The organism is Winslowiella toletana (assembly GCF_017875465.1).
Classification (GTDB): domain Bacteria; phylum Pseudomonadota; class Gammaproteobacteria; order Enterobacterales; family Enterobacteriaceae; genus Erwinia; species Erwinia toletana.
In genome coordinates this window covers 1,721,613-1,950,274 of the sequence record NZ_JAGGMQ010000001.1, presented here as the reverse complement: position 1 = coordinate 1,950,274, position 228,662 = coordinate 1,721,613, and the positions used below count along the sequence as shown (strand labels likewise).

At 53.3% G+C, this 228,662-nt stretch carries 228 protein-coding genes, 5 tRNA genes, 4 rRNA genes, 1 other RNA gene and 1 pseudogene (2 of these 239 cut by a window edge); 154 read left to right on the top strand and 85 right to left on the bottom strand.

Features of this window, described 5'->3' with window-relative positions; translation table 11 throughout:
* Positions 1-574 carry the 3' portion of a taurine ABC transporter permease TauC gene (tauC, locus tag J2125_RS09160; RefSeq protein WP_017803024.1) on the top strand. Its footprint begins 254 nt before the window's first position, so only the last 574 of its 828 coding nucleotides appear in the window; the start codon falls outside the window, past its left edge; the stop codon is at positions 572-574.
* Entirely contained in the window at positions 571-1,422 is an 852-nt protein-coding gene (gene tauD, locus J2125_RS09155; RefSeq protein WP_017803025.1) for a taurine dioxygenase, read from the top strand. The genes tauC and tauD overlap by 4 nt, the downstream gene beginning before the upstream one ends.
* A 36-nt stretch (positions 1,423-1,458) precedes the next feature.
* Here tauD and J2125_RS09150 read toward each other — a convergent pair whose 3' ends face one another.
* Complete coding sequence (locus tag J2125_RS09150; RefSeq protein ID WP_017803026.1) at positions 1,459-3,363, bottom strand: ABC transporter ATP-binding protein; 1,905 nt, start codon at positions 3,361-3,363, stop codon at positions 1,459-1,461.
* A gap of 125 nt (positions 3,364-3,488) precedes the next feature.
* Between J2125_RS09150 and kefG the strand changes: the two genes are divergently transcribed.
* The 4 genes from kefG to slyD all read left to right on the top strand — a co-directional run bounded on the left by kefG (position 3,489) and on the right by slyD (position 6,887).
* Positions 3,489-4,040, top strand: a complete 552-nt coding sequence (gene kefG / locus J2125_RS09145) for a glutathione-regulated potassium-efflux system ancillary protein KefG (protein WP_017803027.1) — start codon at positions 3,489-3,491, stop codon at positions 4,038-4,040.
* Positions 4,041-5,846, top strand: coding sequence for a glutathione-regulated potassium-efflux system protein KefB (gene kefB, locus J2125_RS09140; RefSeq protein WP_017803028.1), 1,806 nt, complete (start codon positions 4,041-4,043; stop codon positions 5,844-5,846).
* A gap of 140 nt (positions 5,847-5,986) precedes the next feature.
* Positions 5,987-6,181, top strand: a complete 195-nt coding sequence (locus J2125_RS09135) for a YheV family putative zinc ribbon protein (RefSeq protein ID WP_017803029.1) — start codon at positions 5,987-5,989, stop codon at positions 6,179-6,181.
* 151 nt (positions 6,182-6,332) lie between these two features.
* Positions 6,333-6,887 carry a peptidylprolyl isomerase gene (gene slyD / locus J2125_RS09130; protein ID WP_017803030.1) on the top strand — a complete coding sequence of 185 codons (555 nt, stop codon included), beginning with the start codon at positions 6,333-6,335 and terminating at the stop codon, positions 6,885-6,887.
* Positions 6,888-6,946: 59 nt separating this feature from the next.
* Here slyD and J2125_RS09125 read toward each other — a convergent pair whose 3' ends face one another.
* Positions 6,947-7,165, bottom strand: a complete 219-nt coding sequence (locus J2125_RS09125) for a protein SlyX (RefSeq protein WP_017803031.1) — start codon at positions 7,163-7,165, stop codon at positions 6,947-6,949.
* Between the two features lie 288 nt (positions 7,166-7,453).
* Here J2125_RS09125 and fkpA point away from each other — a divergent pair, with 288 nt between their 5' ends.
* From fkpA to bfr, 11 genes are all read left to right on the top strand, one after another.
* Positions 7,454-8,281: an FKBP-type peptidyl-prolyl cis-trans isomerase gene (gene fkpA / locus J2125_RS09120; protein ID WP_017803032.1), complete on the top strand. Its 828-nt coding sequence runs from the start codon at positions 7,454-7,456 to the stop codon at positions 8,279-8,281.
* A gap of 226 nt (positions 8,282-8,507) precedes the next feature.
* Positions 8,508-9,230, top strand: coding sequence for a helix-turn-helix transcriptional regulator (locus tag J2125_RS09115; protein ID WP_017803033.1), 723 nt, complete (start codon positions 8,508-8,510; stop codon positions 9,228-9,230).
* A complete protein-coding gene (tusD, locus tag J2125_RS09110; protein ID WP_017803034.1) occupies positions 9,230-9,616 on the top strand; it encodes a sulfurtransferase complex subunit TusD in 387 nt (128 codons plus the stop codon). The genes J2125_RS09115 and tusD overlap by 1 nt, the downstream gene beginning before the upstream one ends.
* A complete protein-coding gene (gene tusC / locus J2125_RS09105; RefSeq protein ID WP_017803035.1) occupies positions 9,616-9,975 on the top strand; it encodes a sulfurtransferase complex subunit TusC in 360 nt (119 codons plus the stop codon). The genes tusD and tusC overlap by 1 nt, the downstream gene beginning before the upstream one ends.
* Positions 9,976-9,984: 9 nt before the next feature.
* Positions 9,985-10,272 (top strand): sulfurtransferase complex subunit TusB, encoded by a 288-nt coding sequence (gene tusB, locus J2125_RS09100; RefSeq protein ID WP_017803036.1) that lies wholly within the window; start codon positions 9,985-9,987, stop codon positions 10,270-10,272.
* 125 nt (positions 10,273-10,397) lie between these two features.
* Positions 10,398-10,772: a 30S ribosomal protein S12 gene (rpsL, locus tag J2125_RS09095; protein ID WP_006120575.1), complete on the top strand. Its 375-nt coding sequence runs from the start codon at positions 10,398-10,400 to the stop codon at positions 10,770-10,772.
* A 95-nt stretch (positions 10,773-10,867) separates the two neighbouring features.
* The gene (rpsG, locus tag J2125_RS09090) at positions 10,868-11,338 is read left to right on the top strand and encodes a 30S ribosomal protein S7 (RefSeq protein ID WP_017803037.1); all 471 of its coding nucleotides are present in this window, start codon (positions 10,868-10,870) and stop codon (positions 11,336-11,338) included.
* A 93-nt stretch (positions 11,339-11,431) separates the two neighbouring features.
* A complete protein-coding gene (gene fusA, locus J2125_RS09085; RefSeq protein WP_017803038.1) occupies positions 11,432-13,546 on the top strand; it encodes an elongation factor G in 2,115 nt (704 codons plus the stop codon).
* Between the two features lie 69 nt (positions 13,547-13,615).
* Positions 13,616-14,800, top strand: a complete 1,185-nt coding sequence (tuf, locus tag J2125_RS09080) for an elongation factor Tu (protein ID WP_209499485.1) — start codon at positions 13,616-13,618, stop codon at positions 14,798-14,800.
* Positions 14,801-14,986: 186 nt separating this feature from the next.
* A complete protein-coding gene (bfd, locus tag J2125_RS09075; RefSeq protein WP_017799058.1) occupies positions 14,987-15,181 on the top strand; it encodes a bacterioferritin-associated ferredoxin in 195 nt (64 codons plus the stop codon).
* A gap of 84 nt (positions 15,182-15,265) precedes the next feature.
* Complete coding sequence (gene bfr / locus J2125_RS09070) at positions 15,266-15,742, top strand: bacterioferritin (RefSeq protein ID WP_017799057.1); 477 nt, start codon at positions 15,266-15,268, stop codon at positions 15,740-15,742.
* Here the strand turns inward: bfr and J2125_RS09065 are convergent.
* On the bottom strand, positions 15,726-16,514 hold the full coding sequence (locus tag J2125_RS09065) for a prepilin peptidase (RefSeq protein ID WP_017799056.1): 789 nt from the start codon (positions 16,512-16,514) through the stop codon (positions 15,726-15,728). The genes bfr and J2125_RS09065 overlap by 17 nt on opposite strands.
* Positions 16,515-16,920: 406 nt before the next feature.
* Between J2125_RS09065 and rpsJ the strand changes: the two genes are divergently transcribed.
* The 31 genes from rpsJ (at position 16,921) to J2125_RS08910 (ending at position 31,875) form a co-directional block, all read left to right on the top strand.
* Positions 16,921-17,232, top strand: a complete 312-nt coding sequence (rpsJ, locus tag J2125_RS09060) for a 30S ribosomal protein S10 (RefSeq protein ID WP_009639175.1) — start codon at positions 16,921-16,923, stop codon at positions 17,230-17,232.
* A 32-nt stretch (positions 17,233-17,264) separates the two neighbouring features.
* The gene (gene rplC / locus J2125_RS09055) at positions 17,265-17,894 is read left to right on the top strand and encodes a 50S ribosomal protein L3 (protein WP_017799055.1); all 630 of its coding nucleotides are present in this window, start codon (positions 17,265-17,267) and stop codon (positions 17,892-17,894) included.
* 10 nt (positions 17,895-17,904) lie between these two features.
* A complete protein-coding gene (rplD, locus tag J2125_RS09050; RefSeq protein WP_017799054.1) occupies positions 17,905-18,510 on the top strand; it encodes a 50S ribosomal protein L4 in 606 nt (201 codons plus the stop codon).
* Complete coding sequence (gene rplW, locus J2125_RS09045) at positions 18,507-18,809, top strand: 50S ribosomal protein L23 (RefSeq protein ID WP_017799053.1); 303 nt, start codon at positions 18,507-18,509, stop codon at positions 18,807-18,809. The genes rplD and rplW overlap by 4 nt, the downstream gene beginning before the upstream one ends.
* Positions 18,810-18,826: 17 nt before the next feature.
* Positions 18,827-19,648: a 50S ribosomal protein L2 gene (rplB, locus tag J2125_RS09040; RefSeq protein ID WP_017799052.1), complete on the top strand. Its 822-nt coding sequence runs from the start codon at positions 18,827-18,829 to the stop codon at positions 19,646-19,648.
* Between the two features lie 16 nt (positions 19,649-19,664).
* The gene (gene rpsS, locus J2125_RS09035) at positions 19,665-19,943 is read left to right on the top strand and encodes a 30S ribosomal protein S19 (RefSeq protein WP_017799051.1); all 279 of its coding nucleotides are present in this window, start codon (positions 19,665-19,667) and stop codon (positions 19,941-19,943) included.
* Between the two features lie 14 nt (positions 19,944-19,957).
* Positions 19,958-20,290, top strand: a complete 333-nt coding sequence (rplV, locus tag J2125_RS09030) for a 50S ribosomal protein L22 (protein ID WP_017799050.1) — start codon at positions 19,958-19,960, stop codon at positions 20,288-20,290.
* Positions 20,291-20,307: 17 nt separating this feature from the next.
* Positions 20,308-21,006: a 30S ribosomal protein S3 gene (gene rpsC, locus J2125_RS09025; protein WP_017799049.1), complete on the top strand. Its 699-nt coding sequence runs from the start codon at positions 20,308-20,310 to the stop codon at positions 21,004-21,006.
* An 11-nt stretch (positions 21,007-21,017) separates the two neighbouring features.
* Positions 21,018-21,428: a 50S ribosomal protein L16 gene (rplP, locus tag J2125_RS09020; protein WP_015962145.1), complete on the top strand. Its 411-nt coding sequence runs from the start codon at positions 21,018-21,020 to the stop codon at positions 21,426-21,428.
* On the top strand, positions 21,428-21,619 hold the full coding sequence (gene rpmC, locus J2125_RS09015; protein WP_004160585.1) for a 50S ribosomal protein L29: 192 nt from the start codon (positions 21,428-21,430) through the stop codon (positions 21,617-21,619). Before rplP ends, rpmC begins: the two co-directional genes overlap by 1 nt.
* Complete coding sequence (rpsQ, locus tag J2125_RS09010; protein ID WP_017799048.1) at positions 21,619-21,873, top strand: 30S ribosomal protein S17; 255 nt, start codon at positions 21,619-21,621, stop codon at positions 21,871-21,873. Before rpmC ends, rpsQ begins: the two co-directional genes overlap by 1 nt.
* A 171-nt stretch (positions 21,874-22,044) precedes the next feature.
* Complete coding sequence (rplN, locus tag J2125_RS09005) at positions 22,045-22,416, top strand: 50S ribosomal protein L14 (protein ID WP_002438705.1); 372 nt, start codon at positions 22,045-22,047, stop codon at positions 22,414-22,416.
* A gap of 10 nt (positions 22,417-22,426) precedes the next feature.
* Positions 22,427-22,741 (top strand): 50S ribosomal protein L24, encoded by a 315-nt coding sequence (gene rplX / locus J2125_RS09000; protein ID WP_017799047.1) that lies wholly within the window; start codon positions 22,427-22,429, stop codon positions 22,739-22,741.
* 14 nt (positions 22,742-22,755) lie between these two features.
* A complete protein-coding gene (gene rplE, locus J2125_RS08995) occupies positions 22,756-23,295 on the top strand; it encodes a 50S ribosomal protein L5 (RefSeq protein WP_017799046.1) in 540 nt (179 codons plus the stop codon).
* Between the two features lie 14 nt (positions 23,296-23,309).
* Positions 23,310-23,615 carry a 30S ribosomal protein S14 gene (gene rpsN, locus J2125_RS08990; protein ID WP_026111426.1) on the top strand — a complete coding sequence of 102 codons (306 nt, stop codon included), beginning with the start codon at positions 23,310-23,312 and terminating at the stop codon, positions 23,613-23,615.
* A gap of 33 nt (positions 23,616-23,648) precedes the next feature.
* Positions 23,649-24,041, top strand: a complete 393-nt coding sequence (gene rpsH / locus J2125_RS08985; protein ID WP_017799044.1) for a 30S ribosomal protein S8 — start codon at positions 23,649-23,651, stop codon at positions 24,039-24,041.
* Positions 24,042-24,053: 12 nt separating this feature from the next.
* Positions 24,054-24,587 carry a 50S ribosomal protein L6 gene (rplF, locus tag J2125_RS08980; RefSeq protein ID WP_017799043.1) on the top strand — a complete coding sequence of 178 codons (534 nt, stop codon included), beginning with the start codon at positions 24,054-24,056 and terminating at the stop codon, positions 24,585-24,587.
* 9 nt (positions 24,588-24,596) lie between these two features.
* Positions 24,597-24,950 (top strand): 50S ribosomal protein L18, encoded by a 354-nt coding sequence (gene rplR, locus J2125_RS08975; protein WP_017799042.1) that lies wholly within the window; start codon positions 24,597-24,599, stop codon positions 24,948-24,950.
* 14 nt (positions 24,951-24,964) lie between these two features.
* The gene (rpsE, locus tag J2125_RS08970) at positions 24,965-25,465 is read left to right on the top strand and encodes a 30S ribosomal protein S5 (protein ID WP_017799041.1); all 501 of its coding nucleotides are present in this window, start codon (positions 24,965-24,967) and stop codon (positions 25,463-25,465) included.
* 5 nt (positions 25,466-25,470) lie between these two features.
* Complete coding sequence (gene rpmD / locus J2125_RS08965; RefSeq protein ID WP_004160569.1) at positions 25,471-25,650, top strand: 50S ribosomal protein L30; 180 nt, start codon at positions 25,471-25,473, stop codon at positions 25,648-25,650.
* Positions 25,651-25,653: 3 nt separating this feature from the next.
* Complete coding sequence (gene rplO, locus J2125_RS08960; protein WP_017799039.1) at positions 25,654-26,088, top strand: 50S ribosomal protein L15; 435 nt, start codon at positions 25,654-25,656, stop codon at positions 26,086-26,088.
* Between the two features lie 7 nt (positions 26,089-26,095).
* Positions 26,096-27,427, top strand: a complete 1,332-nt coding sequence (gene secY, locus J2125_RS08955; RefSeq protein WP_017799038.1) for a preprotein translocase subunit SecY — start codon at positions 26,096-26,098, stop codon at positions 27,425-27,427.
* Positions 27,428-27,459: 32 nt separating this feature from the next.
* Entirely contained in the window at positions 27,460-27,576 is a 117-nt protein-coding gene (rpmJ, locus tag J2125_RS08950; RefSeq protein WP_013204118.1) for a 50S ribosomal protein L36, read from the top strand.
* A gap of 143 nt (positions 27,577-27,719) precedes the next feature.
* Positions 27,720-28,076, top strand: coding sequence for a 30S ribosomal protein S13 (rpsM, locus tag J2125_RS08945; protein ID WP_017799037.1), 357 nt, complete (start codon positions 27,720-27,722; stop codon positions 28,074-28,076).
* A gap of 16 nt (positions 28,077-28,092) precedes the next feature.
* Complete coding sequence (gene rpsK, locus J2125_RS08940) at positions 28,093-28,482, top strand: 30S ribosomal protein S11 (protein ID WP_004160563.1); 390 nt, start codon at positions 28,093-28,095, stop codon at positions 28,480-28,482.
* A gap of 31 nt (positions 28,483-28,513) precedes the next feature.
* Positions 28,514-29,134 carry a 30S ribosomal protein S4 gene (gene rpsD / locus J2125_RS08935; protein ID WP_017799036.1) on the top strand — a complete coding sequence of 207 codons (621 nt, stop codon included), beginning with the start codon at positions 28,514-28,516 and terminating at the stop codon, positions 29,132-29,134.
* Between the two features lie 25 nt (positions 29,135-29,159).
* The gene (locus J2125_RS08930) at positions 29,160-30,149 is read left to right on the top strand and encodes a DNA-directed RNA polymerase subunit alpha (RefSeq protein WP_017799035.1); all 990 of its coding nucleotides are present in this window, start codon (positions 29,160-29,162) and stop codon (positions 30,147-30,149) included.
* A gap of 40 nt (positions 30,150-30,189) precedes the next feature.
* A complete protein-coding gene (gene rplQ / locus J2125_RS08925; RefSeq protein WP_017799034.1) occupies positions 30,190-30,573 on the top strand; it encodes a 50S ribosomal protein L17 in 384 nt (127 codons plus the stop codon).
* Positions 30,574-30,691: 118 nt separating this feature from the next.
* Entirely contained in the window at positions 30,692-31,063 is a 372-nt protein-coding gene (locus J2125_RS08920) for a DnaJ family domain-containing protein (protein WP_017799033.1), read from the top strand.
* A complete protein-coding gene (gene zntR / locus J2125_RS08915; protein WP_017799032.1) occupies positions 31,063-31,494 on the top strand; it encodes a Zn(2+)-responsive transcriptional regulator in 432 nt (143 codons plus the stop codon). The genes J2125_RS08920 and zntR overlap by 1 nt, the downstream gene beginning before the upstream one ends.
* Positions 31,495-31,548: 54 nt before the next feature.
* Entirely contained in the window at positions 31,549-31,875 is a 327-nt protein-coding gene (locus J2125_RS08910; RefSeq protein WP_209499484.1) for an alternative ribosome-rescue factor A, read from the top strand.
* Here J2125_RS08910 and mscL read toward each other — a convergent pair.
* The 5 genes from mscL to def form a co-directional block, all read right to left on the bottom strand.
* Complete coding sequence (gene mscL / locus J2125_RS08905) at positions 31,829-32,233, bottom strand: large-conductance mechanosensitive channel protein MscL (protein WP_017803685.1); 405 nt, start codon at positions 32,231-32,233, stop codon at positions 31,829-31,831. The two genes, J2125_RS08910 and mscL, sit on opposite strands and share 47 nt — an antisense overlap.
* A 156-nt stretch (positions 32,234-32,389) precedes the next feature.
* Positions 32,390-33,766, bottom strand: coding sequence for a Trk system potassium transporter TrkA (trkA, locus tag J2125_RS08900; protein WP_017803686.1), 1,377 nt, complete (start codon positions 33,764-33,766; stop codon positions 32,390-32,392).
* A gap of 43 nt (positions 33,767-33,809) precedes the next feature.
* Complete coding sequence (gene rsmB, locus J2125_RS08895) at positions 33,810-35,099, bottom strand: 16S rRNA (cytosine(967)-C(5))-methyltransferase RsmB (protein ID WP_017803687.1); 1,290 nt, start codon at positions 35,097-35,099, stop codon at positions 33,810-33,812.
* Positions 35,100-35,149: 50 nt separating this feature from the next.
* On the bottom strand, positions 35,150-36,097 hold the full coding sequence (gene fmt, locus J2125_RS08890; protein WP_017803688.1) for a methionyl-tRNA formyltransferase: 948 nt from the start codon (positions 36,095-36,097) through the stop codon (positions 35,150-35,152).
* 25 nt (positions 36,098-36,122) lie between these two features.
* On the bottom strand, positions 36,123-36,632 hold the full coding sequence (def, locus tag J2125_RS08885) for a peptide deformylase (RefSeq protein WP_017803689.1): 510 nt from the start codon (positions 36,630-36,632) through the stop codon (positions 36,123-36,125).
* Positions 36,633-36,761: 129 nt separating this feature from the next.
* Here def and dprA point away from each other — a divergent pair, with 129 nt between their 5' ends.
* The 6 genes from dprA to J2125_RS08855 are packed head-to-tail and all read left to right on the top strand — an operon-like array spanning position 36,762 to position 40,562.
* Positions 36,762-37,886 carry a DNA-protecting protein DprA gene (gene dprA, locus J2125_RS08880; protein ID WP_017803690.1) on the top strand — a complete coding sequence of 375 codons (1,125 nt, stop codon included), beginning with the start codon at positions 36,762-36,764 and terminating at the stop codon, positions 37,884-37,886.
* Entirely contained in the window at positions 37,858-38,331 is a 474-nt protein-coding gene (smg, locus tag J2125_RS08875) for a DUF494 family protein Smg (protein ID WP_026112067.1), read from the top strand. The genes dprA and smg overlap by 29 nt, the downstream gene beginning before the upstream one ends.
* Before the next feature lie 25 nt (positions 38,332-38,356).
* Entirely contained in the window at positions 38,357-38,914 is a 558-nt protein-coding gene (locus tag J2125_RS08870) for a DNA topoisomerase family protein (protein ID WP_017803692.1), read from the top strand.
* A complete protein-coding gene (gene tsaC, locus J2125_RS08865) occupies positions 38,904-39,476 on the top strand; it encodes an L-threonylcarbamoyladenylate synthase type 1 TsaC (protein ID WP_017803693.1) in 573 nt (190 codons plus the stop codon). The genes J2125_RS08870 and tsaC overlap by 11 nt, the downstream gene beginning before the upstream one ends.
* A 19-nt stretch (positions 39,477-39,495) precedes the next feature.
* A complete protein-coding gene (gene aroE, locus J2125_RS08860; protein ID WP_017803694.1) occupies positions 39,496-40,314 on the top strand; it encodes a shikimate dehydrogenase in 819 nt (272 codons plus the stop codon).
* A complete protein-coding gene (locus J2125_RS08855; protein ID WP_017803695.1) occupies positions 40,311-40,562 on the top strand; it encodes a DUF1488 family protein in 252 nt (83 codons plus the stop codon). The genes aroE and J2125_RS08855 overlap by 4 nt, the downstream gene beginning before the upstream one ends.
* On the opposite strand, the gene J2125_RS08850 is transcribed toward J2125_RS08855, so the two are convergent.
* Positions 40,538-41,092 carry a gamma carbonic anhydrase family protein gene (locus tag J2125_RS08850; protein WP_017803696.1) on the bottom strand — a complete coding sequence of 185 codons (555 nt, stop codon included), beginning with the start codon at positions 41,090-41,092 and terminating at the stop codon, positions 40,538-40,540. The genes J2125_RS08855 and J2125_RS08850 overlap by 25 nt on opposite strands.
* A 518-nt stretch (positions 41,093-41,610) precedes the next feature.
* On the opposite strand from J2125_RS08850, the gene J2125_RS08845 reads away from it, so the two are divergent.
* The 7 genes from J2125_RS08845 to rrf (J2125_RS08815) all read left to right on the top strand — a co-directional run bounded on the left by J2125_RS08845 (position 41,611) and on the right by rrf (J2125_RS08815) (position 47,228).
* A 16S ribosomal RNA gene (locus J2125_RS08845) occupies positions 41,611-43,153 on the top strand.
* A gap of 73 nt (positions 43,154-43,226) precedes the next feature.
* A tRNA-Ile gene (locus J2125_RS08840) sits at positions 43,227-43,303 on the top strand.
* A 150-nt stretch (positions 43,304-43,453) separates the two neighbouring features.
* Positions 43,454-43,529, top strand: a tRNA-Ala gene (locus tag J2125_RS08835).
* A gap of 199 nt (positions 43,530-43,728) precedes the next feature.
* Positions 43,729-46,636, top strand: a 23S ribosomal RNA gene (locus J2125_RS08830).
* Positions 46,637-46,844: 208 nt separating this feature from the next.
* Positions 46,845-46,960, top strand: a 5S ribosomal RNA gene (rrf, locus tag J2125_RS08825).
* Positions 46,961-47,001: 41 nt separating this feature from the next.
* Positions 47,002-47,077: transfer RNA gene (locus J2125_RS08820), tRNA-Thr, on the top strand.
* Between the two features lie 35 nt (positions 47,078-47,112).
* Positions 47,113-47,228: ribosomal RNA gene (rrf, locus tag J2125_RS08815) — 5S ribosomal RNA — on the top strand.
* The 16S, 23S and 5S rRNA genes sit together here with 3 tRNA genes alongside, the layout of an rRNA operon.
* A gap of 144 nt (positions 47,229-47,372) precedes the next feature.
* On the opposite strand, the gene J2125_RS08810 is transcribed toward rrf (J2125_RS08815), so the two are convergent.
* The 16 genes from J2125_RS08810 to acuI all read right to left on the bottom strand — a co-directional run bounded on the left by J2125_RS08810 (position 47,373) and on the right by acuI (position 62,609).
* Positions 47,373-48,134, bottom strand: a complete 762-nt coding sequence (locus J2125_RS08810) for an amino acid ABC transporter ATP-binding protein (RefSeq protein WP_017801517.1) — start codon at positions 48,132-48,134, stop codon at positions 47,373-47,375.
* 8 nt (positions 48,135-48,142) lie between these two features.
* Complete coding sequence (locus J2125_RS08805; protein WP_017801516.1) at positions 48,143-49,243, bottom strand: amino acid ABC transporter permease; 1,101 nt, start codon at positions 49,241-49,243, stop codon at positions 48,143-48,145.
* Between the two features lie 15 nt (positions 49,244-49,258).
* Positions 49,259-50,437 carry an amino acid ABC transporter permease gene (locus tag J2125_RS08800; RefSeq protein WP_017801515.1) on the bottom strand — a complete coding sequence of 393 codons (1,179 nt, stop codon included), beginning with the start codon at positions 50,435-50,437 and terminating at the stop codon, positions 49,259-49,261.
* 68 nt (positions 50,438-50,505) lie between these two features.
* The gene (locus J2125_RS08795) at positions 50,506-51,531 is read right to left on the bottom strand and encodes an amino acid ABC transporter substrate-binding protein (RefSeq protein ID WP_017801514.1); all 1,026 of its coding nucleotides are present in this window, start codon (positions 51,529-51,531) and stop codon (positions 50,506-50,508) included.
* 360 nt (positions 51,532-51,891) lie between these two features.
* Positions 51,892-52,821, bottom strand: coding sequence for a kdo(2)-lipid IV(A) palmitoleoyltransferase (gene lpxP / locus J2125_RS08790; protein ID WP_017801513.1), 930 nt, complete (start codon positions 52,819-52,821; stop codon positions 51,892-51,894).
* 199 nt (positions 52,822-53,020) lie between these two features.
* Positions 53,021-53,317: a DNA-binding transcriptional regulator Fis gene (gene fis, locus J2125_RS08785; RefSeq protein ID WP_004097144.1), complete on the bottom strand. Its 297-nt coding sequence runs from the start codon at positions 53,315-53,317 to the stop codon at positions 53,021-53,023.
* A 15-nt stretch (positions 53,318-53,332) separates the two neighbouring features.
* The gene (dusB, locus tag J2125_RS08780) at positions 53,333-54,307 is read right to left on the bottom strand and encodes a tRNA dihydrouridine synthase DusB (protein WP_026111748.1); all 975 of its coding nucleotides are present in this window, start codon (positions 54,305-54,307) and stop codon (positions 53,333-53,335) included.
* Between the two features lie 324 nt (positions 54,308-54,631).
* Positions 54,632-55,513 (bottom strand): 50S ribosomal protein L11 methyltransferase, encoded by an 882-nt coding sequence (gene prmA / locus J2125_RS08775; protein WP_017801511.1) that lies wholly within the window; start codon positions 55,511-55,513, stop codon positions 54,632-54,634.
* Positions 55,514-55,597: 84 nt separating this feature from the next.
* Positions 55,598-57,043, bottom strand: a complete 1,446-nt coding sequence (gene panF, locus J2125_RS08770) for a sodium/pantothenate symporter (RefSeq protein ID WP_017801510.1) — start codon at positions 57,041-57,043, stop codon at positions 55,598-55,600.
* Entirely contained in the window at positions 57,033-57,275 is a 243-nt protein-coding gene (locus J2125_RS08765) for a YhdT family protein (RefSeq protein ID WP_017801509.1), read from the bottom strand. Before J2125_RS08765 ends, panF begins: the two co-directional genes overlap by 11 nt.
* Positions 57,276-57,367: 92 nt before the next feature.
* Complete coding sequence (gene accC / locus J2125_RS08760) at positions 57,368-58,714, bottom strand: acetyl-CoA carboxylase biotin carboxylase subunit (protein ID WP_017801508.1); 1,347 nt, start codon at positions 58,712-58,714, stop codon at positions 57,368-57,370.
* An 11-nt stretch (positions 58,715-58,725) separates the two neighbouring features.
* Positions 58,726-59,196 (bottom strand): acetyl-CoA carboxylase biotin carboxyl carrier protein, encoded by a 471-nt coding sequence (accB, locus tag J2125_RS08755; RefSeq protein ID WP_017801507.1) that lies wholly within the window; start codon positions 59,194-59,196, stop codon positions 58,726-58,728.
* Between the two features lie 21 nt (positions 59,197-59,217).
* The gene (gene aroQ / locus J2125_RS08750; protein WP_017801506.1) at positions 59,218-59,670 is read right to left on the bottom strand and encodes a type II 3-dehydroquinate dehydratase; all 453 of its coding nucleotides are present in this window, start codon (positions 59,668-59,670) and stop codon (positions 59,218-59,220) included.
* 235 nt (positions 59,671-59,905) lie between these two features.
* Entirely contained in the window at positions 59,906-60,508 is a 603-nt protein-coding gene (gene msrQ, locus J2125_RS08745) for a protein-methionine-sulfoxide reductase heme-binding subunit MsrQ (protein ID WP_017801505.1), read from the bottom strand.
* On the bottom strand, positions 60,509-61,513 hold the full coding sequence (gene msrP, locus J2125_RS08740; protein WP_017801504.1) for a protein-methionine-sulfoxide reductase catalytic subunit MsrP: 1,005 nt from the start codon (positions 61,511-61,513) through the stop codon (positions 60,509-60,511).
* Positions 61,514-61,631: 118 nt separating this feature from the next.
* The gene (gene acuI, locus J2125_RS08735; protein ID WP_017801503.1) at positions 61,632-62,609 is read right to left on the bottom strand and encodes an acrylyl-CoA reductase (NADPH); all 978 of its coding nucleotides are present in this window, start codon (positions 62,607-62,609) and stop codon (positions 61,632-61,634) included.
* A gap of 228 nt (positions 62,610-62,837) precedes the next feature.
* Between acuI and csrD the strand changes: the two genes are divergently transcribed.
* The 8 genes from csrD (at position 62,838) to tldD (ending at position 75,173) form a co-directional block, all read left to right on the top strand.
* Entirely contained in the window at positions 62,838-64,787 is a 1,950-nt protein-coding gene (gene csrD / locus J2125_RS08730) for an RNase E specificity factor CsrD (RefSeq protein ID WP_017801502.1), read from the top strand.
* 316 nt (positions 64,788-65,103) lie between these two features.
* On the top strand, positions 65,104-66,147 hold the full coding sequence (mreB, locus tag J2125_RS08725) for a rod shape-determining protein MreB (RefSeq protein ID WP_017801501.1): 1,044 nt from the start codon (positions 65,104-65,106) through the stop codon (positions 66,145-66,147).
* Between the two features lie 66 nt (positions 66,148-66,213).
* Positions 66,214-67,236, top strand: a complete 1,023-nt coding sequence (mreC, locus tag J2125_RS08720; protein ID WP_017801500.1) for a rod shape-determining protein MreC — start codon at positions 66,214-66,216, stop codon at positions 67,234-67,236.
* Positions 67,233-67,721, top strand: coding sequence for a rod shape-determining protein MreD (mreD, locus tag J2125_RS08715; RefSeq protein ID WP_017801499.1), 489 nt, complete (start codon positions 67,233-67,235; stop codon positions 67,719-67,721). The genes mreC and mreD overlap by 4 nt, the downstream gene beginning before the upstream one ends.
* 8 nt (positions 67,722-67,729) lie before the next feature.
* On the top strand, positions 67,730-68,323 hold the full coding sequence (locus J2125_RS08710) for a Maf family protein (protein WP_017801498.1): 594 nt from the start codon (positions 67,730-67,732) through the stop codon (positions 68,321-68,323).
* Positions 68,313-69,782: a ribonuclease G gene (gene rng, locus J2125_RS08705; protein ID WP_017801497.1), complete on the top strand. Its 1,470-nt coding sequence runs from the start codon at positions 68,313-68,315 to the stop codon at positions 69,780-69,782. Before J2125_RS08710 ends, rng begins: the two co-directional genes overlap by 11 nt.
* 45 nt (positions 69,783-69,827) lie before the next feature.
* Entirely contained in the window at positions 69,828-73,625 is a 3,798-nt protein-coding gene (gene yhdP, locus J2125_RS08700) for an AsmA2 domain-containing protein YhdP (RefSeq protein ID WP_026111747.1), read from the top strand.
* Positions 73,626-73,727: 102 nt separating this feature from the next.
* The gene (gene tldD / locus J2125_RS08695) at positions 73,728-75,173 is read left to right on the top strand and encodes a metalloprotease TldD (protein ID WP_017801495.1); all 1,446 of its coding nucleotides are present in this window, start codon (positions 73,728-73,730) and stop codon (positions 75,171-75,173) included.
* A gap of 84 nt (positions 75,174-75,257) precedes the next feature.
* Here tldD and aaeR read toward each other — a convergent pair whose 3' ends face one another.
* Entirely contained in the window at positions 75,258-76,175 is a 918-nt protein-coding gene (aaeR, locus tag J2125_RS08690; RefSeq protein WP_026111746.1) for an HTH-type transcriptional activator AaeR, read from the bottom strand.
* Between the two features lie 277 nt (positions 76,176-76,452).
* On the opposite strand from aaeR, the gene aaeX reads away from it, so the two are divergent.
* The 5 genes from aaeX (at position 76,453) to J2125_RS08665 (ending at position 81,459) form a co-directional block, all read left to right on the top strand.
* Positions 76,453-76,656, top strand: a complete 204-nt coding sequence (aaeX, locus tag J2125_RS08685) for a p-hydroxybenzoic acid efflux pump operon protein AaeX (protein WP_017801493.1) — start codon at positions 76,453-76,455, stop codon at positions 76,654-76,656.
* A 7-nt stretch (positions 76,657-76,663) separates the two neighbouring features.
* Positions 76,664-77,596: a p-hydroxybenzoic acid efflux pump subunit AaeA gene (gene aaeA / locus J2125_RS08680; protein ID WP_017801492.1), complete on the top strand. Its 933-nt coding sequence runs from the start codon at positions 76,664-76,666 to the stop codon at positions 77,594-77,596.
* A gap of 11 nt (positions 77,597-77,607) precedes the next feature.
* On the top strand, positions 77,608-79,575 hold the full coding sequence (aaeB, locus tag J2125_RS08675) for a p-hydroxybenzoic acid efflux pump subunit AaeB (protein ID WP_017801491.1): 1,968 nt from the start codon (positions 77,608-77,610) through the stop codon (positions 79,573-79,575).
* A 137-nt stretch (positions 79,576-79,712) separates the two neighbouring features.
* Positions 79,713-81,167: an NAD-dependent succinate-semialdehyde dehydrogenase gene (locus tag J2125_RS08670; protein ID WP_017801490.1), complete on the top strand. Its 1,455-nt coding sequence runs from the start codon at positions 79,713-79,715 to the stop codon at positions 81,165-81,167.
* 22 nt (positions 81,168-81,189) lie between these two features.
* On the top strand, positions 81,190-81,459 hold the full coding sequence (locus tag J2125_RS08665; protein ID WP_017801489.1) for a barstar family protein: 270 nt from the start codon (positions 81,190-81,192) through the stop codon (positions 81,457-81,459).
* An 88-nt stretch (positions 81,460-81,547) separates the two neighbouring features.
* Here J2125_RS08665 and yhcN (J2125_RS08660) read toward each other — a convergent pair whose 3' ends face one another.
* The 4 genes from yhcN (J2125_RS08660) to argR all read right to left on the bottom strand — a co-directional run bounded on the left by yhcN (J2125_RS08660) (position 81,548) and on the right by argR (position 83,447).
* Positions 81,548-81,811 carry a peroxide/acid stress response protein YhcN gene (gene yhcN / locus J2125_RS08660; RefSeq protein ID WP_017801488.1) on the bottom strand — a complete coding sequence of 88 codons (264 nt, stop codon included), beginning with the start codon at positions 81,809-81,811 and terminating at the stop codon, positions 81,548-81,550.
* Between the two features lie 103 nt (positions 81,812-81,914).
* Entirely contained in the window at positions 81,915-82,184 is a 270-nt protein-coding gene (gene yhcN, locus J2125_RS08655) for a peroxide/acid stress response protein YhcN (RefSeq protein WP_017801487.1), read from the bottom strand.
* Positions 82,185-82,288: 104 nt separating this feature from the next.
* Positions 82,289-82,552 carry a peroxide/acid stress response protein YhcN gene (gene yhcN, locus J2125_RS08650; protein ID WP_017801486.1) on the bottom strand — a complete coding sequence of 88 codons (264 nt, stop codon included), beginning with the start codon at positions 82,550-82,552 and terminating at the stop codon, positions 82,289-82,291.
* Between the two features lie 424 nt (positions 82,553-82,976).
* Positions 82,977-83,447, bottom strand: a complete 471-nt coding sequence (gene argR, locus J2125_RS08645) for a transcriptional regulator ArgR (RefSeq protein WP_017801485.1) — start codon at positions 83,445-83,447, stop codon at positions 82,977-82,979.
* Positions 83,448-83,861: 414 nt separating this feature from the next.
* Between argR and mdh the strand changes: the two genes are divergently transcribed.
* Entirely contained in the window at positions 83,862-84,797 is a 936-nt protein-coding gene (mdh, locus tag J2125_RS08640; protein ID WP_017801484.1) for a malate dehydrogenase, read from the top strand.
* A 48-nt stretch (positions 84,798-84,845) separates the two neighbouring features.
* Here the strand turns inward: mdh and degS are convergent, their stop codons facing one another.
* The 3 genes from degS to zapG all read right to left on the bottom strand — a co-directional run bounded on the left by degS (position 84,846) and on the right by zapG (position 87,902).
* Positions 84,846-85,907, bottom strand: coding sequence for an outer membrane-stress sensor serine endopeptidase DegS (gene degS, locus J2125_RS08635; RefSeq protein WP_017801483.1), 1,062 nt, complete (start codon positions 85,905-85,907; stop codon positions 84,846-84,848).
* 95 nt (positions 85,908-86,002) lie between these two features.
* Positions 86,003-87,370 (bottom strand): serine endoprotease DegQ, encoded by a 1,368-nt coding sequence (degQ, locus tag J2125_RS08630; RefSeq protein WP_017801482.1) that lies wholly within the window; start codon positions 87,368-87,370, stop codon positions 86,003-86,005.
* 130 nt (positions 87,371-87,500) lie between these two features.
* On the bottom strand, positions 87,501-87,902 hold the full coding sequence (gene zapG / locus J2125_RS08625) for a Z-ring associated protein ZapG (protein WP_017801481.1): 402 nt from the start codon (positions 87,900-87,902) through the stop codon (positions 87,501-87,503).
* A gap of 178 nt (positions 87,903-88,080) precedes the next feature.
* On the opposite strand from zapG, the gene zapE reads away from it, so the two are divergent.
* From zapE to sspB, 5 genes are all read left to right on the top strand, one after another.
* Entirely contained in the window at positions 88,081-89,211 is a 1,131-nt protein-coding gene (zapE, locus tag J2125_RS08620; RefSeq protein ID WP_017801480.1) for a cell division protein ZapE, read from the top strand.
* Between the two features lie 244 nt (positions 89,212-89,455).
* A complete protein-coding gene (rplM, locus tag J2125_RS08615) occupies positions 89,456-89,884 on the top strand; it encodes a 50S ribosomal protein L13 (RefSeq protein ID WP_017801479.1) in 429 nt (142 codons plus the stop codon).
* A gap of 15 nt (positions 89,885-89,899) precedes the next feature.
* Positions 89,900-90,292, top strand: coding sequence for a 30S ribosomal protein S9 (rpsI, locus tag J2125_RS08610; protein WP_017801478.1), 393 nt, complete (start codon positions 89,900-89,902; stop codon positions 90,290-90,292).
* Positions 90,293-90,609: 317 nt separating this feature from the next.
* The gene (sspA, locus tag J2125_RS08605) at positions 90,610-91,251 is read left to right on the top strand and encodes a stringent starvation protein SspA (RefSeq protein WP_017801477.1); all 642 of its coding nucleotides are present in this window, start codon (positions 90,610-90,612) and stop codon (positions 91,249-91,251) included.
* Positions 91,252-91,255: 4 nt separating this feature from the next.
* A complete protein-coding gene (sspB, locus tag J2125_RS08600; protein ID WP_017801476.1) occupies positions 91,256-91,750 on the top strand; it encodes a ClpXP protease specificity-enhancing factor in 495 nt (164 codons plus the stop codon).
* Positions 91,751-91,786: 36 nt separating this feature from the next.
* Here the strand turns inward: sspB and J2125_RS08595 are convergent, their stop codons facing one another.
* From J2125_RS08595 to J2125_RS08580, 4 genes are all read right to left on the bottom strand, one after another.
* A complete protein-coding gene (locus J2125_RS08595) occupies positions 91,787-101,095 on the bottom strand; it encodes a hypothetical protein (protein ID WP_017801475.1) in 9,309 nt (3,102 codons plus the stop codon).
* A gap of 71 nt (positions 101,096-101,166) precedes the next feature.
* Positions 101,167-110,361: a hypothetical protein gene (locus J2125_RS08590; RefSeq protein ID WP_017801474.1), complete on the bottom strand. Its 9,195-nt coding sequence runs from the start codon at positions 110,359-110,361 to the stop codon at positions 101,167-101,169.
* A 146-nt stretch (positions 110,362-110,507) separates the two neighbouring features.
* Positions 110,508-112,259: a sulfite reductase subunit alpha gene (locus J2125_RS08585; RefSeq protein WP_017801473.1), complete on the bottom strand. Its 1,752-nt coding sequence runs from the start codon at positions 112,257-112,259 to the stop codon at positions 110,508-110,510.
* A 66-nt stretch (positions 112,260-112,325) separates the two neighbouring features.
* Positions 112,326-117,854, bottom strand: a complete 5,529-nt coding sequence (locus J2125_RS08580) for a glutamate synthase-related protein (RefSeq protein ID WP_017801472.1) — start codon at positions 117,852-117,854, stop codon at positions 112,326-112,328.
* A gap of 906 nt (positions 117,855-118,760) precedes the next feature.
* On the opposite strand from J2125_RS08580, the gene arcB reads away from it, so the two are divergent.
* From arcB to mtgA, 3 genes are all read left to right on the top strand, one after another.
* Positions 118,761-121,097: an aerobic respiration two-component sensor histidine kinase ArcB gene (arcB, locus tag J2125_RS08575; protein ID WP_017801471.1), complete on the top strand. Its 2,337-nt coding sequence runs from the start codon at positions 118,761-118,763 to the stop codon at positions 121,095-121,097.
* A 244-nt stretch (positions 121,098-121,341) separates the two neighbouring features.
* Positions 121,342-121,995: an isoprenoid biosynthesis glyoxalase ElbB gene (gene elbB, locus J2125_RS08570; protein ID WP_017801470.1), complete on the top strand. Its 654-nt coding sequence runs from the start codon at positions 121,342-121,344 to the stop codon at positions 121,993-121,995.
* Positions 121,992-122,717: a monofunctional biosynthetic peptidoglycan transglycosylase gene (gene mtgA, locus J2125_RS08565; RefSeq protein ID WP_017801469.1), complete on the top strand. Its 726-nt coding sequence runs from the start codon at positions 121,992-121,994 to the stop codon at positions 122,715-122,717. The genes elbB and mtgA overlap by 4 nt, the downstream gene beginning before the upstream one ends.
* 51 nt (positions 122,718-122,768) lie before the next feature.
* On the opposite strand, the gene npr is transcribed toward mtgA, so the two are convergent.
* From npr to J2125_RS08510, 11 genes are all read right to left on the bottom strand, one after another.
* Positions 122,769-123,041 (bottom strand): PTS phosphocarrier protein NPr, encoded by a 273-nt coding sequence (gene npr / locus J2125_RS08560; RefSeq protein ID WP_017801468.1) that lies wholly within the window; start codon positions 123,039-123,041, stop codon positions 122,769-122,771.
* Positions 123,038-123,892: an RNase adapter RapZ gene (rapZ, locus tag J2125_RS08555; RefSeq protein WP_017801467.1), complete on the bottom strand. Its 855-nt coding sequence runs from the start codon at positions 123,890-123,892 to the stop codon at positions 123,038-123,040. Before rapZ ends, npr begins: the two co-directional genes overlap by 4 nt.
* 34 nt (positions 123,893-123,926) lie before the next feature.
* Positions 123,927-124,409, bottom strand: a complete 483-nt coding sequence (gene ptsN / locus J2125_RS08550) for a PTS IIA-like nitrogen regulatory protein PtsN (RefSeq protein ID WP_026111745.1) — start codon at positions 124,407-124,409, stop codon at positions 123,927-123,929.
* A gap of 162 nt (positions 124,410-124,571) precedes the next feature.
* On the bottom strand, positions 124,572-124,859 hold the full coding sequence (hpf, locus tag J2125_RS08545; protein WP_017801465.1) for a ribosome hibernation promoting factor: 288 nt from the start codon (positions 124,857-124,859) through the stop codon (positions 124,572-124,574).
* A 23-nt stretch (positions 124,860-124,882) separates the two neighbouring features.
* Entirely contained in the window at positions 124,883-126,316 is a 1,434-nt protein-coding gene (gene rpoN / locus J2125_RS08540; protein WP_026111744.1) for an RNA polymerase factor sigma-54, read from the bottom strand.
* Between the two features lie 48 nt (positions 126,317-126,364).
* The gene (gene lptB / locus J2125_RS08535) at positions 126,365-127,090 is read right to left on the bottom strand and encodes an LPS export ABC transporter ATP-binding protein (RefSeq protein WP_017801463.1); all 726 of its coding nucleotides are present in this window, start codon (positions 127,088-127,090) and stop codon (positions 126,365-126,367) included.
* A gap of 6 nt (positions 127,091-127,096) precedes the next feature.
* A complete protein-coding gene (lptA, locus tag J2125_RS08530; protein WP_026111743.1) occupies positions 127,097-127,651 on the bottom strand; it encodes a lipopolysaccharide ABC transporter substrate-binding protein LptA in 555 nt (184 codons plus the stop codon).
* A complete protein-coding gene (gene lptC / locus J2125_RS08525) occupies positions 127,617-128,195 on the bottom strand; it encodes an LPS export ABC transporter periplasmic protein LptC (RefSeq protein ID WP_017801461.1) in 579 nt (192 codons plus the stop codon). The genes lptA and lptC overlap by 35 nt, the downstream gene beginning before the upstream one ends.
* A complete protein-coding gene (gene kdsC, locus J2125_RS08520; protein ID WP_017801460.1) occupies positions 128,192-128,758 on the bottom strand; it encodes a 3-deoxy-manno-octulosonate-8-phosphatase KdsC in 567 nt (188 codons plus the stop codon). The genes lptC and kdsC overlap by 4 nt, the downstream gene beginning before the upstream one ends.
* A gap of 16 nt (positions 128,759-128,774) precedes the next feature.
* A complete protein-coding gene (gene kdsD, locus J2125_RS08515) occupies positions 128,775-129,761 on the bottom strand; it encodes an arabinose-5-phosphate isomerase KdsD (protein WP_017801459.1) in 987 nt (328 codons plus the stop codon).
* 24 nt (positions 129,762-129,785) lie between these two features.
* Complete coding sequence (locus tag J2125_RS08510) at positions 129,786-130,757, bottom strand: calcium/sodium antiporter (RefSeq protein WP_017801458.1); 972 nt, start codon at positions 130,755-130,757, stop codon at positions 129,786-129,788.
* Between the two features lie 268 nt (positions 130,758-131,025).
* Here J2125_RS08510 and mlaF point away from each other — a divergent pair, with 268 nt between their 5' ends.
* The 7 genes from mlaF (at position 131,026) to murA (ending at position 135,827) form a co-directional block, all read left to right on the top strand.
* Positions 131,026-131,838 (top strand): phospholipid ABC transporter ATP-binding protein MlaF, encoded by an 813-nt coding sequence (mlaF, locus tag J2125_RS08505; RefSeq protein WP_017801457.1) that lies wholly within the window; start codon positions 131,026-131,028, stop codon positions 131,836-131,838.
* Between the two features lie 7 nt (positions 131,839-131,845).
* A complete protein-coding gene (mlaE, locus tag J2125_RS08500) occupies positions 131,846-132,628 on the top strand; it encodes a lipid asymmetry maintenance ABC transporter permease subunit MlaE (protein ID WP_017801456.1) in 783 nt (260 codons plus the stop codon).
* Between the two features lie 4 nt (positions 132,629-132,632).
* The gene (gene mlaD / locus J2125_RS08495; RefSeq protein ID WP_017801455.1) at positions 132,633-133,175 is read left to right on the top strand and encodes an outer membrane lipid asymmetry maintenance protein MlaD; all 543 of its coding nucleotides are present in this window, start codon (positions 132,633-132,635) and stop codon (positions 133,173-133,175) included.
* Positions 133,176-133,188: 13 nt separating this feature from the next.
* On the top strand, positions 133,189-133,821 hold the full coding sequence (mlaC, locus tag J2125_RS08490; RefSeq protein WP_017801454.1) for a phospholipid-binding protein MlaC: 633 nt from the start codon (positions 133,189-133,191) through the stop codon (positions 133,819-133,821).
* A complete protein-coding gene (gene mlaB / locus J2125_RS08485) occupies positions 133,821-134,123 on the top strand; it encodes a lipid asymmetry maintenance protein MlaB (protein WP_017801453.1) in 303 nt (100 codons plus the stop codon). Before mlaC ends, mlaB begins: the two co-directional genes overlap by 1 nt.
* Before the next feature lie 116 nt (positions 134,124-134,239).
* Positions 134,240-134,494 (top strand): BolA family iron metabolism protein IbaG, encoded by a 255-nt coding sequence (ibaG, locus tag J2125_RS08480; protein WP_017801452.1) that lies wholly within the window; start codon positions 134,240-134,242, stop codon positions 134,492-134,494.
* A 73-nt stretch (positions 134,495-134,567) separates the two neighbouring features.
* Positions 134,568-135,827, top strand: coding sequence for a UDP-N-acetylglucosamine 1-carboxyvinyltransferase (gene murA, locus J2125_RS08475; protein ID WP_017801451.1), 1,260 nt, complete (start codon positions 134,568-134,570; stop codon positions 135,825-135,827).
* A gap of 53 nt (positions 135,828-135,880) precedes the next feature.
* On the opposite strand, the gene J2125_RS08470 is transcribed toward murA, so the two are convergent.
* The 3 genes from J2125_RS08470 to ispB form a co-directional block, all read right to left on the bottom strand.
* Positions 135,881-136,810: an Rpn family recombination-promoting nuclease/putative transposase gene (locus J2125_RS08470; RefSeq protein ID WP_017801450.1), complete on the bottom strand. Its 930-nt coding sequence runs from the start codon at positions 136,808-136,810 to the stop codon at positions 135,881-135,883.
* 166 nt (positions 136,811-136,976) lie between these two features.
* The gene (locus J2125_RS08465; RefSeq protein WP_017801449.1) at positions 136,977-137,255 is read right to left on the bottom strand and encodes a helix-turn-helix domain-containing protein; all 279 of its coding nucleotides are present in this window, start codon (positions 137,253-137,255) and stop codon (positions 136,977-136,979) included.
* A 216-nt stretch (positions 137,256-137,471) separates the two neighbouring features.
* Positions 137,472-138,443: an octaprenyl diphosphate synthase gene (ispB, locus tag J2125_RS08460; protein ID WP_017801448.1), complete on the bottom strand. Its 972-nt coding sequence runs from the start codon at positions 138,441-138,443 to the stop codon at positions 137,472-137,474.
* 383 nt (positions 138,444-138,826) lie between these two features.
* On the opposite strand from ispB, the gene rplU reads away from it, so the two are divergent.
* The 5 genes and pseudogenes from rplU to J2125_RS08440 all read left to right on the top strand — a co-directional run bounded on the left by rplU (position 138,827) and on the right by J2125_RS08440 (position 143,711).
* Entirely contained in the window at positions 138,827-139,138 is a 312-nt protein-coding gene (rplU, locus tag J2125_RS08455; RefSeq protein ID WP_017801447.1) for a 50S ribosomal protein L21, read from the top strand.
* Between the two features lie 15 nt (positions 139,139-139,153).
* Positions 139,154-139,411: a 50S ribosomal protein L27 gene (gene rpmA, locus J2125_RS08450; RefSeq protein ID WP_017801446.1), complete on the top strand. Its 258-nt coding sequence runs from the start codon at positions 139,154-139,156 to the stop codon at positions 139,409-139,411.
* A 98-nt stretch (positions 139,412-139,509) separates the two neighbouring features.
* Positions 139,510-139,913 (top strand): annotated as a pseudogene (locus J2125_RS24955) (EamA family transporter); the annotation flags it as partial.
* A gap of 16 nt (positions 139,914-139,929) precedes the next feature.
* Complete coding sequence (gene cgtA, locus J2125_RS08445; protein WP_017801444.1) at positions 139,930-141,108, top strand: Obg family GTPase CgtA; 1,179 nt, start codon at positions 139,930-139,932, stop codon at positions 141,106-141,108.
* Between the two features lie 350 nt (positions 141,109-141,458).
* The gene (locus J2125_RS08440) at positions 141,459-143,711 is read left to right on the top strand and encodes a TonB-dependent siderophore receptor (protein WP_017801442.1); all 2,253 of its coding nucleotides are present in this window, start codon (positions 141,459-141,461) and stop codon (positions 143,709-143,711) included.
* Between the two features lie 38 nt (positions 143,712-143,749).
* Here J2125_RS08440 and J2125_RS08435 read toward each other — a convergent pair whose 3' ends face one another.
* The 5 genes from J2125_RS08435 to dacB form a co-directional block, all read right to left on the bottom strand.
* Positions 143,750-144,556: a hypothetical protein gene (locus J2125_RS08435; protein WP_017801441.1), complete on the bottom strand. Its 807-nt coding sequence runs from the start codon at positions 144,554-144,556 to the stop codon at positions 143,750-143,752.
* On the bottom strand, positions 144,547-146,361 hold the full coding sequence (locus J2125_RS08430) for a PI-PLC domain-containing protein (RefSeq protein WP_017801440.1): 1,815 nt from the start codon (positions 146,359-146,361) through the stop codon (positions 144,547-144,549). The genes J2125_RS08435 and J2125_RS08430 overlap by 10 nt, the downstream gene beginning before the upstream one ends.
* 360 nt (positions 146,362-146,721) lie before the next feature.
* A complete protein-coding gene (gene pmrB, locus J2125_RS08425; RefSeq protein ID WP_017801439.1) occupies positions 146,722-147,777 on the bottom strand; it encodes a two-component system sensor histidine kinase PmrB in 1,056 nt (351 codons plus the stop codon).
* Positions 147,774-148,436, bottom strand: a complete 663-nt coding sequence (pmrA, locus tag J2125_RS08420; RefSeq protein WP_026111742.1) for a two-component system response regulator PmrA — start codon at positions 148,434-148,436, stop codon at positions 147,774-147,776. The genes pmrB and pmrA overlap by 4 nt, the downstream gene beginning before the upstream one ends.
* A gap of 6 nt (positions 148,437-148,442) precedes the next feature.
* A complete protein-coding gene (dacB, locus tag J2125_RS08415; protein ID WP_026111741.1) occupies positions 148,443-149,876 on the bottom strand; it encodes a serine-type D-Ala-D-Ala carboxypeptidase in 1,434 nt (477 codons plus the stop codon).
* Between the two features lie 251 nt (positions 149,877-150,127).
* Here dacB and greA point away from each other — a divergent pair, with 251 nt between their 5' ends.
* Positions 150,128-150,604 carry a transcription elongation factor GreA gene (greA, locus tag J2125_RS08410; protein WP_017801436.1) on the top strand — a complete coding sequence of 159 codons (477 nt, stop codon included), beginning with the start codon at positions 150,128-150,130 and terminating at the stop codon, positions 150,602-150,604.
* Positions 150,605-150,737: 133 nt separating this feature from the next.
* Here greA and yhbY read toward each other — a convergent pair whose 3' ends face one another.
* On the bottom strand, positions 150,738-151,031 hold the full coding sequence (gene yhbY / locus J2125_RS08405) for a ribosome assembly RNA-binding protein YhbY (protein ID WP_017801435.1): 294 nt from the start codon (positions 151,029-151,031) through the stop codon (positions 150,738-150,740).
* A gap of 127 nt (positions 151,032-151,158) precedes the next feature.
* Here yhbY and rlmE point away from each other — a divergent pair, with 127 nt between their 5' ends.
* From rlmE to J2125_RS08320, 17 genes are all read left to right on the top strand, one after another.
* Entirely contained in the window at positions 151,159-151,788 is a 630-nt protein-coding gene (rlmE, locus tag J2125_RS08400) for a 23S rRNA (uridine(2552)-2'-O)-methyltransferase RlmE (protein ID WP_017801434.1), read from the top strand.
* Between the two features lie 180 nt (positions 151,789-151,968).
* The gene (gene ftsH / locus J2125_RS08395; protein ID WP_017801433.1) at positions 151,969-153,903 is read left to right on the top strand and encodes an ATP-dependent zinc metalloprotease FtsH; all 1,935 of its coding nucleotides are present in this window, start codon (positions 151,969-151,971) and stop codon (positions 153,901-153,903) included.
* A gap of 186 nt (positions 153,904-154,089) precedes the next feature.
* The gene (folP, locus tag J2125_RS08390) at positions 154,090-154,926 is read left to right on the top strand and encodes a dihydropteroate synthase (protein ID WP_017801432.1); all 837 of its coding nucleotides are present in this window, start codon (positions 154,090-154,092) and stop codon (positions 154,924-154,926) included.
* A gap of 4 nt (positions 154,927-154,930) precedes the next feature.
* The gene (glmM, locus tag J2125_RS08385) at positions 154,931-156,265 is read left to right on the top strand and encodes a phosphoglucosamine mutase (RefSeq protein WP_017801431.1); all 1,335 of its coding nucleotides are present in this window, start codon (positions 154,931-154,933) and stop codon (positions 156,263-156,265) included.
* 235 nt (positions 156,266-156,500) lie between these two features.
* A complete protein-coding gene (secG, locus tag J2125_RS08380) occupies positions 156,501-156,824 on the top strand; it encodes a preprotein translocase subunit SecG (RefSeq protein WP_017801430.1) in 324 nt (107 codons plus the stop codon).
* An 82-nt stretch (positions 156,825-156,906) separates the two neighbouring features.
* A tRNA-Leu gene (locus J2125_RS08375) sits at positions 156,907-156,993 on the top strand.
* A 59-nt stretch (positions 156,994-157,052) separates the two neighbouring features.
* A tRNA-Met gene (locus J2125_RS08370) sits at positions 157,053-157,129 on the top strand.
* Positions 157,130-157,339: 210 nt separating this feature from the next.
* Positions 157,340-157,792: a ribosome maturation factor RimP gene (gene rimP / locus J2125_RS08365; protein WP_026111740.1), complete on the top strand. Its 453-nt coding sequence runs from the start codon at positions 157,340-157,342 to the stop codon at positions 157,790-157,792.
* A 24-nt stretch (positions 157,793-157,816) separates the two neighbouring features.
* Entirely contained in the window at positions 157,817-159,304 is a 1,488-nt protein-coding gene (nusA, locus tag J2125_RS08360; protein WP_017801428.1) for a transcription termination factor NusA, read from the top strand.
* A gap of 17 nt (positions 159,305-159,321) precedes the next feature.
* Positions 159,322-161,997 carry a translation initiation factor IF-2 gene (infB, locus tag J2125_RS08355; RefSeq protein WP_017801427.1) on the top strand — a complete coding sequence of 892 codons (2,676 nt, stop codon included), beginning with the start codon at positions 159,322-159,324 and terminating at the stop codon, positions 161,995-161,997.
* Between the two features lie 68 nt (positions 161,998-162,065).
* Positions 162,066-162,467 (top strand): 30S ribosome-binding factor RbfA, encoded by a 402-nt coding sequence (gene rbfA, locus J2125_RS08350; protein WP_017801426.1) that lies wholly within the window; start codon positions 162,066-162,068, stop codon positions 162,465-162,467.
* 5 nt (positions 162,468-162,472) lie between these two features.
* On the top strand, positions 162,473-163,417 hold the full coding sequence (gene truB / locus J2125_RS08345; RefSeq protein WP_017801425.1) for a tRNA pseudouridine(55) synthase TruB: 945 nt from the start codon (positions 162,473-162,475) through the stop codon (positions 163,415-163,417).
* Positions 163,418-163,554: 137 nt separating this feature from the next.
* Positions 163,555-163,824 carry a 30S ribosomal protein S15 gene (gene rpsO / locus J2125_RS08340; protein ID WP_017801424.1) on the top strand — a complete coding sequence of 90 codons (270 nt, stop codon included), beginning with the start codon at positions 163,555-163,557 and terminating at the stop codon, positions 163,822-163,824.
* A gap of 325 nt (positions 163,825-164,149) precedes the next feature.
* Positions 164,150-166,273: a polyribonucleotide nucleotidyltransferase gene (pnp, locus tag J2125_RS08335; protein ID WP_017801423.1), complete on the top strand. Its 2,124-nt coding sequence runs from the start codon at positions 164,150-164,152 to the stop codon at positions 166,271-166,273.
* A gap of 123 nt (positions 166,274-166,396) precedes the next feature.
* Positions 166,397-167,281: a lipoprotein NlpI gene (nlpI, locus tag J2125_RS08330; protein WP_017801422.1), complete on the top strand. Its 885-nt coding sequence runs from the start codon at positions 166,397-166,399 to the stop codon at positions 167,279-167,281.
* 104 nt (positions 167,282-167,385) lie between these two features.
* On the top strand, positions 167,386-167,442 hold the full coding sequence (gene yrbN / locus J2125_RS25265; RefSeq protein WP_100229640.1) for a protein YrbN: 57 nt from the start codon (positions 167,386-167,388) through the stop codon (positions 167,440-167,442).
* Between the two features lie 16 nt (positions 167,443-167,458).
* Positions 167,459-169,414 (top strand): DEAD/DEAH family ATP-dependent RNA helicase, encoded by a 1,956-nt coding sequence (locus J2125_RS08320; RefSeq protein ID WP_017801421.1) that lies wholly within the window; start codon positions 167,459-167,461, stop codon positions 169,412-169,414.
* A gap of 53 nt (positions 169,415-169,467) precedes the next feature.
* On the opposite strand, the gene J2125_RS08315 is transcribed toward J2125_RS08320, so the two are convergent.
* Entirely contained in the window at positions 169,468-170,217 is a 750-nt protein-coding gene (locus J2125_RS08315) for an SDR family NAD(P)-dependent oxidoreductase (RefSeq protein WP_017801420.1), read from the bottom strand.
* Positions 170,218-170,406: 189 nt separating this feature from the next.
* Here J2125_RS08315 and J2125_RS08310 point away from each other — a divergent pair, with 189 nt between their 5' ends.
* The gene (locus tag J2125_RS08310) at positions 170,407-171,303 is read left to right on the top strand and encodes an AraC family transcriptional regulator (RefSeq protein WP_017801419.1); all 897 of its coding nucleotides are present in this window, start codon (positions 170,407-170,409) and stop codon (positions 171,301-171,303) included.
* Between the two features lie 30 nt (positions 171,304-171,333).
* Here J2125_RS08310 and J2125_RS08305 read toward each other — a convergent pair whose 3' ends face one another.
* The 3 genes from J2125_RS08305 to ubiU all read right to left on the bottom strand — a co-directional run bounded on the left by J2125_RS08305 (position 171,334) and on the right by ubiU (position 174,354).
* The gene (locus tag J2125_RS08305) at positions 171,334-172,344 is read right to left on the bottom strand and encodes a luciferase-like monooxygenase (protein ID WP_017801418.1); all 1,011 of its coding nucleotides are present in this window, start codon (positions 172,342-172,344) and stop codon (positions 171,334-171,336) included.
* 127 nt (positions 172,345-172,471) lie between these two features.
* The gene (locus J2125_RS08300; RefSeq protein ID WP_017801417.1) at positions 172,472-173,350 is read right to left on the bottom strand and encodes a U32 family peptidase; all 879 of its coding nucleotides are present in this window, start codon (positions 173,348-173,350) and stop codon (positions 172,472-172,474) included.
* A gap of 8 nt (positions 173,351-173,358) precedes the next feature.
* Positions 173,359-174,354, bottom strand: coding sequence for a ubiquinone anaerobic biosynthesis protein UbiU (gene ubiU / locus J2125_RS08295; RefSeq protein ID WP_017801416.1), 996 nt, complete (start codon positions 174,352-174,354; stop codon positions 173,359-173,361).
* Between the two features lie 206 nt (positions 174,355-174,560).
* On the opposite strand from ubiU, the gene ubiT reads away from it, so the two are divergent.
* Both ubiT and J2125_RS08285 read left to right on the top strand, forming a co-directional pair.
* Positions 174,561-175,085 (top strand): ubiquinone anaerobic biosynthesis accessory factor UbiT, encoded by a 525-nt coding sequence (ubiT, locus tag J2125_RS08290; RefSeq protein WP_017801415.1) that lies wholly within the window; start codon positions 174,561-174,563, stop codon positions 175,083-175,085.
* Entirely contained in the window at positions 175,079-175,585 is a 507-nt protein-coding gene (locus J2125_RS08285; protein ID WP_017801414.1) for a GNAT family N-acetyltransferase, read from the top strand. The genes ubiT and J2125_RS08285 overlap by 7 nt, the downstream gene beginning before the upstream one ends.
* Here the strand turns inward: J2125_RS08285 and J2125_RS08280 are convergent.
* The gene (locus J2125_RS08280; protein ID WP_017801413.1) at positions 175,569-175,874 is read right to left on the bottom strand and encodes a GIY-YIG nuclease family protein; all 306 of its coding nucleotides are present in this window, start codon (positions 175,872-175,874) and stop codon (positions 175,569-175,571) included. The genes J2125_RS08285 and J2125_RS08280 overlap by 17 nt on opposite strands.
* A gap of 78 nt (positions 175,875-175,952) precedes the next feature.
* Between J2125_RS08280 and J2125_RS08275 the strand changes: the two genes are divergently transcribed.
* Entirely contained in the window at positions 175,953-176,387 is a 435-nt protein-coding gene (locus tag J2125_RS08275; RefSeq protein ID WP_017801412.1) for a YhbP family protein, read from the top strand.
* 26 nt (positions 176,388-176,413) lie between these two features.
* On the opposite strand, the gene J2125_RS08270 is transcribed toward J2125_RS08275, so the two are convergent.
* Positions 176,414-176,932 (bottom strand): type 1 glutamine amidotransferase domain-containing protein, encoded by a 519-nt coding sequence (locus J2125_RS08270; RefSeq protein WP_017801411.1) that lies wholly within the window; start codon positions 176,930-176,932, stop codon positions 176,414-176,416.
* Positions 176,933-177,069: 137 nt separating this feature from the next.
* Here J2125_RS08270 and J2125_RS08265 point away from each other — a divergent pair, with 137 nt between their 5' ends.
* On the top strand, positions 177,070-177,699 hold the full coding sequence (locus J2125_RS08265; protein ID WP_017801410.1) for an NAD(P)H-binding protein: 630 nt from the start codon (positions 177,070-177,072) through the stop codon (positions 177,697-177,699).
* On the opposite strand, the gene nrdG is transcribed toward J2125_RS08265, so the two are convergent.
* From nrdG to J2125_RS08250, 3 genes are all read right to left on the bottom strand, one after another.
* On the bottom strand, positions 177,696-178,160 hold the full coding sequence (gene nrdG, locus J2125_RS08260) for an anaerobic ribonucleoside-triphosphate reductase-activating protein (protein WP_026111738.1): 465 nt from the start codon (positions 178,158-178,160) through the stop codon (positions 177,696-177,698). The genes J2125_RS08265 and nrdG overlap by 4 nt on opposite strands.
* Positions 178,161-178,174: 14 nt before the next feature.
* Complete coding sequence (gene nrdD, locus J2125_RS08255) at positions 178,175-180,316, bottom strand: anaerobic ribonucleoside-triphosphate reductase (RefSeq protein ID WP_017801408.1); 2,142 nt, start codon at positions 180,314-180,316, stop codon at positions 178,175-178,177.
* 174 nt (positions 180,317-180,490) lie between these two features.
* The gene (locus J2125_RS08250; protein WP_017801407.1) at positions 180,491-181,231 is read right to left on the bottom strand and encodes an SDR family NAD(P)-dependent oxidoreductase; all 741 of its coding nucleotides are present in this window, start codon (positions 181,229-181,231) and stop codon (positions 180,491-180,493) included.
* A gap of 113 nt (positions 181,232-181,344) precedes the next feature.
* Here J2125_RS08250 and J2125_RS08245 point away from each other — a divergent pair, with 113 nt between their 5' ends.
* Positions 181,345-181,950: a TetR/AcrR family transcriptional regulator gene (locus tag J2125_RS08245; RefSeq protein WP_017801406.1), complete on the top strand. Its 606-nt coding sequence runs from the start codon at positions 181,345-181,347 to the stop codon at positions 181,948-181,950.
* Between the two features lie 17 nt (positions 181,951-181,967).
* Here the strand turns inward: J2125_RS08245 and treC are convergent, their stop codons facing one another.
* Positions 181,968-183,641 carry an alpha,alpha-phosphotrehalase gene (gene treC, locus J2125_RS08240; RefSeq protein ID WP_017801405.1) on the bottom strand — a complete coding sequence of 558 codons (1,674 nt, stop codon included), beginning with the start codon at positions 183,639-183,641 and terminating at the stop codon, positions 181,968-181,970.
* A gap of 349 nt (positions 183,642-183,990) precedes the next feature.
* Between treC and J2125_RS08235 the strand changes: the two genes are divergently transcribed.
* On the top strand, positions 183,991-184,185 hold the full coding sequence (locus tag J2125_RS08235; protein ID WP_100229620.1) for a hypothetical protein: 195 nt from the start codon (positions 183,991-183,993) through the stop codon (positions 184,183-184,185).
* An 81-nt stretch (positions 184,186-184,266) separates the two neighbouring features.
* Here the strand turns inward: J2125_RS08235 and ridA are convergent, their stop codons facing one another.
* From ridA to argF, 4 genes are all read right to left on the bottom strand, one after another.
* The gene (ridA, locus tag J2125_RS08230; RefSeq protein WP_017801404.1) at positions 184,267-184,653 is read right to left on the bottom strand and encodes a 2-iminobutanoate/2-iminopropanoate deaminase; all 387 of its coding nucleotides are present in this window, start codon (positions 184,651-184,653) and stop codon (positions 184,267-184,269) included.
* 79 nt (positions 184,654-184,732) lie between these two features.
* Complete coding sequence (gene pyrI / locus J2125_RS08225) at positions 184,733-185,197, bottom strand: aspartate carbamoyltransferase regulatory subunit (RefSeq protein ID WP_017801403.1); 465 nt, start codon at positions 185,195-185,197, stop codon at positions 184,733-184,735.
* Positions 185,198-185,208: 11 nt separating this feature from the next.
* Positions 185,209-186,144 (bottom strand): aspartate carbamoyltransferase, encoded by a 936-nt coding sequence (gene pyrB / locus J2125_RS08220; RefSeq protein ID WP_017801402.1) that lies wholly within the window; start codon positions 186,142-186,144, stop codon positions 185,209-185,211.
* Positions 186,145-186,391: 247 nt separating this feature from the next.
* Complete coding sequence (gene argF, locus J2125_RS08215; RefSeq protein WP_017801401.1) at positions 186,392-187,402, bottom strand: ornithine carbamoyltransferase; 1,011 nt, start codon at positions 187,400-187,402, stop codon at positions 186,392-186,394.
* A gap of 165 nt (positions 187,403-187,567) precedes the next feature.
* Between argF and rraB the strand changes: the two genes are divergently transcribed.
* Together rraB and miaE are read left to right on the top strand one after the other, a co-directional pair.
* Positions 187,568-187,987: a ribonuclease E inhibitor RraB gene (rraB, locus tag J2125_RS08210; protein ID WP_017801400.1), complete on the top strand. Its 420-nt coding sequence runs from the start codon at positions 187,568-187,570 to the stop codon at positions 187,985-187,987.
* 51 nt (positions 187,988-188,038) lie between these two features.
* Positions 188,039-188,821 (top strand): tRNA isopentenyl-2-thiomethyl-A-37 hydroxylase MiaE, encoded by a 783-nt coding sequence (gene miaE / locus J2125_RS08205; RefSeq protein WP_017801399.1) that lies wholly within the window; start codon positions 188,039-188,041, stop codon positions 188,819-188,821.
* A gap of 19 nt (positions 188,822-188,840) precedes the next feature.
* Here miaE and yjgA read toward each other — a convergent pair whose 3' ends face one another.
* Entirely contained in the window at positions 188,841-189,383 is a 543-nt protein-coding gene (gene yjgA / locus J2125_RS08200) for a ribosome biogenesis factor YjgA (RefSeq protein ID WP_017801398.1), read from the bottom strand.
* A 111-nt stretch (positions 189,384-189,494) separates the two neighbouring features.
* Here yjgA and pmbA point away from each other — a divergent pair, with 111 nt between their 5' ends.
* The 13 genes from pmbA to J2125_RS08135 all read left to right on the top strand — a co-directional run bounded on the left by pmbA (position 189,495) and on the right by J2125_RS08135 (position 199,911).
* Positions 189,495-190,835: a metalloprotease PmbA gene (pmbA, locus tag J2125_RS08195; protein ID WP_017801397.1), complete on the top strand. Its 1,341-nt coding sequence runs from the start codon at positions 189,495-189,497 to the stop codon at positions 190,833-190,835.
* A gap of 92 nt (positions 190,836-190,927) precedes the next feature.
* A complete protein-coding gene (cybC, locus tag J2125_RS08190; protein WP_026111737.1) occupies positions 190,928-191,314 on the top strand; it encodes a cytochrome b562 in 387 nt (128 codons plus the stop codon).
* A 319-nt stretch (positions 191,315-191,633) separates the two neighbouring features.
* Complete coding sequence (locus J2125_RS08185) at positions 191,634-191,978, top strand: hypothetical protein (protein WP_017801395.1); 345 nt, start codon at positions 191,634-191,636, stop codon at positions 191,976-191,978.
* 51 nt (positions 191,979-192,029) lie between these two features.
* Positions 192,030-192,392, top strand: a complete 363-nt coding sequence (locus J2125_RS08180; protein WP_017801394.1) for an SFCGS family glycine-rich protein — start codon at positions 192,030-192,032, stop codon at positions 192,390-192,392.
* A gap of 2 nt (positions 192,393-192,394) precedes the next feature.
* Complete coding sequence (locus tag J2125_RS08175) at positions 192,395-192,691, top strand: DUF4312 family protein (RefSeq protein WP_017801393.1); 297 nt, start codon at positions 192,395-192,397, stop codon at positions 192,689-192,691.
* 32 nt (positions 192,692-192,723) lie between these two features.
* The gene (locus tag J2125_RS08170) at positions 192,724-193,500 is read left to right on the top strand and encodes a DUF4311 domain-containing protein (RefSeq protein WP_017801392.1); all 777 of its coding nucleotides are present in this window, start codon (positions 192,724-192,726) and stop codon (positions 193,498-193,500) included.
* Between the two features lie 14 nt (positions 193,501-193,514).
* Positions 193,515-194,162 (top strand): DUF4310 family protein, encoded by a 648-nt coding sequence (locus tag J2125_RS08165; protein WP_017801391.1) that lies wholly within the window; start codon positions 193,515-193,517, stop codon positions 194,160-194,162.
* A 49-nt stretch (positions 194,163-194,211) separates the two neighbouring features.
* A complete protein-coding gene (locus tag J2125_RS08160) occupies positions 194,212-195,345 on the top strand; it encodes an amidohydrolase/deacetylase family metallohydrolase (RefSeq protein WP_017801390.1) in 1,134 nt (377 codons plus the stop codon).
* A complete protein-coding gene (locus tag J2125_RS08155; RefSeq protein WP_017801389.1) occupies positions 195,329-196,450 on the top strand; it encodes a DgaE family pyridoxal phosphate-dependent ammonia lyase in 1,122 nt (373 codons plus the stop codon). The genes J2125_RS08160 and J2125_RS08155 overlap by 17 nt, the downstream gene beginning before the upstream one ends.
* A complete protein-coding gene (gene dagF / locus J2125_RS08150) occupies positions 196,447-197,187 on the top strand; it encodes a 2-dehydro-3-deoxy-phosphogluconate aldolase (RefSeq protein ID WP_017801388.1) in 741 nt (246 codons plus the stop codon). The genes J2125_RS08155 and dagF overlap by 4 nt, the downstream gene beginning before the upstream one ends.
* Positions 197,188-197,236: 49 nt before the next feature.
* Complete coding sequence (locus J2125_RS08145; protein ID WP_017801387.1) at positions 197,237-199,147, top strand: BglG family transcription antiterminator; 1,911 nt, start codon at positions 197,237-197,239, stop codon at positions 199,145-199,147.
* Positions 199,148-199,243: 96 nt separating this feature from the next.
* On the top strand, positions 199,244-199,543 hold the full coding sequence (locus J2125_RS08140; RefSeq protein ID WP_017801386.1) for a type II toxin-antitoxin system RelE/ParE family toxin: 300 nt from the start codon (positions 199,244-199,246) through the stop codon (positions 199,541-199,543).
* Between the two features lie 53 nt (positions 199,544-199,596).
* Positions 199,597-199,911 (top strand): HigA family addiction module antitoxin, encoded by a 315-nt coding sequence (locus tag J2125_RS08135; protein ID WP_083865642.1) that lies wholly within the window; start codon positions 199,597-199,599, stop codon positions 199,909-199,911.
* Positions 199,912-199,989: 78 nt separating this feature from the next.
* On the opposite strand, the gene rnpB is transcribed toward J2125_RS08135, so the two are convergent.
* An RNA gene (rnpB, locus tag J2125_RS08130) (RNase P RNA component class A) lies at positions 199,990-200,368 on the bottom strand.
* 32 nt (positions 200,369-200,400) lie between these two features.
* On the bottom strand, positions 200,401-201,267 hold the full coding sequence (gene rsmI, locus J2125_RS08125) for a 16S rRNA (cytidine(1402)-2'-O)-methyltransferase (RefSeq protein ID WP_017801384.1): 867 nt from the start codon (positions 201,265-201,267) through the stop codon (positions 200,401-200,403).
* A 62-nt stretch (positions 201,268-201,329) separates the two neighbouring features.
* Here rsmI and J2125_RS08120 point away from each other — a divergent pair, with 62 nt between their 5' ends.
* The 4 genes from J2125_RS08120 to dolP are packed head-to-tail and all read left to right on the top strand — an operon-like array spanning position 201,330 to position 204,897.
* The gene (locus tag J2125_RS08120) at positions 201,330-203,357 is read left to right on the top strand and encodes a penicillin-binding protein activator (protein ID WP_017801383.1); all 2,028 of its coding nucleotides are present in this window, start codon (positions 201,330-201,332) and stop codon (positions 203,355-203,357) included.
* Positions 203,315-203,710, top strand: a complete 396-nt coding sequence (locus J2125_RS08115; RefSeq protein ID WP_017801382.1) for a YraN family protein — start codon at positions 203,315-203,317, stop codon at positions 203,708-203,710. The genes J2125_RS08120 and J2125_RS08115 overlap by 43 nt, the downstream gene beginning before the upstream one ends.
* A gap of 13 nt (positions 203,711-203,723) precedes the next feature.
* Positions 203,724-204,314 (top strand): DnaA initiator-associating protein DiaA, encoded by a 591-nt coding sequence (gene diaA, locus J2125_RS08110; protein ID WP_017801381.1) that lies wholly within the window; start codon positions 203,724-203,726, stop codon positions 204,312-204,314.
* Between the two features lie 10 nt (positions 204,315-204,324).
* Positions 204,325-204,897: a division/outer membrane stress-associated lipid-binding lipoprotein gene (gene dolP / locus J2125_RS08105; protein WP_017801380.1), complete on the top strand. Its 573-nt coding sequence runs from the start codon at positions 204,325-204,327 to the stop codon at positions 204,895-204,897.
* 48 nt (positions 204,898-204,945) lie between these two features.
* Here dolP and J2125_RS08100 read toward each other — a convergent pair whose 3' ends face one another.
* The gene (locus J2125_RS08100) at positions 204,946-205,650 is read right to left on the bottom strand and encodes a pirin family protein (RefSeq protein ID WP_017801379.1); all 705 of its coding nucleotides are present in this window, start codon (positions 205,648-205,650) and stop codon (positions 204,946-204,948) included.
* Positions 205,651-205,786: 136 nt separating this feature from the next.
* Between J2125_RS08100 and J2125_RS08095 the strand changes: the two genes are divergently transcribed.
* The 15 genes from J2125_RS08095 (at position 205,787) to J2125_RS08025 (ending at position 222,246) form a co-directional block, all read left to right on the top strand.
* A complete protein-coding gene (locus J2125_RS08095) occupies positions 205,787-206,683 on the top strand; it encodes a LysR family transcriptional regulator (RefSeq protein ID WP_017801378.1) in 897 nt (298 codons plus the stop codon).
* 444 nt (positions 206,684-207,127) lie between these two features.
* The gene (locus tag J2125_RS08090; RefSeq protein WP_017801377.1) at positions 207,128-209,467 is read left to right on the top strand and encodes an autotransporter family protein; all 2,340 of its coding nucleotides are present in this window, start codon (positions 207,128-207,130) and stop codon (positions 209,465-209,467) included.
* A complete protein-coding gene (locus J2125_RS08085) occupies positions 209,467-210,300 on the top strand; it encodes an alpha/beta fold hydrolase (protein ID WP_017801376.1) in 834 nt (277 codons plus the stop codon). The genes J2125_RS08090 and J2125_RS08085 overlap by 1 nt, the downstream gene beginning before the upstream one ends.
* 210 nt (positions 210,301-210,510) lie before the next feature.
* Positions 210,511-211,161, top strand: coding sequence for a hypothetical protein (locus tag J2125_RS08080; protein ID WP_083865641.1), 651 nt, complete (start codon positions 210,511-210,513; stop codon positions 211,159-211,161).
* Complete coding sequence (locus J2125_RS25260; protein ID WP_017801374.1) at positions 211,158-211,469, top strand: YjeO family protein; 312 nt, start codon at positions 211,158-211,160, stop codon at positions 211,467-211,469. The genes J2125_RS08080 and J2125_RS25260 overlap by 4 nt, the downstream gene beginning before the upstream one ends.
* A gap of 90 nt (positions 211,470-211,559) precedes the next feature.
* Complete coding sequence (locus J2125_RS08070) at positions 211,560-212,630, top strand: ABC transporter ATP-binding protein (protein ID WP_017801373.1); 1,071 nt, start codon at positions 211,560-211,562, stop codon at positions 212,628-212,630.
* Positions 212,631-212,655: 25 nt separating this feature from the next.
* A complete protein-coding gene (locus J2125_RS08065; protein ID WP_017801372.1) occupies positions 212,656-213,645 on the top strand; it encodes an ABC transporter substrate-binding protein in 990 nt (329 codons plus the stop codon).
* A 4-nt stretch (positions 213,646-213,649) separates the two neighbouring features.
* Positions 213,650-215,389, top strand: a complete 1,740-nt coding sequence (locus tag J2125_RS08060) for an ABC transporter permease (protein WP_017801371.1) — start codon at positions 213,650-213,652, stop codon at positions 215,387-215,389.
* Positions 215,377-216,447, top strand: a complete 1,071-nt coding sequence (locus tag J2125_RS08055) for an MBL fold metallo-hydrolase (RefSeq protein ID WP_017801370.1) — start codon at positions 215,377-215,379, stop codon at positions 216,445-216,447. The genes J2125_RS08060 and J2125_RS08055 overlap by 13 nt, the downstream gene beginning before the upstream one ends.
* A gap of 8 nt (positions 216,448-216,455) precedes the next feature.
* Positions 216,456-217,082, top strand: a complete 627-nt coding sequence (locus J2125_RS08050) for a protein-tyrosine phosphatase family protein (protein ID WP_157819446.1) — start codon at positions 216,456-216,458, stop codon at positions 217,080-217,082.
* A gap of 67 nt (positions 217,083-217,149) precedes the next feature.
* A complete protein-coding gene (locus tag J2125_RS08045) occupies positions 217,150-218,256 on the top strand; it encodes an ABC transporter ATP-binding protein (RefSeq protein ID WP_017801368.1) in 1,107 nt (368 codons plus the stop codon).
* A 32-nt stretch (positions 218,257-218,288) separates the two neighbouring features.
* Positions 218,289-219,560, top strand: a complete 1,272-nt coding sequence (locus J2125_RS08040) for an ABC transporter substrate-binding protein (RefSeq protein ID WP_017801367.1) — start codon at positions 218,289-218,291, stop codon at positions 219,558-219,560.
* Positions 219,561-219,576: 16 nt separating this feature from the next.
* Positions 219,577-220,473 (top strand): carbohydrate ABC transporter permease, encoded by an 897-nt coding sequence (locus J2125_RS08035; protein WP_017801366.1) that lies wholly within the window; start codon positions 219,577-219,579, stop codon positions 220,471-220,473.
* Positions 220,470-221,315 carry a carbohydrate ABC transporter permease gene (locus J2125_RS08030; RefSeq protein WP_017801365.1) on the top strand — a complete coding sequence of 282 codons (846 nt, stop codon included), beginning with the start codon at positions 220,470-220,472 and terminating at the stop codon, positions 221,313-221,315. Before J2125_RS08035 ends, J2125_RS08030 begins: the two co-directional genes overlap by 4 nt.
* Positions 221,316-221,331: 16 nt before the next feature.
* The gene (locus J2125_RS08025; RefSeq protein ID WP_017801364.1) at positions 221,332-222,246 is read left to right on the top strand and encodes a metallophosphoesterase; all 915 of its coding nucleotides are present in this window, start codon (positions 221,332-221,334) and stop codon (positions 222,244-222,246) included.
* 41 nt (positions 222,247-222,287) lie between these two features.
* On the opposite strand, the gene J2125_RS08020 is transcribed toward J2125_RS08025, so the two are convergent.
* From J2125_RS08020 to J2125_RS07975, 10 genes are all read right to left on the bottom strand, one after another.
* On the bottom strand, positions 222,288-223,268 hold the full coding sequence (locus J2125_RS08020; protein ID WP_017801363.1) for a glutathione S-transferase family protein: 981 nt from the start codon (positions 223,266-223,268) through the stop codon (positions 222,288-222,290).
* A gap of 78 nt (positions 223,269-223,346) precedes the next feature.
* A complete protein-coding gene (locus tag J2125_RS08015; RefSeq protein ID WP_017801362.1) occupies positions 223,347-223,739 on the bottom strand; it encodes a DoxX family protein in 393 nt (130 codons plus the stop codon).
* Between the two features lie 276 nt (positions 223,740-224,015).
* Positions 224,016-224,315 (bottom strand): YqjK-like family protein, encoded by a 300-nt coding sequence (locus J2125_RS08010; protein ID WP_017801361.1) that lies wholly within the window; start codon positions 224,313-224,315, stop codon positions 224,016-224,018.
* Entirely contained in the window at positions 224,312-224,707 is a 396-nt protein-coding gene (locus J2125_RS08005) for a phage holin family protein (protein WP_017801360.1), read from the bottom strand. Before J2125_RS08005 ends, J2125_RS08010 begins: the two co-directional genes overlap by 4 nt.
* Positions 224,708-224,709: 2 nt before the next feature.
* On the bottom strand, positions 224,710-225,015 hold the full coding sequence (locus J2125_RS08000) for an ElaB/YgaM/YqjD family protein (protein WP_017801359.1): 306 nt from the start codon (positions 225,013-225,015) through the stop codon (positions 224,710-224,712).
* A 33-nt stretch (positions 225,016-225,048) separates the two neighbouring features.
* Positions 225,049-225,420: a DUF1090 domain-containing protein gene (locus J2125_RS07995; protein WP_017801358.1), complete on the bottom strand. Its 372-nt coding sequence runs from the start codon at positions 225,418-225,420 to the stop codon at positions 225,049-225,051.
* 180 nt (positions 225,421-225,600) lie between these two features.
* On the bottom strand, positions 225,601-225,990 hold the full coding sequence (mzrA, locus tag J2125_RS07990; protein ID WP_209499483.1) for an EnvZ/OmpR regulon moderator MzrA: 390 nt from the start codon (positions 225,988-225,990) through the stop codon (positions 225,601-225,603).
* Between the two features lie 2 nt (positions 225,991-225,992).
* Positions 225,993-226,667, bottom strand: coding sequence for a DedA family protein (locus tag J2125_RS07985; protein ID WP_017801356.1), 675 nt, complete (start codon positions 226,665-226,667; stop codon positions 225,993-225,995).
* 332 nt (positions 226,668-226,999) lie between these two features.
* On the bottom strand, positions 227,000-227,773 hold the full coding sequence (exuR, locus tag J2125_RS07980) for a transcriptional regulator ExuR (RefSeq protein WP_017801355.1): 774 nt from the start codon (positions 227,771-227,773) through the stop codon (positions 227,000-227,002).
* A 105-nt stretch (positions 227,774-227,878) separates the two neighbouring features.
* Positions 227,879-228,662 carry the 3' portion of an MFS transporter gene (locus J2125_RS07975; RefSeq protein WP_017801354.1) on the bottom strand. It continues 527 nt past the right edge of the window, so 784 of the gene's 1,311 nt are visible here — the last part of the coding sequence; its start codon lies off the right edge, out of view; its stop codon occupies positions 227,879-227,881.

Genomic DNA, 228,662 nt, shown 5'->3' with positions numbered 1-228,662 from the left:
GCGTATTCTGATTGCGCTGTTTGCGGCGGCGCTGACTGGCATTCCGGTGGGCATCGCCATGGGGCTGAACGCCACGCTGCGCGGCATTCTCGACCCGCTGATTGAACTCTATCGTCCGGTGCCGCCGCTGGCCTATCTGCCGCTGATGGTGATCTGGTTTGGCATCGGCGAAACCTCGAAAATTTTACTGATCTATCTGGCGATTTTTGCGCCGGTGGCGCTGTCGGCGCTGGCAGGGGTAAAAAGCGCGCAACAGGTACGACTGCGTGCTGCACAATCGCTGGGCGCCAGCCGCTGGCAGGTGCTGTGGCATGTGGTGCTGCCGGGCGCGCTGCCGGAAATTCTCACCGGATTGCGCATTGGCCTCGGCGTTGGCTGGTCGACGCTGGTGGCGGCCGAGCTGATTGCCGCCACGCGCGGGCTGGGCTTTATGGTGCAATCCGCAGGCGAGTTTCTGGCCACTGATGTGGTGCTGGCCGGTATCGCGGTGATCGCCGTGATCGCTTTTACTTTAGAACTGGGTCTGCGCGCATTACAGCGTCGTCTGACACCCTGGCATGGAGTGACACAATGAATGAACGTCTGACTATTACCGCACTGGGGCCGTATATTGGCGCGCTGGTGGAAAATCTGAATCTGAGCCGTCCACTCAGCGATGGCCAGTTTGAGCAACTTTATCATGCGCTGATCCGCCATCAGGTGCTGTTTTTCCGCGATCAGCCATTAACGCCACACCAGCAACGGGCGCTGGCCGCGCGCTTTGGCGATCTGCATATTCATCCGGTTTATCCGCATGCTGACGGTGTCGAAGAGATTATTGTGCTGGATACTCATGACAATAATCCGCCGGATAACGATAACTGGCATACTGATGTGACCTTTATCGAAACCCCGCCTGCGGGCGCGATTCTGGCGGCGAAACATCTGCCGGAAACCGGTGGCGATACGTTATGGGCCAGTGGCATTGCGGCGTATCAGGCGCTGTCGGCGCCGGTTAAGACCCTGTTAAGCGGTTTGCAGGCGGAGCATGACTTCACCAAATCGTTCCAGGAGTTTAAACATCGCGGCAGCGAAGAGGAGCATGCGCGCTGGAGAAAAGCGGTGGCCAGTAACCCGCCGCTGCTGCATCCGGTGGTGCGAACCCATCCGGTCAGTGGCAAGCAGGCGCTGTTTGTTAACGAAGGCTTTACCACGCGGATTGTGGATTTAAGCCAGAAAGAGAGTGATGCGCTGCTGGGATTCCTGTTCGCGCATATCACCAAACCGGAGTTTCAGGTGCGCTGGCGCTGGCAGCAGGATGATGTGGCAATCTGGGATAATCGGGTGACGCAGCATTATGCCAATGCCGACTATCTGCCGCAGCGACGGATTATGCATCGTGCGACGATTCTGGGTGATAAGCCGTACTATCGCGTGGGGTGAAGCAGAGGGCGGCGTTCTCGCCGCCCGTTAAACAGATTACTCTGCCAGCATCTGCTCCAGCTGCTCCTGAGCATCCAGCCATGCCATTTCGCACTCTTCCAGCGCCGATTTGCTCTCTGCCTGACTCTGCAGCGCAGCGGTTAAATCCGCTTTGCGGCTCTGCTCATAAATCGCTGTGTCGGCCAGCTTCTCTTCAGCGGCGGCCAGTTGCGCGTTCAGCTTCTCCATCTGCTTTTCCAGCTGGGTAATCTGTTTACGCAGCGGCTGCGTCTGGGTGCGCAGTTCCGCTTCGCGTCGCTTCTGGTCTTTACGCGACTGGGCGCTGTTGCCATTCTCCAGCTTCGGCGCGGCATCCTGCTGTGCTTGCTGTTTTTGCAGATCGCTCAGCCACTGCTGATAATCTTCGAGGTCACCTTCAAAGGTTTCTACCTTACCGTCATGCACCAGATAGAGGTCATCAGTCGTGGAACGCAGCAGATGGCGGTCATGCGAGACGACAACCAGTGCGCCTTCGAAGTCGATCAGCGCTTCGGTCAGTGCCTGACGCATATCAAGGTCGAGGTGGTTAGTTGGTTCATCCAGCAGCAGCAGGTTAGGGCGCTGCCAGACAATCAGCGCCAGCACCAGGCGCGCTTTTTCGCCACCGGAGAAACGCGCGGTAATTTCCGTTACCTGATCGCCACGGAAGCCGAAGCCGCCGAGATAGTCACGCAGCTGCTGTTCCAGCACTTTCGGCGCCAGGCGCGATAAGTGTTGCAGCGGTGATTCATCTGCGCGTAAGAATTCCAGCTGATGCTGGGCGAAGTAGCCGAGCTTAATGCCTTTCGCCAGCCCGATATCACCCTGTAACGGCGCCAGTTCACCGGCCAGCATTTTGATTAGCGTCGATTTGCCTGCGCCGTTGCGGCCCAGCAGGCCAATGCGCGAACCCGGCACCAGGTTCAGCTTGATGGAGTTCAGGATCACCCGATCGCCATAGCCAGCGCTGACCTTCTCCATCTTCAGCAGCGGATTAGGCAGGCTTTCCGGTTCGCGGAAACTGAAGGTGAAGGGGTTATCAACATGCGCCGGGGCAATCAGCTCCATCCGTTCCAGCATCTTGATGCGGCTCTGCGCCTGTTTCGCCTTGGTGGCCTGGGCGCGGAAACGGTCAATATAGCTCTGTAAGTGCGCCACTTTCTCTTGCTGATGCTCAAACAGCGACTGCTGCTGCGCCAGTTTGGTGGCGCGCTGGCGTTCAAACGAGCTGTAGTTGCCGGTGTATTCGTACAGGCTTTGCTGTTCGATATGCAGAATTTTATCCACCACCGGATCAAGGAAGTCACGGTCGTGTGAAATCAGGATCAGGGTGCCTGGATAGCCTTTCAGCCAGCGCTCCAGCCAGATTACCGCGTCGAGATCGAGGTGGTTGGTCGGTTCATCGAGCAGCAGCAGATCGGAGCGGCACAGCAGCGCCTGCGCCAGATTCAGGCGCATACGCCAGCCACCGGAGAAATCGCTGACCGGACGTTGCAGCTGCTCCTGGCTAAAACCTAAACCATGCAGCAGGCTGGCTGCGCGTGACTGAATGGTCCACGCCTGAATCGCATCAAGCTTGCCATGCAGGGTGGCGATAGCATGGCCGTCATTGATGTCGTTAGCGTGTTGTAGTTCAGCTTCCAGCTGACGATATTCGCGATCGCCATCGATCACATACTCGATCGCCGGCAGATTAAGCGCTGGCGTTTCCTGGTTAACCCAGGCCAGCGCCCAGCCAGCCGGAAAGCTGAAATTACCCGCGTCGGCGCTTATCTCGTTCTTTAGCAGCGACAGCAGGGTGGATTTTCCGCAGCCGTTTTTACCCACCAGCCCGACTTTTTGTCCCGGATTGATGGTGGCAGTAGCATTGTCCAGCAGCACGCGGATGCCGCGACGAATTTGTAACGAGGAGAATACAATCATAAGCGCCGTATCGTCAGAATATGTTAATTTATTGCATCGTAATCATAATTGCGGAATGACCAATTCCGTTGCGTCGTGCATGGTAGCGGAAAACACGCACTATGACGACGGCTGGAGGGGAATAGATGTCGCAGCCCGTTAAAGTTTTGCTGCTTTATGCCCACCCGGAATCACAAGATTCGATCGCCAATCGTGTTTTGTTGCAGCCGGCCGGGCAGTTAGCCAATGTCACCGTGCACGATCTTTACGCGCACTATCCTGACTTTTTTATTGATGTGAATTACGAACAGCAACTGCTGCGCGAACATCAGGTGGTGGTGTTTCAGCATCCCCTCTACACCTATAGCTGTCCGGCACTGCTGAAAGAGTGGCTGGATCGCGTGTTATCGCGCGGTTTTGCCAGCGGCGTGGATGGCAATGTGCTGGAAGGCAAATACTGGCGCAGCGTGGTAACCACCGGTGAGCCAGAGGCCGCCTATCATCAGGAGGGGCTGAATCGCTATCCGATGTCAGAAATTATGCGTCCGTTTGAGCTGACAGCGCAGATGTGCCGCATGCACTGGATGACGCCGATGATTATTTACTGGGCGCGTCGCCAGACACCAGAAGTGATGAAAAATTATGCGCGGGCATACAGTGACTGGCTGGCGTCACCGTTACCGCATGGAGGTTTATAAATGGAAGGACAAACCCTTCTGACAGCCGGCGTACTCTATCTGTTTGCCGCGGTGGTCGCGGTGCCGATCGCCGCCCGCCTCGGCATTGGCGCGGTACTCGGCTATTTGCTGGCCGGGATCGCTATCGGTCCATGGGGATTAGGTTTTATCAGCGACGTCGAGGAGATTCTGCACTTCTCCGAACTCGGCGTGGTGTTCCTGATGTTTATTATCGGCCTGGAGCTTAATCCCTCCAAGCTATGGCAGTTGCGCCGTTCGATTTTTGGCGTCGGTGCGGCGCAGGTGATTTTCAGCGCCGCAGTGCTGGGTGGTCTGCTGTGGCTGACCGATTACTCCTGGCAGGCGGCGATGATTGGCGGTATCGGCCTGGCGATGTCGTCAACGGCGATGGCCCTGCAACTGATGCGCGATAAGGGCATGAACCGTAACGAATCCGGCCAGCTGGGTTTCTCGGTGCTGCTGTTCCAGGATATCGCGGTGATCCCGGCGCTGGCGCTGGTGCCGTTGCTGGCGGGCGGCGATAGCGGCCATATTGACTGGATCAAGGTCGGCATGAAGGTGCTGGCATTTGTCGGCATGCTGATTGGCGGACGCTTTTTGCTGCGACCGATTTTCCGCTTTATTGCCGCTTCCGGCGTGCGTGAGGTGTTTACCGCTGCGGCGCTGCTGCTGGTGCTGGGATCGGCGCTGTTTATGGATCTGCTTGGCGTATCGATGGCGCTTGGCACCTTTATCGCCGGGATCCTGCTGGCGGAGAGTGAGTATCGCCACGAACTGGAGATCGCCATTGAGCCATTTAAAGGCTTACTGCTCGGCCTGTTCTTTATTTCAGTGGGGATGGCGTTAAATCTCGGGGTGCTCTACACCCATATACTTGAGATCCTGATCGGTGTTGTAGCGCTGGTGGCGGTAAAAATCGCCGTGCTGTATGTGTTGTCACGCATCTACGGCCTGCGCAGTTCGGAACGCCTGCAGTTCGCCGGAGTGCTTAGTCAGGGCGGCGAGTTTGCCTTTGTGCTGTTTTCTGCCGCGTCGTCGGCGAAAATGTTTAGCGGCGATCAACTGCCGCTGCTGCTGGTGACGGTCACGCTATCAATGATGACCACGCCACTGCTGATGCAGGGTATCGATAAGATTCTGACCCGCCGCTTTAATGATACGGATGACCATGATGAGAAGCCTTTTGTTGAAGACGATAAACCACAGGTGATCGTGGTGGGCTTTGGTCGTTTCGGTCAGGTAGTTGGCCGCCTGCTGATGGCGAACAAAAAACGCATAACTGTACTGGAACGCGATATCAGTGCCGTAAGTCTGATGCGTAAGTATGGCTATAAAGTATACTATGGGGATGCGACCGAGCTGGAGTTGTTGCGGGCAGCCGGTGCGGAAAGCGCGCAATCGATCGTGATTACCTGTAATGCGCCGGAAGATGCGATGACGATTGTCCATCTGTGTCAGCAGCATTTCCCGCATCTGCAAATTCTGGCGCGGGCGCGTGGACGTGTGGAAGCACATGAGCTGTTGCAGGCGGGAGTAACGCAATTCTCCCGTGAAACCTTCTCCAGTGCGCTGGAGCTGGGTCGCAAAGCGTTAATGACCGTCGGCATGCATCCACATCAGGCGCATCGTGCGCAGCAGCACTTCCGCCGTCTGGATATGCGCATGCTGCGTGAGCTGATGCCGAATCATGGCGACAGCGCGCAGATCTCGCGGGTGAAAGAAGCCCGGCGCGAGCTGGAGGATATTTTCCAGACTGAGATGCAGCATGAGCGGCGGCAGTATGATGGCTGGGACGAATTCGAGTAATTTTGCCTGGTTCGCTTGATATTTCGCGTCACGGCAGTGTTCAAAATCCTCACGTACCCAGTACGCTCCGGTTTTTGCGCGCTGGCGTGATACGAACTCTCTTCGCCACCGACGGCAAAATAGCCAATTTGGAAAACAGAATGCGTAAACGTTTTATCGCCGGTGCGGTTTGTCCGCACTGTCAGGAAAAAGATACACTCGCGTTGTGGCGCGAAAACAATGTTGATGTCGTTGAGTGTGTAAAGTGCGGCCATCAAATGCGTGAAGCGGATAAGCAGGTACGCGATCAGGTTCGCACTAGTGAGCAAGTGATCGGTATTTTTCATCCTGAGTAGCGTAATACCCCAGCTTTTTTTAAGCTTAAGCGTACAGCAGGGTTGAATTCCGTTACAATCGGCGCAATTAAGAACCTCTCTGGTTGGTATTATTGCACGCAAAAATAGACCAATGAGGCAGGATCAACGTTCTCAACGGTTAGGAGATATCATGAAAGTAGCAAAAGACCTGGTGGTAAGCCTGGCCTATCAAGTTCGTACAGAAGACGGTGTATTGGTTGACGAGTCTCCGGTGAGCGCACCGCTGGACTATCTGCACGGACATGGCTCCCTGATTTCTGGTCTGGAAAAAGCACTGGAAGATCACGTGGTTGGCGATAAGTTTGATGTGCATATCGCGTCAAATGATGCTTACGGCCAGTACGATGACAACCTGGTGCAGCGTGTACCTAAAGACGTGTTCATGGGCGTCGACGAGCTGCAGGTTGGCATGCGTTTCCTGGCGGAGACCGATCAGGGTCCGGTTCCAGTAGAAATCACTGAAGTTGAAGATGAGCATGTGGTGGTTGATGGTAACCATATGCTGGCGGGTCAGAACCTGAACTTTAACGTTGAAGTGATGGCGATTCGTGAAGCTACGGCGGAAGAGCTGGCTCATGGCCACGTTCACGGCGAAGGCGGTCATCATCACGACCACGACCATGATCACGACCATGATCACGGTAACGGCGGTTGCGGCACCGGTGGGTGTGGCTGCAGCCACTAAGCATTATTGCTTGCTGGTTAAAAAAGGTCGCTCAGGCGACCTTTTTTGTTATTTGCGGTTTAATAATGCGGTGGGGGCACTTCTTCGGATTGCGAGGCAATCATGGATGGCGCCGCCGCCTTCAGCTTATCCAGCATCAGACGTAGCTGTTCACGCATCTTCGCCATCTCCAGCTCATGCTGCACCACCGTCTGATTCAGCTCATCGATGGTGTGCTCCTGAAAAGCCAGTTTGCTTTCCAGCATCTCCAGCCGCTGTTCAAACAATGATTGTTGCATACTATTTCCTCTTGTTACCGCATGCGAATCACATGGCGGCGAATCGTCTGATTCTAACGGCAAAAGCATGGCTTTCACCAGGTAAAAGCAGCTAATTTCGCCATAACGATTGAAAAAGGCCGATGTCGTCTATACGTACTCTTTGAAACTTAACGGCATTACAACAGTCGTAGGTTAACTTAGTAATTTTGTTGCGAGAGTAGGTAGTTTCTTCGCGCACAGTTATAGTACTGACCGAAAGGTTAAAATTTATTCCCGAGGTGAGAGGCTTCGGTTTTGGAGAAATGGATGAAATCACTGTTTAAAGTCACATTGTTAGCCACCACCATGGCCGTAGCGCTGAATGCACCGCTGGCAATGGCTGCAGAAACTGCACCTGCTCAAGAAACTGCACCTGCTCAACAGGCCGCGCCTCAGGCTCCGAAGAATGCTGCGTTTAAAAATGAAGACCAGCAGTCCGCTTATGCACTGGGTGCATCGCTGGGTCGCTATATGGAAAACTCTCTGAAAGAACAAGAGAAACTGGGCATCGCACTGGATAAAGATCAGCTGATCTCCGGTGTTCAGGATGCATTTTCCGGTAAAAGCAAACTCACCGATAAAGAGATTGAGCAGACTCTGCAATCTTTTGAAGGCCGTGTGAAGGGCGCCGCTCAGGCGAAGATGGAAAAAGACGCGAAAGAGAACGCCGGTAAAGGCGAAGCTTACGCGGCTAAATTCGCCAAAGAGAAAGGCGTGAAGAAAACTGAGTCTGGCCTGCTGTATCAGGTTGAGAAAGAAGGCAGCGGTGATGCGCCAAAAGATAGCGATACCGTGGTAGTGAACTACAAAGGTACGCTGACCGACGGTACAGAGTTCGACAACTCCTATACCCGTGGTGAGCCACTCTCTTTCCGTCTTGACGGCGTGATCCCTGGCTGGACTGAAGGCCTGAAGCACGTGAAGAAAGGCGGTAAAATCAAGCTGGTGATCCCACCAAACCTGGCTTACGGTAAAAATGGCGTTCCGGGTATTCCGGCTAACTCCACGCTGGTGTTTGACGTTGAGCTGCTGGATATCAAACCAGCACCTAAAGTCGACGCTCAGGCGCCGGCAGAGAAACCTGCTGCTCAGTAATCTCTGACCAGTGGTTTCCTGTCTGTAAAAACCGCCGCAATCACTGCGGCGGTTCTGTTTTTATGCCCTGAGCCGCACAGTTTTAGTGATTCTGCGCAATTAGCAACAAAGGCCAGGACACAGCTTTCCCTGATTTGCTAAACTATCCTTCGCGCAAAATTCTGTATGTTGAGTCTGCCCAGGCCGCGCTGAGACAGGCTCCAGCCAATATTAGGGTGTCTCTTCCATGTCTAATCCATTCAGTCCCGGTGAGTTGATCGAATCAGACTTACTGGAGCAACGGCCATTTATTCAGACCGACCACGATATTCTGCAGTCGTATGAAGCGGTGGTTGATGGTCTGGCGATGCTGATCGGCTCACATTGTGAAATCGTCCTGCACTCGCTGGAGGATTTGAAGTGTTCAGCCGTGCGCATTGCTAATGGCGAACATACCGGCCGTAAAGTCGGTTCGCCCATTACCGACCTCGCCCTGCGTATGCTGCACGATATGACCGGCGCTGACAGTAATGTGTCAAAGGCCTATTTTACCCGCGCCAAAAGCGGGGTGCTGATGAAGTCGGTGACCATCGCGATTCGCAATCGTGAGGAGCGGGTGATCGGGCTGCTGTGCATCAATATGAATCTCGATGTGCCGTTCTCGCAGATTATGTCGACCTTTATGCCGCCGGAAATCAAAGAGGTGGCTTCATCAGTTAACTTCGCTTCTTCGGTGGAGGATCTGGTGACACAGACGCTGGAGTTCACGATTGAAGAGGTGAGCGCCGATCGCAATGTGTCGAATAATGCCAAGAATCGCCAGATTGTGCTTAATCTGTATGAGAAGGGTATTTTCGATATCAAAGATGCGATTAATCAGGTGGCGGACCGTCTGAATATCTCCAAGCACACCGTCTATCTCTATATTCGCCAGTTTAAAAGCGGTGATTTCCAGGGCCAGGATCGTTAATGCAGTTTACTCTGCTGGTTACCGGCCCGGCCTATGGCACCCAGCAGGCAAGCAGCGCCTGGCTGTTTGCCAAAGCCTTAATTGCGGCGGGGCATACGCTGAGCAGCGTATTCTTCTATCGCGAAGGGGTGCTGAACGCCAACCAGCTGACGGCGCCTGCCAGCGATGAGTTTGACCTGGTGCGCGCCTGGCAGCAGCTTCAGGCTGAGCATGGCACGGCGCTGCATATCTGTGTGGCGGCGGCGTTACGACGTGGCGTGACCGATCAGCAGCAGGCACAGAGTCTGGCGCTGCCCGCGGCGAATCTGCAACCGGGTTTTCAGCTGACGGGTTTAGGTTCGCTGGCGGAAGCGGCGTTAAATTGTGAACGACTGGTGCAGTTCTGATGAATTCAATCGCTTTTATCTTTACCCGCGCCCCGCATGGCAGCAGCGCCGGACGCGAAGGGCTGGATGCGGTGCTGGCCACTTCAGCACTGAGTGAAAATATTGCGCTGTTTTTTATTGGCGATGGCGTATTGCAGCTTACTGCCGGTCAGCAGCCGGAGAAAATTCTGGCACGCAATTATATCGCTACCTTCGGCGTTTTGCCGCTGTACGAGGTGGAGCAGTGCTATATCTGCGCGGACTCGCTGGCCGAACGCGGATTAACGGCCGAGGACCCACGCGTGCTGCCCGCCGAGGTGTTAAGCGCTGATGCATTGCGCCAGCGGCTTGATCAGTTCGACCGTATTGTGACGTTTTAAGGAAGCACCATGCTGCATACGCTGATGAACTCTCCCTTCCAGTGCGACTTCGCGCTACTGTTGCGGATGCTGAAAAGCGGCGATGAGCTGTTATTACTGCAGGATGGCGTTCTGGCGGCACTGGCAGGCAGTCAGGCGTTAACTGCGTTATTAACGGCGCCGGTTACAATTTACATTTTGCAGGAGGACGTTGACGCGCGCGGACTTTCTGCTCAGATTTCAGCCAAAGTGACGCCGGTAAGCTATACTGAGTTCGTTGCGCTGGCGGTGAAACATCCTCAGCAAATGACCTGGTGAAACACGAAATCCTGGTTATTTCTTGACACCTTTTAAGCTCAGCCCTAAAATTCTGCGTCCTCGTGATACTGCGAGGCGATTTATCACGTGTTTACGAAGCAAAAGCAAACCCCAGGAGCTATTTAATGGCAACAGTTAACCAGCTGGTTCGCAAACCACGCGTACGCAAAGTTGCAAAGAGCAACGTGCCTGCGCTGGAAGCCTGCCCGCAAAAACGTGGTGTATGTACTCGCGTATATACTACTACTCCTAAAAAACCGAACTCCGCACTGCGTAAAGTATGTCGTGTTCGCTTAACCAATGGTTTTGAAGTTACCTCCTACATCGGTGGTGAAGGTCATAACCTGCAGGAACACTCCGTGATCCTGATCCGTGGCGGTCGTGTTAAAGACTTGCCAGGTGTGCGTTACCACACCGTTCGTGGCGCGCTGGACTGCTCAGGTGTTAAAGACCGTAAGCAATCTCGCTCCAAGTATGGTGTGAAGAAGCCAAAGGCTTAATGGTTCTCCGTTAAGTAAGGCCAAACGTTTTAAATAAATGTCAAAATAAACTCGTAGAGTTTTGGACAATCCTGAATTAACAACGGAGTATTTCCATGCCACGTCGTCGCGTTATTGGTCAGCGTAAAATTCTGCCGGATCCTAAGTTCGGATCAGAACTGCTGGCTAAATTTGTAAATATCCTGATGGTAGATGGTAAAAAATCTACTGCTGAAGCAATCGTCTATACCGCGCTGGAGACCCTGGCTCAGCGTTCTGGTAAAAACGAACTGGAAGCTTTCGAAGTCGCTCTCGACAACGTACGCCCGACTGTAGAAGTTAAGTCGCGCCGCGTTGGTGGTTCTACTTATCAGGTACCAGTTGAAGTCCGTCCGGTTCGTCGTAATGCTCTGGCAATGCGTTGGATCGTTGAAGCTGCTCGTAAACGCGGTGATAAATCTATGGCTTTGCGCCTGGCGAACGAACTTTCTGACGCTGCAGAGAACAAAGGTACTGCAGTTAAGAAACGTGAAGACGTTCACCGTATGGCTGAAGCCAACAAGGCGTTCGCGCACTACCGCTGGTAATAGCCACGTAGTAGTTAAGCTAACCAGGCGGGCGCTTTCAGCCAACCCGCCTGGGTTAACTAACCTTGAACGTCCGAGAATCAGAGGAATCAAATGGCTCGTACAACACCTATTGCACGCTATCGTAACATTGGTATCAGTGCACATATCGACGCCGGTAAGACCACGACTACCGAACGTATTCTGTTCTACACCGGTGTAAACCACAAAATCGGTGAAGTTCATGATGGCGCAGCCACCATGGACTGGATGGCACAGGAGCAGGAGCGTGGTATTACCATCACCTCCGCAGCGACCACTGCATTCTGGTCAGGTATGGCGAAGCAGTTCGAGCCACACCGCGTAAATATTATCGACACCCCTGGACACGTTGACTTCACCATCGAAGTAGAACGTTCCATGCGTGTTCTCGACGGCGCAGTAATGGTTTACTGTGCAGTTGGTGGCGTTCAGCCACAGTCTGAAACCGTATGGCGCCAGGCGAACAAATATAAAGTTCCACGTATCGCGTTCGTTAACAAAATGGACCGTATGGGTGCTAACTTCCTGAAAGTTGTTGGTCAGATCGAATCACGTCTGGCGGCCACTCCGGTTCCTCTGCAGCTGGCTATCGGCGCTGAAGAGCATTTCACCGGCGTTGTTGACCTGATCAAGATGAAAGCGATCAACTGGAACGATGCTGATGCAGGCGTGACCTTCGTTTACGAAGATATCCCGGCTGATATGCAGGAACTGGCTGAAGAATGGCGCCAGAAACTGATCGAAGCCGCAGCTGAAGCATCTGATGAGCTGATGGAGAAATTCTTTGGTGGCGAAGAGCTGACCGAAGAAGAGATCAAAACTGCCCTGCGTAAGCGCGTGCTGAACAACGAAATCATCCTGGTAACCTGTGGTTCTGCATTTAAGAACAAAGGTGTGCAGGCGATGCTGGATGCGGTTATTGAATACCTGCCGGCACCGACTGACGTTACCGCGATCAACGGTATCCTGGACGACGGTAAAGACACTCCGGCCGTTCGTCACTCTGATGACGAAGAGCCGTTTGCTGCGCTGGCGTTTAAAATTGCTACCGACCCGTTTGTAGGTAACCTGACCTTCTTCCGTGTGTACTCTGGCGTAGTTAACTCCGGTGACACCGTGTATAACCCGGTCAAATCTCAGCGTGAGCGTCTGGGCCGTATCGTACAGATGCACGCTAACAAACGTGAAGAGATCAAAGAAGTTCGCGCAGGCGACATCGCTGCTGCTATCGGTCTGAAAGAAGTGACTACGGGTGACACCCTGTGTGATCCAGATAACGTCATCATTCTGGAGCGTATGGAATTCCCTGAGCCGGTAATTTCTATCGCCGTAGAACCGAAAACCAAAGCTGACCAGGAAAAAATGGGTCTGGCTCTGGGCCGTCTGGCTAAAGAAGACCCGTCATTCCGCGTATGGACTGACGAAGAAACCAACCAGACTATCATCGCCGGTATGGGTGAGCTGCACCTCGATATCATCGTTGACCGTATGAAGCGTGAATTCAACGTTGAAGCTAACGTTGGTAAACCTCAGGTTGCATACCGTGAAGCAATTCGCGCGAAAGTTACCGATATCGAAGGTAAACACGCCAAGCAGTCTGGTGGTCGTGGTCAGTACGGTCATGTTGTTATCGACATGTACCCACTGGAGCCGGGCGTTAACCCTAAAGGTTACGAGTTCATCAACGACATCAAAGGTGGTGTGATTCCTGGTGAATACATCCCTGCGGTTGATAAAGGTATCCAGGAGCAGCTGAAATCAGGTCCTCTGGCTGGTTATCCAGTGGTTGATCTGGGTGTTCGTCTGCACTTTGGTTCTTACCATGACGTTGACTCCTCAGAACTGGCGTTTAAACTGGCAGCATCTATCGCGTTCAAAGATGGCTTTAAGAAAGCGACTCCGGTACTGCTTGAGCCAATCATGAAGGTTGAAGTAGAGACTCCTGAAGAGAATACCGGTGACGTTATCGGTGACCTTAGCCGTCGTCGTGGTATGCTCAAAGGACAAGAATCTAACGCTACTGGCGTACAGATTCACGCTGAAGTTCCGCTGTCTGAAATGTTCGGATACGCGACTCAGTTGCGTTCTCTGACTAAAGGCCGTGCTTCATACTCCATGGAGTTCCTGAAGTATGATGATGCGCCAAACAACGTCGCTCAGGCCGTTATTGAAGCTCGTAGTAAATAAGCTACAGTTTTAACATATTGATCATATGCTCTCACCACGGGTGAGAGCATTAAAGTAAGGAATATCGCCGTGGCTAAAGAAAAATTTGAACGTAACAAACCGCACGTCAACGTTGGTACTATCGGCCACGTTGACCACGGTAAAACTACTCTGACTGCAGCAATCACTACCGTACTGGCTAAAACCTACGGCGGTTCTGCACGTGCATTCGATCAGATAGATAACGCGCCAGAAGAAAAAGCTCGTGGTATCACCATCAACACTTCTCACGTTGAGTATGACACCCCAGCTCGTCACTACGCGCACGTTGACTGCCCGGGACACGCCGACTACGTCAAAAACATGATCACCGGTGCTGCACAGATGGACGGCGCTATCCTGGTTGTTGCTGCGACTGACGGCCCTATGCCTCAGACCCGTGAGCACATCCTGCTGGGTCGCCAGGTTGGCGTTCCTTACATCATCGTGTTCCTGAACAAATGTGACATGGTTGATGACGAAGAGCTGCTGGAACTGGTTGAGATGGAAGTACGTGACCTGCTGTCACAGTACGACTTCCCAGGCGACGACACCCCTATCGTTCACGGTTCAGCGCTGAAAGCACTGGAAGGTGAAGCTGAGTGGGAAGCTAAAATCGTTGAGCTGGCTGGCTACCTGGATTCTTACATCCCGGAACCAGAGCGTGCGATTGATAAGCCGTTCCTGCTGCCTATCGAAGACGTATTCTCCATCTCCGGCCGTGGTACTGTTGTTACCGGTCGTGTAGAGCGCGGTATCGTTAAAGTAGGTGAAGAAGTTGAAATCGTTGGTATCAAAGATACCGTGAAATCAACTTGTACCGGCGTTGAAATGTTCCGCAAACTGCTGGACGAAGGCCGTGCTGGTGAGAACGTTGGTGTTCTGCTGCGTGGTATCAAACGTGAAGATATCGAACGTGGTCAGGTTCTGGCTAAACCAGGTTCAATCAAACCTCACACTCAGTTCGAGTCTGAAGTTTATATCCTGTCTAAAGACGAAGGCGGCCGTCATACTCCGTTCTTCAAAGGCTACCGTCCACAGTTCTACTTCCGTACAACTGACGTGACCGGTACCATCGAACTGCCAGAAGGCGTTGAGATGGTAATGCCTGGTGACAACATCAAAATGGTTGTTACCCTGATCCACCCAATCGCGATGGATGACGGTCTGCGTTTCGCAATCCGTGAAGGCGGCCGTACTGTTGGTGCGGGCGTTGTTGCTAAAGTTATCGCTTAATTGCCGATAATTTGAGGTGGCCGGGAGACTGGCCACAGCAATAAACCAGAGCATTAAAAAAGAGCACTTCGGTGCTCTTTTTTTTGCCTGAAATACATGGGCGTTGTCGCCATTCTATGCATAGAGATTGAAATAAAAACGATTCGCATTTACACTATTGATCAGAAATTGTACTGGAGTAAATAAATGTACGTCTGTTTGTGTAATGCCGTCAGTGATAAAGCCATTCGTGAAGTGGTTCGCCGTTACCAGCCCAAATCTATTCAGCATCTTCGCCAGTTTGTCCCGGTAGGCAAGCAGTGTGGTAAATGCGTTCGCGCCGCGCGTGAAATTATGGATGAAGAGTTGCAACACTCTCCGCAGTACAAAGAGATCGCCTGACAATAACCCTGCTTTTCGTCATGGAATTTTGACTTCCTTCAAACCGCATCTACGCTGATATTAACTGGAAGCGGAGGAAGCAAAATGAAGGGCGATACTAAAATCATAAGTCATCTCAACAAATTGTTAGGAAATGAACTGGTAGCGATTAACCAGTACTTCCTGCATGCGCGAATGTTCAAAAATTGGGGACTGATGCGTCTGAATGATATTGAGTACCATGAATCAATTGATGAAATGAAGCATGCGGACAAATACATTGAACGTATCCTTTTTCTTGAAGGCATTCCTAACCTGCAGGATCTTGGCAGATTGCGTATTGGTGAGGATGTTGAAGAGATACTGAAGTCTGACCTGGTGCTTGAGCTGGAAGGGGCGAAGGATCTGCGCGAGGCGATTGCTTACGCAGATAAGGTTCACGATTATGTCAGCCGCGATATGATGATCGAAATCCTGGCGGATGAAGAGCACCATATCGATTTTCTTGAAACTGAACTCGATCTTATCGTCAAAATCGGTGTTCAGAACTACCTGCAGTCACAAATCAAAACAGCCAGTTAAGCCAGTCAGTTTCCCCATTTTGTTGAGCAATAAGCACCAACCATCCGGCAATCGACAGGCATGGCCCGAAAGGTTGCAGGATGGTTTTCTCGCAGCGCACTTTTTTCCCCAGCCAGATAGCAATGCCCGTCGCTGCCGCCAGTGTCGCCACCAGCGGCAGCTCAGACACGCCGGTCCATGCACCAATGGCCGCAAAATATTTGCTGTCTCCCCGGCCCAGGCCTTCATGCTTACGCGCCAGACGGTATAGCCAGGAGAGCAGCCAGAAACTGAGATAGCCGCAGATCGCGCCGCTGACCGCTTGCTGCAGATGCAGGCAGGAGAGTTGCAGGTTAAACAGCAAGCCGCACCATAACAGTGGCAGAGTCAGAACATCAGGTAATAACAGATGGCGCCGATCGATTTCGCTAAGCACCGCCGCCGCGCAGCTAAAAAGAGTCAGCCAGGCAAACAGGGCAGGGCGCTGGCAGCCGATAGCCAGCAGCGCCAGTAACAGCCCAGTCAGTAATTCGATATAGCAGGGGTAAGCGCCAATCGCCTGCCGGCAATAGCGGCAGCGACCGCGTAGCCACAGCCAGCTGATCAGCGGCAGCAGATCCGCCAGTCGGAGGGGATGGCCGCAGCAATTGCAACGGGAAGCGGGATGGCACAGTCGTTGTAACCAGCAACGGCCGGTGGCGCAGGCAGGGAAGCGCTCAATCGCCAGACCCAGAAAACTTCCCAACAGGGCGCCGATTATCAGTGCGGGTGCAACGAGCAGCCAGTTATCCATAACGCCTCCCGGTAAATTGCAGTGCAGCATAAAATGGCAGCCTGCGGGTTGTCACGGCATGCCAGCGGGCAGATCACCAAACCGGAATGCGGCGCATAACAGCAGATGATTAATTGCGGTGTTTACTGCGGCGGATTTGAGACTGATTCCAGATATCCGTGTGACAAAGTGGATTATGGGTTGCTTCCTGAGCAGATCTACGTATAATGCGCGGGCTTGTCATTGTCATCTTGATGTCAGCGACAGGCGCGATTCAATCTGAATCGCATGGCCGGATGCTAACGCGTCTCGCCACACAATACTCCCGATAGGGGAGTTATGTACCGAACGATTACACTCCTCCATCAATCGTAATGGATGTGGGTAGTAATTTTTGTCGTTTATAAATAATTGGAGCTCTGGTCTCATGCAGAACCAAAGAATCCGTATCCGTCTTAAAGCGTTTGATCATCGTTTAATCGATCAATCAACTGCGGAAATCGTTGAGACCGCCAAGCGCACTGGTGCGCAGGTTCGTGGTCCAATCCCGCTGCCAACCCGCAAAGAGCGCTTTACCATTCTGATCTCTCCGCACGTCAACAAAGACGCGCGTGATCAGTATGAAATTCGCACTCACAAGCGTCTGGTTGACATCGTTGAGCCAACTGAGAAAACGGTTGATGCTCTGATGCGTCTGGATCTGGCTGCTGGTGTTGACGTGCAGATCAGCCTGGGTTAATCAGGTCATTGAGCGATTGAGAGGTTGAAACAATGATTGGTTTAGTCGGTAAAAAAGTGGGTATGACCCGTATCTTCACTGAAGATGGCGTTTCTATCCCTGTAACCGTGATCGAAATTGAAGCAAACCGCGTTACTCAGGTCAAAGGCCTGGAAAACGACGGTTACACTGCTGTGCAGGTAACTACCGGTGCTAAAAAAGCAAACCGTGTAACTAAGCCTGAAGCAGGTCATTTTGCTAAAGCTGGTGTTGAAGCTGGCCGTGGTCTGTGGGAATTCCGTACCGCTGAAGGCGAAGAATTCACCGTAGGTCAGAGCATTAATGTCGATATTTTCGCTGACGTGAAAAAAGTTGACGTGACTGGTACGTCCAAAGGTAAAGGTTTTGCCGGTACTGTAAAGCGCTGGAACTTCCGTACTCAGGATGCTACCCACGGTAACTCCTTGTCTCACCGCGTTCCGGGTTCTATCGGTCAGAACCAGACTCCGGGCAAAGTGTTCAAAGGCAAGAAAATGGCAGGACAGCTGGGTAACGAACGCGTAACCGTTCAGAGCCTGGACGTTGTGCGTGTTGACGCTGAGCGCAACCTGCTGCTGGTTAAAGGTGGAGTCCCCGGTGCTACCGGTTGTGACCTTATCGTTAAACCAGCTGTGAAGGCGTAAGGGGATAGCTATGGAATTAGTATTGAAAGACGCGCAAAGCGCGCTGACTGTTTCCGAAACTACCTTCGGTCGTGATTTTAACGAAGCGCTGGTACACCAGGTTGTTGTTGCTTATGCAGCAGGTGCCCGTCAAGGTACCCGTGCTCAGAAGACTCGTGCTGAAGTAACTGGTTCCGGTAAGAAGCCGTTTCGTCAGAAAGGCACCGGCCGTGCGCGTGCGGGTACTGTAAAAAGCCCAATCTGGCGTTCAGGTGGTGTGACCTTCGCTGCGAAGCCACAGGACCACAGTCAAAAAGTTAACAAAAAGATGTACCGCGGCGCGCTGAAAAGCATCCTGTCCGAACTGGTACGTCAAGAACGTCTGATCGTTGTCGAGCAGTTCTCTCTGGAAGCACCTAAAACTAAGTTGCTGGTAGAGAAGCTGAAAGACATGGCTCTGGAAGACGTGCTGATCATCACTGGCGAACTGGAAGAGAACCTGTTCCTGGCCGCGCGTAACCTGTACAAGGTTGACGTACGTGATGCAGCGGGTATCGACCCAGTAAGCCTGATCGCCTTCGACAAAGTCGTTATGACTGCTGACGCAGTTAAGCAAGTTGAGGAGATGCTGGCATGATCCGTGAAGAACGTCTGCTGAAAGTACTGCGCTCGCCGCACGTATCTGAAAAAGCATCTGCTGCGATGGAAAAAACTAACACCATCGTTCTCAAAGTTGCGACAGACGCGACCAAAGCAGAAATCAAAGCCGCTGTGCAGAAACTTTTCGAAGTTGAAGTCGAAGTCGTTAATACCCTGCTGGTTAAGGGTAAATCTAAACGTCATGGACAGCGTATTGGTCGTCGTAGCGACTGGAAAAAAGCTTACGTCACCCTGAAAGAAGGCCAGAATCTGGACTTCGCAGGCGGCGCTGAGTAAGTCGGAGGAGAAGAACAATGGCAATTGTTAAATGTAAACCGACATCTCCGGGTCGTCGTCACGTAGTTAAAGTGGTGAACCAGGAGCTGCACAAGGGCAAACCATTTGCCCCGCTGGTTGAAAAAAACAGCAAGTCTGGCGGCCGTAACAACAATGGTCGTATCACTACCCGTCATATCGGTGGTGGTCACAAGCAGGCTTACCGTATTGTTGACTTCAAACGCAACAAAGACGGTATCCCGGCTACTGTTGAACGTCTTGAGTACGATCCGAACCGCTCCGCGAACATCGCGCTGGTTCTGTACAAAGATGGTGAACGCCGTTATATCCTGGCCCCTAAAGGCCTGAAAGCTGGCGACCAGATTCAATCTGGCGTTGATGCTGCGATCAAAGCAGGTAACACCCTGCCGATGCGTAACATTCCAGTGGGTTCTACCGTACACAACGTAGAAATGAAACCAGGCAAAGGCGGTCAGATTGCTCGCTCTGCTGGTGCTTACGTGCAGATCGTTGCGCGTGAAGGTTCTTACGTTACCCTGCGTCTGCGTTCTGGTGAAATGCGTAAAGTCGAACTTGACTGCCGCGCGACCCTGGGCGAAGTCGGCAACGCTGAGCATATGCTGCGCGTTCTGGGTAAAGCCGGTGCAACTCGTTGGCGTGGTATTCGTCCTACCGTTCGCGGTACTGCGATGAACCCAGTCGATCACCCGCACGGTGGTGGTGAAGGTCGTAACTTTGGTAAGCACCCGGTAACCCCGTGGGGCGTTCAGACCAAAGGTAAGAAGACCCGTAGCAACAAGCGTACTGATAAATTTATCGTACGTCGCCGTAGCAAATAATTTTAGAGGATAAGCCATGCCACGTTCTCTCAAGAAAGGTCCTTTTATTGACCTGCACTTGCTGAAGAAGGTAGAGAAAGCGGTGGAAAGCGGTGACAAGAAGCCCCTGCGTACTTGGTCCCGTCGTTCAACGATCTTTCCTAACATGATCGGTTTGACCATCGCTGTCCATAATGGTCGTCAGCACGTTCCAGTTTTTGTTTCCGACGAAATGGTTGGTCACAAACTGGGCGAATTTGCGCCGACTCGTACTTATCGCGGTCACTCGGCTGACAAAAAAGCCAAGAAACGCTAAGGCAGGAGGAAGAGATGGAAACTATAGCTCAACATCGCCACGCTCGTTCTTCTGCTCAGAAGGTTCGCCTGGTGGCAGACCTTGTACGCGGTAAGAAAGTGTCGCAGGCCCTGGATATTCTGACCTACACCAATAAGAAAGCGGCTGTAATGGTTAAGAAGGTTCTGGAATCTGCCATTGCTAACGCCGAACACAACGATGGCGCTGACATTGATGATCTGAAAGTCGCGAAAATCTTCGTCGACGAAGGCCCAAGCATGAAGCGCATTATGCCTCGTGCAAAAGGTCGTGCAGATCGCATCCTGAAGCGCACCAGCCACATTACTGTGGTTGTGTCCGATCGCTGAGACTCTGGAGACTAGCAATGGGTCAGAAAGTACATCCTAATGGTATTCGACTGGGTATTGTTAAAGCCTGGAACTCTACCTGGTTCGCAAATACCAAAGAATTCGCTGACAACCTGGACGGCGATTTCAAAGTCCGTCAGTTCCTGACTAAAGAACTGGCAAAAGCGTCCGTATCTCGTATCGTTATCGAGCGCCCGGCGAAGAGCATCCGTGTGACTATTCACACCGCTCGTCCTGGTATCGTGATCGGTAAGAAAGGCGAAGACGTAGAAAAACTGCGCAAGGTCGTAGCGGATATCGCTGGCGTTCCTGCACAGATCAATATCGCCGAAGTCCGTAAACCGGAACTGGACGCTAAATTGGTTGCTGACAGCATCACTTCACAGCTGGAGCGTCGTGTGATGTTCCGTCGTGCGATGAAGCGTGCTGTACAGAACGCAATGCGTCTGGGCGCTAAAGGTATTAAAGTTGAAGTCAGTGGCCGTCTGGGCGGTGCAGAAATCGCGCGTACCGAATGGTACCGTGAAGGCCGCGTGCCATTGCACACCCTGCGTGCTGACATTGACTACAACACCTCTGAAGCGCACACCACTTATGGTGTAATCGGCGTTAAGGTATGGATCTTCAAAGGCGAGATCCTGGGTGGTATGGCTGCTGTTGAACAACCGGAACCGGCTGCTCAACCTAAAAAGCAGCAGCGTAAAGGCCGTAAGTAAGGAGATCGCTGATGTTACAACCAAAGCGTACAAAATTCCGTAAAGTGCATAAAGGCCGCAACCGTGGTCTGGCGCAGGGTACGGATGTTAGCTTCGGTACTTTCGGTCTGAAAGCTGTTGGCCGTGGTCGTCTGACTGCCCGTCAGATCGAAGCAGCACGTCGTGCTATGACCCGTGCAGTTAAGCGTCAAGGTAAGATCTGGATCCGAGTATTCCCGGACAAACCGATCACCGAGAAGCCGCTGGAAGTGCGTATGGGTAAAGGTAAAGGTAACGTAGAGTATTGGGTTGCCTTGATCCAGCCTGGTAAAGTCCTGTATGAAATGGACGGCGTATCAGAAGAGCTGGCCCGTGAAGCATTCAAGCTGGCAGCAGCAAAACTGCCTATCAAAACCACCTTTGTAACTAAGACGGTGATGTAATGAAAGCAACAGAGCTGCGTGAAAAAAGCGTTGAAGAGCTGAACACAGAGCTACTTAACCTGCTGCGTGAGCAGTTCAACCTGCGCATGCAGGCGGCATCTGGCCAGTTGCAACAGACTCATGTTCTGAAGCAAGTGCGTCGTGATGTTGCACGCGTTAAGACTTTACTGACTGAGAAGGCGGGTGCGTAATGACCGATAAAATCCGTACTCTGCAAGGTCGTGTCCTGAGCGACAAAATGGAGAAATCCATTGTTGTGGCGATTGAACGTTTTGTGAAACACCCTATCTACGGTAAATTCATCAAACGTACGACCAAACTGCACGTACATGACGAGAACAACGAATGTGGTATCGGCGACGTGGTTGAAATCCGCGAATGCCGTCCACTGTCCAAGACTAAGTCCTGGACGCTGGTTCGCGTTGTAGAGAAAGCGATTCTGTAATAGAATCCCCTCTCTAAAAAATAAGATAAACGGCTCGGCTTAGTCGAGCCGTTTATTTTTTCTACCCATATGCGAGAACCGGTGTTATAATGCCGCGCCCTCAATTATGGGGCTTTCAAACGACCTGTTTACAGGTCCCGAAGTAGTAGTTGACATTAGCGGAGCACTAAAATGATCCAAGAACAGACTATGCTGACCGTCGCCGACAACTCCGGTGCACGTCGCGTAATGTGTATCAAGGTTCTGGGTGGCTCGCACCGTCGCTACGCAGGCGTAGGCGACATCATCAAAATTACCATCAAGGAAGCAATTCCTCGCGGTAAGGTTAAGAAGGGTGATGTGCTGAAGGCGGTAGTGGTGCGCACCAGGAAGGGTGTTCGTCGCCCGGACGGTTCTGTCATTCGCTTCGATGGTAATGCATGCGTTATTTTAAATAATAACAGCGAGCAACCTATCGGTACGCGTATTTTTGGGCCGGTAACTCGTGAACTTCGTAATGAAAAGTTCATGAAAATTATCTCTCTGGCACCAGAAGTACTCTAAGGAGCGAGCAATGGCAGCTAAAATCCGTCGCGATGACGAAGTTATCGTGCTGACCGGTAAAGATAAAGGTAAGCGCGGTAAAGTTAAAAATGTCCTGTCTTCTGGCAAGGTCATTGTTGAAGGTATCAACCTGGTTAAGAAACACCAGAAGCCGGTTCCGGCCTCTAACCAACCAGGTGGCATCGTTGAAAAGGAAGCTGCTCTGCAGATTTCTAACGTTGCACTCTTCAACACGGCTACCGGCAAGGCAGACCGTGTAGGCTTTAGATTCGAAGACGGCAAAAAAGTCCGTTTCTTCAAGTCTAACAGCGAAACTATCAAGTAATTTGGAGTAGTACGATGGCGAAACTGCATGATTACTACAAAGACGAGGTAGTCCAAAAACTCATGACTGAGTTTGGCTACAATTCTGTCATGCAAGTCCCTCGGGTCGAGAAGATCACCCTGAATATGGGTGTGGGTGAAGCGATCGCTGACAAGAAACTGCTGGATAACGCAGCAGCTGATCTGACAGCAATCTCCGGTCAAAAGCCGTTGATCACCAAAGCACGCAAATCTGTTGCAGGCTTCAAAATCCGTCAGGGCTATCCGATCGGCTGTAAAGTGACTCTGCGTGGCGAGCGCATGTGGGAGTTCTTTGAGCGTCTGATTTCTATTGCTGTTCCACGTATCCGTGACTTCCGTGGCTTGTCCGCTAAGTCATTCGATGGTCGCGGTAACTACAGCATGGGCGTTCGTGAGCAGATCATCTTCCCAGAAATCGACTATGACAAAGTCGATCGCGTTCGTGGTTTGGATATTACCATTACCACTACTGCGAAATCTGACGATGAAGGCCGTGCACTGCTGGCTGCCTTTGACTTCCCGTTCCGCAAGTAAGGTAGGGTTACTTCATGGCTAAGCAATCGATGAAGGCACGCGAAGTCGTTCGCGTAAAACTGGCTGATAAATTTCGCGCAAAACGCGAAGAATTGAAAGCTATCATCTCTAGTGTGAACTCATCCGACGAAGAACGTTGGGATGCTGTTCTCAAGCTGCAGACTCTGCCGCGTGATTCCAGCCCGTCCCGTCAGCGTAACCGCTGCCGCCAAACTGGTCGTCCGCACGCTTTCCTGCGGAAGTTCGGTCTGAGCCGTATTAAAGTCCGTGAAGCCGCTATGCGCGGTGAAATTCCGGGCCTTAAAAAGGCTAGCTGGTAATTGTCACCAATTGAATCACGGGAGTAAAGACAGATGAGCATGCAAGATCCGATCGCGGATATGCTGACCCGTATCCGTAACGGTCAAGCCGCGAACAAAGTTGCGGTCACCATGCCTGCCTCCAAGCTGAAAGTGGCAATTGCCAACGTGCTGAAGGAAGAAGGCTATATTGAAGAATTTAAAATCGAAGGCGACACCAAGCCAGAACTGGAACTGACTCTTAAGTATTTCCAGGGCAAGGCAGTGGTAGAGAGCATTCAACGTGTAAGCCGCCCAGGTCTGCGTATTTATAAACGCAAAGACGAACTGCCTAAAGTTATGGCTGGTTTGGGTATTGCCGTTGTTTCTACCTCTAAAGGTGTTATGACTGATCGTGCAGCGCGCCAGGCAGGTCTTGGTGGCGAAATTATCTGCTACGTAGCTTAATCGGAGGAATATATGTCTCGTGTTGCTAAAGCACCAGTCGTGATTCCTGCCGGCGTAGAGGTAAAACTCAACGGTCAGGTAATTTCGATTAAAGGTAAAAACGGCGAGCTGACTCGTACTATCAATGATGCTGTTGAAGTTAAATCTGAAGACAACAAATTGACTTTCGCTCCACGCGAAGGTTTTGTTGACGGATGGGCGCAGGCGGGTACTTCTCGCGCGCTGCTTAACGCAATGGTTATCGGTGTTACCGAAGGCTTCACTAAGAAGCTGCAGCTGGTTGGTGTAGGTTATCGTGCGGCCATTAAAGGCAACGCGGTGAGTTTGGCCCTGGGCTTCTCTCATCCTGTTGAACATGCGCTGCCAGCGGGTATTACTGCTGAATGTCCAACTCAGACTGAGATCGTGCTGAAAGGCGCTGATAAACAGCTGATTGGTCAGGTAGCAGCGGATATTCGCGCCTACCGTCGTCCTGAGCCTTATAAAGGCAAGGGTGTTCGTTACGCCGACGAAGTCGTGCGTACCAAAGAGGCTAAGAAGAAGTAAGGTAACACTATGGATAAGAAATCTGCTCGTATCCGTCGTGCGACCCGCGCACGTCGCAAGCTCAAAGAGCTGGGTGCAACTCGCCTGGTAGTACATCGTACTCCGCGTCATATTTACGCACAGGTCATTGCTCCGAACGGTTCTGAGGTTTTGGTTGCTGCTTCTACTGTAGAAAAAGCTATCACTGAACAACTGAAGTATACCGGCAACAAAGACGCTGCGGCTGCTGTGGGTAAAGCACTGGCCGAACGCGCTATCGAAAAAGGCATTAAAAATGTTTCTTTCGACCGTTCCGGTTTCCAATATCATGGTCGCGTCCAGGCACTGGCAGATGCTGCTCGTGAAGCTGGCCTTCAGTTCTAAGGTAGAGGTGTAAGATGGCACACATCGAGAAACAAGCTGGCGAACTGCAGGAAAAGCTGATCGCGGTAAACCGTGTATCTAAAACTGTAAAAGGTGGTCGTATTTTCTCCTTCACAGCATTGACTGTGGTAGGTGACGGTAACGGTCGCATTGGTTTTGGTTACGGCAAAGCGCGTGAAGTTCCGGCAGCAATCCAGAAAGCGATGGAAAAAGCCCGTCGCAATATGATTAACGTCGCGCTGACCAACGGCACCCTGCAGCACCCTGTTAAAGGTGTGCACACGGGTTCCCGCGTGTTCATGCAGCCGGCTTCCCAGGGTACCGGTATTATTGCCGGTGGTGCAATGCGCGCCGTTCTGGAAGTCGCTGGAGTTCATAACGTACTGGCTAAAGCCTACGGTTCCACCAACCCGATTAACGTGGTTCGTGCAACTCTGGATGGCCTGGCGAATATGAGTTCTCCAGAAATGGTCGCTGCCAAGCGTGGTAAATCCGTTGAAGAAATTCTGGGGTAATGACCATGGCAAAGACTATTAAAATTACTCAAACCCGCAGTTCGATCGGTCGTTTGCCGAAACACAAGGCAACGCTGCTTGGCCTGGGTCTGCGTCGTATTAACCACACCGTAGAGCGTGAAGACACGCCAGCAGTACGCGGCATGGTTAACGCGATTTCCTACATGGTTAAAGTGGAGGAGTAACAGATGCGTTTAAATACTCTGTCTCCGGCCGAAGGGTCTAAACACGCACCGCGTCGAGTGGGTCGTGGTATTGGTTCTGGCCTCGGTAAAACCGGTGGTCGTGGTCACAAAGGTCAGAACTCTCGTTCTGGCGGTGGCGTACGTCGCGGTTTTGAAGGTGGTCAGATGCCTCTGTACCGCCGTCTGCCGAAATTCGGCTTCACCTCTCGCAAAGCAATGGTTACGGCAGAAGTTCGTCTGTCTGACCTGGCGAAAGTTGAAGGCGGAATCGTTGACCTGAACACGCTGAAAGCGGCAAACATTATCGGTATTCAGATTGAGTTCGCTAAGATCTTTCTGTCTGGCGAAGTTTCTGCTCCGGTAACGGTTCGCGGTCTGCGTGTCACTAAAGGCGCTCGTGCTGCAATCGAAGCTGCTGGCGGTAAAATTGAGGAATAAGTAGCAGATGGCTAAGCAACCGGGATTAGATTTTCAAAGTGCCAGAGGCGGTTTTGGCGAACTAAAACGCAGACTTCTGTTTGTGATTGGTGCGCTGATTGTCTTCCGCATTGGTTCTTTTATTCCGATCCCTGGTATCGATGCCACTGTACTTGCCAAACTGCTTGAGCAACAGCGTGGCACCATCATTGAAATGTTTAACATGTTCTCTGGTGGTGCTCTGAGCCGTGCTTCTATTTTTGCTCTGGGTATCATGCCGTATATTTCGGCGTCGATTATTATCCAGCTGCTGACGGTGGTTCATCCCGCCCTGGCAGAGATCAAGAAAGAAGGGGAGGCTGGCCGTCGTAAGATCAGCCAGTACACCCGTTACGGTACTCTGGTACTGGCTATATTTCAGTCTATCGGTATTGCTACCGGTTTACCGAATATGCCTGGAATGCAGGGCCTGGTGTTAAACCCGGGTCTGCCATTCTACTTTACCGCTGTTGTGAGTCTGGTCACCGGGACAATGTTCCTGATGTGGCTGGGCGAACAGATTACTGAGCGAGGTATCGGCAACGGTATCTCAATCATTATCTTCGCTGGTATTGTTGCGGGATTGCCGCCGGCCATTGGCCATACTATCGAGCAAGCGCGGCAAGGCGACCTGCACTTCCTCCTGTTGCTGTTGGTTGCAGTTCTCGTATTTGCAGTGACCTTCTTCGTTGTTTTCGTTGAGCGTGGTCAACGCCGCATTGTGGTGAACTATGCGAAACGTCAGCAAGGCCGTCGTGTCTATGCTGCGCAGAGCACACATCTGCCGTTGAAAGTGAATATGGCGGGCGTAATCCCGGCAATCTTCGCTTCCAGCATCATCCTGTTCCCAGCGACCATCGCGTCCTGGTTCGGGGGCGGTACCGGTTGGAACTGGTTAACGACTATTTCGATGTATTTACAACCAGGTCAGCCGTTGTATGTGTTACTCTATGCGACTGCAATCATCTTCTTCTGTTTCTTCTATACGGCGTTGGTTTTCAACCCGCGAGAAACAGCAGATAACCTGAAGAAGTCTGGTGCATTTGTACCAGGAATTCGTCCGGGAGAGCAAACGGCGAAGTACATCGATAAAGTAATGACTCGACTGACCTTAATCGGCGCCTTGTACATTACTTTCATCTGCCTAATCCCGGAGTTCATGCGTGATGCGATGAAAGTTCCATTCTACTTCGGCGGTACATCACTGCTGATCGTAGTCGTGGTCATCATGGACTTTATGGCTCAAGTGCAAACTCTGATGATGTCAAGTCAGTACGAGTCTGCTCTGAAGAAAGCAAACCTGAAAGGCTACGGCCGTTAATCAGGCGCTTGAAGAAGTTACGGAGAGAAAAAATGAAAGTTCGTGCTTCCGTCAAGAAATTATGTCGTAACTGCAAAATCGTACGTCGCGAAGGTGTTGTGCGTGTGATTTGTAGTGCCGAGCCAAAGCATAAACAGCGCCAAGGCTGATTTTCACATATTTTTCTTGCAAAGTCGGGTTGAGCTGGCTAGATTAGCCAGCCAATCTTTTGTATGTCTATGCGCTGCCATTTGAGTATCCTGAAAACGGGCTTTTCGGCATGGGGCGCATATTTAAATAGTAGGAGTGCATAGTGGCCCGTATAGCAGGCATTAACATTCCTGATCAAAAACACACCGTGATTGCATTAACTTCAATCTTCGGTATCGGCAAGACTCGCTCCCAGGCCATTTGCGCCTCTGCGGGTATCGCTGAAAATGTTAAGATCAGTGAGCTGTCTGAAGAACAAATTGACACGCTGCGTGATGAAGTTGCTAAGTTCGTCGTTGAAGGCGATCTGCGTCGTGAAGTCACCCTGAGCATCAAGCGTCTGATGGACCTTGGTTGCTATCGTGGTTTGCGTCATCGTCGTGGTCTTCCGGTTCGCGGTCAGCGTACCAAGACTAACGCACGTACCCGTAAGGGTCCGCGTAAACCGATCAAGAAATAATCGGGGTGATTGAATAATGGCAAAGGCACCAGTTCGTGCACGTAAGCGTGTAAGAAAACAAGTCTCTGATGGCGTGGCTCATGTCCATGCATCTTTTAACAACACCATCGTGACTATTACCGATCGTCAGGGTAACGCGCTGGGTTGGGCAACGGCCGGTGGTTCCGGTTTCCGTGGTTCTCGTAAATCTACGCCGTTCGCTGCGCAGGTCGCTGCAGAACGTTGCGCAGAAGCCGTGAAAGATTACGGTATTAAGAACCTGGAAGTTATGGTTAAGGGTCCGGGTCCAGGCCGCGAATCTACGATTCGTGCTCTGAACGCTGCTGGTTTCCGCATCACTAATATTACTGATGTGACTCCGATCCCTCACAACGGTTGTCGTCCGCCGAAAAAACGTCGCGTATAACGCTCGTTTTTAGGAATGTTGGAGAAAGAAAATGGCAAGATATTTGGGTCCTAAGCTCAAGCTGAGCCGTCGCGAGGGTACAGACCTGTTCCTTAAGTCTGGCGTTCGCGCGATTGATACCAAGTGTAAGATTGAACAAGCTCCTGGCCAGCACGGTGCGCGTAAACCGCGTCTGTCTGACTATGGTGTGCAGTTGCGTGAAAAGCAGAAAGTTCGCCGTATGTATGGTGTTCTGGAGCGTCAGTTCCGTAACTATTACAAAGAAGCCGCTCGTCTGAAAGGCAACACAGGTGAAAACCTGCTGGCCCTGCTGGAAGGTCGTCTGGATAACGTTGTTTATCGTATGGGCTTTGGCGCTACACGTGCAGAATCACGTCAGTTAGTTAGCCATAAATCTGTACTGGTAAACGGACGCGTTGTTAGCATCGCTTCTTATCAGGTAACTCCGAATGACGTTGTTAGCATCCGTGAGAAAGCCAAAAAGCAATCTCGCGTGAAAGCTGCTCTGGAGCTGGCTGAACAGCGTGAAAAGCCAACCTGGCTGGAAGTTGATGCAACTAAGATGGAAGGTGTGTTCAAGCGTATTCCTGAACGTACTGATCTGTCCGCGGACATTAACGAACACCTGATCGTCGAGCTTTACTCCAAGTAAAGCTTAGTACCAAAGAGAGGACACAATGCAGGGTTCTGTGACAGAGTTTCTAAAACCGCGCCTGGTAGATATCGAGCAAGTCAGTTCGACGCATGCCAAGGTGACCCTTGAGCCTTTAGAGCGTGGCTTTGGCCATACTCTTGGTAACGCACTGCGCCGTATTCTGCTTTCATCCATGCCGGGTTGCGCGGTGACCGAGGTTGAAATTGATGGTGTACTGCATGAGTACAGCACCAAAGAAGGTGTACAGGAAGATATCCTGGAAATCCTTCTCAACCTGAAAGGCCTTGCGGTAAGAGTTCAGGGCAAAGATGAAGTTATTCTTACCTTGAATAAATCTGGCATTGGCCCTGTGACTGCAGCCGATATCACCCATGATGGTGATGTCGAAATCGTCAAGCCGCAGCACGTGATCTGCCACCTGACCGATGAGAACGCAGCAATTAATATGCGTATCAAAGTTCAGCGCGGTCGTGGTTATGTGCCGGCGTCTGCCCGAATTCATTCGGAAGAAGATGAGCGCCCGATTGGTCGTCTGTTAGTCGACGCCTGCTACAGCCCTGTAGACCGTATAGCCTACAATGTTGAAGCAGCGCGCGTAGAACAGCGTACCGACCTGGACAAGCTGGTCATCGAAATGGAAACCAACGGCACTATTGATCCTGAAGAAGCGATCCGCCGTGCGGCAACCATCCTGGCAGAACAACTTGAAGCTTTCGTTGACTTACGTGATGTACGTCAGCCGGAAGTTAAAGAAGAGAAACCAGAATTCGATCCGATCTTGCTGCGCCCTGTTGACGATCTGGAATTGACTGTCCGCTCTGCTAACTGCCTTAAGGCAGAAGCTATCCACTACATCGGTGATCTGGTACAGCGTACCGAGGTTGAGCTGCTTAAAACGCCTAACCTTGGTAAGAAATCTCTTACCGAGATTAAAGATGTGCTGGCGTCACGTGGTCTGTCACTGGGCATGCGCCTGGAAAACTGGCCACCAGCTAGCATTGCTGATGAATAAACCGATCACAGGTTAAGGTTTCACTGAGAAGGATAAGGTCATGCGCCATCGTAAGAGTGGTCGTCAACTGAACCGCAACAGCAGCCATCGTCAGGCTATGTTCCGCAACATGGCTGGCTCTTTGGTTCGTCATGAGATCATCAAGACGACCCTGCCGAAAGCAAAAGAGTTGCGTCGTGTAGTTGAGCCGCTGATTACTCTTGCCAAGACCGACAGCGTAGCTAATCGTCGTCTGGCATTCGCCCGTACTCGTGATAACGAGATCGTGGCAAAACTGTTTAACGAGCTGGGCCCGCGTTTTGCGAGCCGTGCCGGTGGTTACACTCGCATTCTGAAGTGTGGCTTCCGCGCTGGTGACAACGCTCCGATGGCTTACATCGAGTTGGTTGATCGTCCAGAGCTGACAGAAGCTGTTGCAGAGTAATCTGTAGCAACGTAAAAAAACCGGGCTTGCCCGGTTTTTTTATATCCAAAATTCCTCGCCCCTCCCCGCTGACATGTGGTTAAACTATCCATAGTTCATTTCCGTACAGGAGAAGATGATGTGGTTTATTGACCAACTCGTTGAACAACATATTCGTGAAGCACAAGCCAGTGGTGAGCTGGATAATCTGCCCGGTCAGGGGAAGCCTCTTATTCTCGATGACGACAGCCATGTTGCGCCGGAACTGCGCGCGGCATATCGGCTGTTGAAGAATTCCGGCTATCTGCCGCCCGAGCTGGAGATGAAACGCGAAGCGATCGAACTGGATAGCCTGCTGCGATCGCTGGACCCCGCCGATGATCGCTATCAGCCGCAGCTTAAACGTCTGCGGCTGCTGGAAATAAAACTGACGCAGGCCGGTCTGAGCACCGCTTTTCTTAACGGTGAATACCGCCATCACGTTAAGCAACGTCTTGCAGGAGACAAATGATGTTTCGTATTGGACAGCTGGCAAAACTGGCGGATGTGACGCCTGATACTATTCGCTATTACGAAAAGCAGCAGATGATGGACCATAAGGTGCGCACCGAAGGCGGCTTTCGCCTGTACAGTGGGCAGGATTTGCAGCGGCTTAAATTTATTCGTTACGGTCGTCAGCTTGGGTTTACCCTTGAATCGATCCGCGAACTGCTGTCGATCCGTGTCGATCCTGAGCATCACAGCTGCCATGAATCTAAAACCATCGTGCAGAACCGGCTGAATGAAGTGGAGGGGATGATTGCCGAGTTGCAACATATGCAGCGTTCACTACAGCGGCTGAATGATGCCTGTTGTGGCACCGACCAGCATAGCAGCGTCTGCTGCTCGATTCTGGAAGCCCTGGAACAAGGCGCGACAGCCGTTAATGCGCAAGCTAATTGAAAATTGCGCCAAACGGGTCTATATTTTGCGCGTTAATCACAAAGGAGCAGCACCATGACCGCTTATCAGCATAAAAAAGGCCAGATACAGCACAACGCCATTGAGGCGTTACTGCACGACCCACTGTTTAAACCGCGTATTGAAGTGAATCAGAAAGGCAAAGGCAGCTATCGGCGTAAAGACAAACACGCAAGGAAAGGTAACTGGGAGGCCAGTGGTAAGCATCAGCAACTGATATTTACCACTGGCCTTCTGGTTTGGGCGGCGAGAACGCCGCCCCTACAGAAAATCGCAATCTTTTGTAGGGGCGGCGTTTTCGCCGCCCGTAATGCGGTTAAGGACGGTTGTTTTGTTCTTTCAGCAGGTCACGAATTTCAGTAAGCAGAACTTCCTGCGCCGGGGTTTTTGCCGGAGCCGCTTCTTTTTTCTTGTGCAGTTTGTTCATCAGTTTAATTGCCAGGAAAATGGCAAAGGCGACAATAACAAAATCGAACACCGTCTGAAGAAAGACGCCGTACTGCATAATCACTGCGGGAGTTTCACCTTCTGCCGGTTTCAGCACCCAGGCGAACTGTTTGAAATCCACTCCGCCAATCAGTAACCCCAGCGGCGGCATAATAATATTTGCCACCAACGCTGAAACGATCTTACCGAACGCTGCACCGATAATTACACCAACTGCAAGGTCGACAACATTGCCGCGCATTGCAAAGTCGCGAAACTCTTTGAATAAACTCATTCTTCTCTCCTTTCCTGTGCCAATGGCTAAAGTCTAACAAACGATTGGCCTTTTGCCATCGCTGCGCAGGAATAACTGGCAAATACCTGTAGGGGAGCGGTTTTCGGCTCCCGTACTAATCATTAGCAGGGGCGGCGAGAACGCCGCCCCTACAGGTTAAAGAAAGAACGGGCTGGGCTGGAACAGGCGTTCAACATCCGGCACAAACTTCTTATCTGTCAGGAACATAATAACATGGTCGCCCTGTTCAATACGCAAATTGTCGTTAGCAATCATCACATCATCCCCACGCACCACTGCACCAATAATGGTGCCTGGCGGCAGTTTAATATCATCAATTAAACGGCCAACCACACGCGAAGTGGTTTCATCGCCATGAGCGATCGCTTCAATGGCTTCGGCGATACCACGGCGCAGTGACGATACACTGACGATATCCGCTTTGCGCACATGACCAAGCAGGGCGGAGATGGTCGCCTGTTGCGGTGAGATAGCGATATCAATCACGCTGCCCTGCACCAGGTCGACATAGGCTTTACGCTGGATCAGCACCATCACCTTCTTCGCCCCCATCTTCTTCGCCAGCATCGCGGACATGATGTTAGCTTCATCGTCATTGGTGACGGCAATAAACAGATCGACCTGATCGATATGTTCTTCCGCCAGCAGCTCCTGATCGGAAGCATCGCCGTAAAACACGATAGTGTCCTGCAGATGTTCGGCCAGTTCGGCGGCGCGCTGCTGATTACGCTCAATCAGCTTCACGCTATAATTTTTTTCCAGCTTCTGCGCCAGACCAAAACCGATATTGCCGCCGCCGACCAGCATAATGCGCTTATAGGGTTTTTCAAGACGCTGCAATTCACTCATTACCGCGCGAATATGCTGGCTGGCGGCAATAAAGAACACCTCATCACCAGCTTCTACAATGGTTGAACCCTGCGGGCGAATCGGGCGATCCTGACGGAAAATCGCCGCCACGCGGGTATCAATATGCGGCATATGCTCGCGCATAATTGACAGCGCATTACCGACCAGCGGGCCGCCGTAATAGGCTTTTACCACCGCGAGGCTGACTTTCCCTTCGGCAAAATTCACCACCTGCAGGGCGCCCGGGTATTCAATCAGGCGATAGAGATTGTCGATAACCAGCTGTTCAGGGGAGATCAGATGGTCAATCGGCACCGCTTCGGGCATAAACAGCTTGTCGGCGTCACGGATATAGTCGGGCGCACGGATACGCGCAATACGGTTTGGCGTATTGAACAGCGAATAGGCCACCTGGCAGGCGACCATATTGGTTTCATCCGAGTTAGTCACCGCGACCAGCATATCCGCGTCTTCTGCCCCGGCCTCGCGCAGCACACGTGGATGTGAACCGTGCCCCTGCACGACCCGCAGGTCAAATTTGTCCTGTAGCTGGCGCAAACGAACGCCATCAGTATCGACCACGGTAATATCGTTGTTTTCACCAACGAGGTTCTCTGCCAGCGTTCCGCCAACCTGTCCGGCGCCAAGAATGATTATTTTCATCGTCTTTCCTGCTTATCCCGTGATTGATTGCCTGACCGGATAATCAATTTTTTATCAGCTTAGCGTAAAAGAAACCATCCCCACCTTGTGGGTGCGGGAATACTTGCAGACCAGGCTGTCCGTCGTCAGCAATCGGCTGCAGTTTCGCATCGGCATGGCGAGCGAGAAACGCGCTGACCTGCTGATGGTTCTCTTCCGGCAGAATCGAACAAGTGGCGTACAGCAGGGTGCCGCCTGATTTCAGCTGTGGCCAGATGGCATCGAGAATTTCCTGCTGCAAAGCGGCGAGTTCAGCGATATCGCGGTCGCGGCGCAGCCACTTAATATCCGGGTGGCGGCGGATAACACCGGTAGCGGAGCACGGGGCATCCAGCAGGATGCGATCAAACTGCATCCCTTCGCACCACTGCTGCGGATAACGGCCATCGCCGGCTTTCACCGTGGCGGTCATCCCCAGGCGCGCCAGGTTTTCGTTTACTCGCGTCAGTCGCTGTTCATCGATATCGACAGCCATGACTTTGGCCTGTGGCGCGGCTTCGAGAATATGGGTGGTTTTGCCGCCAGGTGCGGCGCACAGGTCGAGGATCGACTCGCCATTCTGCGGATCAAGCAGCGCGATACAGCCCTGGGCGGAGGCATCCTGCACCGTTACCCAGCCCTGGTCGAAACCGGGTAGCTGATTAACAGCGCAGGGCGCATCAAGGCGCAGCGCGTCCTGATGTTCTGGATGCGCTTCGGCTTCCTTACCCGAGGCCTGTAGCAGCGCCAGCCAGGCATCACGGCTGTGATGCTGACGGTTAACGCGCAGCCACATCGGCGGACGCTGGTTATTGGCCTCAACAATCTGCTGCCAGTTCTCTGGCCATGCGCGTTGCAGGCGTTCCAGCAGCCACTTCGGATGCAGATATTTATGCGGACCGTCGTTCATTTCCAGCATCAGCGCTTCCTGCTGACGCTGGAACTGGCGCAATACGCCGTTGATCAAACCTTTCAGCGCCTGACGCTTTAGCACCACCGCGCCTTCAACGGTTTCCGCCAGTGCGGCATGGGCCGGAATGCGGGTATACATCAGCTGATACAGGCCGACCATAATCAGAAAGTGGATAGTGCGCTGTTTGCCGGTCATCGGACGCGACATCAGTTTATTAATAATCCACTGTAACTGCGGCAGGGTGCGCAGCACGCCGAAACAGAGTTCCTGCAGCAAAGCGCTGTCTTTTTCTGGCAGTGATTTCTGTGCTGCCGGCAGGACATGACTTAATGATTGTCCCTGCTCGACAACGCGCTCAATAGCTTGTGCCGCAAGGCTGCGGAGGTTGGTCTGTTTTTTCATTGTTTGAGTCATCAATAAACAAAAGCCCGACCAGAGGCCGGGCTGAAGAATCAGGCAAGGATATTGCCCTGTGTGAACCATTCACGGCGGGAGTTCAGGATATCCTGCGCTTTCATCGCTTTTTTGCCAGCGGGCTGCAATTCGGTAATATTCAGTACGCCGTCAGCGGTGGCGATCTGAATACCATTTTTGTCAGCATGCAGAATCTCCCCAGGCTGGCTGTTCGCCTGATGCGGCAGCACTTGCGCCTGCCACACTTTAACCGGCTGATCCTCAATCAGGAACCAGCTCACTGGCCATGGATTAAAAGCGCGGATACAGCGTTCCAGCTGGGCGGCGGAGAGTGACCAGTCGAGCTTAGCCTCTTCTTTGCTCAGCTTCTCAGCATAATTCGCCGCGGTTTCATCCTGAATTTGCGGCTGTGCGCTGCCATTGGCCAGTTGTTCAATAGTGGCGAGCATACCGGCCGGACCCAGCTGAGCCAGTTTTTGATAGAGCGTGGCGCTGGTATCACTGGCTTCAATCGGACAGGAGAGCTTATACAGCATATCGCCGGTATCGAGGCCAACATCCATCTGCATAATAGTGACGCCGGTTTCGCTGTCGCCTGCCCACAGTGAACGCTGAATCGGCGCTGCACCACGCCAGCGTGGCAGCAGAGAGCCGTGCACATTGATACAACCGAGTCGTGGCATATCCAGCACTGCTTTGGGCAGAATCAACCCGTAGGCGACAACCACCATCAGGTCGGCTTGCAGATCGGCAACCAGTTGTTGATTCTCTTCCGGACGCAGTGATTTTGGCTGAAACACCGGAATATCATGCTCCAGCGCCAGCGCTTTTACCGGGCCGGGTGTCAGCTTATTACCGCGACCCGCCGGACGATCCGGCTGGGTAAAGACAGCAACAACCTGATGTTCTGAGGTTAACAGCGCAGCGAGATGCTGCGCGGCAAAGTCAGGGGTTCCGGCGAATATGATTTTTAACGAATCGGACACAGTATTCCCTTCGCAAACAGAGCTATCAGTCACGCGCGGTAAGGCGCGCCAGTTTTTCCAGTTTCTGGCGGATACGCTGACGTTTCAGCGGCGAGAGATAGTCGATAAACAGTTTACCGACCAGGTGATCCATTTCATGCTGAATACAGATCGCCAGCAGACCATCAGCTTGCAGCTCGAAGCTGTTGCCATCACGATCCAGCGCGCGCACTTTGACAAATTCGGCACGCGGCACCAGCGCACGCTGTTCCGGAATCGACAGGCAGCCTTCTTCAATACCGGTTTCACCACTTTTTTCCAGCATTTCCGGGTTAATCAGCACTAAACGCTGGTCGCGCTCTTCTGACACATCGATCACGATGATGCGCTGATGGATATCAACCTGGGTCGCCGCCAGACCGATGCCTTCTTCGGCATACATGGTGTCAAACATATCATCCACGATGCGCTGGATATTGGCATTTACTTCTTTAACGGGCTTAGCGACGATGCGAAGGCGATCGTCCGGATAATGTAATACCTGCAAAACTGACATATCGTTCCAGATCTGTGTTCAAGGGATAAAAGAATTATTCCTCTTATTGTAGACATTTCAGGCGCTGATTGACAGCATTCCTGCTGATGAGCAGCGTACTGTCACGCTGACGTTTACAAGGAAAGTAACGTGACCTCAACCGAGATCTGGCTTCGGCTCTCTGGCGTATGCGGACTGCGTGGCGAGCGGCTGTTACAGGCCGCCAGCACGCTGATTTTAAATCAAAGTCTTTCAGCCGGGGCGCTGCTGGCCGCCGGACTGGATGCGGAGCAGGCGGCGCAATTTATGCGCTTTAATCCACGCGAGCTGGAGCAGACGCTGTACTGGCTGGAACAGCCGCAGCACCATCTGTTAACCCCTGTCCACCCACTGTACCCGCCACAGCTGAAAAATATCGCCCGGCCACCGACCTTATTGTTTGTCGCTGGTAATCCTGCCTTATTGTCATCGACGCAGCTGGCGGTGGTTGGCAGCCGCCGTTGCAGTCACTATGGCCGCGAGTGGGGAAGCTGGTTTACCCAGGCGCTGGCATTGAGCGGCCTGACGATTACCAGCGGGCTGGCCTCAGGGATCGATGGCGTGGCGCATCGCGCGGCGCTGGAGGTGCAGGGCAAAACTATCGCGGTGTTAGGTAGCGGCCTGTCGCAGCTCTATCCGCGGCAGCATATCGCTCTCGCCAGCGAGATTATCGCTGCGGGCGGTGCGCTGGTGTCGGAGTTTCTGCTATCTGCGGCGCCACTGGCGCTGCATTTCCCACGCCGTAACCGCATTATCAGCGGGCTGAGTTGTGGTGTACTGGTGGTAGAAGCCTCATTACGTAGCGGTTCGCTGGTGACCGCACGTTATGCGCTGGAACAAAACCGCGATGTCTATGCGCTGCCGGGCGCGCTGGGAAACAGCGGCAGCGAGGGAGGGCACTGGCTGATCCAGCAAGGGGCATTATTAGTGGCGCATCCCAACAATATTATCGAACAAATCACCAGTGACTTTAACTGGCTGCCTTTTTTAGCACCGGAGCCAATATATTCTTCAGACAATGCTGATGTTTCATTGCCATTTGCTGATGTGTTGGCTAACGTAGGAGATGAGGTTACACCTGTTGACGTCGTCGCTGCACGTGCCGGCCAACCTGTGCCAGCCATCGTAGCTAAGCTGCTTGAGCTGGAGTTAGCAGGGTGGATCGCAGCTGTACCCGGCGGCTATGTCCGATTGAGGAGGGCATGCCATGTTCGACGTATTAATGTACTTATTTGAAACCTATATCCACAACGAAGCAGAAATGCGCGTTGACCAGGATAGATTGACTGATGATTTAACCGATGCAGGGTTTCATCGTGAAGATATTTATAATGCGTTGAACTGGTTGGAAAAGCTGGCTGATTATCAGGACGGATTAACCGCACCGATCCAGCTGGCAAGCGATCCGTTGTCAATGCGTATCTACACCGAGGAAGAGAGTCAGCGCCTCGATGCCAATTGCCGTGGTTTCATACTGTTCCTGGAGCAGATTCAGGTACTTAATCTCGAAACCCGGGAAATGGTTATCGAACGTATTATGGCTTTGGATACCCTCGAGTTCGATCTGGAAGATCTTAAATGGGTCGTGTTGATGGTGCTGTTTAACATCCCGGGATGTGAAAACGCCTATCAGCAAATGGAAGAACTACTTTTCGAAGTCAATGAAGGAATGCTGCACTGAAGATTGCCTTCGTGTACACAACGCTATGAATAAAACAGCGCTTTTCGCTGTGCGAAAAAATGAACCCTGCCCCCAGTGTGGGGCAGAACTGGTTATTCGCTCCGGGAAACACGGTGCGTTTCTCGGCTGCTCCGATTATCCAACCTGCGATTATATTCGCCCGCTGAAAAGCCAGGCCGATGGCCATGTGGTGAAAGTGCTGGAGGGGCAAAGCTGTCCCGCATGTCAGTCTGATCTGGTATTGCGACAAGGACGCTACGGCATGTTTATCGCCTGCAGCAATTACCCGCAGTGCGAACATACTGAAGTGATTGACCGGCCGGATGAGACCACTATCGCCTGCCCGCAATGCCAGCAGGGCAAACTGGTGCAGCGTCGTTCGCGTTACGGCAAAACTTTTCACTCGTGCGATCGTTATCCTGATTGCCAGTTTGCCGTGAACTTTACCCCGGTTGAAGGTGAGTGTGAGTTTTGCCACTTTCCTCTTCTTATTGAGAAAAAAACCGCCAAAGGCTTAAAGCGTTTTTGCGCCAGCAAGGCGTGCAATAAGCCGGTTACCGCAGGAATAAGCAGTGAAGAATGATCTTTTAGCTGGCTCACTTGAGTCATGTATTAACCAACTTCAACAGCAAGCCGTGATCGCCTACCCCACCGAGGCGGTATTTGGTCTGGGTTGCGATCCGGACAGTGAGAGTGCGGTACTGAAATTACTGGCGCTGAAACAGCGCCCGGTAGAGAAGGGACTAATTCTGATTGCCGCCGATTATCAGCAGCTGCAACCCTATCTGGCGGATGAGCAACTGTCGGATAAACAACGTCAGCATATGTTTTCCAGCTGGCCGGGACCGGTGAGCTGGATCGTCCCGGCAGCGGCTGATACGCCGCGCTGGCTGACCGGACGTTTTACTTCGCTGGCGGTGCGCGTTAGCGATCACCCGGATGTGCAGCGATTATGCCGCGCGTTCGGCAAGCCGCTGGTATCAACCAGCGCTAATTTAACCGGTGCGGAGCCATGCCGCACAGTGGCTGAAATACAGGCGCAATTTGGCGCTGACTTTCCGCTGCTGGTGGGCAATACCGGCGGGCGGTTAAATCCGTCAGAGATCCGTGATGCGATGACTGGCGAGCTGATCCGCCAGGGCTAATCAGAAGTAAAGGAAGAGTATGGAAACGTTTGCCGTATTTGGTAACCCAATTGGCCACAGTAAATCGCCACGCATTCATCAGCTGTTTGCGCAGCAGACCGGTATTGAACACCCTTATGGCACAGTTTGCGCACCGCCAGATGGTTTTGCTGCGAGCCTGAAACAGTTCTTTGCCGGGGGCGCACGCGGCGCTAATGTTACGCTGCCATTTAAGCAGGAAGCTTTTGCCCTTGCCGATCAGCTGACCGAACGTGCGGCATTAGCGGGCGCGGTCAATACGCTGAAGATTGATCAACAGGGACATCTGTTAGGCGACAATACTGACGGCATCGGTTTATTAACCGATCTTCAGCGTCTCAATCTGATCAATACGGGCGACCGGATCCTGTTGATCGGCGCCGGCGGCGCGGCGCGCGGAGTGATCCTGCCTTTGCTGTCGGCGGGGTGCGCGATCACCCTGACTAATCGCACCTTAAGCCGCGCTGAGGAGCTGGTTACCCTGTTTCGCGATACCGGCGCGGTGGATGCGCTGGCTCTCAATCAGCTGGATGGCCAGCAGTTTGACCTGATTATCAATGCCACCTCCAGCGGTGTGGCGGGCGAGATCCCGGCATTACCGGCTTCGCTAATCAATGCGGATGTGCGTTGCTACGATATGTTTTACCAGTCAGGGCTGACGCCTTTCCTGAAATGGTGCCAGCAACTGGGCGCTACGCAGATGGCCGATGGTTTAGGCATGCTGGTGGGGCAAGCTGCACATGCCTTCTTGCTGTGGCATGGCATCCTGCCGGAAATTACTCCGGTGATTGCGATCCTGAAACGCGAGCTGTCGGCATGAATCAGGCGATCCAGTTCCCCGATCGCGAAGAGTGGGACAGCGATCGCCAGTCCGTCTGTTTTCCGGCGCAGGTCAATGGCATTAATCTGACCTGTGCCATCTCAGGTGCAACCCTGCAACAACGCTATGGTAGCGATATGCCCGAGATCGAACTGTTCAGAGCACATCGCTGGGATCTTGAGGAACAGGCAGAACAGCTGATCGCACAGCAACAAGAGGACGATCAGGGCTGGCTCTGGCTCTCCTGAGCTAAATAGTCATCTTTCCAGCCAACATAGTTATTCGCGGAATAGAGCAGCCCGGCAATTTCTTTCTCGCTAAGTGGTCTCGCCTGCCTGGCCGGGCTACCTATATAGAGGTAACCACTCTCAAGACGTTTGCCAGGCGCCACCAGACTGCCGGCGCCAATCATCACATCATCTTCTATAATGGCGCCGTCGAGAATAATCGACCCCATGCCAACCAGTACGCGGTTGCCAATGGTACAGCCATGCAGCATCGCTTTATGTCCCACCGTGACATCCTCGCCAATGATCAGCGGATTGCCTTCCGGGTTATACGATGACTTGTGTGTAACATGCAGCACGCTGCCATCCTGAATATTGCTACGCTTGCCAATCACGACTTTATTAACGTCACCACGAATAACCACCAGTGGCCAGATTCCAACATCATCGGCCAGCGACACGTCACCGACCACTACACTCGACGCATCTACCATGACGCGCTCACCTGACTGTGGAAATAGTTGCTTATAAGGGCGTAATACCGCGGACATAAAATCATTCTCCTGAGATGTGATGATCGAAGGGTAGTGTGCTTGTTGCTTTATTATCAACCTCAGCCGTTTATTGTGCGGCAAAAATGTGCGGATCGAACGAGATCGCAGCGAAAAGATTGAAATCTCAGCAACCAGAATAAAAGATCGAGAAAAGGCTTGTGGATTAAATCCGGATCCCTATAATGCGCAACCACTGAGACGGAACAACGGCTTACACAGCGGCGACTCAGGAGGTTCGGGAAGCGAGTTAATCGGTTCTGAACCGCCGGAGAAAAACTTCTGAAAACGGGGTTGACTCTGAGGGAGGAAAGCGTAATATACGCCACCTCGCAGCAGCAGACGAAGTCGCTGATTGCACTGCTCTTTAACAATTTATCAGACAATCTGTGTGGGCACTCGCAGGGTTGATATCGCAAACCATCCCCGGATGGAAAAAATTTGAAATATCAAGTCTCAAGAGTGACTACTATATTCATTACGAATAACAGTTTTAATTCTTTGAGCATCAAGCTTTTTAATTGAAGAGTTTGATCATGGCTCAGATTGAACGCTGGCGGCAGGCCTAACACATGCAAGTCGGGCGGTAGCACAGAGGAGCTTGCTCCTTGGGTGACGAGCGGCGGACGGGTGAGTAATGTCTGGGGATCTGCCCGATGGAGGGGGATAACTACTGGAAACGGTAGCTAATACCGCATAATCTCGCAAGAGCAAAGTGGGGGACCTTCGGGCCTCACACCATCGGATGAACCCAGATGGGATTAGCTAGTAGGTGGGGTAACGGCTCACCTAGGCGACGATCCCTAGCTGGTCTGAGAGGATGACCAGCCACACTGGAACTGAGACACGGTCCAGACTCCTACGGGAGGCAGCAGTGGGGAATATTGCACAATGGGCGCAAGCCTGATGCAGCCATGCCGCGTGTATGAAGAAGGCCTTCGGGTTGTAAAGTACTTTCAGCGGGGAGGAAGGCGATGCGGTTAATAACCGCGTCGATTGACGTTACCCGCAGAAGAAGCACCGGCTAACTCCGTGCCAGCAGCCGCGGTAATACGGAGGGTGCAAGCGTTAATCGGAATTACTGGGCGTAAAGCGCACGCAGGCGGTCTGTTAAGTCAGATGTGAAATCCCCGGGCTCAACCTGGGAACTGCATTTGAAACTGGCAGGCTAGAGTCTCGTAGAGGGGGGTAGAATTCCAGGTGTAGCGGTGAAATGCGTAGAGATCTGGAGGAATACCGGTGGCGAAGGCGGCCCCCTGGACGAAGACTGACGCTCAGGTGCGAAAGCGTGGGGAGCAAACAGGATTAGATACCCTGGTAGTCCACGCCGTAAACGATGTCGACTTGGAGGTTGTGCCCTTGAGGCGTGGCTTCCGGAGCTAACGCGTTAAGTCGACCGCCTGGGGAGTACGGCCGCAAGGTTAAAACTCAAATGAATTGACGGGGGCCCGCACAAGCGGTGGAGCATGTGGTTTAATTCGATGCAACGCGAAGAACCTTACCTGGCCTTGACATCCACGGAATTCGGCAGAGATGCCTTAGTGCCTTCGGGAGCCGTGAGACAGGTGCTGCATGGCTGTCGTCAGCTCGTGTTGTGAAATGTTGGGTTAAGTCCCGCAACGAGCGCAACCCTTATCCTTTGTTGCCAGCGCGTGATGGCGGGAACTCAAAGGAGACTGCCGGTGATAAACCGGAGGAAGGTGGGGATGACGTCAAGTCATCATGGCCCTTACGGCCAGGGCTACACACGTGCTACAATGGCGCATACAAAGAGAAGCGAACTCGCGAGAGCAAGCGGACCTCATAAAGTGCGTCGTAGTCCGGATCGGAGTCTGCAACTCGACTCCGTGAAGTCGGAATCGCTAGTAATCGTAGATCAGAATGCTACGGTGAATACGTTCCCGGGCCTTGTACACACCGCCCGTCACACCATGGGAGTGGGTTGCAAAAGAAGTAGGTAGCTTAACCTTCGGGAGGGCGCTTACCACTTTGTGATTCATGACTGGGGTGAAGTCGTAACAAGGTAACCGTAGGGGAACCTGCGGTTGGATCACCTCCTTACCTATGTGAAGATACTCCGCGCAGTGCCCACACAGATTGTCTGATGAAAGTAACGAGCAGAAAAAACCTCTACAGGCTTGTAGCTCAGGTGGTTAGAGCGCACCCCTGATAAGGGTGAGGTCGGTGGTTCAAGTCCACTCAGGCCTACCAAATTTGTATTCATGCTGCGTTATGCACTCGGTCGTTTACCAGAGTAAACTTCCCTCCTGCATGCCTTGCCTGAATCCAAATTAACATTCGTGTTCTTAAACGGATGTGACTCCTGGTGAGTGGTAGTAAAGGTCTCTGCAGTAACTGTATGGGGCTATAGCTCAGCTGGGAGAGCGCCTGCCTTGCACGCAGGAGGTCAGCGGTTCGATCCCGCTTAGCTCCACCATACCGTTACTAAAAAATACTTCAGAGCACACCGGCAACGGTATGCTGCGAAGTATTATGCTCTTTAAAAATCCGGAACAAGCTGAAAATTGAAACGATATGTCGTCTCATTTCTCCGTAATAAGAAATGAAGCACGATATATTCGAGTCTCTCAAATGCTTGCAGCTCTGAAGGGTCGAAAGACACTTCCGGGTTGTGAGGTTAAGCGACTAAGCGTACACGGTGGATGCCCTGGCAGTCAGAGGCGATGAAGGGCGTGCTAATCTGCGATAAGCGACGGTAAGCCGATATGAGGCGCTATACCCGTCGATACCCGAATGGGGAAACCCGGTGCACTGCGGTGCATCATCGTTAAGTGAATACATAGCTTAACGAGGCGAACCTGGGGAACTGAAACATCTAAGTACCCAGAGGAAAAGAAATCAACCGAGATTCCCCCAGTAGCGGCGAGCGAACGGGGAACAGCCCAGAACCTGAATCAGTTTGTGCGTCAGTGGAAGCGTCTGGAAAGTCGCAGGGTACAGGGTGATACTCCCGTACACAAAGGCACACTTGCTGTGAGTTCGATGAGTAGGGCGGGACACGTGACATCCTGTCTGAATATGGGGGGACCATCCTCCAAGGCTAAATACTCCTGACTGACCGATAGTGAACCAGTACCGTGAGGGAAAGGCGAAAAGAACCCCGGCGAGGGGAGTGAAACAGAACCTGAAACCGTGTACGTACAAGCAGTGGAAGCCCTCTTCAGGGGGGTGACTGCGTACCTTTTGTATAATGGGTCAGCGACTTATATTCTGTAGCAAGGTTAACCGTATAGGGGAGCCGCAGGGAAACCGAGTCTTAACTGGGCGTTAAGTTGCAGGGTATAGACCCGAAACCCGGTGATCTAGCCATGGGCAGGTTGAAGGTTGGGTAACACTAACTGGAGGACCGAACCGACTAATGTTGAAAAATTAGCGGATGACTTGTGGCTGGGGGTGAAAGGCCAATCAAACCGGGAGATAGCTGGTTCTCCCCGAAAGCTATTTAGGTAGCGCCTCGTGAACTCATCTCCGGGGGTAGAGCACTGTTTCGGCTAGGGGGCCATCCCGGCTTACCAACCCGATGCAAACTGCGAATACCGGAGAATGTTATCACGGGAGACACACGGCGGGTGCTAACGTCCGTCGTGAAGAGGGAAACAACCCAGACCGCCAGCTAAGGTCCCAAAGTCATGGTTAAGTGGGAAACGATGTGGGAAGGCACAGACAGCCAGGATGTTGGCTTAGAAGCAGCCATCATTTAAAGAAAGCGTAATAGCTCACTGGTCGAGTCGGCCTGCGCGGAAGATGTAACGGGGCTAAACCATGCACCGAAGCTGCGGCAGCGACGCGTATGCGTTGTTGGGTAGGGGAGCGTTCTGTAAGCCGTCGAAGGTGGACTGTGAGGTCTGCTGGAGGTATCAGAAGTGCGAATGCTGACATAAGTAACGATAAAGCGGGTGAAAAGCCCGCTCGCCGGAAGACCAAGGGTTCCTGTCCAACGTTAATCGGGGCAGGGTGAGTCGACCCCTAAGGCGAGGCTGAAAAGCGTAGTCGATGGGAAACAGGTTAATATTCCTGTACCCGGTGTTACTGCGAAGGGGGGACGGAGAAGGCTATGTTAGCCGGGCGACGGTTGTCCCGGTTTAAGCGTGTAGGCTTGCGTTCCAGGCAAATCCGGAATGCTTTAAGGCTGAGGCGTGATGACGAGCCACCACGGTGGTGAAGTAACAAATGCCCTGCTTCCAGGAAAAGCCTCTAAGCATCAGGTAACATCGAATCGTACCCCAAACCGACACAGGTGGTCAGGTAGAGAATACCAAGGCGCTTGAGAGAACTCGGGTGAAGGAACTAGGCAAAATGGTGCCGTAACTTCGGGAGAAGGCACGCTGCTGGTAGGTGAACCCCCTCGCGGGCGGAGCCGAAGGCAGTCGAAGATACCAGCTGGCTGCAACTGTTTATTAAAAACACAGCACTGTGCAAACACGAAAGTGGACGTATACGGTGTGACGCCTGCCCGGTGCCGGAAGGTTAATTGATGGGGTTATCCGCAAGGAGAAGCTCTTGATCGAAGCCCCGGTAAACGGCGGCCGTAACTATAACGGTCCTAAGGTAGCGAAATTCCTTGTCGGGTAAGTTCCGACCTGCACGAATGGCGTAATGATGGCCAGGCTGTCTCCACCCGAGACTCAGTGAAATTGAACTCGCTGTGAAGATGCAGTGTACCCGCGGCAAGACGGAAAGACCCCGTGAACCTTTACTACAGCTTGACACTGAACATTGAGCCTTGATGTGTAGGATAGGTGGGAGGCTTTGAAGCGTGGACGCCAGTCTGCGTGGAGCCAACCTTGAAATACCACCCTTTAATGTTTGATGTTCTAACCTGGCCCCGTAATCCGGGGTGGGGACAGTGTCTGGTGGGTAGTTTGACTGGGGCGGTCTCCTCCTAAAGAGTAACGGAGGAGCACGAAGGTCAGCTAATCACGGTCGGACATCGTGAGGTTAGTGCAATGGCATAAGCTGGCTTGACTGCGAGAGTGACGGCTCGAGCAGGTGCGAAAGCAGGTCATAGTGATCCGGTGGTTCTGAATGGAAGGGCCATCGCTCAACGGATAAAAGGTACTCCGGGGATAACAGGCTGATACCGCCCAAGAGTTCATATCGACGGCGGTGTTTGGCACCTCGATGTCGGCTCATCACATCCTGGGGCTGAAGTAGGTCCCAAGGGTACGGCTGTTCGCCGTTTAAAGTGGTACGCGAGCTGGGTTTAGAACGTCGTGAGACAGTTCGGTCCCTATCTGCCGTGGGCGCTGGAGAATTGAGAGGGGCTGCTCCTAGTACGAGAGGACCGGAGTGGACGCATCACTGGTGTTCGGGTTGTCATGCCAATGGCATTGCCCGGTAGCTAAATGCGGAAAAGATAAGCGCTGAAAGCATCTAAGCGCGAAACTTGCCTCGAGATGAATTCTCCCTGACTCCTTGAGAGTCCTGAAGGGACGTTGAAGACTACGACGTTGATAGGCCGGGTGTGTAAGCGCAGCGATGCGTTGAGCTAACCGGTACTAATGACCCGTGAGGCTTAACCTTACAACACCAGAAGTGTTTTGGTGAGCGTTATGAGAGACGCGACAGTATTCAGCTTGTTCACCGGAATTAAGTCCGAAGGATTTTGCGCTGTGACAAGGCGGCAACTGAGACGGCATGAAGGAGCATACAGAAGTATGTGACTGAGTGACGCGAAGGCAGCCAACGCGGTCAGAGCGTAAAAGACACAGGACAGAGCACAAAGAATTTGCCTGGCGGCTTTAGCGCGGTGGTCCCACCTGACCCCATGCCGAACTCAGAAGTGAAACGCCGTAGCGCCGATGGTAGTGTGGGGTCTCCCCATGCGAGAGTAGGGAACTGCCAGGCATCAAATTAGTAAGGGCGACATTTATGTCGCCCGAAGTTTTGCTGATATGGCTCAGTTGGTAGAGCGCACCCTTGGTAAGGGTGAGGTCCCCAGTTCGACTCTGGGTATCAGCACCAGTAATAAAGCGTGAGTTCGGTAAATCAAGAATTTGCCTGGCGGCTTTAGCGCGGTGGTCCCACCTGACCCCATGCCGAACTCAGAAGTGAAACGCCGTAGCGCCGATGGTAGTGTGGGGTCTCCCCATGCGAGAGTAGGGAACTGCCAGGCATCAATTTAACAGAAAAGCCCCATACGAAAGTATGGGGCTTTTTTGTGTCTGTCATATCTGGCAGGGCGGCTATTAATGACATCCTTAGCCATAAAAAAGCCCTGGCCAGAAGACCAGGGCTTGATGCTAATCCTGCATATAAATCAGTGGATTACCTGAGAGAGGAACGCACGGGTACGCTCTGACTTCGGACTGGAGAAGAACTCCTGCGGCGGCGCCTGTTCAACGATCTCGCCGCGATCCATAAAGATCACCCGATCAGCGACGGTGCGGGCAAAGCCCATCTCGTGGGTTACGCACAACATAGTCATGCCATCTTCTGCCAGGCCAATCATCGTATCCAGCACCTCTTTCACCATCTCCGGATCCAGTGCTGAAGTCGGTTCATCAAACAGCATAATTTTCGGCTTCATACACAGTGAGCGAGCGATAGCCACACGCTGCTGCTGACCACCGGAGAGCTGGCCGGGAAACTTATGTGCATGCTCGGCGATACGTACGCGCTCCAGATAGTGCATTGCCAGCTGTTCTGCTTCTTTCTTCGGTGTCTTACGCACCCAAATCGGCGCCAGCGTGCAGTTTTGCAACACAGTCAGATGCGGGAACAGATTAAAGTGCTGGAACACCATTCCCACTTCGGTACGCACGCGTTCAATATTGCGCAGATCATCATTCAGCAGGGTGCCATCGACAACAATCCGTCCCTTCTGATGCTCTTCCAGATGGTTAATACAGCGAATAGTGGTTGATTTACCGGAACCTGAGGGACCACACAGCACGATACGTTCGCGCGGTTTAACCTGCAGATTGATATCTTTCAACACATGAAACTGTCCATACCACTTGTTAACATTCTCGAGCGTAATCATCATCGCGTCGTCAGAATTAATTTTAGGTTGAGTCATTTTAAACCTCAGTGCGGTGTACGCCCGGTGTGAAAGCGCTTCTCCAGATGCTGGCTGTAGCGCGACATGCTAAAACAGAAAATCCAGTAGACCAGCGCGGCGAAGACATAGCCTTCGGTCGACATACCGAGCCAGGTCGGGTCGACAGTTGCCTGCTGCACACTACTGAAAAGATCAAATAAACCAATGATGATCACCAGACTGGTGTCTTTAAACAGCGCAATAATGGTGTTAACCAGTCCCGGGATCACCATCTTCAGCGCCTGCGGCAGGATCACCAGGCCCTGGGTTTTCCAGTAGCCCAGCGCCAGTGATTCAGCGGCTTCATATTGCCCTTTCGGTAGCGCCTGCAAACCACCTCGCACTACTTCAGCGACATAAGCTGACTGGAACAGGATAACGCCGACTAAGGCACGTACCAGCTTGTCGATGGTGGTGCCTTCCGCCATAAACAGCGGCAGCATTACCGAGGACATAAACAGGACGGTAATCAGCGGCACGCCACGCCAGAACTCGATAAAGATAATCGACAGCGTCCGCAATACCGGCATACGCGAACGGCGGCCCAGCGCTAATAAAATCCCCAGCGGCAGCGCACCGGCGATACCGATTGAGGCGATAATTAGCGTCAGGGTCAAGCCGCCCCACTGGCGCGTCTCGACTCGTTCGAGACCGAAGTAGCCACCGTACAGCAGCAACCATACAACTATCGGGTAGGTGACGGCCCAGGTAGCGATATAGCTTCCGCGGCGTGGCAGGGTTTTAATAAACATCGGGATAATCGACAGCAGGCCAATAATCAGCGACAGATTAATGCGCCAGCGCAGCTCATGCGGATAGAGTCCATACATAAACTGGCCGAAACGGGCATGGATAAACACCCAGCATGCGCCATCTTTGGTACAGTCGGCACGGGTACTGCCGAGCCAGTTAGCCTGGAATATCAGCCAGTTTAGCGCCGGCGGAATGGCTATCCAGATCACCCACAGACAGAACACTGTCAGCAGGGAGTTGGACCAGCTGGAGAACAGATTTTTTCTTGCCCAGCTCACCGCGCGTGAAAACGCATTGGTAGGCACTGGCGGAGTTTCATGAGTGGTTACAGTCATAATGATACCGTTCTCTTAACGCTCAATCAGCGCGATTTTGCGGTTATAGATGTTCATTAACAGCGAAATCGACAGGCTGATGATCAGGTAAACCGCCATGGTGATGGCAATGGTTTCGATGGCCTGGCCGGTCTGATTCAGCACCGTGCCGGCAAACAGCGAGACCATGTCCGGATAACCAATCGCTGCCGCCAGCGACGAGTTTTTCACAATATTCAGGTACTGACTGGTGAGCGGGGGAATGATCACGCGCATTGCCTGCGGGATAATCACCTGACGCAGGGTAACCGGATTTGGCAGCCCCAGCGAACGGGCGGCTTCGTGCTGACCATGATCGACTGACTGGATACCGGAGCGGATCACTTCAGCGATAAACGACGAGGTGTAGATCGACAGCGCGAGGGTCAGCGCCGCCAGTTCCGGAATCAGCGCGAAGCCACCACGGAAGTTAAAGCCACGCAGTTCGGGCACGTCCCAGTGCATTGCGGCGCCAAAAGTGAGATGCGCTAACAGCGGAAACACAATCAGCATCGCCAGCGCGGCCGGCCAGCTACGACGCAACTGCCCGGTTTTTAACTGATGTTTGCGGTTAAAACGGAACAGGCCGACGCTGGCGGCAATCGCAATCAGCAGGGCGATCAGAAAAGGCAGGGTGCCGGGCGCGTATTCAGGCCACGGAATATAGAGACCGCGGTTACTGACAAAAGCGAGGTCGAACGCGTTAAGCGCCTGACGCGGTCCAGGCAGATTGCGTAATACGGCAAAATACCAAAAGAAGATTTGCAGCAATGGCGGAATATTACGGAAGATTTCGATATAGATATTCGAAATTTTACGCAGCAGCCAGTTGTCTGACAGACGCGCTAAGCCAATAAAAAAGCCCAGAATAGTGGCAAAAACAATACAGAGCGCGGAAACCAGCAGGGTATTGGTCAGGCCGACAAGAAAGACACGGGCGTAGGTATCAGAATCAGAATAATCAATCAGATGCTGGACGATACCAAAACCGGCGCTACGCTCAAGAAAGCCAAACCCGGAGGTAATACCACGGTTGCCCAGGTTCACTACGGTGTTATGAATCAGATAACCGACAACGGCGAAGACCGCGACAATTGCGATAATCTGATAAAGCCATGCGCGCACCGCTGGATTGCTGAATGAAAAATCCTTTTTCACGGTTGGGCGTTGAGACATGTTGAAACCTCAGCTACGAAAACTCTGGCGTGGGCGCCGCGTGTACGGCGCCCGGTAAGCGATGGGAATTAACGTACTGGTGGAGCGTACTGGATGCCGCCAGCATTCCACAGGGCATTCTGACCACGAGCAATTTTCAGCGCGCTGTCTTTACCGACGTTGCGGTCAAAGCTTTCCTGATAGTTACCAACCTGTTTGATGATGTTATAAGCCCATTTGTTATCGAGCTTCAGGTCTTTACCGAAGTCACCTTCGCTACCTAACAGGTGAGCCATATCCGGCGTGGTCGGTTTAGCGGCCATCTGATCGACGTTTTTAGAGGTGATGCCCATCTCTTCGGCGTTCAGCATGGCGTTAAATGACCATTTAACGATGGTAAACCAGTCATCATCACCACGACGTACCACGGGTCCCAGCGGCTCTTTCGAGATCACTTCCGGCAGCACGATAAATTCGCCTGGTTTGCCCAGTTTAATGCGCAGTGCATACAGCTGAGACTGGTCGGAAGCCAGCGTATCGCAGCGACCGCTATCCAGCGCTTTAGCTGATTCATCGGAGCGGTCAAAGGTGACCGGAGTGAACTTCATATTATTGGCTTTAAAGTAGTCAGCCACGTTCAGTTCGGTATCAGTACCGGCTTGCAGACATACTGTTGCGCCATCAAGCTCTTTTGCGCTCTTCAACCCGGCTTTGTTATGGGTGAGGAAGCCGATACCGTCATAATAGTTAACGCCAGCGAACATAAAGCCCATGCCGCCATCGCGTGCTGAGGTCCAGGTGGTATTACGGGAGAGGATATCCACTTCACCAGACTGCAACGCGGTAAAACGCTCTTTCGCCGTCAGTGGGGTGTATTTCACTTTGGTTGCATCGCCAAATACCGCAGCAGCAGTCGCGCGGCACACGTCAACGTCAAGGCCAGTAAACTTACCGCTGGCATCAGCATACGAGAAGCCCGGCAGGCCATCGCTGATACCGCACTGCACAAAACCTTTCTTTTTAATGGCGTCCAGCGTGGTGCCAGCATGAGCCTGATTCGCAACTGCAAACAGCGCAGCAGTGGCAACCAAAGTTGAAAGCATCATTTTATTCATAAAGCATCCTGTGTGGCGTAATTGATTTTTTATGTTTAGTGCGCTTTGTTGTAGTGCACTTTTTCCTGTCTGCGGCGTTAAGCCTTCCACGACTTTGCAAATGGAATGCCAAAAGTGCAGAATCCTGAAATCGTTGGAAAGAGATATTAATACTCGGGTGTAATCAGACAGTTTTATTAATATCGCGCACCAAACCGAGGCAATGCCAGATACGCTGATCACAAACGGTGCAAATAGTTTCACTATATAGAAGCAATGTGACCGTTAACGCAGTTGCGCAGGTCCGTTTTTGGCTGGGCTGTGATGGAAACAAAAAAAGCCCGTTTGTTTTGAACAAACGGGCTTTTCGCTGGGAAGGGATTAATAGAGGGAAGAGGCTCCTGCCGGGCGCGTTTTAAAGCGGCGATGCAGCCACATATACTGATTTGGCGCGCGCATGATTTCGCGCTCAATCACTTTATTCATATAGGCCGCGGCGGCGTGCTCATCTTCTAACGGGTAGTCCTGCAGTTCCGGCTGAATCACCAGCTCATAACCTTTACCGTTTTCTTTGCGAATCAGCACTACCGTCACCATTGCGGGTTTGGCCATACGTGCAAGCATGTAAGTTCCGCTGGTGGTCGCCGCCTGGGGTACGGCAAACAGCGGGGCAAACACGCTGCCTTTCGGACCATAGTCCTGATCTGGCGCAAACCAGACTGCTTCACCCTGCTTCAGGGCGCTCACCATGCCGCGCAGATCACGACGGTTAATCATCGCTTTATTCGAGCGCATGCGACCTTTAGTCTGCACCCACTCCATCAATTTATTGTTGTGGGGGCGATACATCGCCATCATTGGCTGACAGATGCCCATCACCCTGCCGCCCAGCTCCAGCGACATAAAGTGCACGCCGATAATCAGTGCGCCACGATTACCCTGCTGAGCCTGTTGCAGGTTTTGCAGACCATTAACGGTAAACCAGCGTTTGACGCGCGCATCCGACCAGAACCATGCCATGCCGGTTTCCAGCAAGCCCATGCCCAGTGATTCGAAATTGCTGACAATACGCTTTTCCAGAATTTCAGATGCTAAATCGGGGAAGCAGAGTTCCAGATTGCGGCGTGTGATGCGCACCCGGCGTTTTAAGAAACGCATAGAGGTGCGGCCCATCCAGGTGCCGAGTTTTTCCAGCAGCGGAAAAGGAAGCTGAACCAACAAGAAAAGCAGACCCAGACCTGCCCATGTCGACCAGTAACGCGGGCGTAGCAGATCGCGCGAGAAGGCCGGTGGCGCTTTTGGTGCTTTCATTAGTATCTCTTTATGCGTGAATAGGTGATGTAACGCATAAAGAAATTAATCCATCGCGGTACATAGCTTCAGACAACATTTAAGCCGGGAAGTTGGCGCTTCGCTGAAACTTTACATAAGTCAAAGAAGTCTGACTACAGGCAGGGATTAAAAAAGGCGCTGATTATTAAGCAGCGCCTTCATAACAATGAACCGAAACTTAGTTCATGCCGTATTTTTTCAGTTTCTTACGCAGTGTACCGCGGTTGATACCCATCATCAGGGCTGCACGGGTCTGGTTGCCACGGGTGTACTGCATCACCATGTCCAACAAAGGCTGTTCTACTTCAGCCAGTACCAGCTCATACAGATCATTCACATCCTGACCATTTAATTGAGCAAAATAGCCCTTCAGTGCCTGTTTGACCGAATCACGCAGAGGTTTTTGAGTAACCTGATCTTGTGAATTTACGGTAGAAACGGTCAGTACGTCAGAGTTTACGCGTTGTTCGAACATAGTTCTGTCAGCTCTTTATTTCTGTTTGGGCAAATTTTCGAAGTATGCCTCCAACGCCTCCAGCTGTTCGCTGGCATCCTCAATGGCGTTGAATGTGCGCCGAAACTGGTCGTTCGGGGCGTGCTCCTGGAGATACCAGGAGACGTGCTTCCGGGCAATACGGTATCCCTTGCGCTGACCATAAAAGTCGTGCAGTTCCCGTAAGTGCCCGATGAGCAAGCGCTTAACTTCTGCCAGCGGCATCGGTGCCAGCAGCTCCCCAGTGTCCAGATAATGCTGGATTTCCCGGAAGATCCACGGTCTTCCCTGAGCAGCACGGCCTATCATCAGGGCATCAGCCCCCGTATAGTCTAGTACTGCTCTGGCTTTGTGCGGGTCAGTAATGTCTCCATTCGCGATAACCGGAATGGAAACGTTCTGCTTAACTGTCCGAATGCTGTCATATTCAGCATCACCATTGAACAAACAGGCGCGTGTGCGTCCATGTATTGTCAGGGCCTGAATACCACAGCGTTCAGCCAATTGGGCAATCTCTATGCAATTGCGATTGTCTGTATCCCAGCCGGTGCGAATCTTTAAGGTCACCGGTACGTCAACGGCATTCACCACCGCTGAGAGGATAGACTTCACCAGCTCAGGGTGTTGCAGCAGCGCCGAACCTGCCATCTTACGATTCACTTTCTTGGCCGGGCAGCCCATATTGATATCGATAATCTGCGCGCCAGAATCCGCGTTAAAACGCGCGGCCTGGGCCATCTCATCGGGATCGCAACCGGCTATTTGCACGGTGCGAATACCAGGCTCATCACTATGTACCATACGCAACCGGGATTTATCGCTGGCCCATACTTCCGGGTTCGACGATAGCATCTCCGATACGGTCATTCCGGCCCCCATTGCATAACAGAGCGTCCTGAAAGGCCTGTCAGTAATCCCGGCCATCGGGGCTGCTATTAAACGATTACGGAGCTGGTGTTGTCCTATGCGCATGAAAAAGATGTGACCATATATGTTCGCAAGGCGGCGTATATTACGCATTTTTTAACGAAGATGAAAGGCCAAACTTTGAACAATCCACCCGAACAGATCAAGGAAAGTAGCAATGATAGTTAGCTGCCTGATATTTTTCCTTTATATACAATAAGTTAAAAATTAACGATGAAATTGTGTACAAAGTTTTTTCTTTTTTTGTGAGCTATATAGCGATATAAATCACGTAATATATGCCGCTTTACGTGATATCAGCCATGCCAAAAGGCACCATTGCAGTGTTTCACCGTGATGAAAATGCAGCAGTGCCTGATGATTTCACAATTAGCGGCGTACACCGGTGATACGGCACCACTCTTCTTTTTCCGCGACCGGGTCAAGGGTAAATTTGTCAGCGTAAGCTTCACAAACCCCCTCCGCCTGGCTGGCCAGCACACCTGAAAGTCCTAAGTGTCCACCTGTGGTCGGTAGCACGCTAATCAGAGGCGCCAGCTCACGTAACGGGCCGGCGAGAATATTGGCGACCACCACATCGGCGGAGAGATTATCCGGCTGCTGATGCGGCAGATACAGCGACAGGCGATCGGAGACGCCATTGCGTTCCGCATTATCGCGGCTGGCCTGGATCGCCTGCGGATCGATATCAATACCAATAGCCTGCGCTGCACCCAGTTTCAGCGCGGCAATCGCCAGAATGCCGGAGCCACAACCGAAGTCGATAATGGTTTTGCCCTGCAGATCGAGGCCGTCCAGCCACGTCAGACAGAGCGCGGTTGTCGGATGGGTACCGGTGCCAAAAGCCAGGCCAGGATCGAGCATTACGTTGACTGCATTTGCATCCGGCACATCGCGCCAGCTCGGGCAGATCCACAGACGTTCACCGAAACGCATCGGGTGGAAATTGGTCATCCACTCGCGCTCCCAGTCTTTGTCTTCGATTTGTTCGATTTTATGATGGAAACCGGCGCCCAGCAGCGGGTGATGCTGCATAGCTGACACCACTTCGCTCATCTCGGTTTCGGCATCAAACAGGCCAATTACATCGGTATCACCCCACAGGCGGGTTTCGCCTGGCAGCGGCTCAAATACCGGATTGTCATGGGTATCCTGGAAAGTGACGGATACCGCACCCTGTTCAATCAGCGCGTCGCCCAGCTCTTCGGCATGCGCGCCAGTGGTATTAATCTTTATTTGTATCCAGGGCATAGTGATTCTCTTTATTTCCGTTTGACACGGGCGGCGATAACGCCGCCCCTACGTCGGCGTATCTGAAACATCGTAGAGGAGTCGTTATCGGCTCCCTTCATACAGCATATCAGTGGTACGACCAAACAAATTGCCGATCACAAAGGCGATCAGACTTAACAGCAGGGCCGGGACAATCGGATGGAAGCCCAGCAGTTGCAGGTTAAAGCTGGCTAACAGCGTGTAGACCATCGCGCCGATAATCATGCCGCTCAGGGCGCCGGCAGCGTTGGCTTTTTCCCAGTATAGCCCCAGCACCAGCGGCCACAGGAACACCGCTTCAAGGCCGCCAAAGGCCAGCAGATTCAGCCAGATAATCATATCGGGCGGATTCCATGCCGCGACCAGCAACAGTAACCCCAGCACCAGTGTAATCACGCCGGAGAGGCGTTTTAGCAGTGGTTCGTTGTCCATCTGCTGCGGACGCATGCGCAGATAAAGATCTTTAACGATCGTCGCTGAGGACTGCAGTAGCTGAGCATTGATCGTCGACATGATCGCCGCCATTGGCGCGGCCAGAAAAATCCCGGCGGCAAACGGCGGCAGCACGGTGATCATCAGGGTCGGGATCACCTGGTCCGGGATCTTCAGATCCGGCAGTATCGCGCGCCCTAACGCGCCGGCCAGGTGCATACCAAACATCAGGATCATCACCACGATGGTGCCGATAATGATGCCGCGATGCACTGCTTTACTGTCTTTATAAGAGATACAACGCACTGCGGTATGTGGCAGACCAATCACCCCAAAGCACACCAGCACCGAGAAAGAGGCGAGGAAGGTCGGACTGATAATATCGTCTACGCCGGTGGGTGAAAGCAGGCGCGGATCAATCTGTTGCAGCTTATCCACCGCCGCATGCATGCCACCGGCAGCGTGAATCACCGCAAACAGCAGCAGGAAAGTGCCCGCCAGCATCACCAGGCCCTGCATCGCATCATTCAGCACGCTGGCGCGGAAGCCGCCAAATGCGGTATACAGCGCAATCGTCAGGCCGAAAATCAGTAAGCCAACATCATAGGGAATGCCCGCGGCGGTCTCCAGCAGGCGGGCGCCGCCAATAAACTGCACCGTCATCGCGCCGATAAACGCCACCAGCAGACTCAGGCTGGCCAGCCACACCAGCAACGGGCTGCGATAGCGCGCATACAGCATATCGTTCAGCGTCACCGCGTTATACCGGCGCGCCAGAATGGCGAACTTTTTGCCGATTACCCCGAGCGACAGCCAGACCGCAGGTACCTGCACCATTGCCAGCAGCACCCAGCCGAGGCCATATTTATAAGCGGCGCCGGGACCACCAATAAAAGAACTGGCGCTGATATAGGTGGTGGTCAGCGTCATCGCTAATACGAAGCCGCCCATCGAGCGACCGCCGAGAAAATATTCATTAAGAAAGCTGCCTTCACGGCGTTTGCGCATCGCATAGACCGATAACGCGCCGACCAGCAGTAAATAGCCGAGCAGTGGCAGCAGGACTTCAATTTTCATGGGAGTCCTCCAGCGACATATCGCGGAACACGTGGCGGACCATCAGCCAGCACAGCAGCAGAAACAGTATCGGAACATACAGACAGGAAACTTCAAACCAGCGCGGCAGGCCGGTAAAACCGATCTCATTGCCCCCCAGCCATGCGCTTAATCCCCAGGCAGCCAGATATAAAATGGCCAGCGCAAACGACCAGCGCGCCTCTTTATGCGCCTGCAGAAAACGTGCGTCCATCACTCATCCTCACCCAATCACGCAGCAAAAAATAAGAAAGAAAAAGGCCGGTCAGACCGGCCTTGATGACGATACTCGCAACTTCAGGAGGATTAATCCTGCAGGCCGAGTTTCTTCTCCAGATAGTGGATATTGGTGCCACCCTGCTGGAAGTTTTCGTCGGACATAATGCGCATCTGCAATTCGACGTTGGTTTTAATGCCGTCGATAATCAGCTCAGCCAGCGCATTTTTCATGCGGGCAATCGCCACATCACGGTTTTCACCGTAAGTGATCAGCTTGCCAATCATTGAGTCATAGTACGGCGGTACGGTATAACCGGCGTAGATATGAGATTCCCAGCGCACACCAAAACCGCCTGGCGCGTGGAAACGGGTAATTTTACCCGGGCTCGGCAGGAAGGAGTTAGGATCTTCGGCGTTAATACGGCATTCCACCGCGTGGCCCTTAATCATCACTTCTTCTTGCTTGATTGACAGCGGCTGGCCAGCAGCAATACGCAGCTGCTCTTTAATCAGATCAACACCGGTAATCATTTCGGTAACCGGATGCTCAACCTGAATACGGGTGTTCATTTCGATGAAATAGAACTCGCCGTTTTCATACAGGAACTCGAAAGTACCCGCGCCGCGATAGCCGATTTCGATACAGGCTTTTGCACAGCGATCGCCGATAAAACGACGCATTTCGCTGGTGATGCCTGGCGCTGGCGCTTCTTCAACCACTTTCTGATGACGACGCTGCATGGAGCAGTCACGTTCACCGAGATAGATCGCACTGCCCTGGCCGTCAGCCAGCACCTGGATCTCAATGTGGCGAGGATTCTCCAGATACTTCTCCATATAGACCATATCGTTGTTGAAAGCCGCTTTGGCTTCCGCACGGGTCATATTGATGGATTGTTCCAGATCTTTTTCCTGACGCACTACGCGCATACCACGACCGCCGCCGCCGCCAGAGGCTTTGATAATCACCGGGTAGCCAATACGCTTACCGAAGGCACGGTTTTTTTCCATATCTTCGCCCAGCGGGCCATCAGAGCCTGGTACGCAAGGAACACCGGCTTTCTTCATCGCGTTGATGGCGGACACTTTGTCGCCCATCAGGCGAATGGTGTCTGCTTTCGGACCGATAAAGATAAAGCCAGAACGCTCAACCTGCTCAGCAAAGTCAGCATTCTCAGACAGGAAGCCATACCCTGGGTGAATCGCTACAGCGCCGGTAATTTCAGCGGCAGAGATCAGCGCAGGAATATTCAGATAGCTTTTAACGGACTGCGCCGGACCGATACAGACGGTTTCGTCAGCCAGCAGTACGTGTTTCAGATCGCGATCCGCAGTGGAGTGTACCGCAACAGTCTTGATGCCCAGTTCTTTACAGGCACGCAGAATGCGCAGCGCGATTTCACCGCGGTTAGCAATTACAATTTTATCCAGCATGGTTCGCCTCGTTATTCGATGACTACCAGCGGCTCGTCAAACTCAACTGGCTGACCGCTTTCGACCAGAATCGCTTTCACAACGCCGGATTTATCGGCTTCGATCTGGTTCATCATTTTCATCGCTTCAACGATGCACAGGGTATCGCCTGCATTCACTTTCTGGCCCACTTCCACAAACGCTTTAGCGTCCGGGCTTGGCGTGCGGTAGAAAGTACCGACCATTGGGGAACGTACGATGTGGCCACTGATCTCAGCGCTTGCCGGCGCTTCCATTACCGGAGTCGCTGCTGACGCAACCGCGTTAGCCAGCGCTGGCTGCTGCTGCACAGGCATAGCGTACGCCTGCTGCATCATTGGGTAGCCCGTGTTGGCAGGTGCGCGGCTGATGCGAACTGACTCTTCGCCCTCAGAAATTTCCAGTTCGGAGATGCCTGATTCTTCAACCAGTTCGATCAGTTTTTTAATCTTACGAATATCCATGAGTGTGGTTCCGTACTCTGTTTAATTAGAATGTGACAGGCGTTTTACTGCCGTTTGTAAAGCCCAGGAATAACCGTCGACGCCAAGTCCACAGATAACTCCCGCAGAAATATCAGACAGATATGAATGGTGACGAAAAGGCTCGCGTGCATGCACATTAGAGAGATGCACTTCGATAAACGGAATGCTCACCGCCAGCAGAGCATCACGAATCGCCACACTGGTATGAGTAAATGCCGCCGGGTTGATCACGATATAATCGACATTGTCTTTTGCCTGATGGATGCGCTCAATTAACACATGTTCAGCGTTAGACTGGAGATGGCTGAGTTTCACATTCAGTGCGTCAGCCTGCGTCGTCAAATCACTGACGATCTCGGCTAAAGTGGTCTTACCGTATTTTTCAGGCTCACGCGTGCCCAGCATATTCAGGTTGGGACCGTTCAAAAGCAGAATATGAAAGTTGACTGCCATCTTGCTGCTATCTCCTGCGATAATTGAGGCAACGCGTAAAATACCTTGTGGGAATCCATTTGTCACCTTTCCAGATGAAAATTGGGCTTCCGGCCTCAGCAAAGGCGGGCATTATATCGATTTCGTTGCAATTAGCAGCTAAATACTGGTCTTATCAGCGAAGATTATCAACCGCGCGCCGGAAATGACGCACCGTTGTCTGCAGGATATGCGGGCTGGCACACACTATCAGGGACTATTTGGGCAGCCATTTACGGAATTTTTTATAGCGCCATCCCAGCAAGATCAGCGCAATTAGCGCATAAATGATTGGTTGCGGCGATAAAATCTTTACTGACCAAATGTAGTGAATCGGCGCGAGGATCGCCACCAGATAGATGCAATTGTGCAAAGTTTGCCAGCGGGCGCCCAGTTTACGCTGCGCGCGCTGAAACGAGGTTAGCGCTAATGCCAGCAGGATCAGCCAGCTGATCACGCCTAACGTCAGGTAAGGGCGGGTGACCAGCTCCTGGCCGAGCAAACTCAGATTATTGATGCCCAGCTCCAGCAGCGAATAACTGACCAGATGCAGGCTCGCCCATGCGAAGCACCACAGCCCGAGCAGGCGACGGGTACGGATCAGCAGCGGTTGTTTACCATAGCGCGCCAGCGGCGTCACCAGCAGGGTGGCCAGTAATAACTTCAGCGCCATTCTGCCGGTAAAATGCTGGATATCTTTTGCCGGATCGGCGCTAAACCAGCCCTGATCGACAGACAGCATCAGCCACAATAGCGGTAAAAATGCCGCCAGATGCAGCAGCACTTTTAACGCGGTAATCTGTTTTAACGTCAGACGCACTTAGTAGTTCTCCCGCAAATTCAGCCCGCGATACAGCGAGGCCACCTGTTCAGCATAACCATTAAACAGCAGGGTTGGCTGGCGTTTCACGTCAAGGATGCCGCCGGAACCAATAAAGCGCTCGGTAGCTTGTGACCAGCGCGGGTGATCAACATGTGGGTTCACGTTGGCAAAAAAGCCATACTCATCGGGACCCGCCAGATTCCAGGTGGTTGGCGGACGTTCGCGCGTCAACTGGATATGCACAATCGATTTAATGCCTTTAAAGCCATATTTCCATGGCACCGTCAGGCGGATGGGCGCGCCATTCTGCGGCGGCAGGGCTTTGCCATACACGCCGGTGGTCAGCATAGTCAGCGGATTCATCGCCTCATCAAGGCGCAAACCTTCAACGTAAGGATATTTGAGGCCGCCGCCAATAAAGCGATCCTGCTGGCCGGGCATCTGATCCGGGGCGTAAACGGTCTGGAAGGCGACGAAGCGCGCATTGCTGGTGGGTTCGGCGGCCTGCAGCAGCTTGCCGAGCTCAAAACCGACCCATGGCACCACCATCGACCAGGCTTCGACGCAGCGCATGCGGTAAATGCGCTGTTCGAGAGGGAAACGTTTAAAGATATCATCCATATCCAGCGTCAGCGGTTTCGCCACTTCACCATCAATACGGATCTTCCAGTCGGTGGTTTTCAGCGTCCCGGCATTGGCTGCCGGATCGGCTTTATCGAGGCCAAACTCATAGTAGTTGTTATAGCCCGTCACTTTATCTTCAGGGGTTAACGGCAGATCCGCCTGCCATGCGGCGGGTTTGCTGAAATCGAGCGCCTTTCCCGCGGGGGCTGGCGGGCGGTCATTACCTTTAAACCAGGAGAGCACATCGGCATGGGCGGCGTTCGGCAACGCCAGCGCGGCGGCTGTCAGTCCCAGGGTTTTAATAATGTCGCGACGATGCTGGTTAAACACCGCTTCCGGCGTCACATCGGCTTCGGTAAGTTTGCTGACAGGCTTCATCTGAAGGCCCTCTGAACATTAAGGATTATCTTCAGCATGATCTATGGCGCGGGAACTGGCGAGTTATTGGCGGAAAATGTGAAATTTCCTGGACGCGCTCCTTCGCATCCAGCAATGGTCAGCGAATTTTAACCAGCGTACGGCCAGTAATAGCGTTATTCAGCAGACGTGTGGCGGCCTCGGCGGCCTGATCCAGCGTCACTTCGGTCGTGGCTTGCTGGTAAAACGATTCAGGCAGGATTTTCAGCAGACGTTTCCACGCCTCAATGCGCCGCGCCGCAGGCGTTTGCACGGAATCCACCCCTTGCAGACGCACATTGCGCAAAATAAACGGCATTACCGTGGTTGGCAGAGCAAAACCGCCTGCCAGACCGCAAGCGGCGACGGTGCCGTTATAGTGCATTTGCGCCAGCACGCTGGCCAGCACGCGATCGCCCGCGGTATCAATGGCGCCAGCCCAGCGTTGTTTCTCCAGGGGACGCGTATCGCCGCTAAATTCGCTGCGCGGCAGGATCTCGCTGGCGCCAAGCCCGCGCAAATACTCATGGGTACTCTCGCGACCACTGACTGCCGCTACGCGATAACCCAGTGCGCTCAGCAGGGCAATCGCGGTGCTGCCAACGCCACCGCTGGCGCCGGTAACCACAATCTCTCCGCTTTCCGGCGTTACGCCGCCATCTTCCAGCGCCATTACGCACAGCATGGCGGTAAAGCCTGCGGTACCGATAATCATCGCTTTACGTCCGTCCAGCCCTTGCGGCATCGGCACCAGCCAGTCGCCTTTTACCCGCGCCTGTTCCGCCAGACCGCCCCAGTGATTTTCACCAACTCCCCAGCCGGTCAGCAGCACCGCCTGGCCGACGTGGAAACGTGGATCTTCGCTGTGACGCACCTGACCGGCGAAATCAATCCCCGGCACCATCGGGAAGTTGCGAATAATTTTGCCCTTGCCGGTAATCGCCAGCGCATCTTTATAGTTAATGCCGGACCACTCGACATCCACCGTGACCTCACCCGCGGGTAACAGCTCGCTGGCAACGGTTTTAACTGCGGCGAGAGTTTTCCCCTCGGATTGTTCTAATAGTAACGCCTGCATAAGAATCTCCTGAAAGAGTGCATTAACCTGCTAAAAATGTAGCCTCTGCGACTATACTCGCCACCATCAGGCACATCCTGACTGTGCGCAAATAAACGTACATTTTTTTGGGCGGCGATAACGCCGCCCCTACAAAGGCTGCGTTTTTCTGTAGGGGCGGCGTTATCGCCGCCCGTGTCAGGCCATAATAAATGGCTTCTCTTATAACCGCAGTTTAAAGGCACAGGGATGCGATTAACCACAAAACTATCTGCGTTTATTGCATTGCTCAGCGCGCTGGCGATGTTGCTGATGTTAACCGGCTGCGCGCTCAGCTTCTTTTATCTCAGCAATCAGCGCGTAGAACATCGCGTACAAACAATGGTGACGGAGATTGATCTGGCGCTGCTTAATGAGCCGGTCGCCAGCCTGGAGCCCTGGCTGCGCCGCATGATGCCGCTGCTGAACATCGAACGTATTGATATTCTCGATGGTCTGCGCACGCAGTTATCGTTGCAGCGTCACCAGAACGCGCTGATTGAAGACGAGCCTAACCGTTTTCGCCAGGCGGAGATCCCGTTATTAAAACATCCTGCGTTAAGCGTCCGTATTGTCTGGCTGGATCCGGCGAACACCTGGTTCCGCTCGTTTATCGGCGCCTCGACGATGATCGCCGTCGCTATTGTGGCGACAATTATGATGCTGATTCTGCTGCTGTCGCACCGCTGGCTCTACCGCCAGCTAAAAGGGCTGGAGAGTCTGGAGAGCCGCGCGCAGAAAGTGATTCTTGGTGAGCGCGCCAGTGTGGAGCGCGGCGCGATTCATGAGTGGCCAGCGAAAGCCAGCAGTGCCATCGATCTGCTGCTGAACGATGTTCAGGAGGCGGGTGAGCAGCGTATTCGCGTCGATACCCTGATCCGCGCCTTTGCCGCGCAGGATGCGAAAACCGGGCTGAATAACCGGCTGTTCTTTGATAATCAGCTGGCTACCTTGCTGGAAGATGCCGAGGCCGTCGGCGCTCATGGCGTGGTGATGATGATTCGCGTGCCGGACTTCGATACCCTGCGCGAACGCAGCGGCAATCTGGTGGTTGAGGATTATCTGTTTGACCTGGTGAATATGTTGTCGACCTTTGTGATGCGCTATCCGGGGGCGTTGCTGGCGCGCTATTTCCGCAGCGATTTCGCCGTGCTGCTGCCGCACCGCACGCTAAAAGATGCCGGCAGTATCGCCAGCCAGCTGATTACCGCGGTAGATTCACTGCCGCCAACGCGCGCGCTGGACCGCGAAGATATGATCCATATCGGCATCAGCGCCTGGCGCAGCGGGCAGACGACCCAGCAGGTGATGGAAAATGTGGAGCTGGCGACCCGGCATGCGGCGCTGCTCGGCGGGAATAACTGGTCAGTGGGCGAAGGCAACACCAGTGAGGTGGGGCGCGGCAGCGTCAGGTGGCGTACCCTGCTGGAACATACCCTGACCCTGGGCGGACCGCGCTTGTATCAGAAACCGGCAGTGACGCGCGAAGGGCTGGTGCATCATCGCGAGATGCTGATGCGGATTTTCGATGGCGAGAAAGAGCTACTGGCGGATGAATTTATGCCGCTGGTGCAACAGATGGGTATGGCGGAAAGTTACGATCGTCAGCTGGTAACCCGCATAGCCACACTGTTAAATGTCTGGCCGGATGAAACCCTGGCGCTGCCAGTGACTGTTGACGCGTTATTACAGCGGCCGTTCCAGCGCTGGCTGCGCGATACCTTGCTGCAATGCACTAAAACGCAAAGAAAACGTATTTTATTTGAACTTGCAGAAGCAGATGTGTGTCAACACATCAATCGGCTGCAGCCTGTGTTCCGGTTGCTGCAGGGTTTTGGCAGCCGCATCGCGGTAAATCAGGCTGGATTGACGGTCGTCAGTACAGCCTATCTGAAGCAGTTTAAAGTGGAAATTATTAAGCTGCATCCGGCGCTGGTGCGCGATATTGAGCGTCGCACAGAAAATCAGCTATTTGTGCAGAGTTTGATCGAGGTTTGTAAAGCGACGCCGACGCGAGTTTTTGCCGCTGGAGTCAGGACACGAGCCGAATGGCAGGCGTTGTCGGGACTGGGGGTGGCGGGTGGTCAGGGTGACTTTTTTGCCGCCTCACAGCCGGTAAACAGCAACGTGAAAAAATATTCACAAAGATATCGAGTTTAGTCTGCCGTTAACCGCGATTTCACGTAGAATAGCCGCGCGGTTGTGGTTCGAGACGGCTTCGTCGGTGAACCGATGAAACCTGAAAAAGAATGTTAAATTTTATGTATGTTATGTCCGCTTCCCAGCCATATATACAGCACAGCGCCTGATTTCAGGCACGTAGTCGTAGTGTCGCTTGTGCGGTTATGTCATAAGTGAGAGATTGCGTGACTTTTCACCGAAGTAGAATGTTTTTGCGCCTTGTGGCTGCTTCGTGTGGTTGGTAAAGTAAGCGGATTTTATTTTCCGCCCCCAGCTTGCAGGATTATTCTTTAGTATGTTTAAAAAATTTCGCGGCATGTTTTCCAACGACTTGTCCATCGACCTGGGTACCGCCAATACCCTTATTTATGTCAAAGGGCAGGGCATCGTTCTTAACGAGCCTTCTGTCGTTGCTATTCGTCAGGATCGTGCCGGCTCCCCAAAGAGCGTAGCGGCTGTAGGTCATGATGCAAAACAGATGCTGGGCCGTACGCCGGGCAATATCGCCGCTATCCGTCCAATGAAAGATGGCGTTATCGCCGATTTCTTCGTGACCGAGAAAATGCTGCAGCATTTTATCAAGCAAGTTCACAGCAACAGTTTTATGCGCCCCAGCCCACGAGTGCTGGTGTGTGTGCCGGTCGGAGCAACGCAAGTTGAACGCCGCGCCATTCGCGAATCTGCCCAGGGTGCAGGCGCGCGTGAAGTTTTCCTGATTGAAGAGCCGATGGCCGCCGCGATTGGCGCCGGTCTGCCGGTTTCAGAAGCGACCGGTTCAATGGTGGTGGATATTGGTGGTGGTACCACTGAAGTGGCGGTGATCTCGCTGAACGGCGTGGTTTACTCCTCTTCTGTGCGTATTGGTGGTGACCGCTTCGACGAAGCGATCATTAATTACGTGCGCCGTAACTACGGCTCACTGATTGGTGAAGCGACCGCTGAGCGTATCAAACACAGTATTGGCTCGGCCTATCCGGGTGATGAAGTGATGGAAATTGAAGTGCGCGGACGTAACCTTGCTGAAGGTGTGCCGCGTGGTTTCACGCTGAACTCCAACGAAATCCTTGAAGCGCTGCAGGAGCCGTTAACCGGTATCGTCAGTGCGGTAATGGTTGCCCTGGAACAGTGTCCGCCGGAACTGGCGTCCGACATTTCCGAGCGCGGTATGGTGCTCACCGGAGGTGGCGCATTGCTGCGTAACCTCGATCGTCTGCTGATGGAAGAGACCGGGATTCCGGTTGTGGTTGCAGAAGATCCGCTGACCTGTGTCGCACGCGGCGGTGGTAAAGCGTTGGAGATGATCGACATGCACGGCGGCGATTTGTTCAGCGAAGAATAATCTGCCAGGGGAGTGGTGGTCAGTCCGTCACTCCCTTTTCTTGATGTCGAGGAATACGCTGCGTTTATGAAGCCGATTTTCAGCAGGGGTCCCTCCCTGCAGCTGCGCCTCTTTTTGGCGGTTATTGTGGCAATTGGAGTTATCGTTGCCGACAGTCGAATTGGGGCCTTTACCCAAATTCGCACCTATATGGACACCGCAGTCAGTCCGTTCTATTTTCTGGCCAACGGGCCACGTCAAATTCTGGACAACGTTTCTGCCACGTTGGCCTCACGTCAGCAGTTAGAGCTGGAAAACAAAGCGCTTCAGCGCGAACTCTTCCTGAAAAACAGTGAGTTGTTGATGCTTGGTCAGTTTAAGCAGGAGAACGCGCGTCTGCGTGAACTGCTTGGCTCACCGCTGCGCCAGGATGAGCATAAAATGGTCACTCAGGTGATCTCGACCGGCACCGATCCTTACACCGATCAGATGGTTATCGATAAAGGCAGCGTAAATGGCGTTTACGAAGGCCAGCCGGTGATCAGCGACAAAGGCGTGGTGGGGCAGGTGGTTGCGGTCGGTAAAGTGACCAGCCGGGTGCTGCTGATTTGTGATGCTTCTCATGCGTTGCCGATTCAGGTGCTGCGTAATGATATTCGGGTGATTGCCGCCGGTAATGGCTGTACCGAAGATCTGCAACTGGAACATCTGCCAGGCAATACCGATATTCGCGTTGGCGATGTACTGGTGACCTCAGGCCTGGGCGGTCGCTTCCCGGAAGGTTATCCGGTGGGCGTGGTCTCCTCGGTTAAAGTGGATACCCAACGTGCATATACCGTCATTCAGGCGCGGCCAACCGCCGGTCTGCAACGTCTGCGTTATCTGCTGCTGCTGTGGGGTTCTGACAGCCATGGCGATATGCCAATGGCGCCGGATGAAGTGCATCGGGTAGCCAATGAGCGTCTGATGCAGATGATGCCGCAGGTGCTGCCAGCCGCTGATGCGATGGGGCCGCCTGCGCCACCGGTGCAAACCGCGCCGGCAGAAGCTACGCCGCCCGCCGCCAGCAGTCGTCCGAATAGTGCATCCAGTCGTGGAGGCCAGCCTTGAGTAGCTATCGCAGCAATGGTCGCTGGGTCATCTGGTTGTCCTTTCTGGTGGCGCTGGTGCTGCAGATTATGCCGTGGCCGGATGAATTTTATATGTTCCGGCCCTCATGGTTGCTGTTGATTCTGATCTACTGGGTTCTGGCACTGCCGCATCGGGTTAATGTCGGCAGCGGGTTTTTGATGGGGGGCATTATGGACCTTATCGCCGGATCGACGCTCGGCGTACGCGCGCTGGCGCTGAGCATTATTGCCTACCTGGTCGCATTTAAATTCCAGCTTTTCCGTAACTTAGCATTGTGGCAGCAGGCATTAATGGTTATGGTGCTGTCGCTGGCAATGGATGTGATTGTTTTCTGGGCTGAATTTCTGGTGATCAATGTTTCATTCCGGCCGGAAATTTTCTGGAGCAGTGTAGTCGACGGTATTTTATGGCCCTGGCTATTCTTATTGATGAGAAAGATCCGCCGTCAGTTCGCTGTTCAATAAGGAAAACTATGCTATCCCTGTATCTTGCTTCCGGTTCACCACGTCGGCGTGAACTGTTGACCCAGCTTGGTCTGCACTTCGAACGTCTGTCGACTGAAGTCGAAGAGTTGCGCGGTGCTGATGAAGACGCCGAACACTATGTGTTGCGTCTGGCGCGCGAAAAAGCCCGCGCTGGCGTTGCTGTCGCCACTGAAGATTTGCCGGTGCTGGGCGCTGACACTATTGTGGTGCTGAATGGAGAAGTGCTGGAAAAGCCAAAGAATCAACAGCATGCCTGTGAAATACTGACTAAACTTTCCGGAGTTACGCATCAGGTAATGACCGCCGTCGCACTCGCCGACCGCGAGCAGTTGCTTGATTGTCTGGTGACCACCGATGTTACGTTCCGCAGCTTATCAGCCGATGATATTGCCAGCTATGTAGCCAGTGGCGAACCGATGGATAAAGCCGGTGCCTATGGTATTCAGGGCCTTGGTGGCAATTTTGTCAGAAAAATTAATGGCAGTTATCACGCAGTTGTCGGACTCCCGCTGGTTGAGACAGCAGAGCTGTTCAGCCACTTCCAGTCACTGCGTGAACTGAGAGGACAACATGACGGCTGAACTGCTGGTTAACGTAACCCCATCGGAAACGCGCGTGGCGTATATTGATGGTGGCATTCTGCAAGAAATTCATATCGAGCGCGAAGCGCGTCGCGGTATTGTCGGCAATATCTATAAAGGGCGCGTCAGCCGGGTGCTACCGGGCATGCAGGCGGCGTTTGTCGATATTGGCCTTGATAAAGCCGCTTTCCTGCACGCCTCCGATATTATGCCGCATACCGAATGCGTCGCCGGTGAAGAGCAAAAAAACTTCAGCGTGCGCGATATCTCCGAGCTGGTGCGTCAGGGGCAGGATCTGATGGTGCAGGTGGTGAAAGATCCGCTCGGCACCAAGGGCGCACGTTTAACTACCGATATTACCCTGCCGTCGCGCTATCTGGTGTTTATGCCGGGCGCCTCGCATGTCGGCGTGTCACAGCGCATTGAGAGCGAAGCCGAGCGCGATCGTCTGAAAGCGGTGGTCTCCGCCTATTGCGATGAGCTGGGCGGCTATATTATTCGCACCGCTGCCGAAGGCGTCGGCGAAGATGAGCTGGCATCTGACGCCGCTTTCCTGAAGCGCCTGTGGACCAAAGTGATTGAGCGCAAAAAACGTAATCAGACGCGTTGCCGCCTGTATGGTGAAGTGGCGCTGTCGCAACGTGTGCTGCGTGATTTTGCTGGCGCTGCGCTCGATCGGGTGCGTGTCGACTCGCGTCTGACTTATGAGCATCTGGTGGAGTTTACCAGCGAATATATTCCGGAGATGACCGAGAAGCTGGAGCTGTATACCGGTAAGCAGCCGATCTTCGATCTGTTTGATGTCGAGAACGAAATTCAGCGCTCGCTGGATCGTAAGGTGGAACTGAAATCCGGCGGTTATCTGATTATCGATCAGACCGAGGCGATGACCACTGTTGATATCAATACCGGCGCTTTTGTTGGTCACCGCAATCTCGATGAAACCATCTTTAACACCAATATCGAAGCCACCCAGGCGATTGCCCGCCAGCTGCGGCTGCGTAATCTCGGCGGCATTATTATTATCGACTTTATCGATATGAGTAATGAAGAGCACCGCCGCCGCGTACTCCATTCGCTGGAAACCGCACTGAGTAAGGATCGGGTGAAAACCGGCATTAACGGCTTTTCCCAGCTGGGGCTGGTGGAGATGACGCGTAAACGCACCCGTGAAAGTATCGAACATGTGCTCTGTCATGACTGCCCGGTATGTAAAGGGCGTGGCACCTTAAAAACCGTCGAAACCGTCTGCTATGAAATTATGCGTGAGATTGTACGGGTGCATCACGCCTACGACTCCGATCGCTTCCTGGTGTATGTATCACCGGCGGTGGGTGAGGCGCTGAAAAGTGAAGAGTCGCATGCGCTGGCGGAAGTTGAAATCTTCGTCGGTAAGCAGGTTAAAGTCCAGGTTGAGCCGCTCTATACCCAGGAGCAGTTTGACGTGGTAATGATGTAGGGTCGCAGCCCGGCAGACGAAAGATTCAGAACAAGGAGAGCGTAAGTGAGGCAGTTGCCCAGGATCCTGTTATTAACAGGTGCAACAGTGATAGTGATCGTTGCGCTACTGGTCAGTGGCTTACGTTTAGCCATGCCTTATCTGGACAGCTATCGCAGCGCTATTCTGCATAAAATCTCTGCGGTCACTGATCTGCCCGTTAGCGCCAGTGCATTACAGGGCAGCTGGCAAAACTTTGGCCCGACGCTGGAGATTAAAGATCTTAATGTCGGGCTCAAAGATGGTGGCCGGCTGAAAATCGATCGCGTGACGCTGGCGCTGGATATCTGGCAGTCGCTGCTGCATGCCCGCTGGCAGTTCCGCGATCTGACCTTCTGGCAGATGCATTTCACCACCAATTCCTCACTGGTGGAGAGTGGTGATGACCACACCAGCTTTAAAGCCGATAAGATTAGCGACCTGTTTTTACGTCAGTTTGACCACTTCGATTTGCGTGACAGCAGCATCAGTTTTCTCACCCCCTCCGGCCAGCGCGCCGAACTTGCGATCCCGAAACTCACCTGGCTGAATGAAAAGACGCGCCATCGTGCCGAAGGCGAGGTCAGTCTCTCCAGCTTTACCGGCCAGCACGGCGTGGTGCAGGTACGTCTCGATCTCAGCGATAACAATGGTTTGCTTAATGAGGGACGCGTCTGGATGCAGGCGGACGATGTCGATGTTAAGCCATGGCTTGGTCAGTGGATGCGCGATAATACCACGCTGGATAGCGCGCGCTTTAGCCTCGCTGCGTGGCTGAGCCTGAAGCAGGGGGAAGTCTATGCCGGCGATGTCTGGCTGAAAAAAGGCGGCGCAGGCTGGCAGGGCGATCAGCGTCCGCACCGGCTGGATGTGGATAATGTCACGGCGCATGTCACCAGGGTCAACAGCGGCTGGTCGGTAAAGGTGCCACAAACCAGGTTTACTACCGATGGCGAAGCCTGGCCAGAAGGCGAGTTTTCGCTGCTGTGGCAGCCGGAGAATGGCATTCTGCCGGGGCCAGACCACAATGAAGAGCTGCGCGTCCGCGCCACTAAACTTGATTTACAGCGCCTTGAGCCGCTGATACCGCTGTTTTCTCCCTTATCGCCGCAGTTACTCAGTAACTGGCGCGCGATTCAGCCGCGTGGTCAGCTGGATGCACTGGCGCTCGATATCCCGCTTAAACAGCCAGAAAATAGCCGCTTCAGTGCCAGGTGGCGCGACCTGAGCTGGCAGCAGTGGAAATTACTGCCGGGAATGGAGCATTTTAGCGGTACGCTTTCCGGTGGCGTGGCGCATGGTCGTGTTGATTTGCTGGTCAACGATGCCAGCTTACCGTATGGCGATATGTTCCGCGCGCCGCTGGAGATTAAGCACGCGAGCGGCGCCATTGACTGGCGCTACAGCGATCAGGGAGTGAGCTTAAGCGGTAAAAATCTTGATGTTCAGGCGCGCTCACTGTGGGCTAAAGGAGATTTTAACTACAGTCAGCCCGCTAACCAGCCGCCGCGTCTCGATATTCTCGCCGGTATTAACCTGACTGATGCCGCAGATGCCTGGCGCTACTTCCCTGAACCGTTAATGGGCAAATCACTGGTTCACTATCTGACTGGCGCGATAAAAGGCGGCGAAGTGCATAATGCCACCCTGACCTTTGCCGGTGATCCGCATAAATTCCCGTTTAAACATAACGATGGCATGTTCGAAGTATGGGTACCGTTGCGTAACGCCACCTATGAATTTGAACCCGGCTGGCCCGCGCTGGAAAATCTGGCGATTGACCTCGATTTCCTGAATGACGGCCTGTGGATGAACGCGCCACAAGCGATGCTTGGCAAGGTGCAGGGAAAAAATATCACTGCAGTAATTCCGGACTATCTGAAAGAGAAGCTGATTATTAATGGTGATATCAGCGGCGCCGGACCGGAAGTGCGTAACTACTTTAATCAGTCGCCACTGAAATCCTCACTGGGCGCGGCCCTTGATGAACTCCAGATTGGCGGCGATGTAAGTGGTCGCTTACATCTTGATATTCCGCTGGATGGCCAGCAGGTACGCGCCAATGGTGAAGTGGCATTGCACGACAATACGCTGCTGATAAAACCGCTGGGAAGCACCCTGACCAAGCTTACTGGCCGTTTTAGCTATGACAATGGCAATCTGCAAAGCGATGATATGAGCGCCAGCTGGTTTGGGCAGCCGCTGGGGGTCAATTTTAATACCGTGGAAGGTGAAAAAGATTACCAGATCGGCGTCAACCTGAAAGGCGACTGGCAGCCTGCGCAGATAAAAGCCCTGCCGAAGCCGATTGCCAGCCAGCTGAAAGGCAGCGCGGCGTGGAACGGTAAAGTCGCGATTAATCTGCCGCATCAGGGTGGCGCAAAATATCAGGTCGACGTCAATGGCGATCTGAAAAAGGTAAGTAGTCACTTACCTTCTCCGCTGGATAAAACCGCGGGAAGTGCGTTGCCGGTGAAAGTTAGCGCCACTGGCAATCTGCAACATTTTGATCTCAGTGGTTCGCTGGGCGAGAAGCAGCGTTTTAACAGCCGCTGGCTGCTGGGCGATCGCCTGCGGGTTGATCGTGGCATCCTGGTCAACGACAGTAAAACCACGCCGCAACTGCCGGATCGCACCGGCATGGTGCTTAATTTACCGCCGCTGGATGGTGAAGCCTGGCTGGGATTAATGGCAGGCGGCAGCGAAGGGCAAACCGGACGCAGCTATCTGCCGGGCAATATTATCCTGCGCACCCCGTCGCTGACGCTGGCAGGCCAGCAGTGGCGCGATCTGGATGCCACCATCAGTCAGTCGGTGGGTGGCGGCACGCAGATTGAGGCGCAGGGGCGCGAAATTAAAGGCAGCCTGACGATTCCGGCCAGCGCTGCCTGGCGCGCGCATCTTAACTATCTTTATTACAACCCGCAGTTTGACAGCGCTGGTAGTGGCGGTAAATCGGCGCTGCCGGAAGATGCCACCTCAATTAACTTCAGCAGCTGGCCCGCACTGGATGTCACCTGTGATGAGTGCTGGCTGCGCGGGCAGAAATTTGGCCGCATGCAGGCTAATCTGACGCCGGACAACGATACGCTGACGCTGAAAAACGGTCTGATTGATAGCGGCAATGCACGCTTAACTGTAGCTGGCGAATGGGTAAATCGCCCTGGCGAGCAGCGTACCTCGCTGAAAGGTCAGTTAAGCGGCAAGAAAATTAATGATGCGTCGAACTGGTTTGGCGTGAATACGCCACTGCGCGATGCACCGTTTAATATCGATTACGACCTGCACTGGCGCTCAGCGCCATGGCAGCCATCGGAAGAGAGTTTAAGCGGCGTGCTGAAGAGTCATTTCGGCAAGGGCGAAATTGCTGACGTCAATACCGGGCGCGCCGGTCAGCTGTTGCGACTGGTCAGCTTTGATGCGCTGCTGCGCAAACTGCGTCTCGACTTTAGCGACACCTTTGGCCAGGGCTTCTATTTTGATTCCATTAACGGCACCGCATGGATTGAAAATGGCGTAATGCGTACCGACAATCTGCTGGTGGACGGACTTGAAGCCGATATCGCCATGCAGGGCAAAATGGATCTGGTCAAACGGCAGATTGATATGGAAGCGGTAGTGGCGCCGGAAATTTCCGCCACTGTCGGCGTGGCCGCCGCCTTTGTGGTGAACCCGGTAGTCGGTGCGGCGGTATTTGCCGCCAGCAAGGTGCTGGGGCCGCTATGGAATAAAATTTCGGTGCTGCGCTATCACATCAGCGGGCCGATTGATAAGCCAGAAATCAACGAAGTATTGCGCAAGCCGCGCGAGAGCAGCGCAAAGTGAATTTGACGCCACCAGCGATTTAACGCAGGCTTATCATATTCAGGGACGGCGTTCTCGCCGCCCACGCCAATGATTTGCACCATACAAAATAAGTGAGAAACGATGAGTCTGAATCTGGTAAGTGAGCAGTTACTAACTGCTAACGGTATTAATCATCAGGATCTATTTTCCCTTCTGGGGCAGCTTTCAGAACGTCGACTGGATTACGCCGATCTCTATTTCCAGACCAGCTATCACGAATCCTGGGTGCTGGAAGATCGCATTATTAAAGATGGGTCCTACAACATCGACCAGGGTGTTGGCGTCCGTGCCGTCAGCGGCGAGAAAACCGGCTTTGCCTACGCAGACCAGATTACGCTGAATGCACTGACGCAAAGCGCCAATGCGGCGCGCAGCATCGTGCGTGAACAGGGTGATGGTAAAAGTAAAACGCTGGGCGCGGTGGAGAACCGTTTACTGTATCCAGTCCTCGATCCGTTACAGAGCCTGTCGCGTGAAGATAAGATCGCATTGTTGCACCGCGTGGACAGCGCTGCGCGTGCTGCTGATAAACGTGTGCAGGAAGTGACCGCCAGCCTGACCGGTGTCTATGAGCAGGTGCTGGTTGCCGCCACCGATGGCACGCTGGCGGCGGATATCCGTCCGTTAGTGCGTCTCTCGGTCAGCGTGCAGGTTGAAGATAACGGTAAGCGCGAACGCGGTTCCAGCGGCGGCGGCGGTCGTAGCGGTTACGAGTTCTTCCTCGCGGATGAAAATGGCGAAGTGCGTGCCGAAGCCTGGGCGCGTGAAGCGGTGCGGATGGCGCTGGTTAATCTTTCGGCGGTTGCCGCACCGGCGGGCACCATTCCGGTGGTGCTGGGTGCAGGCTGGCCGGGCGTGCTGCTGCACGAAGCGGTAGGACACGGCCTGGAAGGTGATTTTAACCGTCGTGGTACGTCGGTATTTAGCGGTCAAATGGGCCAGCTGGTGGCTTCTGAGCTATGCACCGTGGTTGATGACGGTACTATCGATGGCCTGCGCGGTTCGCTGGCGATTGATGATGAGGGTGTTCCAGGTCAGTACAACGTGCTGATTGAAAACGGCATTCTTAAAGGTTATATGCAGGATAAACTGAACGCCCGTCTGATGGGGGTTAAGCCTACCGGTAATGGTCGTCGTGAATCCTATGCGCACCTGCCGATGCCGCGGATGACCAATACCTATATGCTGGCGGGTAAATCAACGCCGCAGGATATTATCGCAAGCGTCGAGTACGGCCTGTATGCGCCGAACTTTGGCGGCGGTCAGGTAGATATCACTTCCGGTAAGTTTGTTTTCTCAACGTCCGAAGCTTATCTGATTGAAAACGGCAAAGTGACTAAACCGGTGAAAGGCGCCACGCTGATTGGCTCCGGTATTGACGCGATGCAACAAATCTCAATGGTTGGTAACGACCTGGCGCTGGATAAAGGCGTGGGTGTCTGCGGTAAAGAGGGCCAGAGCCTGCCGGTGGGTGTTGGTCAGCCGACACTGAAACTGGATAAGCTGACAGTGGGTGGTACTGCCTGATTTACTGTTACCAGTCGCGGGCGGCGGGAACGCCTGTTACCACGGGTGCAAATCATCGACACGGGCGGCGACGCCGCCCGTCTTTTACCGCTTGCGGTGCTCCTGATAAATCGTCGCCACCTGCTTAAAATATTCTGTCAGATAGTTAATACATACCTGCACCTTTAGCGGCAGCTTATCTTTCTGCGTATAGACCGCATAAACCGGTCGCGGGTCGGACTGATACTGGCTAAACAGAATCTCTACCTCGCCTGCATTAATCTCATCAATCACCCACATCAGCGGAACATAAGCGATGCCGGTGCCCGCTTTCAGCCAGCGCGACAGCGTCTGCGAATCATTGGTGACAAAGCGCCCCTGCGGCGAAATGCGAATGGCGTTGCCTTCCGGCGACACCAGCTCAAAATCATTATCCGGACGCACGCTATACTCCAGCCAGGAAAAATTGCCAATATCCCCCGGCTTTTCTGGCGCGCCATGCTGCGCCAGATAGCTTTTCGCTGCGCAGACCACCATCGGCATCGAGCCGAGACGGCGTGAGAACAGGCTGGAGTCCTGCAATGCGCCGACGCGGATCACCACATCAAGGCCATCAGCGATTAAGTCGGGCGCCGGGATACCGGTGACCAGATTGACGGTCAGGCCAGGATATTCGCGCAGCATCTCAGCGGTCATGGTGGCGAGGACGTTCTGCGCCATGGTGGATGAGCTGCCAATGCGCAGGGTGCCAATCGGCGTATTGTTAAAGGCATACAGCTGTTCATGGACTTCCTGCGCTTCCGACAGCATGCGTCGGCAGCCCTGGAAATAGATTTTTCCGGCTTCGGTGAGGCCGATACTACGGGTGCTGCGGTTCAGTAGTTTTACCTGCAACTCATCTTCCAGTCTGGCGACGATCTGGCTGATTGCCGACACACTCATCTGCAACTGGCGTGCTGCAGCAGTAAAGGAACCCAATTCAACTACTTTGGCAAAAACCGACATGCCCTTTAGTCTTTCCATTGTTAACTCTGGCTTAAAAGTGATTTAGATCACATTATGATGAAAACTTATAGTCATCAGCGTTACTATATGGCTGCCGGGTGACCGTCTGGTTACTCACCCCATGTCGAGATTACCTGATGTTAAACTATCATTAGGTCACGATTCTGATTTTCGTCTGACAGTTTACCTGTTGCCCGACCATCATCAATCGGTAACGCGCACCCCCCCAGAATCACGGGAGGCGCCTCGTTTGGGCATTACGGCACCCCCGGCACTGTATGCAAAAGGATAAGAGATGAGTGTGCTTCCGGTTATTGTGGTGTTTGGACTGTCGTTCCCGCCGATATTTTTTGAACTTATCGTCGCGCTGCTGCTGTTCTGGCTGGTGCGTCGCGTGCTGATGCCCAGCGGTATTTATGATTTAGTCTGGCATCCGGCACTGTTTAATACTGCCCTGTTTTGCTGTCTGTTTTACCTGGTATCCCGTCTGTTCGTCTGAGGTCATAGTGAAAGCTCTAATAAGAAAAACCGCGCGTTATGCGATCACCATCATTCTGGTTATCATCGCCATTATCGTTATTTTCCGTGCATGGGTGTTCTATACCGAATCCCCGTGGACTCGTGACGCCAAATTTACCGCTGACGTAGTGGCTATCGCCCCTGATGTTAGCGGCCTGATCACCGATGTACGGGTGCATGATAACCAGCTGGTGAAGCAGGGCGAGGTGTTATTCACTATCGATATGCCCCGTTTCCAGAAAGCGTTAGATGAAGCGGAAGCGGATGTCGCCTACTACCAGGCGCTGGTCAGTGAGAAGCGCCGCGAAGCCGGACGTCGCAATCAGCTGGGCGTGCAGGCGATGTCGCGTGAAGCGATCGATCAATCGAATAACGATCTGCAAACCAGCGAGCATCAGTTAGCCAAATCGCGTGCGACGCGCGATCTGGCGCAGCTGGATCTCGATCGTACGGTGATCCGCGCGCCTGCTGCTGGCTGGATCACTAACCTCAATGTGCATGGTGGCGAGTTTATTACCCGCGGTTCTACAGCGGTGGCGCTGGTGAAGCAGAACAGCTTCTATCTGCTGGCGTACATGGAAGAGACCAAGCTGCATGGCGTGCGTCCGGGTTACCGCGTTGAGATTACGCCACTGGGCAGCAATATAGTGCTGCGTGGCACCGTTGACAGCGTGGCGGCCGGGGTAAATAACAGCAGCAGTACCGTCGACAGCAAAGGGATGGCGACCATCGATTCCAATCTTGAGTGGGTACGTCTGGCGCAGCGTGTGCCGGTGAAAATTCGTCTCGATCAGCAGCCGGGCAATCTCTATCCTTCCGGCACCACCGCAACGGTGGTGGTAACCGGCAGCGTGGATCGCAGTCGCGATCAGCTGCCGCCGATGACCCGCTTCTTCCAGCGCTTACGTGAGTTTGGTTAAGCGGAGCCACTATGCAAGGTTTAACCTTCGAACGTCTCCGCTTTCCGTTAAAGCTCACCTTTGCGGTGGTGATGGCGCTGTTTATCGGCTTTCATTTTAATCTGGCCACGCCGCGCTGGGCAGTGATGACCGCCGGGATTGTCGCCGGTGGCACCGCGTTTGCTGCGGGTGGCGATCCCTTCTCCGGTGCGCTGCGTCACCGCGGCCTGCTGAGGATTATCGGTACTTTTCTTGGCTGTATCGCCGCGCTGGTGATTATGATCAGCACCATTCGCGCGCCGGTAGTGATGCTGCTGCTGTGCTGCTTATGGGCGGGTATCTGCGTCTGGTTATCGTCGCTGATTAAAGTGGAGAACTCTTACGCGCTGGGCCTTGCCGGTTATACCGCGCTGATTATTGTGGTTACCGCTGATGCCAATGGCTCTCTGCTGCTGGCGCCACAGTATGCGATTGAGCGCTGCAGTGAAATTGTGATCGGTATTGTCTGTGCGATCGTTGCCGATCTGCTGTTTTCGCCGCGTTCGGTGAAAAACGATATCGATCGCGAGATCGACTCGCTGCTGGTGGATCACTATAAGCTGTTGCAGCTGTGCATCGCCCATGGCGACAAAGACGAAGTGGATAAATCCTGGAGCAGCCTGGTGCGCCGCACCAATGCGCTCAACGGCATGCGCAGCAATCTGATGATGGAATCCTCGCGCTGGCAGAAGGTTAACCGACGCCTGAAGGCGCTGCACACCCTGTCGCTGACGCTGATTACCCAGGCGGCGGAAACCTTTCTGATTCAGAACAGCCGTCCTGATTATCTGCCGCCACAGTATAAGGTGCTGTTTGAGAAAGAAGTCAGCAGCGTCGGTGACGTGCATAAACGCATGAAGCTGATGCGCCGGGTGATCACCGCCAGCAGCAGCAAAAACACGCCGGTGACCGTTGCCAGCTGGGTTGGGGCCGCGACCCGTTATCTGCTGTTGCTGAAAGGGATCCATACCAACAGCAGCATCAGCAGTGTTGAGGAAGCGGTGCTGAGCGACGCGGTAGTGATTAAAGCCAAATCGGCTGAAACCCGTCATGCGCTGATTAACGGCATCCGCACCTTTGTGGCGACGGCGCTGGGTTCGCTGTTCTGGTTATACACCGGCTGGACGTCAGGTAGCGGCTGTATGGTGATGCTGGCGGTCATTACCGCGCTGGCGATGCGCATGCCAAATCCGCTAATGATGGCGAAAGATTTTCTCTATGGTATGACCGTGGCGATTCCGCTGGGCGGTCTCTACTTTATGGTGATTATGCCGGCTACCCAGCAGAGCATGCTGCTGCTGTCGATTGCTATCGGCGGTCTGGCGTTTGTCGCCGGGATCTTTATCCAGCGGCGTCAGATTGGCACGCTCGGCGCTTTTGTCGGCACTCTGAATATTCTGGTGCTGGATAACCCGATGACCTTCGAGATTAAAATCTTTCTCGACAGCGCGTTAGGCCAGGTGATTGGCTGCTTTGTCGCCCTGATGGTGATCCTGCTGATTCGGGATACCTCGAAAGCGCGTATCGCCCGCACGTTGCTGAACCGCTTTATGTACGCGGCGGTATCGGCGATGACCACCAATCAGGCGCGTCGTAACGAAAACCATCTGCCCGCACTGTATCAACAGCTGTTTATGTTAATCAATCTGTTCCCCGGCGATATTGATAAGTATCGGCTGGCGCTGACGCTGATTATTGGCCATCAGCGTTTACGTACTGCGGATATCCCGATAAATGCCGATCTTTCGGCGTTCCATAAGCAGCTGCGTTATACCGCCGATCGGGTGATCGCCGCGCGCAGCGACGACAAGCGCCGTTACTACTTCGAGCGTCTGCTGCGTGAGTTCGATGAGTATCAGGAAAAGCTGGTGGATTATGATGCACCGCTTAGCGTTACCGAGCCGGTAAAACGGCTGGCGGATATGCTGAAAAAGTATCAGAACACGCTGATTTTAGTCTGACCCCACGCCGGTGCCCTGCGGGCATCGGCGCCCCGCGTTGACAATTCTTATCTCCTGAAACAACTCCGTCATCAAACCCCTGAGTTTTGCCAACTATACTGAGCTAATCAGGATGGCAAATTGCTCAGGAGAAACTTATGTCTCATACCACCTTGCAAGATAACGATCTTTTCCAGACCGGCTTTCTGGCCGACGGCAAATGGCACGCGCTGAAAGAGACCTTTGCGGTGCTTAACCCCGCCACTGGCGAAGCCATTGCGCAGGTTGCGAAAGCCGGTAAAAACGAAACCGAGCAGGCGATTGCTGCTGCTCAGCGTGCATTCCCGGCATGGCGGGCGAAAACCGCTAAAGAGCGCGCCGAAATTCTTCATCGCTGGTATCAGCTGATGATTGAGAATAAACGCTGGCTGGGTCAGCTGATGACCGCCGAGCAGGGTAAACCGATTAAAGAAGCTGAAGGTGAAGTGGAGTATGCCGCCAGCTTTATTCAGTGGTTTGCCGAGCAGGCCAAACGGGTTAACGGCGAGATTATTCCGCCCGCCAAAGCAGGATCGCGCATCTATGCCACCCGTGAACCGATTGGCGTGGTCGCGGCGATTACGCCGTGGAACTTCCCGATGGCGATGCTGACGCGCAAACTGGGGCCAGCGCTGGCCGCTGGCTGTACCGGGATTATAAAACCGGCCAATAACACGCCGCTTTCGGCTTTTGCCCTGCTGGCATTGGCGAAAAAAGCCGGTGTGCCGGATGGCGTGCTTAATGCGGTAGCGGGGGATACGCATGCTATCAGCGATGCGATTATGGCCAGCAAAGCGGTGCGTAAAATCTCCTTCACCGGGTCGACTCAGGTCGGCAAACTGTTAATGCGCAACGCCGCCGAAACGATGAAAAAAGTGTCGATGGAACTGGGCGGCAATGCGCCCTATATCGTATTTGAAGATGCCGATATCGATGCTGCGGTGAAAGGGGCGATTGCCAATAAATTCCGCAATGCCGGACAGGTGTGCGTCAGCGTTAACCGCTTCTATATTCACGACAGCGTCTATGACAAGTTTGTTAACCAGCTGGCGGCGGAAGTGAATCAGCTGAAGGTAGGCAATGGCGTCGATGAAGGCGTGGTGGTCGGCCCGCTGATCGAGCAGTCGGCGCTGGAAAAAGTGGAAGAGCACGTGAAAGATGCGGTGGCGCAGGGCGGACGGATTGTTGCCGGCGGCGCACGACATCCGCTGGGCGGCAATTTCTGGCAACCAACGGTTATCGCCGATGCTCATGAAGGGATGAAGCTGGCGAAGGAAGAGACCTTTGGTCCGGTGGCCGCCTGCTTCCATTTTACCGATGAAGAGGATGTGATCCGCCGCGCTAACGATACTGACTTTGGACTTGCCGCCTACTTCTATACACAGAACCTGCAACGCGTATTCCGCGTGTCGGCGGCGCTGGAGAGCGGGATGGTCGGCATTAACGAGTGTGCGGTATCAACTGAGCTGGCGCCGTTTGGCGGCGTAAAAGAGTCTGGCCTTGGCCGGGAAGGCTCGGTGCTGGGACTGGAGGAGTTTCTGGAGGTAAAAGCCCTGCATCTTGGTGGGCTGTAAGATTTTTTGCGGAGCGGTCGGCATGAAAAAAGAGAGCTTTGATTTTAACGAGATCGTCGATCAGGCCCATTTTTACCGTCAATTCAGCGAGCGTTTCGCGCTGGCCGACCGCCTGATTACCGATCTGGATTCGCTATGGGACGCGGTGACCCTCTCGCTGTTACCGTTACCGGTCGAGATTGAGTTTATTAATCTGGGATCGGGTCAGAAGCGACGTTATGGCGCGCTGATCCTGTTGTTTGACGAAGCTGAAGAGGAGCTTGAGGGGCAGCTCCGCTTCAACGTTCGGTAGGAAAAAGCGGAAAGGCTGAATGGCAGTGGCAAAAAGGGCCCCGGCGAACGGGGCCAAAAGGTTCGTAGATCAGCAGATCAACGAGGAATTATTTATACAGCTCGGCGGTGGCGTGCCAGCTGTCGCCAGTACGCGCTTCAATCACCCGATAAGCGCTGGCGCCTTGCGCATCCGCTTTCTGTGACAGCGCCTGACGTATATCAATCGGTGCGCCGCCGGTGCCGCTGACGCTAATGGTTCCCGCAGACTGCAGATTGTTTGCCTGTTGTGTGGTGACCAGTTCAGCTGCCGAAGCGCCGAAGGTGATCAGTGACAGCAGACTCAATGTTGCGATGGTTGTTTTGATTTTCATTTGTTCCTCTCCTCATTGTGATCAACAACCTGCGGGTTAAACATCATGACCAGGTCGTCGATGTCACGGACGGACGTGACGGTATTACGTCCGTAGCGGTGAATTATTTATAGATTTCAGCGGTAGCGTGATAGTTGCCGTTGTTATACGCCTCGATCACACGGTATGAACTGGCGCCCTGCTGGTTAGCTTTCTCTGACAGTGCTTCACGGATAGTCATTGGCGAACTATCGAGGCCGCTAACGGAGATAGTGCCGACGGACTGCAGGTTTTCGCTGGCAGCTTGCTGGGTGGTGACCAGGTTTGCCGCGCTGGCGCCGAAAGAGAGAACGGAAGCCAGACCTAAAGCAGCGATAGCGATTGTGGTTTTCATAATATTTACTCCAGAAACAGGTTTTTCAGGGCAACCGAAAGGATTGAAACGCCATTTTTATTCTTGGGGCTGCCGTCGTGGTTAAGAGGTTTTACTGCAATAACTTATTTGTACAGTTCAGCTGTCGCATGCCAGTTGCCGTTTTCATAGGCTTCGATCACGCGGTAGGCTTTTGCGCCTTTCTGGTCAGCTTTTTCCATCAGCGCCTGTTTCATATCCATCGGCGCACCGGCGATGCCGCTGACACTAATCACACCTGCAGGCTGCAAATTCTGCGCCTGGTCTGCATTGATGGATTCAGCGGCGAAAGCGCCAAATGACAGAGCAGAAAGGATGCTAAAGGTAGCGATAGTAGTTTTAACGTTCATATTTATTTCCTCGTCATCTATTTTTATCTTTTTATTTACTGTGATTCTCATCACGGAAATAAGTATAGATCTAATCACGTAGGAAATTAATACCCTGCTAATAATGTTTTGTTGTGACACTTCGCAAGGAAAGCGCTTTTTAATAACCATTAGTTATAAAAAATGCTTATAGTTTACGCTTGTCATGTTAATGTCATGTAAAAACAGTCACATAAGTGACTTTAGCTATTCGTGCGTAACTTTGCAGTTGATCACACCAGTACAGCACGGTGATCAGGGTAAAAGAGTGAGATTGTAGTATTAAGCCAGTGATTTATGCGTTGCGATGGGTGTTGCGGGCGATAAATAACAAACAGCCGACGATGTCGGCTCTAAGTAAAGCTGATGATAAAGCGGGGTAAGCGGCAGGTTACACGTGCGCGTTTTATAGTTCCTGTTCGAATAACATCAGGATCGCGTCGTACAGTTGCTTAACGGTAAAGGCACGCGCAGGCGTAATAAAGATGGTGTCATCACCAGCGATGGTGCCGAGGATGCCTTCGGCTTTACCCAGTGAGTCGAGCAGGCGGGCAATCAGCTGCGCAGCGCCCGGGCTGGTGTGAATCACCACCAGTGCATCGTTATAGTCGATATCCAGCACCAGGTTTTTCAGCGGGCTGGTGGTGGTAGGGACGCCAAGCTCTGCAGGCAGGCAGTAAACCATCTCCATTTTCGCATTGCGGGTACGCACTGCGCCGAATTTGGTCAGCATACGCGATACTTTGGACTGGTTAATATTGTCGAAACCCTCATCCTGCAGCGCCAGAACAATCTCGCCTTGAGAGCTAAATTTTTCTTCTTTCAGTAAGGCTTTAAATGCCTTAATCAAATCGTCTTGTTTTGATGGGTTACGCATACGTTACCGATATAAAAGAGGAAATAACAGGATGCCCAGCGGTGGGCGATAAATTATTATGCATTTAAATGAATTGTTATGCAAATGGACTTTAGTGGTCAATGGGTGTGATTTTCACTGCGGGCGCGCATCTTAACAAACTTTTCTCATGATGAGAAATGTGAGGCAACGCATACTATTAGTGTGTGAAGTGAACAGGATGTTATAAAATTGATAGTGTTCTGATTATCTGGTGGTTGTACGAAATGACATCAGTTCGGTTTTCCGGCGCCCGGCTCAGGCTTTTTTTAACTAAGTTAAGCGTGACAGCTCGTAAAATGATGTCAACATCCTCGTCATTCGCCTGTGGGTTGGTTATTCTCGCAACCAGATGGATTCACGGCACTTTTTGCTCACAATAATAAGGAGTTTAGGATGAAAGTTGCAGTTCTCGGTGCAGCTGGCGGTATTGGCCAGGCTCTCGCACTTCTGCTTAAAACCCAGCTTCCGGCAGGTTCAGAACTTTCCCTGTACGACATCGCTCCGGTCACCCCTGGTGTGGCCGTTGATTTAAGTCATATCCCTACAGCAGTAAAAATCAAAGGTTTCAGCGGAGAAGACGCGACCCCGGCCCTGAAAGGTGCGGATGTGGTGCTGATCTCTGCGGGCGTGGCACGTAAACCGGGTATGGATCGCTCCGACCTGTTTAATGTGAACGCCGGTATTGTGCGTAATCTGATTGAACAGGTTGCCAGTACCAGCCCAAAAGCGCTGATTGGCATCATTACTAACCCGGTTAATACCACCGTGGCGATTGCCGCCGATGTGCTGAAAAAAGCCGGTGTTTACGACAAAAACAAACTGTTCGGTGTCACTACGCTGGATATTATCCGCGCCAACACCTTTGTGGCTGAGCTGAAAGGCAAACAACCGGAAGATCTGAATGTACCGGTTGTCGGTGGTCACTCAGGCGTGACTATTCTGCCGCTGCTGTCGCAGATCCCTGGCGTCAGCTTTAGCGAACAGGAAGTCGCTGATCTGACCAAACGTATCCAGAACGCCGGTACCGAAGTGGTGGAAGCCAAAGCCGGTGGCGGTTCCGCAACCCTCTCAATGGGACAGGCGGCGGCACGTTTTGGTCTCTCCCTGGTGCGCGCACTGAAGGGTGAAAGCAACGTGGTGGAGTGTGCCTATGTTGAGGGTGACGGTGAGTATGCCCGTTTCTTCTCGCAGCCACTGCTGCTGGGCAAAAACGGTATTCAGGAACGTCAGCCAATCGGCAAGCTGAGCGCATTTGAACAGCAGTCGCTGCATGGCATGCTGGATACGCTGAAGCAAGATATTAAGCAGGGTGAAGAGTTCGTTAAATAATCCCGGCAGGATCAGGAAAATAACAGGGAGTGATCATCGGCTCCCTGTTTAATTCTGCTGCGGATATTCGAGGATGGTTACCGGCAACGTCAGTTTCTGATCATTGCGGATCACCTGCACTTCAATCACCGAACCCGGGCGAATCTCTGCCACCTGATCCATGGTTTCCTGAGCAGAAACCGCCGCTTTATCATTAACGCTGGTTATCACATCGTTAACCTCAATGCCCGCCTTGGCTGCCGGTCCGCCAGGCGCCACTTCACTGACCACTATGCCCTGAATACGGTCAATACCCGCACCCTGACCATGTAGCGGCGGCACTTCACGTCCGGTAATGCCGATATAGCCACGAATCACACGTCCGTCACGAATCAGCTTATCCATGATTTTGCTGGCCAGCGCAGTAGGAATGGCAAAGCCAATACCTTCCGGCGTTTCGCCATCATTGCTTTTATCAAAGGAGAGGGTATTGATGCCCATCAGCTCGCCCAGCGAGTTAATCAGCGCGCCGCCGGAATTACCATGGTTGATCGAGGCATCGGTCTGCAGGAAGTTCTGGCGACCTGAAGGGCTGAGGCCGACACGGCCGGTGGCGCTGATAATCCCCTGCGTCACGGTCTGACCGAGGTTATAAGGATTGCCAATCGCCATAACGATATCGCCAACGTGGGCGAGCCGTTTCGGATTGATGGTGATGACCGGCAGGTTGGAGGCGGTAATTTTTAGCACTGCAAGGTCGGTCAGGCTATCCGAGCCGACCAGCATCGCTTCAAAAAAACGGCCATCCTGCAAAGCGACAATAATCTGGTCAGCATTATTAATTACGTGCCGGTTGGTCAGAATATAGCCTTTTGCGTTCATAATCACGCCGGAACCGAGGGTGGTGACACCCCCATTTTGTGCGCCATTGCTGGCGCCACGGTTGTAGACGTTGACCACGGCAGGCACCGCGCGGCGCACGCCGCGGTTATAACTCACGGGCGTCTCATCGGCGCTGTCATCCTGCGCGGAAATCAGATTACTGCTAAGTCTCAGCGCTGGCATCGCTGCTAATAAAATACCCGCAACGATCAGGCCAAGGATCACCGAACGCAAAAGTTTAGGAAACATGGTGTTAAGTTAGCCAGGAATGAACAAAAAGAAGAATAACATGAGTTACGCGGACACACACAGAGTTGTGTGTCCGCGTCGTACTGACAATAACCTTAACGCAGCAGCAGATAGATGCTTTCGCCGGCGCGCACCACATTCAGCGCTATCAGTGGTGGCTTGGCTTCCAGCGCTTTACGCAGCTCAGCAAGGTTGTGGATCGGGTTACGGTTGATGCCGATAATGACATCATCTTTATGCAAACCGACCTGCTCCGCAGGAGTTGATTTAGCGATCGCATCGACTTTCACCCCTTTAGTACCGTCTTTCAGCTGACCGTCACTGAGCGTAGCGCCCTGCAACGCCGGTGACAGCTGCGCGGCGCTGGCGGTGCTCTGCGTGCTGTTTTCCAGCTTAACGGTGACCGCAACCGGCTTACCGTCGCGCAGCAGGCCAAGTTTGACCTCTTTGCCCGGTGCGGTGGTGCCAATCTTCACACGCAGCTCAGCAAAGCTGGTGATCGGCTTATCATCAATGGAGACAATGATATCGCCCGCTTTAATTCCGGCGCTGGCCGCCGCCGATTTCGGCAGTACTTCGCTGACAAAGGCGCCGCGCTGGGCATCAACATTAAAGGCTTTGGCCATTTCGGCAGTCATTTCGGTACCTTTAATCCCTAACTGACCGCGCTTCACTTCCCCAAACTCAATCAGTTGCTGCGCCAGATTCATTGCCATATTGGCCGGGATGGCAAAGCCGATACCGATATTGCCGCCGCTTGACGCCAGAATCGCGGTATTAATACCAATCAGCTCACCATTCAGATTGACCAGCGCGCCGCCGGAATTACCGCGGTTAATGGCGGCATCGGTCTGGATAAAGTTTTCCAGCCCCTCCAGGTTCAGTCCGCTACGGCCCAGCGCCGAGATGATCCCGGAGGTGGCGGTTTGTCCCAGACCAAACGGGTTGCCAATCGCTACGGCAAAATCGCCCACTTTCAGCTGGTCGGAGTCGGCGATTTTCACCTGCGTCAGATTTTTTGCGCCGCTAATCTGAATCAGCGCAATATCGGTCTGTTCATCATGGCCGATCAGTTTGGCGTCATATTCGTTGCCATCACTTAGCTGCACGCTGATTTTATCCGCGCCATTCACCACATGATTATTGGTGAGCACATAGCCTTTCTCAGCATTGATAATCACCCCGGAGCCAAGACCCTCAAACGGCTGCGGCTGACTATCACCTCCTCCTTCCTGGCCGAAGAAGCGCTTCAGTGGCTCGGGAATATCCTGAGTCTGCACCTGGGTGCCTTCAACATGTACGCTGACCACCGCTGGCAACACTTTTTCCAGCATTGGCGCCAGGCTCGGCAGCGATTGTCCCTGAATCTGCGCCGGCAACGCCGCCATGGCTTGCGGTGCGACAGTTAAATTCAGGCCAATACTCAGGGCTAATGCGCTAAACAGTAATGATTTTTTCTTCATCGTTACGACGCTCTCGCTGCAAAAAAATGGGAGTTAAAAGAGTGTGAGGACTGCAAATTGTGACAGATGATTCGGCAAAGGGTTCGGCGCTTTCACGCTAAAAGGGCGCCTGAAGCGCCCGGAAAATCAATTAATCGCGTTTAGCGCGTTCGCCGCGCAACAGGCCAGATGCGCCTTCGGAGTAATCACGCGGCATCTGCACCGGAACCTGATCGTTATCCGCTTCTGCTTCAGTTAACTGATAAGCAAACGGGTTCTTTTCACCCGGCAGATTTGGCAACAGGTCGTTCGAACCTTTCGCCATATGCTGATAAAGCTGACGATAATCACGCGCCATATTGTCGAGCAACTCGGCACTCTGCGCGAAGTGATTAGTCAGTTCATCACGATAGTCGGCCAGTTCGGCCTTGGTTTTTTCCAGCTCATACTGCATGCTACGCTGCTCACGCAACTTCTTGTTACCAAAACGCATTGCCACCGCGCCGATAAAAATACCAACCACTAAACCAATAAGCGCGTATTCCCAGGTCATATCATGACTCCCATGTTGTCTTCGTTGTTCCGTAGGGCCTTTCAACTTAATAATAGCCACTATACCCGCTAATCTATTCGAAGTGGAATCCTGCGGCTGCATCGCTTAGTGTAGAACGGCCTTTTTTTCGCCAGCCAATGGCGGGACAGACCTCTTTTTCAGGGAATGTAATCGAACCATGCAAACAACTTCTCCTCTGGCGCTCTATCAGCAGGCGCTGAACAACGGTGAATATCAGGCCGATGATGTTCAGCGCGCCGCCATTACCCGTTTAGACGCGATGCAGCAGGCTTTAAGCGCTGCGCCGGCACTTACGCCAGCGCCAGGTAAAGGGCTATTTGGTAAGCTTAGCAGGCTGATGAGCAAGGAGAAAAACAGCCAGATTGCGCCGGTGCGCGGCTTATATATGTGGGGTGGTGTCGGCCGCGGCAAGACCTGGCTGATGGATATGTTTTTTCGGGCTATTCCTGGCGATCGCAAACTTCGTCTGCATTTTCACCGCTTTATGTTGCGGGTGCATCAGGAGCTGACCGAACTGCAGGGGCAGTCAGATCCGCTGGAGATTATCGCCGACCGCTTTAAGGCGCAGACCGATATCCTTTGTTTTGATGAGTTTTTTGTTTCCGATATTACCGATGCGATGCTGCTGGGGACGCTAATGGAAGCGCTGTTCGCCCGCGGCATCTCGCTGGTGGCGACATCCAACATTCCGCCGGACGATCTGTATCGCAATGGTCTGCAACGCGCGCGTTTTCTGCCAGCAATTGAATTGATTAAGCGTCATTGTGATATCATGAACGTGGATGCCGGTATTGATTACCGTCTGCGTACCCTGACCTCCGCACATTTGTGGATGCAGCCGCTCAGTGAACAGACCGATCGTGAGATGGATCGGATGTTCGTTGCGCTGGCCGGACAGGCGCGCGACGAGGATAAACCGGTACTGGAGGTCAATCACCGCGCTCTGCCGACGTTAGGTCTGGCCGAAGGGGTGGTGGCGCTGGATTTCCACACCTTGTGTGGCGAAGCCCGTAGCCAGCACGACTACATCGAACTGTCGCGTCGTTTTCATAGCGTGCTGCTGTTTAATGTGCCGGTGATGATCAACCGCACCGAAGATCAGGCTCGCCGTTTTCTGGCGCTGGTAGATGAATTCTACGAGCGCCACGTCAAGCTGGTGGTAGCGGCGGAAACGTCGCTGTTTGAGATTTATCAGGGTGAACGGCTGAAGTTTGAGTACCAGCGTTGTTTGTCGCGTTTGCAGGAGATGCAGAGCGAAGAATACCTGCGGCTTGACCATTTACCCTGAGCGGGTGAAAAAACCTTCCGGGGTCGTGGATTTAATCGTAAAAAAGGGTCGCGCTTTGTGTGCGACTTCTCTATAATCTTGCGACCCCACGTTACAGCAAAGGTTTTTTTCCCAAAACTTTTGTGTTCCGGTAACGCTATCCGAAGGGGTGGCTTGCTGGTCAAGATGGTCGTGTGAGCCTCAACCGTTTATTCAAGCGTTTGGGATTTCACCAACGTGTAACTTAATTTGGGTAAGCTTTCAGATGAAAACTTTTACAGCTAAACCAGAAACCGTAAAACGTGACTGGTACGTTGTCGACGCAACGGGCAAAACTTTAGGTCGCCTGGCGACTGAACTGGCTTCGCGTCTGCGCGGTAAGCACAAAGCGGAATATACTCCGCACGTCGATACTGGTGATTACATCATCGTTCTGAACGCTGAGAAAGTTGCTGTAACCGGCAACAAGCGTACTGACAAGATTTATTACCATCACACCGGTCACATCGGTGGTATCAAGCAAGCGACCTTCGAAGAGATGATTGCTCGCCGTCCTGAGCGTGTGATTGAAATCGCGGTTAAAGGCATGTTGCCAAAGGGCCCGCTGGGTCGTGCTATGTACCGTAAACTGAAAGTTTACGCGGGCAACGAGCACACCCATGCGGCACAGCAACCGCAAGTTCTGGACATTTAATCGGGATTATAGGCAATGGCTGAGAATCAAAACTACGGCACTGGTCGCCGCAAAAGCTCTTCCGCTCGCGTCTTTATTAAGCCGGGTAGCGGTAACATCGTTATTAACCAGCGTTCTCTGGAACAGTACTTCGGTCGTGAAACTGCCCGCATGGTAGTTCGTCAGCCGCTGGAACTGGTCGACATGGTTGGTAAATTTGATCTGTACATCACTGTTAAAGGTGGTGGTATCTCTGGTCAGGCTGGTGCGATCCGTCACGGTATCACACGCGCTCTGATGGAGTATGACGAGTCACTGCGTGGCGAACTGCGTAAAGCAGGCTTCGTTACTCGTGATGCGCGTCAGGTTGAACGTAAGAAAGTCGGCCTGCGTAAAGCACGTCGTCGTCCACAGTTCTCCAAACGTTAATTCGCACTGTTTACAGAGCAAATTATCGAAAACCCGGTGCCTGCACCGGGTTTTTTTATTGGCTGATGCCAGATAAACTGTCGAATCTCAGCGCTCACTAGCATTTTCCCGCCAAATCTACAACACTGCCCCCACAACCTGCCTAAAATCTGGTAAACTGTCTGTCACTTTGCGCCCGTATGCCGGGTGGTTACAGGTGCTGATCCTCTGCGGATGCCGGATCGGCGTAACTTTTGGCCGGGCGGTTGTATTAAGCAGGTTAGTCGCCTCGTGGTTGGCTATTCGCAGTAATTTTCTCGATAAACTTGGAGGTTTTCATGGCTGTCGCTGCCAACAAACGTTCGGTAATGACGCTGTTTTCTGGTCCGACTGACATCTTTAGCCATCAGGTACGTATCGTACTGGCTGAAAAGGGTGTCAGTGTAGAGATCGAGCAGATTGAAACGGATAATCTGCCGCAGGATCTGATTGACCTCAATCCCTATCGCACCGTGCCAACGCTGGTGGATCGCGAGCTGACGCTGTATGAATCTCGCATCATCATGGAATATCTTGATGAGCGTTTCCCGCATCCGCCATTAATGCCGGTTTACCCGGTGGCGCGCGGCGAGAGCCGTCTGATGATGCACCGTGTGGAGCAGGACTGGTACAGCCTGATGCGTAAAGTTGAAAACGGCAATGCGCAGGAAGCTGACGCAGCGCGTAAACAACTGCGTGAAGAGCTGCTGGCTATTGCACCACTGTTCGCCCGCACCCCATTCTTTATGAGCGAAGAATTTAGTCTGGTGGACTGCTATCTGGCGCCGCTGCTGTGGCGTTTACCGCAGATGGGCATTGAGCTGATCGGCACCGGTTCGAAAGAGCTGAAAGGCTATATGACGCGCGTGTTTGAGCGTGATTCCTTCCTGGCTTCCCTGACGGAACCAGAACGTGAAATGCGCCTGCAAACCCGGGGCTGATAGTATGGAAATGTCGCAACTAACCGCACGTCGTCCTTATCTGCTACGAGCATTTTACGAGTGGCTGCTGGATAACCAGTTGACGCCGCATTTAGTCGTAGACATCAACCTGCCTGGTGTAATGGTGCCGCTGGAATATGCGCGTGATGGACAGATCGTTCTGAATATCGCGCCGCGCGCTGTCGGTAACCTTGAGCTGGGCAATGATGAAGTCAGCTTTAATGCTCGTTTTGGTGGCGTACCGCGTCAGGTAACAGTACCACTGAATGCGGTGCTGGCCATTTATGCGCGTGAGAACGGTGCAGGCACGATGTTTGAGCCTGAACCTGCGTATGAAGAGGGCGGTGAAAACAGCTTTATGGCTGAGCAGGATGAACCGGAAACCGTGATGTCAGTAATTGATGGTGACCGTCCTGATGACGCCAGCGATGACGATAATAATCCTGATGATGATCCGCCTCCGCGCGGTGGTCGTCCGGCGCTTCGCGTTGTTAAATAAGCGTTAAATAAAAAACGGGCCTGCTGGCCCGTTTTTTTATACCCCTACCAGATAGATTGTCTGCTGATCGTTGCCCGCTGTGGCGCTGTCCGCCGTGTGCAGAAACAGAAACCAGGCTTGTGACAGATCCTCGCTGGCGCGTGCCGGATACTGTTCGATAAAGCGGTCGCAGAGAAGCGCGAACAGCATTTCCACGTCAGTCATAATCAGTCGTGTCACCAGCAGGTCGCTGTCGAATAACTGGCGAAAAAATTGCGCATAACGCGGTTTATCCAGCTGCTCGGTGGCGCTTTCCTGCAGAAACTCAGTGGTATCCGCCGCGCGATAAAAGTTAACCTCTTCCTGGCTCCAGCTGGCGCTTTCGTGCTGGATAACCTGCTGTATGCTGCGCTGTAAACGCGATAAAAAGGCAGGCCCGGAAAATTCCGCCAGCGCCCAGGCGCTGGAGAGCCGCAGTTTCGCCCAGGCGACAAACGTCTGTGCGCTGTGTGGGTGGGCATTGATTCCCGCCAGACGCGTAGCGCCTTCCTGCTGCCCGGCTGGCTGTGGCGTTGTCAGCAGTAAATCTTCCTGCTGCTCCGCACTGAGCCGCCAGCCGGGCGCCATCCCCTCCACCTGATGCGACATCGGGTCGCCTTTCCCGGCGGAAAGAAACAGGCGCACCGGCCAGTGGTAATGTTGCGGGATAAGCGGTAAATCCTGAGCGGACACCTTAGGCCGCAGCAGAATAATCTGTTCGGCCTGATGCGGGGTTTGCCAGTAACCGCTGATGGGATGGCAAATCTGTCGCCACTGCCCGGCACAGCGGGAGATTTCCGCTGTGCGCCAGCGGGCGGCGGGTAAGCTTAACAACCGCTCCAGCAGCCGGTTATCCTGTGGCAGTGCGCTTGCCAGAGTATGCAGCTGATCCAGTGCCGGCTGCCAGTCGCGTTGCGCCAGCGGCGCGTCATCGCTGACGCGGATACAGGGCCAGGCGTGCTGAAAAATATCGGCGGTGACATGCAGCTGCAAATCGTAATAACTGAATAAATAGTCTTCCGCAAAGCACTGCCGTTGCAGGCGTATTTCCGGTTCAGTCACGTTAAATTGATGCCGGGGCTGCTGTTGAATAAATTTAAGCGCTGCCCCGACCTGCGCCAGAAGATTCAGGTTTTGCTTAATCCATGGTCGTAATGTGTCGGACATTGTCCGCAGAATCGCCTCTGACTCCAGCTGATCCAGCAATTTTTGCAGCAGGAATGTTTTCGCCTGCACCAGCATTAGCGCCTGCTGCCGCTCGCGGGGGGCGTACAGGTTAAATCCGCGCCAGTCAAACGGCTGAGATAACAACGCGCTGAGTGAAGTGTCCACCTCCTGCAGCGAGAGGCTGGCTTTTATCTCATGATCGAAGTCTCTGCCCAGGCTACGAAAATGCAGTTTGATATCAAACAGTTCATGTATGGCTTCCTGGTTTTCGCTGCAACGGAAAGGGATTACGCTCATGATGCCGCTGGCGCTGATTATCGCCGCCTGCCTGTTGCTTTGCGTGGTGGACAATTGCGCCATCAGGCGCTGCCGTTCATCGGTATTGAGTAATGCCTGGTAATCAGCAGTGTTCTGCTGAGCAAGGAAAGTCGTCAGGGTGGCGTTAAATTGCTCTGCCGTGCTCGCCAGTGGCCAGTGGCCGGGGATCACGGGGGAGAATTGCAGTCTGCCTTCCGCATCCAGCATGCGATAGCTGATACGCTGGCCGTTATTCTCACTGAATATAAACACCATTGAGCCGTCGCTGCGTTGCAGAACATTGGCGGCTGGCGTCATGGTGGTGGTGTTACTGGCGTCTTCCCCCCATTGCAGATAGGCCACGGGAGAAAGAATACCCTGTTTGATTAAGGTGCTGGCGGCGGGGGCGGAGATCAATCGCCAGCCTGGCTGCGGCGTGGCTATCCACTTGCCTTCCTGCGCCGGATCAACCTGACGGGCATCGAGAGAAAAAGCCTGATCGGGTGAAAGCTGGTTATCGGGCGCGGAAAAATCAACGCGGTAACCGCCATCGGGTAAGTCAGTCAGTATTACCGGTATCACTCGCTGCGGCACACCAGGATTAAAATAGTGACCACCATCTTCTGTGGTATAGATATCCGTTAATGTGCTGTGGCGAACAGCGCCCGCCGGCAGGGGTTGTAACGCGGGCATCGCTTGTTGCAGCTGCCAGGCCAGTGGAATGGCATAAGTAAAAAAATGCTCGGGGGAGAGGGTTGCGCTGCGCAACGCCTGTACATTTTGCACCAGCCAGTCAAACCGGGTTAATGCTGGCCAGATAGCTGCGCTGGCGGCGTCATCCGGCAGCAGATATAAGGTCTCGCGGTTGGCGGCAAGGCTGGCGTACAGTGTGCGTTTTTCTCCTGTCATCCAGCCCAGGTAGCAGAGGCCGCTAATGGGATCCCACCAGAAACCGCAGAAACCGTTTTCGGGCAAGCTGGCTAATGGCGTTGCGCCCTGCGCCTGGATAAGCGCTCTTAATTGCATCGTCAGTGTCGGCCAGAGGGTACTGGCGCCCAGTACGCGGGTAATGGCCTGGTTGAAGTGTGTAACCGCCGTCAGATTGGCAGGCTTACTCTGTTTTGGCTGCAACCAGTTGTCCAGCTCACGATGGGCCGCTATCAGCGTCATGCGCTCCGTCTGCTGCTGGATAAAAGGGTAATCATCCAGCTGGTCCCGCTCATAGAAAAACAGATGCTGGCTCAGCCAGTGGCTCAGCGCCGCTTTCTGTGTCGTAAAGGTAATTTCATCACGCGCGCGGGTCAGCAAGCTTAACTGCGTTTCGATCTCTGACTGTAACCATGTAAAGAGCGACGCTGCAGGGTCGAGAATCGGCGCTGCTCCGGCCTGAGAATCTGCGGTTAAGGTTAATCTGGCGGGTTCAGTAAAGTTGTGCGGGGTTTCCTTGATGCCGAAGCATAGGAGGGTCAACTCGCTATCCGACGGTGACTGCGCTAACTGGCGGAAGATGGGTGGCAGATATTGGGGATCGGCCAGTGGCAGTAATAAACCACGCTGGTTATCACTGGCGAAGGCCAGGCCGGCGACTTTACTGTTCTGCTCTGGTGCTGGCTGAAACAGATACCAGCGAGCCTGCAGTGTCCCTTGTTGCAAAAATTGTGAAAGACGCAGCTTATCGTCGAGCGAAAGTTGCTGTAACGCGATATGCAACAGGTCACGCTGATTTTGCAGCACATTTGCCACCAGTACACGCAGCTGGCTCGCCTGTTCAGGCGATAACGCCTCAAAAGTGAGATGTTTAAGGAACAGCGCCAGTAGCTGGTCGGCGTCGAGGCAGGAGAGGATACGCTTATGCATTTCCGCCGCGGTTTTCATATGAGGGGCCATGGTCCGCAGGGCATCCTGCGCCACCGCCCGTTGATCCGATGCGCTATGCCCGCAAAGCAATGCCGTTTGCTGAATGGCGGTGTCCTGTAAGGAGAGCAGACCGGCGTCATGCTGGGCGGCCCAGCTCAGGGTCAGTAATTCTTCGGCGGAGGTCGCTTTTACCTTCAGCTGACGGGCAATAATCGCACCGAGGCAGAGCCATTGCGAGGCAAGATCCTGCAAGGGCGCTTCAGCCAGCAGGGGTTCAATATTGCCGAGATAGTGTGAGAAAGAGAGCAGATGACGTAGTGTGGCGGTGATATAGCGCCGCAGCGCTTGTGACGTATCAGCATCAATATTTGTCAGATGAGCTGAAAATTGCCGATCAATATTGGCAACCTGCTCATCGATAAAACGCTTCTGCCACAACATGGACAGGGTGAATGCGGGGGCTGCGAGCCTGTTTTGTAAATGATGAAGGATAAAAAGGTATAGCTTCGGCGCATCAGGGGCGGCTATCTGTAACATATCACTTAATAACTGCAGGACGGGATAGTTATCCGGGGTGCTAAGCTGCGGCAAATAGTGGCTCAATAGCCGGTGCTGATAGTCGACAATATTGCCCTCTGTATCAATCACACTGTTAATCAGCGCAATGGCATCACTCAGCACCGTGCGCCTTGTCAGAGGACGAACATCCAGTACATCACCTTGTAAGCGCTGATGAAAAGGCAGCCCCGCGTCACGTCGAAAGGTATTCTGTAAAATGTTCAGCTGCTGCTGATACAACGTATGGTTATTGAGATGAACTGCCGGGTATCTTACCGGCAGGATAATACTCTCTTCCAGGCTCGGACTGTCTAATGGCGTCAGCGGCCACGGGGGCGACGCACTATACGGCTGGCGCCTGGCGCGGTGCCGGGCATCGGAGGTAAAGTCGCTGGCCAGAAAGGTAAACCAGTCGCCGTGCTCTAAAAGATAAATCTGGCAAAAAAACATGCCCGGATAACGGGCGCAGCCGCTTTCCAGCGCAGTTTTGACCTCCTCGATAAATAACGGGTTAACCACACCCTGACTGACAATTTCTGGCGGGATATCTGCATTGGCTTGTCGCTGCTGCCAGGACTGGCGTAATTTCTTCGCTGCATGCGCTAACACCGGCATGATATTTTCGTAGCGCATTTCCGGAAACAGATAGCTCTGCAGTGCGGCCAGCCAGGCGGCCTGCGCTGCTTTGGCATCCCATTGTTCCACGCGAAAATTCGCCAGGGCTTTCGCACTGTATTCAATGCGAGCGAATGACTGATAAATATCGCTAATATCCTGTGCCACATGTAGCCAGTTATGGGTGAAGTCGGCAAGGGAAGGGAGTGTGGCGGCCGGGTGATACTGCCGGTAGTGTTCACTACGGCTCAGGAAGGTGTCAACATTCGGGCTGAAAAGGGTAATATTGGCGGGATTACTGTCGGCCACTTGTTTACTGTAAGAGAGAAATTGATTAATGACGGTGGCCTGAAATTTCTGTTGCGTCGCAGATCGATACGCGCCATAGAGGGCAAACTTTTTCATCTCATAGGAGAGGTTCTGCTGGATAAGCTCCAGATTATGTTGCCTCTCTTCCGGGTTTTCGCTCATTTCCAATAACAGTGAGGCGATATCCTCTTTCATCAGAAAATACTGAATCATAAAAAGATAATTTAACTCAATACCATGAATATTGCTCTCCAGCACCGCCTCAATCGTATTAATGCACTTGCCGACCAGGATGCTTTGATCAGCCTGCATAGCAAACGGAGGATTGATACAAGGGGGGCAGGGGGGAGTAAGATAATCTTCAAGGTAGTTAATGATCATTTCTTCATTAATGTTAGCATCATTTTTATAATAATCTTGCTGTGACAATACGGCGCTGATATAAAATCGGACAGAAAATGTTAACGAAATAAAAATAAACATCGCCATCTGGTTATGATTATCAGCGATCAGCCAGCCTGAATTTTCGGCGGCAGCAGTTACGAGTTCTGGTGAAGGGTCACGTAATGCGGTAAAAAAAAGTTGCTGGTAAAGTGTGGCGTTGGTCCGGCGCAAATCAAAAATATCAAAAATAATATTATCCGAGGGCTTCGTGTCAGAGTAGCAGGTTGCATTATGTTGTGATGGCGGAAACGGGATGTCACTCTTATCACCCGCTAACAAAGCTGACTGTGGATTACTCCACGGAACAGCATCCAGGCTTTCTTTTAAACGCCGGTTAACGTTTTTTAACTCTTTTTTAACAATATTAATCCCCCATGGGATGCTCGCGAGTAATAAATTACCGCCAGGTTTCAGGGACAGTACAGGAAAAGCGATAAAAACCGGAATCGAAGCAATGTTACCGATGGAGAGGTGAATTTCATTACGTAAATGAGTTATTTCTTTATCAAGTGCTTCCAGTTTGATGTTGGCCTGATTAATTTCAGCCGCAAGTCGGTCAGCATAGCCTGAGGAAGAGGGCTGGGTCAGGGATTCCATGATTTTTTTATCCAGCAGGGTTAACTCGCTTTTTTTTATCCAGCGGGTAGTATAGGATTTTTTAAGATCATTAAGCAGTGAAGAGAGTGTTTTTTTTACCCCATACCCCCAATAAAAATCTGCGGCGCAGATAGTGGCCTGGAAGAGCGGGATCGCGACGGATGGTGGCCTGTCATCTTCCCGGGAAATCAGGTAATCGCGAAAAAACTCATAACAGCTATGATACGGAAGTAACGCCAGAAATTGTGGAAGTTTATCTCCGGTACTTTCCTTTTCTGTTGGTGTAGGATTATGGTATTTTTGCTTTAAATCCATCAGGAATTTTTGTCGGTTTGCTATTACTTCCTCTTTTAATGCCTTCAGGGGCGAAGTGTTTTTATCGCCGAGACGCCTTTCCCGATAAGATAGCAATATCTCTTCAGGGTTTCGGGTGGCAACACAAAGTTTTCCCTTATAATATTGATAATACGCCATAATAATATGGCCTAATCTGTCCGATGGCTTAATGGTCGTTGCAGGATCTTTCACTTCTTCGCAGGGATCAAAAAAAGGCCGTTCATCCATAAAAATATAATTTTCATTCAACAGAGCATTATCAAGGTGGTAGATATATTCTTTTCTATCAATCGGTAATCGACGAACCGGGAATTGTCTGAAATGTATGCGGCTGGATTCAATATTAATAATAAAGAAGTGTTTCTTTTTGGTTCGTCGGTTATAGCCCATAAATATTTTGCCAAGCTCATGATAAGGGCGATTATGATAGGCAATATGTTTGCTGATGCTGGGTTTGGTTCTGAATAAATTTGGCAGGAAGGCATTACGTAATGCTTTATATCGCTTCACTTTCACGTCTATCGCATAAATTTCCGTATCAGTCTGGTTAAGAAAGTGTGCATCTTCTTCCGCCATAATACTAAATGCGGTTTCGACAATATCACGATACAGGCTACAATGCTCTTTAACCATCTCCTCATACGCCTGATCAAATTTCTGGTATAGCTCCTTTCGGTTGGGGTGTTTTTTTAAGTTAAATGTTTTTTTGCCAGGATCGTAAACACGTAATTGCTCAGGTATATGTCGTGGCAGAAAATGGTATAGCTCAGTAAAGCCATCATTCATATGGCGGATGATTTCGCCAAAGCTTTTACATCCGGCGATGATGCGGATTTCCTTCTCAATCCGCCCCTGCGTTTTTATTCTGAGCAACAGGGTGTTAAAGTTCTTTGGTGCGTGGATATCAATGCCGGGATAGGCATACTCAATAATTTCATCAAAAGTGACAAATTGCAAAGATTCCAGCTTGATCTCTTGCTGATGATAATAATGTATTTTTTCATTATTTTCTTTATAGATCTCTTCAAGGTAGGCCCTGTCACTGGTGAAATTATAGCCGGTATAGCTGACTAAACGAGCGCCAACAAAGGCCTCGGCCCGCCCCTCGCTAAGCGCTGTAGAAAATTCCGTGTTGCTGATATATTGGTTGGTACGAAATTTTTTAATAATATAGAGCAACAGGTAATAACTATCGACAGAGGCAAAATTTTCGCCCCCTCTGCCGTTTCTTTCCAGCATAAGTAAGTCAGATACTACGTGAGATAACAGAAAATCTGATATTTTTTGCATATCTGACTGACTGTAGATACCCAGTGCGGTATATTTTTTAGCGCAATGCAACCGCAGATAATCAAGCGTTTCACTGACAGTTTTATTTCTTTTACCTTTAGTTAATGGTTTCCAGAGTTTGCTGACTTTACGTTGCAGGGTGACCAGGATGCTGTTGATATCTACCGGTTCGCGTTGGTCGCCTGGCGTGAAAAGCAATGCTAATATATTTAGCAGATGGGCATTCATTTCATTACGATGCGAGCTGGTGAAGAGAGTGATCTGCTCCTTTTCCAGCAATTGATCGGCGAGGGTAGAATTAATATTGCCATGATAGTCGAAGAGCTTGTCAAATAACTCTACCGCCAGTGATATACCGCTTTTATCTGACTGCAGAAGTTGCCTGATATTATTAGTTGTGTTGAAACAGATATTGCGCGTGGTCTGCAACGGATTAACCTCCGCCGCCGATGATTTCTGCGGGCGCGCCAGGCGATGACCCATATACAGCGACCCTACCGCCAGAGTAAGCCCTGTTGCCGCCAGCGCTATATGTGTCCGGCTAGGCCACCAGTGGTTCGGTACCGATGCGCCAGCCAGTACCGCTGCGGGGAGAAGAAAAGGGGTGGCCGCCCCCTCTGATGACGAACTGGCCTGCGCGCTGCCAGCGTTTGCTGCTGGCGCTGCGGCGCGATTGCCGGACATCCGTGGCACCACGCTTCTGTCTGCTGCAGGACAGATTGCCAGCTGCCCGGATAAAATTTGTTGCTCCATCTGCTGACAGGCGCGATATAAATCTGCGCTGTCAGGATTATCGTGTGTCTGTCGCTCCACGCGGTTTAGCAGCACCTCTTTGGGCAGACAACGAATCACTGCCCGGTTTAACGCTTTGCTGGCTTTATCCTCCTCATACTCTTTGCGATATGTTTGCTCGTACCATGTCTTTATCTGTTGCCGCTGTTGTTGTCGTTTATACAGGCGCTGAAAATCCTCACTGGTAGCAGACAGCCTGCAGAGACCCTCAATGATCCTGATGCCGTGGGTGAGCATATTTGCTGCTGGCAGTCTGACCTGCAGCCCGCCCACAAGGCGCAGCATGCAATACAAACCGAGGATCAGTGTCACGCCGCTGACCACGATGTCGCTGACGCCCGTCTCGTTGCACAACTGCTTCAGCGGCGCAATAACGCTGGCGTGCAGCTCTACCAGCAAGGTGGGCTGCGCAATATCATGGTATGCGCAGATGGCCAGTCCGCTGGAGAGCAGCGCGTACAGGCTCTTCAACAGACTTTCCGGCAATGAGACCTGATGTCTTTGCAGCCAGACGATCAACAGCTCTGGCAGACTGGACAGCATCGCCGCGGTGGACGTCGCACCGGCGGCAATATAGATAAGTTTATTGATCAGTTGCAGTCCGGCCATCAGACTTGCCTGGCAGACAATATCTTTCCCCCGGCCGCTACAGACCAGCACGGCGGCCAGCAGTTTACTGAGATCGGGGTGGATCACATGCAGCAGGTCGTAAGCAAAGGTGGTCTGGCTGAAGATATGAAGCTGATAATGGATGGCGTCCCGGACTTGTGATGCCAGGCTGCTTAATGATGGCCACTGCCGTTGAGCCGGTATCATCCATGGCTGGTCAGCCAGGGCATCGAAGAATTGATCGGCTTCACTTTCGCCCGGAAGCGCGGATTCGGGGCGCGGATTCAGCGGTTGCAGGCAGGCAGCCATGCGTTGCCGGTTTTGCTCGTCACCTGGCGAGGGGAGCGAGACATTGCGAATTTTTGCCACCGGCAGCGAACACAGGTCAGTACGATTCGGCTCAATCACTGCCGCTACCCTGCCGGTAGAGACCACAGTGGCGATGTCAGTTTTCATGCCGTCACTCCTCCTTGAGTAATAAGATATCGATGGCAAACCTCGCGATGTTGCAGGATTAATTGCCGACGTTACACGCCCACCAGATAGAGCTGCTGCTGGTTTTCCTCGTCTGTGCGCCGGGTAAAGGTCTGCTGGAAAAGAAACCAGGCTGCGGCGATCTCTTCTGTCGCCCGCTGCGGATATTGCGCGGCAAAATATTCACACAGCAGGCCAAACACCATCTCTTCATCGGTCATCACCAGCCTGATAACCAGCGACTCACTGTTGTAAAGCTGGCGAAAGAACGCGCCATAACGGCGCTTGTCCAGCTGTTCAGGCTGGTCTTCCTGCAGAAAAAGCTGGGTGTCCGCGGCGTGGTAAAAACGTTGTTCCTCAGTACTCCAGTGCGCTTGCTCATTCCCGATAACCTGCCGGATGCGGTTTTGCAGACGCAGGCAGAAAGAGGGGCCGGAAAATGCCGCCAGCGCCCACGGGCTGGAGAGGCGGAGTTTCACCCAGGCGGCAAACTTGCCAATGGTTTGCGGTTGCGCGCTGATGCCCGCCAGGCGCGGCGCAGGCTCCGGATGGCGTGCCGGCCCTACCGGCGTCAGCAGCAGATCTTCCTGTTGTTCAGCGGTAATTCTGCGCGCAGGTGCAATACCTGCGGTGTGATTGCTGGTGGGATCGCCGATGCCGGCGGCAAGGATCAGACGCACCGGCCAGTGGTGCCGCACTGGCATCAGCTCTGCATTTCCTGCCGTCGCTTGTGGACGCAGCATGATCAGCTGTTCAGCACGATGGCTGGATTGCCAGTAGCCTAATGCACCATCACAAATTTGCCGCCATGCTGCGGCGCGCTGCAAAGTTTCCGGGGTATGCCATTGTTGTGCCGACAGGGTCAGCAGCCGGTTCAGCACTTTTTCATCCGGCGGCAGCGCTGTCGCCAGACTATGTAACTGATCCAGTACGGGCTGCCAGGTGAGGCGTGACGCGGCTGGCCAGCTCTGATTGCGCAGGCAAGGCCAGGGCTGCGCGAACAGTTCGGGGGTAATATGGAGCTGCTGCTGGTAGTAACTGAAGAAGTTATTCTGTGCAAAACAGTGCCGCTGCAGGAGAAATGCGGCATCGTCGTTCGCTGGCAGGTCAGAGTGCTGTTTAATAAATTCAATGGCGCTTTTGGCCTGTTTCTGCAAAGTGATGGCTTGCTCAATTCCTTCCTGTAGCGCCCCGGAGAGGCTGTCCAGCATCGGGTCTTTTTTCAGCAGTGTCAGTGCCTTCTGCAGCATGGCGATCCTCACGGTGATAAATCTTTCCGCTGTGCGGCGCTCATCTTCGCGATAAAGATCAAATTCACGCCAGCTAAGTGGGTTCGACAGCAGTGAGGAGAGGGTAATATCTGTATCCTGCAACAATGTGCCCTGCTTCAGCTCGTTATCGAAATGTCTGCCTGACGAGCGTAAATACAACAGGACATCCATCAATTCTGACATGTCCAGCTGCGGACTGGTGGTGCGAAACGGGAACCAACCGATCGCCTTCGTTGCGGCGGTAAAAGCTGAGTGACGATGTTGCTGTAGTCCGGCAAGTTCGCGCTTCAGGCGCTCGCCTTCATCTGCTGGCAGCAACGGCCAGTAATCAGGTTCCAGTTGTGAAATAAAGGCTTCCAGCTGGGCATCGAACTGCTGCGCGCTGGTTGCCGTGCTGCTCTGTGGCCAGCTGAGCGGGATCTGCGGGGATCTGCACAACGTCCCCTGCGGATCAAGTACGCGGTAACTGATCCGCCGGTAATCATCCTCGCTAAAAATAAACACCATACTACCGTCACTGCCTTGTAAAACCGGGGCGGCGGGCGTCATGCTGGCGCAGTGCGTCGCGCCATCGCCCCATTGCAGATAGGCCACCGGCGAAAAATTGCCTGCGCGGATTAACTGGCTGGCGTTCTGTGCGGGCTGCAACTGCCAGCGTGATGACGCGGTAAGTGACCATGTATGTTGCCAGTCGGTGTTAAACGGTTGCGTTTCCAGGCTAAACCCCTGGTCGGGGGATGTGCGGTCAGCGGACGGGGTGTAGGCGATCCGCCAGCCACCGTGGGAAAAAGCGCTGGCGCTTACCGGCAATGCAGCACTGCCAGCGGCGGGGGAGAAATAATATTGCAGGTCTGACCCGCTGCCGCTGATATACAGTCTGGCGACGCCGGAAAACAGGGTTGGGATGGCATTGGGCGGCAGCGGCGGCGCATTGCTGATGGCGCTCTGCAACTGCCAGGCGAGCGGAACCGAATCATCAAAAAACGTCAGCGCGGATATCTCGCCGTGGCGCAGCGCCTGCAAGGAATAACTCAGCAAATCGGACGGATTTAGCGCCAGCCAGATGGCGGCGCTGGCGCTGTCATCCGGCAAGGGGTAGAGAGCCTGGCGGTTTTCCGCCAGGCTGACATACAGCATGCGTTCTTCGCCCTGCTTCCAGCCCAGATAACAGACGCGGCTTACCGGATCCCACCAGAATCCGGCGAAACCGTCAGCAGGGAGAGCAGATAATGGTGTCGGGCTATAGCGTTGCCCGCGCTCTTTTAATGCTGTGGTCAGGAAAGGCCAGCGGGTTTCGGCGCCCATCACATTGGTGATCGCCTGATTAAAGTCGGCGACAGGCGGTAAATCAGGCGCTCTGAGATGATGGGGTTGCTGCCACCCTGCCAAATCGACATGGCTGGCAATGGTCACCAGCTGGTGGGTTTGTTGCTGAATAAAGCGGTAATCATAGTTGTCATCACGATCATAGAAAAACAGATGCTGGCTAAGCCAGCGTTCCAGCTGTTTTTTCTGTTGCGTAAAAGCGGACTCGCTCTCTGTTCGCATTAGCGACGTACAGAGTTTGTCCATCTGTTGCTGCATCCACAGCGACAATGCCGTTGCCGGATCGGTGACGGACTGGTTACCGGCCAGGATGATCTGCACAGGCGCAGCCAGAGTGTGCGGCGTCTGCGTATCGGCAAAGCAGAGGCTGATAAGTTCATGCGCGTCAGCAGAGCGTGACAGCTGGCGGAAAATCAATGGGATAGAGTGCGGATCGCCCAGCGGCAGCACGATGCCTTGCTGCTGATAAGTGTGGAAGCCCAGTCCGGCGACACTGACGCTTTGCAGAGTATTACGCCACTCCGCATACCAGCTGACCTGCAGCTCCGCTTTTTGCAGGGCGTCCGCCAGCTGCATGCTGTCATCTGCGGGGAGTTGCTGTAACGCCAGCTGTAGCAGGTGATGCTGCTGCTGTGCGCTGGTTTTGATCATACTGCTTAACTGTTGCTGCTGTTCAGCAGAGAAGCCGGAAAAGGTCAGCAGATGCAGAAATCCGGCCAGCCATTGATTATGTCGCAGGCAGTTTTGCAGACGTTGCTGCAACTGCATGGCGCTTTGCACACTGGCGGCGATCAGCTGCAAAGCGTCGGTTGCCTGCTGCTGCTGGCCAGTGACGGGTTGCTGACCGCTAATTAGCGCTATCTGCTGGATGGCGGTTTCGCGTAACGAAAGCAGGCCGGCGTCATGCAGAGCTTCCCAGGTCAGATGTAAGAAATCGGCATCGGCAGTGGCGTTTAACCGCAACTGATGCGCAATAATGGCGCCAATGCACAACAGGCGGGACGAGAAATTCTGTAATGGCGCCGCCGTCAGCCGGGATTCGACATGATGCAGCCCGCGGGTAAAGGAGAGCAGATGTTGCAGGGTCGCGGTAATAAAGTGGCGTAATGCCTGTTCGGCAGGTTTATCAATATCGTCCAGCTGTGCAGTAAGCTGGCGATATATCGCCTGACTCTCACTGGCGACGAACTCCCGGGTTAACAGAATCGATAATTTGTGCGTTCCCCGGGCGAGTTTGTGCTGCAAATAATGGAAGATAAATTGATATAAGCCTGGCGTATCCGGTGTGGTGAGCTGAAAAATATCACTCAGCAACTGTAAGGGTGGAAAATCATCCGCAACATTCAGCGAGGGAAAATAGCGGGACAATACCATCACCTGATAATCGCGCAGGTTACCCTGTTCGTCGATCAGATGATTAATCAATGCCACGGCATCACGCCGGGTCAGCGCCTTTACCGGTAAAGCGTCCTGCCGGTAGATATTTAAACGCAGATGAAAAGGCTGCGAGGCAAAATGCACAAAGCTTTCCAGCGCCCACAGCTGAGATTTATCCAGCGGCAAAGCCACCGTTTCATTCAGCGCCTGATAATCGGGCTGGGCCAGCGGATAAGCGGAGTGAGGGCCATCAGTCTGACGCCTGGCGCGCACAGTATGACTGTCAGGCATATATTCGTTGGTCAGAAAGGTAAACCAGCGGCCATTATCCGTCAGCCAGACCCGGCAAAAGTAGAGCCGCGGATAGTGGCGGCAACTCTCGGTCAGCGCACGGCTGACATCGGCGATAAACAGGGGGTTGATCACGCCATTCTCGATAATTTCCAGTTTATCGCCTGCACCTGTTTGTCGTTGCTGCCAGTATTGCGCCAGGTATTTCCCCGCCTCAGAGAGAGCTGGCTGGAAATTTTCATAATGCATCTCCTCCAGCAACCAGGGCTGCATGGCGGCCCGCCAGGCGCTTTGTGCAGCGGTTCCCTCCCACTGATCGGGGGGATAATTAGCCAGTACTTTTGCGCTGTATTCAAGGCGCGCGAAAGATTGATACAGCGCAGAGAGATCGCGGGCGATTTGCAGCCAGTTGCGGGTGAAATCGTCGGCTGAAGAGAGAGTGGCGGCAGGGTGGTCGCGCCGATATTGTTCCCGGCGTTCGAGGAAGGTTTCCATATTGTGGCTAAACAGCATGATCGCATGCGGCTGACTGCTGACCGCTTGTTGGCAGTATTGGGCGAATTGCCCGACGGCTGCGGCATGAAATTTCATCTGCACTGACGAGAGGCTGGCGCCGTAGAGGGTAAACCTTTCAAGGTTGAAGTTGAGTTCCCGTTGCCAGCGGGTCAGCGCCGTCTGTCTGGCGGCTGGCGAGGCGCCCATTGCCTGCACCAGCGCGACGACATCTTCCCTCATCAGGAAAAATTGCAGCATAAACAGATAATTGGCCTCGATGGCCTGGATAGTGCCTTGCAAAGTATTGCTGACAATATCACTGGCTTGTTTAATTAACTGCTGCTGTGCATCCTGCAGCTCCACCGCTGGTTTAATATAAGGTCTTTCCTGCACATCATGGTAATAGCGCCACAGAGCCGCTTCGGTGACTTTAACGTCATTTTTATCTGTCTTAAAATAGTCCTCCATGGTTAATACCATATTGGTGTAATGGATTATCGGAATGGTCAGGGCGATAAAACAAAACATCGCCATCTGATTATAATTTTCCGGGAAAATCCAGCGGTGTTCCCTGGCAGTGGCAATTACCGCCTGTGGGTCACGGGTACGTAATGCGGTAAATAGCAGCTGCTGGTAAAGGGCTTTATCGTTATAAAACAGATTAAAAACATTGAGCGTTATATTTTCTGCCGATGTTTTGCCAGGTGTACAGGTCTGGTTAATAAGAGCGGGCTCCGGCAGAGTATAGAGTTCATGCTCAAACAGTTTATCGCCCAGCGGGTTTTGCCACTGGAACCCGAATCTGGTCTTTCTTTTATGCAATAACAGTTTCTTTGCCCCTGTTTTTATGGTGCCAACCGCCCAGGGAAAGATAGAGGCCAGATAGCCTTTTTTCGAACCGACTGCCAGGTAGGGAAAAGCGATTAACGGCGGAATAGCCGCTACGTCCTTAAGTAGCAGATTAATATCATCGCGTAGTGCAATGATTTCATCATCAATTTTTTCTATCTCGTCCCTGATGACGTTTATCTGGATTTGAAGTGAGTCTGAATAACTGCTTGCCACGGTCCTTTTTAGCGCGCTGTCGACTTTTATCGCCAGCTTCTGTATTTGTTGTTCTTTTAACAGCCGTGATACATATTTTTTCTTGATTGACTGCAATAATGCAGAGATTTTTTGTGAGAAACCCCGCATGCCGTAAATATCGCCGAAACAGATGAGTGCCTGTAGCGTCGGGATGATTGTGGAAGGTGGCGCATTATCTTCACGAGAAAAAATATAGTCGCGCGCCAGTTCATAACAATTATAGAGTGGCAGGGTCTGAATAAAATTATCCAGTGCGCTTCTGGCACTGTTTTTTTCAGTTTCGGTACTGTTTATGGCTGCTGTTTTCATATAGCTAAGGAAGTCCTCCCGGTTTTTACTGATCTCTTTTTTTAGCATTCTCATTGAGACGGAATTTTTATCTCCAAGCTGTCTCTCCTTAAAGATAACGATGTTTTTTCTCTCGGGCTGGAAGGTTACGCAAAGTTCATTTTTATATTTATGGTAGCGCTCAGTAAAAAAATGGCCGGTCTTCGACATATGACTATGTATTGTCGTGTTCGGTTCTTTGATTTCACTACAGGAATCAGTAAATGGCTGCTGATCGGTAAAAACAAAATTTTCATCCAGTACACTTTGTTCCAGGCCAGGAATCTCTTCAGTTTTATTTATCGGTAAGCGCCATATTGGCAACTGGCGAAAATGCGAACGGATATATTCAATTTGTAGCAAATAATAGCGTTTTTCCCGCGTTTTTGGGTTCCAGGCAATAAAGAAATTACCCACTTTGTAGTGGGGGCGGACATTATAGAGCACTTTCTCTCTTATTGCCGGGCGCAGGCGAAAGAATTTCGGATAGAAAAAATAGTGAAAATAACTTAGCCTTTTGAATTCGAAGTCTATCGCGATAAAACAGGTGTCACTGTGATGAAGAAAGTCAAAGTCATCTTCTGGTAGGTTCATAAACGCTTTGTCGACAATATCATTGTAGAGAGAAAGATGTTTTTCGCACATATCCTGATAAGACTTTTCAAACTCATGATATAATTCTGCGCGGGTAGGATGTTTTTTTAGTGAGAATGATTTTCGCTTGCCGCTTATATTATAGTCTCGTAGTGTTTCAGGTGTTTTTTGCGGTAGCAGCTGATGCAACAGGGTAAAGCCATCGTCTAAATTGCGGATAAGATCGCGAAAACTTGTGCAGTCAATTAATATTTTCGTGTGATTATCCATATGTCCTTCGGTTCTGACCAATAGTGACAGGATGTTAAAGTTCTGTTTAGCGTCGATATCAATTTCGGGATAGAATTTCTTTATAATATCATCCAGCGTGATAATCGGAAGTTTTGCCAGTTCTTTGTCTTGTTTGTGATAGGCTGCCGCATTCCTGTTAATTGCATCATATTCTTCTTTCAGTTCTTCAACCACTTCCGGCGCCGAGATGTTTTGGTTGTCATAACTACGTAAACCGGAAATAAAAAAGCCATCAATAAATCCTTCCCTGAGTGCTGTGATTAAGCTTTCACCGCTGAAATCACGGTTTTCCAGCAGTTTTCTGCCAATGTAGTTCCACAGGTAATAGCCATTTTTAGATATCAAGGGTTCATGGCTTCTGCCATTTTTCTCCATGAAAAGTAAATTTGGCACGATCTGCGATAAAATAAATTCGGTGATCTTGCCCATGCCGAACCGGCTATGAATGCCTCTGACTAAGTATTCTTTCGCACACTCTTTGCGTAAATCATTAAGAATGTTTTTTATCGCATCATTTTTCTTTTCTACGACAAATTTATACCAGGTGGAAATATAACCAGCATGTATTTTAAGAATGATATTGTCGACTTCTTCCGGGGTATTTCTGTTTTCACCACTCAACAAATAAGATAATATAATGACCAGTTGATCATTCATATTATGGTAATCAATGCTTCTGAAACTGGTAATGTTTAAGCTGTCCAGCAACAGATCGGCACGGACTAAATTAAGATTGTTTTTCTCATCGAAGAGCCAGCTAAATAATTCCACCGCCAGCGTCGCTCCCGTGTTGTCGGAAGCGAGAAAGCGCTTGATGACGTTAATCATATTGATACAAACATTTGTTTTATCTGCTTCTGCTTCTGGCTCAGGCGCCTGACGAAGATAACGCATACCCGCGACGCTCGCCAGGGTGATACCGGTCGTGGCAAGCGATAGCGCCGTGCGCCCCTTCCACCATGAAGGCGAAGCCGCTGCGCCAGCGATAACAGCGCCGGAAACCAGCAGCGGCACGGACGCAGACGCGCCTTCTGACGCTGCGCTTAAAAGAGTATCTTCCGTTATTGCCGTTGCCGACGGCTTGCGTTCTGCGTGCGTCAGTGGCCGGATATCTCTGCCATCCTGCGGGCATACTGACAGCTGCTGATTTAAAATATGCTGCTCAGTCTGCTGATAAGCCTGATGAAACTGCTCACTGTTATCATTCTGCCGCAAAACCTCTTTCGGCAGACAGCGTAGCACCGCGCGCTCTAAGGCCTTCTCCGCCTGATATTCCCGATAAGGTTTGCCATGAGTGAGCTGATACCAGCTTTTAATCTGTCGCTGCGGGCGTGCGAGGCTGTACAGCCGCTGATAATCCTGGCTTTTTGCAGAGAGCGCCCACAGGCCCTGGATTATCCTGGCGCCGTGCGTCAGGATATTCGCTTGCGGGATCCTGTCGGCTGATCCACCGCTTAGCCGCAACATGGCGTACAGGCCGACGATTAATGTAATGCCGGTGGTAACCAGTGTCGTAAAGCCACTCTCCGCGCAGAGCTGCGTCACCGGAGCAATCACCTGCTCATGCAGGCTTAGCAGCCAGCCGGGTTGCGTAATATCTGCTGCGGCGCAAAGCGCCAGCCCGCTGCTGAGCAGAATTAAACAGCTGTCAGTCAGGCTTTCGCTGAGTGACAGATGATGTCGCTGTAGCCAGACCAGCAGCAACCCCGGCAGACTGGAGAGAATGGCCGCGGTTGAGCTCGCGCCGGCGACGGTGTGGATCAGCTGGTTAATCAGCTCCATACCACCGAGATATCCCGCCAGCGAGAGCAACTCTTTCCCCGGGTGGCTGCAAATCAGCACCGCCGCCAGCAGCTTACTAAGATCGGCTGGCATCATATGCAGCAGACTTGCGGCAACGGCTGTGCGGCTGAGCCGGTTCAGCTGATGGTGGATCGCCTCTTTAACCAGCGTGCTTAGCGCGCTAAATGATGGCCAGCCGGATGAGGTTTGGTGAGTTTCAAGGGCATCAAAAAACAGCTCGCCATCGCTGCATACAGGATGGCGGGTGTAGCGGGAGTCGCCAGGCGCGAGATGTTGCACATTCAGAATATTGCTGACCGGCAGCGGGCATGTCGCTGCTGTGGGGGGGATGTCGGCAGACCGCGCGGCAGAGGCGACCGTCGGCGTAATCGTAATGTTGTTATCCATAACAACTCAATTCCTTAAAAGAATGATATCCGTAAGTAATTAAGTGTAGTGGTGGGTGGGGAGTGCGCCAGGCAGGGGGGAAGATTTCAATTATAAAAAAAGCGGCATTTTTGCCGCTTTTCATCAGAATTACTTTTTACGCAGCATTAATAGACATCGCGCAGATAGCGCTTCTCTTTCTTCAGTTTATCCACATACTCAGCAGCGCCTTCTTCTGACAGGCCGCCATGCTGGGTAATCACCTGATACAGCGCCTTATCGACATCTTTCGCCATGCGTGAGGCATCGCCACAAACATAGAAGTAAGCGCCTTCCTGCAGCCAGGCGTACAGTTCTGCGCCTTGCTCCAGCATCCGGTTCTGCACATAGATTTTTTCCGCCTGATCGCGTGAGAACGCCAGATCCAGCCGCGTCAGCAGGCCGCTCTGCTGCCATTCCGCCAGCTCATCCTGATAGACGTAATCATGTTCCTGATGCTGATCGCCAAAGAACAGCCAGTTCTTGCCTTTTGCTTCACAGGCCTGACGCTCCTGCAAGAAGGCGCGGAACGGTGCGATGCCGGTTCCCGGACCGACCATAATCAGTGGCGCGTCGCCATTCGCGGGCACGCGGAAGGCTTTGTTCGGTGAAATAAAGATCGCTGGCTTCTCACCGCGTCCGACACGTTCGGCCAGATAGGTGGAACAGACGCCGTTACGCGCACGGCCGGTGCTGTGATAGCGCACCGAAGCAATCGTCAGATGCACCTGGTTTGGATGCGCTTTCTGGCTGGAAGAGATCGAGTACGCACGATGCTGCAACGGACGCAGCAGCGCCACGAACTCAGTGACGCTCAGCGAACGCGTCAGATCCAGTTGCAGCAGGTCGAGGGTGTCTTTGCCCCACAACCAGATACCCATGGTGTCTTTATCATCATGCTGCAGGATATGACGCAGTTCCTGGTTAGTGGTGTTCTGGCCGACCCAGTCGATCAATTTACGTGATGGCTCAGAAATTTCAAACTGGTAAGTCAGCAGATCGCCCAGCGAACGGTCGAAGCCGGGGACCGGCGTATCATAATCAGACTTCAGCTGGGTCAGCAGCAACTTAACCAGCGTCGGATCGTTGACCGGGAATACGCCCAGCGCATCACCCACTTCATATTTAAGGCCGCTGTCGGTCAGATCAAATTCAAAGTGGCGAATATCTTTCCCGGAGTCGGGACCAGAAAGACGCTTATTGGTCACCAGCGCAGCGGCATACGGGTTCTGCTTGTTGCTGCCCGGGATCACCGGCGCTTCGGGCAGGTTATCCAGCGCGGCGCCGGTGCTGCCGGCACTGGCGGCAAACAGCGGCATTGAACCGGCGATCCATGTATCAGATGGCTCTTCGTAGTCGATATCACAATCAATACGATCGGTAACGCGTTTGGCGCCCAGCTGCTCAAGACGCATATCAAAGAATTTGCCTGCCTGACAGAAACCATCGTAACCGGTATCGCCAATCGCCAGCACCGCGAAGTGCATCTGCTCCAGACGCGGCGCCGTGCTGGCGGAAATTGCCTGCCAGAATAACTGCGCGTTATCCGGCATCTCGCCTTCGCCATAGGTGGAGGTGATAATCAGCACATGACGCATGGTGGCGAACACATCAATATCGACTTCACCCAGCCCCTGCACCACCGGCACCAGACCCTTCGCACGCGCCGCTTTGGCCGCGCTTTGTGCTAAGGCTTCAGCATTACCGGTCTGTGAGCCAAACAGAATATGCAACTGAGTGGTCGCCGCAGCGCCACTGGCGACCTGCGGCTTATCTTCCAGCACCAGCAGGCGCGAATGTAGCCCGGCAAGGAAACCCGCCAGCCAATATTTCTGCTCACCATTAAATGGCGCATCTTCAGGAATATAAGGAATTTTCATCGGTTTTATCTGCTCAATCCCGTTTTATCGTGTTCTGTAAAAATTCGCATTCAAATTAACCGGCAATCAGGCCAGTTTACCCACCGCCGCCGCCAGTTCTGGCAGTGCGGCACGGGCAAACAGTTCCTCAAAGTCAGGCAGTCCTCCCAGAACCTGTCGGTTACGGGCATCCTGATAAATGATCCAGCCATAAGTGGCCAGACTGTCCATTGAACGAATGTTACGTTGCGTCAGTGCTGCCTTGTAGTCTGACATGCGTTTTGCGGCAATCAGGCAAGAGAGCTCTTCATCACTGTAGTTTTCAATCGCCGCGCGGGCATGACGCTGCAACTTACTGATTAACGCAAAATCTTCAGTCATCAGCAGGTTACGCACCGCTTTTTCCATCGCCGCATCTTCTACCGCAGTGCCTTTCGGCAGACGCGACAGCGCCAGCTGTTGAGCAGAACTGAGTACGGTGTAGTTATTCAGCAACACAAACATTTCTGGCGTGTCGGTGGCGCCATAAGCCGGTACCGAGCCATTAGCGATAGTCTGCTTGTTGCGCCAGGCGTTTTTAAATTTCGCCACCTGGTGGCCGGCCAGCGCGGTGGACAGCTCTTCCAGCAGATCCTTACGCGTTTTCGCCTTCAGAATTTCAGCGCCATCCTGATACAGCAGCAGTGAGCGCGGCATCACGTAGACAAAGTGCTGGCACTCGGTTTCCCAGTGCTGCAACAGCCAGGCGGCACGCTCAGAACCGGTGGCGTCCAGATGCCAGTTCAGCATCGTCAGCACCGCTTCTTTATGTACGCGCGCCATCTCATCGTCTTCGGCAATCGAGCCAAACAGCACTGAATCACCGGCGGCGTGGGCGGCCAGTGCGCCATACGGGTCGTACTGGTAAGCGAAACCGCCGCTCATCCCATTGCCAAAACCTTTACCGAAGGTACCGAGGTTAAGGATGGCGCCGTTAGTCATATATTCGCAGCAGAAATCACCGACCCCTTCAACCACGGCAGTGGCGCCGGAGTTACGAACCGCAAAGCGGTCTCCCGCCTGCCCCTGAACAAACAGACGTCCACCGGTAGCGCCAAACAGGGCAAAGTTACCAATCAGGACGTTGCCATCAGCATCCTGCGAACCGCCGCCTGGCGATCTGACGACGATTTCGCCGCCGCATTGCCCTTTGCCGACGCCATCATTGCAGGTGCCGCTGTGATCGAGGCGCATACCGTCGTTACAGAATACGCCGTAGGACTGGCCTGCAGAGCCGACAGTGGCAATATTCACCGTACCCGGCGCCAGATAGCGACGGCCACGATCGTCAAGCAGGGCGGCCGGAATCGCGCTCAGCTGTGCAGCATCCAGCTGGTGGTTCAGCGCGCGCTCAATATCAATAGATAACTGGCCACCGACGCTCTTATTACGGTTGTTCAGCGTAATACCATTGCCGAGCTTAATCTCGCGCTTGCCTTCGGCGAACAGTTCGCTGTTCAGCTGTTCTAACCAGCCGTTATCCAGCTCGAAATCTTTTTCCAGATAGACCGGACGGGCGATTTTCTGCTCCGGCACGACGGTCAGCATGGCGCGCAGATCCAGTTTGCCAACTTCACGCGGGTGATCCATCAGGTGCAGCAGATCCGAACGACCACGCGCTTCACGCAGCGAGCGCAGACCCATGCGCGCCAGCATTTCACGCACTTCGTGCGCCACGTTGATAAAGTACTGCGCCAGCTGACGCGGATCGCCATCAAAGGCTTCGGCATTGGTGGTCAGACCGGCCGGGCATTTGACGTTACAGTTTTTCGCCATCACGCATTTCAGCATCATCAGTGCGGTGGTACCGAACTCAAAGCTGTCGCCACCCAGCAGCGCCGATTTCACCACGTCGCTGCCGGTTTGCTGCGCGCCGGAACAGCGTAAGATCACTTTCTCACGCAGACCGTTGGCGCACAGCGCCTGATGCACTTCGGCAATGCCGATTTCCGCCACACGGCCGGTATATTTCAGGCTGGTCACCGAAGCGGCGCCGGTGCCACCGGTGTTACCGGCGACGTTAATCACATCCGCGCCAGCTTTCGCCACGCCGACCGCGATGGTGCCGATACCTTCAGAGGAGACCAGTTTCACGATCACCCGCACGCGCGCCGCTTTGCAGTCATGGATCAGCTGCGCCAGATCTTCAATTGAGTAGGTATCGTGGTGCGGAGGTGGCGATACCAGCTCCACGCCCGGCGTACCGCCACGGGCAGCCGCGATCTCAACCGTCACTTTCGCCGACGGCAACTGACCGCCTTCGCCAGGTTTTGCACCCTGACCAATTTTGATCTCCAGCTCTTCCAGCATCGGATCCGCCAGATAGGCGGCCCAGACGCCGAAGCGGCCAGAGGCCAGCTGTTTGATGCGTGAAGCACGGATGGTGCCGTGACGTGAGTAGTGTTCGCCACCTTCACCACAGTTGCTCATACCGCCAACCATATTGGTGCCATGCGCGACGGCTTCATGCGCCGGCGCGACCAGCGCGCCATGACTCATCGCACCGGAAGCAAAGGTACGGGTAATTTCGCTGGCCGGCTGCACTTCGCTTAACGGCAGCGAAGGTGAGGTGGTGAACAGGCGTGACAGATAGTCTGCCGCTGTGCCACTGGCCACCATCCGCAAGGCACCGCTGACGATTTCGCTGCTTTCGATTTCGGTGTCAAAGCGATTTTTCAGTGCAATATCCAGCGCAGCCAGCCGCTCGTTTTCAGATTTCAGCCCTTCAATCGCATCGGTCAGACGCAGCGTAAACTGACTGGCGTCTTCGTTGCTTTCACAGACCAGACCACGAACCGCAAAGCCATTGTTAATTAATGAATAACGGCCCAGTTTACGCGAGAACTCGGCAATGCTGTCGACATGGGTCAAGTCCGCCGGGAAGGCGAGAATGTCACGCAGCGCCGCAGGACGACGTTTACGCTCCTGGTGCATCAGGCTGGAGAACTGACGGTAATCCGGCGTAATGGTAAAGGCGTCGATGACCTCGTTCGGGATACGCTCAAAGCTGCTGTCCTTAAATGACTTCGCTTTGATATTGAAAGCATTGTCCAGCTTTGCCAGCGTCAGCAGGCGGATAAACTGATCCTCTTCGCGCGGCTTGTCGGCAAAGCGAATTGGCTGCTCAGTCATATCAATAAAGGTACGTACCGCGATGGTGCCGTAAGAGTGACCGGCGCCTTCCGCACGCTCTTTAAACAGGCCGAGCAGCGGCACTTCGGACTCGCCCTGAATTTTCAGCGCGCTCTGATGCCAGTCCACCGCCATCTGGGCGATAGCCGCAAAGCCCGCGCCGCCAACCGGGGTTCTGATATTCGGGAAATATTTCTTCAGGACCGCATCTTCGGTATCGAGGAAGTTCGGCTCAAAGAATTCACCACAGCTGTAGCTTTCCACGGTACAGAGTCCAACTTTACCCATGGTTTTCATCAGCGCTTTTTCAGCGGCTTTGGCATAGCGTTTAAACGCTTTGTTGCCTTCTTCGCCTTCGCCATATTTCTCTTCGGCACGCATCTGCACACCGAGTGGATAGATAGCGGAAGCGCCAAAGCCCAGCGCCGCAGCGATATGGTGCGAAGAAATGCTCTGACCACTCTCCACGACCAGCGATACGTCAAGACGCAGACCTTCCTGCACCAGACGCTGGTTAATGGCGGAAACCACCAGCAGCATTGGCATCGCTGCACGGCTTGAAGAGATATGGCGGTCGGTAATAACCGCGATGCCACCCTGTTCACGGGCGAAATCGACCACTTGCTGCGCCAGGTCGTCAATCGCCAGCTCCAGCGCTCCGGCATTATCCAGACGGCTCTGCGCATCGGTGCCGAGTACTGGCTGATACAGCATTTCAAAGCGGGCGTAAGGGGCGACGTCCTGCTCACGTAACTGCAGCATATCCAGATGGGTCAGGATTGGCGTCGGCACAATAATCTGCCGGCCTTTGCTGCGTCCGAGATGCGGTTTGGCGCCCAGCGCTACGCGCAGCGTCATGCCGTCAACTTCACGAATGGAGTCTAACGGTGGGTTAGTTACCTGGGCAAAGCGCTGAGAGAAGTAGTGCGCCATGCCGCCTTCATGATCGGATAAACCGTTGATCGCGTTGCCGTAACCCATGGCTGAAATTTTTTCAGCACCGGTGTTCAGCATCGGATCCATCATAAATTTGAAGCTTTCCTGATTGTAATAGTAAGCAACAAAACGCTGATAGGTTTTCAGATCGCCGCTGTAACGCAGTGGCGAGCCTAACTGCTCGGCGGCAATTACCGGCAGATCTTGCAGGGTGACGCGCGATTGTGCCAGCAGCGCCGGATAATCCTGTTCTGTCGCCAGTTTTTCCAGCGCTTCAATGGTGGTGTAGCTGCGTTTTGCGCTGTGATCGTAATAGAGCATCCCGCCGGCTTCGATACGGCCACGGCGTAATACGCTTTCCGGTGGGAAGGCGATCTGGCCCGCTTCTGACATCGCGCCAATATACTCAGCGGTTTCCACCGAGCGCAGCGGACGCAGGCCAAGGCGATCCAGACGCGCGCCGATAATTTCACCGTTACCAAAAATCAGCGCCGCCGGGCCGTCATTTTTCTCTTCATATAAAGAGAAGTACTCCAGCATCGCGCGCACACCTGGCGATAATGAATCATCGTTTTCCCACGCTGGCGGCATCATGGACACCACCGCGAGGATCAGATCCAGATCGTCTTCCATCAGACGGCTGTGGATACTCTGATCGAGACGTGAGCTGTCGGACTGACCTTTTGGCCGCACGATTTTTTTGCCACGCGCCAGCGCCAGCGCCGCTTCGGCAATGCGGTTTTTACGGTCGGTATTCAGCTCACCGTTGTGCGCCATCAGGCGGAACGGCTGCGCCATGGTGGTATGCGGATCGGTGTTCGTCGAGAAACGGGTATGGAAAAACAGGCCACGCACCTGATGATCCGGATCGGTCAGATCCTGGAAATAAGGGATCACTTCATTGGAGTTAAGGCGTGCTTTCAGTACCTGCGTACGGGAAGAGAGCGAGAGCGGATAAAGTCCGCCAAACTGGCTTTCAGTAAAGGCACGGGCTTCGATATCCAGCAGCGCGCGATAGATGCGTTTTTCAAACGTATTTTGATCGGTTACGTCCTGCGGGGCAGTAAACACCCACTGAACGATTGGCAGCTGGAATTGCGCGGCGGCCGGACGCAGAACGCTGGCGTCCAGCGGCAGGTCACGCTTTAAAATAGTGGTAAAGCCGTAAGAGGCGAGGATATCAGCCACCAGACGTTCGGCAGTGGCGCGCTGTTCGCTATCTTTCGGCACAAAGAAGTTACCGACGCCAAAGCGTCCGGACTCCAGCGACTGGCCAGTAATTTTACGGAAGAAGTGCAAAGAGAGATCTACGTTGACCCCGGCTCCGTCACCTACGCCTTCGGCCGACATGCCCCCACGATGAGGTACGGTACACAGGGCGCTGTGCGCCATCTGCAGTATCTCATGAGTCTGCTCGCCGTCCTTACGTGTGAGGAAACCCACGCCACAGCTATCACTTTCATCTGCTGGATCATACAAGCCATAGGGATATGGGTTTGAATTGGACATCGAGGGCCTCCTTAATTACTGCTGTGACATTACCACGTTGTTTCAGGCACAGAGCGCAGCCGGACTGACTCCCAGCTCTGTATCATTTTATATCCGCTATTCAGCGGGCATCGTTTATCCGGGCATTTCAGCGGCTGACATTATTTAATGTCAGCCAGTGGGGTGCTCTTTATTTCCGGGTCTCATTAGAAGAGATAACTTGCATCATGCGGGAGTCTTCTTGCTGCATAGATATGCCGAGACACTGGCCCCTCAGGAAAGCTTCCAGCGGATTTCCAACTTATCGGGAAAGCGTACAGAGGTCAAATGTGGTTCTTACTTATGCTTTTTCGGGCTTTATTGTGGTTATATTACTGTAATTTATAGGGTTGTTACTCAATTTTATCCCGATCGAGTGTAATGTTGCTGCGGAAGAAATGTGAACTGACTCACTATAGTGCAGTGAGCAAATACCTGCACCATGCTGGTGCTGACATCAATTATAGCATTATATGCTGATAACAGCGCTGAAACCGCAGGATGAGACTGTTTTTGAACTGAATGGATATTTGAATCAAATAGCGCCTCATCATTAGTAAAATTAATCGTGCTGCGCATGATTAAAATATCGCTAAAGATGAATGATTATTCGTTTTGATATGGGGAGGCCGGATGACGCAACAAGGTCATCACATTGAAAAACAATAATAACGCAGAAGCGCTCATTTGCTGAGGCGGCCCAACAGATTATGCGGTTGCCAAAATTAGTCAATATCTTTTCTGTGGTAAAGGCGTGAAAGCCGCGAATGACGCGGCTTTCGCACCAATTTGGTGCGCGTTCGCCACCGGTTATGCTGATCCAGCGCCACCGCGTTCGCGGTAAAAGTGCGATATGATGATGCGTATCGACCAGGAAGGAAGCTGTTTATGAAGCAAATTCGGTTATTAGCGCAGTATTACGTTGATTTGATGGTCAAACTGGGACTGGTACGCTTTTCATTACTGCTGGCCTCCGCGCTGGTGGTGCTGGCGATGGTGGTGCAGATGGCGGTGACCATGCTGCTGCGCGGCCACGTTGAAAGTATCGATATGGTGCGTTCGGTGTTCTTCGGGCTGCTGATTACTCCCTGGGCGGTCTATTTCCTCTCGGTGGTGGTTGAGCAGCTGGAGGAGTCGCGCCAGCGGCTGGCGCGGCTGGTGGACAAGCTGGAGGAGATGCGCCATCGCGATCTCGAGCTGAATCAGCAGATGCAGGACAATATCACTCAGCTTAACCAGGAGATCGCCGACCGTATTAAAGCGGAGGAGGCGCGTCTGCAGGTGATGGATAAGCTGAAGGAGGAGATGGCGCGGCGCGAACAGGCGCAAATCGAACTGGAACAGCAATCCTCCTTTCTGCGCTCATTCCTTGATGCTTCGCCTGACCTGGTGTTCTATCGCAATATCGATCAACAGTTCTCCGGCTGTAACCGTGCGATGGAGCTGCTGACCGGCAAAAGTGAAAAGCAGCTGATCGGCCTGACGCCGAAAGATGTCTATGACGACGAGGCAGCCACCAAGGTGCTGGAAACTGACGAAAAGGTATTCCGCCATAATGTGTCGCTGACCTATGAGCAGTGGCTGGAGTATCCCGATGGTCGTAAAGCCTGCTTTGAAATTCGTAAAGTGCCTTATTACGACCGCGTTGGTAAACGCAGCGGGCTGATGGGCTTCGGACGCGATATAACCGAACGTAAGCGCTATCAGGACGCGTTAGAGAATGCCAGCAGGGAGAAGACCACCTTTATCTCTACGATCAGCCACGAGCTGCGTACGCCGCTTAATGGCATTGTGGGCCTGAGTCGCATCCTGCTTGATACCGATTTGAATCAGGAACAGCTGAAATACCTGAAAACTATCCATGTCTCCGCAATTACCCTCGGCAATATTTTCAATGATGTGATTGAGATGGATAAAATTGAGCGTCGTAAGGTGCAGCTTGATAATCAGCCGCTCGATTTCACCGGTTTTATCGCCGACCTGGAAAACCTTTCCGGCCTGCTGGCCCAGCCGAAAGGGCTGAAGTTTGTGATGGCGCCGGAACTGCCTCTGCCGCATCAAATCATTGCCGACGGCACGCGTCTGCGTCAGATCCTGTGGAACCTGATTGGCAATGCAGTGAAATTTACCCAACAGGGTGAGATTGTGGTGCGGGTCAGCTATCAGCCGCAGCGCGAGCGCCTGCGCTTTGAGGTGCAGGATTCCGGGATGGGTATCCCGCAGGATGAGCAGGACAAAATCTTCGCCATGTATTATCAGGTGAAAGATCAGCATGGCGGTAAACCGGCGACCGGTACCGGCATCGGCCTTGCGGTATCGCGTCGGCTGGCGCAGAGCATGGGCGGTGATATCACCGTCGATAGCGCGCCGGGTCAGGGATCCTGCTTTATTGTCGAAATTAACGCGCCGCAGCTGGCGGAAGAGGTAGCCGATGAGCAGCCGGACGATGAGCTGCCGTTACCGGCGCTGCATGTGCTGCTGGTCGAAGATATCGAACTGAATGTGGTGGTGGCGCGCTCGGTGCTGGAGAAGCTGGGCAACAGTGTGGAAGTGGCGATGACCGGTGGTGAAGCGCTGGAGATGTTCGATCCTGACGAGTTTGATCTGGTGCTGCTGGATATTCAGCTGCCGGATATGAGCGGACTGGACGTCGCACGGGCGATTCATCAACGTTTTGCTGGCCAGCATTTGCCGCCGCTGGTGGCGTTAACCGCCAATGTGCTGAAAGATAAACGTGAGTATCTTGACGCCGGTATGAATGATGTCCTGAGTAAGCCGCTGGCAGTACCCGCGCTGACGGCGATGATTAAAAAGTACTGGGACTATCAGGATGACTATCCTACGGAGGAGAGTGTGGTGGATGAGAAAAAACTGGCGTTACTCGATGTACCGATGCTGCAGCAATATATCGAACTGGTCGGGCCGTCGTTAATTCATCAAAGCCTGGCGATGTTTGAGCAGATGATGCCGGGTTATCTGGCAGTGCTGGATTCCAATATGATGGCGCGCGATCAGAAAGGGATTGCCGAAGAGGGGCATAAAATTAAAGGCGCCGCCGGATCGGTAGGCTTACAACATCTGCAACAGCTGGCGAAACAGATTCAGAGCCCGGAATTACCCGCGTGGTGGGATAACGTGCAGGAATGGATCGATGAACTGAAACAGGAGTGGCGACACGATGTGGCGGTACTTCGCGAATGGGTTCAGGACGCTGGAAAAAAATGACCCCGACCGAGGCCGGGGTGCGCGAATACACTGCGCCAACACCAGGGAAAATTTGACCTGCGCGATTATCATTCGAGTAACTCGATTTGCTCGACGCCCAGGCTCGGTATTGGATTAACGCTTAGAAACACCTTAGCAAATCCTGGAAAACAAGTAACCAGATTCATTAAAATGTGTGATGTGGAGCAGCGTTTCCATTCAGAAAACATTAATTTGCTGACACAGTCAAGTAAGGAATTAATTGATGACGTGTAGTGGTGTAATTTTGAGCGGTTGTGGGGGTTTTGGTGGCAGTAAAGTTTACGAAACCGGCTTAAGGTTGCTGGCCATTGAACGTGTCAGTGTGAAGGCAGCTTTTTTTGCCAGGGGTAAGGCGCAACTCCATGTAATTAATCATATTAATGGCAATATGGACGCCGGGTTTTGCACCGTTTTGCAGGATTCATCACGCATTATACGGGGTGAAATTTTACCGCTGGATCAAGCTGATTCCGTTCAGTATAAGCCACTCATCGTACCAGCAGGCTTTGGCGCGGACAAAAACCTCAGTTACGGCGAAAATGAGAGGCGACAATGCAATGTTGACGAAAATTTGCAAAAGCTTACATGTGAAATTTATAAGCAACGCAAACCAATTTGTTTCATCAGTATTTCACCTGGATTAATTCCCTCGCTACCTGACGAGCCGCTGCGCGTTATCATTGGAACCGATTCCAGTTACGCGGAAGTGATTGAAGCGAAGGGCGGAATTCACGTTTCCTGTCCGGTTAATGACATTGTAGTCGATGAAGAACACAGGGTGGTTACCACTCCGGCATGTATGCTGACAAATTCGATTGATGAAGCCGCCAGCGAAATCGATAAGCTGGTCAGACCCGTGGTGGATATGATTGCATGAGAAAGAACAAAGCAAAGCTGTTCCAGCGGCTGAAATACTGGTTTTTACGCGTGGTATTGGGTGTGGTGGGGCTGTGGATGGCAGGCATCGTGATTTTTGCTTTTCTGCCGGTGCCTTTCTCGGCAGTAATGGTGGAACGCCAGCTCAGCGCATGGTTACAGGGCGATTTTGCGTATGTTGCCCACTCCGACTGGGTGGCGATGGATGATATTTCGCCATGGATGCCGCTGGCAGTGATGGCGGCAGAAGATCAGAAGTTTCCAACCCACTGGGGTTTTGATATGGATGCCATTGCCTCGGCGATGGACCATAACGAGCGATCCGGGCGGATTCGTGGCGCTTCCACGCTTTCACAGCAGACGGCGAAAAATATGTTTCTGTGGGATGGCCGCAGTTGGGTGCGCAAAGGTCTGGAGGCCGGGCTGACGCTGGGTATCGAGGTAGTATGGACCAAGCGGCGCATTCTGACGGTCTATCTTAACGTGGCGGAGTTTGGCGACGGGGTGTTTGGCGTCGAAGAGGCCGCGCAACGCTATTTCCACAAGCCAGCCAGTAAGCTTACGCAATCTGAGGCGGCATTGCTGGCCGCGGTGCTGCCAAGTCCGCTACGCTTTAAAGCGGGTGCGCCTTCAGGCTATGTGCGCCAGCGCCAGCAATGGATTATCCGCCAGATGAATCAGCTGGGTGGCGAAGGTTTTTTACGCGAGCATAAACTCGATTGATTTAAACAGCGGGCGGCGAGAACGCCGCCCCTACGGAGATGTAAGGGGGGGTTAATCTTCGTCAAACCCGGCATTAAACAGTTCAATCACCGCCAGCAGGGCCTGTTCTTCATCGGGGCCGCTGGCTTCAATTTCAATATGCCCGCCTTTCGCGGAATCAAGCATCAGCAGCGCAATGACGCTGCTGGCCTCCGCCTCGGTGCCCGCTTCATTGCGCAGCAGCACTTCGGCGTCAAAACTCTGCACCAGTTCAAATAACTTCATTGCCGGGCGCGCATGCATCCCCAGCCGGTTCTGAATTTCCACGGTTTGCTTTACGGTCATGATTTGCGTTTTTCCAGCGTGCGATGACGTGACTGAACGTTTTTACCGCGTGAACGGAAGTAATCTGCCAGCTGCTCGGCAATATACACCGAGCGGTGTTTACCGCCGGTACAGCCAATCGCCACCGTGAGATAGCTGCGATTGTTGGTTTCCAGCATCGGCAACCAGAGCTCAAGATAGCTGCGGGTTTGATAGATGAAGTTATGCACTTCGGTATGACGATCGAGGAACGCCGCAACCGGACGATCCAGACCGGTCATCGGTCGCAGTTTCGGATCCCAGTGTGGATTCGGCAAAAAGCGGACGTCGAAAACATAGTCCGCATCAATCGGGATCCCGTGTTTATAGCCGAAAGATTCAAACACCATGGTCAGTTCGCGCTCACGCTTGCCCAGCAGACGTGTACGCAACATCTCGGCCAGTTCATGCACTGACATCTCTGACGTATCGATAATCAGATCGGCGCGGGACCGTAACGGCTCCAGCAGATCGCTCTCTTCATCAATGGCGCTCTCCAGCGATAAATTCTTACTGGAGAGGGGATGAAGACGGCGCGTATCGCTGTAGCGCCGAATCAGGGTGTTACGATCGGCGTCGAGAAACAGCAGCTGTGGCGAGAAGCTGTCAGGCAGACTGGTTAGCGCCTTCTCAAACACTTCTGGCGATTCCGGCATATTACGTACATCGATGCTGACCGCCGCAGACATATTGCGATCGGCCAGTGAGTTCGCTAATTCAGGCAGCAACACCACCGGCAGGTTATCAACACAGTAAAAACCCATGTCCTCCAGTGCGCGCAGTGCAACCGATTTCCCTGAACCAGAACGACCGCTGACGATCATCAGCACCATTAAATATTCTCCCGATTAATACGACCGAAAAATGCTAGTGATTCTCTTCCGGACTCTCAGTCATGATCTCATACAGCTCTTCATCGCTCTGCGCACTGCGCAGGCGGCGACAAATGGTTTTATCCGCCAGACGTTTCGCCACCAGAGAAAGGGTGTGCAAATGCGTTTTACACTGATCGGCAGGTACCAGCAGCGCGAACAGCAGGTCCACTGGCTGATTATCAATTGCATCAAAAGCAATTGGCTGATCAAGGCGGATAAATACACCAACGGCGCGCAGGGTATCCTCTTCCAGTTTACCGTGCGGGATGGCGATACCATTACCGATACCGGTACTGCCCATACGTTCGCGGGTCAGAATCGCTTCGAAGATGGTCTGGTGCGGAAGGTTAAGCTGTTTAGCCGCTAACTCGCTGATAATTTCCAGCGCCCGCTTTTTGCTCTGGCAGTGTACGCCGCTGCGGGTGCAGTCAACGCTAAGTACAGAGCTTAATTCCAGTGTTAGATCATTGTTCATCATAGTTTCACTTACGTGTTCACTTATGCTGGTTCATTGCTTTACTTTACTCGCCATCAGCTGGCAAAAGCAGCAAATTATTATCGACAACCCATTAAACGACACGGGGCGAATAAATTCGCCCCTGCACTTTATTCAGTTACCGATCGAGCAAAGGTGAATTTAGTGTTGTTTTAACTTGTCTTTATGCCTGGTTAACTGGCGGGCGAGTTTATCAATCAGCCCGTCAATTGCCGCGTACATATCTACCGCTTCCGAGGTTGCGTGTAGCTCTCCCCCATTCACATGCAGCGTAGCATCAGCCACCTGGGTGACTTTCTCCACTTTCAGAACAATATAAACCTGATTTATTCGGTCAAAATACTGTTCCAGCTTGGCAAATTTTGTATTAACGAAATCACGTAATGGTTCAGTAATTTCAACATGTTGCCCAGTGATATTTAGCTGCATAGTGTCTTCCTTCTCAGTTCAGATCAAACTAATTGCTTGCGCTGGTTTGATGGCGGGATGGATAAAGACTCTCGGTACTTTGCGACAGTGCGTCGGGCCACCATGATGCCCTGTTCAGAAAGCATAGTGGTTAACTTGCTATCGCTCAGCGGTTTGGCGGGATTTTCCGCCGAGATAAGCTTCTTCACCAGCGCGCGGATCGCGGTGGAAGAGGCTTCGCCTCCGCCCTCGGTATTCACATGACTGGAGAAGAAATACTTCAGTTCAAAAATGCCTCGCGGACTGTGAAGGTACTTCTGGGTGGTCACGCGGGAAATGGTTGATTCATGCATATCGACGGCGGAGGCGATATCAGCCAGCACCATCGGGCGCATATACTCTTCGCCCTGCTCGAAAAAAGCCTGCTGCTGCTCGACGATGCAGCGCGTAACCTTAAGCAGGGTGTCGTTGCGGCTTTCGAGGCTTTTGATCAGCCATTTGGCTTCCTGCAGGTTGCTGCGGATAAACTGACTGTCGCTGTCGCTACGCGTGCCGCCGCCCAGTGAGGCGTAGTGTTGGTTGATTTTTAGTCGTGGCACGCTGTCAGCATTCAGCTCGACTGCCCAGCGATTGCCGATCTTACGCACCAGCACGTCCGGGATAACATATTCGGGTTCACTGGTGTTGATCGACTGGCCAGGGCGCGGATCCAGTGACTGGATCAGCATCATCGCGCCTTTCAGCACATCTTCTTTCAACCGGGTGACGCGCATCAGGCTGCGGAAATCATGGTTGGCCAGCAGATCCAGGTGTTCGCTGACGATCAGCCGCGCCTCTTTCAGCAGCGCGGTTTCAGCCGGATATTGCGACAGCTGAACCAGCAGACAGTCACGCAGATCGCGTGCGCCTACGCCGATCGGATCGAAGCGCTGGATACGTTTCAGCACCGCTTCGACTTCATCAATCGCCAGATCTTCGGCGCCAATGCTGTCACGGATCTCTTCAAGGCTGGTGGTGAGATAGCCGATCTCATCAATGGCATCGACAATTGAGGTGGCAATGGCGCGGTCAGTATCGGTAAAGGGCGTCAGTTCCACCTGCCACATCAGATAATCCTGCAGGCTCTGCGTGGTTTCGCCCTGATAAACCGGTAGTTCTTCATCATGATAATCGGTACCGGTGCCAGAGGGGGTGCCTGCGGTATAAATTTCATCCCAGGTTGCATCAAGCGGTAGCTCTTCCGGCATATCCTTCTGTTCAAGCGCTTCACGGGTATCAAGAGCTTCACTCTCCTGGTATTCGCGTGCATCAATCTCTTCGTGGATATCGGTTTGCTCAAGCAGTGGGTTGCTTTCCAGCGCCAGCTGTATTTCCTGCTGGAGTTCAAGCGTAGAAAGTTGCAGCAAACGAATGGCCTGCTGCAATTGCGGCGTCATCGCGAGCTGTTGGCTAAGCCTGAGTTGCAAACCTTGCTTCATATTCAGGATACAAATTCCTAAGAAAACATGCGTGAAACAAACACCATATCAGAGTCTGAACTCTTCACCCAAATAGACGCGCTTAACTTGTTCATCAGCCAGCACTTCTTCAGGGGTGCCATGGGCAATCAGACGCCCCTGACTGACAATATAAGCCCGTTCACAAACCGCCAGCGTTTCACGGACGTTGTGGTCGGTGATTAACACGCCCAGTCCGCTGTCACGCAAATGCTCAATAATTTTCTTAATATCAATCACTGAAATCGGGTCGACCCCGGCGAACGGCTCATCCAGCAGGATAAATTTCGGATTGGCCGCCAGCGCCCGCGCGATCTCCACACGACGACGCTCACCACCGGAGAGGGACTGGCCCATGCTGTCGCGCAGATGCTCAATATGAAACTCTTCCATCAGCTCTTTCGCGCGGTCTTCGCGCTGCTCGCTGGTTAAGTCGTCACGGATCTGCAACACCGCCATCAGGTTATCGTAGACGCTGAGGCGACGGAAAATAGAGGCTTCCTGCGGTAAATAGCCGATACCACGGCGCGCACGGGCATGCAGCGGCAGAATGCTGATATCTTCGTCGTCAATCACAATACGGCCGGCATCACGCGGCACAATGCCCACCACCATGTAAAAGGTGGTGGTTTTGCCGGCGCCGTTGGGGCCGAGCAGACCGACGATTTCGCCAGACTTAACTTCCAGACTGACATCTTCCACCACGCGACGGCCTTTATAGGCCTTCGCCAGGTTTTCAGCGATTAATGTTGCCATAGCGAATTAGTTACTCTTGTTTTGACCGTTAGACGGCGTGCCTTTGTCCTGCAGCTGCGAAGGCACCAGAACGGTGGTGACGCGCTTGCCACTACTACCATAAGCCTGCATTTTCTGCTCTTTCACCAGATAGGTAATGCGATCGCCTTTCACGTTGCTATCGAGCTGCTCAAGATAGGCATTGCCGGTCAGCTCCACCAGATCTTTCGCCAGCTCATAATGCATTTTCTGCGCATGGCCCTTGACCGGTTTACCGTTGTCCTGCATCTGATAGAAGGTCGCCGGTGCGCCCCAGGCATCAACAATGGTTTTATTGCTGTCGCCGCCCGGACGTGTCACTACCACTTTATCCGCGGTAAGTTTAATGGTGCCCTGGGTGACGATTACGTTGCCGGTAAAGGTGGCGACATTGCCCTGCATATCCAGAGCCTGATTTTCCGAGTCGATATTGACCGGTTTTTCCGAATCGCCGGTCAGGGCGAAGGCGGGAAGGCTGGTGGCGAACAGCGCGCCGATAAGCAGTAACTTAAGGCTTTGATTGTTGTGCATTTTGAATTTCATAAGAGGTTTTGACCTTTTCAAGCAACTCGGCAGTTTTCGTCCGTAAATTTCCACGCATCTTCATACCGGTAGAGTTAAAGCTACTGCCATAAAGGGTGACCTGGTCTTCTGATGTGACATCCTGCGTCACCAGGTTCACCTGAGCATTATCGGTTTTAATGCGCTCAAGTTGAGAGTCCTGGGTAAGACTGTTCACTTCGACATGGCCATACAGAAACAGTTTACGGTCATTAGTCAGTTTGGCTTTGTCCGAACGCACCGACCATGTCGGCACTTTATTATCGTCGTAGGTGGTCATGATCGGATTATCAAACCAGCTAACGCCATCTTCGGCAAAGTAGGTCACTTTATCGGAAACCAGTTTATAATTCAGGCCGCCCAGCGGGTTGTACACCACGGTGCTGGAGTTGGCGCTGGTATAGGTTGGTTCATGATTATTAGTGGTCACCTGCGGCTGATCGTCATTGCCCGTCAGGGTCCAGCCCACCAGAATAATGGCAATCAGCGCCAGTAACAGCGTAATCCAACGCCTGGTTCTACTCATACAGATTGCCCTTTGGCATCATCAAACTTATCCTGCGCGATCAGAATCAGATCGCAAATTTCGCGTACCGCACCGCGGCCGCCAGCGATGCGGGTAACATAATGCGCCCGTGGCAGCAGGATCGGATGTGCATCCGCTACCGCCACGCTGAGCCCCACTTTAGCCATCACTGGCCAGTCAATTAAATCATCACCGATATAGGCGACTTGCTGCGGGCTTAACGACAGTTTATCCAGAAGTTCGCCGAAGGCCAAAAGCTTATCCGACTGTCCCTGGTAAAGATGCGTAATGCCTAAAGTCTTACAGCGATCTTCCATCAGTCTGGCGTTGCGGCCGGTTATAATAGCCACTTCTACCGACGAGGTCAGCAAACAGCGAATACCATAGCCATCACGCACGTTAAAAGCCTTCAGCTCTTCGCCATTATTGCCCATATAAATCACGCCGTCGGACATTACTCCGTCCACATCGCATATTAACAGGCGGATCTGTCTGGCACGCGCCATCACCTCCTGGCTTACTGCACCGTAGCAGGTATCGACCACTGCCTCTGTCTGGCTCATTATTGCTGATTCCTTTTCAGACCACGCCTGCGCGCAGCATGTCATGCATATGTACCACACCCAGCAACTGGTCGCCATCGGCAACCATCACTGCAGTAATGTGTCTGGTTTGCATCAGATTTAATGCATCGACCGCCAGCATATTCGGGCGCACGCGAATGCCGCCGGGGGTCATCACGCTGGCAATCGAGGCGTTCTGGAAATCGATGCCCATATCAAATACCCGACGCAAGTCACCATCGGTAAAGATCCCTTCAATTTTCATCAGGTCATCGACAATCACCGTCATGCCGAGGTTTTTACGTGTGATCTCCAGCAGTGCGTCACGCAGGGAGGCGTCTTTGCTGACATGGGGTATCTCATCGCCGCCGTGCATAATATCCGCGACGCGCAGTAATAATTTACGCCCCAGCGCGCCGCCAGGATGCGACAGCGCAAAATCCTCCGCCGTAAAACCGCGCGCTTTCAGCAGTGCCACCGCCAGCGCATCGCCCATCACCAGCGCCGCAGTGGTGCTGGAGGTTGGCGCCAGCCCCAGCGGACAGGCTTCCTGTGGCACTTTAACGCATAAATGGATATCCGCCGCACGACCCATTGCGCTTTCCGGCCGACTGGTCAGACAGATTAGTGGCACGTGCTGACGTTTCAGCACCGGGATCAGCGCCAGGATTTCGTTTGACTCGCCGGAGTTGGACAGCGCAATCACGATATCATTGGCGGTAACCATACCGAGATCACCGTGACTGGCTTCGCCGGGATGCACAAAAAACGCCGGCGTGCCGGTGCTGGCAAAGGTTGCGGCCATCTTTTTACCGATATGGCCTGATTTACCCATGCCCATTACGATAACCTTGCCCTGACACCAGAACATCATTTCACAGGCACGGCTAAAGTCTTCGTTAATATATTGATCGAGCTGCTCCAGTCCCAGTCGTTCAATGCGCAGAACATCCTTTCCTGCCTGCTGGAAGTCAAATCCGGGTTCAAGGTTGAGATGAGACATTGTTTTCAGTCCTTTCAATCAGATTTAGCTGTTCGGTAGCAGATACAGCGTCGCTACCCAGCCAATGAAACCACAAAGTAACAGCATGCCGGCAGCACGTCCGATACGTCGGCTACGCTGCAGACAAATAAGCGTAAACAGGGCGCTGACGCCCAGCATCACCCAGTAGTCGCGGGCGAAAGCGCTGGCATCAATGGCGCCAGGGTGGATTAGCGCCGGAATGCCCAGCACGATAGCAATATTATAAATGTTGGAACCAATCAGGTTGCCGATGGCGATATCATCTTCGCCTTTTAATGCGCCGGCAATCACCGTCGCCAGCTCCGGCAGGCTGGTACCGACCGAAATAATGGTTAAACCAATCACCAGTTCGCTGACGCCAAGATAGTCGGCAATCACTGTGGCATTGTCGATCACCATGCGCGTCGACATCGGTAGCATAATCAATGCCACCGCCAGCCAGAGAAATGCCACGGTATTACCAGCGTCATCGCGCGGCAGCTCGGCCAGCTGCTCGCGAGTCAGGGTATCGTTATTGTCGCGTTCTGCGCGGCGCGCGATTTTAATAATAAACGCCAGATAAATTGCGGCGATAGCGATCAGCGCCAGGCCATCGAAGCGACTCAGGGTGTCATCAAACAGCATAAAGCCGCAGAGCAGGGTAACCAGCAGCATTAGCGGCAGTTCGCGTCGCACCAGGTTTGAATGCACTGTAAGGGGATGCAGCAGCGCCGCGCCGCCAAGAATTAACAGGATATTGGTAATATTGGAACCCATTGCGGTGCCGACCGCGATATCCATCTGGCCATGGCTGGCGGCAGAGAAAGAGACAATCATTTCTGGCAGCGAGGTGCCGATACCCACCACCGTCATACCAATAATTAACGGCGGAATTCCCAACGATCGACATAAAATTGCCGCACTAAACACCAGACGATCCGCACCATATACCAGTAAAACTAAACCGATAATTAATAGTGCTGTAGCTAAAAGCATGAAGAGTCCTTTGATCGGGTATAATCGTCGGCTTGCCTGATTCGACGTTGGGCGAAAAAAACAGAGAATGGCAGTGATTTTGACGGCCTGTGAGCAAAAAGTAAAACTAAGCTGTCTGCCTGCATGGTGCATAAGCCATTACGCGACACAACTATGGCAATTATTGCGACACTTTAGCGGTAAGTTTCTGTAAAAGTAGTCGCTGCCGCCTGCACCAGGCTACCATTGGCGGTAAATTAAAGTCCTGAAAACTTGGGAAGGGTTAACGATGAGCCAGACGGCAACGAATTTGGTTGATGTACGCGGCGTCAGTTTCTCGCGCGGCGACCGGCCTATATTCGACAACATCTCGCTGACAGTGCCAAAGGGGAAAGTGACCGCGATTATGGGTCCTTCGGGCATTGGTAAAACCACACTCTTGCGCCTGATCGGCGGTCAGTTACCACCGGATTCCGGTGAAATCTGGTTTAATGGCGAGAATATTCCAACACTTTCGCGTTCACGTCTGTATGAAACGCGTAAAAAAATGAGCATGCTGTTTCAGTCCGGCGCACTGTTTACCGACTTAACGGTCTATGAAAATGTCGCCTGGCCGTTGCGTGAACACACTCGCCTGCCGAAACCGCTGCTGCACAGCACGGTGATGATGAAGCTGGAAGCGGTAGGATTGCGTGGCGCCGCCAGGCTGAAGCCCTCTGAACTTTCCGGCGGTATGGCGCGCCGTGCTGCGCTGGCGCGTGCAATAGCCCTTGAACCTGAACTGATTATGTTTGATGAACCCTTTGTCGGTCAGGATCCGATCACCATGGGCGTGCTGGTGAAACTGATCGATGAACTCAACAACTCGCTGGGTGTGACCTGCATTGTGGTTTCACATGATGTGCCAGAGGTATTGAGCATTGCCGATTACGCCTATATTGTTGCGGGACAAAAGATTATCGCGCACGGCACGCCTGGCGATCTTGATAACAATGAGGATGCGCGGGTGCGCCAGTTTATTGATGGCATTGCTGATGGACCGGTGCCTTTCCGTTTTCCCGCAGGGGATTACCTTACCGATTTAGTCGGTTCAGGGAGCTAACCAACTGATGTTAAGACCTGTACTGGCATCATTCGGGCGAAAGGGCATTAATACTTTTGCCTCCTTTGGTCGTGCCGGACTGATGCTATTTCATGCCCTCGCGGGCAAACCTGAGTTTCGTAAGCACGCGCCGCTGCTGATTAAACAGCTCTATAGCGTCGGTGTGCTTTCATTGTTAATTATTGTGGTATCCGGGCTGTTTATCGGCATGGTGCTGGGATTGCAGGGCTATCTGGTGCTGACCACCTACAGCGCTGAAAGCAGCCTCGGCATGCTGGTGGCTTTATCGCTGTTGCGTGAGCTGGGACCGGTGGTCACTGCATTGCTGTTTGCCGGCCGCGCCGGTTCGGCGCTGACGGCTGAAATCGGCCTGATGAAAGCCACTGAGCAGCTCTCCAGCATGGAGATGATGGCGGTCGATCCGCTGCGGCGGGTGGTTTCACCGCGCTTCTGGGCGGGCTTTATCAGTATGCCGCTGCTGGCGCTGATTTTTACCGCCGTCGGTATCTGGGGTGGTTCGCTGGTGGGAGTTAACTGGAAAGGTATCGACAGTGGCTTCTTCTGGTCGGCGATGCAGAATGCGGTCGATTTCCGCACCGATATTATCAACTGCGTGATTAAAAGCGCCGTATTTGCTTTTACGGTGATGTGGATCGCGCTGTTTAACGGTTACGACGCGATTCCGACCTCGGAAGGAATTAGTCGGGCGACAACGCGCACGGTAGTGCATTCATCACTGGCGGTGCTCGGTATAGACTTTGTGCTGACGGCACTGATGTTTGGGAACTGATTCAATGCAAAGCAAGAAAAGTGAAATTTGGGTAGGCCTGTTTATGCTGCTGGCGCTGGGCGCCATTGTGTTTCTCTGCCTGCGCGTTGCTGATGTGCAATCGCTGGGAACCCAGCCAACCTGGAAACTGTATGCCACTTTTGACAATATCGGCGGACTGAAAAAAAGCTCGCCGGTGAAAATTGGTGGAGTGGTGATTGGACGGGTGTCGGATATCAGTCTCGATCCGAAAACCTATTCGCCACGCGTCACCATGGATATTGAAGAGCAGTATAATGCGATTCCGGATACCAGTTCGCTGGCGATTCGCACTTCAGGCCTGTTGGGCGAGCAGTTTTTAGCCCTGAACGTCGGTTTTGACGATCCCGAAATGGGCACCGCGATGCTAAAAGATGGCGACACGCTGCAGGATACCAAGTCAGCGATGGTGCTTGAGGACCTGATCGGTCAGTTCCTGTATAAGAGCGGAGATAGCGCGGATAAGAGCAAGCATCCGCAGGAAGAATCCGCTGCGCAGCCCGCACCCGCTGCACCTGAACAACCATAAGAGGTAACAACGCATGTTTAAACGTTTATTAATGGTCGCGATGCTGGCCATCGTACCGCTGGCGGCGACAGCAGCTGACCAGAGCAACCCTTACAAACTGATGCAGGAAGCGGCGGCTAAAACCTTTACGCGTCTGAAAAACGAACAACCCAAAATCAAGCAAAATCCGGATTATCTGCGCCAGATTGTGCGCGAAGAGCTGCTGCCTTATGTGCAGATCAAATACGCCGGTGCGCTGGTATTAGGTCGCTACTATAAAGATGCGACCCCGGCTCAGCGTGATGCCTATTTCAAAGCGTTTGGCGCTTATCTTGAGCAGGCTTATGGTCAGGCGCTGGCGATGTATAACGGCCAGACTTATCAGATCGCGCCAGAGCAGCCGGTGGGTGACGCCACTATTGTGGCAATCCGCGTTTCGATTATTGATCCTAACGGGCGTGCGCCGGTACGCCTTGATTTCCAGTGGCGTAAAAACTCGCGCACTGGCGACTGGCAGGCGTATGACATGATCGCGGAAGGCATCAGTATGATCACCACCAAACAGAATGAGTGGAGCGATACCCTGCGTCAGAAAGGGATTGATGGTTTGACTGAGCAGCTGAAGTCCTATGCTGGTCAGCGTATTACCCTGGATCAGCAGAAATAATGACAGAACAACTGAGCTGGCGGGTTGAAGCCTCAACCCTGAGTCTGCAAGGCGAACTGGATCGTGAGACGCTGCTGGCATTATGGCAGCAGCGGGAAACCGTGATGAAACAGATCGATACAATCGATGTGTCAGCACTGGAGCGGGTCGATTCTGCCGGACTGGCGTTGCTGGTCCATCTGCGTCAGATGCTGCAACAGCAGGGGAAAACGCCGCTGTTTACCGGTGTTACCGATAAATTATTGTCGTTAATCAACCTGTATAATTTGCAGCAAATCATTGTTTCCCCGGCTGACTCGTAGCGATTAGCCAGTGGTAAAGAAAGCCTCTGAGACCTCAGGGGCTTTTTGCTTGTTTAAGATAAATGCCGTTTCTACTACTATGTCACCCTGTTTATTATCAACCGAATTAGAGCCTCATGGAAAATAGTGAAATTCAGTCCGTGCTGATGAGCGCGTTACCGTTAGAAGAAGTTCATGTCACGGGTGATGGCAGCCATTTTCAGGTGGTCGCCGTTGGCGAGATGTTTGCGGAACTGAGCCGTGTGAAAAAGCAGCAGGCTGTGTATGCGCCGCTGATGGAATATATTGCGGACAACCGCATTCATGCGGTTTCAATCAAGACCTATACGCCTGCCGAGTGGGCGCGCGACCGTAAGCTAAACGGTTTTTAAGCTGTATCAGCGTGGCTTACAAGTGAAGCCGGCGAACAGCCGTTTATGTTTCTGACAACAGAGAGCAGTTGCAATGGATAAATTTCGTGTACAGGGTCCGACCCGGCTGAGTGGTGAAGTGACAATCTCCGGCGCTAAAAATGCTGCACTGCCGATCCTGTTCGCCGCTCTGCTGGCGGAAGAGCCGGTAGAGATTCAGAATGTCCCGAAACTGAAGGACATTGATACCACCATGAAGCTGCTTAGCCAGCTGGGTGTTAAAGCGGAACGTAACGGGTCGGTGCATCTCGATGCCAGCGACGTCAATATTTTCTGCGCCCCTTACGACCTGGTGAAAACCATGCGTGCATCTATCTGGGCGTTAGGCCCGCTGGTGGCGCGTTTTGGCCAGGGTCAGGTTTCATTGCCGGGTGGTTGCGCGATTGGCGCGCGTCCGGTTGACCTGCATATTACCGGCCTGGAGCAGCTGGGCGCGGAAATCAAACTGGAAGAGGGCTATGTCAAAGCTTCCGTTGATGGCCGCCTGAAAGGCGCGCATATCGTAATGGACAAAGTCAGCGTTGGCGCTACGGTGACCATCATGAGCGCCGCCACGCTGGCGACCGGCACTACCGTGATTGAGAATGCCGCGCGTGAGCCGGAAATTGTCGATACGGCGAACTTCCTGAATACGCTTGGCGCGAAAATCAGTGGTGCAGGTAGCGATCGTATTACCATTGAAGGCGTTGAGCGTTTAGGTGGCGGTGTTTATCGTGTGCTGCCCGATCGTATCGAAACCGGTACTTTCCTCGTGGCTGCGGCGATCTCTCGCGGCAAGGTGGTGTGTCACAATACGCAGCCAGATACGCTGGATGCGGTGCTGGCCAAGCTGCGTGAAGCCGGTGCCGAGATTGAAACCGGCGACGATTGGATCAGCCTGGATATGCATGGCAAGCGCCCGAAAGCGGTAACGCTGCGTACTGCGCCACATCCTGGCTTCCCGACCGATATGCAGGCGCAGTTCACTCTGCTAAATCTGGTAGCCGAGGGCACCGGTGTGATTACCGAAACTATCTTCGAAAACCGCTTTATGCATGTGCCTGAGCTGATTCGTATGGGCGCTCATGCGGAAATCGAGAGTAATACGGTAATTTGCTACGGCACCGAGACGCTGTCTGGCGCGCAGGTAATGGCAACGGATCTGCGTGCTTCAGCAAGCCTGGTACTGGCGGGTTGTATTGCGGAAGGCACTACCATCGTTGATCGTATCTACCATATCGACCGCGGCTATGAGCATATCGAAGATAAGCTGATGGCGATGGGCGCGAATATTCAACGCATTAGCGGCGAATAATCGTTAATCCTGTTGCCCATACAATGGGCAACAGGGTTTTATGATACCGGTGGTCAGGCCATTGCTGTCTCGGAGTATTTTAGCTCATCAGCGGTCAGGCCGGTCACCTTCATCACCAGCGCAGGGGCCAGCCCTTCAAACAGCATGGTGCGGGCGATTTGCAGCTTCTCTTGCTGCATTTGCTGTCGTCCTTCCTCGCGTCCTTCCTCGTGTCCTTCGTCCCATCCTTTCTGATGCATCATTTCTGCAAAAGTCATAGTTATCTCCTTATATTGAGGTAGTTCTTGCGTCAGTATGCGTATAAGAACTTGCATGTCATCTGCGCTTCTTGTCAACATTTGGTAAAAAATTGATGCTTTAATCTGCTGTTCCGTATGGTCATTACTTTGTATCAGCATAAGCAGTTTCTCACCAAAATCGTCGATTTTTTGTTGGGTACGGCAATGTTTTTGCATAAATTCGAGCGTTGCTCCCCGCTTATGCGTTTTTATTACATCATCGGGGATCACCGTGACGTCGACCAGCGGAAAATCGCTGTTATAAAGCCGGCTGGCCAGCTCGGGGTCATCAAATTGTTGCAGCCAGTTCATCGGGTATGGATAAGGGCTGCTCTGGCCGTGATAGAAAAGGATCGGAATAACCAGTGGTGGTTTATCGTGGCCTTGATCTACGTGCCGTTGCATTGCCGCTAAGGCATAGCGCATCAGCCGTAAAGTCATATGCTTGTCGGGCGAACTTTGATGTTCAATCAGACAATAAATATAACCTTCGCCGTTGCCTGCTTTCATTGAGTAGAGGACATCAGAGTAAAGTGCCCGCAACTCTTTTTCGATAAAGCTTCCTGAGGCCAGCTGCAGGGTCTGCAGGTTGCAGTACTGCAGCAGTTCTGCTGGCAGGTGGGTCTGCAGAAAATCCCTGGCGGTTGACGTATGAGTAAGAAATGTTTTAAAAACAGCATCATGAGGTGTGGTTGTCATATCCATTTGATCGAATCCTGTCGTCCGGGTTGGCATCCCCGCAGATTGATATCTTCGCTCCGGCTCCTAATCCACGCAGGCATAAGCCGAGCCGGGACAATTCGTGGCACCAGTTGCAGAGCAGTATGGGGGATTTTGTAAAAGTGCCAGCATAAGAACTGGCGCGAAAGCGTTATATCTCTCTGCTGTTACTGACGCGTATCAGCTTTTTGCGGTTGATAAGTTCCTGCGTTTTGCTGTTGTAGTAACGGCTGGGCCAAATTACTGCCGGATGTATTTCAATGGCGTCCGCAATCAGCCATTCTCCTTTTGGCCAGGGACGGGTAAGGGCATTGGCTAAGGTCGAAGAACTTAACCCCGCCTGTCGGGAGACTGCGGCAAGCGACGTTCCACGTTTGCGTAATGCGGCAATAATATCTGCTGAGTGCCAGTCTTTGTTTCTTGTACTCATAAGCAATCCTTCATTAAATAAGTCCATTTATTGAAATCAGTGATAAGCCTGACTGATGTTACTGGATATTTTATAGCAATTATTGACTATGAAATTCCAGTAAAATTTGAGGCGAAAAGAAGGATTGTGTATTGGCGCGCAGAAGAGATGAAAATCGTTGCAACAACATTCGCGGGAGGAGAGGAGCGGGGAACGCCTGAACGCTCCCCGGATAAATCAGAACTCGCGCTGTACTGACATATGAGCCAGTGCTTCCAGCGCACTGCGCGACGGTGATTCAGGCAGCGCTTTTAAAGCTGCAATGGCTTTATCCGCTTCCTGTTCAGCGCGGCTGCGCGTCCATTCCAGCGAACCACATTGACGCATAGTTTCCAGAACTGGTTCCAGTAAATGGCGACCATTACCCTCTTCGATGGCTTGGCGAATCATCATCGCCTGTTCAGGGTTACCGTGCTGCATCGCATGAAGCAGCGGCAGCGTAGGCTTGCCTTCGCTGAGGTCGTCACCGACATTTTTGCCCAGCGTCTGACCATCTGCGCTGTAGTCCAGCAGATCGTCAATCAGCTGAAAAGCCGTGCCGATATAGCGTCCATAGTCCTGCAGCGCCTTTTCCTGCGCCTCGCTGGCATCGGCGAGGATCGCCGACGATTGCGCCGCAGCTTCAAATAAGCGCGCAGTTTTGCTGTAAATCACCCGCATATAACTCTCTTCAGTGATATCGGGATCGTTACAGTTCATCAGTTGCAGAACTTCGCCTTCTGCAATGACGTTAACCGCTTCTGACATCAGCGCCAGCACGCGTAATGAGCCAAGGCTGGTCATCATCTGGAAAGCGCGTGTGTAGATGAAATCGCCCACCAGTACGCTGGCGGCATTGCCAAATGCGGCATTGGCGGTGGCTTTACCACGACGCATATCGGATTCATCCACCACATCGTCGTGCAACAGCGTTGCGGTGTGAATAAATTCGATCAATGCAGCCACGGTGATGTGCTGCTTGCCCGTATAGTTGATGGCGCGTGCGGCGAGCACAGCGATCATCGGGCGAATACGTTTTCCCCCTCCGCTGATGATGTAATATCCCAACTGATTGATGAGAGAAACATCTGAATTCAGTTGTTCGAGGATTGTCTCGTTGACGGCCGCCATATCCTGCGCGGTTAATTCATTTATCTGTTCTAAGTTCATCAGTCTGTTCAGCTATCGCTCTGTTCACTGCTATACCCGTTATATTTCAAGCTGCCGGTGCGTTGGCTGCACCCGCTCACCCCAGTCACAGTGTTATCTGTGCTTCTGCGGATTCACGGGTTGGCCGCCTTACTGCAACCTGAACTATTCAGGGTTATGATAAGCGCCTTAGTTCGTGCTCGCGGCAAGTAATGTATTACAGATTGTACTTGAAAAACGAGGCGGATAAACGCCCACAATCACGCTGCGTTTTTTTTCTGCAATCCTTTGCATTGGACTCTTGTCAACTGCACGGAATTTGCGTAGAATTCGCGCCCTATTGTGAATATTTATAGCGCCGCCTGAAAATTAAAAGAAGGCAAGCGCGGAAAGCGGAGTTTTATATGTACGCGGTTTTCCAAAGTGGTGGTAAACAACACCGAGTAAGCGAAGGTCAGACCGTTCGCCTGGAAAAGCTGGACATCGCAACCGGCGAAACCATTGAGTTCGACCAGGTTCTGATGATTGCAAACGGCGAAGACGTTCAGATCGGCGCACCATTAGTATCTGGTGGCCTGATCAAAGCAGAAATCGTTGCTCACGGTCGTGGCGAGAAAATTAAGATCGTTAAGTTTCGTCGTCGTAAACACCACCGTAAGCAGCAAGGCCATCGTCAGTGGTTCACTGATGTGAAAATCACTGGCATCAGCGCCTAAGAGGAGATCTGACAAATGGCACATAAAAAGGCTGGCGGCTCCACTCGTAACGGTCGCGATTCCAATGCAAAACGCCTCGGCGTTAAGCGTTTCGGTGGCGAATCAGTTCTGGCTGGTAGCATCATCGTTCGTCAACGTGGCACCAAATTCCACGCTGGCAGCAATGTAGGTTGCGGTCGTGACCACACCCTGTTTGCAACTGCAAACGGCAAGGTCAAATTCGAAGTTAAAGGCCCGAACAACCGTAAGTATATCAGCATCGTTGCTGAGTAAGGTTTTCGCGTCATAAGCCGCTCTGCATAAAACGGCTTTAACTGACGAAGATAAGCCCCGCATTTGTTGCGGGGCTTTTTACATTTATGGGGTGACGCAAAAAAGTTTTGCTGCGCTGTCCCGACTCACAGCAAATTCTGTTTTTACTGTACACTTTATGTACTGTATTCTTATTGCCATTGGCGTAGCTGACTAAATTACTGCAGCCCGATGGCTGGCAAATGGTTTGCCTGTTGTTTTGCGGCCGCCAGCTATGGCGCGCTGGCAGGCGGCGCAGGTCAGCGCCTTAGTAACGTTGACCCTCTGATTTACGCTGCTGTTTTCAGAATTATTATCGCTGGCCTGGCCCGACTTTTTCGCGGCACCGATACTCAATCTGTTGGGTTATATCGGCGCGACAGGGGTGGTGGCTGGCGCCATGTTTTCCGCAATTGGTCATCGCTTGTGGCCTCAGCGGAACAAACCCGTCCCGGTGCCACCGCTCCGGTCAGCGGGCGAATGAGTTACGGAGAAGTAAAATGAAGTTTGTAGATGAAGCGACAATTCTGGTATCTGCCGGTGACGGCGGTAATGGCTGTGTAAGCTTCCGTCGTGAAAAATATATCCCTAATGGCGGCCCTGATGGTGGCGACGGCGGGGATGGCGGTGACGTCTATATGGTCGCCGATGAAAACCTGAATACCTTAATCGATTACCGTTTCGAGAAAGCTTTCCGCGCTGAACGTGGCCAGAATGGCCAAAGCCGTGACTGCACCGGCAAACGTGGTAAAGATATTGTGATCAAAGTGCCGGTTGGCACCCGTATTATCGATCAGGGCACCGGTGAAACCATTGGTGATATGACGCGCCATGAGCAGAAAACCATGGTGGCGAAAGGCGGCTGGCACGGTCTGGGAAATACCCGCTTTAAATCTTCCATTAACCGTACACCACGTCAGAAAACCATGGGTACTGCCGGTGAGAAGCGCGATCTGCAGTTAGAGCTGATGCTGCTGGCGGACGTGGGGATGCTTGGCCTGCCTAACGCCGGTAAATCGACCTTTATCCGCGCGGTTTCCGCCGCTAAGCCAAAAGTAGCGGACTATCCGTTTACCACGCTGGTGCCAAGCCTTGGTGTGGTGCGTATGGACAGCGAGAAAAGCTTTGTTATCGCTGATATCCCTGGCCTGATTGAAGGCGCTGCGGAAGGTGCTGGTCTGGGGATTCGCTTCCTGAAGCACCTTGAGCGTTGTCGCGTTCTGTTACACCTTATCGACCTGGCGCCAATCGATGAATCCGATCCGATTGAAAATGCCCGTATCATTGTCGGCGAACTGGAAAAATATAGCGAAAAGCTGTTCCAGAAACCGCGCTGGCTGGTGTTCAATAAAGTCGACTTGCTGGATGACGAAGAAGCCGCAGCACGGGCGAAAGCGATTGCTGACGCGCTGGGCTGGGATGATAAGTACTATCTGATCTCAGCGGCGAACCGCGCGGGCGTTAATACGCTGTGCTGGGATGTGATGTCATTTATCATTGCTAACCCGAAAGAAGCGCCGGAAGAAGAGAAAAAACCCGAGAAAGTCGAGTTTATGTGGGACGACTATCATCGTGAGCAACTGGCGGAAGCTGAAATTCCGGTTGAAGACGATGAAGAGTGGGATGACGACTGGGACGAAGATGACGACGAAGGTGTCGAAATCATCTATCAGCGTTAATACCAAACAGGGGGCACATTTATGTGCCCCTCTTTATTTGCACTCCTGTTGTAAAAACCTGCCTGATCCCCGCCAGAGCCACTTTCATCTGACTGAATGGTTTAGTAATGCAATTAATAATCGCATTGATAATTATTTGCATTTGCAATACGGTGTTTCCGCTCAACGTTAAGCGGTAACAATGAGTGTCATGGCGGCCCCCAATCCACGCGTTATTTTGCCCCATACGTTTTGGCTGAAATCCCGTTTCAGCAGGGGAGCCGCCGTTCCTTCAGCGACACAACACGTCAGTATTGTTGGCGAGGTCAGATCGCGATTACGCCGCGATGTGGATTTTCCAGGATAATAAAATGAAGAAACTTTCGCGTTTATCTTTAGCAATTTTAATTGTGCCAGGCATGGTCACAGCATTTTCTTCCCCTGCGGCGCAGGCAGCAGAGAGCAGCAGCGCTACGGCTGAAAGCATTGATGCCACTGAAGGCACCATGCTGGTTACCGCCGCGGAGCAAACGCTTCAGGCGCCCGGTGTCTCAACCATTACCGCCGATGAAATCAAAAAAAGACCGCCTGCGCGCGATGTCTCTGAAATTATTCGCACCATGCCGGGCGTCAATCTGACCGGCAACTCCACCAGTGGTCAGCGTGGCAACAACCGTCAGATCGATATTCGCGGCATGGGGCCGGAAAATACCCTGATGCTGATCGATGGCCGGCCGGTGACCAGCCGCAATTCAGTGCGTCTGGGCTGGCGCGGCGAGCGCGATACGCGTGGTGACAGCAACTGGGTGCCACCGGAAATGATCGATCATATTGAGGTGATTCGCGGCCCGGCGGCGGCGCGTTATGGGAATGGCGCAGCTGGCGGCGTGGTAAATATCATCACCAAAAAGGCAAGTGACCAGTGGCATGGCTCCTGGGACAGTTATTTTAATGTGCCGCAGCACAGTGATGAAGGCGCAACAAAGCGTACCAACTTCAGTCTGACCGGGCCGCTGGGCGATGATGTCAGCTTCCGTCTGTATGGCGGTTTAAGTAAAACGCAGGCAGATGCGCAGTTTATTAACGAAGGCCAGCAGTCGCTGCGTACCGGTACCTATGCGGACACGGTACCTGCGGGGCGTGAAGGTTCGGTCAATAAAGATATCAACGGCTTGCTGCGCTGGGCCTTTGCGCCGATGCAGGCGCTGGAGTTTGAGGCGGGTTACAGCCGTCAGGGCAACCTGTATGCCGGTGACACGCAAAATACCAATACCAGCGCGCTGGTGCAGAGTAAGTATGGTGATGAAACTAACCGCATGTATCGCCAGAATTTTGCCATCACCTGGACTGGCGCCTGGGATAATGGCGTCAGTACGAAAAACTTCGCGCAGTATGAAAATACCCGCAACTCGCGCTTAAATGAGGGGCTGGCGGGCGGTACCGAAGGGATTTTCGCCAATGACAGCTACTCTGATATCCAGCTGGACGATGTACTGCTGCACAGTGAAGTGAGCATTCCTTTTGAATGGCTGGTGAATCAGACCGTCACCATTGGCAGCGAGTGGAATCAGCAGCGCATGAAGGATAACTTGTCGAATACTCAGGCGCTGTCGGGCGGTGATATCGATGGTATCAGCAGCAGCAACCGCAGTCCGTACTCTTCGGCTGAGATCTTCTCACTGTTTGCTGAAGACAATATGGAGCTGACTGACAGCACCATATTGGTACCGGGCCTGCGTTTTGATCATCACAGTATTGTCGGTGATAACTGGAGTCCGTCACTAAACCTGACGCAGGGGCTGGGCGATGACTTCACGCTGAAGATGGGCATTGCCCGCGCCTGGAAGGCGCCGAGCCTGTATCAGACCAACCCGAACTATGTGCTGTACAGCCGTGGCCAGGGTTGCGCCGACAGTTCCGGCGCCTGTTATCTGATCGGTAATGACGATCTGAAAGCGGAAACCAGTATTAATAAAGAGATCGGGCTGGAGTATAAGCACGAAGGCTATCAGGCGGGCATCACCTGGTTCCGTAATGATTATCGCAATAAGATCGAAGCCGGTTATCTGCCTTCCGGCACCTCAACCAGCGGCACCACTGACGTCTACAAATGGGAAAATGTGCCGAAAGCGGTGGTCGAAGGGCTGGAAGGGACGGTAAATATCCCGGTGAGTGACAGCATTAGCTGGAATAACAATCTGACGTATATGTTGCAGAGTAAGAATAAGGAGACTGGTGATCGTCTGTCGATCATTCCTGAATATACCCTGAACTCCACGCTGGCATGGCAGGCGATGCAGGATCTGTCGCTGCAAACCACCCTGACATGGTATGGCCGTCAGACGCCGAAGAAGTATAACTACAAAGGGGAAGCGGTCAGCGGCTCGGAGCTGAATGAAGTTAGCCCTTACTCGGTTATCGGCCTGAGCGGCACTTATGATGTCAATAAGTACGCCAGTGTGACGCTGGGTATCGACAACCTGTTTGATAAACGTCATTACCGTCAGGGTAATGCGCAGACCACAGGTAACGACACCACCAGCTCTTATATGTATGGCGCCGGCGCTAATACCTATAACGAATCAGGGCGGACTTTCTATATGAGTCTGAATACGCACTTCTGATGATCCGCGGGGAAAGGCAACTTTCCCCGTAGTTCAGCTTATTTCCTTGCGGTAAGCCATTGATAAAAATTCACTATCGGCTGAGTGAGAAACGCCAGCGGGCGCTCTGCCGATTTTTTTAATGCGACCAGCTCCTGCAGGCGTTCATCCTGTTCCAGCACACACTTTTCCAGCCTGGCTTCGTTGGGTCTGCTGCTGCCGTGATGCTGATACCATAATTGATACATCGTTGATTGTTGTTTAATATCTTTCGCCATTTCGCCTCCCGCAGATATGGGGTGCAGATGTTGCAGATTGCCGTTGAAAGTATTGAGATCATTGGGCAGCAGGTCAGTATGGTTGGCGATATCAAGCGCAATTGGCTTGCTATTCTTGTTCTGCAATAACTGATTATAACAATCCCCACACTTCGCCCGCTCTTGCCGTGTGTAGTCGATCATCTGCTGGCTGGTAGTGCTGATTAGCGTCAACGGATCACCTGCAATGCGGCCGGGAATATCGTCAGCTGTACACTGATGTACAAACAGCGTTCTGAGAGATTCCAGGATATCCAGCTGCTGCCAATTTTGCTCCTGGTCCGCACCAACTAACAGTTTACCCGCCTGTTGCGCGTAGAGACCGATATAAGTCTCGCATTGTTGGTGCTTTTCCAGCTTCGCGTTGAGCGCTTCGACGCATGCTGTGGCCTGACTGGTCAGACTGTAATATGCTCCCCGGGAAAATTGGGGCGAAGGCATTGCCTGAAAATTAGTGACATTGCGTAGCGCGCCAGACCATGTCGCAACCTTTCTGACGGATGTAAGGTTAACGAAGGTCAGGTTATTACCAGGTGAAGTTATTTCCATTTATCTTCCTCTCGTAAATATTTTCTGTGTTGATAATGACAATCCTTGTGGCTGAGCGGCGGAGATGATCCCTGCGACAACGAACACTGGTCCGGCGTTTGCTGCTTACCTTCTGTGGTGGCCGGCGTAGTGCCGTTGGCTCTGTGTACTTGCGCGCGTATTAACTCGACCACTGAAGGGGGTGGGAACATATCATTTATCACCGCCCGCCCTAAATATTCCCAGTTAGCATTACTGGTTGAGTCAGTTGGAAAATACCAGTAATTAGTGGTTCTTAACAGAAAGAATTCGCGGGTGTTATTGTAGGGATTGTCATACATATAGACATCGCCAATATTACCGCGCAAATTGCTGCCATCCCATAAACAGGGAATTTGCAACAGGCTGCCGTTTAGCGCGGTGGCGAACAGGCGGTATCGTGGTTGCGAGAGGTCAAACGATAATCCACCCGCAGGAACGCCCCCTTCATATCGCCAGTGAATATACACGGCTTTCCAGTCGCTGTTCTCCATCCGCGGCAAAGGGAATAATCCATAGGCCGCATTTCTTTTTCTCTGAAAATAATACCAAACATTATCATAATAAGTGTGGTAAAAATCCCCTTCACGACTCCATTCGTCGAAATAGCCCCATACCTTGACGCCATAGCTAAAATTAATACTGACGTCGCGAAAGTAATTTCCATGGATACAGTTATCGACTAACCTTTGCCGTAATGACCAGTCAGTATTAATAATATTAAAGCGTTGAATATAACTATTTTGATCGGTTGAATAGAACCATTCGCGAATTTTTGATGAAAAATCATCCGGAACATGGAATGGCAGAACGTATTTAGCGCATTGTACCGCGCGCAACTCCCAGTCAGGTTTTTGCTCACGTCCAGGCAATCCATCCATCCATCTTTTTAGCGCGGCTGTGGTGATCAGATTATTACCGTGCCACAGCCGGTTCACATCGTTCCAGAACATCGTGTCCCGATGGCGATCGCCCCAGGCAATCACCACCCGACGTGGTGTCGCCCAGATATCACGTATACGCAGATTGGCCATGCCTGAAGGGATAATCCGTCCTTCACCCAGCGTCTGCTTAATCAACGACGCCAGTTCAGCGTATGCACTGTCCGTGAAATTTGAAAGATTATGGAAATTAAGAATAATAATTTCCAGCGGATAGTTGAAAAGAAAGGCATTGATGGCATCAAGAATGTCGGTTTTAATCGTGCGCCCGGAAGTGATATCGCCATGGTGAATAATAAAACGTCGCGGATCGCCTGCCGGGTAACCTGAATAAAATCGTGCGCGGATATCCAGCACCCGAATGCCCCAGTAAAGCTGCCGGTAAGGGGCTAAATCCTGACAGGTGGTATTCGACGAGGTATAGGGCGCTTGCTTATCCGATCCTGAGTTATGGCTGCCGGGCAGTAACAAGTCCTGGATGCGCAAACGGGAGAGTCCACTGTATCTCTCCATCCAGTTGTGGCGAACGTTATTGGGCGAGCAGACACCGGTTTCAATATTACCGCCGGGGCAACCGGAGCGCAGAGTTTCATCTTCCTCCAGTTCGTCATCGCCTGACTCATCGTCGCCATTCGGCCAGTCGTCGGCATTACACGGCATACCGGCATTTTCATCTTCTGTTAATGTGTAAGCCGCATACTCCCGATCGATTTGCAACATCTCCCGTTTTGCATAATTGTCGTCAAACTCACACAAATGACCGTATTCATCCAGATCGCCATATAGCACATCATATTGAATAGCGTGATGTTTCAGTTCAGAAAGGGTGTGTATTTTTGTCGCCATTTTATCACCTCGCTTTAACGCTCTGAGGAAACTTATTGCGATAATGTTGTCCGCTAATATTTTAATTAACTAACCTGAAATGGATTTAGTCTGTGACGGGAAAGGGAAAATATAATTAACCGCTGGCAGGCGATTAACAGAATAGTCAGGTTATCACTGGCTCTTCTTTATGCAGGAAAACTATTTTGGTGGTTTCAGTCTGGTTGTTTTATTGAGGCCAGCAGGGTGGGGGGCTGGGAATATTCCGAAATACGCTCTGCCGAAGCGGCGGAGAAAATACTTTTTTACGGTTTGTATCGCCCGGAAATGTTACATGCGCCTTTTGCCATGACCGTATTTGCTATTAAAAAGCAAATAAGGTTACAGCGTAGTGGGCAGCCAGCAGCGGGCAGAGAGTCCGCTACGATCTTCGCGATTTTTAAGTTCAAGTTTACCGCGATGCAGCTGCACAATACGCATCACGATATTTAATCCTAAACCACTGCCGCCGTAGCGCTGATCCATGCGCCGGAAGGCTTTGGTCAACTCCTGCGTCGCACTTTCCTCAATGCCCGGGCCTTCATCATGCACCACCAGCACCACACCCTGCTGCTGCTGCGCCAGCTCAACACTGATATGGCTACCAACCGGGCTGTAACGCGAGGCATTCTCCAGCAGATTACGCAGCATTAAACGAATCAATACCGCATCCCCCTGCACCGTCAGCGAGGTGGTCTGCGGCCATTGCAGACTCTGTTCGCGCTGCGCCATCAGCTCATTCATCTCTTGCTGTAACGGCAGAATAATATCCTGGCTGATATTCAGCGTCTGGTAGTGACCACTGGCTAACGCCTGGCCGGCACGTGACAGCATCAGCAGTTGTTCAATCACATGCATCAGTTGATCAATGCGCGCCACCAGCATCGCACCCTGCTTCACGCCATCCTGTTGCAGCAGTTCCAGGTGCAAACGCAATCCGGCCAGCGGCGTGCGCAGCTCATGGGCAGCGTCGGCGGTAAACAGCCGCTCCTGTTGCAGCGTATGGTCGAGACGACCCAGCAACTGGTTCAGAGAACCGGTGACCGCGACGATCTCATCCATATCGGAGTAAAGCGGCAGTGGGGTGAGATTATCGGCGGAGCGTTCGGCGAGGCTGTGTTGCAGTGATTTCAGTGGACGGATAATCCAGCTGATCGCCCAGAAAGAGAGCAGCAGCGTAAAGCACACCATCACCAGTGAAGGCAGTAACAGTGAGGCGATGGCTTCACGAATCTCATTTTCTACCTGCTGATTGCGGGCTTTGGCGGAGAGGGTTTCATTTACCAGAAAGCTAATCTGCTCGCGGCTTTCATGCCACAGCCAGATGGCGCTCATCAGCTGGCAGGTCAGCAGTATCAGCGCCAGCATCATCAGCAAACGCCGACGCATGCTGTTCATGCGCGTTCTTCCAGCCGGTAGCCGACGCCGCGCACGGTTCTGATCCGGTCTTTACCCAGCTTGCGGCGCAGATTATGGATATGCACTTCAAGAGTGTTAGAACCGGTATCATCCTGCCAGCTATAGAGATCCTGCTGCAGTGTCTCACGATGGACGGTTTCACCAATGCGCATTAACAGACGAGTGAGCAGTGCAAACTCTTTCGGTGTGATTTCAACCGGTTGCTGTTCAACAAATACCTGCTGCGAGGAGAGATTTAACGCCAGGTCGCCATGCAGCAGCTGATTATCGCTGCGTCCCTGATAGCGGCGGATCAACGCCCGCGCCCGCGCTTTCAGCTCGGCCAGCGCAAACGGTTTAATCAGATAGTCATCTGCGCCAGCATCGAGGCCGTTAACGCGATCTTCCAGCGCATCACGCGCCGTCAGGATCAGCACCGGCAGGTCAATCCCCTCGCGACGCCACTGACGCAGCAGTTCGGCGCCATCGCGGTCCGGCAGACCTAAATCGAGCACAATCAGACTGTACTGCGCACTGTGCAGCAATGCGTTGCCCTGCGCGGCGCTGGCCGCGCAATCCACGGCATAGCCTTCGCCACTCATGGCAAGGGCAACACCTTCCTGCAACAACAAATCATCTTCAATAATCAGTACTTTCATCAGCACTCAGTTATTTTGATAAATATCTTTATAGAGACGGCTCTCAAAGCGCACCAGTGGAATACGGCGCTGGCGCTGATCCTGCGGTGGAACCGCATAGCCAGAGAGGAACTGGACAAAAGCCACCCGCTGACCGCTGGCGGTAGTCAGGAATCCTGCCAGATTATAGACGCCCTGCAATGAACCGGTTTTTGCCGAGAGCTTGCCATCGACGCCCGCCTCATGCAGACCGCCGCGATAGCGTAAGGTGCCATCATAACCTGATAGCGGCAGCATGGAGATAATATTCAGCTGCTGATCGTTCTGCGCAATATATTGCAATACCTGCATCATGGTGGCCGGAGAGATTAAATCGTGGCGCGACAGACCAGAACCATCCACCTGAATGCTGTTGCCGAGATCGATATTGGCTTTCTGCCGCAGGATCTGGCGCACCGCATCAGATCCCGCACGCCAGGTGCCCGGCACATTAAAACGTTCGTGACCGATAGTCCGGAATACTGTATCAGCAATCATATTGTCGGACTTTTTCAGCATGATTTTCAGCAGATCGCGCAGTGGCGCGGATTGCGTCTGCGCCAGCACGGTGCCGGCGTCATTTGGCCGTCTTTCGCGCACCAGATGACCACTGTAATCGATGCCGGCATCCTGTAACTCATCTTTCAGAATCGCCCCGGCGTAGCTGGCGCCATCCTGCACCGCGAAAGCCAGCGGCAGCGGATCGGAGCGCTGTGTCATACAGCCGGTAAGGGTAAAGCGGTTAAGTTCACCCGGCATCACATCCAGTTCGCAATATTGCGCGTCCGCTGAGCCTTTTGCCAGGGTGCGCACATCACTGAACATATTTACCGGGTAATATGAGGCAACGCGGATAAAGGCGTTATCACCCGGGTTTGGCGCGCTGTAAAGTGAGACTGAGAAGCAGTTGCGATCTACAATGGCCGCGCCTGGCGGGGCGCTGAAGCACTGGGTCATATCATTCCACGGCCAGCCCGGCGCTTTATCATGGCTGGCGAATACCGAGGTATCGATAACCAGATTGCCCTGAATATGCTGTACACCCTGTTTCTTTAATACCGCGACCATATTGCGCAGATCCTGACGTGTCAGCGTCGGATCGCCGCCAAAACGCGCAATCAGATCGCCACGCAGGGTGCCATCAGCCAGTGAGCCTTTGCTCTCCAGGGTGGTGTGGAAACGGTAGTCCGGACCCAGTTGCAGCAGTGCTGCCAGTGCAGTGACCACTTTCATGGTACTGGCCGGCAGCGCCATCTGTTGACCGTGATAATCAATAATCGGCGTGGTTGCGCCTGTTTTCTGTACCAACAGCGCCAGATTTGCTCCATCAGGCAAATATTGGCTGTATTCTTCTACGGGCGCAGCGTTTGCTTGCAGCATAAACGCGAAGGTAAATCCGGTAACAAGTCGTGAAAATCGCATAATCTCGCGGTACTGACAGTAAACGAGCCGTCATACTACGGTGCATTGAGGTGCAAAGTAAACGATGACCCATAAGGAACTCTGGGTTAAAATACGTATCAAAATGCAAAACCGATCCTGACCCTGGGGATATTCTCCGGGTCAGGTTTCTTTTGTTTGCAATTCAGCAGTAAGCGCCGCAGAACGCGGTATCTGCAGTCACCCCGTCAGGATGACGACACTTTGAACAGGACAGATTACGAGGTATTGAGATGAACCAGATTCCGATGACGTTAAGGGGCGCAGAGAAATTGCGCGAAGAGCTCGAAGAGCTGAAAACCGTTAAACGCCCCAGAATTATTGCCTCAATTGCTGATGCACGTGAGCATGGTGATTTAAAAGAGAACGCTGAATATCATGCTGCGCGTGAAGAGCAGGGGTTCTGTGAAGGCCGCATTCAGGAAATTGAAGCTAAACTTTCTAATGCCCAGGTGATCGACGTCACTAAAATGAACGCCAATGGTCGCGTCATCTTTGGTTCCACGGTTAGCGTGTTAAACGTGGAGAGTGATGAAGAGTTTACCTATCGGATTGTTGGCGATGATGAGGCGGACTTTAAACAGAACCTGATCTCCGTTAATTCGCCGATGGCGCGTGGCCTGATCGGCAAAGAAGTTGACGATGTGGTGGTGATCAAAACGCCAGGCGGCGACGTAGAGTATGAAATTCTGAAAATTGAATACATCTGACGGCCGGACTGATTGACCCATCGATTGTAAAGAAAGGAAAAAGGCCGCGGTGCGGCCTTTTATCTGATGCAGGAGCATGGCACTTTTGCCATCTAATGGGCCTTGAGCACCGTGAAGTGCGTCTTTCAGGCCATTAACGCGGAATGGAAATTTTGCGTTCCTTTGATGGACGATACAGCACCAGCGTTTTGCCGATTACCTGCACGTTACTTGCACCCGTCTCGCGCACAATTGCCTCTACCACAAGGGTTTTGGTTTCACGGTCTTCCGTGGCGATTTTCACCTTGATTAGCTCATGGTGGGCGAGTGCTTGTTCGATCTCGGCCAGCACACCTTCAGTCAGGCCATTGTTGCCCAGCATGACGACGGGCTTTAACGGATGGGCCAGACCTTTCAGGTGCTGTTTTTGTTTGGTACTCAGATTCATCGTATTTTTTACTTACATTGGGATTGAAAACGGTACATTCTACCGCCATCTCGAGTGTATCACCAAACGGCAGAACCGTTTTGGGCGGTTTATTTATCGCTTATGATGAAGAATAGTTGGAAATTGTATGACTGGTAAAAAGCGTTCGGCCAGTTCCAGCCGCTGGCTGCAGGAACACTTTAGCGATAAATATGTGCTTCAGGCGCAGAAAAAAGGGTTGCGCTCGCGCGCCTGGTTTAAACTTGATGAAATACAGCAGAGCGATAAGCTGTTCAAGCCGGGTATGACCGTCGTCGATCTTGGCGCGGCCCCGGGTGGCTGGTCGCAGTATGTAGTCACGCAGATTGGTAATAAGGGTCGCATTATCGCCTGTGATATTCTGCCGATGGATCCTATCGTCGGTGTCGATTTCCTTCAGGGCGATTTTCGTGAAGAATTAGTGCTTAAGGCGCTGCTGGAACGCGTTGGTGAAGAGAAAGTTCAGGTTGTGATGTCGGATATGGCGCCCAACATGAGCGGTACACCTGCCGTTGATATTCCCCGGTCGATGTATTTAGTTGAACTGGCGCTTGAGATGTGTCGTGATGTTCTGGCACCTGGCGGCAGTTTTTTAGTGAAAGTATTTCAGGGAGATGGCTTTGATGAATACCTCCGGGAAATTCGCTCCCTGTTTACGAAAGTAAAAATTCGTAAGCCGGACGCTTCGCGGGCTCGATCGCGTGAAGTGTACATTGTAGCGACAGGGCGCAAACTATAGCCAAAATAACTGGAATTGCAGCAAGGCGGCAAAAGAGCGAGTCCCGCTGAGCTTACACAAGTAAGTGATTCGGGCGAGCGAATGCAGCCAACACAGCTGCGATTCCAAGTATGAAGGATATATAGTACCCTACGCTGTCTGTTAACACAGTTGTAATATGAGGTTAATCCCTTGAGTGACATGGCGAAAAACCTGATTCTCTGGTTGGTCATCGCAGTCGTGCTGATGTCTGTATTCCAGAGCTTTGGGCCCAGCGAGTCGAGTGGCCGTAGGGTTGATTACTCAACCTTCCTGTCAGAAGTGAACCAGGATCAGGTCCGCGAGGCACGTATTAACGGGCGTGAAATCAACGTAACCAAAAAAGACAGTAATCGATACACGACCTACATCCCTGTCAACGATCCCAAGTTGCTCGATAACCTGTTGACCAAAAATGTAAAAGTTGTCGGTGAACCACCAGAAGAGCAGAGCCTGCTGGCTTCAATCTTTATTTCCTGGTTCCCGATGCTGTTGTTGATCGGTGTCTGGATCTTCTTTATGCGTCAGATGCAAGGCGGCGGCGGTAAGGGCGCGATGTCCTTCGGCAAGAGCAAGGCCCGCATGCTGACTGAAGACCAGATCAAAACCACCTTTGCCGACGTTGCAGGTTGTGACGAAGCAAAAGAGGAAGTCGCCGAGCTGGTGGAATACCTGCGCGAGCCGAGCCGCTTCCAGAAACTGGGTGGTAAAATTCCGAAAGGCGTACTGATGGTGGGGCCGCCGGGTACCGGTAAAACCCTGCTGGCGAAAGCGATTGCTGGCGAAGCAAAAGTGCCGTTCTTTACCATTTCCGGTTCTGACTTCGTTGAAATGTTCGTCGGTGTGGGTGCATCCCGCGTCCGTGATATGTTCGAACAAGCGAAGAAAGCTGCGCCTTGTATCATCTTTATCGATGAAATTGACGCCGTCGGCCGTCAGCGTGGCGCCGGTTTAGGCGGTGGTCACGATGAGCGTGAGCAGACTCTGAACCAGATGCTGGTTGAGATGGATGGCTTTGAAGGCAATGAAGGCATTATCGTTATTGCTGCGACTAACCGTCCTGACGTACTGGACCCTGCGTTACTGCGTCCGGGCCGTTTCGACCGTCAGGTTGTGGTCGGTCTGCCAGATGTCCGTGGCCGTGAACAGATTCTGAAAGTGCATATGCGTCGCGTGCCATTAGCGACTGATATTGATGCGTCAGTGATTGCCCGTGGTACACCTGGCTTCTCCGGTGCGGATTTGGCAAACCTTGTCAACGAAGCAGCGCTGTTTGCAGCGCGCGGTAACCGCCGTGTGGTGTCAATGGTTGAGTTCGAAAAAGCGAAAGACAAAATTATGATGGGTGCGGAACGTCGCTCCATGGTAATGACGGAAGCGCAAAAAGAGTCAACCGCTTACCACGAAGCAGGTCACGCGATTATCGGCCGTCTGGTGCCAGAGCATGATCCGGTGCATAAAGTGACGATTATTCCGCGCGGACGTGCGCTGGGTGTGACTTTCTTCCTGCCTGAAGGCGACGCCATCAGCGCCAGCCGTCAGAAACTGGAAAGTCAGCTCTCCACGCTGTACGGTGGCCGTCTGGCTGAAGAGATTATCTACGGTGTGGAACATGTTTCTACCGGTGCTTCTAACGACATTAAAGTCGCTACTAACATCGCGCGCAACATGGTCACTCAGTGGGGCTTCTCGGAAAAACTGGGTCCATTGCTGTATGCCGAAGAAGAGGGTGAAGTATTCCTCGGTCGTTCGGTGGCGAAAGCCAAGCATATGTCAGATGAGACCGCGCGCATTATCGACCAGGAAGTTAAACTGCTGGTTGAGCAGAACTACCAGCGCGCCCGCCGACTGTTAAATGAGAATATGGACATCCTTCACGCGATGAAAGACGCGCTGATGAAGTATGAAACCATTGATGCGCCACAGATTGATGATTTGATGGCACGCCGTGAAGTTCGCCCGCCAGCGGGTTGGGATGATTCAGGCAGCACCAATAACTCAGATAACAGCGGTACGCCAAAAGCGCCGCGTCCGGTCGATGAACCACGTACGCCAAACCCAGGCAATACCATGTCTGAGCAGTTAGGCGACAAATAATTCAGATTTGTTGAATCGACTGACCCCCTGTAAAACCCCGGCGCTGACCGGGGTTTTTTTATGATGCCATGGTTATGTATAGTGCACATCGTCGGCACGGGCGGCGAGAACAGCGCCCCTACAATTAAATCGCGATCTTATGTAGGGGAGCCGTTATCGGCTCCCTTTTACCAAAGGAAAATCAAAATGAAGCTGCACGCCAGAAACTCGGTTTTGGATCTCTCTTATCCACAAGTAATGGGCATTTTGAATGTCACGCCAGACTCTTTTTCCGATGGCGGTAAACATAATTCACTGATTCAGGCGCTGACTCATGCCAACGAAATGATCAATGCCGGTGCGACCATTATTGATATCGGTGGTGAGTCAACGCGTCCGGGCGCGGCGGAAGTCAGTGTTGAAGAGGAGCTGGAACGGGTGATTCCAGTGGTGGAAGCGATCGCGCAGCGTTTTGAAGTATGGATCTCGGTGGATACCTCAAAGCCTGAAGTGATCCGTGAATCGGCGCGAGTGGGCGCTCACATTATTAATGATATTCGCTCGCTGCAGGAGCCTGGTGCGCTGCAAGCGGCGGCGGAAACGGGCTTGCCGGTGTGTCTGATGCATATGCAGGGTAACCCGCAGTCGATGCAGCAGGCGCCGCACTATGACAATCTGCTGGCGGAAGTCGATGCTTATTTTGTGCAGCAGATCGCACGTTGCACGGCAGCAGGCATTAAAAAAGAGCAGTTGCTGCTCGACCCGGGCTTTGGTTTCGGTAAGAATCTGTCTCACAATTATCAACTGCTGGCGCATCTGGCCGATTTTCACCATTTCGGTTTGCCGCTGTTAGTCGGAATGTCGCGTAAATCGATGGTAGGACAGCTGCTGAATGTCGGACCTTCGCAGCGTTTAACCGGCAGTATTGCCTGCGCGGTCATTGCCGCGATGCAGGGTGCGCAAATTGTGCGCGTACATGATGTTAAAGAAACCGTCGAGGCGATGCGAGTTGTCGAAGCGACACGATCAGCGAAGGAAGAGTAACGCTATGAGTAATCGTAAGTATTTTGGTACCGATGGCATTCGCGGCAAAGTGGGTGAAACACCGATTACCCCTGATTTTGTGCTGAAGCTTGGCTGGGCGGCTGGCAAGGTGCTGGCGAGTCACGGCTCAAAGAAAATTATCATCGGTAAAGATACACGCATTTCAGGCTATATGCTGGAGTCGGCGCTGGAAGCGGGTCTTGCAGCGGCGGGACTTTCTGCGGCCTTTACCGGCCCGATGCCTACGCCAGCGGTAGCTTACCTGACGCGTACCTTCCGTGCGGAAGCAGGGATTGTTATTTCCGCCTCCCATAACCCTTTCGATGACAACGGCATTAAATTCTTCTCGATCGATGGCACCAAATTGCCTGATGAAGTGGAAGAGGCGATTGAAGCCGAGATGGAAAAACCCATTACCTGCGTCGATTCAGCCGAACTGGGCCGTGCCAGTCGCATTGTTGATGCCGCCGGTCGCTATATCGAATTCTGTAAAGGCACCTTTCCAAGCGAGCTCAGTCTGAACGGGCTGAAAATTGTGGTGGACTGCGCGAATGGCGCGACTTATCACATCGCGCCAAATGTGCTGCGTGAACTGGGGGCAACCGTTATTGCCATTGGCTGCACGCCGGACGGGATGAATATCAATAAAGAGTGCGGCGCTACCGATGTGCGGATGTTGCAGGCGCGCGTACTGGCTGAGAAGGCCGATATCGGCCTGGCTTATGACGGTGACGGCGACCGCATTATGATGGTTGACCATCTGGGCAATAAAGTCGATGGCGACCAGATTCTGTATATTATTGCCCGTGAAGGGCTACGTCAGGGGCAGCTGCGCGGTGGTGTAGTGGGCACGCTGATGAGCAATATGGGGCTGGAGCTGGCGCTGAAGCAGCTGGGTATTCCCTTTGTGCGCGCCAAAGTGGGTGACCGCTACGTGCTGGAGAAGCTGCAGGAGAAGGGCTGGCGCATCGGCGCGGAAAACTCTGGTCATGTCATTCTGCTGGATAAAACTACCACCGGTGACGGCATTGTGGCAGGTTTGCAAGTACTTACCGCTATGGTGCGCAACCATATGACGCTGCATGACCTGTGCAGCGGTATGAAGCTGTTGCCACAGATTCTGGTGAATGTCCGTTTCAGTGGTGAAAGCGATCCGCTGGAAGATGCGACAGTAAAAGAGATCACTGCCGGTGTGGAGAAAGAGTTACATGGCCGCGGTCGGGTATTATTACGTAAATCCGGCACTGAGCCGTTGATCCGCGTGATGGTGGAAGGCGAAGATGAAGCGCAGGTCACCGCGCTGGCCCATCGTATCGCCGATGCGGTGAAGGCAGTCTGATCCTCCTTCCCCCGTCTGACGGGGGAAGGGACAGTTAACCGACCGTTTTTTCACCGTAAATCGCACTTTTGCGGTTTTTTTTCCGCAATCAGCTACGGGCATTGAAATTGCACTTGCGTGTACAGGGTCCTTTGGTTAGTATTCACACCCGCTTCAGGTGGGTAATGACGACAACATCCATTTGACTGGTGTGAAGCTTTTGATGTGCGGTAACCGCGCAAGGAACAGGTTGATTATGTACGAAGCTCTTCTGGTAATTTTCCTTATTGTGTCTATCGGCCTTGTAGGTCTGATCATGCTGCAACAAGGTAAAGGCGCTGATATGGGAGCCTCCTTCGGTGCAGGCGCTTCCGGTACACTGTTTGGTTCAGGCGGTTCAGGCAACTTTATGACCCGTATGACTGCAGTGCTGGCAACCCTGTTCTTCATTATCAGCCTGGTTCTGGGTAACCTGAACAGCAACAAAACCACCAAGGGCAGCACGTGGGAAAATTTGACCGCGCCAGCCCAGTCTGAACAGACTGCGCCAGCGAAACCGGCAAGCGATATCCCGCAGTAAGAAAGTCGTTACAGTTTTGTTTCGCTGCGACAGAAATAAAAAGTCGCCGACATTAAAGTCGTAAAAAAAATCGTAATATAGTGCCGAGGTGGTGGAATTGGTAGACACGCTACCTTGAGGTGGTAGTGCCCGATTGGGCTTACGGGTTCAAGTCCCGTCCTCGGTACCAAATCTCAGTATTACTTGCATTTATTGCATGTTCGGCGTAATATTCGCCACGTTTTCGGACGCGGGGTGGAGCAGCCTGGTAGCTCGTCGGGCTCATAACCCGAAGGTCGTCGGTTCAAATCCGGCCCCCGCAACCACTTTCCCTTAGAGTTCTTTTTCAAATATACTGTATGCATCGTATGGCGCATCTCAGTGAGTTTTGAAAAAAATTCTTTTGGATTGTGCCGAGCCGCACTTGCGGCGTACAGGGTCCAGTCGCATTAAGCCCCGAATTTTCGGGGTTTTTTGTTATCAGGCTATCGTAACACTGGGCTATTAGGCCCTTTTTTTATGTCTTGGGGGTGGCCTTGTCCACATTAGAGCAAAAATTAACAGAGCTGATTTCGGCACCGGTAGAAGCGCTTGGCTACGAACTGGTAGGCATTGAGTTTGTGCGAGCTCGCACTTCCACGTTGCGCATCTATATTGATAGTGAAAACGGTATCAATGTTGACGATTGTGCTGATGTAAGCCATCAGGTGAGCGCGGTAATGGATGTCGAAGATCCTATCACTGTCGCCTACAACCTTGAAGTTTCCTCACCGGGCCTTGAACGCCCCCTGTTTACCGCAGCACACTACGCGCAATTCGTTGGCGAAACCGTTAATGTCGTATTGCGTATGGCCGTACAAAACCGCCGCAAATGGCAGGGCATCATTAAATCTGTTGAAGGTGAAATGATCACTGTTACCGTTGAGGGTAGCGATGAAGTGTTCGCACTGACTAATATTCAGAAAGCGAACCTGGTCCCCCACTTTTAAACGTCCGGATTGAGGCTAACCAGGATGAACAAAGAAATCTTAGCTGTTGTAGAGGCAGTTTCTAACGAGAAATCTCTCCCGCGCGAGAAGATTTTCGAAGCGCTGGAGAGCGCGCTGGCCACTGCGACCAAGAAAAAATACGAACAAGAGATCGATGTTCGCGTTAGCATCGATCGGAAAAGCGGCGATTTTGATACCTTCCGCCGTTGGGTGATAGTGGACGAAGTGACACAACCAACCCGCGAAATCACGCTGGATGCAGCGCGCTATGAAGACGAATCTTTCGATCTCGGCGGTTATGTTGAAGATCAGATTGAATCTGTCACCTTCGACCGCATCACCACCCAGACCGCGAAGCAAGTTATCGTACAGAAAGTACGTGAAGCTGAACGCGCGATGGTGGTTGATCAGTTCCGTGAGCATGAAGGCGAAATCATCACTGGCGTGGTGAAGAAAGTAAACCGCGACAACATCACCTTAGACCTCGGTAGCAATGCGGAAGCGGTTATCGTGCGTGAAGATATGTTGCCACGTGAAAACTTCCGTCCGGGTGACCGAATTCGCGGCGTGCTGTACGCTGTGCGTCCGGAAGCGCGTGGTGCGCAGCTGTTTGTCAGCCGCGCCAAACCGGAAATGCTGATTGAACTGTTCCGCATTGAAGTGCCGGAAATCGGCGAAGAAGTGATTGAAATCAAAGCGGCCGCACGTGATCCAGGCTCTCGCGCCAAGATTGCAGTGAAAACCAACGACAAGCGTATCGACCCGGTTGGTGCTTGTGTTGGCATGCGCGGAGCGCGTGTTCAGGCGGTATCCAGCGAATTAGGCGGTGAGCGTATTGATATTGTGCTGTGGGACGATAACCCGGCGCAGTTCGTAATCAATGCGATGGCCCCTGCTGATGTCGCGTCTATCGTGGTGGATGAAGATAATCACACCATGGATATCGCTGTTGAAGCCGGAAATCTGGCTCAGGCGATCGGCCGTAACGGCCAAAACGTGCGTCTGGCATCTCAGCTGAGTGGCTGGGATCTGAACGTGATGACGGTCGACGACCTGCAAGCCAAGCACCAGGCTGAAGCACATGCAGCCATTGACGTCTTTACCAAACATCTTGATATCGATGAAGAATTTGCCACCGTTCTGGTTGAAGAAGGTTTCTCCTCTCTGGAAGAACTGGCCTATGTGCCAATCAACGAACTGCTGGAAATCGATGGCCTCGATGAAGATATGGTAGAAGCGCTGCGCGACCGTGCGAAAAATGCGTTGACCACTCTGGCACTGGCAAAAGAAGAGAGCCTTGGCGATACCAAACCGGCAGATGATTTACTGAATCTGGAAGGTCTGGAGCGCGCAATGGCATTCAAACTGGCGGCAAAAGGTGTTTGCACGCTGGAAGATCTTGCTGAGCAGGGTGTTGACGATCTGTCGGATATTGAAGGCCTCAGCGATGAGCAGGCCGGCGAGCTGATTATGGCTGCGCGCAATATCTGCTGGTTCGGTGACGACGCGTAATAACAGGAAGGAACAGCATGACAGATGTAACCGTAAAATCGCTGGCTGCAGAGATTGAGACTCCGGTGGAACGCCTGGTACAGCAATTTGCTGACGCAGGGATCCGCAAGTCTGAAACTGACTCTGTGACCCAGCAAGAAAAAGAAACCTTACTGACGCACCTGAATCGTGAGCACGGCAGCGTGTCAAGTAAACTGACTTTGCAGCGCAAGACGCGTAGCACCTTGAATATTCCTGGCACCGGGGGTAAAAGTAAATCGGTGCAAATCGAAGTCCGCAAAAAGCGCACCTATGTGAAAGGCGAAACTGACGCTGAACAAGCGGAAGCAGAAGCGCTGGCGCAGCGTGAAGCGGAAGAACAGGCTCGTCGTGAAGCTGAAGAAAAAGCTAAACGTGATGCCGCAGATAAAGCTAAGCGTGAGGCTGAAGAACAGGCTAAACGTGAAGCCGCCGACAAAGCAAGGCGCGAAGCAGCGGAAAAAGATAAAGTGAGCAATCAACCTACCGACGAAATTACCCGGGCAAATCAGTCAGATAAAGCCCGCCGCGAAGCCGAAGCTGCAGAGCTGAAGCGTAAAGCCGAAGAAGAAGCGCGCCGCAAGATTGAAGAAGATGCTAAGCGCGTAGCTGAAGAGGCCCGTAAAATGGCAGAAGAGAAAGGTGAAAGCTGGACCGTAGCGTCCGAAGAGCCTGAAGACACTTCTGATTACCACGTCACCACATCTACGCATGCTCGTCAGGCTGAAGATGAGAACGACCGTAAGGTTGAAGGTGAACGTCGTAGCCGTCCGGTGAAAGCCGTGCGTCAGAAAAAAGGCAATAAACACTCAGAATCGAAAGCTGACCGCGAAGAAGCGCGTGCTCAGGTTCGTGGTGGTAAAGGCAAGCGTAAGCCAAGCACCCTGCAGCAGGGCTTTAACAAGCCGGCGCAGGCGGTTAACCGTGATGTGATCATCGGCGAAACCGTGACCGTGGCCGAACTGGCCAACAAAATGGCGGTGAAAGGCTCCCAGGTCATCAAAGCGATGATGAAAATGGGCGCAATGGCAACCATCAATCAGGTTATCGACCAGGAAACTGCTCAGATGGTCGCGGAAGAGATGGGTCACAAAGTTACCCTGCGCCGCGAGAATGAGCTGGAAGAAGCGGTAATGAGCGATCGTGACACTGATGCAGCGTTAGAATCACGCGCACCAGTGGTTACCATTATGGGTCACGTTGACCATGGTAAAACCTCGCTGCTGGACTACATTCGCTCCACCAAAATCGCCTCTGGCGAAGCGGGCGGCATTACTCAGCACATCGGTGCTTACCACGTCGAAACCGACAACGGTATGATCACTTTCCTTGATACCCCAGGCCACGCCGCGTTTACCGCGATGCGCGCCCGTGGTGCTCAGGCGACCGATATCGTTATCCTGGTAGTCGCGGCGGATGATGGCGTGATGCCACAGACCATCGAAGCTATCCAGCACGCCAAAGCGGCGAAAGTGCCGGTTGTGGTTGCGGTAAACAAAATTGATAAGCCAGACGCGGACGCGGATCGTGTTAAAAACGAACTGACCCAGTACGGCATCATCCCGGAAGAGTGGGGCGGCGAGAACATGTTCGTTAGTGTCTCCGCTAAAGCTGGTACCGGTATTGATGACCTGCTGAACGCGATTCTGCTGCAGGCTGAAGTCCTTGAACTGAGCGCAGTGCGTCAGGGGATGGCAAGCGGCGTAGTGATCGAATCCTTCCTGGATAAAGGTCGCGGCCCGGTTGCCACCGTGCTGGTGCGTGAAGGTACGCTGAATAAAGGCGATATCGTGCTGTGCGGCTTTGAGTATGGTCGTGTGCGTGCGATGCGTGACGAATTAGGTCGCGAAGTGCTGGAAGCGGGTCCGTCTATCCCGGTTGAAATCCTTGGTCTGTCCGGCGTGCCGGCAGCGGGTGATGAAGCAACCGTGGTACGTGACGAGAAGAAAGCACGTGAAGTGGCGCTGTATCGTCAGGGCAAATTCCGCGAAGTTAAACTGGCTCGCCAGCAGAAATCTAAGCTGGAAAACATGTTCGCCAACATGACCGAAGGCGAAGTGTCCGAGCTGAACATTGTGATGAAAGCCGACGTACAGGGTTCTGTCGAAGCGATTGCCGATTCACTGCAGAAGCTCTCCACCGACGAAGTGAAGGTGAAGATTGTGGGTTCAGGCGTAGGTGGTATCACCGAAACCGACGCCACCCTGGCTGCAGCGTCCAACGCTATCCTGATCGGCTTTAACGTTCGTGCTGATGCCTCTGCGCGCCGCGTGATTGATGCAGAAAGTTTGGATCTGCGTTACTACTCCGTCATCTATAATCTGATTGACGAAGTTAAGCAGGCGATGAGCGGTATGCTGGCACCTGAGTACAAACAGCAGATTATCGGTCTGGCTGAAGTACGTGACGTGTTCAAATCACCGAAATTTGGTGCTATCGCCGGTTGTATGGTGACCGAAGGTAACATCAAGCGTCACAACCCGATTCGTGTTCTGCGTGACAACGTGGTTATCTACGAAGGCGAGCTGGAATCCCTGCGCCGCTTTAAAGATGACGTTAACGAAGTCCGTAACGGCATGGAATGTGGTATCGGCGTGAAGAACTACAACGATGTGCGTCCTGGCGATATGATTGAAGTATTCGAAATTATCGAGATCCAGCGTACCATCGATTAATGGTCGCCTGAAAAAGTGACTTATTTGGGAGGCCGTTGCGCCTCCCGAATTATTTGGAGAGTATTAATATGGCGAAAGAATTTGGTCGCCCACAGCGTGTCTCCCAGGAGTTGCAGAAAGAGATCGCGATGATTTTACAGCGTGAGATTAAAGATCCGCGTCTGGGCATGATGGTTACAGTGTCCGGCGTCGACGTCTCGCGCGATCTGGCCTATGCCAAAGTGTTTGTCACCTTCCTGAATGACAAAGACGAAGCGGCGATTAAAGCGGGCTTACGTGCGCTGGGCGATGCCTCTGGCTATATCCGCACCCTGCTGGGCAAAGCGATGCGTCTGCGTATCGTGCCTGAGCTGACCTTCTTCTACGATAACTCGTTAGTTGAAGGCATGCGTATGTCTAACCTTGTCACTAATGTAGTGAGAAATGACGATGAACGTCGTGCTCCTGCGGAAGAAGACAAGGAGGACTAAACCTTATGAGTCGTCCTCGTCGTCGCGGCCGCGATATTCATGGCGTGCTGCTGCTGGATAAGCCACAGGGCTTGTCGTCGAATGATGCGCTGCAAAAAGTAAAACGGCTGTATAACGCCAACCGCGCAGGGCATACCGGCGCGCTGGATCCGCTGGCAACCGGCATGTTGCCGATTTGCCTCGGTGAAGCCACCAAGTTTTCCCAGTACCTGCTGGATTCTGACAAACGCTACCGCGTGATTGCCCGTCTGGGTCAGCGTACGGATACTTCCGACGCTGATGGCGTGGTGATCAGCGAACGTCCGCAGACTTTCAGCCAGCCAATGCTGGATGCCGCGCTGGAAAGCTTCCGTGGTGAAACGCAGCAGGTGCCATCGATGTACTCGGCGCTAAAATACCAGGGGCGCAAACTGTATGAGTATGCGCGTGAGGGTATCGAAGTACCGCGTGAAGCACGCAGCATTGTGGTCTACGAGCTGAAGTTTATTCGCTGGGAAGGCGACGAGCTGGAGCTGGAAATCCACTGCTCGAAAGGCACCTATATTCGCACCATTATCGACGATCTGGGTGAACAGCTGGGTTGTGGCGCGCATGTGATTATGCTGCGTCGTCTGCAGGTCGCAACTTATCCGCTGAGTATGATGGTCACACTGGAGCAGCTGCAGGCGCTGGTTGAGCAGGCCAATGCCGAAGGCAGCGCGTCGGCGGATAAACTCGATCCTCTGCTGATGCCAATGGACAGTCCGGCAGCGGCGTTTCCTGAAGTTAATTTGCTGACCGTTGTCGCCGCTTACTTTAAGCAGGGACAGCCGGTACAAGCTTCTGGCGTACCGGCTCAGGGCTTAGTGCGCGTCACCGAAGGTGATGAGCGTAAGTTTATCGGTATGGCGGAAATTGATGACGATGGCCGTGTGGCGCCACGTCGTCTGGTCGTTGAATATTCTGATTGAGTCATTTGCCAACGCAGTTGGCTCAGAGTAGAATAGCGCGGCTTTATACCCTGGTACAGGTTACGCAGGGTATAACATTGGGTAGCTGAATTAGAGATCGGCGCCTGTAAATTTATCTTAAAATCTGGAGTTGTATTATGTCTCTAAGTGTTGAAACTAAAGCACAAATCGTTGCTGATTTCGGTCGTGGCGCTAACGACAGTGGTTCTACTGAAGTTCAGGTTGCTCTGCTGACTGCGCAGATTAACCATCTGCAGGGTCACTTCTCTGAGCACAAAAAAGACCACCACAGCCGTCGCGGTCTGCTGCGTATGGTTTCCCAGCGTCGTAAGCTGCTGGATTACCTGAAAGGCAAAGACGTTGCGCGTTACACCAGCCTGATCGAGCGTCTGGGTCTGCGTCGCTAAGTCTGAAAGGCTGAGAATCTGTTCTGAAACGTCCGTCGGCGTTAAACTGACGAAAGCACGGCTTGATGAACAGATTCGTGCGAGTTTCGCTAAAAGGGGGCCTTTATGGCCCCTTTTTTCAGAGCAATCGGCAGCATTATGTACCAAACTAATGTATTGTTGCTTAGTGTGATCTTCAGTTGCAGAGGTTCGCGCGGCTAATGAGAGGCTTTTATCCAACGGGGCGTGGATTGAAGGTTGTCATTAGTCGCGAGAATGCAAATGAGGATTGAAAATCCATGGCAGAGCACGATGAAAGTGTCTGCTTAGAGTAAAGGATATTATTTTGCTGAACCCGATCGTACGTAAATTCCAATATGGTCAGCATACCGTTACCCTTGAAACCGGTATGATGGCTCGCCAGGCAACGGCAGCTGTAATGGTAAGCATGGACGACACCGCAGTGTTCGTCACCGTTGTTGGCCGCAAACAAGCTAAACCAGGCCAGGACTTCTTCCCTCTGACGGTTAACTATCAGGAGCGTACTTACGCTGCTGGTCGTATCCCGGGCAGCTTCTTCCGTCGTGAAGGCCGTCCAAGCGAAGGCGAAACCCTGATTTCGCGCCTGATTGACCGCCCGGTTCGTCCGCTGTTCCCGGAAGGCTTCGTTAATGAAGTGCAGGTTATTGCGACTGTCGTTTCCGTTAACCCACAGGTTAACCCGGATATCGTGGCGATGATTGGTGCTTCTGCCGCGCTGAGCCTGTCTGGCCTGCCATTTAATGGCCCAATCGGTGCTGCACGCGTCGGTTACATCAACGATCAGTACGTACTGAACCCGACCAGTGACGAAATCAAACAAAGCAAACTGGATCTGGTGGTTGCCGGTACGAAAGGCGCCGTGCTGATGGTTGAGTCTGAAGCGGATGTGCTGAGCGAAGAGCAGATGCTGGGCGCCGTGGTTTACGGTCATGATCAGCAGCAGATTGTTATCGACCAGATTAACTCACTGGTTGCTGAAGCCGGCAAACCACGCTGGGACTGGCAGCCAGAAGCGGTTAACGAAGCGCTGACCTCACGTATCGCCGCACTGGCTGAATCGCGTCTGAGCGATGCTTACCGCATCACTGAGAAGCAAGAACGTTACGAAAAAGTCAACGTTATCAAAGCTGAAACTACCGCAGCCCTGCTGGCGGAAGATGAGACGCTGAACGATGGCGAAATCAGCGATATCCTGCATGCTATTGAAAAAGATGTGGTGCGTAGCCGCGTTCTGAATGGCGAGCCGCGTATCGATGGTCGTGAAAAAGATATGATCCGTGGTCTGGATGTGCGTACTGGCGTGTTGCCACGTACTCATGGTTCCGCACTGTTCACTCGTGGTGAGACTCAGGCGCTGGTTACCGCGACGCTGGGTACTGCCCGTGATGCGCAGAACCTGGATGAGCTGATGGGCGAACGTACCGACAGCTTCCTGTTCCACTACAACTTCCCTCCGTACTCTGTGGGCGAGACCGGTATGGTCGGTTCACCGAAGCGTCGTGAAATTGGTCACGGCCGTCTGGCGAAACGCGGCGTGCTGGCGATGATGCCAAAACCGGAAGATTTCCCGTACACCGTACGTGTGGTGTCTGAAATCACCGAATCTAACGGCTCTTCATCTATGGCTTCTGTCTGTGGCGCCTCTCTGGCGCTGATGGACGCAGGCGTGCCAATCAAAGCCGCTGTTGCCGGTATTGCGATGGGTCTGGTGAAAGAAGGCGAGAAATTTGTGGTTCTGTCTGACATCCTCGGTGACGAAGATCACCTTGGCGACATGGACTTCAAAGTAGCCGGTAGCCGTGAAGGTATCACCGCGCTGCAGATGGACATCAAAATTGAAGGCATCACCCGCGAAATCATGCAGGAAGCGCTGAATCAGGCCAAAGGTGCGCGTCTGCACATTCTGGGCGTGATGGAGCAGGCTATCAGCACGCCGCGTGGTGATATCTCTCAGTTCGCACCACGTATCCATACCATCAAGATCAGCCCGGACAAGATCAAAGATGTTATCGGTAAAGGCGGCTCGGTAATCCGTGCGCTGACTGAAGAAACCGGCACCACCATCGAAATCGAAGATGATGGCACCGTGAAGATCGCAGCAACCGACGGTGAAAAAGCGAAATTCGCTATCCGTCGTATCGAAGAGATTACTGCTGAGATCGAAGTAGGCCGTATCTACAACGGTAAAGTGACCCGTATTGTCGACTTCGGTGCCTTCGTGGCCATCGGCGGCGGTAAAGAAGGTCTGGTGCATATTTCTCAGATCGCTGATAAGCGTGTTGAGAAAGTGACCGATTACCTGCAGATGGGTCAGGAAGTTCCGGTTAAAGTACTGGAAGTAGATCGTCAAGGCCGTGTGCGTCTGAGCATCAAAGAAGCGACAGAGCAGCAGCCTGAAGCAGCCGCAGTTAATCCTGAAGCTGAATAACGATCGACCACTGAGCTCTCCATGTTCGCATGGAGAGCTGTTTCATCGCGAGGTCAGGACACCTTGTGCACGGCAGGCGGATGACAGGATGTTTATCCCAATGTTTGTTTTCGGGAGTGGGAAATGAAGCCTTTTTTGCGCTGGTGTTTCGTTGCGACAGCTATATCGCTGGCAGGATGCAGCAACTCTGACTGGCGTAGAAACGACGTTCTGGCGGTTCCGCTGCAGCCCACCCTGCAACAGGAAGTCATCCTGGCGCGCATGGAACAAATACTTGCCAGTCGGGCATTAACCGATGATGAACGCGCACAGCTGTTATATGAGCGCGGAGTGTTGTATGATAGTTTAGGTTTGAGAGCATTAGCGCGAAATGATTTTTCACAAGCGCTGGCGATCAGACCGGATATGCCGGAAGTATTCAATTACTTAGGCATATATTTAACGCAGGCTGGCAACTTTGATGCCGCCTATGAAGCGTTTGATTCTGTACTTGAGCTTGATCCAACTTACAACTATGCGCATTTAAATCGTGGCATCGCCCTGTATTACGGTGGTCGATACCCGCTAGCGCAAGATGATCTGCTGGCGTTTTATCAAGACGATCCTAACGATCCTTTCCGCAGCTTGTGGCTCTATCTCGTAGAACGTGAGATGGACTCCAGTAAAGCAAAAGTCACGCTAAAACAGCGTTATGACAAATCGGACCGGGAACAATGGGGATGGAATATTGTCGAGTTCTACCTTGGCGACATCAGTGAGAAAACACTGATGGAAAGTCTCAAGGCGGACGCAACGGATAACACCTCGCTCGCTGAACATCTCAGTGAAACCAACTTCTATTTAGGTAAGTACTACCTAAGTCTGGGGGAGAAGGACAACGCAGAAGCGTTGTTCAAACTGGCGGTCGCCAACAACGTAAATAACTACGTTGAGCACCGATACGCATTGTTGGAGCTGGCGCTACTCGGCCAGACACAAGACGATTTATCAGAATCTGACCAGCAATAGCTGACGAACTTTCTTTGCCTGAATTTCTGAAATGTCATCATCTTCACGGATGAGGGCTTTTTTGTTCGTCGAAACCACTAATTTGAGCCGGTTCACACTTTTTGATGAAAATGACTGAAAATTTTCACGACGAGTTATGTAGACTGGCCGCCGCAATTTAAGAGGCTTGTGTACTACATGACTACGATCGAAACCAATAATACTGCCATTGAAACCACTTTTGCTGACCTGGGCCTGAATGCCGCCCTGCTTGAATCACTGAATGGAATGGGCTACGTAAAACCATCACCTATCCAGTTAGAGTGTATCCCACACCTGCTGGCTGGCCGTGACGTGCTGGGTATGGCCCAGACTGGTAGTGGCAAAACAGCTGCATTCTCTCTGCCGCTGTTGCACAACATTGATAGTAACCTGAAAGCACCACAGATTCTGGTGCTGGCACCTACTCGCGAGTTGGCGGTTCAGGTTGCTGAAGCTATGACCGAATTCTCTAAAAAAATGAACGGCGTTAACGTTGTTGCCCTGTACGGCGGCCAGCGTTATGACGTTCAGCTGCGCGCTCTGCGTGCGGGTCCACAGATTGTTGTGGGTACGCCAGGCCGTCTGCTGGATCACCTGAAACGCGGTACGCTGAACCTGTCCAGCCTGCGTGGACTGGTGCTTGACGAAGCTGATGAAATGCTGCGTATGGGCTTTATCGAAGACGTTGAAACGATTATGGCGCAGATCCCGGAAGGTCATCAGACCGCTCTGTTCTCTGCAACCATGCCAGAAGCGATTCGTCGTATTACCAAACGCTTTATGAAGGATCCGCAGGAAGTGCGCATCCAGTCCAGCGTCACTACTCGCCCGGACATCAGCCAGAGCTACTGGACTGCATTTGGTCGTAAAACTGATGCGCTGGTGCGCTTCCTGGAAGCGGAAGACTTTGATGCGGCGATTATCTTCGTGCGTACCAAAAACGCGACCCTCGAAGTGGCCGAAGCGCTGGAGCGTAGCGGTTACAACAGTGCGGCGCTGAACGGTGATATGAACCAGGCACTGCGTGAGCAGACGCTGGAGCGCCTGAAAAGCGGTCGTCTTGATATCCTGATCGCTACCGATGTTGCGGCGCGTGGTCTGGACGTTGAGCGTATCAGCCTGGTAGTAAACTATGATATCCCTATGGATTCAGAGTCTTACGTTCACCGTATCGGCCGTACTGGTCGTGCAGGTCGTGCTGGCCGTGCGCTGCTGTTCGTTGAGAACCGCGAGCGTCGTCTGCTGCGCAACATTGAACGCACCATGAAGCTGACTATTCCGGAAGTAGAACTGCCTAACGCAGAACTGCTGTCCCAGCGTCGTCTGGCTAAGTTCGCGGCGAAAGTTCAGGTTCAGCTGGAAAGCAGCGATCTGGAACAGTACCGTGCGCTGCTGGCTAAAATGCAGCCGGAAGAAGAACTGGATATGGAAACTCTGGCCGCAGCTCTGCTGAAAATGGCTCAGGGCGAACGTCCACTGATTCTGCCACCAGATGCACCGCAGCGCCCACGTCGCGAATTCCGTGACCGTGACGATCGTCGTGATGACCGTCGTCCTGAGCGTGGTGATCGTGCTCCACGTGAAGCGCGTGGCGAACCTCGCGGTGACCGCGATGGCGCACCACGTCGTGAGCGTCGTGAAGTTGGCGATATGGAACTGTACCGCATTGAAGTTGGCCGTGATGATGGTGTTGAAGTTCGTCATATCGTTGGCGCCATTGCTAACGAAGGCGATATCAGCAGCCGTTACATTGGTAACATCAAGCTGTTCGGCACCCACTCAACTATCGAGCTGCCGAAAGGTATGCCAGGTGACATTCTGTCCCACTTCACCCGTACTCGTATTCTGAACAAGCCGATGAATATGCAGTTGCTGGGCGATGCGGTTCCACGCAGCAACGATCGTCCAGAGCGTAGCGGTGGCGGCGATCGTCGTCCTGCTGGCGGTGGTCGCGGTGGTTTCGGCGGCGGTGCTGGTCGTGAAGGCGGTCGTGATGGCGGCGCTCCACGTCGTTTTAACGATCGTCGTGAAGGCGGCGCAGGTCGCAGCAGCACCAGCCGTGGTCCACGTCAGGATGGCGGCAGCGCACCAACTCGTCGTCGTGATGCATAATCACTGACGCAAATAAAAAAACCAGCCTTCGGGCTGGTTTTTTTTTTGCCTGATTAGCGCCAGCCGCCAGAGGTCAGCAGCCGTTCGCCGCTGACATAGGTGGCTTCCTCCGAAGCCAGAAACAGCGCCACGCGCGCCACATCCTCCGGAATCCCAAAACGACCTAATGGCGTCATGGCGATAAGCTGCGCTTTAAACTCTGGTTTCAGCATCTGCGAAGCCAGCAGCCCCTCGGTGATAATGCAGCCCGGTGCGATAGCATTAACCCGGATGTTTTTTGGTCCCAGCTCACGCGACAACCCCTGAGTGATGCTGTCTATCGCTCCTTTGGTCGCTGCATACAGTACCGCGCCAGGCGCGACATTCTTGCTGCTTACCGCGCTCAGATTGATAATGCAGCCGCCGCCATCGCCAAAATATTCCACCGCCTGCTGACTGACCAGCAGAGTACCAAACACATTGACCGCAAATTGCTGTTGCATCTCCGCTTCGGTGATGTTGCTGAAGGGCGCCTGATGGAACATCCCGGCGTTGTTGACCACAATATCCGGTTTGCCATACTCGGCAAAGGCGACCGCAAACAGGCGTTTGACATGTTCGGCGCGTGAAATGTCAGCCTGAACGGCTATCGCTTCGCCGCCAGCCGCGACGATATCGCTGACCACATCTTCCGCGCCAACTTCATCATAAAGATAATTTACCACCACGCGCGCGCCTGCAGCGGCAAACATAATTGCAATGCCTGCGCCTATGCCTTTCGATGAGCCCGTCACCAGGGCGACTTTTCCTGCGAGTGCTTTCATCGTTTCTCTCCTGCATTTATTCGCTGGTTATAATGTCGATAAAATATGCGATCGAAGCCGGCAGAGGGGTTAGTGTGATCCTGCAAGCTTTTTGCACAATCCTGCAAACCTGTGCCGGAAGGATTCTCTCGCCGTGGGGTTTCAGTACAATAAGCTTTCTGATCACTATGACATCAGCAGGCTAATGGCATGAATATCCTCAGCCCTCAGTGGCAAGAACTGATTAACCTGATTGCCCATTTCGCCACAAAGGATGGGGTAGTGAATACGGCGATCGATTTTCTCTACTTTGGTCGTCGCTCGTCGCCCTCACAGCCGATGCATATTTCGCAGTGGGCCAGCTTTGCGCTGGTGGCGCAGGGCGAAAAGGCGCTGCGCCTCGGCGATGAGACCTATGTCTATGGGCCAGGGGATCTGTTACTGGCTTCGATGGATATGCCGGTGCGATCCTGCATCACCCGAGCCAGCGCCGCCGAACCTAATCTGGCGGTGGCGATCACCATCAATCCGCTGCGGTTGCAAAAATTTATCAACGTTATGCCCGCTGAGCTGCATTCGGCCGTACCGAAAATCGCGCGCGGCATCACCGTCAACCGGGTTTCTGAAGCGCTGCTGGATGCGGTAGTGCGCCTGATTAAATTGCTGCATCGGCCAGAGGATATCGCCATGCTGGCGCCGCTGATTGAGCAGGAAATTTTTTATCGTTTACTCACCGGCCCGGAGGGGCCGCGCTTACTGAATATCGCCATGGCGGAGCGGCCCGGCAACAAAGTGGCGCAGGCAGCCAGCTGGCTGCGTGAAAACTTCCATCAGCAGCTGAAAATTGATCAACTGGCCAGCAGTGTTGGCATGAGCACTTCGTCGCTGCATCACCACTTTAAAGCGGTTACCGCGATGACGCCGATGCAGTATCAGAAACAGCTACGGCTGAACGAAGCGCGCCGTCTGATGCTGCTGGAAAAAATGGATGCCGGCACCGCCGGTTATCAGGTGGGTTATCAGAGCGCATCGCAGTTCAGCCGTGAATACAGCCGCTTTTATGGCGCTTCACCGACGCGTGATATCAAACTGCTGGGGCAGGAATAGCAGGTGCTTCGGGCGAAGCACCTGTGAAGATTACAGCGACTGAGCCGCCTGCATTGCCAGCTCAAACGAGCGCAGACGCGCCTGCGTATCGAAGATCTGGCCGTTAACCATAATCTCATCCGCCTGGGTTTCGCGAATCAGGGAAGCCAGACCGCTGCGGACTTTTTCGCTGTCACCAATCACCGACATACTCAGCGCCTGCTGCACGCCATACTGCTCCGACGGTGACCACAGGTTATCCATATTGTCCACCGGCGCCGGTAAAGGGCCCGGCTTGCCGCGACGCAGATTGATAAACTGCTGCTGCATTGAGGTAAACAGGAAGCGGGCGTCACGATCGCTGTCAGCCGCCACCACATTGACGCACACCATCGCATACGGCTTCTCCAGCCGGGCGGAAGGTTTAAAGCTGTCACGATAGATCTGCAGCGCCTGGAACAGCATATCCGGGGCAAAGTGTGAGGCAAAGGCAAATGGCAGGCCCAGTCTCGCCGCCAGCTGAGCGCTATACAGGCTGGAACCCAGCAGCCACACCGGGATCTTCAGCCCAAGTCCCGGGACTGGCTGGACCGGCGGCTGCTCATCTGCATCGGCGTCAAACCAGTTCACCAGCTCAGCGACATCCGCCGGGAAGCTATCGGCCTGCGCGCTGGAGAGATGACGACGCAGCGCCATCATAGTGCGCTGGTCGGAACCTGGCGCGCGCCCCAGTCCGAGGTCAATACGCCCCGGATAGAGCGACTCAAGGGTGCCAAACTGCTCGGCAATCACCAGTGGCGCATGGTTGGGCAGCATTACGCCGCCGGAGCCCAGACGCAGCGTGGTGGTGCCGGCGGCCAGATAGCCGATCAGCACCGAGGTCGCCGCACTGGCGATGCCGGTCATATTGTGGTGTTCAGCCAGCCAGTAACGATGATATCCCAGCTTTTCAGACTGCTGCGCCAGCGCCAGTGATGAGTGGAAAGCGTCACGTGCTGTAGAGCCTTGAGGAATCGGCGCTAAATCGAGCACCGATAAAGGAACAGATTTTTTTTCAGACATGGGAGCTCGCTTTTTATCTGCGCGACGAACAGGTTCGCCTGCTATTAATAAATATCAGTATCTCAGTAACCCTATTAAAACTGTATTTATTTATACCGGCTTGACACCCTGTGCCATCACGCTGCCGCTACTCCTGCAGCACCAGCCCCGCCAGGTTGCGCCAGTAACCATTACAGTCATTGCGCTGCGCCATCATCAGAGGCGCCATGCCACGCTGGTTGGCACGGAAACGGTCAATTAACGCCAGTGTTTCGACACTTTCAGGCGACAAGCGCAGAATATCGACCATACCCTGCATCGAAACCTGATCGTTAGCCAGGTTGTAGCAGTATCCGCTCATGGTCTGAATGCCGTTTAGCACAAATACCTGCTGGTTCTCCTGCGATAACACGCGTCGACCCTGAGGATAGTTGATACAGCAGGTTTCACACTCATCTTTGGCGCGATTTTCCGAGCGTGCGGTAAAACAGCGGGCGGAAAGCGCCAGCGGCAGATGGCCATAACCCATCACTTCTACTTCAAACTGCTGGCGAATGCCCAGGCTTTCACTCTGCTGCAAAATATTCGCCAGCCAGTCGCGCGACAGTTCTGGCGGCATACACCAGCGGGTCATTCCCTGTTTCAGCAGCATGCGTAAGGTCACCGCGTTATAGCAGTTTAACGCCAGACCGGCGACAAACGGCAGGTTATGCTCCGCCGCAAGATTGACGGTACCGAGATCGTTGGCCTCCACCAGAAACTCGCCGTTATCGACATAGCGTTTTATCTCGCTCAGTTCCGATGGCGACTGCACCAGCGCCAGCGTGGTAAATACCACCTGTTTGCCGCTGTCACGCAGCATATGGGCGATATTCAGCCAGTCGCTGAATTTCGTGGCGCGACGTTTACTGCATACCGCTTCACCGAGATAGACAATATCCGCACTGCTGGCGGCGGCGGCCTGATAAAAAGCATTCAGCTGTGCAGTCGGCCAGTACCAGAGTACCGGCCCTAAGGCATATTTCATGGTTATTCCTACTGCCATTTACGGTGATAAGCGCCAAGTGTGGTCTGCGTGCCTTCCGACAACGCGCCCAGCGCCTCCATCCAGTGCTGTTCCACCTGAAAGTCATCCGGTGTCGCCTGGCAGCGATCGATCGCCTGGCGCCAGATGCGCGTGACTTCCGCCACATAGGCCGGACTGCGCTGACGCCCCTCAATCTTCACCGAGGCGATGTTGGCCCGCAGCAGTTCCGGCAGCAGCGCCAGCGTATTCAGGCTGGCTGGTTCTTCCAGTGCGTGATAGCGCATCTCATCGACGACATAGCGTCCTTTGCACAGCGTCGGGTAGCCCGCGTTCTCATCGGCGGCATAGCGGTCGATTAATACCTCATTCAGGCGCGATTCCAGCCCGGCGGCCGTCTGCTGCCAGCGTACAAAACGCGCCGGTGAGCAGGCGCCGACGGTATTAGGGGATTCGCCAGTCAGCCATGAGGAGAGGTAACAGCGGCCTTCCGCCATAATGCACAGGCTGCCGAAGGCAAACACCTCCAGCGGCACCGGGGTGACGCGCGCCAGCTGACGCACCTGATGTATCGACAGCACGCGCGGCAGCACCACGCGCGATACCGCAAAATGACGATGATAAAACTTTACCGCCTCCAGGTTAGTGGCTGACGCCTGCACCGAGACATGGCGTTCAATCTGCGGATAGCGTTCGGCGGCATACTCCAGCATCGCCAGATCGGCGAGGATCAGCGCATCTGCGCCAAGATCGGCCGCCATATCGACCGCGCGCTGCCAGCGCTGATAAGCGTCGGGATGCGCAAAGGTATTGATCGCCACATGCAGTTTGCGCTTACGCTGATGCACAAAACGCGCGGCTTCCTGCAAACGCTTTTCGGTAAAGTTAAGACCGGCAAAATGGCGGGCATTGGTATCGTCTTTCAGACCGATATACACGGCATCGGCGCCATTTTCGATGGCCGCTTTCAGCGCGGGAAGATTACCCGCCGGGCATAGAAGTTCCATGATTTCTCTCTGGAATAAGCAATAACAGTGAATGATTTTAGACGCGTGGCGCACGACAAATTTTGATTTAAGGCAGCGAATGGCGTATTGATTGTGCAGTGGTGGATTAAAAAGCTTAAGGTTCGCACTGTTCCTTGATCCTGCTGCCTGACGCAACGGACAGATATGGCAAAATAGCTGAAATTTTTTCGTAAGGAGTGTTAATAGTGTTGAACCAGCTTCGTGCACAGTGTGTACAAAAAGGCCCGCAGCTTCTGCGCTTTCCGCTACAACTCACCCCTTTCGCGATCAAAAAACGGCTATTGCAGCAGTTGCTGAACTGGCAATTTCATCATGCTTTGGCCGAAGGTGAGTTAAACTTTCTGGAAGGGCGCTGGTTAGGGGTGGAGATCCGCGATCTCGACCTGCGCTGGTCGGCCAGTGTGGTCGATGGCCTGCTGGCAGTGAGTGACTGCCAGCAGCCAGACGTCTGGTTCCGCGGTGACGCGAACGATCTGCTGCTGATAGCAGCGCGTAAGCGTGACCCTGATACGCTATTTTTCCAGCGTCGGTTGGTTATTGAAGGTGATACCGAACTGGGGCTTGAGGTAAAGAACGTAATGGATGCAATTGAACTGGAAATGATGCCAACGCCGCTGCGTATCGGACTGATACAGCTGGCACAATTTGTTGAGACTGGATTGAATAAGGACGCGAATTCGACGGTGAATCGCGCAGGTGCATCATGTTAATTCGGACAGAGATTGGAGTTGATGCTGCGGGCATCGACAGCCTGCTGCGCCGCTGCTTTGCCACTGCGGCGGAAGCGGAGCTGGTGCAGCAACTACGCGAAGACGGCCTGCTGACCCTCGGTGTGGTGGCGACCGACGATGAAGGCCAGGTATTGGGCTATGCCGCATTTAGTCCGGTAGAGCTGCAGGGCGAGGATAAACAGTGGGTTGGCCTCGCGCCGCTGGCGGTAGATGAAAGCGTACGCCAGCAGGGTATCGGCAAGCAGCTGATCTACGAAGGGCTGGATACCTTAAATGAATTTGGTTACGCCGCAGTAGTGGTGCTGGGCGATCCCGACTTCTATGGCCGTTTTGGTTTTGAACCGGCGGCGCGCCATCAGTTACATTGTAAATGGCTGGGCACCGAGGCGGCATTTCAGGTGTATAAACTGGCGGATGATGCGTTTGTCGGCGTGGAAGGGCAGATCGAGTTTTCGGCGCCGTTTAACCGCTTCGATTAGCCAGCCACTCGCTAAGGGATTCAGGCTGGCTGGCAACCAGTCTGATTTTATCCTGCCGTTTAAGCTGCTTGACCTGATACTCCAGCTTCGATGCGCTGGAGCGATCGCCGGCATCACAATAAAACATCAGCGCCAGTGGCCCCTTGCCGCGCAGCGCTTTAGCGCCTTTACCTTCCTGATGCTGACGCAAACGACGCGCCACATCATTGGTGATGCCGGTATAGAGCACGCCGCTGGCGGTGCGCAGAATATAGAGCTGCCAGAGAACTGGCGCGCTGTCGCTACTCATGGTTAATCTCAACTGGCGATAATCTGTTAGCATTGTACCCATAAAATCATCACTTTCCCCGGCCGTCACGGAGTCATTTTGTCTGAATCTGCCTCGCTTGCTGCTATTGGCCGCTATCTGAAAAAACAGCATGTGCTGTCACTGTGCTGTGGCGGCGCACAGGATCTCTGGTGCGCCAACTGTTTCTACGTATTTGATGCCGAACGGGTGGCATTCTGGTTGATGACCGAGTCTGCTACCCGTCATGGCGCACTGATGCAGCAGCAAGCGCTGGTGGCAGGCACGGTTAATGGCCAGCCGAAAAGCGTCTTGCTGATTAAAGGTGTGCAGTATCGCGGGCAGATAATGGCATTAAGCGGTGAGACCGAGGCGCGTGCCAGGGCCGCTTATTGTAAGCGTTTTCCGGTAGCCAAAAAGGTGTCGGCGCCGCTGTGGGAAATCCGCCTGGATGAGCTGAAAATGACGGATAACGCGCTGGGCTTTGGTAAAAAACTGTGCTGGCAACGGGATTAGTGGCCGGGCGAACCCGGCCTGCTGGCTTACAGACTTAAAATACGCAGTGATTCCCGGTTAAACGCCGGCAAATCTTCCGGTGTACGGCTGGTGACCAGTTTGTCATTGTCGACCACCACCTCTTTATCATAAAAATCCGCCCCGGCATTTTTCAGATCGATCGCGATCGCTTTGACTGCCGTCATCTTACGGCCACGTACGCCGCTGGCGCTGATTAACAGCTGCGGGCCATGGCAGATAGCGAAAATCGGTTTGCCGCTGGCGACAAACTCTCTGGTGAAGGCGACAAAGCGGTCGTCGCCCCGCAGGCTGTCAGGCGAATGGCCGCCGGGCAGCAGCAACGCATCGAACTCAGCGACATCGACATGATCTATATCCTTGTCGATTTTTACTGTCGCCTTACCCTGTTTGCCGGTGACGGTTTTACCCGCTTCTTTTTCGATGGTCACCACTTCATAACCCGCTTTGGTATAGGCATCAGCGGGAGAGGTAAATTCCGAGTCTTCAAATTCATCGGTGATTAGCACCGCAATCTTCTTGCTCATCTTTTCCTCCGGTTTATATTGAATTGCTGATTAAGCCTGGTTGAGAATCCTGAATTCGCAATAATAAATAATGATATAGACTGTAAATGTTCGTTTTTACAGCGGGTTAAAATCCACACGCAGAAAAGGAATGCACCATGAGCAGAGTACTTTTGACCGGCGCCACCGGTTTAGTGGGAAGCCATCTGTTGCGTTTGCTGATTGCCGAGCCGCGCGTCAGCGAGATTATCGCGCCAACGCGCCGTGCGCTGCCGCCAATGGACAAAGTCACCAATCTGGTGGAAGAGGATTTAACCGATGTGCTGCGTCCGCTGGAGGGCGCGCTGGACAGGGTTTTTTGCTGTCTGGGCACCACACGCAAGCAGGCGGGCAGTAAGGAAGCCTTTATCCACGTCGACTATACGCTGGTGGTCGATAGTGCGCTGGCTGGCCAGCGGCTGGGAGCCAGACATATGCTGGTGGTCAGCGCCCATGGTGCCAATGCCCGCTCGCCATTTTTCTATAACCGGGTGAAAGGGGAGATGGAAAATGCGCTGCGTCAGCAGCAGTGGCCGCGGCTGACGCTGCTCAGACCTTCACTGCTGCTGGGCGATCGTCCGGACAAGCGCGGTGGTGAGTCGCTGTTTGCCCCGCTGTTTAAAATCCTGCCCGGCAACCTGCGGGCAGTGGAGGCGCGCGATGTGGCGCAGGTGATGCTGCGCGAAGCCTTTACTGAAGGCGGCAGCAGTGTAGACATTATTGAATCGCGCGATCTGCATCTGCCTTAACGCAGATAGTGAATCACCTGATTGCTGCTGCCGCGCCACAGCAGCATCGGGTCATACAGCGCCTGCACAAACTTGCCGTCGATCAATACATCGATCTCTGCCACAACCTGCTGCTGGGCGGCAGTCAGCTGAGCGAGGGTATAGCCGGTCCACATCCAGATATCCTTGCCGGGACACTGGCGACGCACCCGCTTCAGCAGCCGCAGGATATCCGGCAGACTGGCCGGATGCAGCGGGTCACCGCCGGACAGCGACAGCCCCTGACGCGGAATGCGCCGATCGTTAAGATCGTTAATCAGCCGCTCTTCCATCTCAATGGTAAAGGGCACACCGGAATTCAGCCGCCAGGTGCTTTTGTTATAGCAACCCGGGCACTGATGTTCGCAGCCGGATACAAACAGCGTACAGCGGGTGCCGGGGCCATTGACGATATCAACCGGATAGTACTGATGAATATTCATGCTATGCGCCAGCATTACGGGTTCAGCTTGCCGGTCGCCATATGTTTTACCCGGCGTTTGACCTCTTCCTGCTTACCAGCGTTAAAGGGGCGCGCATCCGGGCTGCCAAGATAACCACAGACGCGACGTGTGACCGACACCCGACTGGCATTATGATTGCCGCATTTCGGGCAGGTAAAACCTTTGCTGGTGCAGTTAAATTCGCCGGTAAAGCCGCAGTCATAACACTCATCAATCGGCGTATTGGTGCCGTAATAGGGCACGCGGTGATAGCTGTAATCCCAGACATCTTCCAGCGCTTTCAGGTTGTGCTGAATATTCGGATATTCGCCGTAACAGATAAAACCCCCGTTAGCGACCGGCGGATAAGCGGCCTCAAAGTCGATTTTGTCGTAAGGATTAACCTTCTTCTCGACATCAAGATGGAAACTGTTGGTGTAGTAACCTTTGTCGGTGACGCCAGGCACTACGCCAAACTGCGCGGCATCAAGGCGACAGAAACGATCGCAGAGATTTTCACTTGGCGTGCTGTAGAGACTGAAGCCATAACCAGTTTCGGCCTTCCACTGGTCGACCGCGTCGCGCATCCGGCTGACAATCGCTACCGCTTTATCGCGCAGCGCGGCGTCGTCATACAGGTGGCGCTGACTGCCGCTCAGGGCGTTAATGGTTTCATGAATGCCGATATAGCCCAGCGAAATAGAAGCGCGGCCATATTTAAAAATTTCGGCAACATTATCATCGGCTTTCAGCCTTACACCGCAGGCGCCTTCCATATACAGAATCGGCGCCACCCGCGCTTTGACACCTTCCAGCCGCGCGATACGCGTCATCAGCGCGCGTTTCGCCAGCAGCAAACGTTCATCAAGCAGCGTCCAGAAGCGCGTTTCATCGCCCTGAGCTTCCAGCGCGATACGCGGCAGGTTCAGGCTGATTACGCCAATATTATTACGACCTTCATGCACCTGTTCTCCGTTCTCTTCCCAGACGCCAAGGAAGCTGCGGCAGCCCATCGGGGTTTTAAACGAGCCGGTAACCTTCACCACCTGATCGTAATTAAGAATATCGGGATACATACGCTTGCTGGCGCACTCCAGCGCCAGCTGCTTGATATCGTAGTTGACCTCGCCGGCGTGGCGGTTAACGCCTTCACGGATGGCAAACACCAGCTTAGGAAATACCGCGGTTTTATGGTTTTTGCCGAGGCCAGCAATACGGTTGCGCAGGATAGATTGCTGAATCAGGCGTGCTGACCAGCTGGTGCCCAGGCCAAAACCAAAGGTGACAAACGGCGTCTGGCCATTGGCGGTATGCAGGGTATTAACTTCATATTCCAGTGACTGAAAGGCGTCGTAACACTCTTTTTCGGTGCGGCTGTGGGCATAGCTTTCGGCATCGGGGATATGCCACTCGCGGGCTACCGCCTGATGTCTGGCAAAGCTGGCTTCGACAAAAGGCGCCAGTACTTCATCGATGCGGTTGATGGTGGTGCCGCCATAAATATGGCTGGCGACCTGCGCGATAATCTGTGCAGTGACTGCGGTGGCAGTAGAAATAGATTTTGGTGGCTCAATCTCCGCATTACCCATCTTAAAGCCGTTGTTAAGCATGCCGTTTAAGTCGATCAGCATACAGTTAAACATCGGGAAAAACGGTGAGTAATCGAGATCATGATAGTGAATTTCACCACGCTCATGGGCACTGACCACATCGCGCGGCAAAATATGCTGTTGTGCGTAATGCTTTGCGACAATACCTGCCAGCAGATCGCGCTGGGTGGGGATCACTTTACTGTCTTTGTTGGCGTTTTCATTCAGCAGCGCCGGGTTGCTTTGCTCAACCAGCCCGCGAATCGCCTGATTAAGTTTGCCACGCATTTCGCGCGCCACATCACGGTCATGACGATATTCGATATAGGTGCGAGCCAGTTGCGGATAACGGCCAGCCATCAGCAGATCTTCCACCGCATGCTGGATCTCATGAATATCGACACTACTGCGGCCCTGCATTTTCAGGCTTATCTGGCGAGCGACGGTCGCACAATAGTCGTCATCGGCAATCTGCGCCGCTTGCGCCGCGCCACAGATCGCCGCGCAGATGCGTTGCTCATCATAGGTTACCTGACAGCCATCTCGTTTGATTACTACTGTTGCCACCGCTGCTCTCCTTTTAGTGGGATATCTATATGTAGATAAGGATAAGCATATTAAGCGCTATATATGGTGTTTTGTTCGAAATTAACTGCATCTTTATTGATGCAAAGCAAAGATTGCCGGTTTCGGCGGAGGGATGACGCCGCCGCATCTGTTGCGACGGCGGCGGCGATAACATCAGGCGTTCATACCGCCATCGACATTGATGCCGGTGCCAGTAATCTGCTTCGCTGCCGGGCTGGCAAGGAAGGTTACTGCTGCGGCAACATCGTCAGCGGTACCGAAATGACCCAGGGCGGTAAATCCGCGCTGAGTATCAGCATTTTCGCCATCAGCCGGGTTCATATCACTGTCGGTGGGGCCGGGATGGACCAGATTAACCGTAATGCCACGCGGGCCAAGATCGCGCGCCAGACCGCGGGTCAGCGACAGCAGCGCTGATTTAGTCATCGAATAGACCGTCAGCCCGCTCATTGGCACGCGTTCGGCAAGACAGCTGCCAATATTAATAATCCGTCCGCCTTCACCCAGATGGGGCAGCGCCGCCTGAGTGGTAAGAATCAGGCCGCGAATATTGACGTTAATCATCGCGTCGATATCCTCCAGCGGCAGATCTTCCAGCAGGCCGCCGCGGGCGACACCAGCGTTATTAACCAGAATATCCAGGCCGCCCAGGGCTGCCACGCTTTGGGCTACTGCGCTGCGCGCCGCATCGGGTGAGGCGCTATCCGCCTGTATGGCAACGGCTTTACGCCCCAATGCTTCAATCGCGGCGACCACTTCCGCCGCTTTATCGGCTGATTTTTCGTAGGTAATCACCACATCAGCACCGGCTTCCGCCAGTGATAATGCCATTGCTTTGCCCAATCCACGACTGGCGCCGGTAACCAGCGCACGTTTACCTGAGAGTGCAGACATAAGTATTCTCCTGATTTATGTGTCGATCGATATACAATTAATCTACGGGTTGTTGAAGCCAGGCGTCAACCGGTTTATTATATCGATCGGCACAAAATGATAAGGTGAGGCAGATGGCACAACGTGGACGTCCAAGAAGTTTTGATCGTCAGACCGCACTTATTGCGGCGATGAAGCTGTTCTGGCAGAAAGGCTATACCGCCACTTCGATGGCCGATCTGTATCAGGCGATGGGGATTAACTCACCCAGCCTGTATGCCGCCTTTGGCAGCAAAGAGGATCTTTATCAGGAAGTGCTGGAGTATTACCAGCAAAGCGTGGCGCCGCTGATCTGGTCACCGCTGGAAACGGCCAGCAATGCGCGTGAAGCGGTACAGCAATGGTTACATTGCTCAGCCACCACACTGACCAGTGAAGACTTTCCGCCCGGCTGCATGATCACCCTGTCGACGGTGGCCAGTGAAGGCTATGAGCGCTTAGGCGAGCTGGTGAGATGCGCACGCGCGCAGGGCGTCAGTATACTGAAAGTGCGTCTCGATCAGGCGGTTGTCGCCGGTGAACTGCCGCAGACTATCGATACCGCCGCACTGTCACAGCTGTATATCGCTATTCAGCAGGGCATGTCGTTACAGGCGCGCGATGGCGCAACCACCACCGCACTGTTATCGATGGCCGATATGGCGATGGGGCTATGGCCGGATATCAGCAGGGCGGCGTAACTGCCGCCCGTCAGTGGCTAATACTCTTCATAGCCTTTCTGATACCACCACACCGCCTCATAGGGCCGCAGCATCATCTCGCCAGGGGCTGCGCGCGGCGAGGGATAGTTACTCATCAATACCTCCCAGCTACCGTCAAACGCATCGGGATGCCAGGATTGCGCTTCGCGACTCAGGTTCACCGCCACAATCAGCGTTTCGCCCTGATATTGCCGACGATAGCACCACAGATAAGGGTGTTCCGCCAGCAGATCCTGGTAATCGCCCCAGGTAAGAATGTAATGGCTTTTGCGCAGCTGAATCAGCTGCTTATAGGTGTAGAACACCGACTCTTCATCCGCCACCGCTGCTTCGGCGTTCACTGTGGCGACGTTATCGCTCATGCCAATCCACGGCGTACCCTCGGTAAAACCGCCGTTTCCACTGGCGTCCCACTGCATTGGCGTACGCCCATTGTCGCGTGATTTGCTGGCGAGGATCTCCAGCAGATTATCGCTGTCACGCCCCTGCGCACGCAGCTCGGCATACATATTGTGGCTCTCAATATCACGATAATCGATGATGCGGCTAAAGTGTGGGTTGGTCATCCCCAGCTCTTCTCCCTGGAAGATGTAGGGCGTGCCCTGCATACCGTGCAGCGCCATCGCCAGCAGCTTGGCCGACTGTACCCGATATTCACCTTCATCGCCCCAGCGCGAAACCACGCGCGGCTGATCGTGGTTACACCAGAACAGCGCATTCCACGCGACATCGTGCATCCCCTGCTGCCAGTGGGTAAAAATGGCTTTCAGCGCCACCAGATCGAGTGGCGTCAGCGTCCATTTTTGTCCCTGATAGAAGTCGACCTCAACATGGTCGAAGCTGAATACCATCGACAGCTCTTCGCCCTCCAGCGAGCCATAGCGCTGGCAGTGTTCAAGGGTGGCGGAAGACATCTCGCCAACCGTCATCAGCTCGCGTGGGCGAAACACATCGCTGCTCATCTCCTGGATATATTCATGGATACGTGGCCCGTCGGTGTACAGACGCAGGCCGTCACCGCCAATATCGTCAGGGAAATCCTGATGCTTCGACACCAGGTTCACCACATCCAGACGCAGGCCGTCGATGCCGCGGTCGGCCCAGAAATTGACAATCTGTTTCAGCTCGGCGCGCACGTGCTCGTTTTCCCAGTTGAGATCGGCCTGCTCCGGCGCCCACAGGTGCATATAGTACTGTGCGCTCTCCGCATGCCAGCGCCAGGCATGGCCGCCAAACTTCGAGCGCCAGTTATTGGGCGGTCCGCCTTCGGCATTGGCGTCACGCCAGATATAGTAAGAGCGATACGGGCTTTCACGATCCAGTGCTTCGTGAAACCAGTGGTGCTGGGTCGACGAGTGGTTAAACACCATATCGAGGATTACCCGCAGCCCGCGCTTGTGCGCCTGCTCAACGAGGTTATCAAAATCAGTCAGGGTGCCAAACGACGGATCGATGGCGGTATAGTTCGCCACGTCATAGCCGTTATCAACCTGCGGAGAAATATAAAACGGTGTCAGCCAGATTGCATCCACGCCCAGTAATTTCAGGTAGTCGAGTCGCTGAATCACACCCGCCAGATCGCCTGTTCCGCTACCGGTCGTATCCTGAAAGCTCTTGGGATAGATTTGATAGATAACGCCGTTCTGCCACCACGGTGGAATTTTATTCATTGCTCAATCCTGATTATCAGGGCGAAAAGGTCCACCCATTTATATAGACGGTTTATTAGTTTTCTATGCGTCCTTTAAGATTAGCTACTTACTGGCACTTAGAGGCCTTTGTCTCACGGGATCAGTCTGAAAATGTATTGCACCGGGTAACTGAAGCCGCAGAACCAGCCATTACACAAGGAGATAGCGCAGATTGGATGGCGAAAAAAGTTAAGTAAATCCGTGAATAAGGTTGTTGCAAAAATTTACGACCAGGCCAAATTTTCGCCATTGGCTACTTACTGTACGTCGCGAATTATGTTTTAAGGCGTTTTGCCTGATTTTTGGCCCGTTGTGTAAAAGGGCGTTTATGCTGTTGCGTCATACCTTGCTCGCCTTTGCGGTGGCGGAGCGCCTGTGGTCGGCGCAGGATGTCACCGATGAAGGCAATATGTCTCGACGTCTGGCGGCAGTGGATCGCAGGTCCGTGGTTTCGGCGCGCATAAGGTGGCGCAGATGCAGGCCACGCTGGATAAGGCAGCGTAAACGCAGGATGAAGTGGTGATAGCGCTGGTTTATCCGCTGGAGAAATTATTGCGTGCCAGTAAACAGAGCTGAGGGGCAGCGCGCGCCGCCCCATAATGGCTTAACGACGCACCGCGATCGCTTCAATCTCAATCTTCACATCTTTCGGCAAACGCGCCACTTCAACACAGGAGCGTGCCGGGAAGCTGGCGTTATGCTCGCTGAAAAAGGCTTCATAAGTCGCATTTACTGTGGCGAAGTCATTCAGATCTTTGACAAATACCGTGGTTTTCACGATATCGCCGACGTTAAGACCGGCCGCTTCAACGATCGCTTTCACGTTTTCCAGTGACTGGCGGGCCTGCGCTGAGACATCGTCGGCCACCGCGCCGGTTTTTGGATCAACCGGGATCTGGCCAGAAGTGATAATCATACTGCCAAGATCCACGCCCTGAACATAAGGTCCGATGGCGGCAGGTGCATTTTCCGTACTGATTTCGCGAGACATACCTTCTCCAGTTGTAGGGGCGGCGTTCACGCCGCCGGTGCTGATAATAACGCCTCCATTATAGGGACGCGCTCATCGATTACCAGTTCGCCAGCACCACATGATGGGCAAACTCTTTCTCGCAATATTTGCACTTCAGTGACACATCATCCTGACGTTTTTTCACCGCAAAGCTGGAGTTTACCGGCTCGCTGCGGCTGATACAGTTGCTGTTGGGACAGATCAGCACACGCTCAATCCGATCCGGCAGCGTCGGCGCGATCTTGCCGACCACTTCATACTCATCGATACGATTCACCGTCGCGTGTGGCGCATAGACCGCCAGCTGGTTGATCTGATCGTCGGTCAGAAAGGTGTTTTCGATCTTGATCAGATCTTTACGACCCATCTCACCGGAAGGCAGATTCAGACCGATAGTGATACGTTGATCGGTTTCCGTCAGGCGAAACAGGGTTAACAACTTAAAGCCAATCTGCGCCGGAATATGGTCGATTACCGTGCCGCGTTTAATCGCTTCAACCTGCAGTTTGTTATCGTGTGTCATCATCTTTCCCCTTACAGAACCAGTTCGCTATTCAGTACCAGCGCCAGCAGCGCCTGACGGGCGTAGATGCCGTTGCCTGCCTGCTGGAAATACCAGGCATGCGGTGTGGCGTCGACATCGGTAGTGATCTCATCAATACGTGGCAGCGGATGCAGCACTTTCATATTGTCACGCGCGCCGGCCAGGTCGCTGGCGCGCAGGACAAACTGCGCTTTCACATTGGCGTATTCTGACGGATCCAGGCGCTCTTTCTGTACGCGGGTCATATACAGAATATCCACCTGCGGGATCACCTCTTCGATGGTGTCGTGGCGGCTCCAGACGATCCCCTGCTCATCGAGCATATCGGTGATATAGGACGGCATCGCCAGTGCATCCGGGGCGATAAAGTAGAAGCGGTTACCGTCAAACTTCGCCAGCGCCTGCGCCAGCGAGTGTACGGTGCGGCCATATTTCAGGTCACCGACCATCGCCACATTCAGATTGCTCAGGCGGCTCTGGGTCTCCTGAATGGTAAACAGATCCAGCAGGGTCTGGGTCGGATGCTGGTTCGCACCATCACCGGCATTCAGAATCGGCACGCCGCCGGAAAACTCGGTGGCGAGGCGCGCGGCGCCTTCCTGTGGATGGCGCATCACAATCGCATCAACGTAAGTGCCAATCACCGAAATGGTATCGGCAAGGGTTTCGCCTTTTTTGCCGAGTGACGTGTTGCTGCCATCGGCAAAACCCACCACCGACGCGCCAAGGCGATGCATCGCCGTTTCGAACGACAGGCGGGTGCGGGTAGAGGCCTCAAAGAAGCAGCTGGCAATCACGTTATGTTTCAGCAGTTCCGGCTGCGGATGGGCTTTCAGGCTGGCGGCGGTGTTCAGCACCAGTTCCAGTTCTTCACGACTCAGATCGTTGATTGATATTATATGCTTGTGATACAGCGGATTGGCCATGTTTCACTCTCCTCTACGCGTGCCGAACGACGGACAAAAAAAAGCCCCTTCAATGAGGGGCTTTTTTAAGATCGGGTATGCAACGGAAGGAAAAAGCTGCACCGTCTGCAAGCAGACGTGGTCGAGCGATAGTGTCAAAGGTGCTCAGATGCATACTTCCTCCCGGCAAACTGTCGGGCATTATACTGAACCTGGATTTGGCAGCAAGCGAAAATCACTGGCGACGTAACCGTTTGCTGCGCCGGTTTCAGGGCAGTTGCGCCAGGGTGGCCACCATCACCGCTTTGATGGTATGCAGACGGTTTTCCGCCTGATCGAAGACGATACTGTGGGCCGATTCAAACACTTCATCGGTGACTTCCATCCCGCCATGCAGGCCATACTGTTCCGCCATCTGCTGGCCGAGCGTGGTCTGATCGTCATGAAACGCTGGCAGGCAGTGCAGGAATTTCACCTGCGGATTGCCGCTCAGCTGTAGCATCGCCATATTGACCTGATATTTGCGCAGCAGAGCAATACGTTCCTGCCACACTTCTTTTGGCTCACCCATCGATACCCACACATCAGTGTAGATAAAATCTGCGCCGTTGACGCCTTCAGCGATATCTTCGGTCAGGGTAATTTTGCCGCCGGTTTTCTCCGCCGCCAGACGACACTCGGCTACCAGCGCATCTTCCGGCCAGCAGCCTTTCGGCGCTACCAGCCGCAGATCGAGGCCGACCAGCGCCGCCGCTTCCAGCATACTGTTGCCCATATTGTTGCGCGCATCGCCAACATAGACGAACGTCATCTCTTTGAGCGATTTTTGCGGCAGATGCTCCTGCATAGTGAGCAGATCGGCCAGCAGCTGAGTCGGATGGAATTCGTTGGTCAGACCGTTCCATACTGGCACACCAGCATGTTGCGCCAGCGTTTGCACAATTTCCTGTCCGTGGCCACGATACTGAATGCCGTGATACATGCGACCAAGCACGCGCGCGGTATCTTTAATCGACTCTTTATGACCGATCTGGCTGCCGCTCGGGCCGAGGTAAGTGACCCTGGCGCCCTGGTCGAATGCGGCAACTTCGAAAGAGCATCGTGTACGGGTCGAGTCTTTTTCGAAGATGAGCGCAATATTCTTCCCTTGCAGATGCTGAACTTCTTCACCGTTTTTTTTATCGATTTTCAGTGATGCAGCCAGCGCCAGCAGGGCGTTGATTTCCGCAGGGGTAAAATCGAGCAGCCTGAGGAAATGGCGTTGATATAACTGACTCATACAGCACTCCATGTGTCGCTTTGAAATGAATTTAAATTCAATTTAACCGTATGAATATGCATTTTCAACCCCAGGGCAAAGAAACTTTCTGTTTTGTGTAGTGGCGCGAACGGCGCTGTGGGAAAATAATCAAACTTACCGCCGCATATTTTGAGGAACAGAATTATGGCTTACGAACAATTACTGGAAGAGCAACGCGAAGAAACGCGACTGATTATCGAAGAGCTGTTGGAAGATGGCAGCGATCCTGACGCGCTGTATGCCATTGAACATCACCTTTCCTGTAACAACTTTGATTCACTGGAAAAAGTGGCCGTTGATGCCTTCAAACTCGGCTATGAAGTCGGTGAACCTGAAGAGCTGGAACTGGAAGATGGCACCACTGTAATGTGCTGCGATGTGATCAGTGAAGGCGCGCTGAACGCTGAACTGATTGATGCACAGGTTGAGCAGCTGGTTAACCTTGCCGCGCAGTACAATGTCGATTACGACGGCTGGGGCACCTACTTTGAAGATCCTGATGCACAGGATGACGATATTGAAGGTGATGATGTGGACGATGAAGATACCGGCGTTCGTCATTAATTCAGAATGCAAACCAGGGCGGCGAGAACGCCGCCCCTACAGATAATGGCTATGAACTATTCTGAACTGCTGGCGCCGATCCACGGCTTCCTGCACTGCCGTACGCCGCAGGCCTGGATTGACCAGGCGCGCAAGCCGGAAAATCTGGCGCTGCTGCTGACCGACCATCTGGTATGCGAACTGAAAGCGGCGCAGACCGCCATCTGGCTGATCCGCAAATATGTCGCCGATAAAGAGAGCGGTGAAGCGCTGCTGGCGTGGCTGAAGCCATATGAGAATTTCGTCCACAGCGAAAACCACGACCTGCAATTTCTCGACGCCCATAAAAGCCTGTCGAAAAGCGTGATTACTCGCGGCGAACTGCCTTACGCCGATGAGCTGGTGGAAAAGATGGTACTGCTGATCAAAGAAGAGCTGCACCATTTCTATCAGGTGCTGGAAATTATGCAGGCGCGCAAGATTCCCTATATTAAAATCACCGCCAGCCGCTATGCCAAAGGATTGCTGCGCGAAGTGACCACCCACGAGCCGGATACGCTGGTGGATAAACTGATCTGTGGAGCCTATATCGAAGCACGTTCCTGCGAGCGTTTTGCCAGCCTGGCGCCGCATCTGGATAAAGAACTGGAAAGGTTTTATCTGTCACTGCTGCGCTCGGAAGCGCGTCACTATCAGGATTATCTGGCGCTGGCCGCGCAGATAGCGCCAAAAAATATCAGCGCGCGCGTCAGAAAGATTGGTGAAACCGAAGCAGAATTAATTTTACAGCCAGACAGCGAATTGCGTTTTCACAGTGGCGTCCCCGTTGGGACGGCACAGCAGGGGCGACAGTGATGTCGCCCTTGTCGCTAACTCAGGCTTCCGCCAGTTCACGCAGATACTGAAAAATCTGACGGTAGGATTTTGGCGGCTTGTTGGCGGCTTTCTCTTTTTGCGCATTACGGATCATCGAGCGCAATTGCTGACGATCGGCATGCGGATAGAGCGCCAGCACGTCCGGCACTGCTTCATCACCCTGTTCAACCAGACGGTCGCGCAGTGCTTCCAGCTTATGGAACAGCGCAACCTGCTGGTTGTGGCGGTTTTTCAGCTTATCCAGCGCCTGACGAATCGGCTCTTCGTCGCGTGAACGCAACATTTTGCCGATCAACTGCATCTGGCGGCGGCGACCCTCTTTTTTAATCTTCTGCGCCAGTTCAATCGCGGCGCGCAGATCATCATCCAGCGGGATCTTATCCAGCGAGTTTTTACCGAGCTCAACCAGCTCGCCGCCGAGGCGTTTTAACTCTTCCGCATCGCGTTTAATTTCACTTTTACTGACCCAGATAATCTCTTCATCTTCTTCTTGCTGATTATCGGGTTCATCTTCGAGCCAGTCTTCGGGCTGCCTGGTCATGGTTAGACTCCAAAAAAAGAGGCACATGCTATCAGGTTATGCGCCTTGTGCGAAATTGTTCTCTGAGTCTGTTAGACTCAAATCATAACCCATTAATGATATGGCAGGCCGATGAAAGTAATCTCCCAGGTTGCAGAACAGCGTAAGACGCTTGAGCAGGCGGTCGCGCAAGCGCTCGAACTGGCGAAAGCCAGCACGGACGGAGCCGAAGTCGCGGTGAGTAAAACCACCGGAATCAGCGTCAGCACACGTTACGGTGAAGTGGAAAACGTCGAATTTAACAGTGATGGCGCGCTTGGCATCACTGTTTATCATCAGAACCGTAAAGGTAGTGCTTCCTCTACTGATCTTAGCCCGGATGCGATTAAACGCACGGTGCAGGCGGCGATCGATATTGCGCGCTACACCTCGCCGGATCCTTATGCGGGCGTGGCCGATCGCGATCTGCTGGCGTTTGACGCGCCGGATCTCGATCTGTTCCATCCGTCGGATCTTGATGCCGAACAGGCGATCGAGCTGGCTGCGCGTGCCGAGCAGGCGTCGCTGAAAGCAGATAAACGCATTACCAATACCGAAGGCGGCAGCTTTAACAGTCATGTCGGCATCAAAATTTTCGGCAACAGCCACGGTATGATGCAGGGCTACTGCTCCAGCCGCCATTCGCTCTCCAGTTGTGTGATCGCTGAACATGATGGCGATATGGAGCGTGATTACGCTTATACCATTGGCCGTGCGCTGGGCGATCTGAAATCACCAGAGTGGGTCGGTGAAGAGTGTGCGCGTCGTACCCTGTCGCGCCTGTCGCCGCGCAAGCTGTCGACGATGAAAGCGCCGGTGATTTTTGCCGCTGAAGTCGCCACTGGCCTGTTTGGCCATCTGGTCGGCGCCATCAGCGGCAGCAGCGTGTATCGTAAATCGACCTTCTTACTCGACTCACTGGGCAAACAGATTCTGCCAGAGTGGCTGACGATTGAAGAGCATCCGCATCTGCTGAAAGGGCTGGCATCGACGCCGTTCGACAGTGAAGGCGTTCGCACTCAGCAACGTGACATCATCAAAGATGGCGTGCTGCAGGGCTGGCTGATGACCAGCTACTCGGCGCGCAAACTGGGATTACAGAGCACAGGTCATGCCGGTGGCATCCATAACTGGCGCATTGCCGGTCAGGGCGCCAGCTTTGACGCGCTGCTGAAGCAAATGGGCACCGGGCTGGTGGTCACCGAGCTGATGGGGCAGGGCGTCAGCGGCATTACCGGCGACTATTCGCGTGGTGCGGCGGGCTTCTGGGTGGAAAATGGCGAAATCCAGTATCCGGTCAGTGAAATCACCATTGCCGGCAACCTGCAGGATATGTGGCGCAATATCGTTACCGTCGGCAGCGATATTGAGACCCGCAGCAATATTCAGTGCGGTTCTGTGCTGTTACCGGAAATGAAAATTGCCGGGCAGTAAATAAAACCCCAATTTTCGCATAGTATTATCAGGCGGCCCCGTTAAGGGCCGCCTTTTTTGTCAGCCATTATATAATTATAAGGAATGTCGTGATGCATAAGTTCTACAGAGCAATGTTAGCGGTAGTGCTGTTAAGCAGCAGTGTTACGGCACTGGCGCAAAGTCTTGAAGATGATATGGATATTCTGAAAGGCGCTTACCGTACCGTGCAGAAAACCGAAGATGCCACTGAGCTAAAAAAAGCGCTAACCGATATGCGTGCCGCGGCGGAAAACGCCAAAACGCAGACCCCTGACTCACTGGAAGGGAAGGCGGCAGACAGCGCGGAAATGAAGGATTATCGCGCCGGACTGGATACGCTGATTGGTCAGATTGATGCCAGTAAACAGCTGGCTGATGCCGGGGATATCGCCGGGGCGAAAGCTGAAGCGAAAAAGTTCGCCGATACGCGCGATGCTAATCATAAAAAGTTTCGTTAATAACCCGGGGCGGCATTGCGCCGCCCTTAATCCACGTCATTATTATTTCTTATACCTGCCGGCTCAACCACGATTACTTCCGTTTCTCCATCACGCCTGATGCATATATCGCCCGTCACAGGCGTCACATTGTGATTTATCTCTCATTTATTCCGCTGTATTTGCATGAAATAACGTTTTTGCGAGCTGACAGGCGGCCGCCGCGGCGATTTCCGTTTCGAAACGGAAAAAGTGCGTCTACACAGTAGTACCAGAGCGGGGTAATTTATTTTCAACGCGAAATATCAATATCGGGTCGTTCTGGCAAAGAGGTGTAAAGGTGAAAAACGCAGCGGTGGCGGTAAATTCTGCAGCGAGCACGGAAGCGATCCAGGCGCTGGCTGACAGGGTGATGGCGCAAATTGAGGCGCTGTTTAACGCGCAAGCCATTTATCCCAATGCGGTACAGCAGCAGATGCTGACGTCCCATGTGCGCGCGATGGCGCTGCGCTCGTTGACCGGCGAAGCCCTGCCGGAAGTGGAGGAGGAGCTGTTCGAGGATATCTCCCCTGAGTCGATGCAGCTGGCGCAGCAGGTGGTGGATCTGTTTGGCAACCTGCCGCAAGAAGAGGCGTGGTTGTTATCGGTGCACTTTGCTGTCGCTGAGGGAAACAACGATTTGTAGGGGCGGCGTTATCGCCGCCCGTACTAAACCAACAAATTTAAGGAATACAATATGTCACAAGTAACCGTAGTGATTGGCGATCGTTTAGGTAAAGGCCAGAAAGTGGCGACTGGTGTGGAAAAAGCCGGTGGTCGCGCGGTGGTGGTGCCTGGCGTGGCGGCGGATATGAAGCTGGGCGATGTGATGCAGGCGGAAAACGCCACTTTCGGCATCTCCTTCTGCGGCAGCGGCGGCGCCGGTGCGATTACCGCCCAGAACAAATATGGCTACAAAGCGAAGCACGGTATGCGTTCAATCGATGAAGGGGTGACCGCCATTAATGAAGGCTGCACGGTACTGGGCTTTGGCTTTATGGATAAAGAAGAGCTGGGCGAACGCCTGGTGCAAGCCTGGAATAAAAAACACGGCGGTTAAGCATGAAGGAACAATTCACCACTCAGGTCACGGTCAGCGGCAAAGGCGACAGCAAAGGCAAAGCCTTCGCCGATGCTCTGAGCCGCGTGCAGAGCAGCGTACTGCGTTCCACCAATAAGATTCTGCTGCGTATTGAACCACAGGACGTGCGGGTTATTCGGGCGCAGGAGAGCGTCAGAAAAGAGAAGTTTCTGTTCTTTTTTCTGGCGCGTGAGCGACGGAGCTACAGCGTGGAGCTGGAGATTACCGTCAACGTGACGGTGATAGATACCGATAAGGTTGAATTCACTTCTGACTAAAAACGTTGGCAATAAAACCAAAGGAAAGACTAATGTTTTTAATTATTTTGTTTAAGTCGTTAATCATCGGCGGGTTGGTGGGGGTGGGCGTCGGCGCAGGTGCGGCGCGTATGTTCCATGCGCCGACCACGCAGGGGATGGGCGCATTTCGTACGCTGGGTGAACTGAACTCCTGTGAAGGCGATCCCGCTTCTCACTTCTCCTTTGGTCTGGGTTTCTTCTTTAACGCCTGGGCATCTTCGGTTGCGGCGGGTTCTTTTACCCAGGACGTCGACCATCGCATTATCCCTAACTGGGGTGCGGCCGCGTTGATGGTGAAAAACCGCAACGTCGCGGAAACGCTGCACGATCCGAAAAAGATGGCCATTGCCTGCGGCATTATCGGCATGATTGTGGTCGCCTTCCTTAACTCTACCGCATCGGCAGTGCCTGCCGCATTGCAGGTCACGGCGGTGAAAGTGCTGGTGCCAGCGGCAAACCTGCTGGTGAATACCGTGATGCCGGTGATCTTCTGGCTGGCAGCGATTGATGCCGGTAAGAAATCTGGCTTCTGGGCCACTATTTTCGGCGGCCTTGCGCAGCTGATTATGGGCAATGCGGTGCCGGGTCTGGTGCTGGGTATCCTGATCGGTAAAGGCGTCGAGGAGAGCGGCTGGAATAAAGTCACCAAAGTGATGATGTTTGCCATCGTGCTGCTGTTTGTCCTTAGCGGCTTCTTCCGTGGCTTCGATATGAAACTGTTGCAGTCGTTCCAGCTGGGCGTGCCGGGCTGGCTCGATATGATTCACAACACCCTGAGCGGTAAGTAACGAGGAAGATGGCAATGAGTGATACGAAAAGTGGCTTCTGGTATGCCGACTGGTCTTTCCCGATTTTTGTTGGTCTGCTCTCCTCCGGGGTGTTTGCCGGTACCCATATGTACTATCTGTACGGTATCGGGGCGTTTAACGAAGTGGCCTTTGTCTCAATGCTGCGCGCTGGCATGGATACCGGGGTATACGGCGCGGTAGCGGCCTTTGGCGCCAGCTTCCTGTTTGCGCGCATTATCGAAGGTTCGCTGGTGGGGATCCTCGATATCGGCGGCGCAATTCAGACCGGTGTCGGCCTCGGCGTTCCGGCGCTGCTGCTGGGTGCGGGGATTGTGTTTCCGGTGGCGAACTTTGCCGCTTCACTGGTGACCGGTCTGGTTATCGGCGTGGCGATTGGTTATCTGATTATTCTGGCGCGTAAGTTCACCATTAATCAGAGTGACTCCACTTATGGCGCGGATGTGATGATGGGCGCCGGTAACTCCTCCGGTCGTTTCCTCGGTCCACTGATCATTCTCTCGGCGATGGCGGCCTCGATTCCGATTGGTCTCGGTTCGCTGGCAGGATCGCTGCTGTTCTATTTGTGGGGCAAACCGATTACCGGCGGCGCGATTTTAGGCGCCATGATTCTTGGCGCGATGTTCCCGATAGCGATTAGTTAAGACGTTGTAGGGGAGGCGTTCTCGCCTCCCTTGCTAAGGATTTGCACTTATGTTCGATCTGATTATCCGCAACGCGCGGCTCACTGATGAAAGCCTTATCGATATTGCGCTACGCGACGGCAAAATCGCCGCCATCGGCACGGTTGCAGGTGAGGCGAAGCAGCAACGCGATCTGGCCGGACGCTACTATCTTAGCGCTGGCTGGATCGATTCCCACGTCCACTGTTACCCGAAATCACCAATTTATCATGATCAAGCGGATGCGATTGGCGTCACCAGCGGCGTCACCACGGTGGTCGATGCTGGCAGCACCGGTGCGGATGATATCGATGACTTTTATCAGCTGACGCGCAGCGCCAGCACGCAGGTATATGCATTGCTGAATATCGCGCGCACCGGCATTGTCACGCAGAACGAGCTGGCGGATATGAACCAGATCGACAAAGTCGCGGTGCGTGATGCGGTGCAGCGTCTGCCCGGGTTTATCGTCGGTATTAAAGCGCGCATCAGCAGCAGTGTGGTGGGTGACAACGGTATTAAGCCGTTGCTGCGGGCGAAACAGATCCAGCAGGAAAACGGCGATCTGCCGCTGATGGTGCATATCGGCAATAACCCGCCGAATCTCGATGAGATCGCCGATCTGCTGACCTCCGGCGACATTATTACCCACTGCTATAACGGCAAACCGAATCGCATTCTGACCCCCGCTGGTCAGCTGCGCGCCTCCGTCAGCCAGGCGATCCAGCGCGGCGTGCGGCTGGATGTCGGCCATGGCAGCGCCAGTTTCAGCTTCGAAGTGGCGCGGGTGGCGATTGCGCAGGGCATTCTGCCGCACAGCATCAGCTCCGATATTTACTGTCGTAACCGCATCAGTGGCCCGGTGCATAACCTGGCGCATGTGATGTCGAAATTCTTTAGTGTCGGTATGACGTTGCCGCAGGTGATCGACTGTGTTACCCGCAAAGCCGCCGATGGCCTGCGCCTGAGCACTAAAGGCCGCCTCGCGGTGGGTTTCGATGCTGACCTGACTATTTTTACCATCAGAGAGGAAGCTCGTTCGTTTGTCGATTCCGCAGGGGAAAGCGTTCAGGGCGAGAAACATCTGGCGCCATTAGCGGCGGTTGTCGCGGGCCAGTGGATTGTGACCGAGGAAGGGAAGGGCAATCATGACTTCGATTTATGAAAAATACGATTTAAAACAGGTGATTAATGCCTCCGGACGCATGACCATTCTGGGCGTTTCCACCCCCAGCGCCTCAGTGGTGGAGACCGTCAATTATGGCCTGAATCACTACTTTGAAATCAAAGACCTGGTAAATAAAACCGGCGCTTATATCGCGAAACTGCTGAATGCCGAAGATGCGGTAGTGGTTTCCTGCGCGTCAGCCGGACTGGCGCAGTCGGTGGCGGCGGTGATTGTCAAAGATGATCCGTGGCTGCTGGAAAATCTGCACGCCGCGCCGCTGACGGTGCCGCACGATGTTGTGCTGCCGAAAGGGCATAACGTTAACTTTGGCGCGCCGGTAGGCACTATGGTGACGATGGGCGGTGGACGGCTGGTGGAAGCGGGCTACGCCAATGAATGTTCGGCGGAGCAGCTGGCTGCGGCGATAACGCCACAAACTGCGGCGATTCTGTATATCAAATCCCATCACTGCGTGCAGAAAAGCCATCTCAGCGTTGAGCAGGCCGCTGTGGTGGCGCGCAAATATGGCGTGCCGCTGATTGTGGATGCGGCAGCGGAAGAAGATCTGCAGTGCTACTACCAGTATGGCGCCGATCTGGTGATCTACAGCGGCGCCAAAGCGATTGAAGGGCCGACCAGTGGCCTGGTGATGGGCAAACAGCAGTATGTCGGTTGGGTAAAACGTCAGTCGGCAGGCATTGGCCGGGCGATGAAAGTCGGCAAAGAGGGCATCCTCGGCCTGACGCAGGCGATTGAAAACTACCTGACGCAGGAAAAAGTGAACGGCGCGCAGATGGTGGCGAAGATGACGCCATTTATCGACAGCCTGAATGGTCTGAACGGGATTACGGCGCGCGTGGTGTGGGACGCGGCCGGACGTGATATCGCCCGTACTGAAATCCATTGTGATGAAGCGGTGATTGGTTGCACCACCGGTGAGCTGGTGCAGGCGCTGAAAACCGGTGAAATCGCTATCTATTTCCGCGGCTATAAAGCCAATGAAGGCATTATCGAAGTGGATGTGCGCAGCGTAACGCCAGAACAGTTACATATCATTTATAGCTGTATTAACACCTTGTTATCAGGAGAGAAAAGCGCATGACGCTGACGCCAAAATTTTATCAGGATCGCGTTTGTCTTAACGTGCTGGCCGGTTCTAAACAGAATGCGCAGGCGATCTGGCAGGCGGCGGAAGGCCATGTGCTGGTTGGCGTGTTATCGAAAAACTATGACAGCGTCGACAGTGCGGTGGCGGATATGCGTGACTATGCGGCGCTGATTGATAACGCGCTGTCTGTAGGTCTGGGCGCGGGCGATCCCAATGAGTCGGCAATGGTCAGCGAGATTTCACGTCAGGTGCAGCCACAGCACGTTAATCAGGTGTTTACCGGCGTGGCCACCAGCCGTGCGCTGCTGGGACAGAACCAGACGGTGGTTAACGGCCTGATTTCACCCAGCGGTACGCCAGGCAAGGTAAAGATTTCCACCGGCCCGCGCAGTTCCCTGGCGGCGGACGGCATTGTGCCGATTGAAACCGCTATCGCGTTGCTAAAAGATATGGGCGGCAGCTCGGTAAAATATTTCCCGATGGGCGGCCTGAAATCGATTGATGAATTTAAGGCGGTCGCCGCCGCCTGTGCGCAGCATGACTTCTGGCTGGAGCCGACCGGCGGTATCGATCTGGACAATTACCAGACGATCCTGCAGATCGCGCTGGATGCAGGTGTCAGCAAAATCATTCCGCATATCTACAGTTCGATTATTGATGCCGAAAGCGGTAATACGCGTCCGGCAGATGTCGCTACACTGTTGGCAATAACCAAAAAGTTGCTGGCGTAAATCAGCGGGCGGCGTTCTCGCCGTCCGTGATCACCGATGGAAAAACGATGTGAGATTCCCCAATCAACGACTGGCACAACTGTTTGATGCGTTGCAAAACGAAACCCTGCCGCAGGACGAGCTGGCGCGACGTTTTGCTATATCGACGCGCACTGTGCGCACCGACATCACCGCGTTAAACCAGCTGCTGGCCAGTCACGGCGCGCACTTTGTGCTGAATCGCGGCGAAGGCTATCAGCTTAAAATAGATGATGCCGCACGTTACCGTCGTTTGTTAGAGGAATCGCCCTCACATCTGCGCGTGCCACGCACTTCTGCCGAGCGCGTACACTATCTGTTAACCCGTTTTCTGACATCCGCCTTCTCCCTGAAACTGGAAGATCTGGCGGACGAGTGGTTTGTCAGCCGCGCCACGCTGCAAAGCGATATGGCTGAAGTAAGAGAGTGGCTGAACCGCTATAATCTGGCAATTGAAACCAAACCGCGTTACGGCATGAAACTGTTTGGCAGTGAGGTGTCGATTCGCGCCTGTCTGACCGATCTGCTGTATCAGATCTCCCGGCAAGCCAATGAGAGTCCGCTACTGAATCTGGAAGCGCTGAACAGCGGCATGCTGGTTACCCTGCAACCCTTACTGCATCAGTGCTTCTCGCGCTTTCATGTGCGTATGACCGACGACAGCGAGCACTATCTGCGCATCTACTGTGCGGTGGCGGTGCGGCGCATCAGCGAAGGCTATCCGCTGTCCGATTTTAGCGCCGAAGATGTCGATGACGATGTGCGCGACGCGGCGCGTCATATTATCAACCTGATGCGGCCGATTACCGGCAAAGCGATTTCGCCCGCAGAAGAGGCGTATCTGCGGGTGAATATCGCCGCGCGACGGATCCAGGAGATCGCGCCCAGCGCCATCAGTCCCGATGACGGCGATGCGCTGGTGGCTTATATCCTTAGCTATATCAATAATCACTACAATTTTAATCTGCAAAATGATGCTCAGCTGCATGCCGACCTGCTGACCCATATCAAGACCATGATCACCCGCGTGCGCTACCAGATTAATATTCCCAATCCGCTGCTGGCGAACATCAAGCAGCACTACCCGCTGGCCTATGACGTCACGCTGGCGGCGGTATCCAGCTGGGGCAAATATACGCCTTATGTGATCAGTGAGAACGAAGTCGGTTTTCTGGTGCTGCATATCGGCGTCGGACTGGAGCGCCACTATAACGTCGGCTATCAGCGCCATCCGCTGGTGATGCTGGTGTGTGATACCGGCAACTCTACGGTGCGGATGATTCAGGCGATGCTGATGCGCAAGTATCCGCAAATTGTGGTGAAGAAGATTATCTCGCTGCGTGAATATGAAGAACTCAGCACCATTGATGAGGATTTTATTATCTCCACCGCGCGCCTCAGCGAGAAAGATAAGCCGCTGGTGGTGATGTCGCCGTTCCCGACCGATTACCAGCTGGAGCAGATCGGCAAGCTGGTGCTGGTCGATCGCACCCGTCCCTATATGCTGGAGAAGTTCTTCGATGCCAGCCATTTTCGCATTATCGATCAGCCAATGGAGCAGTCACAGCTGTTCCGTCTGTTATGCGATCAGCTGGAACAGGAGGGCTTTGTTGATGCAGCTTTCTATCCGTCAGTGGAGGAGCGCGAAGCGATTGTCAGCACCATGCTGGGGGAGGGGATTGCGCTGCCGCACTCCTTAGGCTTGCTGGCAAGGAAAACCGTGGTTTACACCGTGCTGGCGCCGCAGGGGATTAAGTGGGGCGATGAAACTGCGCATGTGATTTTCCTGCTGGCGATCAGTAAAACGGAATATGAAGAGGCGATGGCGATCTACGATCTGTTTGTCACCTTTATGCGCGAAAGGGCGATGACCCGGCTACGGGATAGCACCGATTTCGCCAGTTTTAAGGCGGTGGCGATAGATTGTTTGAGTCGGTTGTAGCTGTATCGATAACGGCATTCTGTGATCTTTATTGGTTTCATTGTGTATCTGTTTTGGTTACAATGCTTCTCTCAGAGCGAGTACTAAGGACAGTAAATGATTAGTAGCTTTCAGGATGGTGACGAAGGTGATCTGAGTCAGTTTTACCAGAGGGCAAGGAGAAGCGCCAGAATACCGGCTCTAATTGAGAAGCCATTAAGACGTAAGTTGTCATTGATTGCGGCGGCGAGCGAGGAAAGAGACCTGTTTAACCCTCGAAGTAACAACTATGAAAGGTTACTTGGGAATCTGGAGGGATGGTCCAGTATAAGGGTTAATATACAGTGGAGGTTAATATTCAAATGGCGGGATGGATACGCTTTTGATATTTACTTAGACTCTCATACATACAGGTAAGCCCAGGACGGGCGAAAATCCAACCTACTTTTTGCAAGTAACAGGTGATAATCATGGACACTACTACAGCAGAGCCAACATCAGTGGGTGAAATGCTGGTTGAAGAATTTTTAAAGCCCCTCAATATCACTCAGCAGCAGCTGGCTGAATCAATGGGTGTTTCACGCAAAGTGATTAGTCAGATTGTCAATGGCACTCGCCGTATCAGTGTAACTGAAGCCGCTCAGCTATCTGCTTTGTTTGAAATGTCGAGTGATTTCTGGCTTAACGTACAGGCTGCGCATGACCGATGGGAAGCCCGCATGCTGAGCGAACAAAAGAAATGGTCCCCAATTAACCTGGCATTTGCTGCTATTCCTGGCATTTAAACGACAGGAATAAGACAGAGAGCCATTCTCGGTTCCCTGAAAAGCAAAAACCCTGCCGAAGCAGGGTTTTAACCTAAAAAGTGAAACTGACCGATAAGCCGGGTTCTGTCGTGGACAGTCATTCATCTAGGCCAGCAATCGCTCACTGGCTCAAGCAGCCTACCCGGGTTCAGTACGGGCCGTACCAAGTGAACCCCTATTTGGCCTTGCTCCGGGTGGAGTTTACCGTGCCACGGACTGTTGCCAGCCGCGCGGTGCGCTCTTACCGCACCCTTTCACCCTTACCTGATCCCATAAATGGGCCATCGGCGGTTTGCTCTCTGTTGCACTGGTCGTAGACTCTCGTCCCCCAGGCGTTACCTGGCACCCTGCCCTGTGGAGCCCGGACTTTCCTCCCCTCTGTCTGTCTCCCCCCGAAAGAGGACGGCAACAAAGCGGCGACTGTCTGGTCAGCCTCGGCGCGGATAATAGGGCATTACGCGCTCTTTGTCACCCCTCTTGCTGTTCCAGTGCGTACTTATACAGCGCATTTTTCTTCAGGCCGTGGATCTCAGCAGTGATTGCCGCCGCTTTTTTCAGCGGTAATTCCGCCTGTAACAACGCCAGGGTACGCAGCGCTTCCGGCGGCAGGGCATCTTCGGCCTGCTGTTTATAGCCTTCGATAATCAGCACCATCTCGCCTTTGCGCCGGTTTTCATCCTCTTTTACCCACGCCAGCAGTTCACCAATCGGCGCGCCCTGAATCGATTCCCAGGTTTTGGTGATTTCGCGCGCCAGCACCACATAGCGATCGGCGCCAAGAACGGTGACAATATCCTGCATACTGTCGAGCAGGCGGTGGGTGGATTCGTAGAAAATCAGGGTGCGCGGTTCCTGCTCCAGCGCCCGCAAGGCGTCGCAGCGGCCTTTGCTTTTCGCTGGCAGAAACCCTTCGTAACAGAAACGGTCGGACGGTAATCCGGCGGCGCTTAATGCGGCAATCGCCGCGCAGGCGCCAGGCAATGGCACTACGCGGATCCCGGCTTCGCGACAGCGGCGCACCAGGTGATAACCCGGGTCGTTGATCAAAGGCGTGCCAGCATCGGAAACTAACGCTATGCTTTGGCCTTCCTGCAACTTCGCCAGCAATTGCTCTGCTTTCTGCTGTTCATTATGATCATGGAGTGCGAACAGGCGCGCATTGATGGCGAAATGTTGTAGCAACAGTCCGGTATGACGTGTATCTTCCGCAGCGATCAGATCGACGCTCGCAAGCACCGTCAGGGCACGCTGGGTGATATCCCCCAGGTTACCGATCGGTGTAGGGACGATGTAGAGCGTGCTGGCAGAAATATCTGCCCGATCGAGTTGTTTCATTGTTTCATCCGAATTGCCGATTTAATATTGAGCATCTTGAAAAAAACATCACTGGATACAGTATGCTTCCTTCAAAAGTCGTTCGTAATAAAGCAGGACGCTTCGTGCCTGTACTTCTCGCTGCACTTATTCTGGCTGCCTGTACCGGCCAGGCGCCGCAAACTCCCGGTGCGAATGTTGAACAACCTGCAACCAAAAATTCCGACTACTATTTGCAGCAAGTGCAGCAAAGCTCAGATGATAACAAGGCTGACTGGCAATTACTTGCCATACGTGCACTGTTGAATGAAGGGAAATACCCGCAAGCCAGTCAGCAGCTCAGCCAGCTGCCCGCCCAGCTGAGCAATAGTCAGCAGCAGGAGCTGCAGTTACTGCAGGCGCAGAGCGCGCTTGCCAGCCAGGATATGGCCGGTGCGCAGGGCATTCTCGACAAGCTGGACCCGTCGGAACTGTCGTCAGATCAGCAGAGCCGTTACTGGCAGCTACAGATTGCCGCCAACCAGAATCGTCCGTCGCTGACGCTGTTGCGCGCTTATGTGGCGCAGGAGCCGCTGCTGCAGGGTGACGATCACCAGAAAAATATCGATGCCACCTGGCAGACGCTGGTGCAGATGACGCCGGACCAGATCAACAGTCTGGTGATTAATGCTGATGAAAATACGCTGCAAGGCTGGCTGGATCTGCAGAGCGTATATAACGCGAATCGCAACGATCCGGATATGCTGAAGGCCGGAATTGCCGACTGGCAGACCCGCTACCCGAACAACCCGGCGGCGAAAACCCTGCCGACGGCGTTAAGTCAGGTGCAGAACTTCCAGCCGGCATCCACCGGTAAAATTGCGCTGCTGCTGCCGATGAGCGGCCAGGCGCAGATTTTTGCCAATGCTATCCAGAAAGGCTTTAACGACGCGAAAAACGGCGTGTTAAGCGCCGCGCCACAACCGGCGGCCACTCAGCCTGGCGATATTGCGCAACCGGTCAGCGCGCCAGCTGATGGCGCTAACCCGGTGGTCAGCCCGTCAGCGACGGATAGCGCGACGACGGATACCAGCGCCACACCACCCGCCGAGGCGCCGCAGGCCAGCACCCCGCAAGTGGCGGCTGCGGCCAGTAATGCCGAAGTGAAGGTGTATGACACCAGTTCACAGCCGCTGGACCAGTTACTGGCGCAGGCGCAGCAGGATGGCGCCACGCTGGTGGTCGGTCCGCTGCTGAAAAACAACGTTGACCAGCTGGCAAACAGCCAGACGCCGTTAAATGTACTGGCGCTGAATGAACCTGGTCAGATCCAGAACCGTCCGAATCTTTGCTATTTTGCACTTTCTCCTGAAGACGAAGCGCGCGATGCTGCGCATCATATCTGGGAGCAGGGCAAACGTACGCCGTTGTTACTGGTTCCGCGCGGTGCGCTTGGCGATCGTATCAGCATCGCCTTTACCGGCGAATGGCAGAAACTGGGTGGTGGCACGGTGCTGAAGCAGCAGTTTGGTTCCACCGGCGAGCTGAAGCAGGGGATTAACAGCGGTGCGGGCATCAGCCTGAGCGGTACGCCAGTCAGCGTGCCGCAGCCACAGACGCAGGATGTGAGCATTGCCGGTCTGAATATTCCGGCGCCAGCGGATACTGCGACGCCAGCAGCGGCCTCTTCTGGTCGTGTGGATGCCACTTATATTGTCTCGACGCAGAATGAGTTACAGCTGATTAAGCCGATGATTGCTATGCGCGTCAGCAGCCGCGATAACGTCGCGCTGTATGCCAGTTCGCGTAGCTTCCAGGCGGGCGCCGGTCCGGATTACCGTCTGGAGATGGAAGGCTTGCAGTTTAGCGATATTCCGCTGCTGACTGGCGCTAATCCGGCGCTGATGCAGCAGGCGGCGAAGTCATTTAACAATGACTACTCACTGGTGCGCCTGTATGCGATGGGCATTGATGCCTGGACGCTGGCGAATCACTTTAGCGAAGTTCGGCAGCTGCCAGGTTTCCAGTTAAGTGGTAACACCGGTAAGCTGAGCGCCACTCAGGATTGCGTGATCAACAGGAAGTTGTCATGGAGCCAGTATCGTCAGGGACAAATCGTTCCGGCCAGCTGAGTCGCCAGCAGAAGGGGGCGGGCTATGAGTTAATCGCCCGCCGCTATCTGGAACAGGCCGGATTGCGGTTTGAAGCCGCCAACGTTCGTTTTCGTGGCGGCGAGCTGGATCTCATTATGCGAGACCAGCAGCAATGGGTATTTGTTGAAGTGCGCTACCGGCGTGATGCCCGCTTCGGCGGCGCAGCGGCCAGCGTAACGCGCCACAAACAGCAGAAATTATTACGGGCGGCGGCTATCTGGCTGGCGATGCGCAATGCCAGTTTTGATACAGTGGATTGTCGTTTTGATGTCGTTGCTATCACCGGGGATCAGCTTGAGTGGTTGCCCGATGCGTTTAATGCACAAGATTAGAGTCGGGTGAAAAGTGCTGGAAAGAATAAAAGGTTGTTTTACCGAGAGTATTCAAACACAGATCGCAGCAGCTGAAGCCCTGCCTGATGCCATCTCGCGTGCGGCCCTGACCATGGTTCAGTCTCTGCTTAATGGCAATAAAATCCTGAGCTGTGGCAACGGTACCTCCAGCGCCAATGCTCAGCATTTTGCCGCCAGTATGATCAACCGCTTTGAAACCGAGCGTCCGAGTTTACCGGCTATCGCTCTGAGCGCCGACAACGTGCTGTTAACCGCCATTGGTAACGATCGTCTGCATGATGAGATCTACGCCAAGCAGGTGCGCGCGCTGGGCCATGCCGGTGATGTTTTGCTGGCGATTTCAACACGCGGCAACAGCCGTGATATTGTAAAAGCGGTTGAGGCAGCGGTAACGCGTGATATGACCATTGTCGCGCTTACCGGTTATGACGGCGGTGAGCTCGCCGGTTTACTGGGACCACAGGATGTGGAGATTCGTATCCCCTCACACAGAAGCTCGCGGATACAGGAAATGCACATGTTAACGGTGAATTGCCTGTGCGATTTGATAGATAACACTTTATTTCCCCACCAGGATGTTTGAAGGAGCTTAAATGAAGGCATTATCTGCAGTTGCAGTGATTCTTACCGCGCTGATGCTACAGGGTTGTGCAGCAGTGGTTGTGGGTAGCGCAGCCGTCGCCACGAAAACGGCAACTGACCCACGTACCGTCGGCACTCAGGTTGATGATGGTACTTTAGAGCTACGCGTCAGTAATGCGCTGGCAAAAGATCAACAAATCAAAAATGACGCACACATTGTCGCAACCGCGTATCAGGGCAAAGTACTGTTAACTGGTCAGGCGCCGAACAGCGAGATCGCCAGCCGCGCCAAACAGATTACCATTGGGGTTGATGGTGCAACCGAGGTGTATAACGAAATTCGTCAGGGCGCGAAAGTGAGCCTGGGCACCGCCTCTTCTGATACCTGGATCACCACTAAAGTCCGTTCACAGCTGCTGGGCAGCGATCAGGTGAAATCCTCGAATGTCAAAGTGACCACCGAGAACGGCGAAGTGTTCTTGCTGGGTCTGGTGACACCTGAAGAGGGTAAAGCGGCAGCGGATATCGCCAGCCGGGTGAGCGGTGTGAAACACGTAACTACCGCGTTTACGATTCTGAAATAACGGCTCGATCTGATACAGGGGCGGCTTTTGCCGCCCTTTTTTATGTCTTTACACTGGTAAATCAATCACCAGTGCGCGCAGCGGCGTCTCTGCGGTTAGCGTGACACTGGCCTCTTCTTGCAGGAAGGCGCCATCGCCACAGGTCAGCGCCTGCCGCTGGCGGGAATGGGTTTCCGCCTGTAACGCACCATGAATTGATTGCAGATAAGCGCGGGGCCCATGCAGTTTTGCCGTCCAGCTTTCGCCCGCCTGCAGATCAATATGGTGGATCCACACCTGCTGACGCAATTGCAGGCTGTCACTGACGCCATCCGGCGAAGCCAGCAAGCTATCAACCTGACGCGTATTGATTTTTACCCGCTGAATCAGCGCATTCTCGCGTTCCGGACAGGCATCCAGCCACAGTTGCAGACGGGTTAAAGGCGTATCTTTACTGAGATTGTGCTCGCTCCAGGTGACTCCCGCCTGCGCCGACAGCAGCAGCGCCTCACCGGCACGGGCGCTGGTATGGTTACCTTCGCTGTCGCGATACTCTGCTTCACCCTGCAGGATCAGATTCAGGATATCGACTTTCGGATAGCTGCGCGGCTGGAAAGAGGCGCCTGGCGCCAGCACTTCCTGATTCAGTACGCGCAGCGACGCATAGCCGAGCAGTTGCGGGTCAAAGTAGTGTCCAAAGGAGAAAGTATAGCGAGCCTGCAGCCAGCCGTAATCGGCCTGGCCACACTCTTTCGCTGCACGTGATGTAATCATAATTGTTTTAACCTCCAGCGTCGTCCTGCCCCAGAGTAGCGGACGCTCTTCATGATTCCATGGTAAGTTTCTGGACGCCGGATTGTTAGCCAGTTAATCTGCTGGGTATATTCAAATTTCCTGACAGAGAATCCTGATGGCTAAAGATCGGGCCTTAACGTTAGAAGCTTTACGGGTGATGGATGCTATTGATCGACGCGGCAGTTTTGCCGCCGCGGCCGACGAGCTGGGGCGCGTGCCGTCTGCGCTCAGCTATACCATGCAGAAGCTGGAAGAGGAGCTGGATGTGGTGCTGTTTGACCGCTCCGGCCATCGTACAAAATTTACCAATGTTGGTCGCATGCTGCTGGAGCGCGGGCGGGTATTGCTGGAAGCCGCCGATAAGCTGACTACCGATGCCGAAGCGCTGGCGCGTGGTTGGGAAACGCATCTGACGATTGTCACTGAAGCACTGGTGCCGAGTGAGCTGCTGTTTCCACTGGTGGAGAAGCTGGCGGATAAAGCCAATACCCAGATTTCGCTGATGACCGAGGTGCTGGCTGGTGCCTGGGAGCGGCTGGAACAGGGGCGGGCCGATATTGTGATTGCGCCGGATATGCATTTCCGCGCCTCGTCGGAGATCAACACACGCAAACTGTACACCATGGTCAGCGTGTATGTCGCCAGCCCGGATCATCCGATTCATAATGAGCCGGAGCCATTGTCAGAGGTGACGCGGGTAAAATATCGCGGCATAGCGGTGGCAGATACCGCGCGCGAACGACCGGTACTGACCGTCCAGCTGCTGGATAAACAGCAGCGCTTAACCGTCAGTTCGATTGAGGATAAGCGTAATGCATTACTGGCGGGGTTAGGCGTGGCCACTATGCCTTATCCGCTGGTGGAAAAAGATATCGCCGCCGGACGTCTGCGCGTGGTCAGCCCGGAATATTCGCGCGAAATTGAAATTATTATGGCCTGGCGACGTGACAGTATGGGCGAAGCCAAAGCCTGGTGTCTGCGTGAGATCCCGCGTCTGCTGGCGAAACGTTAATGCCCCAATCACTATTCCTCATTCAAATGTAGGGGCGGCGTTCTCGCCGCCCGTCCGGCCACACAGGCGAAAACTTGAGTCTTTTCTATCTCCCGATAAGCACTATAAAGTTGCTGTTTATCGCCTTATGTTAATGCCATTTCAGTTTGTAATATTCTGTGTGCGACATCTGTTTATCCCTTGTTATAAACCAGCGGTGTTTGAGGTATGTTCAAATCCCTCCTGTTTAGAACAGATGCCTGCCTCAGGGACTGCGGCGAGTCATTGATCACTACACCGGTGATTGTTGAGTTTGTTTAAGCCATGCGTATCAACGGAACGATACAACAATCACTCTCAATTATTCTTGTGTAGGAAAGAGCAATGATATCTGCGCCGTTTAGGGTTAAACCTTTAGTTCTGGCTATAAGTTCTGTTATCGCATTGCTGCCTCAGGCTGAGGCGGTGCCATCCTCAATCACCATCGCTGATACTCGCAGCAGCAGCCAGATTTTCAACAGTGCCACCTACAGTTCACTGGATTCAGTCACGGTGACTGATACTGGTGTGGTTAGCGCCCCGGGTGGTTATGCGCTAAATAACACCACGGCTATTGGTACGTTGACCAATGCCGGGTCAGTCTCCGGCTATTATGGTATTTATAACCATGCAGGCGGGGCGATCGGCAGTCTGGTGAACGCCGGTAATATTACGGCAGCTGAACTCGGTATTATTAGTGAAGGTGGCACAATAGATTCTTTATCAAATACCGGTGTTAACAATTCTCGTATTGGCATTTATGTACGTAACGGTGGCTCAATAAATACTCTTAGTAATAGCGGCACCATTAGCGGCACATTGGGTATTGTCAGTGAGCAGAGTGGTGGCCCTATCGGCAGCATTGATAACTCCGGTCTGATCAGCGCTTATTATGCTATTTACAACTCTGGCGGCACAATTGGTCCGATCACCAACAGCGGCATAATTCAGGGGGATATCATTTCCTCCAGCGGTCTGACCATTAACGGCGGCAGCGGCTCCACCTTTGGTACTCTGACCGGCTTTCAGCCAGAGACTCAGGGAAACATAAATATCAGCAGCGGTGACTTAGTCTTCGCTTCCGGCAATATGCTGCTAAACGATAATATCCGGGTGAACAGCGGCCAGGTACTAAACCAGGCGGCAACACTGCAGATCAATAATACGGTCATCATCAACGGCAACTATAGCCAGGACAGTAATGCAAATCTGCTGATTGGCGTCGCGGATAATGCGCTTACCACCGGTGATATTGCCACTGACAGCGGCTATGGACGTTTAGTGGTCTCCGGCACGGCCAATATGGCCAGCGGTTCCGGTGTTTCGCTGGTGAAACTGGGCAACTATGCGTTTGCTCAGGGGCAGCGCTATGTGGTGGTGCAGGCCGCCAGCAGCGGTACCGAGTACAACGCCAGCACTCTGAACTACCGCGTCAGCGGCTATAACGGCGCGCTAAAAGGGTCGGCGGTGACCGACAGCGCCGACAGCAGTAAGACGGACCTGGTGGTTACGCTGGTTGCCGATCCCGTTACGCCAGCGACGCCTGTTACCCCAACAAATCCAGCTACACCAACAACGCCAACGATTCCGGTGACGCCAGCTACCCCAACCACGCCGGGTAGCTCCGAACCCATCAGCTTTGCCACAACGTCCGGCGCAAAATCAGCCTTTGCTGGTTTGTTTAACTATCCTGGCACCGATGCGTCACTGCTGAATGTCTTTAACGCCAGCGCTGCGCTGGGCAACTCTGCTGCTGCTAACCGTGCTGGCGCCCAGCTGAGTCCGGCGGCGATGGCTTCCGCTGCGGCAAAAGCCTCTTCTGCGCCGACCAATGCGGTGCTGAATGTTATTTCACAACGTGCTGATGTGATGCGTCAGTCTCCGGCAAGTGGTATCGCCACCGGTGAAAGTGACAGTGATATTGCGGTCTGGGGTCGTGGTTTTGGCGGCGTCGCCAGCCAGGATCAACGTGATGATATCTCAGGCTACGATGCACGCTTTGGTGGCCTGCTGATAGGCGCTGATGCTGCCGTTAGCGAGCGCCTGCGTCTCGGCGGGCTGACCAGCTATGCTGGCACCGCCGTTGATAACACCGGTGATAACAGCGGCAGCAAGGTCAATATCAAATCCTGGGGACTGTTTGGCTATGCTAACTACGATGCGCAGCCATGGTTCTTCGATCTCTCCACCGGCGTGGTGCATCACCGTTACGAAACTAACCGTCGTATCGACTTTAGCGGTTTTAACGGCGAGGCCAATGGCGCGTTTGATGGCATGCAATATATTGTCGCCGGGCAGACCGGTTATCCGCTGCAACTGGGCGCCAGCGACACCACGCTGACGCCGATTGCCGGAGTGACTTACAGCATTCTGCGTCAGGACGGTTATCGCGAATCAGAAGCTAACGGCGCAGGACTGACGGTATCAGACGCCACCAGCACCTCGCTGAAAAGCGATCTGGCGCTGAAGCTGGAGCACAGCTTTGCAATGCCTGCTGGCGAGCTGGTGCCGTTTACCCAGCTGGGATGGCGTCATGAGTACCATGACAGCGCCCCGCAGTCAGTGGCGAACTTCTCCGCTGACAGTACCGGCTCTACCTCGTTTGTCAGCAGCGGCTCGCGTCCGATTGCCGACACCGCAGTGCTGTCGGTGGGTACGACACTGGTTCGTAACAGCGATCTGAGCCTGTCGCTGATCTATACCGGCGAAGCCGCTCACGGCTATGACAGCCACAGCGGTAACCTGCAACTGCGCTGGCAGTTCTGATGTCGCCGGGTTCGCTTGCGCAACTGACGCTCAGAGGGCTGTTACTGCTCTCTCTGCTGACGGGCTGTGCCAGCGATCCGGCCATTTATGCGGATCAGATGGTGCGCCCGGCGGGTTTGCAACGGGAAACCGTACAGGCGCCGCCATTTGTGCTGGCGGCATGGGTGCGAATCACCCGTGCCGACCAGCCGCTGCATATTTATATCGAAGGGGATGGCCGCGCCTGGCGTAACCGTTATCAGCCAGCGGACGATCCGACACCGCACAAAGCCATTGGCCTCAGTCTGGCGGTGGCCGATAATGCGCCGAATGTGCTCTATCTCGCCAGACCCTGCCAGTTTATCCCGATGTCGCAAAATCCACGTTGTCGGACAGATTACTGGACCGGCAAACGTTTTGCGCCGGAAGTGATCGCGTCAATTAACGAAGCAATCTCACACTATACAATCCGCACTCCCGCCCAACCGATCGTGCTGACCGGCTACTCAGGCGGCGCAGCGGTGGCCGCACTGGTGGCGGCACGACGTCAGGATGTAGCGCTGTTACGCACGGTAGCTGGTAATCTCGACCATATTGCGGTTAATCGCCTGCATCAGGTGTCGCCAATGCCTGACTCTCTTAACCCTGCTGATGAAGTCGCGCGTATTGCCGCTATTCCGCAACGCCATTTCAGCGGCGCAGACGATAGGGTTGTACCGCCGTCGATTGGCCACGATTTTGCCGCCGCAGTGGGTAAATGCGCCAGCTGGCAAGTGATCGCCGATATGGGCCATGAAGGCGACTGGGCGCGAGTCTGGCCGCAACTGTTGCAGCAGCCGGTTTATTGTCAGTGAGAAATTGCTTCCCTGTAATTATCCCGTTTTTGTTCTTCCTCACAGTTTTTATATTTATATTTCTACAATACATGTGAATCTGTTCTCATTGATATGTTGGTTCAGTATGCTGCTTTATGAATGGAGCCGGATTGATAAAAAGACAAGGAGTCTGCTATGATTAATCCATTTTGCAAAGTTGATTAATTAGGTTTTCCGCACTTTACTGCGGTGGATTATATACGTTTTAGATTTTTACCTAATAATCAGCGTTTTTTGACGGGTAATAATTATCTTTGGGCCTACAAAGCTGGGTTCCTTGTTTACAATAGAGATCGAATAATGCATTACGCCAGAGAGTATAATATTCCTGTTTTACTCCTTGCTGGAGTCGCCGTTGCCGAAGCTGGTGGTAAACCAGACAGGATGAAAGGGTATGGAGTTCTGCAAATACGACAACTTATTGATTTAATAAATCGAAATAATTCACTATCTAATAGTACCTCTGTTGGCGCACTGGCAATACAGCTCAGAGCTGCGGCTGAAACAATGGGGATTGATGCTGTTAAATTGACGTCCGGGCAGCAGCTTCAGCTATCGGTTTGTTTATTAAATAATGATTTCAATATAAAAGTGGTTGCTAAGCATTTGCATGATTTGATCCTACATGATTATCCAGATGCTGATACCGCAAAATTAACGGATGAACAGATAATTGTTGCTGGTTCTCGTTATAATCGAGGAATTCAACGTTCTAAGAGTGATTTTATTGACTCCATCCACGCCCCCCTGGGTTCCCCTCAGAGAGCGTATTCTGAATACGGAAGACGCATTATTGAAAAGCGGGAAACTATCGAAAATATCATGAGGCTTGCCCATTGAATATCTGGAAATCCCTGTATCTTCTGGCTTATGGTCTGTTTTGCGCCGTAATTATCGATATGTTTTCCTTCCTTGATTATGAGGAGATGGTGGGGAAGGGTGAAATAACCAATGTTTGTGTAGTATTAAGAACGCTGGTAGTGGACGATACGCGTGACGTTTTAGCGCCTTTGGCTTTTTTGCTTATCTTACCGCTATGCTATCTCGCAGTAAAAAAGAAACTAAAATCATGGCCACTTAATATCATCACTATGTTGTTATTTATTTTCTGGCTATGGCGTTTTTTCCTCAGGTTCAAATTTTGTTAATCGATTAATTATAAGCGTAGCGTCACCGGGTTGTAACAATTCCCCGCTATCGTCAGACAACACACACTCTGGTGAGTTTAGCCTGGCGTTATGTCTGAAATCGTAATTAAGCAGCTGTGCAAATCCTTTGGCTCACAGAGCGTATTGCAGGATGTCACGCTGCATATTCAGCACGGCGAATTTGTTGCCGTCCTCGGCCCTTCGGGCTGTGGCAAAACCACGCTACTACGCACGCTGGCCGGCTTTGAAACCATCGATAGTGGTTCTGTCCGCATCGGCGAGCGCCTCTGTTCATCTGCAAACCTGCATTTACCACCGGAAAAACGCCAGCTGGCGATCGTCTTCCAGAGCTATGCGCTATGGCCGCATATGAGCGTGGCGGAAAACATCGAATACAGTCTGAAAGTCAGCGGCGTTGCGACCGCTGAACGGCGTCAGCGCACGCAAAGCGCGCTGGAACGGGTGGGACTGAATGGTTTCGGCGAACGTAATCCTGCCGATCTCTCCGGCGGCCAGCGTCAACGCGTGGCGCTGGCGCGCTGCCTGGTCGCGCGTCCGCAGGTGGTGCTGCTCGATGAGCCATTAGCTAACCTTGATGTCCATCTGCGTGCGGCGATGGAGGAGGAGTTTGCCCGTTTTCATCGCCATTCCGGCGCTACGCTGCTGTATATCACTCATGACCAGCAGGAAGCGATGGCGATTGCCGATCGCGTGGTGGTGATGGATGCCGGGCGGGTGATGCAGTTTGCCAGTCCGCAGACTTTATACCGCGAGCCTGCCAACGAAATGGTGGCGCGCTTTATCGATGATGGCCGGGTAATTGCCGTCACCGATATTGAACCGGACCACCATGGCTACGCCTGGCTAACGCTACTCGGCGTTCGTCTGCGTCTGCGCGCCAGCGCTGAGCAGCAGACTGCGCCACAAGGCAAAGTCTGCCTGCACGCGGCCGATTTACGCCAGGCGCGCGGCGATGAAGCCAGCTTTGCGGTGCGCATTCAGCGCCTGATTTATCGCGGCGGCTACAGCCAACTGGACGTAGAGCCAGAGGCCGACAGCTGTCGTTTAACTCTTCACCTGACTGATGCGCAACATCTGCGCTGCGGCGACAGGCTGATGCTGACCGCTGATGATGGTTGGGTGATTCCAGCAGCAAAATAAGACGATTGTTAAGGATGCCCGGGACATGTTCAACACCAGTACCAATCTGAAAACCCTGCTGATATCTGGCGCTTTACTGGCAACCACCACCGCCGCTGCCGCAGATGGCAAGCTGGTGGTCTATACCTCTCAGGCGCCGGAAATCGCCCAGCAAACCATCGATGCGTTTAAAGCCGCTAATCCGGCTATTGAAGTGGAATGGACGCGTAACGGCACCACACAGCTAATGAACGTATTGCGCACTGAAGCGATGAGTGGTCAGGTGAAAGCCGATGTGCTGCTGGTCGCCGATGCCATTAACCTTGGTGCGCTGAAAAAGCAGGGCCAGCTGATGGCTTATGCCGATGCGCCGGTCAGCAATATCAGCGCCGATTTTTATGACAAAGATAAAACCTGGTTTGGCACTAAAATTATCGCCACCGTGATTGGCTATAACACCAAAAATGCCAGACCGGTTGATAGCTGGATGGCGCTGACCGATGCCAGCAATAAAGGCCAGGTCGCAGTGCCAAGTCCGCTCTATTCCGGCGCGGCGCTTTATCATCTGCATACCGCGATTAACACCGCGGATATTGGCTGGGCATTCTATCAGAAGCTGGCGGCCAACGGCGTGACGCCTGAAGGCGGTAATGGTCCGGCGCTAAAAGCGGTGGCCAGTGGTATGGCGAAATATGGTGTGATCACCGATGCCGATATCATTCGCGCGAAAAAGCAGGGCTCGCCGATTGATCTGACTTATCCAAAAGAGGGCGCCTCCTTTGTTACTGAACCGGTCGCGATTCTCTCCGGCGCCCATAATGTGCCAGCGGCGAAGGCCTTTGTTGATTTCCTGCTGTCGGAAAAAGGTCAGCAACTGGTGGCGCTACAGGGCAACCGTCCGATTGATAAGCGTGTCGCAGCGCCGGATGGCTTTGCGCCCATCGACAGCATCAAGCTGCTGACGCTGGACAGCGATAAAGCGGTGGCCGACGACAAACAGGTACGGGCGAAATTCAGCGAAATCTTTGGCGGATAACCCGATGAGCATCGCGCAGGAGTATACGCAAAGTCCCCCTGTTCGCCAGTGGCGCTGGCTGCGCACGGAGACCAGCGTGCTGTGGCTGCTGGCGCTGCTGATCGGTCTGTTATCGATAGCGCCATTAACCCGGCTGATCTGGGCGGCTATTGCCCCGGAAGGGATACCGGATCTGACGCGTGCCTGGCATCTGCTTAGCAGTACGAAAGTGCTGCGCGCCACCGGTAATACGTTGGGCATTGCGATAGCGGCCACGGCAATTGCCGTGATACTCGGCACCCTCGCCGCCTGGTTAGTGGCGCTGACCAATATGCGCGCCAAACGGGCGTGGGTATTCGCCTTTATTCTGCCGCTGATGATCCCTCCGCAGGTAACGGCGCTGGCCTGGGTGCAGGCACTGTCACCCGCCAGCTGGATTATCACCCTGTTAAACAGCATCGGTTTGCCGCTGGCCAGCGATGGTCAGCAGCCACTCTATTCGGCGAGCGGTATTATCCTGCTGCTCGGTCTGCATAACGCGCCGCTGGTATTTCTGTCGGTGCGCGCCGGTCTGCGCCGCCTGCCGGCTGATCTGGTGGAAGCGGCGCGGATCACCGGCGCTTCGCCGTTGCGGGTGATGTATACGGTGATCCTGCCGCTGGCGCGCCCGGCGATCTTTGCCGGTGCCGCGCTGTCATTTGTCGCTGCGGCGGGAAACTTTGGCATTCAGGCGATGCTCGGCATCCCGGGACGGGTGCCGACACTGATTACCCTGATCTATCAGCAGCTAAATAACAGTGGCGCTGATGCGCTGCCGGATCTGGCGCTGTTGTCGCTGTTAATTGCCGCGATCACCGTCACCGGTCTGGTGCTGAGCCGGGTGCTGGGTGGCCGTCGCGATGTGCGGGTGACCGGCACGCCGCGTCAGTTGCAGCAACCGCTGGGCCACTGGCGTTTACCGCTGGAACTGCTGGTGTGGATAGCGATTATTCTGACACTGGCGCTGCCACTCTCTGCGCTAATTACCACCTCACTGACCAGCGGTTTTGGTCAGGGGCTTAACTGGCAAACCCTGACCTGGGTGAATTACCGCAACGCACTGTCAGATTTCCCGGCGATCCGCAACGCCTTCTTCACCAGTCTCGGTCTGACCTTGCTGGCAGTGGTGATCCTGACGGCAATGGCGCTGTTTATGGCTTTCTTCCTTACGTGGCAGCGCACGCGGCTGGTGCGGATCCTGGAGCTGTCGAGCGAGCTGGCTTACGCGCTGCCGGGCATTGTTATCGGTATCGCCGCGATTCTGTTTTTCCTGAAACCGCTACCGCTGCTGGATATCAGCCTGTACGGCACGGTGTGGATTATTCTCGCCGCTTACTTATCCAACTTCCTTGCGCTGGTGCTGCGTCCGACGCTGGCCGGATTCGCCCAGATTGAGCGTTCGCTGGATGAGGCGGCGCAGCTGGCGGGCGCCGGTTTCCTGCGCCGGATGCGCGATATTCTGTTGCCGCTGGCGGCGCCTTCCGCTATTGCCGGGGCGATTCTGGTGTTTCTGACCGCGCTGAATGAAATTCAGGTGTCGGTTTTACTGGTCACCGCCAACAGCCAGACGCTGGGGCCGATGATTGTGGCGCTGGATGAAGGCGGTTCCTCGACGCTGGCGGCGGCGGTTGGCTGCCTGATGATCGTCGTGGTGCTGCTGTTTATGCTGCTGGCTTCACGGCTGGCCAGACGTTTACCTGAAGGGGTCCTGCCATGGCAAATCTGACGGTAGTCAGTGGCGTCGGCGATAAACTGCCCGCGGCTTTTCTGGTGGAGCTGCATGGCTTTCGCCTGCTGTTTGATTTAGGCGAGGGACCGCAGGCGGGGATCCGTCCCGATATCAGTGGACTGGGTAAAGTGGACGCTATCTGTCTGTCCCACTCCCATGAAGATCATACCGGTGCGCTGGATTACCGCGCGCAGCTTGGCAATCCGCCAGTATTTGCCACCGCGCAGACCTGGCAACAGCTGACCGACAGCGGTATTGACGCCGGTGATCGTCATCTGTTGCCGTTAAAAGGCCATGTTTCCGTCGGACCGGTTGCGCTGCTGTGCGGGCGCAGCGGTCATGCGCCAGGCTCGGTATGGTTTCATCTGCCGGATAACGGCGGGCTGACCTATATGGGCGACTGGAGTCGTGAATCGCGGCTGCTGCCTTTTGATCTGCCGCCTGCGGCGAATCTGCTGATTACCGATGGCTCGTATGGCGATCGCGCCGAACCGCTGGCGCAACAAATCAGCCGTATCGCTGAGGCTGCCCGTGGCGGCGCGGTATTACCGGTGCCAGCCCATGGTCGCGGACCGGAGATGGCGCTACAGCTGCTGGTGCAGGGCATCAAAGTGCTGCTCTGCCCGGAGGTGCGTAAAGAGGTGGCGCAGTTGCTGCACGAACCAACCGCCATCTGCTCGCGCCTGCAACTGCGTTTGCTGGAGCTGTTGCATCACCAGCCTGAGCAACCCGACTATACTCAGGGGCAGGTGATTATCGCCACCGATGCGATTGCGGACGGCGGGCTGGCGGCGCAACTTAGCCAGCGCCCGGGTTTTCGCTTTATTTTCAGCAGTCATGTGGCCTCCGGCACCCGCGCCCGCCAGATGCTGGATGCGGAGCAGGCCATCTGGTTGCCGTGGAATGTGCATCCGGTACTGGAGGATCAGCTGATGCTGATCCGCGCCACGCGTGCGCGCCAGGTGGTGGCGGCTTTTGTACCTGAAGCACAGACCCGGCAGCTCTCATCGCTGTCGCCTGCCCGACTTAACTGGCAAAGCAGTATCGAATTTTAGGGATTATGATGAAGTTAACCGAAGAAGCGCAGCAGGCACGGCGTCAGGCCGAAAAAAAACAGGATAAACAGGCCGTGTTATTACGTGCGGCAAAGCTGCCCGGCAGTGACCGCTGGCTGTGGCTGGGTAATCTGCCCGCCGCGCAGGATGGCGCGCTGCTGCTGCAAAGCGGTATTACCTCGACGCTTAATCTGGCGGTAAATCTGCACCCCACAGCGCTGACGCTGGCGGATGGCACCACGGTGCGTCGCACACAGGTAGGGTTGATCGATGGCGCAGGCAATAACGCCAATCATCTGCTGGCGGGGGTGCTGGCACTGGATGGCATGGTGCATCAGGAGAGCCCCGGCAAGCCGTCCTATCCGTTGCACCGGTGCGGCGATATTCTGGTGCATTGTCGCGGTGGCCGCAGCCGGTCGGTGGCGGTGCTGGCGCTGTATCTGACTTTTACCCAACCGGCTAAATATCCCGATGTCACTGCGGCGCTGGCTCACCTTCGGCAGCTGCGCGGCACTGATGAGGCACACCCCTGCCAGCCGCTGATGACGCTGATTAATCAGGTGGCTGAGATGCCAATCCGCGATTATTTGTTCGCCGCCAGCCGCAGTGTGCAAACGGTGTCAGAAGGTTCGTAAAAAATTCATTTAACTGTAACTGAGAGTCTCTATTTTGTTCTGACTGACAGCGGCCAGGATGGAAAAGATGACTTACCTCACACTAAAAGAAATAAGAAAAACATGGGGTTATAAGGTAGCGCTTGATGGCGTCAGCTTTGACGTCAATGAGGGAGAGTTTGTTGCGCTGTTAGGCCCTTCCGGCTGTGGCAAATCGACGCTGTTGCGTACCATTGCCGGACTGGAGTCCGCTGAACAGGGGCAGATCCACATCCAGCAACGCGATGTGACCTGCTGCACCCCCGCACAGCGCAAACTGTCGATGGTCTTCCAGTCTTATGCCCTGTTTCCCCATCTTAACGTGCGTGAAAATCTGCTGTTTGGCCTGCGCGCGCGGGGCGAAGATCCGCTCGGTTTTGCCCGCCGGCTGGCGGATGTCAGCCGCTTAATGGAGCTTGAGCCGTTGCTGGATCGTTTGCCTGCCCAACTCTCCGGCGGACAGCAGCAGCGCGTGGCATTGGGACGAGCGGTGATTGCGCAGAACAAACTCTGTCTGATGGATGAGCCGCTGTCTAACCTCGATGCCAAACTGCGTCAGGGCATGCGCCGCGAAATCCGTGCGTTGCAGAAGAAACTGGGGCTGACGATGGTGTATGTTACCCACGATCAGACCGAAGCGATGAGCATGGCCGATCGCATTATTCTGCTTAACGATGGGCGCATTGAGCAGCACGATACCCCGGATATGCTTTACAACAGCCCCGCCAGCATTTTCACCGCCCAGTTTATTGGCGCGCCGCCGATGAATATTATCCCGCTACAGCGGCACGGTAGCCGCCATCACCTCAGCAATACCCCGATGGTGGTGGTCGACAATATCAACGAGCCAGCTCTTAGCCTTGGCGTTCGCGCCGAAGAGATCTCACTGGTCGCCGCAGCCAGCGCCATTACCACGGCACGCATTGTCAGTTACGAGTATATGGGCGCCGATACGCTCGTCGCCTGCCATCTGACCGGTGATAACACTTTCCTGACCGTGAAGGTGCCCGGTATGCAGAAATTTAGCGAAGGCAGCCTGACCGGTTTGTACTGGCCAGCCACCGCGCAATATCTGTTTTCCACTGCAAGCGGGAAGCGGCGTTTTGACGCCGAACAGGATTTCTACCCGATAGCACAGCAATACGCCATCCAATAATCAACTATAACTTTTTCATTTTAAGGGAAAATATGTCGATTTCATTTCGCCTGACCGCCGCTGTTCTGCTGCTGAGCGCCACTTCGGCTTTTGCTGCTGACGCGGTGAAGCTGCAAATGTATTACCCGATTGCTGTTGGCGGTAAGGTCAGCAAAACCGTTGAAGGGCTGGTCGCCGATTTTGAAAAGCAGCATCCGGATATCAGCATCCAGCCGGTATATACCGGTGACTATGCCACCACCGTGACCAAGGCGCTGACCGCTTTCCGTGGCGGCAATGCGCCGCAGATCGCGGTGATCGGCGATATTGAAGCCTATTCCCTGATTGATGCCGGCGCGATTTTACCGATCAGCGATTTTGCCAGCGACCAGGCCGGTAAGCAGTGGATCGACGGTTTCTATCCGGCATTTTTGCGCAAGATTGATGGCAAAGTGTGGGGTATCCCGTTCCAGCGCTCAACGCTGGTGATGTACTGGAATAAACAAGCCTTTGAGAAAGCCGGTCTGAATGGCGATACCCCGCCAGCCAGCTGGCAGCAGGTGGTGGATTTCGGACAGAAACTGGTGGTGCGCGATGGCAACCAGGTGAAGCAGTGGGGGATTGAAATTCCTTCTACGCCAAATGGTTACTGGATGTTCCAGGGCATGGCCGCCACCAACGGTGGCCGGGTAGATAACGGTAAAGGCACGGCGGTAAGCTTTAATACGCCAGCCAATGTTGAGGCATTACAGTGGATGACCGACCTTGGGCAGAAATATAACCTCTCTCCACAGGGCGCAATTAACTGGAGCACCACGCCCCAGGACTTTATTGATGGCAAAACCGCGATGATGGTCACCACTACCGGTAACCTGGCGACGGTGCGTGAAAATGCGAAATTCCCGTTTGGCGTCGCCATGCTGCCGGAGAAAACCGGACGCGGCAGCCCGACCGGCGGCGGCAACCTGTACCTGTTTAAAAACACCACGCCGGAACAGCAGAAAGCCGCAGTGACCTTTATTCAGTGGTTATCCGCGCCGGAACAGGCTGCACGCTGGAGTATTGCGACCGGTTATGTCGCCAGTTCCCCTGCCGCCTGGGATACGGTGGCGATGAAAGAGTATGTGGCTAAAGTACCGCAAGCGCTGGTGGCGCGTGAGCAGCTGAAGTACTCCCAACCCGAGCTGTCGACCTACAACAGCGTGCAGATCCAGGAACTGCTGAACCATGCGGTGGAAGCCGCAGTGACCAAAGGTAAAACGCCTGAGGATGCGCTGGAAGGCGCTCAGAAACAGGCCGACCGCCTGTTGAAGCGTTACCAGTAGCAGAGGAGCGAGCGTCATGTTCCTGACCGCAACGCGCGGCACTCACTTTCGCCTGCAGCTGTATGGCTATCTGCTGTTGTTACCGGCGGTGGCGATGCTGATTGCTTTCACCCACTATCCGGCGCTGGCCACCCTCTGGCAGAGCCTGTTTAGTGCGGCGCATAACGGCAAGCCGGCGAACTTTGTCGGGCTGGAAAACTATCTCGCACTGCTGGAGGATGACACCTTTATGCTGGCGCTGCGAAATAACCTGCTGTATGCGCTGGTGACTATACCGCTGGCGGTGGGGCTGGCGCTTTTGATGGCGCTGGCGGTCAATCGTGGGATGAAAGGGACGGCGCTGGCGCGCGCCGCCTTTTTTATCCCTTCGCTGTTGCCGATGGTGGCGATTGCCAATCTGTGGCTGTTTTTCTATACCCCGCAGATCGGCTTACTGAACCAGCTGCTGGCGCTGTTTTCGCTGCCAGCGGTCAACTGGCTCGGCGATCCGCAATCTGCGCTCTACAGCCTGATGGCGGTTTCCGTCTGGCGTGAAGCCGGATTTTTTATGATTTTCTATCTCGCCGCGTTGCAGCAGATCGATCCTAAGCTGGCGGAGGCCGCCGCAATTGAAGGCGCCTCACGCCGCTATTTTTTTCGCCGTATTCAGTGGCCGCTGTTAATGCCGACCACGCTGTTTATTCTGATTAACGCCTCAATGAACGCGTTCCGCGTGGTCGATCAGGTGATCGCCATGACCAACGGTGGCCCGGATAACAGCACCAGCCTGCTGCTGTTTTATATTTACCGCACCGCATTCAGCTACTGGGATCTGCCTTATGCGGCGGCGATGACCGTAGTGTTGCTGGTGATGCTGGCGGCGATTGCGCTGATCAAATTCAACCTGCTGGATAAGCGAGCCCATTACCAATGAGCCAGTTAACCACCACTATTGCGCCAGCGCGGACGCTGTCGCTACGCAAACTGTGTCTGAACAGCCTGATTATTAGCGGCGCGGTGCTGTGGATGCTGCCGGTGCTGGTTGCTGCATGGGTGGCGATGCATCCGGTGTCGGCGCAGGGTGGATTCTCGTTGTTTGCGCCCCTGACCTTGCAGAATTTTATCAACGCCTGGCACGCCGCACCCTTTGGCCGCTACTTTATCAATACTCTGTTGCAGGTGCTGCTCATCGTGGTGTTCCAGCTGGTGCTGGCGACAATGGCGGCTTATGCGCTGGTACGTTTTCGCCTGAAAGGCGGCGGGATTATTTTTTCGCTGATCCTGTTGCAGCTGATGATCAGCCCGGATGTGTTAATCCTCAACAACTACCAGACCATTGGCGCGCTGGGTCTGCGCGATACCCTGCTGGGGATTGCGCTGCCTTATTTTGCTTCGGCTTTCGCTATCTTCCTGCTGCGCCAGACTTTTAAAAGCATCCCGCTGGTGCTGGAAGAGGCGGCAATCGTCGAAGGCGCCAGCCGTTTTTATATCCTGCGCAAAATCTATATTCCGCTGGCGAAACCGGTGTATGTCGCTTTTGCGCTGGTATCGATCAGTTTTCACTGGAACGATTTCTTATGGCCGCTGGTGATTGCCGACTCGGTTAACGTGCGGCCTTTAACCGTGGGGTTGCAGCTGTTTTCCGCACCGGAGCAGGGCGTGCAGTGGGCGTTAATCGGCGCTGGCACCCTGATGACCTCATTACCGCTGCTGATTCTGTTCCTCGTGTTCCAGCGCCAGTTTGTGCAATCTTTTATGCGCGCTGGCATCCGCTAATCTGATGGACGCCACTATGACAACTTTGCTTACCGGGCAACAAACCCGCGCGCTGGGAGATGTCAGCTCGCTGTATCAAATCGCCGATATCGGCGCGGTTCCTGCTGGCCCGCTGCGCTTTGGCTTAATTGCCGATCCGCAGTATGCCGATGCCGACGCGCAGCCCGAATTTAACCGCTACTATCGGCACAGCCTCGCGAAGCTGTCACAGGCTATCGACCAGCTTAATCAACAACCGCTGGCGTTTGTCGCCACACTGGGGGATTTAGTCGATCGTGACTGGCGAAGTTACGCCACCGTGCTGGCCTGTTATGCCCGCCTGCATCATCCACATATGGTGATCACCGGCAATCATGATGCGGATGTGATTTCGCGTCAGCTGGCGGCACAGCAGCCTGCGCTGCCGTTGCCTAAACATTACTATCAGTTCAGTCTGCCCGGATACCGGTTTATCGTGATTGATGGCAATGATGTCAGCCTTTACTGCAATGTGGCTAACGGTGACAGCCATGCGCAGGCGCGCGCATGGCTTACCACCCTGCAGGCCGACGGGCGATTGCAGGCGCAGAGCTGGAACGGCGCTGTCGGTGAGCAGCAGCTGGAGTGGCTGGAGCACAATTTGCAGCAGGCGCAGGTGGCAGGGGAAATAGTACTGGTCTTCGGTCACTACCCACTGACGCCGGACAATAAGCACAACCTGTGGAATTGCGAGCGGGTGGTGGCGCTGTTATGTCGCTATCAGGTGCGCGCCTATTTTGCCGGGCATTTCCATCGTGGTGGCTATCACCGTATCGGCAATACCGATTTTATCACGCTAAAAGGGATGCTGGATGGCAGCGAAGAGACGCCATTTGCGGTAGTGGAAATTTGCGGTAATCAGCTGAAGATTGAGGGTTACGGCACGGAAATTAGCCGTGATCTGTCAATATAAAGGGAGCCGAAAACGGCTCCCCTACAAAATCCGTCGCGCTATTACAGATGATCGCGGCCATGCGGTTCATCCCAGTTAAACGCCGGGCCGATGGAGATTACGCCGTGCGGATTAATGGTTTTGTGGCTGCAATAGTAGTGATGACGGATGTGCGCCAGATCGACGGTTTCGGCAATGCCCGGCATCTGATAGATCTCACGCAGGAAACCATTCAGGTTCAGATAGTCGCCAATCCGATGCTTGTCGCATTTAAAATGGGTGACATAGACCGGATCAAAGCGCACCAGCGTGGTCCACAGACGCAGATCGGCTTCGGTCAGGCGGTCACCGGTCAGATAGCGATGTTGTCCCAGCATCTGCTCAAGACGGTCCAGTGAACTGAACAGGGCGGTCACCGCTTCATCGTAGGCTTGCTGCGAAGTGGCGAAGCCGCTTTTATACACACCATTGTTAACTGTGTCGTACACCCAGCTATTCACTTCATCGATACTGCTGCGCAGTTCCGCCGGATAGTAATCACCGGCGCGGGCGCCAACACCATCAAACGCCGAGTTAAACATACGGATAATATCGGCGGACTCATTGCTGACAATGGTATTCAGCTGCTTGTCCCACAGTACCGGCACGGTCACGCGTCCGCTGTACTCTTTGTCGGCATGCAGATAGAGCTGATAGAGGAATTCGTTCTGATACAGGCTGTCGCCGGTGGCCGCCGGGAAATCATCATCAAAGGTCCAGCCGTTTTCCAGCATCAGCGGATGCACTACCGAAACCGGGATCAGCTCTTCGAGCCCTTTCAGCTTGCGCATTAACAGCGTGCGATGCGCCCACGGACAGGCAAGAGAGACATACAGATGGTAGCGGTCGCGTTCGGCGCGGAAACCGCTTTTGCCGGTCGCACCGGCTTCGCCATCAGCGGTAACCCAGTTACGAAAGGCTGATTCAGAGCGTTTAAAACGCCCGCCGGTGGATTTGGTGTCATACCAGTTGTCGTGCCAGACACCGTCAATTAGTTGTCCCATAAATCCTCCAGAAAAAAACGAGGCGAGGATGTTGTCATCCTCGCCCTGATATTACTTATTCAGTATAGACTGCGCAGCTTACCATTTTTTATTGATAATGCGGTCGATGCTGAATGCGCCCGGACCGCTGATACCGAGTACCAGGAAGCCGCCAGCAATGCTCAGGTTTTTCATAAACATCATCTGGTTCACGCCTTCCGCAAAGTTGCTGTGGAACAGCAGCGCGGTCAGAATGGTGAAGCCAGCGGTAAACAGCGCCGTGGTACGGGTCAGGAAGCCAAACAGAATTGCCAGACCGCCGCCAAACTCAAGCAGAATGGTCAGTGGCAGGAAGAAGCCCGGCACGCCCATCGCTTCCATATATTGCTGAGTAGCGGCGTAACCACCGATTTTGCCCCAGCCTGCGGTAATAAACAGTATTGGCATCAGAATACGCGCAATCAGCAGGCCAGTATCTTCTAATTTTTTCATCATCATCTCCAACGTGTTTTTTTATTATGGGCAGCACAAGTCAGCCAGCTAAGTAATAAGGCTCGCGGGCGGTTTGCGCTGGAGTCCTCAGGTTGTTGAAGATGATAATCGCGAAAGGTTACGGTTGTAAGCGAGATATACTGTCGATGTTGTTCAATAAATATGAAGATGGGGATGGGCGAGTGGGGGTGAAGTGCAAATATTTGATAGAGGCGGCGAAAACGCCGCCTCTACGATCAGAACGGTGTAGGGGCGGCGTTCTCGCCGCCCGTTCTGTTAATCAGCTTGCGGAAAATTCTTGCGAATTAAGCGCCAGGTGCTCCAGGCGCCAAAACCGCGCCGCGCCCAGCGTAATAAAAAGCCCGATTTATGCCGGGTTTTGCGCGTGGTCCAGATCGCCAGCGCGCTACTGCCGAGCAGCAGATAGCGCCGCAGGCTGATTAGCGTCAGCCAGCCATGATCGTAGCGGGCAGTATGCGCCAGCCAGTCACGCCGTGCGGCACTGAGATCCAGACGTTGCTGCTGCACCATTCCCAGCAGCTCAGACTTACGCTTTTGACGCTCGCGCTGACTCATGCGTCATCCTCAAGCAGTTTACGGTCGGTCTCCAGTTCTTTGCGTGTGGCGCTCAGCAGCGTCGATTTACGTGACTTGCTAAGCGTCCACAGGCCGAAGAACAGAGCAAGGGTGAACAGCACCCCGGTGGTGATGGCAATCGCCATCAGACGATACTGCGCATCAACCGCCCAGATAATCAGCACCATCAGGCTCATCAGACCAAATGCGGTAAACAGCATGGTGAGACCCACCATCAGCAGCATTTGCAGCAGATTGGCTTTCTCTTCCTCCAGCTCGACCACTGCCAGCCGTACGCGGGTTTCAACCATGCCGACCAGCGTGGTAAGCACACGCTGTCCAATGTTTATGACCCCTTTGCCCGGGCCGTGGCTTTGCTGTGAGTCGGCCATGATTAACGACGCGTCAGCAGTACGCCCAGCACCACACCTACTGCGGCGCCAATCCCGACACCGTGCCATGGATTTTCACGCACATACTCGTCAGCACGGCCAGCGGCTTCACGGGTGGTTTGCGCAATACGCTCGCCGGATTCACCCAGACGATGACGGGACTCTTCCAGCGTAGCGCGTGCTTTGCTGCGCAGCTTATCCAGCTCGCTTTTCGATTTATCCGCCGAGCTGCTCAGCACTTCTTCCAGCGTATCCGCCAGATTTTTTAATTCAGCGCGCAGATGTTCTGAGGTGGTATCTTTTGACATGAAACACTCCTTTAAGATGATTAAATCGGTCAGTTAGTAAGGTGCCGCTTCTGTGCTTTTTAACTCTTCTCGTGCTTCTGCCAGTTTTTTCTCACGTTTGGTGATTTTGTCACTGTCGCCTTTATCCCGTGCTTCTTTTAGATCATGCTCACGCTGGGTAATTTCCTGCTGGTGCTGTTTAATCTTCTCCTGATGCTCGCTTTTAAGCTTCGCATCGGTACAGCCAGCGCGCGCTTCGGTCAGCGCCCGTTCCAGCCCGGTGATCCGGCGCTGGTTATCATGCTTACGCGCCATATCGATTTCATGCTGGATCGCTTGCTCTTTCTGCAGGCAAAGCGGTTCTGCTGCCTGAACAAAGCCGGAGAGAGAGAAAAGAGCCGAGCAGAGAATGTAGCGAAGTTTCATCTAACTTTACCTTCCTTTGTTGATATGCCGATCGCTGTGGTGATCGTCACTCTGGGGTCCTGAGTCTGCTATGAGACGTATAACACTTTGTAAGGATAGTCAGAAATCGGCCAAAGCTCAAAGCAGAGGCAATAAGCAGGAATCTTCCTGGTGGCAAAAAGTGGAAAACAGGGGGGATCCTCAGCCTACCGACTGAGGATTAAAGCTGATGCGGCTGAACCAGTTCTTTGACGATGAAGAGTCCATTTGCGCAATTTCAAAACCATACGGCAGGATTTCCCGTAACGCTTTTTGCGCCGCCATGCTCTGCTCCTGGGAATCAAACTTGATCACCAGCGAATCGCGGTCCGGCGTGATGCTCTTAATCTGAATGCCCTGCGCATTCAGGCGTTGCCAGACATAAAAACCATCGGGCAGCGAGGTTCCCTGCCGTGAGGCGCGGATCTGTAACGCAGTTTCCTGACGATAGAGCGCCGGCATCAGCGCCACGGCCAGCAGCGCCAGCACGCTCAGCATCAGCCAGGGTATCAGGCGCCGACGCGCCGCGATCCATTTGGGTTGCAGCATCATTATCAGCCTCTTTTCTCGTTGCTGGTGCTGCGTTTTTTACGCCACAGCACATACAGAGAGCCAAACAGCCCAAATACCAGCAGTACCAGCGGCAGCAGCATCAGGCAGAACATCAGCTGATCTTCATAGCGACGGAAAATCGGCGTTTTGCCGAGCGCAAAGCCGAGAACGGTAAGAATCACCACCCACAGCAGCGCGCTCATCCAGTTAAAGAACTGGAAGCGGGCATTGCTGAGGCCGGATAAACCAGCAATGGTCGGCAGCAGGGTGCGCACAAAGGCAATAAAGCGGCCAATTAACAGTGCCGAAAGGCCGTGGCGGTGGAACAGGCTATGCGCACGCTGATGGTACTGCGCGGGCAGATGCGACAGCCATTTCTGCACCGTATCGGTATTGCCCAGCCACTTACCCTGGATATAACTGACCCAGCAGCCGAGGCTGGCGGCAGTGGTGAGGATAAAAATGGTAAGCGGGAAGTTCATGGTTCCTTTGGCAATCAGTACGCCAACCAGAATCAGTAAGCTGTCGCCGGGCAGAAAGGCTGCGGGCAACAAGCCATTCTCCAGAAACAAAATCATAAACAGGATGCCGTAAATGGCCCAAACCAGTGTGGGATCGGCAAGAGTCTCAAAATCTTGTTGCCACAATGCATGCAACAACGCTTTCATAATATCCATTAAGTCTTCCTGAACATCATTGTTAAACACGCTCGCTGGAGTACAAACTCTGGCATGCTGGCGTTGATTTTGCTCGTTATGATAGGCACAGGCCGCCGCCAGATTGGGAGAAACTCACATTACGTGCATAAAAGCAGCACTCTATTTCTGGCCCGTCGCAAAGGGTAAGAAAAGGCAGTTAACTGTAACAAAATTCGCCAGTTTGAGACAGGAGAAACTTGCAACAGCATGGGTGTTTTACCGTTCAATGGCGTTAGCAGAAAGGAGTTTTACACAGGCTGACACTATTGCAGGTTTGCTTAATTTGTCAGCCATGGCGGGGAAAGCGGTTTTTAGTCAGGTTTTAACGATTTTTCAAGGGTTATCACCGGGTTTTCGGCGAACATATAGCGATCGACATTAAATTCGAAGTCATCGCTGGTGGCGCGGAATAACATCTGACGGGTGTTCTCCAGATGCTGCCACATCGCCAGTTTGCTGGCGGCGGGATCTTTGCGCATCAGCGCTTTTAATATGCGGTCGTGATCGTCACACCAGCTTTCAATCGATTTATCGTCAATATGCTCGTGCAGCTTCAACCAGTAAGGGTTATACAGACGATGCAGCCACATCTTTTCGACAATGGCGGCTAAGGCGCTATTTTGCGTGGCCTGCGCAATCTGCACATGGAATTTCATATCCCATGCCGAATCGCGAAAACGATCTTCATTGCGCGCCTGCTCCTGTATTTCCATCAGTTGCATAATATCCTGACGGGTGACCTGGGTCGCGGCAAACTCGGCAACATTGCTCTCAATTAACTGGCGCGCCTGTAACAACTCAAAAGGGCCGAAATTGGCGAACTCGAGCTGACTGTGAGGCGTAACGCTCTTTTTCTGTTGATTGCTGACTACGTGGATGCCGGAGCCTTTGCGTACTTCAACATAGCCTTCCACTTCCAGCATAATAATCGCTTCCCGCACCACAGTGCGGCTGACGCCGGTTTCTTCAGCGATAATGCGCTCGGCGGGCAATTTATCACCCACGGCATAATCACCTGCTTCGAGGCGACGTTTTAGTTCGGCAGCCAGCTGCTGATAAAGACGGCGTGATTCGCTCAGTTCCATGATCGCGTCTCCGGAATATAAACACACAGGGGGATGAGTTGTTATACCAGTTTATTGCCGGATTTTATAGCGCAGGGGCCGAATCCTTTCGGCCTGTGGTTCGGTTTATACTTTTGGCACCGCATTGACTGGAACAGTGACGCTGCTTTGTGCGGTTAATTCCGACACTGGCTGATTTTTCAGCAGGGTCCAGATGGCTACCGCACCCAGCAGATCAAACACCGCCAGCGCCGCGAACAGCGGGCTGAAACCGAGCGTATCGGCCAGCGCACCGACTACCAGCGCAAACATGGTGCTGGCGGTCCACGCGGCCATACCGGTCAGACCATTCGCTGTCGCCACTTCATTGCGGCCAAAGACGTCAGAAGAGAGCGTAATCAGCGCGCCGGATAACGCCTGATGCGCAAAGCCGCCGATACATAACAAGCCAATGGCAACATACGGACTGGTAAACAGGCCGATAGTACCGGGCGCGATCATCAGCACCGCCCCCATTGTGACCACCAGTTTGCGCGAGACAATCAGGTTAACGCCAAATACCCGCTGGAACAGCGGCGGCAGATAACCGCCGACGATGCAGCCGAGATCGGCAAACAGCATCGGCATCCAGGCGAACATGGCGATCTCTTTCAGATTGAAGCCATAGGCTTTAAACATAAACAGCGGGATCCACGCATTAAAGGTGCCCCAGGCGGGTTCAGCTAAAAAGCGTGGCAGCGCGATGCCCCAGAACTGGCGGTTACGCAGGATCTGTCCGGCCGACATTTTCTTCGCATTATTAGTCTGATGCTGGGCTTCCTGACCGGAGAGAATATAGTCGCGTTCCGGTTCGCTTAACTTCTTCTGGTCTTTCGGATGCTTATAAAAGAGCAGCCAGCAGAGCGCCCAG

What these genes read in the sequence shown, in the direction of transcription:
- J2125_RS08115 (WP_017801382.1), top strand. Translation starts at nt 203,315, where the DNA reads ATGGAGCCAGTATCGTCAGGGACAAATCGTTCCGGCCAGCTGAGTCGC.
- tldD (WP_017801495.1), top strand. Translation starts at nt 73,728, where the DNA reads ATGAGTCTGAATCTGGTAAGTGAGCAGTTACTAACTGCTAACGGTATT.
- nrdG (WP_026111738.1), bottom strand. Translation starts at nt 178,160, where the DNA reads ATGAATATTCATCAGTACTATCCGGTTGATATCGTCAATGGCCCCGGC.
- J2125_RS08305 (WP_017801418.1), bottom strand. Translation starts at nt 172,344, where the DNA reads ATGTCTGAAAAAAAATCTGTTCCTTTATCGGTGCTCGATTTAGCGCCG.
- fusA (WP_017803038.1), top strand. Translation starts at nt 11,432, where the DNA reads ATGGCTCGTACAACACCTATTGCACGCTATCGTAACATTGGTATCAGT.
- msrP (WP_017801504.1), bottom strand. Translation starts at nt 61,513, where the DNA reads ATGAAGCCTGTCAGCAAACTTACCGAAGCCGATGTGACGCCGGAAGCG.
- J2125_RS08920 (WP_017799033.1), top strand. Translation starts at nt 30,692, where the DNA reads ATGTGGTTTATTGACCAACTCGTTGAACAACATATTCGTGAAGCACAA.
- glmM (WP_017801431.1), top strand. Translation starts at nt 154,931, where the DNA reads ATGAGTAATCGTAAGTATTTTGGTACCGATGGCATTCGCGGCAAAGTG.
- murA (WP_017801451.1), top strand. Translation starts at nt 134,568, where the DNA reads ATGGATAAATTTCGTGTACAGGGTCCGACCCGGCTGAGTGGTGAAGTG.
- J2125_RS08765 (WP_017801509.1), bottom strand. Translation starts at nt 57,275, where the DNA reads ATGGACGCACGTTTTCTGCAGGCGCATAAAGAGGCGCGCTGGTCGTTT.
- degS (WP_017801483.1), bottom strand. Translation starts at nt 85,907, where the DNA reads ATGTTTCCTAAACTTTTGCGTTCGGTGATCCTTGGCCTGATCGTTGCG.
- J2125_RS07985 (WP_017801356.1), bottom strand. Translation starts at nt 226,667, where the DNA reads ATGGATATTATGAAAGCGTTGTTGCATGCATTGTGGCAACAAGATTTT.
- def (WP_017803689.1), bottom strand. Translation starts at nt 36,632, where the DNA reads ATGTCAGTTTTGCAGGTATTACATTATCCGGACGATCGCCTTCGCATC.
- rplQ (WP_017799034.1), top strand. Translation starts at nt 30,190, where the DNA reads ATGCGCCATCGTAAGAGTGGTCGTCAACTGAACCGCAACAGCAGCCAT.
- argF (WP_017801401.1), bottom strand. Translation starts at nt 187,402, where the DNA reads ATGAGTCAGTTATATCAACGCCATTTCCTCAGGCTGCTCGATTTTACC.
- argR (WP_017801485.1), bottom strand. Translation starts at nt 83,447, where the DNA reads ATGCGTAACCCATCAAAACAAGACGATTTGATTAAGGCATTTAAAGCC.
- J2125_RS08015 (WP_017801362.1), bottom strand. Translation starts at nt 223,739, where the DNA reads ATGAAAAAATTAGAAGATACTGGCCTGCTGATTGCGCGTATTCTGATG.
- aaeX (WP_017801493.1), top strand. Translation starts at nt 76,453, where the DNA reads ATGAGTGTGCTTCCGGTTATTGTGGTGTTTGGACTGTCGTTCCCGCCG.
- J2125_RS08805 (WP_017801516.1), bottom strand. Translation starts at nt 49,243, where the DNA reads ATGACTGTAACCACTCATGAAACTCCGCCAGTGCCTACCAATGCGTTT.
- J2125_RS07995 (WP_017801358.1), bottom strand. Translation starts at nt 225,420, where the DNA reads ATGAAACTTCGCTACATTCTCTGCTCGGCTCTTTTCTCTCTCTCCGGC.
- rlmE (WP_017801434.1), top strand. Translation starts at nt 151,159, where the DNA reads ATGACTGGTAAAAAGCGTTCGGCCAGTTCCAGCCGCTGGCTGCAGGAA.
- J2125_RS08140 (WP_017801386.1), top strand. Translation starts at nt 199,244, where the DNA reads ATGATTAGTAGCTTTCAGGATGGTGACGAAGGTGATCTGAGTCAGTTT.
- rplU (WP_017801447.1), top strand. Translation starts at nt 138,827, where the DNA reads ATGTACGCGGTTTTCCAAAGTGGTGGTAAACAACACCGAGTAAGCGAA.
- rplE (WP_017799046.1), top strand. Translation starts at nt 22,756, where the DNA reads ATGGCGAAACTGCATGATTACTACAAAGACGAGGTAGTCCAAAAACTC.
- pyrB (WP_017801402.1), bottom strand. Translation starts at nt 186,144, where the DNA reads ATGGCCAATCCGCTGTATCACAAGCATATAATATCAATCAACGATCTG.
- J2125_RS08155 (WP_017801389.1), top strand. Translation starts at nt 195,329, where the DNA reads ATGACTTCGATTTATGAAAAATACGATTTAAAACAGGTGATTAATGCC.
- rpsO (WP_017801424.1), top strand. Translation starts at nt 163,555, where the DNA reads ATGTCTCTAAGTGTTGAAACTAAAGCACAAATCGTTGCTGATTTCGGT.
- J2125_RS08245 (WP_017801406.1), top strand. Translation starts at nt 181,345, where the DNA reads ATGGCACAACGTGGACGTCCAAGAAGTTTTGATCGTCAGACCGCACTT.
- accB (WP_017801507.1), bottom strand. Translation starts at nt 59,196, where the DNA reads ATGGATATTCGTAAGATTAAAAAACTGATCGAACTGGTTGAAGAATCA.
- J2125_RS08175 (WP_017801393.1), top strand. Translation starts at nt 192,395, where the DNA reads ATGAAGGAACAATTCACCACTCAGGTCACGGTCAGCGGCAAAGGCGAC.
- J2125_RS08595 (WP_017801475.1), bottom strand. Translation starts at nt 101,095, where the DNA reads ATGAAAACTGACATCGCCACTGTGGTCTCTACCGGCAGGGTAGCGGCA.
- dolP (WP_017801380.1), top strand. Translation starts at nt 204,325, where the DNA reads ATGAAGGCATTATCTGCAGTTGCAGTGATTCTTACCGCGCTGATGCTA.
- rng (WP_017801497.1), top strand. Translation starts at nt 68,313, where the DNA reads ATGACGGCTGAACTGCTGGTTAACGTAACCCCATCGGAAACGCGCGTG.
- rpsG (WP_017803037.1), top strand. Translation starts at nt 10,868, where the DNA reads ATGCCACGTCGTCGCGTTATTGGTCAGCGTAAAATTCTGCCGGATCCT.
- J2125_RS08280 (WP_017801413.1), bottom strand. Translation starts at nt 175,874, where the DNA reads ATGAGTAGCGACAGCGCGCCAGTTCTCTGGCAGCTCTATATTCTGCGC.
- J2125_RS08300 (WP_017801417.1), bottom strand. Translation starts at nt 173,350, where the DNA reads ATGAAATATGCCTTAGGGCCGGTACTCTGGTACTGGCCGACTGCACAG.
- bfr (WP_017799057.1), top strand. Translation starts at nt 15,266, where the DNA reads ATGAAGGGCGATACTAAAATCATAAGTCATCTCAACAAATTGTTAGGA.
- fkpA (WP_017803032.1), top strand. Translation starts at nt 7,454, where the DNA reads ATGAAATCACTGTTTAAAGTCACATTGTTAGCCACCACCATGGCCGTA.
- fis (WP_004097144.1), bottom strand. Translation starts at nt 53,317, where the DNA reads ATGTTCGAACAACGCGTAAACTCTGACGTACTGACCGTTTCTACCGTA.
- J2125_RS08005 (WP_017801360.1), bottom strand. Translation starts at nt 224,707, where the DNA reads ATGGCCGACTCACAGCAAAGCCACGGCCCGGGCAAAGGGGTCATAAAC.
- rpsD (WP_017799036.1), top strand. Translation starts at nt 28,514, where the DNA reads ATGGCAAGATATTTGGGTCCTAAGCTCAAGCTGAGCCGTCGCGAGGGT.
- truB (WP_017801425.1), top strand. Translation starts at nt 162,473, where the DNA reads ATGAGTCGTCCTCGTCGTCGCGGCCGCGATATTCATGGCGTGCTGCTG.
- pmrB (WP_017801439.1), bottom strand. Translation starts at nt 147,777, where the DNA reads ATGAACAGCATGCGTCGGCGTTTGCTGATGATGCTGGCGCTGATACTG.
- rplP (WP_015962145.1), top strand. Translation starts at nt 21,018, where the DNA reads ATGTTACAACCAAAGCGTACAAAATTCCGTAAAGTGCATAAAGGCCGC.
- hpf (WP_017801465.1), bottom strand. Translation starts at nt 124,859, where the DNA reads ATGCAGCTAAATATCACTGGGCAACATGTTGAAATTACTGAACCATTA.
- pmrA (WP_026111742.1), bottom strand. Translation starts at nt 148,436, where the DNA reads ATGAAAGTACTGATTATTGAAGATGATTTGTTGTTGCAGGAAGGTGTT.
- ispB (WP_017801448.1), bottom strand. Translation starts at nt 138,443, where the DNA reads ATGAACTTAGAACAGATAAATGAATTAACCGCGCAGGATATGGCGGCC.
- rplX (WP_017799047.1), top strand. Translation starts at nt 22,427, where the DNA reads ATGGCAGCTAAAATCCGTCGCGATGACGAAGTTATCGTGCTGACCGGT.
- J2125_RS08010 (WP_017801361.1), bottom strand. Translation starts at nt 224,315, where the DNA reads ATGAGTCAGCGCGAGCGTCAAAAGCGTAAGTCTGAGCTGCTGGGAATG.
- npr (WP_017801468.1), bottom strand. Translation starts at nt 123,041, where the DNA reads ATGACCGTAAAGCAAACCGTGGAAATTCAGAACCGGCTGGGGATGCAT.
- rplF (WP_017799043.1), top strand. Translation starts at nt 24,054, where the DNA reads ATGTCTCGTGTTGCTAAAGCACCAGTCGTGATTCCTGCCGGCGTAGAG.
- J2125_RS08135 (WP_083865642.1), top strand. Translation starts at nt 199,597, where the DNA reads ATGGACACTACTACAGCAGAGCCAACATCAGTGGGTGAAATGCTGGTT.
- secY (WP_017799038.1), top strand. Translation starts at nt 26,096, where the DNA reads ATGGCTAAGCAACCGGGATTAGATTTTCAAAGTGCCAGAGGCGGTTTT.
- ftsH (WP_017801433.1), top strand. Translation starts at nt 151,969, where the DNA reads ATGGCGAAAAACCTGATTCTCTGGTTGGTCATCGCAGTCGTGCTGATG.
- ridA (WP_017801404.1), bottom strand. Translation starts at nt 184,653, where the DNA reads ATGTCTCGCGAAATCAGTACGGAAAATGCACCTGCCGCCATCGGACCT.
- mreC (WP_017801500.1), top strand. Translation starts at nt 66,214, where the DNA reads ATGAAGCCGATTTTCAGCAGGGGTCCCTCCCTGCAGCTGCGCCTCTTT.
- tusC (WP_017803035.1), top strand. Translation starts at nt 9,616, where the DNA reads ATGAATTCAATCGCTTTTATCTTTACCCGCGCCCCGCATGGCAGCAGC.
- mtgA (WP_017801469.1), top strand. Translation starts at nt 121,992, where the DNA reads ATGAGAAAGAACAAAGCAAAGCTGTTCCAGCGGCTGAAATACTGGTTT.
- J2125_RS08095 (WP_017801378.1), top strand. Translation starts at nt 205,787, where the DNA reads ATGGCTAAAGATCGGGCCTTAACGTTAGAAGCTTTACGGGTGATGGAT.
- J2125_RS08070 (WP_017801373.1), top strand. Translation starts at nt 211,560, where the DNA reads ATGTCTGAAATCGTAATTAAGCAGCTGTGCAAATCCTTTGGCTCACAG.
- dagF (WP_017801388.1), top strand. Translation starts at nt 196,447, where the DNA reads ATGACGCTGACGCCAAAATTTTATCAGGATCGCGTTTGTCTTAACGTG.
- J2125_RS08320 (WP_017801421.1), top strand. Translation starts at nt 167,459, where the DNA reads ATGACTACGATCGAAACCAATAATACTGCCATTGAAACCACTTTTGCT.
- ubiU (WP_017801416.1), bottom strand. Translation starts at nt 174,354, where the DNA reads ATGGAACTTCTATGCCCGGCGGGTAATCTTCCCGCGCTGAAAGCGGCC.
- J2125_RS08850 (WP_017803696.1), bottom strand. Translation starts at nt 41,092, where the DNA reads ATGTCCGCGGTATTACGCCCTTATAAGCAACTATTTCCACAGTCAGGT.
- lpxP (WP_017801513.1), bottom strand. Translation starts at nt 52,821, where the DNA reads ATGAAAGCACCAAAAGCGCCACCGGCCTTCTCGCGCGATCTGCTACGC.
- J2125_RS08795 (WP_017801514.1), bottom strand. Translation starts at nt 51,531, where the DNA reads ATGAATAAAATGATGCTTTCAACTTTGGTTGCCACTGCTGCGCTGTTT.
- J2125_RS08665 (WP_017801489.1), top strand. Translation starts at nt 81,190, where the DNA reads ATGAAAAAAGAGAGCTTTGATTTTAACGAGATCGTCGATCAGGCCCAT.
- rpoN (WP_026111744.1), bottom strand. Translation starts at nt 126,316, where the DNA reads ATGAAGCAAGGTTTGCAACTCAGGCTTAGCCAACAGCTCGCGATGACG.
- rpsH (WP_017799044.1), top strand. Translation starts at nt 23,649, where the DNA reads ATGAGCATGCAAGATCCGATCGCGGATATGCTGACCCGTATCCGTAAC.
- J2125_RS09125 (WP_017803031.1), bottom strand. Translation starts at nt 7,165, where the DNA reads ATGCAACAATCATTGTTTGAACAGCGGCTGGAGATGCTGGAAAGCAAA.
- arcB (WP_017801471.1), top strand. Translation starts at nt 118,761, where the DNA reads ATGAAGCAAATTCGGTTATTAGCGCAGTATTACGTTGATTTGATGGTC.
- J2125_RS08710 (WP_017801498.1), top strand. Translation starts at nt 67,730, where the DNA reads ATGCTATCCCTGTATCTTGCTTCCGGTTCACCACGTCGGCGTGAACTG.
- aroE (WP_017803694.1), top strand. Translation starts at nt 39,496, where the DNA reads ATGGAAACGTTTGCCGTATTTGGTAACCCAATTGGCCACAGTAAATCG.
- J2125_RS08470 (WP_017801450.1), bottom strand. Translation starts at nt 136,810, where the DNA reads ATGGATATGACAACCACACCTCATGATGCTGTTTTTAAAACATTTCTT.
- J2125_RS08810 (WP_017801517.1), bottom strand. Translation starts at nt 48,134, where the DNA reads ATGACTCAACCTAAAATTAATTCTGACGACGCGATGATGATTACGCTC.
- J2125_RS08000 (WP_017801359.1), bottom strand. Translation starts at nt 225,015, where the DNA reads ATGTCAAAAGATACCACCTCAGAACATCTGCGCGCTGAATTAAAAAAT.
- sspA (WP_017801477.1), top strand. Translation starts at nt 90,610, where the DNA reads ATGGCTGTCGCTGCCAACAAACGTTCGGTAATGACGCTGTTTTCTGGT.
- tusD (WP_017803034.1), top strand. Translation starts at nt 9,230, where the DNA reads ATGCAGTTTACTCTGCTGGTTACCGGCCCGGCCTATGGCACCCAGCAG.
- J2125_RS08435 (WP_017801441.1), bottom strand. Translation starts at nt 144,556, where the DNA reads ATGGAAATAACTTCACCTGGTAATAACCTGACCTTCGTTAACCTTACA.
- accC (WP_017801508.1), bottom strand. Translation starts at nt 58,714, where the DNA reads ATGCTGGATAAAATTGTAATTGCTAACCGCGGTGAAATCGCGCTGCGC.
- J2125_RS08065 (WP_017801372.1), top strand. Translation starts at nt 212,656, where the DNA reads ATGTTCAACACCAGTACCAATCTGAAAACCCTGCTGATATCTGGCGCT.
- J2125_RS08590 (WP_017801474.1), bottom strand. Translation starts at nt 110,361, where the DNA reads ATGGATAACAACATTACGATTACGCCGACGGTCGCCTCTGCCGCGCGG.
- J2125_RS08160 (WP_017801390.1), top strand. Translation starts at nt 194,212, where the DNA reads ATGTTCGATCTGATTATCCGCAACGCGCGGCTCACTGATGAAAGCCTT.
- J2125_RS08285 (WP_017801414.1), top strand. Translation starts at nt 175,079, where the DNA reads ATGTTAATTCGGACAGAGATTGGAGTTGATGCTGCGGGCATCGACAGC.
- mscL (WP_017803685.1), bottom strand. Translation starts at nt 32,233, where the DNA reads ATGAGTTTATTCAAAGAGTTTCGCGACTTTGCAATGCGCGGCAATGTT.
- kefB (WP_017803028.1), top strand. Translation starts at nt 4,041, where the DNA reads ATGGAAGGACAAACCCTTCTGACAGCCGGCGTACTCTATCTGTTTGCC.
- rpsS (WP_017799051.1), top strand. Translation starts at nt 19,665, where the DNA reads ATGCCACGTTCTCTCAAGAAAGGTCCTTTTATTGACCTGCACTTGCTG.
- J2125_RS08310 (WP_017801419.1), top strand. Translation starts at nt 170,407, where the DNA reads ATGAATATCCTCAGCCCTCAGTGGCAAGAACTGATTAACCTGATTGCC.
- yhcN (WP_017801488.1), bottom strand. Translation starts at nt 81,811, where the DNA reads ATGAAAATCAAAACAACCATCGCAACATTGAGTCTGCTGTCACTGATC.
- J2125_RS08020 (WP_017801363.1), bottom strand. Translation starts at nt 223,268, where the DNA reads ATGGGACAACTAATTGACGGTGTCTGGCACGACAACTGGTATGACACC.
- rplR (WP_017799042.1), top strand. Translation starts at nt 24,597, where the DNA reads ATGGATAAGAAATCTGCTCGTATCCGTCGTGCGACCCGCGCACGTCGC.
- J2125_RS08585 (WP_017801473.1), bottom strand. Translation starts at nt 112,259, where the DNA reads ATGAAAATTCCTTATATTCCTGAAGATGCGCCATTTAATGGTGAGCAG.
- zapE (WP_017801480.1), top strand. Translation starts at nt 88,081, where the DNA reads ATGCAAACAACTTCTCCTCTGGCGCTCTATCAGCAGGCGCTGAACAAC.
- yjgA (WP_017801398.1), bottom strand. Translation starts at nt 189,383, where the DNA reads ATGACCAGGCAGCCCGAAGACTGGCTCGAAGATGAACCCGATAATCAG.
- J2125_RS08100 (WP_017801379.1), bottom strand. Translation starts at nt 205,650, where the DNA reads ATGATTACATCACGTGCAGCGAAAGAGTGTGGCCAGGCCGATTACGGC.
- rpmJ (WP_013204118.1), top strand. Translation starts at nt 27,460, where the DNA reads ATGAAAGTTCGTGCTTCCGTCAAGAAATTATGTCGTAACTGCAAAATC.
- J2125_RS08030 (WP_017801365.1), top strand. Translation starts at nt 220,470, where the DNA reads ATGAGCCAGTTAACCACCACTATTGCGCCAGCGCGGACGCTGTCGCTA.
- rbfA (WP_017801426.1), top strand. Translation starts at nt 162,066, where the DNA reads ATGGCGAAAGAATTTGGTCGCCCACAGCGTGTCTCCCAGGAGTTGCAG.
- cybC (WP_026111737.1), top strand. Translation starts at nt 190,928, where the DNA reads ATGCATAAGTTCTACAGAGCAATGTTAGCGGTAGTGCTGTTAAGCAGC.
- miaE (WP_017801399.1), top strand. Translation starts at nt 188,039, where the DNA reads ATGAACTATTCTGAACTGCTGGCGCCGATCCACGGCTTCCTGCACTGC.
- J2125_RS08870 (WP_017803692.1), top strand. Translation starts at nt 38,357, where the DNA reads ATGAATAAAACAGCGCTTTTCGCTGTGCGAAAAAATGAACCCTGCCCC.
- J2125_RS08265 (WP_017801410.1), top strand. Translation starts at nt 177,070, where the DNA reads ATGAGCAGAGTACTTTTGACCGGCGCCACCGGTTTAGTGGGAAGCCAT.
- J2125_RS08930 (WP_017799035.1), top strand. Translation starts at nt 29,160, where the DNA reads ATGCAGGGTTCTGTGACAGAGTTTCTAAAACCGCGCCTGGTAGATATC.
- J2125_RS08040 (WP_017801367.1), top strand. Translation starts at nt 218,289, where the DNA reads ATGTCGATTTCATTTCGCCTGACCGCCGCTGTTCTGCTGCTGAGCGCC.
- mdh (WP_017801484.1), top strand. Translation starts at nt 83,862, where the DNA reads ATGAAAGTTGCAGTTCTCGGTGCAGCTGGCGGTATTGGCCAGGCTCTC.
- J2125_RS08050 (WP_157819446.1), top strand. Translation starts at nt 216,456, where the DNA reads ATGAAGTTAACCGAAGAAGCGCAGCAGGCACGGCGTCAGGCCGAAAAA.
- J2125_RS08670 (WP_017801490.1), top strand. Translation starts at nt 79,713, where the DNA reads ATGTCTCATACCACCTTGCAAGATAACGATCTTTTCCAGACCGGCTTT.
- trkA (WP_017803686.1), bottom strand. Translation starts at nt 33,766, where the DNA reads ATGAAAATAATCATTCTTGGCGCCGGACAGGTTGGCGGAACGCTGGCA.
- J2125_RS08430 (WP_017801440.1), bottom strand. Translation starts at nt 146,361, where the DNA reads ATGGCGACAAAAATACACACCCTTTCTGAACTGAAACATCACGCTATT.
- csrD (WP_017801502.1), top strand. Translation starts at nt 62,838, where the DNA reads ATGCGATTAACCACAAAACTATCTGCGTTTATTGCATTGCTCAGCGCG.
- aaeB (WP_017801491.1), top strand. Translation starts at nt 77,608, where the DNA reads ATGCAAGGTTTAACCTTCGAACGTCTCCGCTTTCCGTTAAAGCTCACC.
- rpsE (WP_017799041.1), top strand. Translation starts at nt 24,965, where the DNA reads ATGGCACACATCGAGAAACAAGCTGGCGAACTGCAGGAAAAGCTGATC.
- prmA (WP_017801511.1), bottom strand. Translation starts at nt 55,513, where the DNA reads ATGCCCTGGATACAAATAAAGATTAATACCACTGGCGCGCATGCCGAA.
- ibaG (WP_017801452.1), top strand. Translation starts at nt 134,240, where the DNA reads ATGGAAAATAGTGAAATTCAGTCCGTGCTGATGAGCGCGTTACCGTTA.
- tauD (WP_017803025.1), top strand. Translation starts at nt 571, where the DNA reads ATGAATGAACGTCTGACTATTACCGCACTGGGGCCGTATATTGGCGCG.
- exuR (WP_017801355.1), bottom strand. Translation starts at nt 227,773, where the DNA reads ATGGAACTGAGCGAATCACGCCGTCTTTATCAGCAGCTGGCTGCCGAA.
- rsmI (WP_017801384.1), bottom strand. Translation starts at nt 201,267, where the DNA reads ATGAAACAACTCGATCGGGCAGATATTTCTGCCAGCACGCTCTACATC.
- J2125_RS09135 (WP_017803029.1), top strand. Translation starts at nt 5,987, where the DNA reads ATGCGTAAACGTTTTATCGCCGGTGCGGTTTGTCCGCACTGTCAGGAA.
- secG (WP_017801430.1), top strand. Translation starts at nt 156,501, where the DNA reads ATGTACGAAGCTCTTCTGGTAATTTTCCTTATTGTGTCTATCGGCCTT.
- rpsC (WP_017799049.1), top strand. Translation starts at nt 20,308, where the DNA reads ATGGGTCAGAAAGTACATCCTAATGGTATTCGACTGGGTATTGTTAAA.
- J2125_RS08465 (WP_017801449.1), bottom strand. Translation starts at nt 137,255, where the DNA reads ATGAGTACAAGAAACAAAGACTGGCACTCAGCAGATATTATTGCCGCA.
- J2125_RS08120 (WP_017801383.1), top strand. Translation starts at nt 201,330, where the DNA reads ATGCTTCCTTCAAAAGTCGTTCGTAATAAAGCAGGACGCTTCGTGCCT.
- aroQ (WP_017801506.1), bottom strand. Translation starts at nt 59,670, where the DNA reads ATGGCAGTCAACTTTCATATTCTGCTTTTGAACGGTCCCAACCTGAAT.
- J2125_RS08180 (WP_017801394.1), top strand. Translation starts at nt 192,030, where the DNA reads ATGTCACAAGTAACCGTAGTGATTGGCGATCGTTTAGGTAAAGGCCAG.
- lptC (WP_017801461.1), bottom strand. Translation starts at nt 128,195, where the DNA reads ATGAGTAGAACCAGGCGTTGGATTACGCTGTTACTGGCGCTGATTGCC.
- J2125_RS08440 (WP_017801442.1), top strand. Translation starts at nt 141,459, where the DNA reads ATGAAGAAACTTTCGCGTTTATCTTTAGCAATTTTAATTGTGCCAGGC.
- rpsK (WP_004160563.1), top strand. Translation starts at nt 28,093, where the DNA reads ATGGCAAAGGCACCAGTTCGTGCACGTAAGCGTGTAAGAAAACAAGTC.
- J2125_RS08800 (WP_017801515.1), bottom strand. Translation starts at nt 50,437, where the DNA reads ATGTCTCAACGCCCAACCGTGAAAAAGGATTTTTCATTCAGCAATCCA.
- kdsD (WP_017801459.1), bottom strand. Translation starts at nt 129,761, where the DNA reads ATGTCTCATCTCAACCTTGAACCCGGATTTGACTTCCAGCAGGCAGGA.
- J2125_RS08165 (WP_017801391.1), top strand. Translation starts at nt 193,515, where the DNA reads ATGAGTGATACGAAAAGTGGCTTCTGGTATGCCGACTGGTCTTTCCCG.
- J2125_RS08055 (WP_017801370.1), top strand. Translation starts at nt 215,377, where the DNA reads ATGGCAAATCTGACGGTAGTCAGTGGCGTCGGCGATAAACTGCCCGCG.
- rplV (WP_017799050.1), top strand. Translation starts at nt 19,958, where the DNA reads ATGGAAACTATAGCTCAACATCGCCACGCTCGTTCTTCTGCTCAGAAG.
- mlaF (WP_017801457.1), top strand. Translation starts at nt 131,026, where the DNA reads ATGAGCCAGACGGCAACGAATTTGGTTGATGTACGCGGCGTCAGTTTC.
- folP (WP_017801432.1), top strand. Translation starts at nt 154,090, where the DNA reads ATGAAGCTGCACGCCAGAAACTCGGTTTTGGATCTCTCTTATCCACAA.
- mlaC (WP_017801454.1), top strand. Translation starts at nt 133,189, where the DNA reads ATGTTTAAACGTTTATTAATGGTCGCGATGCTGGCCATCGTACCGCTG.
- rpsQ (WP_017799048.1), top strand. Translation starts at nt 21,619, where the DNA reads ATGACCGATAAAATCCGTACTCTGCAAGGTCGTGTCCTGAGCGACAAA.
- panF (WP_017801510.1), bottom strand. Translation starts at nt 57,043, where the DNA reads ATGAAAATTGAAGTCCTGCTGCCACTGCTCGGCTATTTACTGCTGGTC.
- rplB (WP_017799052.1), top strand. Translation starts at nt 18,827, where the DNA reads ATGGCAATTGTTAAATGTAAACCGACATCTCCGGGTCGTCGTCACGTA.
- kdsC (WP_017801460.1), bottom strand. Translation starts at nt 128,758, where the DNA reads ATGAGCCAGACAGAGGCAGTGGTCGATACCTGCTACGGTGCAGTAAGC.
- zntR (WP_017799032.1), top strand. Translation starts at nt 31,063, where the DNA reads ATGTTTCGTATTGGACAGCTGGCAAAACTGGCGGATGTGACGCCTGAT.
- dusB (WP_026111748.1), bottom strand. Translation starts at nt 54,307, where the DNA reads ATGCGCATAGGACAACACCAGCTCCGTAATCGTTTAATAGCAGCCCCG.
- rplO (WP_017799039.1), top strand. Translation starts at nt 25,654, where the DNA reads ATGCGTTTAAATACTCTGTCTCCGGCCGAAGGGTCTAAACACGCACCG.
- rsmB (WP_017803687.1), bottom strand. Translation starts at nt 35,099, where the DNA reads ATGAAAAAACAGACCAACCTCCGCAGCCTTGCGGCACAAGCTATTGAG.
- bfd (WP_017799058.1), top strand. Translation starts at nt 14,987, where the DNA reads ATGTACGTCTGTTTGTGTAATGCCGTCAGTGATAAAGCCATTCGTGAA.
- yhcN (WP_017801487.1), bottom strand. Translation starts at nt 82,184, where the DNA reads ATGAAAACCACAATCGCTATCGCTGCTTTAGGTCTGGCTTCCGTTCTC.
- kefG (WP_017803027.1), top strand. Translation starts at nt 3,489, where the DNA reads ATGTCGCAGCCCGTTAAAGTTTTGCTGCTTTATGCCCACCCGGAATCA.
- pyrI (WP_017801403.1), bottom strand. Translation starts at nt 185,197, where the DNA reads ATGACACACGATAACAAACTGCAGGTTGAAGCGATTAAACGCGGCACG.
- rraB (WP_017801400.1), top strand. Translation starts at nt 187,568, where the DNA reads ATGGCTTACGAACAATTACTGGAAGAGCAACGCGAAGAAACGCGACTG.
- J2125_RS08045 (WP_017801368.1), top strand. Translation starts at nt 217,150, where the DNA reads ATGACTTACCTCACACTAAAAGAAATAAGAAAAACATGGGGTTATAAG.
- J2125_RS09115 (WP_017803033.1), top strand. Translation starts at nt 8,508, where the DNA reads ATGTCTAATCCATTCAGTCCCGGTGAGTTGATCGAATCAGACTTACTG.
- J2125_RS08025 (WP_017801364.1), top strand. Translation starts at nt 221,332, where the DNA reads ATGACAACTTTGCTTACCGGGCAACAAACCCGCGCGCTGGGAGATGTC.
- rpsJ (WP_009639175.1), top strand. Translation starts at nt 16,921, where the DNA reads ATGCAGAACCAAAGAATCCGTATCCGTCTTAAAGCGTTTGATCATCGT.
- rpsL (WP_006120575.1), top strand. Translation starts at nt 10,398, where the DNA reads ATGGCAACAGTTAACCAGCTGGTTCGCAAACCACGCGTACGCAAAGTT.
- J2125_RS08170 (WP_017801392.1), top strand. Translation starts at nt 192,724, where the DNA reads ATGTTTTTAATTATTTTGTTTAAGTCGTTAATCATCGGCGGGTTGGTG.
- lptA (WP_026111743.1), bottom strand. Translation starts at nt 127,651, where the DNA reads ATGAAATTCAAAATGCACAACAATCAAAGCCTTAAGTTACTGCTTATC.
- acuI (WP_017801503.1), bottom strand. Translation starts at nt 62,609, where the DNA reads ATGCAGGCGTTACTATTAGAACAATCCGAGGGGAAAACTCTCGCCGCA.
- nlpI (WP_017801422.1), top strand. Translation starts at nt 166,397, where the DNA reads ATGAAGCCTTTTTTGCGCTGGTGTTTCGTTGCGACAGCTATATCGCTG.
- rpsI (WP_017801478.1), top strand. Translation starts at nt 89,900, where the DNA reads ATGGCTGAGAATCAAAACTACGGCACTGGTCGCCGCAAAAGCTCTTCC.
- treC (WP_017801405.1), bottom strand. Translation starts at nt 183,641, where the DNA reads ATGAATAAAATTCCACCGTGGTGGCAGAACGGCGTTATCTATCAAATC.
- J2125_RS09065 (WP_017799056.1), bottom strand. Translation starts at nt 16,514, where the DNA reads ATGGATAACTGGCTGCTCGTTGCACCCGCACTGATAATCGGCGCCCTG.
- yhbY (WP_017801435.1), bottom strand. Translation starts at nt 151,031, where the DNA reads ATGAATCTGAGTACCAAACAAAAACAGCACCTGAAAGGTCTGGCCCAT.
- J2125_RS08910 (WP_209499484.1), top strand. Translation starts at nt 31,549, where the DNA reads ATGACCGCTTATCAGCATAAAAAAGGCCAGATACAGCACAACGCCATT.
- mlaB (WP_017801453.1), top strand. Translation starts at nt 133,821, where the DNA reads ATGACAGAACAACTGAGCTGGCGGGTTGAAGCCTCAACCCTGAGTCTG.
- slyD (WP_017803030.1), top strand. Translation starts at nt 6,333, where the DNA reads ATGAAAGTAGCAAAAGACCTGGTGGTAAGCCTGGCCTATCAAGTTCGT.
- rplM (WP_017801479.1), top strand. Translation starts at nt 89,456, where the DNA reads ATGAAAACTTTTACAGCTAAACCAGAAACCGTAAAACGTGACTGGTAC.
- J2125_RS08270 (WP_017801411.1), bottom strand. Translation starts at nt 176,932, where the DNA reads ATGAGCAAGAAGATTGCGGTGCTAATCACCGATGAATTTGAAGACTCG.
- aaeR (WP_026111746.1), bottom strand. Translation starts at nt 76,175, where the DNA reads ATGGAAAGACTAAAGGGCATGTCGGTTTTTGCCAAAGTAGTTGAATTG.
- rplD (WP_017799054.1), top strand. Translation starts at nt 17,905, where the DNA reads ATGGAATTAGTATTGAAAGACGCGCAAAGCGCGCTGACTGTTTCCGAA.
- yhcN (WP_017801486.1), bottom strand. Translation starts at nt 82,552, where the DNA reads ATGAACGTTAAAACTACTATCGCTACCTTTAGCATCCTTTCTGCTCTG.
- mreB (WP_017801501.1), top strand. Translation starts at nt 65,104, where the DNA reads ATGTTTAAAAAATTTCGCGGCATGTTTTCCAACGACTTGTCCATCGAC.
- cgtA (WP_017801444.1), top strand. Translation starts at nt 139,930, where the DNA reads ATGAAGTTTGTAGATGAAGCGACAATTCTGGTATCTGCCGGTGACGGC.
- rapZ (WP_017801467.1), bottom strand. Translation starts at nt 123,892, where the DNA reads ATGGTGCTGATGATCGTCAGCGGTCGTTCTGGTTCAGGGAAATCGGTT.
- rplN (WP_002438705.1), top strand. Translation starts at nt 22,045, where the DNA reads ATGATCCAAGAACAGACTATGCTGACCGTCGCCGACAACTCCGGTGCA.
- rpsN (WP_026111426.1), top strand. Translation starts at nt 23,310, where the DNA reads ATGGCTAAGCAATCGATGAAGGCACGCGAAGTCGTTCGCGTAAAACTG.
- J2125_RS08510 (WP_017801458.1), bottom strand. Translation starts at nt 130,757, where the DNA reads ATGCTTTTAGCTACAGCACTATTAATTATCGGTTTAGTTTTACTGGTA.
- J2125_RS08855 (WP_017803695.1), top strand. Translation starts at nt 40,311, where the DNA reads ATGAATCAGGCGATCCAGTTCCCCGATCGCGAAGAGTGGGACAGCGAT.
- mlaE (WP_017801456.1), top strand. Translation starts at nt 131,846, where the DNA reads ATGTTAAGACCTGTACTGGCATCATTCGGGCGAAAGGGCATTAATACT.
- infB (WP_017801427.1), top strand. Translation starts at nt 159,322, where the DNA reads ATGACAGATGTAACCGTAAAATCGCTGGCTGCAGAGATTGAGACTCCG.
- J2125_RS09150 (WP_017803026.1), bottom strand. Translation starts at nt 3,363, where the DNA reads ATGATTGTATTCTCCTCGTTACAAATTCGTCGCGGCATCCGCGTGCTG.
- nusA (WP_017801428.1), top strand. Translation starts at nt 157,817, where the DNA reads ATGAACAAAGAAATCTTAGCTGTTGTAGAGGCAGTTTCTAACGAGAAA.
- dacB (WP_026111741.1), bottom strand. Translation starts at nt 149,876, where the DNA reads ATGCGATTTTCACGACTTGTTACCGGATTTACCTTCGCGTTTATGCTG.
- pmbA (WP_017801397.1), top strand. Translation starts at nt 189,495, where the DNA reads ATGAAAGTAATCTCCCAGGTTGCAGAACAGCGTAAGACGCTTGAGCAG.
- J2125_RS08035 (WP_017801366.1), top strand. Translation starts at nt 219,577, where the DNA reads ATGTTCCTGACCGCAACGCGCGGCACTCACTTTCGCCTGCAGCTGTAT.
- J2125_RS08250 (WP_017801407.1), bottom strand. Translation starts at nt 181,231, where the DNA reads ATGTCTGCACTCTCAGGTAAACGTGCGCTGGTTACCGGCGCCAGTCGT.
- lptB (WP_017801463.1), bottom strand. Translation starts at nt 127,090, where the DNA reads ATGGCAACATTAATCGCTGAAAACCTGGCGAAGGCCTATAAAGGCCGT.
- elbB (WP_017801470.1), top strand. Translation starts at nt 121,342, where the DNA reads ATGACGTGTAGTGGTGTAATTTTGAGCGGTTGTGGGGGTTTTGGTGGC.
- J2125_RS08060 (WP_017801371.1), top strand. Translation starts at nt 213,650, where the DNA reads ATGAGCATCGCGCAGGAGTATACGCAAAGTCCCCCTGTTCGCCAGTGG.
- mzrA (WP_209499483.1), bottom strand. Translation starts at nt 225,990, where the DNA reads ATGATGCTGCAACCCAAATGGATCGCGGCGCGTCGGCGCCTGATACCC.
- degQ (WP_017801482.1), bottom strand. Translation starts at nt 87,370, where the DNA reads ATGAAGAAAAAATCATTACTGTTTAGCGCATTAGCCCTGAGTATTGGC.
- ptsN (WP_026111745.1), bottom strand. Translation starts at nt 124,409, where the DNA reads ATGAACAATGATCTAACACTGGAATTAAGCTCTGTACTTAGCGTTGAC.
- J2125_RS08235 (WP_100229620.1), top strand. Translation starts at nt 183,991, where the DNA reads ATGCTGTTGCGTCATACCTTGCTCGCCTTTGCGGTGGCGGAGCGCCTG.
- rpmA (WP_017801446.1), top strand. Translation starts at nt 139,154, where the DNA reads ATGGCACATAAAAAGGCTGGCGGCTCCACTCGTAACGGTCGCGATTCC.
- smg (WP_026112067.1), top strand. Translation starts at nt 37,858, where the DNA reads ATGTTCGACGTATTAATGTACTTATTTGAAACCTATATCCACAACGAA.
- J2125_RS08315 (WP_017801420.1), bottom strand. Translation starts at nt 170,217, where the DNA reads ATGAAAGCACTCGCAGGAAAAGTCGCCCTGGTGACGGGCTCATCGAAA.
- rplW (WP_017799053.1), top strand. Translation starts at nt 18,507, where the DNA reads ATGATCCGTGAAGAACGTCTGCTGAAAGTACTGCGCTCGCCGCACGTA.
- sspB (WP_017801476.1), top strand. Translation starts at nt 91,256, where the DNA reads ATGGAAATGTCGCAACTAACCGCACGTCGTCCTTATCTGCTACGAGCA.
- mlaD (WP_017801455.1), top strand. Translation starts at nt 132,633, where the DNA reads ATGCAAAGCAAGAAAAGTGAAATTTGGGTAGGCCTGTTTATGCTGCTG.
- rplC (WP_017799055.1), top strand. Translation starts at nt 17,265, where the DNA reads ATGATTGGTTTAGTCGGTAAAAAAGTGGGTATGACCCGTATCTTCACT.
- J2125_RS08580 (WP_017801472.1), bottom strand. Translation starts at nt 117,854, where the DNA reads ATGTCCAATTCAAACCCATATCCCTATGGCTTGTATGATCCAGCAGAT.
- zapG (WP_017801481.1), bottom strand. Translation starts at nt 87,902, where the DNA reads ATGACCTGGGAATACGCGCTTATTGGTTTAGTGGTTGGTATTTTTATC.
- rpmD (WP_004160569.1), top strand. Translation starts at nt 25,471, where the DNA reads ATGGCAAAGACTATTAAAATTACTCAAACCCGCAGTTCGATCGGTCGT.
- greA (WP_017801436.1), top strand. Translation starts at nt 150,128, where the DNA reads ATGAACCAGATTCCGATGACGTTAAGGGGCGCAGAGAAATTGCGCGAA.
- tusB (WP_017803036.1), top strand. Translation starts at nt 9,985, where the DNA reads ATGCTGCATACGCTGATGAACTCTCCCTTCCAGTGCGACTTCGCGCTA.
- J2125_RS08085 (WP_017801376.1), top strand. Translation starts at nt 209,467, where the DNA reads ATGTCGCCGGGTTCGCTTGCGCAACTGACGCTCAGAGGGCTGTTACTG.
- rpmC (WP_004160585.1), top strand. Translation starts at nt 21,428, where the DNA reads ATGAAAGCAACAGAGCTGCGTGAAAAAAGCGTTGAAGAGCTGAACACA.